The sequence below is a fragment of the bacterium SCSIO 12696 genome (assembly GCA_024397955.1).
GTDB lineage: Bacteria > Pseudomonadota > Gammaproteobacteria > Pseudomonadales > Porticoccaceae > SCSIO-12696.
Map to the genome: position 1 here is coordinate 2,577,501 of CP073744.1, position 230,686 is coordinate 2,808,186.

A 230,686-nucleotide genomic window follows, 5' to 3' on the forward strand; every position below is an offset into this window, starting at 1 on the left:
TGGGTAGTTTGACTGGGGCGGTCTCCTCCCAAAGAGTAACGGAGGAGCACGAAGGTACCCTCGGCATGGTCGGAAATCATGCTATGAGCGCAAAGGTAGAAGGGTGCTTGACTGCGAGACAAACTCGTCGAGCAGGTACGAAAGTAGGTCTTAGTGATCCGGTGGTTCTGTATGGAAGGGCCATCGCTCAACGGATAAAAGGTACTCCGGGGATAACAGGCTGATACCGCCCAAGAGTTCACATCGACGGCGGTGTTTGGCACCTCGATGTCGGCTCATCACATCCTGGGGCTGAAGCCGGTCCCAAGGGTATGGCTGTTCGCCATTTAAAGTGGTACGCGAGCTGGGTTCAGAACGTCGTGAGACAGTTCGGTCCCTATCTGCCGTGGGCGTTGGAGATTTGAGGAAAGCTGCTCCTAGTACGAGAGGACCGGAGTGGACGAACCTCTGGTGTTCGGGTTGTTTCGCCAGAAGCATTGCCCGGTAGCTATGTTCGGACAGGATAACCGCTGAAAGCATCTAAGCGGGAAGCCTCTTCCAAGATGAGATCTCCCTGGGAACTTGATTCCCCTAAAGGGCCGTTAAAGACTATGACGTTGATAGGCGGGGTGTGGAAGCGTTGTGAGGCGTTGAGCTAACCCGTACTAATTGCCCGTGAGGCTTGACCATATAACTGAGGCTGCTGATTGCAGTGACGTTCGGACAAGCATGTAGAAAAGCAAAAGACACGCAAGAACGAAAGACACAGACAGTAAAAGCTTAAGAATCTGCCACCCTATTTGGACATGGCACAACGCAGTCATACAGACATAAGACGACAGCCAATCCAAGCCAGTTTTCCTGGCGACCATAGAGCATTGGAACCACCTGATCCCATCCCGAACTCAGTAGTGAAACGATGTATCGCCGATGGTAGTGTGGGGCTTCCCCATGTGAGAGTAGGTCATCGCCAGGATTTAATTAAAACGCCCTGATTCGAGAGAGTCAGGGCGTTTTGCTTTGTGCCACAATCAAGACGACCTACTCTCACACGGGGAAGCCCGCTCTTTATGTGTGGGGGTTCACTCGGGCCATTCTTGGCCCTCGCCCTTCGGGCAGCCTGCGGCTGTGCAAAAAGGCCTCCTGCCTTTTTGTCCCCATGTGAGGCACTTCGTAGGAAGAATGAAAAACACTGGCAGTGCGATGAGCCAACGGCAGTGCGGCAATCTCCATGAGTATGGCGACGCCTGCTGGAGATTGCTTCGCTGCGCTCGCAATGACGGTGTTGAGGAAAGCAGACAATAAAAAAGCCCGACTCAATGGCCGGGCTTTCTCGCAAAACTGTTTTAACCAGTCTTACTTATCCAAATCCAAATGACGTTGTCTGGATTCCATAATCTCCGTGCGGGCTTCGTCGGCAGAGCCCCAACCATCCACACGTACCCACTTGTCTTCTTCCAGATCTTTATAGTTCTCGAAGTAGTGCTCGGTTTGTTTGAGCAGCAGGTCGGGCAGGTCGTGAATATCTTGTACGTGGTCGTACATGGGGGTCAGTTTGCTGTGAGGCACGGCGATCAGTTTGGCATCCGGGCCAGATTCGTCGGTCATTTTCAGCATGCCAACCGGGCGGCTGCGGATTACTGAGCCAGGTACAACCGGGTGCGGAGACACAACCAGTACGTCCAGGGGGTCGCCATCTTCTGACAGGGTGTCGGGGATATAGCCGTAGTTGGCCGGGTAGAACATCGGCGTGGCTACAAAGCGATCCACAAACAGTGCGTCACTGTCTTTTTCGATCTCGTATTTGATGGGATCGTGGTTAGCCGGAATCTCAATCACTACGTTGATGTCGTTGGGTAAATCATTACCGGCGGGAATTCGATTGTAGCTCATTGCAGAGTGCTCTCACTGTGTTGTTTTGGGGTCGCAGCCTATCAATGGCGCTACCTTCAGGGCGCGCAATTATAGCCACGGCCACCGCCGAAAGCCAGACGACGTTAGTGGAATTGATCACGGTCAAGGAGATGTTTTGCGAGCCTGTCTAAAATCGCCATCCGTTATCTTGAGAGTAATACCATGTCAGACCTGACGGGACACATTTACAGGGTGGATTCCGATACTGAATTTGTTTGGGATCGTCAGCTGATCGAGCGCTACGACCTTAGCGGCCCGCGCTATACCTCCTACCCGACAGCACCGCAATTCAGCAATCAGTTTGGCCTGTCTGAGTTGAATACAGCATTCGCCGCCAGTAACCGTGCCGGTACGCCGCTGTCGTTGTACTTTCACATTCCGTTTTGCAGCCGGGTTTGCTATTTCTGTGCCTGCAACAAGATCGTTACTGCCAATCGCAAACGCTCAGGCCCCTACCTGCAAAGGCTGTTCCGTGAGATTGAAATGAAAGCGGCACTGCTGGATAAATTTCGCCCGGTAAAGCAGCTGCACTGGGGGGGCGGCACACCGACATTCCTCAGCGATGACGAAATGCGCCAGTTAATGGCAAAGACCCGCAAGCACTTCCATTTGCTGGATAACGACGAGGGAGAGTATTCCATTGAGCTGCACCCCGGTGATATGAATGTGGAAACCATTCGCTGCCTGCGGGAGATTGGCTTTAATCGCCTCAGTATGGGTGTGCAGGATTTTGACCCGATTGTACAGAGCGCTGTCAACCGCTTTAACTCCCTGCAGCAGGTGACCGAGCTGGTTAGCGCAGCTCGCGATCAGGGTTTCACGTCGATTAGTATGGATCTGATTTACGGATTGCCCCACCAGAACTGGCAATCGTTCAGCGAAACCCTGGATCGAATTATCGAGTTGTCTCCGGATCGGTTATCGGTATTCAATTACGCCCATTTGCCACACCTGTTCAAAGTGCAAAAGCAAATAAACGAAGCTGCGCTGCCCACCGCGGAAGAGAAGCTGCGCATGATGGAGCAGTCTGCGCGCAAATTACTGGCTGCGGGCTATCGGTTTATCGGTATGGATCACTTTGCCAAGCCTGACGACGAGCTAGCGCTGGCACAGCAAAAAGGCGAATTGCAACGCAATTTTCAGGGCTACTCCACTCACAGTAATTGCGATATGGTGGCTTTCGGCGTATCTGCCATCAGCGATATTGGCTCAGGTTTGAGTCAGAACCATAAAAATATCGATGATTACTACGACGCTATCGACAATGGCCTGTTGCCGCTTTCCCAAGGTATCGCGCTGAACCAAGACGACCAAATTCGTGGCCAGGTTATCAGCCAGCTGATCTGCCAGTTTGAACTGGATTTCCAGGACATTGAGCAAGCTTTCTCCATCGACTTCCACAGCTATTTCGTCGATGAGTTGTACCAGTTAAGGGCAATGGAAGCTGATGGATTGCTGAGAATTAACAATCACAGCATCCGAATTCACCCCGCTGGACGCCTACTGATTCGCCGTATCTGCATGGTATTCGATGCCTACGTGGGCGGTGAGCGCCAGGTGCGTTTCTCGAAGATTATCTGACCAAGGCTAGATAGTGCGACCATGGGTCGCGCTTGCGCTAGTGACGGCTTGCCAATAGACTACTTCGCTAACTTGTCGGAGCGCTACAGTTCACGAACCGTAGCTGAGACCGCCCAGCGGGATCCGTCGAACCTGATCAGGCCAGCACCTGCGTAGGGAACAAGTGAGTCAAACAAAGCCCACTTTTATTCCCTCCAAAACTCTAACTAACGTTGCGCCTGTGTCCACACCCACCATTGGGAGATACCTATGGCCAGCAAAGCAACTCGTTCCGAAGCTCAGGCAAAAGCCCGCGAGTTTATCGAAAACCTGAAAACTCAACCGTTGCCCAACTCCCGCAAGGTGTATGTGACCGGCAGCCGCGACGACTTGCGGGTTCCTATGCGTGCCATCAGCCAGGCGGACAGTCTGATCGGTGGCACTGAAGAGCAGCCTGTGTACGAGCCCAACCCGGATATCTATGTGTACGATACCTCCGGCCCTTACACTGATCCGGAAACGACCATTGATGTACACGCCGGTTTGCCCAAGTTGCGTGCCCAGTGGATTGCCGAACGCGATGATACCGAGGAGCTGGCAGAGGCATCTTCGGAATTCACCCAACAGCGCATGGCGGATCGTGGCCTCGACCACCTGCGTTTTGAGCATCTGCCCAAAGCCCGCCGCGCCAAGTCGGGCAAGCGTGTCACCCAATTGCACTACGCCCGCCAGGGCATTGTTACCCCGGAAATGGAATACATCGCCATCCGCGAAAACCTGAAGCTCGCAGAGCAAGTGGCAGACGCCGAGCGTATGGACCTGGGTTTTCAACACCCAGGCGACAACTTCGGTGCCAATACACCAAAACTGATTACTCCGGAATTTGTGCGCCAGGAAGTGGCGGAAGGGCGCGCCATTATCCCCTCCAATATCAACCACCCAGAATCTGAGCCGATGATTATTGGCCGCAATTTCCTGGTAAAGATCAACGCCAATATTGGCAACTCGGCGGTAACCTCTTCCATTGAAGAAGAAGTGGAAAAGCTGGTGTGGTCTGCCCGCTGGGGTGGCGACACAGTGATGGATCTGTCCACAGGCGACAACATTCACGAAACCCGCGAATGGATTGTGCGCAACTCGCCGGTGCCTATTGGCACGGTGCCTATCTACCAGGCGTTGGAAAAGGTAAACGGCGTTGCCGAAGACCTGACCTGGGAAATGTTTCGCGACACCCTGATTGAACAGTGCGAGCAGGGTGTTGACTACTTCACCATCCATGCGGGTGTGCTGCTGCGCTATGTGCCGCTGACCGCCAAGCGGGTTACCGGTATTGTGTCTCGCGGTGGCTCGATTATGGCCAAGTGGTGTTTGGCTCATCATAAAGAGAGCTTCCTCTACGAACACTTTCGCGAGATTTGCGAAATCTGTGCCGCCTACGATGTGTCTTTATCCTTGGGCGATGGTCTGCGCCCCGGTGCCGTAGCCGATGCCAACGATGAAGCCCAGTTCGGCGAGCTGGAAACCCTGGGCGAGCTCACCAAAATCGCCTGGGAATACGATGTTCAGGTAATGATCGAAGGCCCCGGCCATGTGCCCATGCAGTTGATCAAAGAGAATATGGACAAGCAGCTTAAGGAGTGTCACGAAGCGCCGTTTTACACTTTGGGGCCTTTGACTACCGACATTGCGCCGGGCTACGACCATATTACTTCTGGTATCGGCGCTGCCATGATTGGCTGGTACGGCTGCGCCATGCTCTGCTACGTCACCCCGAAAGAGCATCTGGGACTGCCCAATAAGGAAGACGTAAAAGAAGGCCTGATTACCTACAAGATTGCTGCTCACGCAGCGGACCTGGCGAAAGGCCACCCCGGTGCACAGATTCGCGACAACGCGTTGTCCAAAGCACGTTTTGAATTCCGCTGGCATGATCAATTTAATCTGGGCTTGGACCCGGATCGCGCCCGCGAATACCACGACGAAACCCTGCCTAAAGAGAGCGGCAAAGTGGCCCACTTCTGCTCCATGTGCGGGCCTAAATTCTGCTCCATGAAAATTACCCAGGAAGTGCGCGACTACGCGGCCAAGAACGGCACCAACATTGCCGAGGGTGAACAGGTAGTACGTATGCTGGACGACCCGCTGGAGGGCATGAAGCAGAAGGCGGCGGAATTCCGGGCTACTGGGTCAGAAATCTATCATAAGGCCGATTAACCAGGCCTTGTCATCCTGGGTGCAGCAAAGGATCTCGGGCTACTTATGTCGAGATTCTTAACGCCTGACTATCTCAAGATGACAGTTTGAGAGAATAGCTATGAACATCGGAATCGCTGGCGCAGGAATTATCGGCCGCTTGCTGGCTTGGCAACTGCTGGAGCATGGGCACAAGGTAACTCTGTTTGACCAGCTGCCAATGGATTCAGCCGCAAGCTGCAGTTTTACCGCTGCCGGCATGCTCACCCCTTTTAGTGAAGGCGAAACCGCCGAACCACTGGTGGTTGCCCTTGGCCAACAGTCTTTGAAGCGCTGGCCTGAGCTGGTATCGCAATTAGGTACCGATGTGAGCTTCAAGAGTGGCGGCACATTAGTGGTAGCTCATACTCAGGATCGCGGTGATTACCAGCGTTTTACCGCTGCAGTCAGCTCGCGGATGGACTTGTCAGAACAGCAATATCGTTTGCTTCAACAGCATCACTTGGCGGAGTTAGAGCCAGAATTGGCAGGGCGCTTTTCTCAGGCCGCGTACCTGCCGGATGAATGCTGGTTGTGTACCCACAGCACCATGAAACAGTTGGCCAACAAGCTGCAGCAGTTGGGCGTTGTCTGGCATGACAGCACTGATGTCAGTGCGGTGAACTCCGGTGAAATTGAAGTGTGTGATGCCAGTGGCAAACACGCCTATTCGTTTGATATGGCCGTTGACTGCCGAGGCCTGGGGGCTAAAGACGCACTGCCCGTAAGAGGCGTACGCGGCGAACTGGTATGGCTGGACGCGCCAGACGTGCAAATTGATCGGTTGGTACGGCTGATGCACCCTCGTTATCGCATCTACGTGGTGCCTCGCAAAGATAACCTCTATTTGATCGGTGCGACTCAAATAGAAAGCGAAGACTTTAGCGATATATCCGTGCGCTCCACGCTGGAATTACTGTCTGCTGCTTACAGCCTGCACCCGGGTTTTGCCGAGGCCAGAGTTGTGAATACAGCGGTGAACTGCCGCCCGGCATTGTCGGATAACCAGCCACGTATTGAGTTCAGCGATGGCCTGATTCGTGTCAACGGCTTGTTCCGCCACGGTTACTTAATGGCTCCGACACTCAGTGATGAAGTGCTGGCCATCATTGCTAACCCCGGACATCAATCCAGGTTTGAAGGCTTGGTACATCAGCCCGTGAACGTGGCCTGCGAAATTGCTTGTGGATAAATCTATGTGGAAGCTTGCGGACAAAACGCTCAACAGCCGCCTGCTGATTGGCAGTGCGCTTTACCCGTCACCGAGCATTATGTGTGATTCCATTCGCGAATCTGGCAGCGAAGTGGTTACCGTATCACTGCGGCGTCAGAACCCCAACGATAAGGGGGGGGTGGCGTTTTGGGAGCAAATACAGGCTCTCGACTTGAATATTTTGCCCAATACCGCAGGTTGCCACAGCGCCAAAGAGGCCATTACCACCGCTCAAATGGCCCGCGAACTGTTTAATACCCACTGGGTGAAGTTGGAGGTGATTGGCGATGATTACAATTTGCAGCCGGATCCATTCGGCTTGGTTGAGGCCACCAAAGAACTGATCGGCCAAGGCTTCGAAGTGTTTCCCTATTGCACCGATGATCTGGTGTTGTGCCAGAAGTTGGTGGAGTTGGGCTGCAACATTTTGATGCCTTGGGGTTCGCCCATCGGTACTGGTCAGGGGCTTCTCAACCCCTTCGCGTTGAAAACCCTACGCGAACGCTTGCCGGAAATTACCCTGATTGTGGATGCTGGACTGGGACTGCCTTCCCACGCTGCACAAGCCATGGAGCTGGGTTTTGACGGGGTGCTGCTAAACAGTGCCATTGCTTTGGCGCAAGACCCTGTGGCTATGGCCGGGGCTTTTGGGCAGGCAACGGCGGCTGGGCGAGCGGCTTATACCGCTGGAGCTATGCCAGCGCGGGATATTGCTGAACCCAGTTCCCCAGTGGTGGGGCAGCCCTTTTGGCATAATCAATAAATACTGTCTGGGCAAAACCCAATAAAAAATATGAAGATATCTATTAACGGTGAAAGCCGTGACTTTACCGATAACACCCCACTGCCAGAATTACTGACACAATACGGTGCGGTTGAGCCCTATGTGGTGGCGATTAATGAAACTTTTATTCCCAAACCTCAGTACAGCCAGGTAACGTTGGCCGACGGTGACAGTATTGATGTCGTCCGACCGATTCAGGGGGGGTGACGCTAATGAAGGCACCTCGCCCTATCGTTTGGACCATTGCCGGTTCTGACTCCGGTGGTGGTGCCGGTATTCAGGCAGACCTGCACAGCTTTCAGAGCCTGGGTGTTCACGGTTGCTCGGTTATTACCACCATCACAGCCCAAAACAGCCACTGCGTAGCAGCTACTGAGTCAGTATCGGCGGATACCTTGCGCGCCCAGATTCAAACTTTGGCCCACGACTTACCCCCTTCGGTGATTAAAATTGGCCTGTTAGCCAGTAAAGAGCAGGTGGCAGTGGTATCGGAAGAAATCAACCACTTGAAGTCTCAAATACCGGGTTTGCGTGTGGTTTACGACCCGGTCTCCATTGCCAGCAGTGGTTCACCGCTCACGGTTGAACCCATTGAAGACAGCGTTCGCAGCCAGCTAATGCCCATGCTGGATGTGATCACGCCAAACAGCCTTGAAGCAGAGCGCGTTACGGGTACGGCTATTGTGGATTACCCCAGCCTGCGCGGTGCTGCTGATCACTTGCAGCGCCTGGGGGCAGTTTCGGTAGTGGTTAAAGGTGGCCACAGCGAGCTGATTCCAGGGTATTGTCTGGATTATCTGCGCAGCGATATCTTTGAAAGTGATGCCACGGAAATGGTGCTCGCTCAGCCTCGTATTGATTCCCCCAACCACCATGGCAGCGGCTGCTGCTACGCCAGCGCGCTTGCTGCTGCTCTGGCCCTGGATTATTCCCTGGAAGATGCTGTGGTGGTTGCCAATGCCTATGTGCATAGAGGGATTACTGAGAGCTCTGCATTGGGGCAGGGCCCAGGGCCCGTTGCCCATGGAGCGTGGCCAGAAAGCTCGCAGTATTTTGCCCAGCTGGTATTACCGGGCAGTGAACTTGCCGAGCAGATGAAGTGGACGCCTGAAACCACTTACCCGGCTACCCCTTTTACACCCTGTGATACTAAGAAGTTAGGACTTTATCCGGTGGTAGATAATTGCCATTGGTTGGAGAAATTACTGCATGAGGGTGTAAAAACTATCCAGCTTCGGGTAAAAAACCTTACTGGCGATGCCCTTAAAAAAGAAGTGGCGCAGGCTGTGGAGCTGGGGCGTCAGTTTAATGCGAGGCTGTTTATCAACGATTATTGGCAGCTTGCCATTGAGCTAGGTGCTTATGGGGTTCACCTGGGGCAAGAAGATATGGAACGCGCTGATTTGCGAGCCATACAAAACGCGGGTTTGCGCCTGGGCCTCAGTAGTCACGGTTACTTTGAGCTGATGAGAGCGCTGGCGGTGCAGCCAAGCTATGTGGCTTGCGGAGCTATTTACCCCACTACCACCAAAACCATGCCTTCACGGCCCCAAGGGCTAGTAAAACTGCAGCGCTATCTTCAATTAACTGGCGAGACGCCGGTGGTGGCTATTGGCGGTATTAGCTGCGAACGGGCCAGGCAAGTGGCCGCTACAGGTGTAGGCAGCATTGCCGTAGTCACCGCGGTTACCGAAGCACCGGACTACCGGGCGGCGGTCGCTGATATTCAAGATATACTGGCCGTCGAGTACAGGCCATAAAACCCGGTCTATACTTTATTCAACTATTGTTGGAAAAGTTGAATTAAACAACAGTTCCTCTTCAGAGAAACACACAACAGCCGATAACGATAAAGATGGAGTGAATGAATGCTGAAACTGCACGATTTGCTGAACAACAATCGCGACTGGGCACGGGCTCTGGTTGAGAAGGACGCCGAGTTTTTTACTCGCCTCAGCAAGCAGCAGGCGCCGGAATACTTGTGGGTAGGTTGCGCTGATAGTCGAGTACCCGCTAACGAAATTGTAGGTATGCAGCCGGGAGAGCTGTTTGTACACCGCAATGTGGCCAATATGGTCTACGGTACCGACCCCAATGCGCTTTCGGTGATTCAATACGCCGTAGAAGCATTGAAGGTGAAGCACATTATTGTCTGTGGCCATTATGGCTGCGGCGGTGTAAAAGCCTCCACGGAAGGTCGTGAATTGGGCTTAATCGACAGCTGGTTGTCAGGAATTAAGCAGGTATACCAGCAGCACGCAGAGGAACTGGATGCCTTACAGGGGGAACAGAAGATTGACCGCCTGTGTGAAATCAATGTTTGTCAGCAAGTAAAGAATGTGAGCCAGCTCCCCGTGGTACAAAGAGCTTGGCGCAATGGCCAGCAGCTTACCGTACACGGTTGGATTTACGGGCTTTCTGATGGCTTGGTAAAAGATCTGGAAGTCAGTATTGATCGCCCAGAACAAGTGGATGGTGTGTATCACTTAATTGAATAGTCGTGGCCAGCACCACGTTGTCACATGCTCGGAGGCACCCAAATGACCATAACAACAATGAAAAAGAGCGCAATGAAAAAAACCGTACTTCTGAGTGTGTGCCTGATGTTTCTTAGCGGCTGTGAGAAGCCGCCCCCCAAGCGCAGTGAGCTGCCGGTTGTGTTGAGGGCAGAGTATACAGATAACAATTGTGGCCCCAATTCCCCACATATAAAGCTTCTTGAAGAAACCTTACCTGCTGCCACAGGGGAAGATTTACCTCTCGGCTTTGAGTTTTTTACCGCGGAAGGTATACGCAACCCTGACGACCCAGAAATGGGTTTTGCCATGGCCGGCAATGTGTATGAACTAGAGGGCTATTATTACTATCATATTGAATACGGACGTCGTATTCTTGAGCCTCGCTTCGACTTGCTTGGCTGGCGCTTGATTTCACCTTATAAATTGGCCGATGGCACCGTCAATAACAGCGGACAGCCCTACGCTGAATATTGGGATCGCCCCAAACAGGAATCTATGGTGTTTCAGACATCGCGAAGTTACCAGAGCAACTGCCCCGAATAGAGCATCACTAGGAATAACCATGAGCCTCACCGCAAAATTGCTGGGGGACTGTGCCCCTTATATTTTTAATTTGGTCTACGATATCGACGTGCGCATGCTGTTTATCGAGTGCATTGATGACCCAGATTGTGGTGAGCCAGATTTGCGCTTGGTATTTCCTGAGATAACCAGCTATCGGGAGAAAAACCTTCAGGCTCGCCCAGACGACGAGACCATGGACGATGTGGTCAGTATTGAAAATCAGGGAGAGCGTCAAATAGTGATTACCACCTACAAAAAAGAAATCACTCTTGAAGTGACCGCTGAACCATTCGTGGAAGAAATCGAATAACTGGGTTTAGAGCGGCTTGGCTGTGCTTACTCAAAACAGTGTTGTGGGCCTGGAAAACTGCCGTCCTCCACGGCCGTTTTGTAAGCACTAATAGCCGTTTCAATAGAGTTAGCGCCCGTCAAAAAGTTTTGGGAGAACTTGGGCAGGCGGGCAGAAATACCCAGCATGTCATGCAACACCAGTACCTGCGCATCGGTGTCCGGTCCGGCGCCAATGCCTATCACAGGTATATCCAGATTGTCTGAAAGTGCCTTGCCCAGTTCACTGGGAATGCACTCCACCACCAGCAAATCGGCTCCGGCATCCTGTAAAATTTGCGCGTCCGCCAGAATTTGTTCGGCGCCGTCCTGGTCGCGGCCCTGCACCTTATAGCCGCTGAGCTTGTTGACCGATTGTGGCGTCAGGCCCAAGTGCGCACAAACCGGAATGCCGCGCTCGCTGAGCATCAATACCGTTTCCTCCAGCCAGGCACCACCTTCTACTTTGACCATGTGAGCCCCTGCCTGCATCAGCAGGGCGGCATTTTCCAGCGCCTGTTCTTCGGTGGCGTAGCTCATAAAGGGCATGTCAGCGATCAGCAATGACTTACTGTTGCCATTGGCGACCGCTGCGGTGTGGTAGGCCATGTCATCGACAGTAACCGGCACTGTGCTGCCCTGGCCTTGGATGACATTGCCCAGGGAGTCGCCCACCAGCAGTACATCAATTTCTGCAGTTTCCATCAGGCGAGCAAAAGTGGCGTCGTAGCAGGTCAGAACCGGAAACTTACGGCCTTCGGCTTTGTGCTGTTGCAGGCTTTGAATGGTAACTTTTTTCATGGATTGCGCTCGCGTGTGCCCGGCCGGGTATTACAGACTGGCCTGGGGGTTGAAATAGTGACGTCCGGATTTGATCCGGCTCAGGTGCTGAATCAAATTGTCAAAATCTTCCTGGCTGTCCACCGGGTTGATATCCGCCGCATTTACAATCAACAAGGGGGAATAATCGTAATAGTAAAAAAACTGGGTGTATGCGTCGTTCAACTTGGCCAGGTAAGCAGGGTCTATTTGCTGCTCGGACTCCACCCCTCGGCGTTCAATGCGTTCCAGTAATACATCGGTGGGGGCTTGCAGGTAGACCACCAAATCCGGCTTGGGGGCATCGATAGTTAGCTGTTGAAACACCTGCTGATAGATACGCAGCTCGTCATCATCCAGAGTGACCTGTGCAAACAGAGGGTCTTTTTCGATCACAAAGTCTGCCACCCACATGTGCTGGAACATATCCCCTTGGCGCAACTCTTCCAACTGTTTGGCGCGCTGAAACAGGAAGTGCAGCTGGGTGGGTAGGGCGGCTCCTCGGGGGTCTTGGTAAAACCGTTCCAGAAATGGATTGAGTTCCGGCTGCTCCAACAGGGTTTGGTATTCAAATTGCCCCGCCAGACGTTTCGCCAAAGAGGTTTTGCCAACACCAATGGGCCCTTCTACCGCAATATAAGAGGGCAGGGTGATAGGGCATTCCTGGGCTTCGGCCACTGCCAGTTCGGTAAAGGGCTCTCTTTGCGGTGTGGCAATCTGTTGCTGATTCATAGCCGCACAATACCTTCGCTCTGGCAATTTGCCAACACCTGGGTCAGGGGGTGTCCGTTGGGCAGAATAAGTTCGGCAGCGATATCCGCCAGGGGTTGAACAACAAAGTTACGTTCGGTCATACGCGGGTGGGGCAACTGCAACTCCGGGGTATCCAGGGTGAGCTGGCCATACAGCAGGATATCCAGGTCGAGAGTGCGCGGGCCCCAGCGCTCATCGCGTACACGGCCTTGCTGGTGCTCAATGGCTTGCAGCTGGCGCAGCAAAGTCAGGGGCTTCAGTTGGGTACTGATGGCACACACCCCGTTGATGTAATCCGGTTGTTCGCCGGGTCCAACCGCTGTACTGCGGTACCAGGGTGAGCACTTTAGCAATTGGCTGTCAGGCAGTGCGGTGATGGCGGTGAGGCCTCGCTCAACCTGTTGCAGTGGATCTGCCAGGTTACTGCCCAAGGCAATGTAAGCTGTGGTCAAGCCGGGTTACCAGATTTACGCCTTGGGCCGCGCTTTCTACGCCGCCGCCCCGGTTTTTTGCCGCTGTGCAGCTTGGTGCACATGTCTTGGCGCTTGGTCTCGTCGGCTTCTTGGTAAATAGTCCACCATTGCCCCAACCCTTCAAGATCTTCACCGGCTTGTTCTCGCAAAAGAACGAAATCGTAACCGGCTCGAAACCGCGGGTGCCCCATTACGCGCTCGGCTTGCTTGCCGGCCCTGCGGGGCAGGCGTTGTTGCAGACTCCAGATATCTCGCATCGGGTTGGTAAAGCGTCTTGGAATTGCGATGCGCGGCAGCTGTTGTTCAATAGCCAGGTTGGCGCCGTGCTGCCAGGCATAGGCTGGGGACTCACCGCCAGACAAGAATTGTTGGCTGTGTTTTACCACCACTGGCCACAGCAGGGCGGCGTACATAAACGCTGGGGTGACTCGCTTGCCACTACGAATGCGCTGGTCGGTGTTAATCAAGGCTTGCTCGATAAATTCCAGCTGTTGTGGATCTTCGATCAATAGCGCTTCAGTATTAGGGAACAGCTGTTGGAACAGCTGTTGTTCGCGCATCAGGTGAAAGGTGGCCAGGCCGTTCCCAGACATCAGTAACTTGATGACCTCGTCAAACAGGCGCGCCGGGGGAATGTCTTTGAGCAGTTTGGCCAGCTTGTGTATCGGCGCTAATGTTTTGGGCTCAATATCAAATCCCAGCTTGGCGGCAAAGCGCACCGCTCGCAGCATGCGCACCGGGTCTTCCCGGTAGCGCTGCTCCGGGTCGCCAATCATGCGCAAGGTGCGCTGCTTTAAGTCCGCCAGGCCATTGGCGTAATCGTAAATGCTGTTGTCTTGGGGCTGGTAGTAAAAGCCGTTTATGGTGAAGTCTCGCCGGGCTGCGTCCTGGCTGATATCACCAAATACGTTGTCCCTGAGTAGCATGCCCTGTTTAGATTGCTGGGCCTGCTTGTCGTTGCCTTGGTGGTGGGCCCGAAAGGTGGTGACCTCGATAACTTCCCGACCCATGCGCACATGCACTATCTGGAAGCGGCGACCGACAATGCGCGAGCGCCGAAACAGGTCTTTTACTTGTTCAGGGGTAGCGTCGGTAGCGACATCAAAATCTTTTGGTTTGGTTTTTAGTAGCAGATCGCGAATGCAACCGCCCACCACGTAAGCTTGATAACCGGCATCATTGAGCGCAGCGACCACATCCTGGGCTGCCTTGCTGATATCTCGAGGTGAGATGGGATGCTGCTTGGAGGAAAGTACGTAGGGTGCGTTGCGAGGGTTTTTGCCCGCAGGGGCCAGTCTGTTTTTGAGCCAGTTAAGCATGCCGTGGGCTGATGGTTGCGTAAAGCGAGGCACTGTATCACAAAAGTGGGCGGCACCCCACGGATGTCTATTCAGAGATTCTTGAAGGTGTAAAAAAGGGAGACCCTTTCGGGACTCCCTTCGACAAGCGTTTCACCGCTTCATAGTAATTGGGGCCTACCCCCTATATGTTCAGCAATCCATCCAATGCAATTATTATTATGTTTATCGTTGTTATTATGTTCGGTACTTCTCAGTTGCGATCAATAAATAGCAGGTATCGTGCCAACTTTTTAAATTCTTTTAAATCAATGACTTAAGTTTTTTTTGGTGGTCTGTGAGTTGAAAATGTGACGAAGTTGTTACTTTGTGCCACAAATTGTTACCACCTGTCGACAAAAAATTGTTATCGGCGCGGTATTCCTAACTTTTGGCGACGTTCCCAAAGGCACTTGCGGCTGATGCCGAGCTTCTGAGCCAGCTGGGTTTCACTCATTGAGTCCTGATGCTCCATCACAAAACGGGTGAAGTAGTCCTCCAGTGACATGCTCTGTTCTGAATCCTCACAGGCACTGTTGGTCTCCCGACCTGAAGAGTGGTTTTCTCCGCTGGCATCCAGGCCCAATAAGGAGGCCTCAATGGCTTCGCCGCTGTTGCACAGAATCACTGCACGTTGCAGGGCGTTTTCCAGCTGCCGCACATTGCCAGGCCATGAGTGGTTTGCAATGGTATCTGCCGCTTCTGGAGACAGTGCCTGGCCAGTTTTGTGAAACTTGCGAGAAAACTTATCGAGCAGGTAGTGGGCAATTTTCAGAATGTCTCTGTCTCGGTGGCGTAAGGCAGGTACAGACAGGTTGACCACATCAATACGGTAGTACAAATCTTCCCTGAATTTGCCCTGCTGACACAATTGCTTCAAATTGCGATGAGTGGCTGCCAGCAAGCGTACATCCACTTTGCGTGAACTGACTGAGCCGATAGGTCGTACCTCGCCCTCTTGAAGTACGCGCAGCAAGCGGGCCTGTGCTTCTGCCGGCAGTTCACCAATTTCGTCCAGGAATAAGGTGCCGCCGTGGGCTGCCGCCACCAGGCCAGTACGGGCTTCAGAGGCGCCGGTAAAGGCGCCTTTTTCATAGCCAAACAATTCTGCTTCTATCAGGGTTTCTGGAATGGCGGCGCAATTTACGCAGATCAGCGGCTGCTGGTTGCGGCTGCTCTGCTGATGAATGGCCTTGGCTACCAGCTCTTTACCAGTGCCGGTCTCGCCGCAAATCAACACGGTCGCATCAGTGGGAGCTACTTTGCCAATGATGTCGAACAGTTGTTGCATCGGTGCGCTGTCACCCACCATGCCCGTGGTGTCGGCAATACTGCCATTGTGGTCATTGGCGGCAGGCTTGTTGCGTTTGTTGAGAATGCGCTTAACCGCGGCCACCATGTCGCTGTGATCGTAGGGTTTGGCGATGTAATCCACTGCCCCCATACGCATGGTGTCAACTGCTGAACGCAAGCTCGCGTAGCTGGTCATGATCAGAACCGGCACATCTGACGCCATCTCGATCAACTCTGTACCTCGTGCTCCCGGCAGGCGCAGGTCGCTGATAATCAGGGAAAAGTCACTGAGTCGGTATTGTTGGATGGCGTCGTCAATGTGGCGTGCGTCGCTGACCTGATAACCTTCACGGGTCAGCAGCTTGCACAGGGATGTGCGAATGATTTCTTCGTCTTCAACAACCAGAATGGATGACATGAACGCGGACAGATGAGTATTTAAACGACGCGGTAATGTTACCCGGCAGCTGGAAAATAGCAACTATAGCCTGTGACTGGATCACTATAACTGAGAGCTTTTGCTGAGTGGCAAAGTGACAGTGGCTCGGGTGCCGCGCCCATTTTCTATTGGGCTGTGCAGGTTTAAGTCGCCCCCGTAGTTGCGCACCATGCTGTACACCAGTGACAGCCCCAGGCCGGTACCTTCGCCAACGGGCTTGGTGGTGAAAAAGGGCTCTAACACTTTGTCCAGGTGGTCGGTATTAATGCCGGTACCACAGTCAGTGATCTCTATTTTTGCGGTTTTTTCCTCGCTATAGGTTTTCACGGTTATCCAATCACCTGAGAGGCTGGCATCGCGAGCGTTGCTCAGCAGGTTGAGAAATATTTGTGCCAGCTGGTGGGGGTCACCGCGTACTTTCAGGCCGCTGGATACATCCAACTGAACCGCTACTTGAGTGTGTTCTTTATCCAGTGCCAGCAGTTCGACTGCTTGTTGCAACGGCTCTTCGATAGCAATGTCCAGCATTTGAATATCGCTTTCGTTACCCGAGCGGGAGAAGTCAATTAATGAGCGCACGATGTGGTTAATGCGCTCCACCTGACTGAGAATAGTTTCGGCGGTGTACTGGTGGTCGCTATCCGCTGCATCGGCTTTCAGCTCCTGGGCGAGGCAGGCAATGCCGGTGACCGGATTGCCAATTTCGTGAGCCACTCCGGCGGCCAATCGGCCCACGGAGGCCAGTCGTTCGGTGTGAGCAATTTCCTGGGTCAGTTGAATAACGTCACTGATATCTTCCAGCAAAATCACCTGCTCGGCGAATTGCGCATCGCGATTTTGCAGCAGGGTTTTGTGGAGATTAAAGCGCACCTTGCGATTGCCGTCGGCAACTTCAATGGCAAATTTGTGGGGTGTGTTGCTGTTGGCCGCTCGCTGCAACACATTGCGCCAGGGCTGAGGCAGTGTATCGAGATGTGAGCCAGCCGCCACAGTAGCTGGTATTCCGGTGATTTTTTCCAGGGCGTTGTTCCACAGTACGATCTCATCGTCTCGGTCCAGGGAACAGGCCCCCAGAGGCAGTTCGCGCAAAATATTTTGATGGTGAATGCGCAATTTGTTCAGCTCAGCCGCTAACCCGTACAGCGGTTGTTGGCGTTCTGCCAGCAGGGATTCGAGAGAGCGCAAATCGCTCAACTTAAATTCGCCGCTGTTTACCAACGGCAACACCCGATTGATGATTTTATCGCCCTTGGCCACACCCAACAGGTGATAGAGATTGGCGCATAGCTGGCTGCGCAGGTCGCGCCACTCGAAGGGGCGCATCTCCTGATGAGTGTTGATATTTAGGCGCTGCAGTTCCCGTTCGGCTGCTGCTGCCCCCAGTTCTTGCTGTAGGCGTTGGCGCAAACTACTCAGTTGACAGATGTCGGGTTCAATACGCTGGGGAGCAGATACTTTTTCGATCATGCTGGCGCGGGCGTAAAAAGCTTCTTCAGGGGTGGAACGGGTACGGCGGGTGACCAAAAGGCTGGTAGCGAAGTTGGCCCCCAGAGAGATCAGCAGCCAATTGCCCCAACTAGAAATGCCAAAATGCCAGCGAACCTGGTCACCCAGTACCCACTGCCAGCTGCCCATAAAGACGGGCAATAGCAATCCGACGAACCAAAGCAGCATGCCAATTACCATGCCGGCAGCGACGCCGCGACGATTAAAAACCGGCACATAGAGCGCGGACAATAGGCCTGGAGCAATTTGTGCTACACCGATTAACGAGACAATGGTCAAGGTGCTGATGCTGTGAGTATTGATCAGGGTGCTGGCGGCCAGGCCCAGAATAACCCACACAGTAATCAACTGGCGGCGACTGCGAATCAGTTGTTTATAAAGGTTGTCCGTTGGTTTTTGGATGGTTGTGGGCAGCAGATAGTTGTTGGCCATGGTGACCAGGGCTTTGCTGGTTACTGCGGCTACCGTGCTGCAGGCAAACAAGCCACCCACCGTAGTTGCTATTTGCAGCAGGGGGGATTGGCTTGCCTTGGCCAAGGCTGGAATCAGTAGTTGAAGGGGTACTTGCAGTCCCGAGGCCAGGCCCGTCCACAACAGTGGCACCATGGTTAGCGTGGTCAACAACAGCAAAAACGGGAACAGCCATCCGGTCAATTCTCGGCTTTTTATAGAGGGTAACCAGGACTGTTGGTGGTAAAGATGGGGCAGAGTCAGGCTGGCAATGAAAAACAAGCTAATCAGCCCATAGCTGTTTCCAGAGCGGTGAATGCTTTGCGATAGGCCTTCGGCGGTTGCCCACGCCTGCATTTCTTGCAGGCCACCAAAATAGTGCCAGGTTGCCCACATCGTGGTTGCCAAAAGGGCGGTCAGGGTAATGACTGCCCCGAAGGCCAGTGTTGTCATTAGGCGATCGCTGTGGGCGTTGCGCTGGCCAAAGAAAAGCAGCACTCCCAGCAACAGAACAGTAAAAGCCAACTTACCCTGGCTGGCAGATAACTGTTGGTTGGATGCGATCTCCAGCGAATTGCCCGCCAGTTGCAGCTGCCCTGCTAACAGCGGTAAACAGCTTAAAGCCAATACCCAGGTCACCAGTGAGCCAATTGACCTGCCTCGGTATCGGTAACTGAACAGATCCGCCAGTGTTGGCAAGCGCCGAGTTTGTGCCGCCCAGTGTATGGGGCGCATCACCAGAGGGCCAAGTAAAAACACCAGCGTGTAGGCCATAAGCCCAAACAGAGCTTCCAATCCGTAGCGGCCAGTGAATTCAGGCAGACCAAAATAACTCAACGCCCCAAGGCTACCCAACGTTACCAGCGCTTGGGTGGAGCTGCCCAGCGGTCGTCGATGCCCCACCGCCGCCACGCTGAACAACAGCGTGGCAAAAAACAGCAAACTCAAAATAGCGATTAACACTATATCTGGCCTTTTCGGCGCCGCCGGTGGTATACCAGGGCCGATGAAATAATCAGTACCAGCCAGGCGACATAGGGTCGCAGCCAACTGCCTTCGGGGTTGGTGAACCACTGGAAAGCCAGCGGTGAAATCACGCAGGCCAGTAAGATCAGCAGGGCAACAAAACGGTAATTAAGCATGGCGGGATGGTAACAGAGGGTGCACCTTGAGCACAGGGCACGTCCCTCTGGTAAACTGCGCGGCTTTTAAACCCCTTGGTGACAGTGAGCTTACCTTTGCGCGATCACACAGAGTTTAGTGCCTCCGAACGCAGTGCGGTTTTTTCCATCGCGGGCCTGTATGGGCTGCGTATGCTCGGCCTGTTTATGGTGTTGCCGGTGCTGGTGCTCTATGCCGACGACTATCGTGGGGCCACACCGCAGTTGTTAGGTATCGCTCTGGGTGTGTATGGCCTAACCCAGGCGTTGCTGCAAATACCCCTCGGGCTGGTGTCAGATCGCATTGGCCGCAAGCCGGTGATTGTGGCGGGACTATTGGTGTTTGTGATCGGCAGTGTGTTGGCAGCGGTCGCAGATAATATTTACCTGTTAGTGGCTGGCCGGGCGCTGCAGGGCGCTGGTGCCATCGCCAGTACTTTGATGGCTCTGGTAGCGGACGTCACCCGCGAGCAAAACCGCACCAAGGCTATGGCCAGTATCGGCGCCAGCATTGGCTTTGCGTTTTTATTGGCCATGGTGCTTGGCCCCTTGTTGGCTGCCCATATGGGAGGAGTGTCCGCGGTATTTTGGTGTACTGGGGTGTTGGGTGTATTGGGTTTGATTTGGTCCCAATGGCGCTTGCCAGCGGCTGGTGTTGGTGGCGTTGCGGTTAACCGTGAAACCCAGACGGTGCCGTTGATGATCGGCAATGTGCTCAAGGACGTGCGGTTGTTGCGACTGGATTTAGGAATTTTTGTGCTTCATCTGGTTTTGATGGCGGCGTTTTTAGCGATCCCGCAGGTGCTGGAGTCAGAGCTGGAAATAGCGCGCAGCAGCCATTCCTGGGTTTACTTGCTGTTGTTCGGGGGCTCATTTGTTGCCATTGTGCCCGCCATTATTGTTGCCGAGCGTGGTGGCAAAATGAAGCCAGTCTTTCTCAGTGCGATTGCTCTGGTTGCACTGAGTTTGGGTGGCTTTGCTGTGTGGCACCACGCTGGAGCTTGGGTCGCCCTGGCGTTGCTATTTTTGTTTTTTGCAGCGTTTAATCTGTTGGAAGCGAGCCTGCCGTCGTTAATCAGTAAAACCGCGCCGGCTGGTGCTCGTGGCACTGCCATGGGTGCTTATTCCAGTAGCCAATTCCTCGGAGCTTTTGCCGGTGGTGTACTGGGTGGCTGGTTGCTACCGGAGTATGGTGTTGAAGGGCTGTTTGTGGCGCTGGCTGGTTTGGCGGTGCTGTGGTTACTGGTGGCATCGCCAATGGAGGCACCAAGGCCGCTTTCGGGTGTTGTGCTCAAGTACAATGACCGTCCTGGCTACGTCAGTGAGCTGGAAGCACTGCCCGGGGTGGAAGATGTGTTGGTGATTGCCGAAGAGCGCAGTGTTTACGCCAAGGTGGATCGAAAAGAAGTGGATTGGGGGCTGTTGGCTCCTTATCTTTCAGAGTAAGATAACCGGCTAATAATTTTGCAGAGGCTATAGGATTAAGCCTTGCTATCGACTCGCAGGGGAAATAAATAATGGCGCGTGGCATTAACAAAGTAATTTTAGTGGGCAATTGTGGTCAGGATCCTGAAACTCGCTATATGCCCTCCGGAGGAGCGGTTACCAATATCAGTGTAGCCACGTCGGAAACCTGGAAAGACAAGCAAACCGGCCAGCCGCAAGAGCGGACTGAATGGCACCGGGTGGTGTTCTTTAATCGCTTGGGCGAGATTGCCGGTGAGTACCTTAAAAAGGGCAGCAAGGTGTATGTTGAAGGCTCATTGCGCACCCGCAAATGGCAGGGGCAGGATGGCCAGGATCGATACACCACCGAAATCGTTGCCAGTGAAATGCAGATGCTGGACAGCCGCGGTGGCATGGGGCAGGACAACTATGGTTCTCAACAATCGGCGCCGCCACAGCAGTCGGCGCCCCAGCAACAACGCCCTGCGCAAAATCAGAATCAGTCTCAGCAGCAACCCAATAATGATTTTGACAACTTTGATGACGATATTCCGTTCTAATTACATTGGAACAAGGTTTTCCAAAGGCTCCTTTCGGGGCCTTTTTTGTGGCTGCTAGAGAATCGAGGAGAGAATGTTGCGCACCGCGTTGTTACTGTTTATGTCCTTCGCCATGGGCTTTGCGATTATGTCCAGCGAGTTGCTGGGTGGCCGTATTTTGGCACCTAATTTTGGCTCCAGTATTTTTGTCTGGGGCAGCATTATTACGGTGTATATGTTGGCATTGTCTTTGGGCTATCTGTTGGGTGGGCAGTGGTCGTTGCGAGCCCCCAATTTTCGCAAGTTTGGTTTGCTGTTTCTGGTTGCCGGGCTGTCGCTGCTGCACATTGTGTTGTTCGATCAATGGGCCATGGAAACGGTATTCCTGCGGGTAGAAGACCCCAGGGGTGGCGCGCTGTTGGCGTCTCTGCTGCTGTTTTTTGGGCCTACGGTGATTATGGGGATTGCCGCTCCTTATGGCGTCAGGTTGTTGGTTGAAAGTCGGGAGAGCAGTGGCCGTGCTGCGGGCTTTCTCTATTTCGTGTCTACTCTAGGCAGCGCTTTGGGCACCATCATGACATCGTTCTACTTGGTGGTTTGGTTTGAGATCGATCAGATTATTTACTGTTGCACCGGTTTGTTGGTATTGCTTGGTGTGATTGCCTGTTTGATGCCTGACAACGCAAAAGATCATCACCTGACGGAAGGGGGCAATTAATGCGACTACTGGGTTTGTTGGTTCTGGTGTTGCTGAGTTCCGCTGCCAGTGGTGAGGTGGTGCACCGGGAAAAGTCACTCTATCGGGACTTGTATGTGGAGGAAAGTGGCGGTCAACGTTGCCTGAAATTTCGCACCCGCGGTAATCGTGAAAGCAGTCAGTCCTGTATTTTCCTCGAACGGCCGGATGTATTGGCACTCAGTTATACACGTATGTCGATGGCGGGATTGTTTATCAAGCCAAACCCCAAAAACATTCTGGTAGTTGGCTTGGGTGGTGGGGTGTTACCTCGAGCCCTGCGCTCGCTCTACCCGGACACAAATATTACTTCTGTTGAAATTGATTCGGCAGTGGTGGATGTGGCCAAGCGCTATTTTTATTTTCAGGAAGAAGCTGCCAACCAGGTTGCTACCCAGGATGCCAGGGTGTTCGTGAAACGGGCCAGGCTGAAAAAGGCACAGTACGATTACATCATCCTCGATGCCTTTAACGGTGATTACATCCCTGGCCATTTAATGACACTGGAGTTTTTTGAGGAACTGAAAAGCATCCTTGCTCCCCAAGGAGTGGTGATTGCCAACACCTTTAGTCGCAGTGATCTGGTGGACCATGAAGCGGCCACTTACCAAAAGGCGTTTGGCGAGTTTTACACAGTGTCCCAGCGTGATAGTGGCAATCGGATTATTTTGGCATCCAATGCTGAGCTGCCCAGCAAAACGGACATGCATCGCAATATGCTCGCTGTATCACCTCAAATTAGTGCCTTGGGGGTGGATGGTCGGAAACTGCTCAATGGCCTGGATCGTCGCCCTAAGTGGCGCCGCTCGGCGAAGGTACTAACCGACCAGTATTCGCCGGTGAATGTGTTGAATGGCAGGTAATGCCAGCTTGGCTGACATTACCTGGTTTTGAATGAGCTTGAAAAGCTGTTCAGCGGATTAGGATGAATACCGCTGCATCACCAGCGCCGCATTGGTGCCACCAAAGCCAAAGCTGTTCGACATCACCGTATTCAAACCTGCGTTGTCGATGCGTTCTGTCACGATAGGCAGCTCAGCGGCACGTTCATCCAGGTTGTCGACGTTGGCGGAGGCCGCGATAAAGTCGCCTTGCAGCATCAACAGACTGTAAATCGCTTCATGAACACCGGCCGCCCCCAGGGCGTGGCCAGTCAGTGACTTGGTAGAGCTGATTTTCGGCACTTGGCCGGAGCCAAAGGTATCAGTAATGGCCTGCAATTCCTGGGTATCACCCACGGGAGTGCTGGTGCCATGGGTGTTGATGTAGTCGATAGGGCCGTCGACGGTTTCCATGGCTTGCTGCATGCAGCGAATGGCCCCTTCTCCTGAGGGCGCTACCATATCGTAGCCATCGGAAGTGGCGCCGTAGCCAACAATTTCGGCAATGATGTTGGCGCCTCGCGCCAAGGCGTGTTCCAGCTCTTCCACCACCACACAGCCGCCGCCACAGGAAATGGTAAAACCGTCGCGGTCTGCGTCGTAGGCCCGTGAGGCTTTTTCGGGGTTGTCGTTGTATTTGGTGGTAAGGGCACCCATGGCATCGAACATGGAGGCCATCGTCCAGTGTTCTTCTTCACCGCCCCCGGCAAAAATTACATCCTGCTTGCCCAGCTGAATCTGCTCTACAGCTGCGCCTATGCAATGTGCACTGGTGGCGCAAGCAGAGGTAATGCTGTAGTTCACCCCTTTGATCTTAAAGGGGGTCGCCAAGCAGGCGGAAACCGTGTTGCCCATGATTTGGGTAACTCGATAGGGCCCCATACGCTTTACGCCTTTGGCACGCATGGTGTCTACAGCTTCGATGAACTTGTCCCCAGAGAAGCCGCCTGAAGCCATGATAATGCCGGTACGTGGATTGGAAACCTGGTCTTCATTGAGACCGGAGTTGTCGATGGCTTGTTGCATGGCCACATAGCCATAACCCGCGGGCTTGCCCATAAAGCGCATTACCTTGCGGTCGATATGCTCTTCGAGGTCGATATCCACATAGCCAGCTACGTGGCTGCGAAGGCCAAGTTCTTTATAGAGTTCTTTGTAGCGAATGCCGGATTTGCCTTCGCGAAGAGAGTTGGCAACAGTGTCGAGATCATTGCCGAGTGGGGAAACAATCCCCATTCCTGTGATAACAGCGCGCTTCATACGGTACCCCAATCCCCAAAAATGCCAAATTAAATCCAGATGGCATTGTACTTCATGGCTACAGCGTTGTTAACCGACCGATCACCCTCAATGGGTGTTGTTCGGTCTGTGCAATTGGCAGCGAAGCGGCGATAATAGCTTTCATTAAAACGTCTGCTTTGCCTATTAAAGGATTACATTATGATAAGAAAATGCCTGTTTCCGGTGGCTGGCTATGGCACTCGCTTCTTGCCAGCAACCAAATCAATGCCCAAAGAAATGCTGCCTATCGTTAATCGTCCCTTGGTGCAATATGGGGTAGAGGAGGCCATGGACGCAGGTCTCAATGAAATCGGCTTTGTTACAGGCCGTGGTAAGCGGGCTATTGAAGATCACTTCGATACCAATTATGAATTGGAGCACCAAATATCTGGTACATCGAAGGAAGAGTATCTGCACAGTATTCGCCATGTGATTGAAAACGGCAGCTTTTCCTTTACCCGTCAGCGGGAGATGAAAGGTCTCGGGCACGCCATTTTGACCGGTGAACGGCTGATTGGCTATGAGCCCTGCGGTGTTATTTTGGCGGATGACTTTTGTATTGGCGAAGGTGGAAAAGGGGTTATGGCTCAATTGGTGGAGATCTACCGGCGCACTGGCAAAAGTGTGGTCGCGATTGAGGAGGTGCCCGATGACGATGTTTCCAAGTTTGGTGTGATCGCCGGTGAGGAAATAGAGCCGGGGTTGTATCAGGTGAACGATATGGTGGAAAAGCCCGCCAAAGAAGATGCGCCCAGTAATATGGCGATTATTGGTCGCTATGTGCTGACCCCAGATATTTTCAATATTCTTCGTTATACCAAGCCAGGTAAAGGTGGGGAGATTCAGATCACCGATGCTCTACTGGAGCAGGCCCGGCGAGGAGATGTGTTGGCGTACAAATTTAAAGGTAAGCGTTTTGATTGTGGCAGTGTCGATGGTTATGTGGCAGCTACCAACTACGTGTACGAAAACTTTTATCGCAAAGATAAGGAGCAGGTAACGCATGTCTGACTGTAAGGATGTGGTCGAAATCAATTGTTTTAAGGCCTATGACGTTCGTGGGCGAGTGCCCGATGAGCTCAATGTTGATGTGGCGTATCGTATTGGCCGCGCCACTGCCCAATTTTTAGGTGCGCAGTGCATGGTGGTTGGTCACGATATTCGCCTCACCAGCCCAGAACTGTGCGATGCTTTGGTGCATGGCCTGCGGGAAGGTGGTGTTAACGTTACTCATATTGGCCAGTGCGGTACTGAGGAGATTTATTTTGCCACTTCCCATGGCGGCTTTGACGGCGGCATTGTAGTAACCGCGAGTCACAACCCCATGGATTACAACGGCATGAAGTTTGTGCGCGAGCAATCCAGACCTATCTCTGGGGACAATGGCCTGCTGGAGATCAAAGCGTTGGCGGAGAAGGGGGATTTCTCCCCTGTAGGTGATTTGGGCTCTTTGGAGCGAGTGGAAGATAAGTCCGCGTATATCGAGCACCTGCTGGGCTATGTTGACCGTCAACAGCTGAAGCCACTGAAATTAGTTGTTAATGCAGGCAATGGTGGTGCGGGCTCGGTGGTGGATTTGCTCGAGCCACACCTGCCATTTGGGTTTATTAAAGTCCACCATCAGCCGGATGGCCACTTTCCTAACGGGGTGCCGAATCCGCTTCTGGAAGAGAATCGCGCTGCCACCGCTGAAGTGGTGCGCCGCGAAAATGCAGATATGGGTATCGCCTGGGATGGCGATTTTGACCGTTGTTTTTTCTTTGATGAGCAGGGTGAGTTCGTTGAAGGATACTATTTAGTCGGCCTGCTGGCAGAGAGCTTTCTGAATAAGCACGGTAGTGGCTCGATCATTCATGACCCTCGTCTGACTTGGAATACCATTGATGTGGTGAACCGCTGCGGCGGCACTCCGGTGTTGACCAAGACGGGCCATGCTTTTATTAAACAGTGTATGCGTGATCACGATGCGCTCTATGGTGGAGAAATGAGTGCCCACCATTACTTCCGTGATTTTGCCTATTGCGACAGCGGTATGATCCCTTGGTTGTTGGTGGCGGAAATTGTTAGCCAAAGTGGCAAAACGCTGTCGCAACTGGTTGCAGAATGTCAGCAGGCTTACCCGGTCAGTGGTGAGATCAACAGCCGTATTAAAGACCCCAATGCGGTACTGGCGCGGCTGGCTGAGCAATATGGGGGTCAGGCTGTGGCGGAAGACCGCACTGACGGTCTGAGCCTGGATATGGGAGACTGGCGGTTTAATGTGCGCATGTCCAATACAGAACCGGTGGTGCGCTTAAATGTAGAGAGCCGCGCCAACCCTGAATTGATGCAGGAAAAAACCAAAGAGCTGCTGGCAATCATTAGGGCGTAGGCCTGTATTGTCAGAGTGGCGGGTTTCTGATCTCGAGACCCGCCACTCCAACGATTAATACGTTCTGGCTATTGAGAAGTCCGCCAAGTCCGCCAACGTAGTTTTCAACGGCGAATCCGGCAGTTGGCTGAGTTGAGCTTTAGCAGAGGCTACTTGTTGGTTGGCTTGCTCAAGGGTGTAGTTCAGCGCGCCGGTTTTCTTAACAATCTCCACCACCTGTTCCAGCTTTTCCACTTGTGCCTCTTTGATAGCAGTACGGATGGTTTCGGCTTGTTGTTCGTCACCCAGTCGCATGGCCGCCAGCAGTGGTAGAGTGGGTTTGCCTTCTGCAAGGTCGTCACCGACATTTTTGCCCAACTCTTCTGCGTTACCTTGATAGTCCAGGGCGTCGTCCACCAGTTGGAAAGCCAGGCCCAGGTGACGTCCATAGAGCTTTAACGCTTGCTGATGCTGGTCGTTGTCTGTGGCCAATACTGCTCCCGCGTGGGCCGCGGCTTCAAACAACTGGGCGGTTTTCTTGCCAATCACTTCAAAGTAGTTTGCTTCGCTGATATCCGGGTTGCCGGCGTTAATCAGCTGCTGCACTTCGCCTTCAGAGATGATGTTGGTGGTATCGGCCAGTATGGCCATAATGCGCATATCGCCAATAGCCACCAGCATCTGGAATGCCCGTGAATAGAGAAAGTCGCCAACTAGAACGCTGGGGGCATTGCCCCAGCGGGCGTTGGCAGTAGCGCGACCGCGGCGCATATCGGAAGTGTCCACCACGTCATCATGGAGCAGGGTGGCGGTGTGAATAAACTCGATAATCGCCGCCAGCTCTATGTGCTGCTTGCCCTGATCGCCACAAGCATTGGCTGCGAGTAGCACCAGTAGGGGGCGCAGGCGTTTGCCGCCAGCATCGACAATGTATTGACCAATATTTTCCACCAGCCCAACATCCGAATGCAGCTGGTTAATAATCAAGTCGTTGACCGCCAGAAAGTCCTCTTCAACAGCGTGATGGAAGGGCAGCATGGAAATGGGTGTTCCTTAAATAATTGGTACAGCGTGAGGGCTGGAATGCTAGGTGGCACTATAGGAGGTGTCAAGCGTCCCAAGGTGCTGTAATAGCGGTAAATGATAGCTGCAAATAACCTCAAATTTGCTCTTGCGGCTCAGGGGTGATTTCCGTACAATTGCCGCCCTCGAATCTGGGGCTCGGCTTTTAAGACGACTTTCTTGCTTACTTATGGGTAGTAAATAGGTAATAGACAAGAGCGTGAATTAAGCTGGCCCATATGCATAAAATCTGGAGCAGATTATGTACGCGGTTATCGCAAGCGGTGGTAAGCAACATCGCGTCCAGGAGGGTGAAACCCTTCGCCTGGAAAAATTGGAAGTGGCCACTGGTGAAAACATCGACTTCGACCAGGTGTTGATGGTTGCCGACGGCGAAAATATCAACATCGGTGCCCCTGTGGTAGACGGTGCTAAGGTGAGTGCAGAGGTTTTGGCTCACGGTCGTGGTGACAAAGTGAGCATTATTAAGTTCAAGCGTCGCAAGCACCACCGCAAGCAAATGGGCCACCGTCAGTGGTTCACCGAAGTGAAAATCACCGGCATCAGTGCTGGTTAATTTAAGGTTTTAGGAGACTGGATCATGGCTCACAAGAAAGCTGGTGGTAGTACTCGTAACGGACGGGATTCAGAAAGTAAACGCCTGGGTGTGAAGCGCTTTGGCGGCGAAGAAATCTCTGCGGGCAGCATCATTCTTCGTCAGCGTGGCACCAAGTTCCACGCTGGTGACAATGTTGGCATGGGTCGCGACCACACTTTGTTCGCAAAAGCCGATGGCAAAGTGCAGTTCACCACTCGTGGCGACAAGAATCGCAAGTATGTAGAAGTTGTGACTGCCTGATCAGGGCTTACACTTCTCTACTATAAAAAGCCCCTTTACGGGGCTTTTTTTGTGCCTTTGGCGTATGCTTATTATTCTATTTTACGGTTTGCAAGACGATGAAGTTTGTCGATGAAGCGCCCATTCGGGTTCAGGCGGGTAAAGGTGGCAATGGCTGCCTGAGTTTTCGCCGTGAAAAATTTATCCCTCGTGGTGGGCCAGATGGCGGTGACGGTGGCGATGGTGGCTCCGTATATCTGGAGGCGGATGAAAACCTCAACACGCTGGTGGACTACCGCTATACCCGTAGCTACAACGCAGAGAGTGGCAAACAGGGCAGTGGTGCTAACTGCACGGGTCGTAAAGGCGAAGACTTGGTGCTGAAGGTGCCGGTAGGCACCACCGCCATTGATGTGGATACCGAAGAAACCTTGGGGGATCTCACCGAGCCTGGGCAGCGTTTGATGGTGGCTCAAGGTGGCTGGCATGGCATTGGCAATGCCCGCTTTAAATCCAGCACCAATCGCGCGCCCAGGCAGACCACGCCGGGCAAGGAAGGAGAGGTTCGCAACCTCAAGCTGGAGTTGAAGGTGCTCGCGGATGTGGGCTTGCTGGGTTTGCCCAATGCCGGGAAATCCAGTTTTATCCGCGCGGTCTCTGCTGCTCGTCCCAAAGTGGCCAATTACCCATTTACGACTCTGGTCCCTAATTTAGGGGTGGTGGGTATGGATGGTCATCGCAGTTTTGTGGTGGCGGATGTACCTGGGCTGATCGGCGGTGCTTCGGAGGGGGCAGGCTTGGGGATTCGCTTCCTCAAACACCTGACTCGAACCCGTTTGCTGCTGCATATCGTCGATATGATGCCCTACGATGGCACTACGCCGGCGGAGAATGTGGCCACTATTGAGCAAGAACTTGCCGGCTTTAGCCCCACATTGGCAGAACGTGATCGCTGGTTGGTGCTTAACAAGATGGATCTGTTGCCTGAAGATGAGCGTGACACTCGTTGCCAGGAATTGCTGGATGCGCTGGACTGGCAAGGACCCGTGTTTTCGATCGCGGCGATCTCCCAGCAAGGCACTGGGGATCTGTGTCGCGATATTATGGACTACCTGTCCGAGTGCTGGGAGGCGGAGGCCGCCAACCCGGAACTTGCTGAGCAGGAGTCCCAGCGTCGCGAGCAGATGCAACAGGAGGCGCGGGAGCGCATTGAACAGTTGCGTGAAGCGCGGCGTCGCGGTCAAGTGGATCAGGATGATGACGATGACTGGGATGATGACGATTACGACATTGAGGTGGTTTACACCCAGGAGTGACGTTTCTGGGCTTCGTCTAACGCCGAATGGAGGGAGCCACTGTGGCAACGATGTCCAGGGTCAGCTCTTGTCCGCCACGCACAATTTCAAAGCTCAGTTTTTCTCCAGGGGCCAGGCCAAACATCAGTTGCGAAATGTACGCGCGGTCTGTGCGTCGCTGGCTGTTGATGCCAATGATAATGTCGCCAGACAATAATCCCGCGCTGCTGGCTGGGCCAATACCCACATCGGTCACCAAAAGCCCAGCTTTGTACTCAAATCCCAATAGCCCGAGTTGGCGACTGTTCAGTGTTTCAATGCCAATATTGCCTATAAACCCTCGCAGTACTTGGCCGTACTCGCGAATGTCGTGCAGTACTTTTAGAGCGGTATTGGTGGGTATGGCGAAACTGATACCGTAGCTGGGGTCGCCGCCTTCGCGGTTTTGCCCGTTGCTGATGCGATTACCCTGGTTGTCTACGGCGGCACCGCTGAGGGTGGCGTTATTGATGCCCAGTAGCCTGCCGTAGGCATCCACCAGAGCACCGCCGGAATTGCCCGGGTTAATGGCGGCATCTGTTTGAATGCTCTCGCGATATTGATTGTTGCCAAATTCCTTTTGGCCGATAGCGCTGATAATGCCCTGGGTGACCGTTTGTCCAACGCCGTGAGGGTTGCCAATGGCGAGCACTACTTGCCCCACCTCTGCACCCATCGAATCAACCGTTTCTACGGGAGTCAGATTTTCCAGGTCGATTTTGAGTACGGTTAAATCCGTGAACTTGTCAGAGCCCACTACCTCGGCAACCGCAGTACGGCCATCTTGAAGTTGAACGCTGATCTCGCTGGCACCGGCCACCACATGGAGGTTGGTCAGAATATGGCCGTCATTGCTGAGGATAACCCCTGAGCCGAGGCCAATGGCCTCGCGGGTGCGCGGTGTTACCGCATTGGTCAATTGGCGCAACACCGGGTCATCGAGAAGTGGGTGGCGGGAGCGTTGGATGACTTGTCGTCGGCTATAAATATTGACCACGGAGGGAGCGGCACGGCGCACTGCGTCGGCGTAAGAAACTGGCCCATTCAGACCTATTGGGTGTTCTGCATCTGGCTTCAGTGCCTGAAAAATCAGAATAACCCCGGCAGCGGCAATGCCGGCGGCCACAGGCCAACCGAGAAAGTTGAGCAGGCGGGATTTCATGGCGGCTGAACCCGGGCCTGTTGCGGATTAAACCGCTTTCAGGGTTGGGTCGTCCTCGCTGTCGTCTTCATCATTGGCCACCTGGTGGCCTGGACGAGCTTCAATGCCATAATCTTCTTTGAGGCCGTATTCTTCACTGAGTACACCGCCTGGTGCCTTGGGGGCGTAATCTTTGGGGGGCTCAGGGGGTACTTCTGAAATCGCATCATCGCTGCTGTTGTCGGTGAGCTTGCCAGTGCCGGCGTTAACCAGTTGGCGACTGATGTCCGGGTTGGCCAGGTGCATGGCGCTGCTGGCCATATGCTCGTGCACGGCCTTATAGCTTTGGGTCAGGTTGTTGATCAGCCCGGAAGTTTGAATAAAATGCTCGGTCACTTCCTCTTGGTAATCCTTGAGGCTGTTTTCAGCTTGCTGGAGTTTGCTTTCCAGGTCGCGCACCTTTTGCTGCTCTGGGCTGGTCATGCGTGACAGCAGTAATCCAATAGCAGCGCCTACCAATAGGCAGATTAAGGCGGTTATAACAATCGTGGTACTCAAGGGTATACTCCTGCGTCTGGAAGCTCCGGTGCAATTAACTGGCTGTTTGCCAACTCATAGAGTGTGTCGGATCGGCCTAATCGAATCAATGTTTTTTTGTCTCTTGAAGGGGAGATGCCGTTCATGAATCCAACCCCTATGGAGCGTTATCAGAATGACCTGAAGCGCCCCGGGTTTACCCGTGATCCCGCTCAGCAGCTGGCGGTGGAAAAGCTACAAGACCTCTACGAGCGCCTGGTGGACGAGTGGCGTTCAGAGGAGGGCCGTGGCCGTTTGGCGCGGCTGGTGTCTGGACTGCCTCGGCGCAATGGGGCGATAAAGGTGCAGCGAGGGCTCTACTTTTGGGGTGGGGTGGGCCGCGGAAAAACCTATTTGATGGACAACTTTTATGAAAGTTTGCCCTTTAAGTCAAAGATGCGCTCTCACTTCCATCGGTTTATGCGCTTGGTGCATCAAGAGTTAAAGCAACTGGATGGTGTCAAGAATCCACTGGAAAAGGTGGCTGATCGCATTGCCAGTGAGGCCCGGGTGCTCTGTTTCGATGAGTTTTTCGTCTCTGACATCACCGATGCCATGATACTTGGCACATTGTTAGAGCTGCTGTTCAAACGCGGTGTTGCTCTGGTTGCTACGTCCAATATTGTGCCAGACGGTCTGTATGAAAACGGCTTGCAGCGGGCGCGCTTTCTGCCTGCTATTAAATTGCTGAATGAGCACACTGAGGTGGTGAATGTCGATGGTGGTGTGGATTACCGCCTGCGGGCCCTGACCCGTGCCGAACTCTATCATTCGCCCCTGGATGAAGGAGCAGAAGTTGCGCTTAAGTCCGCGTTTACCGATTTGGTGCCGGCTATAGAAGAAGTGTGCGAAGCCGAACCACTTGAGGTGGAGGGCCGAAATATAGCCACCCGCTTTATTGCCGAAGATGTGGTTTGGTTTGATTTTTTAGCGATCTGCGACGGCCCCCGCAGCCAGAACGACTATATTGAGATAGCTCGCGAGTTTCACGCGGTATTGGTGGGGGATGTGCCGCAAATGGGCCGTGAAAATGACGACCAAGCACGCCGTTTCATTAATATGGTGGATGAATTCTACGACCGCAACGTCAAGTTGGTGATGTCGGCGGCAGTGCCACTGGAAGATATCTATGCCGGTGGCAATCTGGATTTTGTGTTTCAGCGCACCCGCTCCAGGCTATTGGAAATGCAATCCCACGAGTATTTGGCCAGGGCTCATAGACCATAATTGGTGGCAGGCATAAATCCGGTATGACTTGTTGTCACACGCTGTAAATACCTCCCTGTAAGCTCGTCGCCAGCATCCCTGCTGGCGGCGGTCACAACAAGTCACACCAGATTCATGCGCAAGGCCGTGGCTGGACTGAGTGTGATTTGAAGCTCAGTGGCTGGTAGCGCTTTTTCAGGCCTTTGGCCGCAGGGATAGCGTCCAAGGAGTGTGCAGGGAAGTATTTACAGCGTGTCTGGAAAAGCGCTACAAGCTACTGACCGCCACTGCGATCATTTCCACTTAAAAAACACTTCGAAACCAGTTGAAATGCCCCTCTCACTTAGGTAGTATTCGCGCTCTTTTTTGGGACGAGCCCCGAACTCAAACCCCAAAGGCTGAACGCCAATAGGCAGGAAACAATGAAAACTTTTAGTGCCAAACCTGAATCTGTGCAGCGCGACTGGTATCTGGTTGACGCCACAGACAAGACTCTCGGTCGCTTGGCTGCCGAGATCGCTACCCGTCTGCGCGGTAAACACAAGCCGGAGTACACTCCGCACGTGGATACCGGCGACTATATTGTTGTTACCAATGTGGAAAAGATCCGCGTGACTGGCAACAAAGCGAAAGACAAAATTTATCACAGCCATACCGGCTACCCCGGTGGCTTGAAGTCCATCAGCTTTGAAAAATTGATCGACAAAGCTCCTGAGCGCACTCTGCAAAATGCCGTTAAAGGCATGCTGCCCAAGGGTCCTCTGGGTCGCGCGATGTTCAAAAAGCTGAAAATCTATGCTGGCAGTGAGCACCCGCACGCCGCTCAGCAGCCACAAGAACTGAATATCTAACGGACGATTTATTATGGCAGACAACCAATTTTACGGTACCGGTCGTCGCAAAACCTCCTCTGCTCGTGTTTTCATCAGCAAAGGTAGCGGCACCATCACCATTAACAATCGCACTATCGACCAGTACTTTGGCCGTGAAGTGGCGCGTATGATCGTTCGCCAACCGCTGGAAACAGTGGAAATGGTGGATCAGTTCGATTTGAAAATTACCGTCAAAGGCGGTGGCAGCTTTGGTCAGGCGGGCGCAATTCGCCACGGCCTGTCTCGCGCTCTGCTGCAATACGACGAAAACCTGCGTGGCCCACTGCGTGCCGCTGGCTTCTTGACTCGCGATGCTCGTGAAGTTGAGCGTAAGAAAGTCGGCCTGCACAAAGCCCGTAAGCGTCCGCAGTTCTCCAAGCGTTAATTGCACGCTGCGATGCAGACTCAAAAAGCCCAGGTATCGCCTGGGCTTTTTGGTTTTTTATGGGTGGATTTTACATTCGATTCGAAGTGTCCAGCTTTCGTCTAGCCAAGCCAAGCGGGTGAATAATTTTTTCACCTGACTTTCATCAATTAAATCAATTAATTACCCCTACCACTCCAAGGGCTATATTGCTAAAAATAGCACTTTTCTTTACTATTGCCCGCTATTTGCTCGGCCCTGTTGGGTTTGCGCAATTAAGACTCTCTCGCTGGTACCAAACTGAGTAATAACATATTAAGGGGAAGCGTCATGAGCGATGACGGTGTCAATCACGACAGACGTCGTTTTTTGATAGGGGGCGCCTGTGTAACAGGTGCTGTTGGTGCTGGTTTTGCCGCCGTGCCATTTGTGGGTTCTTGGGCTCCCAGTGCGAAAGCAAAAGCTGCTGGTGCGCCGGTTAAGGCCAACATTGGCAAGCTTGAGCCCGGTCAGATGATGACCGTGGAATGGCGAGGCAAACCGGTGTATGTGGTGCGTCGTACCGAAGCGGTACTGGAATCGCTGCAAAAAACCAAGGATCGTGTTCGCGACCCCAACTCTGAGCAGTCCAAGCAGCCTGCTTATGTAGACCCCTTTAATCGTTCTATCAAACCCGAGTTTTTGGTGCTGGTTGGCCTTTGTACCCACTTGGGTTGTGCGCCTCAGTTTCAACCTCAGGTTGGGCCGATGCCATTTAACGCAGATTGGCAAGGTGGCTTCTTCTGCCCTTGCCACGGTTCCCAGTTTGATTTGGCGGGTCGCGTCTTCCAAGGCGTTCCAGCCCCTATCAACCTGGAAGTCCCCCCGCATCGCTTTGAGGGTGACATTCTCGTAGTTGGCGAAGATCAGGAGGCCGCATAATGAGTAAACTGGCCCAATTTGGCGAGTGGATTGATTCCCGTATGCCAATGCTCCAGGTGGAGTGGAACAAGCATATGGCGCAGTACTACGCGCCCAAGAACTTCAACTTCTGGTACTTCTTTGGGGTTCTCTCCCTGCTGGTACTGGTGAATCAGATCCTGACCGGCATCTGGCTGACCATGCAGTACTCGCCAACCGCCGAAGATGCATTTGCCTCTGTGGAATACATCATGCGTGATGTGGACTGGGGCTGGCTGATTCGCTACATGCACTCCACCGGTGCTTCGATGTTCTTTGTGGTGGTGTACCTGCATATGTTCCGCGGCTTGATCTATGGCTCTTATAAGGCGCCTCGCGAGCTGGTGTGGATATTCGGTATGGCTATCTATCTGGTGCTGATGGCTGAAGCTATTATGGGTTACGTTCTGCCTTGGGGGCAAATGTCCTACTGGGGTGCCCAGGTAATTGTGTCCCTGTTTGGTGCGATACCCCATGTTGGCGAGGGCCTGGTGGAATGGGTACGTGGTGACTTCCTGATTTCCGGTGCCACTCTCAACCGCTTCTTTGCCCTGCACGTGGTCGCTCTGCCGCTGGTTCTGTTGGGCTTGGTGGTGATGCACATCTTTGCTCTGCACGAAGTGGGTTCCAACAACCCGGATGGTGTTGAGATCAAGAAGAACAAAGACGAAAACGGCAAGCCGTTGGATGGCATTCCATTCCACCCTTATTTCACGGTGCACGATCTGGTGCCGGTGGTGGTGTTCTTCTTTGTGTTTGCGTTTATTTGCTTCTTTGCCCCGGAAATGGGGGGGTTCTTCTTGGAGTACGCAAACTTTGAAGAGGCAAATGCCCTGAAGACCCCTGAGCACATTGCTCCGGTTTGGTACTTCACACCGTTCTACTCCATGCTGCGCGCAGTGCCTGATAAGCTCGGTGGTTTTATCTGCATGGGTGCCGGTGTAGCGGTTCTGTTTGTATTGCCATGGTTGGATAAGAGCAAGGCAAGGTCGTTCCGTTATAAAGGCAAGATCCCCGGCTTGATGATTCTGCTGTTTGCCGCCAACTTCATTATTCTCGGCTACTTGGGTGTAAAAGCGCCTACCGCTGGCCGTAACCTGTTGGCCCAGCTGACTACCGTTCTCTACTTCGCCTTCTTCTTCCTGATGCCCATGTGGACCAATAAGGATGTTGGTGGGCGAGTACTGCGACTGGTGTTGTTCTGGGGTACAGCAGCGTTCTTCTTTGCGTTGTCGGCCACTGGTCTTGGTGCTGAAGACTCCGGTATTTCTGTGGGCCTGAGATTGTATGGCTTTGCTTTGGGCGCTTTCTTTGCCTTGCTGCCATGGCTGCTGGACAAAGATGTGCTTAAGCCTGAACCTGCTCGCGTTACTATGGACGGCGGTATGGGCTTCTGGCGCTCCATGCTGGCGCTGATTGTAATGCTGATTCTGGTGATTCTGCCGCTGAAAGCCTCCGGGGCTGCTGGTGGTAAAGCCTGTGGCACTATTGATTGCGACCCATTTGTGAACCCGGCGGTGGCCGAAGCCACGGGAAAGTTCACAAAGGGTGACCTGAAGCGCCTGGAGCAGGAATCTCGCCAGCGCGGTGTGCAGCTGTTTGCCAACTACTGCATGGGCTGTCACTCCGCTAAGTACTCCCGTTACGAGCGTGTCGCCGACGACCTGGATATGCCACACAATGTTGTATTGGATAACCTGGTATTTCACGATGGCAAAATCGGCGACTTGATGGAAATTTCCATGCCGCCGCGCAAAGCCAAGGCTTGGTTCGGTGCGACTCCGCCAGACCTGACACTGGTTGCTCGTGCTCGCAATCCCGAGTGGTTGTACACTTACCTGCGTCATTTCTACAAAGACGACAATCGTCCTCTTGGAGTGAACAACAAGGTATTTAAAGACGTGGGTATGCCCCATGTTCTGATGGAACTTCAAGGTCTTCAAGAGTGCGCGCCAGGGCCGTCGCTGGACGATCACGGCCATGTGAAAACAGACCCGCTCACTGGCGAGCCGCTGAAGGATAACCCGTGTGGCGACTACAAAATCACCGAAAAAGGCACCATGACTCAAGGCGAGTTCGACCAGGCGATGTATGACTTGGTTAACTTTTTGAAATACGTTGCCGAGCCCATTGCCGAGAAGCGTGAAAGTATTGGTGTTTACGTACTGCTGTTTTTGTCGTTCCTGTTTATCTGGGTGTGGCTGTTGAACCGCGAGTACTGGAAAGACATCCATTAATTGCTGATGAATTACCGGCCGCTCCACTTGGGGCGGCTTTTGTTGTTTTTGTGGGGTGCTTTTGCCCACAAGTGTTGACTGAAAAACTTGACTGAAAAAAGGGGTTCCCCATGGGGGTTGTCGCTAAGCGATCTTCAATGACATTTTTTTCCGACCCGCAATGTCATTACTGTCACCGGGTGCGTATTGTTCTCGCCGAAAAGGGTGTCACTGTTGATATAGAAACTGTAGACCCAGCCAACCCGCCAGAAGAACTGGCGGAAGTAAGCCCCTACAACTCAGTGCCAACCTTGGTGGATCGCGACTTGGCGTTGTACGAATCCAAGGTGATGATGGAATATCTGGACGAACGTTTTCCTCACCCACCACTATTGCCTGCATACCCCGTTGCCCGGGCTCTCAACCGGCAGTTTATGTATCGCATTGAGCGTGATTGGTGTGAGCTGGTGGACGTAATTACCTCAAAAGGTTCCAGCAAAGAAGCCGATGTGGCCCGCAAGCAGCTGCGTGATGAACTGGTGTCCATTGCGCCAATCTTTGCGGAAACCCCGTATTTTATGAGTGAAGAGTTTTCACTGGTGGACTGCTGTCTGGCGCCTATCTTGTGGCGTTTGAACTGGTTGGGTATCGCACTGCCTAACACCAAGCAAGTGAAACCACTGCACGCTTATATGCAGCGTATTTTTGAGCGTCCATCAGTACTGCAGAGCCTGTCCGAAATTGAGCGGGAAATGCGCCCCTGAGTGCCGTTACCGGGGAAAGGAATAAGCGATGTCCATGACCTCCAACCGGCCCTACCTTATCAGGGCCTTTTACGACTGGATCGTAGACAACGATTGCACGCCCTATGTGGTGGTGGATGCCTATTTTGATGGCGTTGAAGTGCCTCAGCAGCACGTAAACGATGGTCAAATCGTGCTTAACTTGTCTCCCAGGGCCATCGCTGGCTTTTCCCTGGAAAACCAACAAATTCAATTCAGTACTCGCTTTGGTGGCGTACCCACGGACATTCGTTTGCCGGTAGAGTCCATCCTGGGCATCTACGCCCGAGAAAATGGTCAGGGTATGGTTTTCCAGCGCGAAGAGCCTGCGGTAGCGTTGGCGCCGGTTCAGGGTGGTGCTGGGGACGATGATGACACCCCGCCGCCAGCTGGCCCCGGTGGGTCCCGGCCCACTTTGCGAGTGGTTAAGTAGCTTGCCGGCAAGCCTGTAAACACTTCCTGACATCCATTCTAAAACCCTTTGCCAGTGGTTCGGCTGCTGGCACCAAGAATTCCTTCCTGGCACGTTTTATACTCAGGCCTGTCAATAAATACAGCAATGCATTGTTGAGGTGATGGCTATGAGTGACCCGATTGTAATCGTTGGTATGGCACGTACGCCCATGGGTGGATTCCAGGGGGATTTTAGTGCGGTTTCTGCTACTGAATTGGGGGCGACAGCCATTCGCGCAGCCCTGGAACGCTCTGGCTTGCAACCCGATCAGGTGGATGAAGTGCTGATGGGCTGTGTGTTGCCCGCTGGACTTGGGCAAGCACCTGCACGTCAGGCGGCAATGGCTGCTGGTTTGCCCAAACAAGTGCCATGCAGCACCGTGAATAAAGTCTGTGGTTCCGGCATGAAGACGGTAATGATGGCGGCCTCTGAGCTGCAATCGGGCAACGCCGAGGTGATTGTGGCCGGGGGCATGGAAAGCATGACCAACGCTCCTTATATGCTGCCCAAAGCTCGCGGTGGCCAGCGTTTGGGGCATGGCGAACTGCTGGATCACATGTTTTACGACGGCCTGCAGGATGCCTATGCCGGTGGTTTGATGGGCGCTTTTGGTGAATCCTGCGCCGATAAATACCAATTTACCCGCCAGCAGCAAGACGACTATGCCATTGAGTCTTTGCGCCGTGCCAATGCAGCCATTGAGGCCGGGCATTTCAATAACGAAATTGCCCCGGTGACGGTGAAAACTCGCAAAGGCGATCGGGTGGTGGATACGGATGAGCAGCCGGGTAAGGCCCGGCCAGACAAGATCCCCGCGTTGAAGCCGGCGTTCAAAAAAGACGGCACCATCACCCCGGCCAATGCCAGCTCGATTTCCGATGGTGCTGCCGCCTTGGTGCTGATACGTCAGAGCGAAGCACTGGAACGCGGCCTTAAACCCATCGCCGCTATTCGTGGCAGTAGCCAGTATGCCCAGGAGCCGGAATGGTTTACCACGGCTCCGGTGGGGGCGATGCAGAAACTGCTGAGCAATTTGGATTGGTCAGTAGACGATGTTGACCTGTTTGAAGTGAATGAAGCATTTGCGGTAGTCAGTATGGCGGCCATGCAAGAGCTGAATATTCCTCACCACAAAGTCAATATTCACGGTGGTGCCACTGCCCTGGGCCACCCTCTGGGTGCCAGTGGTGCACGCATCATTGTTACTTTGCTGGGCGCACTGCAAACCCATGGTAAAAGCAAAGGGGTTGCCTCGTTGTGCATAGGCGGGGGAGAGGCCACTGCCATCGCCATTGAGCGGCTGTAACCGCTTCTATTGGCTGTTTTATTTTTTAAGCCTCGCCTATTCAGGTGGGGCTTTTTTGTGGCCGGAAAACAGGCTTATCAATTGACAGAAATCATCTGGGGCATTCGAGGCTGGTGCTAGTCTGAGATCAGCTAATTAACCGGAGACTCCCGATGAGAAAAAATGATCCGATCGCTCATATTATGGCGACTGAGGTGGCTACTGTTCAGCAGGGCCAACCACTGAGTGATGTGTACTGCCTTATAGGCAACCACAACATTCACCACGTGCCGGTTTTGGATGGCAAAAAGCTGGTGGGCCTGGTGAGTTTTACCGACATTATGAAACTCAACCTGGCTCTGGAAGGAGTTGATGCTCACACCTTGCAGGCGGTGATTGACCAACAGTTCACCCTCGAAGGCGTGATGTCCACCAACTTGGCCACCATTACTACTGGACAGACCGTGCGCGATGCGGCAGAGGTCTTGGGCAGTGGTGAATTCCACTCCCTGCCAATTGTGAACGAAGCTGGTGAATTGGCTGGCATTGTTACCAGCACCGACTTGATTCGCTATCTGAGCGACCAGTATTAAAAGGGGAGGTGACTTGTGGACTCGCACACCAGCAAACAACTTCAACAGCAACTGATTGCCGAGCAGGAACGTCTACAGGAGCTGGTTGAGCGCACCGCCAAGCATTTGTATCGTCGGGAGGAGCCCTACAGCGCGGACTTTGCAGAACAGGCCGTTGAAGTCAGCAATAACGAAGTGGTGGAGCATCTGGATCAGGACGCCAAACTGGAACTGGCGCAAATTCGCCGTGCGCTGGCCAAGTTTGCGGATGGCAGCTATGGGTTTTGTGAATCCTGTGAGCAAGCCATTAACCAACAGCGGCTCAAAGTGATTCCGTACACACCGTATTGCATTGACTGCGCTTGATGGCACTCTGTCGCCCCGGTGCAACACCGGGGCGTTGTGCTTCCTGTGATTGGGTTTTGAGGGGCATCGCGTTATATTAACTGCCCCCCAAGCCTCAGGAGGAGGCATGATTGCGCAGATAGACAGCTGGATTGACCAGCTTAATACTCATCATCGGGAGCAGCGCAGGCCCTGTTCCAGTTTGGTCAATCACCTGAGTGGCTACTTTCCGAGCCACTTTCTCGCGACGTCGTATTTTGTCGTTGTTGATGTTGTGCCAAAACCCAATTTTTCTGAGCTGCGGAAAATGCCGGGTCTGGATCAATTTCTCGATATGAAAGACGACGCCATCACCTATAAAGATACCTACTACATTGCCCGCAGCTGCGAAAGCAATATGCCATTACACGTGCATGAATTGGTGCATGTGGCCCAGTGGCGTCAACTGGGTGAACGTCAATTTGTACAGCGCTATATCGACGAGTTAGGCACCTACGGTTACAAGGACGCACCGTTGGAGGTAATGGCCTACTACCTGCAAGGGTGTTTTGAAAAACGCCAACCTGTCGAAGTACTGCAGTACCTAGCCGTGCATCTGTAAGCGCCGAATTTACGTAAAATTTACGCACTCTTACACCAGCAATACCCAAACTTTCACAGGCCACTTCTAGACTGAAGCCAACTCCTAAACAGTGGCTTCACGATGAAATGGCGTCTATTTTCCCTTGTATTTTCGGTATCCGTACTCTTTGGTTGTGGCGGTGGTGGCGATTCCAGCAGCAGTTCTGTTGGAACTGGCACTGATGGTTTTGTCGGTGTTGAACCTGAGCCAGCGCCGGAACCTCCCAGCGTTGGTAATTCGGAACAACCGAATATCCTGTTGATTATTGCTGATGACCAGGGCCTGGATTCTTCTGCCCAGTACGACTTGAGCCTGGATTTGCCAGATACACCAACCCTGAACTCACTGGCCGAATCTGGCCTGGTGTTTGAAAATGTCTGGGCGACCCCCGCCTGTACCACTACCCGCAGCAGCATTATCACTGGTAAATACGGGGTGAACACCGGTGTGACGGCGGTTGGCGATCGGCTGCCCAGCGATGCCATTACCCTGCAGTCCTATTTGGCCAACGACGCCGCCACGGCAAATTACCAGTCTGCGATTATTGGCAAATGGCATCTGGATGGCGGCAATGCGGACCCGGACCACCCCAACGAAATGGGCGTGCCTTATTACGCGGGTTTGCTGTCAGGGGCGTTGAGCGATTACAACCAATGGAGTCTGACCATAAACGGCCAGACCAGCACCTCCACCAACTACAACACCACCGAGCTGACCGACCAGGCCATCAGCTGGGTGCAAGATCAAAACGCCCCGTGGTTTTTATGGTTGGCATACGTTGCCCCCCACTCACCATTCCACCTGCCCCCGGAAGCCTTGCACAGTCGTAACCTGTCTGGGACGGAAACAGACATCGCCAATAATCCCAGGGATTACTACCTGGCGGCGATTGAGGCCATGGATTCAGAGATCGGCCGGCTGTTGAGTTCCATGAGCCAGGAACAACGAGACAACACCATTGTGCTCTACATTGGTGATAACGGCAGCCCGGCGCGAGTGACCGATCCGCTGGTCTTTAACGATTCCAAAGGCAGTTTGACCGAAGGGGGATTGCGGGTACCCATGATTGTTTCCGGGGCTGGAGTCACCCGGCAGAACCAGCGGGAACAGGCGCTGGTCAGCAGCGTGGATTTTTTCGCCACCATTACCGAACTGGCGGGCAGCAGTACCACGGCTATTCACAATAGCGTCAGCTTTGCCGGTTTACTGAGTGATCCCAATAGTAATGCCAAAGATTATATTTACGCCGACTTCGACAGCGACCAGATTTCCGGTTGGGCCATTCGCAACCAGCGTTACAAATTGGTGGAATACACTGATGGCAGTCAAGAATTGTACGATCTGCAAGACAACCCGGACGAAACCATCAACCTGCTTACCAGCGGGTTGGATGTAAGCGCTATTTTGACTGAGCTGGATGACCAGGCATCGCTTATTCGTCAGGGTACGAATAGCGGGGGAGGCACACCACCCAGCAGCGACCCAGTGGATATTACCGGTGTTATTCTCACTAACCTGAGCGCCAATTGCGCGGATTACGTGAACAACTACCAATCGTCAGCGCGGGACGTGAACAACGATGCACTGTTCAGTGGCGCGCTGAGCATCAGCGTTAACGGTGATAAGTGTGTGCTGGAATCCAATGGCATTCCCAACCATGACTTTAACGATGGCACCCGTAGTTTTGCCAACGACGTGTCCGAGCAAAGCCAATATTTTGAAATTACCGCCAACCCGCAATTTGCCGCGCAGGCAACGCCCATCGCTATTGGTACAGACAACGGCTTGATGCTTAACGGCGTCAAAATTGACTTGTTGGCTGCGGCTTGTTTTGAGGTGGGTGACGAACGCACTGGTTGCAACAATATGGATCAGCCCTGGCGTTTCGACCCATTGTTTGAAAGCAGTGCCTTCGCTATGGACAGCCACAATGCTCATGCCCAACCGGACGGTAGCTACCACTATCACGGCACACCCAATGCCTTGTTTCACGCCGACAGCAATATCGAGTCACCAGTAGTGGGTTTTGCCGCCGATGGATTCCCCATCTTCGGCACCTGGTTTGAGGATGGCAGTAACGTACGTCAGGCTACATCCAGCTATCGCCTGAAAACTGGCGCCCGCCCCAGTGATGCAGGCAATCCCGGTGGGGTTTACGACGGTACCTTTCGGGATGATTACGAGTACGTGGAGGGTTTGGGCGATCTGGATGAGTGCAACGGCATGACCGTAAATGGGGTGTATGGGTATTACATCACCGACGGGTTTCCCTACATGATGGCTTGCCTGAAAGGCGCGATAGACCCGTCTTTTGTTCGATAACTGGCGGATAGTCGCCCAATCGCTTTATAACCACTACACTGTGCAAATTCTGAGTGCTCGCCGGCAACCGTGTTGATGGCGGATAGCACAATAGATACGCGCAAGTGACTGTGGGCCTGTGATGGCAAATCGCCTCAACCAGATACTGACGATATGGAGCGAGTCTAAAGACTCACTGCAATGGGTGCTGGCCACCATTGTTGCCACCGATGGCTCCTCTTACCGCAAAGCCGGCGCCATGATGTTGATTAACAGCCTGGGCAAATATCATGGCTTACTCAGCGGTGGCTGTCTGGAGTCAGACATTATGCGCCAGGCCCGGCGCTGCTGGGAGACGGGTTATAGCCGCATTATTGAATACGATATGCGCGAAGAAACCGATGTTTCGTGGCAATTGGGCATCGGTTGTGGGGGCATGGTACGCATTCTGTTACAGCCGGTCAGTGCGGACAATAATTACCTGGAGTTGATGGAATTACAGCGCCATTCGCAACAGCGCCAGCCTTGTATTTACCGGCAAAAAATCTTTCAAGGTTTTCCTGAAAGCGCAGTGTTACAGCCCGTGGACGCTCCTCAGTTGGCAAACCGCAAGGTGCTGCTGGATGCAGACAGCAGTATGCTGTATCAACAAGTGCGGCCAACGCCTCACCTGGCGGTCTTTGGCGGCGGGGTGGATGCAACCCCGGTCGTCGAACTGGCGGCCACGTTGGGTTGGCATATTTCCCTGTTTGACCCCCGTGCCGGCTATGCACGGGCCGCCTATTTCCCCGGTGCCCAGCAAGTTATCCACCAATCTTATTTGGAGTTGTCAGGCCACGGTGCCGTGGCCGATATTGACGCCGCTGTGGTGATGCACCACAACGTTGAACTGGACGCCCAGGCTATCCAACTGCTGCAGCAATCCCCGGTGAAATACCTGGGGCTACTGGGCCCGGCACATCGTACTGAGCGAGTATTGCAAGCGGCAGGCTTGAGCAAAAATGACCTCAAACTGCCTTTGGCTAATCCCGTCGGTTTACGCCTGGGAGGTGAATTGCCGGAATCCATAGCCCTGGCGATGGTGGCCGAAATTCACGCGGTACTGGAAGGCACAGATGGTTTGTCCATCAGTGGTCTGTTATCACAGGGGGGCGAGTGAAGTTACGCGCCTTGCTGATGGCTGCCGGCCGTGGCTCGCGATTTGGTGGCCTCAAGCAATTGGCTGAGGTAAGTGGCCAGCCTATGGTTACTCGCAGCCTGGCGGTGTATCAACAAGTCTTAGGCAATCAGGTGAGCCTGGTACTGGGCTGCCAGGCTGCTACTGTCGCGCAGAGCCTGGCAGACACGGTGGCAGTGATTCACGCCAAACGGTGGCAGCAGGGATTAGGTGCTAGTATTGGTGATGCGATCAAACAATTACCGGCAGATACCAGTCATGTGCTGATTGGCTTGGCGGATCAGGTGGCCATACAGACCGGTGATTTGAAGCGCCTTATGGATGCATCCCAGCAGCACCCAGACAAAATGATCGCGGCGTTTTATCAGGGCCAAGTCGGTGCGCCTGTGATTTTTCCACGTCGTTATTTCGCCGACCTAAAACAACTGAACGAAGACAAAGGCGCAAAATCGATTTTGCAGCAGCACAGCCAAAACCTGATCGCCGTAGAGCTGTCAAACGCCAGTATTGATATCGATACCTCGGAACAACTGAACAGCTGTGCAAACTCAAAAAATTCGAACTGATAACCCTCAGAGGCAAGCAACGATGGTGACATTTACCGTGAATAGCAAACCTGTCGAACTGGATGCCGACCCCAATATGCCGCTGCTGTGGGCACTGCGGGATTTACTGCACATGACCGGCACCAAATTCGGTTGCGGCATTGCCCAATGTGGTGCCTGCACGGTGCATATGGATGGCCAACCTATTCGCTCCTGTGTGATGCCACTGTCGGCGGTAGCGGGCAAAGCGATTACTACCATTGAAGGGCTGGCCACTGATGTTGGTCTACACCCGGTTCAGCAAGCCTGGAAAGAACACAATGTGCCTCAGTGTGGTTACTGCCAATCCGGGCAGATGATGAGTGCGGCGGCGCTATTGGCATCGAATCCCAATCCGGATGATGACGCCATTAATAACTTCATGCAGGGCAATATCTGCCGTTGCGGCACCTACCCCCGGATTAAAGCGGCCATTAAGTCCGCGGCCAAAAATGTGGGAGCTGAGTCATGAGTAGTGCATCCACAAAAAACAGAGCTGTTACCAGCTTGAGCCGGCGCGACTTCCTCAAAAAAACCGGGTTGGCGGGGGGCGGTTTGTTATTGGGGGCCTCGATCCCATTGTCGGCAACACTGCCATTACCGGTGTGGGCCGGAGATCACGGCGATGAACATGTGCTCAACCTGTTTGTGCGTATTGGCAGTGATGACAAAGTCCATATTGTCTGCCATCGCAGCGAAATGGGGCAGGGTATTCGCACTGGCACCACGCAAATTGTGGCCGAGGAACTGTGCGCCGATTGGGCGAAAGTGGAAGTGGTGCAAGGGCTTGCTGACGAAGCCTATGGCAGCCAAAACACCGACGGTTCCCGCTCTATTCGCCGCTTCTATACGACCTTGAGAGAAATGGGGGCTACCGCTCGTACGCTGTTGGAGCAAGCTGCAGCCCAAGTGTGGAAAGTAGAGCCGGCAAAAGTCTACGCCAAAAATAATGCGGTACACCTGAAAGGCAGTAACAAGTCCCTGTCCTTTGGTGAGTTGGCGGAACGGGCGGCCAGTCTACCCACCCCAGCTAAAGACCAACTGACGTTTAAATCCCCGGGCAATTTTGAGCTGATCGGCAAGTCGGTACCGATTGTGGATATGGACGCCATGCTCACGGGCGACACTACTTACGGCCAGGACATGCACCTGGACGGCATGTTGTACGCCAGTATCGAGCGCTCCCCGGTGGTGGGTGCAACGGTAAAAGGTTTTGATCGCAAGGCAGCTCTGGCGGTGGCCAATGTTAAGCAGGTTATCGAAATGCCCAAACAGCCAAAGCCGGTGGCTTTTCATCCATTAAATGGTGTGGCGGTATTGGCCGACAACACCTGGGCGGCGCTACAGGGGCGTCAGGCGCTTAACGTTCAGTGGCAGTTGGGAGCGAATAAAAACCACAGCTCGGCGGGTTTTAACAAACAGCTGGGCGAAAAGATGGTGACCAAAGGCCGGGTGATTCGCGCCAAGGGTGATGCTTACAGCGCGCTGGATAATGCCAGCCGTAAAGTAGAAGCCAGCTATCGCGTTCCTTATCTGGTGCATGCTCCCATGGAGCCGCCTGCGGCCACTGCTCGTGTGCAAGACGGCCGCTGCGAGGTTTGGGCCTGTACCCAAACGCCTCAAAGTACCCAACAGAATGTGGCTGCCGCTCTGGGCCTCGATAAATCCCAGGTCAAAGTCAATGTCACCTTGCTTGGGGGTGGTTTTGGTCGCAAATCCAAACCGGATTTTTCCGTAGAAGCGGCTCTGCTGGCAAAACAAACCGGTAAGCCGGTGAAAGTGGTGTGGAGCAGGGAGGATGATATTCGCCAAGGCTATTACCACGCCATCAGCACCCAGCATTACGTGGCGGGTTTAGACTCGGACGGTGGTATTTCCGGCTGGGTGCAACGCACCGCGTTTCCGAGTATCGGTTCTACGTTTAGCGACGGGGTAGACGATGCCCAGGGCTGGGAACTGGATCAGAGTTTTGCCGATATGCCGTTTGCGCTGGAAGACTTTTCCTGTGAAAACCACAAAGCCAGTGCCCACATCCGCATTGGCTGGCTGCGCTCGGTGTGCAATATCCAGCACGGTTTTGCTCAGGGTTCGTTTGTGGATGAACTGGCCCAGGCCGCCGGTAAATCCACCCACGCTATGTGGCACCAGTTAATCGGTAGTGATCGTCTGGTGGATCTGGGCTACCAATACAGCAACTACGGAGATCCACTGGATACCTACCCGGTAGACAGTAAACGCCTGAAAGCGGTGCTCGATCTGGTGGTGGAAAAATCCGCTGCCAATACCAAAACCGCAGCTGGGGAGGGTTGGGGCATCAGCGTACAACGCAGCTTTGTGGCTTACGTGGCGGTAGCCACCAAGGTGAAGGTGGATGGCAATAAAGTCACCGTATTGGAATCCCACGCCGCCATGGATGCCGGTACCGTGGTCAATCCAGACCGGGTTCATGCACAGCTGGAAGGGTCGATTATTTTTGGCCTGTCCCTGGCCTTAATGGGAGAAATCGAAGTCAAGGATGGCGCTGTCGTGCAATCCAACTTCCACGATTACCCGGTGCTGCGCATCCATCAAAACCCGGAGATTAAGACCTATATTGTGGACTCCGCGGCGCCGCCCTCCGGTGTCGGTGAGCCGGGTGTTCCCCCTGTGGCGGCCAGCCTGACCAATGCCATCTTTCACGCCTGCGGCAAGCGGGTTCGTGATTTGCCTGTAAACAAACGATTTGATGTTTGAACCCATGATGAGAAAGCAGCTCGGTAAGTGGCCTTGCCGAGCTGTAACGCACTGATTAAAAAATAAAATTTTCCTGAGTCCGTCGCGGGCAACTCTGCCAATCCGTAAACATACCTGCTTTATTCACTGCCCTGTGTGAGCGAGTCTTCGCAAGGCTGGCCACAATTTGGGGGAGATTTATTCTTGATATAAATGATATGATACATCGTATCATTTTTGATGATTTCGAGAGTAACTACACCTATGCAACTCAATACCATTGAAAAACTTCCGGTAACGGTACTGTCCGGCTTTTTGGGTGCGGGCAAAACCACGGTGCTCAGCCACATCCTGAATAATCGAGAAGGCAAGAGAGTCGCTGTGATCGTCAACGATATGAGTGAAATTAATATTGACTCTGCCATAGTGCAGAGTGAGGTTTCGCTAAACCGCAGTGAAGAAAAGCTGGTTGAAATGAGCAACGGTTGTATCTGCTGCACGCTTCGAGAAGATCTTCTGGAAGAAGTTACCCATCTCGCAAAAGCCAAGCGTTTTGATTACCTGGTTATTGAATCCACAGGTATTTCCGAGCCCCTGCCGGTGGCGGAAACCTTTACTTTTGCTGACGAAGAGGGCGCTTCACTATCTGACGTGGCCGACCTGGATACCATGGTGACCGTGGTCGATGCCGTCAATTTTCTCAAGGATTATGACGAGGCGAAATACCTACAGGAGGCCGGTGAGTCTCTTGGTGAAGAGGATGAACGCAGTGTTGCCGACTTGCTGGTCGATCAAGTGGAGTTTGCCGACGTTATTTTAATCAGCAAAACTGATTTAGCGACGGCTGCTGATGTTGAGCGCCTGACAGCCATCCTCAAAACCCTGAACACTCACGCCAGGATAGTGCCCATTGCTCAAGGGCAAGTAAACATCGATGAAGTGTTAAGCACCGGTTTGTTCGACTTCGAACGGGCACAGCAAGCCCCCGGTTGGCTCAAGGAAATGCGAGGTGAGCATGTTCCCGAAACCGAGGAATATGGCATCGGCAGTTTTAGCTATCTTGCTCGACGGCCTTTCCATCCGGAAAAATTTCACAACTTTCTGCACAGCACCGACAAGTACGGCAAATTGATTCGCTCCAAAGGTTACTTTTGGCTGGCATCAAGACCTGAATACGCCGGTCAGTGGAGTCAGGCAGGCGGCATTGCTCGTTATGGTTTTGCGGGGATGTTTTGGAAAGCGGTGCCTCAACAAAACTGGCCGACGGATGAAGAATATCTAGCGGCTATTGAAAAACAATGGGTAGAGCCTTTTGGGGATATGCGCCAAGAGCTCGTATTTATCGGTCAAGGTTTGGACGAAGACAGAATCACCCAAGCGCTCGATCAATGCCTGTTGAGTGAAGAAGAGCTATTGCGAGGCAAGGCTTACTGGAAAACACTGAATGATCCATTTCCTGCATGGCAATAACGGGTGATGTTGTTTTGAGCCACATTTGTATTTTTTGCGATCACGGTAATACCAAGTCCCGCGGTCAAATTTTGGCTTTAGCAGGCAGCCCTCTATGACTGATTCCACGCTTATAAAGAATGCAAAGATTGTCAATGACGGCGAAGTGATTGAAGCGGATTTGGGGATTTGTGATCAACGCATCGCCCGTATCGATAAAGATATCTCTGCCGCCAATTACGATCAGGTAATCGAGGCAGGTGACTTGTACTTGCTGCCAGGTATGATTGATGATCAAGTGCATTTTCGGGAGCCTGGTTTAACCCATAAAGGCACAATTGCCAGCGAATCCCGCGCTGCGGTTGCAGGGGGCATAACCACTTATATGGAAATGCCCAATGTTCAACCAGCAACGACTTCTATTGATGCACTGGAAAAAAAGTTTGAGATTGCTTCAAAAAATTCGATAGCAAACTACTCTTTCTATTTGGGGGCAACAGAGGACAATCTGGATCAAATTAAGTCCCTGAATCCCAGAAAACACTGTGGTGTAAAAGTGTTTATGGGCGCTTCTACCGGTGACTTGCTGGTTGAACACCCTCAGGCTCTGGATGATATATTCCGGGAAAGTCCGGTTCTGATTGTGACCCACTGCGAAAGCACGCCCGTCATTAACCAGAATTTTCAGCGAATACAGGCTCAGGGTCGCTCACTGACCATACTCGATCATCCGGTTATTCGAGATGTCGATGCTTGTTACGCTTCATCGTCTTATGCCGTGAATCTGGCTAAAAAATACCGCAGTCAATTACACGTGCTGCATATCACTACTGAAAAAGAATTGAGTTTATTCGCAAGCGGCGATATCGAGAATAAACACATTACCGCCGAAGCCTGTGTGCACCATTTGTGGTTTTGTGACCAAGATTATCCCCGTTTGGGCAATTTCATAAAATGTAATCCAGCCATTAAATCGGTAACAGATCGCGACGCGCTGATTCAGGCTTTGCACAATAATCAGATCGATATTATCGCTACAGACCACGCACCTCATACGCTGGAAGAAAAACAAACTGATTACCACCGAGCGCCAGCTGGTTTGCCATTGGTGCAACACGCATTATTAAGTTTACTTGACCATGTTAAACATCAGCGTCTGAGCCTGGAGCAAATTGTTGAAAAAACAGCTCACAACCCGGCTAAACGCTATGGTGTGAAAGAACGTGGATTTATTCGTGAAGGCTATTACGCCGACTTGGTGTTGGTTGATACCAATAGAGCCACTCATGTCAGCCACGACAATGTTTATTACCGCTGTGGCTGGACACCTTTTGATGATCATCAGTTTTCGTCGAGCATTCGCGGCACATGGGTAAATGGCCACAAGATGTTTGACGGGCAGCAAGTGACCGATTGCGCGGCTGCTTCAATGCGGCTGGAATTTAATCGATAACTGTTCAAACAACGTAGAGGAGAACACTTTTGTTAATGCAGGCTTTGCCAGATGTGACTTCGGATTTACACGCGGAGACACCCTCAGCTTTACAATGGGTCGGCATGGAAGATATTGCTGTCCCCATTACCGTGGGTTTGGAAGGTAAGGGCCCGCAGACCGTTGTGTCTAGAGCTAATGTATACGTCAGCCTGGATAAGCCTGAGGTGAAAGGTATTCATATGTCGCGGCTGCATTCTGTGATCAATCAGCTTGCAGAGCGTGAATGCAATCAGCTTACCATTCAAAATCTACTGCATGAGATAGTTGACTCGCAAAGCGGCATAGGCCAACACGCTAAAATAGAGCTTTCGTTCGACCTGCTACTGGAAAAGCCGGCTTTATTGAGCGGTGAAAGTGGTTATCAATCTTACCCTGTTACGATCAAATCCGAAAAAAACGCCAAGGGATTTTCTTCAGAGTTTGAGATTGCCATTCCTTACTCCAGTACATGTCCTTGCTCTGCATCCCTTGCACGCCAGCTCACAGCCAACGCGGCCAACTTGAAATTCCCGGATGCAACCATCGACAAAGCGAATTTGATTGGCTGGCTGCAATCCCCTGCGGGCTCGATAGCGACCCCCCATAGTCAGCGCTCCTATGCCTACATTCGTCTGTTTTTGGCCAATAACGATTGGCCTAATTTGTCCTCGCTGATTTTTCAACTGGAAGACGTTATTGGCACACCAGTACAAACCGCGGTAAAGCGTTCAGATGAGCAAGAGTTTGCCAGGCTAAACGCTGAAAACCTAATGTTTTGTGAAGATGCTGCAAGGCGGATTAAGTTCGCGCTTGAGCATATGAGCTTTGTAACTGACTACTGGTTTAAGGTGGAACATCAAGAAAGTTTACACGCCCACAATGCAGTGGTTATTGACCAAAAACACACTGGGAGAGCTACGTCATGAACGCTTCAAGCTCAAAAACCAAAAAGCTAACCGAGGAACAAATTTTAAAGGCACCTAAAGCGGATTACATGAACCCTGGGCAGCTTGAATTTTTTAGGGAGCGATTGCTGGGCTTGCACGATTCTACCTGTGCCCGAATTAAAGACGCAAAAAGTCAAATGGTTAGCCCAATGGATTTCAGCGACCCAAGTGATCGAGCAACCAGCGAAGAGCAATCCGCCATTGCACTGCGCATCGTTGATAGAGAACAAAAGCTGTTGCCGAAAATTCGGCAATCGCTGGAGCGCATTCGACTGGGCGACTACGGGTACTGCATGGAAACCGGCGAGCCCATTGGTATTCCACGCCTTCTAGCCAGGCCAACAGCTGAATATTGTGCAGAAGTAAAGGCGCTAAAAGAAATTAAAGAAAACCACTACAAAGGTTGATGTTGTTTCTATTGATAGTGGTCTGTTCGAAGATGTATGTCTACATCCCAGGTGCAAACTTTGAAAAAGTGAATTTTATTTAACTGAGAGAAACAAAAATGGAAAAAACTTTTATCCCGAATAGCTACGAAGAATGGCGGCATTGTATTACGGTTGAATGTAGACTTGAGTTAACCGAATCTTTTATTTCAGAGCGCATAGCGGCATTGCAAAACCCACGGGATTACTCTACGAAAAAATTTATTCAGCTCTACGGACAACACCATTTACAAAAAGTGCTCGGTTGGTTTGAACAGGCAAAGCACTAAATTGGGTTCGGTTTTAAACAACAGGTGGGTTCTTCGGGCCTTTTAGGTGAAAGGCCTGATGGAGCTTACTTAAAGTGACGGGCGCCACTGCATAGCTTTAAACGTAACCATCACGCAAAAAGAACAAGAGTGTTTAGCTAAGAGTTTAAAATTCCTTTTAAATCAGATAGCTAAAAGGATATAAGAGCAAAGTGGTGCCCAGGAGAGGACTTGTCACTAAGCACCAACTTTTCTAAATATCTTTATATTTCAATAACTTAAAATAATCTCCAAGCTTCATCTTCTCTTATAATCCCAAAAAGAGCAAGTTTTAGACGCAAACTGACCCTTCTCAACATGGTAAGGTATTAGAAGTAGTGCTTAATGGGCACAGAACAAGGAGCTGTTACTCAAATGACCTCACGAATAATAATTATTCTTATTTCCTCGCTAATCTCAGCTTGTGCTTCAGTGCCTTCTGTTCAGTTATCTCCAGCAGAAATTGAGCGACAATTTGCCGTTTCAGAAGGGAAGGCTTTGATCTTTCTTTGTAGGAAAATTGAAGTGAAAGGGTCTGGCCTCATTATCCCTGTATCGCTCAATAATCAGTTTAAAGGCAATATGGGCTACAAGACCTACTTTCGTTGGGAGGTAGAACCGGGTAAACACACTATACAAGCGCACATGGCAAAAGGTGCTGAGATTGATTTAATGGCCACTGAGGGTGAGTCCTACTTTGTGTATTCTGAGACAACCTTTGCATTTATGGGGCAGCCGGGAGCAGAGCTGACACTAATATCAAGGTCAGAAGGTATGGATGCAGTTAGGAGCAGCAAATTTATAGCTGAGAAGCCTTGATGTTCGGTGAGTCAATAAACGGTTTACTCTCCGGCTGTTATGTTTGATTGTCTCGAAAGATATAGTGCGAGAATCCTTGGCCTCAGTATTGGAGCATTTGCTTTCTTTATGAGCGGCTTTGTATTCATTACCAAAAGCATTGGAGGGAGGGGAGCCAGATACTCATTAACAGATAATGAGGCTTTACTTCTTTCGATGGCATTTCTTGCCGTTGTCTTTATTGCCATTAGAGTTACTTAGAAGGTAAAAGAGTAGCCTTAAAAACAATAAAAAACCCTCGGTGCATATCGGTTTCAAGGAGTAGAATTTTGTCAGTGCTCAAAGTAGTTCTAATCGCCTGTATTGTCAGCTTAGTTGCTTGTTCTGGAGAAGATACCAAAGAATACTCTGCTGATGATGCCGAAACCGACTTCAAAAACGATATAAACAACGAAGTTTTGCACTTTATGTATGTGGAAGATGGCTGGGGAGGTGGTGATAAGGGAGTCGGAGTTTTAGAGTACGAGCTTTGTTATAAAGAAAATATAAGTTTTAAAAGGATTGGCCCAGTTGGTGATTATGGTATAAGCCCCAGATTGCAACAGAAAGCTAAGGCTTATGCTAAGGCATACAACTTGATTGCAAAAGAGTATTTTACCTCAAAGGACTTGAATATTTGTCCCTCTGGGGAGGAGTGGGACTCTGCTACTAAATTTGTTAACGAATATCTATTGAGTGAATATGATCAGACTTTGTTTTACCCGATTAATGATGAAGGTAATATTGATATACATAATCTGATACACATCAGCAATATTGAAGGTTCGGATTATAAGGCTATTGCTGCCGAGATCTGTTCAATCTTCAAAGATAATGGGGTCGGTAGATTTTTTGGGATAACTTTTGAAGATGATCTCTTTGCTTGTGAAAACGGGAATCTTCTTTAGGTAGAATCCACATTTCTCTAAATGGCTCTGTAAGCCCGTCTTAGCGACGTTATTTGAAAACCCTAACACTGTATATAAAAACAGTATAAAGTCGCTGAGAGAGGTTCTCAGGAGCTTCTGAGGGTGTTCTCAGATGATGAGCTTAGTGTGATTTGGGAGTTGCAGAAAAAAGAGTGCTATTTGAACTAATAATAAGCGTATTTTAACAGGAAGTGTAGAAAATGAAAAAGCTGTGGTTTTTATCTGTATTTTTAACAGTAGTATTTCTGTCTGGTTGTGTATCAAATCCTTCGCTGAAGGGAGATTATAATTTTGTCTCAGATACCGAAAATGGCTTTCTTATTCTTGGGTTTACTGATGAGATAACAAGGCAAGATTCTCACTGGGGATTTCCTACTCATGCAAATATCACATTCAAGAGTGATAGCGGAAAATCCTTGGTGGTGAGGAAGCACTATAGTCATGAGAAAGACTTTGGAGATGGTGAAAAGCAAAGGGGGCATCTATATGTTCTCCCAATTAAGCCCGGTAAGTGGAAGCTAACAGATTGGGAATTTACTTATGGCGGCTTAGTCACTACTCAATTTTTCGGGAAGATCAGTCAGGAAAGCACTATTGATATTAAGGCTGGTGAGTATGTATTCATTGGTGATGTCGCCATTAAGTATGCTGTAGCTGTCACTTGGCTTAAGTACCCAGACTACGAGGATATGAGCATTGAAGCTACTGATAACTGGGATTCCGTTAAACCTCTATTGACAAGCAAGTATCAATATCTTCCTGTTGATGAGGTTAAGTCTAATGTTATTCAGGTGGCCTTAGAGCCTAAGCCTGAATGATGCATATACAGGCAATGATTCTTTTAAAGTGGCTTATTGTCGGACTGTCTTTGTATTCATTGGCAGCTTGCACGCACAAAGGCTACTCAGATGATGATGGGCCTATAGTTGATGAAGCTATCATCAAAGATATTCGGATGTTTTCTCTTGAACCCAATAAGATTAAGTTCCGTATTGGATTCAGTAAAAAGCCGTCAATCATTTCAAAGATAAAAAGTGTCAATGGAAAGAAGATTGGATCATTAAACCTTAAAACTCTCGTTAAGCCCGGAGAGAATCAGATTATCTATAGCTTTGAGAGGGGTGGCTTTGCTAACTTCCCCGGCTTCAGGCCAACTATTGAAAAAGAAGTATCTCTAAATACTGTAGCTGGCCATGTGTACTTGCCGTATTTTGTTTATGTTGAAGGTGAGGAGGGTGAGGAGGGTGAGGAAGGTGAGTGGTCTATTGACTTGTGGGTTATGGATGAAACAACTGATTCTGTCGTATTTGGTGTGGTTCCTGAATTTGTCCAAAGGAAAATAAATGACTCATCGAAAGGCCAAGTAGAGGCCCCTCAGTAAAAACATATTGGAAATAATGAAATGAAAAGGATATTAGTTCTTATGTCACTACTTACGTTTCTTTTTGGATGTGGAAACAAAGCAAAAGATAATCCCAGCGAGCAAGAAGAATGGCGACAAAAAACACTGAGTTATGTTGAATCAATCAATGCATATATAAAGAAAGGTAATTCCGAAGGCTGGGAAAATACTGGGCCTCAGCCAGAAGATTCTGGCCGTGAACATCTAATAGGTTCGGTTATTGCTGCTATTAGACATGCCAATGATGATGGTGATTTCAGATCTTTAAGAGAATCATGGCCTCTTGCTCACGTTCCCTTTATTCCTATCCTTGAAAAGGAAGGTCAAAGCATTCCTGTTGTTTTCATTCTTGATGATGGGTCGATAGTTGCGCGTATAGGTACGAATTATCAACAGGGGAAAACAATTCATATTCAGGGCGATAAGGCTACTGAAGTGCCAAGCATGGGTTACTTTGGGAGATGCCCAAACAGACGCTACTTTGGTATTTCAGGAGAGAAAGGAATCTCTATTACAGATGGGTGGCAAGGGCCAGAGGTCGCTATGTGTCCATGGCCCAATGGAACAGAGGATATACCCGAAGGTTTTGATGTTAAGGCTTGGAGTGAGCCCCCTAAACCATCACGAATTATCCCTTTTCCTGATGGAAAGAAAGTGTTGATGGTGAGTGAGCAGGGAATCTATGTTCTCACAGAACATAAAGCACATAGATTGCTTCCTACTAAAGAAGATATGAAAGAGCACTTTGAGTGGTCTAAGAAAGAATACCCTGAAGATGACCTGTTCTTAGATTTGTCTATGGAGCATGGGGCTGTTTCTAAAGACGGAAAGCTTATTGCTGTTGGAAGTCAGGGCGACTCACATATGGTTTTTAATAGTCAATATGAATTGATAGGTCGTATTGGTGTGCAGAGTGAATATCCTCACTACGCTGCATTCAGCGAAGATCAAAGCACTATTCTTTTTAACTCATGCCACTTCTATAACGGTATAAGTGTCGGTGTACCTGTTAGTCTGCTTCCCGGTTTAGAGACTGAAGATTACAAAGAAGATGAAAGGACGCCTATTCTTGAAGATGGTGCAAGAGTGTACGCTGCTGCGAGTAAGGGGGATGAGATTGTCATAGGTGATGCTGGTGGCTATATCAAAGCAGTTGGTCTTGATGGTGAGAGAAGGTGGGAGCAGTTTATAGGGTCAAGTGTTGGTGATATTGATATTTCTCCTGATGGAAAGACGTTAGTAGTTTCAACATATGCTGGATTCTTGTCTATCTTCGATCTTGACTCAGATGGGCAAGCACCATATCAAATCGGTGATGGTGGCCATTTTGAAAAAAGAAGGTGGATTTTCTGGAAGAGTGAGAAAAAGCCACTAATTTGGTAATCAATACAAGGAGTGTATCCAATGCTTGTCCTAACCCGTAGAGAAGACCAATCAATCCTGATAGGTGAAGATATTAAAATCACTATAGTTAAATTTGGCTATAAAGATGGTCAGGTTAAGGTATCTATTGAGGCACCTAAAGATGTGCTGATTTTGAGGGAAGGACTTAAAGAGAATGGCGAATAATCCATATGACACACCAGAATCAAATCTCTTTGCGGGAGATAGTAAAAAGATTGGGAAGTCTGGCCTGCTATTTAAAATAGGGTTTTACCTGCTGTTGGCTGCGAGTTTTTGTACGGTATATGCTGTAATTGATTACTCTATGTTTGTATACAATATGGATGATTTTCTTGAATTCAATGACTGGGAAGAGGTTTCTAAAAAAGCAGATAAATTTTTTCTTTCTTTAGTTTATGCATATTTGGCTATATTGCCATCTACTTTCTTGATTATTGCGGGCCTCTTTTCAAAAGGTTCTCCACCAATATCTCAATTCATAATATGCTTGCTTTGTTCATTGTTATTAATAATTCTGGCTTTGTTTTTGTTGGGCTACGCTCCCGGCACCCCAAAGGCTGTGGGGATAGGTATGATTTCTGGGGTGACTTTGTTAGTTGGCTTGTTGGTGAGAAGAAAGCAGTTTAACTCTTATACAAAAGCTATGGAAAGATGACTGATAATCCATACTCTCCACCTCAAGCCAAGACTATTGACTCTAATGGCAAACCTGAAACTATCGCTAAGGTGGGTTTCTGGCTATTGTTAGTGTCATCTCTTCTGGGAGTTCTATGTATTGTTGCAGGGGTGATATTAACCTTTCAGGCGGTTAAAGTTTATGGGGCAGGCCCTAATGGTGAATGGATGATGGCAGGAATAAGAGCCTCATTCTTTCCTAAGTTATGGCTGTTGGCCTTTCAAGTTCCTGCTGTTGTTCTTGTTCTAATGGCGGTCTTCAAGGACAGATACGATGGAAGGTGGTTCTATAGAGGGTGTTTGGTCTTAGCTATATTCATGATGATTACTTTTCCTTTCGGGGCTGTATTCGGGCTGACGCTATTGATTGCGCTGTTGGTAAGGAAGAAGCAGTTTCTTTCATAGAAAAATAAAGGGAAATAATTAATGCCGGAAAGTATATATTCACCACCTCAGTCTGATGTGTCACATGTAGGTGAAGTCAAATCTGGATTGTGTGCAAAGCTCGGTTGTTGGATTCTTCTGCCAGTTTCTCTGTATAGCTTCTTTGCTCTTGTAAGTGGGGTTGTCACAACCTATCAGAAGATTATGTGGTTCGGTATTGGTGATCCAAAATTTTTGGCAAATGGAATATTCCAATCACTCATTCCTACAGCACTTCTTCTAATTATACAAATTCCAGCTCTAATTTTAATCGTAATAGCTATCTATACGAATAATTACGATAGGGTTTGGTTCTTTTGGTGGTGCTTAGTGTCGGGCTTATTTATGTTGATCACATTTCCATTTGGCTCATTATTCGGTTTGGCCTTAGTGGCTTTATTGATGATGAAAAGGAAGCAATTCTTTGGGAATAAACAGCTATGAAGTACACGGATTCTGAAAAATGAATCAAAAAAAGCATTTTCACTGTACTTCCCTTCTTGATTTAGGGTGGCCTCAGAGAATTGATGTCGCAAAGTTTCAAATAACTCTCTCTTCTCCTGAAGTTCAACGTAAGTTGATGGCAGTTCGCTACCAGAGAGTTTGTTGCTTAATGCAGTATAGATAGCCTTGATGAAAAACTGATACTTGCCTTCGTGATCGTTAGCAGTAGCCATCCTAAGCTCTTTTATGATGTTGACAAAGCTGTAGAGTCTTGAAAGCTGTAAATTCACACCCTGTACGCAGGGAGCGCATAAGCACACGCTGCCCAACAATAGCTTGAAGATCAGAAGGTATTTGCCATCTAAAGTGATAGATGCCATTCCTTAGATAGAGGAGTTTTAGACGCAAAATTAGAAGCAACCATCATTTCTAGTGGATGAAAGCGCTTAACTGAGAAATTGAAATACCTTTTAAATCAGAAGGTTAAAAGGCTTTAAGAGAGAAGTGGTGCCCAGGAGAGGACTTGAACCTCCACGCCCGTAAGAGCACTAGCACCTGAAGCTAGCGTGTCTACCAATTTCACCACCTGGGCAGCAGGGAAATCTGCTGGCTGTGCCAGCGAGGGCGCAACTTTACTGATCCTGATTTCCTTTGTCAACGGCCGCACCTGAAAAAAACCAAGGATTGTCACACTTCATAAGCTACAATTCTGCCATTGCTGCTATGGCAGCGTAACCCATTAAAAAAGCAGATACTTTTGACTAAAAAACGCACCACAAAAGACCCCCACGCCGCCCGCGAGGCGCAGCGCTACGCCAATCCCATTCCCAGCCGCGAATTTATCCTCGATTTTTTACGCGACAGCATTGGCCCCATGACCCATCCGGAGCTGTGCAAGGCACTGAAGTTGCGTGATGAAGAGGCGGTAGAGGCGTTGCGTCGCCGCTTGATCGCTATGTGCCGAGACGGTCAGTTGGTCAGCAATCGCCGGGATGCCTTTGGTCCGTTGGACAAGATGAACCTTGTGAGAGGCCGGGTCATCGGTCACCCGGAAGGCTTTGGCTTTGTGAAACCGGATGTCGGGGGCGACGATCTGTTTTTGTCCAGCCGCCAGATGCGCCGGGTGATGGACGGTGATCGGGTACTGGTGCGCACTGCTGGGCGCGATCGCCGCGGCCGGGTGGAGGCTTCCATCGTCGAGGTGGTGGAACGGGGCAACAGCCAGTTGGTGGGGCGGTTGTTTTCCGAGAGTGGTGTGTTCTTTGTGCGCCCGGAAAATCCTCGGGTACCGCAGGATATTTTGGTGCCGCCCAAGGATATCGCCAAAGCAGAAGAAGGGCAGGTTGTGGTGGTGGATATTGTCACCCCGCCGGATCGTCACACCATGCCCACTGGCAAAATTACTGAGGTATTGGGCAGCCATCTGGATCCGGGCATGGAAATCGATATTGCCATCCGCAATCACGGCATCCCCAATCAATGGCCTGCAGCGGTTACCAAACAGTGCGCCCAAATACCGGAAGAGGTCACAGAGGCGGATAAACAGCATCGAGTGGATTTGCGTCATCTGCCGCTGGTGACCATCGATGGTGAAGACGCCCGCGATTTTGACGATGCGGTGTACTGCACGCCGGGCCGTATGGGCAGCCACACTCTGTATGTGGCCATTGCCGATGTGTCTCACTATGTGGATGTGGCCAGCCCTTTGGACAAAGAGGCCTGGGAACGAGGCAACTCGGTGTACTTTCCCGAGCAGGTGGTGCCGATGTTGCCGGAGAAACTGTCCAACGGCCTCTGTTCCCTGAACCCTCAAGTGGATCGTCTGGCCATGGTCTGCGAGATGAAAATCGGTGCCAGTGGTGAGGTGAGCAAATACCAGTTTTATGAAGCGGTGATTCACTCTCACGCCCGCCTGACTTATACCCAGGTGGCGCAGATGATCGCCCAGCGTGATGATCGCGATAGCCCCACTCGGCAGCGCTTTAAATCGGTGGTCAAACACATCGATCACCTCTATAAATTGTTTCAGGTGCTTTTGGCGGCTCGCACTCAACGGGGTGCCATCGACTTTGAAACCACCGAAACCCGCATTTTGTTTAATGCCGAGCGCAAGATCGACCAGATTGTGCCCACCGAGCGCACCGACGCTCACCGTTTGATTGAAGAGTGCATGCTGTGCGCCAATGTGTGCGCCGCTCAGCTGCTGGAAAAGAGCAAGTTGCCGGGCCTGTACCGCATTCACGATACCCCCAAAGAACAAAAGCTCACGGCGTTGCGGGAGTTTCTTGGCGAATTGGGTTTGGGATTGGGCGGCGGTGAATCCCCATCGCCCCAAGATATGCAGAAAGTGCTGGGCGGTATTGCGGAGCGCCCGGATCGCCATGTGATTCAGACGGTGATGCTGCGCTCCATGAACCAGGCCGTATACGACCCGGAAAATATCGGCCACTTCGGCCTCAATTATCCGGCTTACACCCACTTTACCTCGCCCATTCGCCGCTACCCGGATTTGCTCACTCACCGGGCTATCCGCCACTTACTGCGCAGCAAAAAGCGCGTTGGTGGTTTAAAACGGGTTAAGGGTGCACCCCTGTTAACGGCGGATAAAATTTACCCCTACGATATGGCAGCGATGATGGAAGCGGGCGAGCACTGCTCCATGACCGAGCGCCGTGCCGATGAAGCCACTCGTGAAGTGGTGAGTTGGCTCAAGTGTGAGTACTTGCAAGAGCACGTGGGTGACGAAATGGATGGCGTGGTCAGTGCAGTGACGAACTTTGGTTTGTTTGTGGAATTGCAAGATATCTACATTGAAGGTTTGGTGCATATCACCAACCTGCCCAAGGACTACTACAACCACGATCCTTCCCATCACCGTTTGGTGGGTGAGCGCACCCGACGGGTTTATCGGTTGGGGGATAAGCTTAGGGTAAAAGTCATTCGTGTGGCACTGGATGAGCGCAAAATTGATTTTGAGCTGGTGGATAAAGCAGCAGTGCAAGCGCCCCCTAAAAAGATGTCGGGAAAAGACAAGTTTATGGCGCAGATGAAAGCCGAGCAGGGACGCGGTAAAAAAGGGCCGAGTAAAAGGCCGGTGCGACGAAAGAAAAAATAATGCATTACGCGATTCCCGCCTGCGTGGGAATGATGGTATTGAAAAGGTAACCATGTGAAATCCCAAGAATGGCAATACGGCTTGCACGCAGTGCAGGCGCTGTTAAAAACCAACCCGGAAAGAGTCAAAGAGTTGCGCTTGCAGCGGGGTCGCGACGACGAGCGCATTAAAAAAATTGTGCAAATGGCTGAGCGCCACGGCACGCCCATTACCTGGGTAAATCGCAAGGAGATGGACAAGGCCGCTGACGGCCGCCACCAGGGGGTGATGGCTCTTTGTGAAGGTGGTGAGATTCGTGATGAACACTATTTAATGCAACTGGTGGAGCGCCTGGATCGCCCACCGTTTTTACTGGTGCTGGACGGCGTTACTGACCCTCACAATTTAGGCGCTTGCTTGCGCTCGGCGGATGCTGCTGGGGTAGATGCGGTGATCGCCCCCAAAGATCGCTCTGTAGGCATTACCCCAACAGTGAGTAAGGTGGCCTGTGGCGCGGCAGAGTCGGTGCCCTTTGTGGTGGTGACTAATCTGGCCCGCACTCTGAAGCAACTGCAAGAGGCCGGTGTTTGGATGGTGGGTACGGCTGGTGAGGCGGATGAACTGGTTTACAGCGCGGATTTGAAAGGCCCGCTGGCATTGGTGATGGGTGCGGAAGAAAAAGGCATGCGCCGCCTCACCAGAGAGCAGTGCGACGCTTTGGTAAAGTTGCCTATGGCCGGCGAAGTAAGCAGTTTGAATGTATCGGTGGCGACCGGTGTGTGTTTGTTTGAGGCGGTTCGACAGCGGGGATGAACCTGAAAATTGAATCCGTCATTGCGAGCATAGCTAAGCAATCTCGTCCAGTGTGGCAGTAATCCGGACGAGATTGCCGCAGTCGCTACGCTCCTTCGCAATGACGATTAAGAGTCTTTCTGCCAAATTGTCATTTGCGCCAACGTATGCTGGAATTTACGCCGGGTTTCGCGAATCACAAATGGAATATCCTGTGGTTCGGTGAGCAACGTAAACTCCGGCTTCAGCTGATCCTGTAAACCTTCCAGCGTGTCGTAGTTTTCACCGGTATTGGCTTTATAACCACCAATCCATTTGTCTCGCGGAGTAAACTCTTCCAGCCAGGTATAGGGCGAGGTGAGCACCAGCAAGCCGCCAGGGCGAATGCGTTCTTTAATCTGTTGTAAAAATTTCGCTGGATCGTACAAGCGATCAATCAGATTGCCCGCAAACACCAGATCGTAATCGCTGTATTTTTCCACCAGGTTGCAGGCGTCTCCCTGCATAAATACGATGTTGTCTTTTACGTCTGTGTAACCGTCAAAATCGCTCAGCTGAATTTCCTTGTAGGAAACCAACTCGCCTTCGTCTTGCAAAATATAGCGCTGCGAGCCGGTTTTTTGCAGACTGGTGGGCGCTTCAATCAAACGCACAGAAAAGTCGATAGCGTCCACATGGCTGAAGTATTTCGCCAGTTCAAACGACGAGCGACCAGTGGCACAGCCAAGGTCCAGTGCGCGTTCTGTGGCTCTGCCCTGTAAGTGTGGCTCGATGGTGTTAATGCAAGCTGCCGGAAAATTGGGCACGCCAAAATGTTCGTCGCCGTAGTGGAATTCAATGTACTGAGCCACCATGGTGGACGATTCGTAAGTGTTTAAGGTTGGGTCTGGCAATTTTTCGCCCTCCACATAGCGCAGGCCGGAATATTGGAAGAAGTGACGCCGAAAGGCGTAGCGGGAATCGCGAATGGCGTAGTTGCCGGTGGATATCCAGCAGCCGCCCTTAAAAATATTGTGCTTGCCATCGAAGGTGGGGGTAGAGAAGTCGTCGTAAATCGGGTGCACTTCAAAACCGTCGAAGCCATCGATGGGGGTTTCTGTCCACTGCCAGACATTGCCTATAATGTCGTAAAAGCCGTTGGAAAATTCGTGTCGATTGACCGGACAGGCAGAAAATTCCCCTTCCAAATTAATATTGCCGGGTGCCCCCTGCCAGTGGGGTTGGTCGCTGTCCACCAGCTCGCGGAGTTGGTGCCACTCCGCCTCAGTGGGCATGCGTATTTGTTTGCCGGTTTGCTCCGATTTCCAATTGCAGAAGGCTTTGGCTTCCAGGTAATTGATGTCTACCGGCCAGTCCCAGGGCATATCGATGACTTCCAGCATGCTGCGGTAGCGGTATGTGCCATTTTCCACCACCCAGTACACCGGGTGACCTGCCTGGCGGAACTGTGCCCATTGCCAACCTTCTTCAGTCCAATAGCGTTCGGTGTGGTAGCCATCGGCTTCGACAAATTCCAGAAACTCCTGATTGGATACCAGGTATTTGGACGCGCTGAATGGCGCCACGTCTTCCTGGCGTTGGCCGTATTCGTTGTCCCAACCGTAAACCGGGTTGCTGCGCGGCTTGCCAAGAGTCACTTTGCCGCCGCTGACCGGCAGCAATTCATTGGTTGGTGCATTGCCACTGTGGCGGCAGATGTTGCTCCACAGAGCGTGGGGGCGCACTGCTTCCAGAGGCAGTTCACGAATCAACACCGCCGTAGTTTCCAGGTGGATGCGCTCGTGTTCGATACCCATCACCACTACCCAGAGAGGGTCATCCCACTGGATAGGCAAATTGATGTCGCAGTTGCGAATAAAACGGTCAACCACTTGGCGGGTTTTGTCGCGATGGGCTTTTACTTCTGCCGGTGTAGGCCAGGGGTAGTTGTTCTCATTGAGATCGTCCCAGGACATTTCGTCCACGCCGATGGCGAGCATGGATTCAATGCGCTCGTCCACCCGCTCATTAATCAGCTTGGCCACATTGAGTTTGTTGATAAAAAATACCGAGGTATGACCGTAGTAAAAAATCAGTGGGTGGCGCAGCGGGTTGGCCCGGGTGTAGAACGCCTGGTCGTCTTTCAGGCATTCAAAAATGCTTTCGTACAGGGAAAAGGTGTCGTGGAAATATTGCAGAATTTCCTGGCGCTTCGCTTCCGGGTCGCCGCCGTCGAGAATGGGGGTTTTGGTAATCAGGTTGTATTCGCTAATGCTGGTTTGTGGCGATAGTGCGGTTTCCACGGGCATGAACAATTCCTTAGATTCTATTATGAGCTCACTGGTGTAGCTTGGACTCAATGACCTGACAAAAATTCGCGATTTCTTCGTTATTGTTGAAATAGTGCAGTGATGCACGCACCGCTGATGGCACATTGCGCTCCTGGAAGTCCAGGCGGGCATTGCGACGGGCCGTCACTGATGTATTAATGCCTTCGTTGCGCAGCTCTGTCACTAGGTTTTCGGCATCCCGGTTTTCACAACTGAAGGTGACAATACCACAGCGCTGGCTGCCGGGGTCGTGCACTTTTACACACTCTATGGCGCTGAGTTGATCACGCAAGGTTTGCGCCAATGAGAACACCTGCTGCTGGATTTGGCTAAGGCCAATATCCATGGCGTAGTTGGCCGCCGCTGCCAGGCCAATTTTGCCAGCAGTAAAGCATTCCCAGTTTTCAAAACGCTGGGCGTTGGGTTGCAGTTCGTAGCTTTCGTCGCCAGTCCAAGGAGCGGCGTGCAAGTCGATAAACGGTGGCTCCAGAATATCCAGGCGCTCTTTGCGCACGTACAAAAAACCGGTACCCCGGGGGCCGCGCAGGAACTTGCGGCCGGTGCCAGCGAGAACGTCGCAGCCAATTTGTTGCACATCCACCGGCATTTGGCCCACCGCCTGGCAGGCGTCCAGAATGTAGAGCAGATTGTTATCCCTGGCGATATCGCCCACTTCGCCGGCGGGGTTCACCAGGCCACTTTGTGAAGGCACGTAGGTGAGGAATATCGCCCGTGTTTGCGGCTGAATCATTGCCTCTAGCTGCTCTAGGTCAATGGCGCCGTCGCTGCCAGAGGGTACTCGATCAATCTGGATGCGCTTCTCCCGAGCCAGCTGTAGCAGGGCCAGATAGTTGGAGGAGTACTCCGACTGATGCACCAGCACCCGGTCACCGGAGCGCCAGGGAATGCCGTACACCGCCATGTCCCAAGCCCGGGTGGCGTTTTCCACAAAGGCAATTTCGTCCCGGCTGGCATTCAACAGGTTGGCGAATGCGCTGTAAAAACCGTCAATTTTGTCGGCGTTTGCTGCGGCTGCCTCGTAGCCCCCCAGCTTGCGTTCCAAATCCAGGTGGTCGATCACCGCCTGATGCACCGGATTTGGCACCAAGGATGCCCCAGCGTTGTTGAAGTGAATCAGGTGCTTGCAGGCGGGAGTGTCGGCGCGAAGTTTTTTGAGATCGAGCAAGATAAATTCCTGTTAATCGTCGCCGCGGAAAATGCAGTGTTTGGCAAAGTCGGTGGCTTCATTGGCGGTCCAGTCACCCTTGGGTTTTTCCTTCATGGCCTCACACCAAGCCTTGCTACCCACTTCCGGGGAGCAGCCGCTCAAAAACAGGAGTGTTGTTGAGAAGATCGCGATTAAAGAGAGCTTTTTCATGGTTTTTTCCTAGTTTTTGCCTGTGCAGATTATCAAGCAATCATTGTGCGTGGCCTGCTCTTTAACATCAACGATCAAACGGTTACATTCTGTTTATATCTGCGCGGGAGTGAATAATGAGTGAAGACAATCCTTATCAGGCGCCACAGGCGGATGTGGTGCAACCACAGCAAGCGGGCGAGCGGCAGTTAGTCGCGCCACAGGCGTGTTCGGCGGGCAGTGGCTGGCGCTGGCTGGCTGAGGCTTTTTCGCTGTTTAGCCGCAGCGCGGGTATGTGGATTGTGGTGTGTCTGGTGTTGATGGGTATCTCTCTGGTGTCTGGCGTTGTGCCCTTGGGTAGCGTGGCGCTGTCCCTGTTTAGCTATGTGTTGGTGGCGGGCATGATGCTGGGCTGTCAAAGCCTGGAGCAGGGAGGTGAGTTGTCTGTTGAACATCTGTTTCGGGGCTTCAAGCACGAAGCCATGGGTTCGCTGGTAATCTGCGGCGCGGTGGTGCTTGGGGTTTCTATTCTGCTGATGGTGTTTATGTTTGTGGGCGCTTTTGTGTTTGCCGGTATGGTCGCTGCATTCGCTGATCTGGAGCAGCAATTTCTAGCGGGTAGCATCAGTTTGGGGCTGGTGCTGATGATTCTTATTGGCACTGCGCTGATGACCTGGTTTGCACCGGCACTGATTGTGTTTCATCGCCTCAGCGCCTGGGATGCCATGAAGCAGAGCTTTTTGGGTTGCTTGAAAAATATCGTGCCGTTTTTGGTGTACGGCCTGTTTGGCTTGTTGCTGATGATTCCGGCAGCCATTACATTTGGTTTGGCGCTGCTGGTGTTGGTGCCGGTGGGGGTGATTACGATGTACACCTCTTACAAGGCGGTGTTTACCCAATCTTTGGAATAACCACCGTCATTGCGAGCGTAGCGAAGCAATCTCGATCAAATTGACAGCTGCCGTCACCAGATTGCCGCGCCACGGTGTGGCTCGCAATGACGACGTGTTTACAATCTACCCGCCCGTTTGATATCCAAATACTGGTTAACCAATCTCACCGGCAGTTCTTCTGCTGTGGTGTCCATACAAACCGCACCGCTGTGCCCCAGAGATTCGTGCAAGTTGCGGCGGCGTTGCAAATAATCGTACACACTGTGAAATTGCAGGGCGTCATCCAGGGTGCCCACGGAGCTTTGTAGAGATTGCTGCAGCGCCGGTTCTTGCAAATCCGCGAGCACCACCAGGTGTCGTCGTGACAGCAGCTGTACGGCGGTCAGCAGTTCTTGTTGATCCTCATCCCGGGTATTGGTCATCAGCACAATCAGGCTGCGGCGGCGCTGCAGAGACATCAAGCGTCGAGCAGTGGCCAGGTAGTCAGCGGATTCCATGGTCGACGGCAGATCAAAGGTTTGGTTCAGCAGTAAATTGACTGCGCCTTGGCCTTTTTGTGGCGCCGCCCAACGCTCGTCCCCGGCAAAGGAAATAAAGCCCGCAGCATCGCCCTGGCGAACCGCCACATAGGACAACAGCAACATAGCATTGAGTGCCTGATCCAGGTGTTCCTGGCCATTTTCCTTGTGGCGCATACGGCGGCCGCAATCCACCATAAACAGAATTTGCTGGTCGCGCTCGTCCTGGTATTCCCGCGAGATCAGTTTGTGATGGCGAGCGGTGGCCTTCCAGTCCACCTGTTTGAGGCTGTCGCCGTCGCGGTATTCCCGCAGCTGGTGAAAATCATTGCCTTCGCCACGGCGCTGGCGTCGTTTTACGCCCATTTGGCTGAGGCGGTTGTCGGTGGCCAGTAGCGTGTAGTGGCTGATCTCGGCAAAGTTGGGGTACACCCGCACCGTGGTTTCCAATGGTAGTAATTGGCGTCGGCGCCATAGCTGCATGGGGGACGTCACCAGTAAATCCAGTGCTGTAAAACGGGCATTGCCTCGTTGTTGAGGTTTCACTGAATAGTGAACTTCCGCCATTTTTTCGGGGGGGAGGGCTAATTCCTGGGGCTGCTCTCGGTAATCAAAATCGTTGGGAATATGATCGTGCAGAGTTAATGCCAAGGTGCGACCGTGATGGTGGCGCAGGCGCAGCTTCACATCTGACCAACTGTTGATGGGCAGGTTGTGATTGATTTTTCGCTCCGCTTCAATCTGTTTTAACTGGTTGACCCAAACCGCATCCAGTGCCGTTGCCAGGGCCAGCAGGGCAGCAAGCACTACCCATGCATTGACTAACGCAGGCACAAAGGCTGCCACCACTGCCAGCAACAGCCAGGCGAGCAGTAACACAATCAGTCTTGTGGTGGGGCGGATCACCGTTGGCCTCCATTGGCCTTTGTCATCGCGAGCGTAGCGCGGCGATCTCCAGTAATTTGGCAGCGGACATCACGAGATTGCCACGTCGCCTTTCTTTTCAATAAAGGCTCCTCGCAATGACGGGATGTCGCTGGATTAAATCCGCGGCGCATCGGTGTTTTCCAAAATATCGGCCAGTACTCGATCCGGGCTGTAGCCTTCAATTTCAAAGTCGGCGGTCAGGCGAATGCGGTGGCGCAGCACTGCCGGTGCGGCTTGTTTTACGTCATCTGGGGTTACAAAGTGGTTGCCGCTCAGCAATGCCTGGGCACGGGCAGCACGCAACAGGGAAATGCTGCCCCGCGGCCCGGCGCCAAATTCAATGCCGCTCCACTCCCGGGTGGCGCGCACAATACGCACCGCGTAATCGACAATTTGCTGGTCCATCTCCAGCTCAGTGGCCAGTTGTTGGATCTCCACCACTCGCTGGGGGCTGAGTACGGTTTCAATCTCTTCGATATTCAGAGTGTCGCCGGTTGAGCCGGTGGTTACCTGACGAGCCAGGGTGGTTTCTTCTTCGGCGCTGGGGTAATCAATCAATACCTTGAGCAAAAAGCGGTCCAGCTGGGCTTCTGGCAGTGGGTAGGTGCCTTCCTGCTCCACTGGGTTTTGGGTGGCCAGTACCAAAAATGGCTGATCCAGTTTCTGGCTTTCCCCTTCAATGGTCACTTGTTGCTCCTGCATGACTTCCAGCAGTGACGATTGGGTTTTGGCCGGAGCCCGGTTGATCTCGTCCGCCAACAGGAAATTGCAAAATACCGGGCCACGGCGGATGCGAAATTGCTCGCTTTTTAAGTCGTACATGGCGTGGCCGGTGACGTCGCTGGGCATCAGGTCGGGGGTAAACTGCACTCGACTGAAATCGCCGCCGACGGCTTTCGCCAGTGCCCGTACCAAAAGGGTTTTACCCAGGCCTGGTACGCCTTCCACCAGGGCGTGGCCAGAGGCCACCAGGCACACCAGTGCCTGGTCGATCACCTGGCGCTGGCCAATCATGGCGCGGCCTATTTGCTCTCGTAGGGCGTTCAGATCGGCGATGGCACTTGCCAGCTTTTGCGCGCACAGAGTGCTGCGCTCAGCGCTGCTGGTGTCTTGCGATGAGCTGTTGTCAGGCGACGTTTCCGTTGCTGTTTCGGGCGTGGTGTCGTTCATAACGTGTTCCGTATCTGTTGCAGTAAATCAGTCAGTTCAATAAATTCCCGCTCACCCTGCCAGTCACTGTGCAGGGCCCGGTTGATTTGCTCGGCGGATAATTCGCACAGCTCTGCCAGTTTGGTGCTGCGTTCCGCCACCGGCAGGGTAGCAATTTGTGGGTGCTTGCGGCGCAGCAGCAGTTCGACATCCTTGCGAGTCTCGGTAAACAACTGCTGGGCCTTGTCCTGGCGCCAGGCGAATACCGCGCTCATGCGCAGGTGCTCAAGAATGTTGCGCCGCTCTGGAATAATACTGGCTCGCAGTGGCCCAAAGCGGTTGTACAGCCACCACAACCAAAACAGCAGCAATACCCCCAGAGAAATCACCGCGTAGCGGCCGTGCTGCCAAATCAGGGCGGGCAGCGGTGCGGCGTCGACCCCCCGAACCAGCCACACAGTGTGGTTGGTTTCCGCCAGCCAGTTGAGTAAAAAAGCGTGATCCCGATGGTTGATGTGGGGTTTGGATTCTTCACCTTTCCAGTTGCGATACCAACCGGGGTTGCGCATAAAAGTCAGGTCAGTAGCCAGCATCACCCAGCCTTTGCCACGGGGGATGACCAGTATGTGGTTACTGTGTTCGCCGTGCACGTAAATGGTGTCGCGGTCGCTGTCGTCGTAAAGGGACAAGCCAAAATCGAATTCCGCCTCAATGACTTCGCCGCTGTCCAGTGTGGTGTGGGTCAGCTCAAAGCTGGGCATCTCACCCTCATCCCATTCGTCGCTGTCGTGCTCCCACAGGGTTACTCCCAATTTGGTCAGTAACTTGTCGTTACCGCCGGGGTCGTCCCCCACCCAGGAACGTTGCACATCCGTGAGCAGCTGCCCCCCGTCGTGGACCCAATCAAGCAAGTCGTCCACTCGCTGATCCGGCAAACGGCCACCAAGACGCTCGCCAATAATCATGTCGTCGGTGGACGGCAGCGATTGGAATCGGTTGAGACCATTGCTCACCTCTACATCGTAGCCTTTGCGCTCCAGATAGAGTTTTGCTGCGTGAAACGGGTTTTCCCTCACTTCACGCGATGGCCGTTCCCGATATTCACGCTCCACCAGTTGGTGATTTTGTAAGAACCAGTAGATGTACAGACCTGCAGCTACGAGCAAAAACAAGACGACGATAATAATGGTGCGCCTTTCTGATTTCATGGCGCCACCTCGCCGGTGTCTTGCACTTGATAATGCTGAGGCCACTGTTGGCAGAGTTCCCGGGTGTTTTCCTGGCTAGGGTGTTGGTGAGCATAGGCCAGTAACAACCAGGTTTGGGTCAAACGGCGAAAATAGCCCAGTTCGCTGGTGGGGCGGTATTTCTCTGCCAGGCGCAGGCATTCGCCTTCGGTGCTGCTGTCGCTAATAGGCAGTTCGCTGCGATGCACCATATGGCTGAGGGCGGCTCGAAACAGCAGGCTGATGGCCTCACGCAGTTGGCCATTATCTGCCAGCTGTAAGGCGGCACCGGACACATCTTCGGGTAAGGAATCGCGGCCCAGTTCCAGACCAAACAGGCTGGTTGGCGGTGCTTTTTTGCGGCGGCGCTGTTTAACGGGGAGATTGAGCCAGTCGAGCCAGCTGGTAAAGCGCACCAGCAACCAAACAATCAGCGCCAGGATCAATAAAATCAGCACCACCTTGAAAAACAGCCCCAAGGCGGGCAGTACTTGCTCCAGCCATTTAAACCACTTTTCCAGCTTTTTAAACCAGTCGGTATTGCGCTCTTTTTTCTCTTCTTTGATGCGCTCCCAAACCTGCCGGGTTTTGCGTTCACCGAATTCTGGCTGAGAGGTGATTTCCTCAATCAGCTTTTTATCTTCCAGCTGTTGGGGTGACTTTTGTACTTTTGGTGATTCTGTTGCCGTGTTTGATTCTTGTTGCGCGGGTACTGGGGCGGCTATCAATAATGTAGTAAGACTCATTATCGCCACAACATTCAGCCCGGCTTTACCACGGTTACTGGCTCTTTGCTGGTGGCGGCTGGCCATGCGTCGAAAAGCCAGTTCGATATCCCATCCTTCCAGCCGGGTGCGACGGCTGATGTACAAGGCAAAACCACCGGCAATAAAAAAGGGGGCAATCAAGGATGTAGACAGCAGCCAAATAACTGCACCCAACCAGTGCAGGTCATCCCCTCGATGCCAGCTGAATAAAACGCTAAACACGTTTTCCATAAACCACAGGTTCAGCTCTTCTGGCACCAATATATACAGCAGGGAAATTTGTGAGCCATCCAGGGCACGGCCAAACAACCAGCAAAGCAGCCCAAACCACAGGGCGGTGCCGCTGGTGCCAAGCCCCAGAACGCCCAAACGGCGACCGCGGGCTTTGCCTTTTAAGCCTTCCAGCAAAACCACTGGTTCTGCAAAACTGCGGCCGGGGTGGAAACGGCGCCAAAGTAGCGTGGCGAATAATTGTGGTTTGACCAGTCGCCAGTATTGGCGCAGCTCCCGGCGTACCGATGGGTATTCACCAAACAGGGCACGGCTGAGAAAATGCAGCAGCGGGCGTTCATACAGGGGTTGTACCCACCACATAATCAGCAGGGCCAGTAATACGCTGTCCAACAGCGTCAGTGACAGCGTAGCAATCACAGCAGCCGGTACCAGCCACAGCAGCCACAGGCGCAAAAACCAGCGGCGAGCGAGGCTGAAACCCAGGTCGATGGCCTCCCAGTTATTGCGCAACCTCAGGCGAGCAGAAATCTTGTCAATCTGCATGCACGGGCCCTTTACTGCTAGCGCGGCCGCGCCCGGCACGCCATAAATACAAAATAGTGATCAGCCACATAAACGCCGAAAAACCGTATTTAACGGAGATAGGGATGTGTGGGTTGGGCGACCAAAAGGCTTCAATAAAGGCGGCGGCCGTGGTCATCACCGCGGCGCCTATCAACAGTTGCACCGACTCTCCGGCAGCAATTTTCAAGGCATCGATACGTCGGTAGGGGCCTGGTGATAAAAGTGGTTGGCCGAGTCGTAATCCCGCGGCAGTGGCAATGGTCAGGGCGGTTAATTCAAAGGGGCCGTGGCCACTGACAAAGGGCCAGAAGGTGTCGGTAAAACCGAGTTGGCTTAAATGACCGGCAACACCGCCGATGCTGAAACCGTTGAATACGGTAATCAACACCGTGCCAATGGCCGCCAATATGCCCAAAGCAAAAGAGCGGAAGTCGATGGCCACGTTGTTCCAGATGTAATAGCCCAGCATCATAATATCGCTGTCGGCTTTGCGCTCTGAGCTTCGCCCTACCTGGTCATTGCCTGGGTCATACATATACTCCATCTGTGCTACGGAACTGTCGGGCATCACGCTGTAAATCATGTCCCCGTCCAGGTAGCAGGCGATACCAAAAGCGAGAGCGGGCAGGTAAAACAAAGCGGTCGCCAGCCAAAAGTGGCGATAGTGGCGGCGCAATTGATTGGGGAAAGTCACCCATAAAAATTCCACCAGTCGCCAAACGCCAGAGGATTTGCTGCGGTACAGCTGCTGGTGGCCACGCATCACCCGTTGGTGCAACGCGGCAACCAGGTGTGGACTGTAGTGGCGCTGCTGTGCCAGGGCGTAATGGGCGCACAAGCGCCGGTAAAGAGCGGGCAGTTGTTGGCGCTGTTCCAGGGGTAATTGGGGTTTGCGTTGGTCCAGATCGTCCAGCAATTGGTCGAATTGCTGCCAGCTGCTTTCGTACAACTGTTCAAAAGCTTGTTGTTTCATTTAGTTACTCAACCCCCTTTGCGCAGCCATTGGGCATAGCCGTACAGGGTTTCGGTGGCTTTGTCGTCCGGTGCCTGGGTGATGGGGGTCAGCAGTGTGGCCAGCTCTTTTGCGCGGGCATCAGAAAATCCGCTGCTGCGTTCAGCAAAGTTAGTCACAGCTTGTTGTTCACTTAAATCCAGAGGGTGTGGCGGTGGTAATGCCTTTTGTTGCGGTAATGGCTTTTCATTATTTTTTTCCGGTGCGTATACCACCACGGTACCTGCTGCCAAGTCGCCCAGGCGCTTGAAATCCCGGTTAAGTAGTGTGCTCAACAGCCCAAAGCCATACATAAATGGCAGGAAGTCCACCACGCGCAACAGATTGCGCAGTAGTGATGCGCTCCAGCTTAGCGGTGTGCCGTTGTCTTGGCACACCAACAAGCCCATCACCTTTTTGCCCGGGGTCGCGCCGCGAGTGGCTTCGAATACCACTGGATAAAACCATTCCAACAAGAACACCAGCAGCAGAATAATGCCGGTGCCGACTTTGCCGAGCCAGGCGAAGATCCAGGAAGCGATTAAATAGACGGCGCTGCGAATCAGCAGGTCGATCAGCCAGGCGCTGGCACGTACCGCTGGCCCGGCCAGGGGCAGTTTTAATTCGATGCCTTCGGGGGTTTCATAGTGGCGCAGGGTGTCGATCACTGACGGGTCATTCCAAAAACGAACAGTCGGCTATTGTGTATTGGCTTCCTTTCTAGAGCAAGCGGTGAAAAATGCGCGCAGACAGCTGGTGAAAATATCACCACCAAATGACTCTGCGTACCTTTCAACGATTCAGAAAGCCGTGGTATAACAACAACATGGAGACTTTTACCAAGGAAAAAATTTTTTCCATTCCCAACATTCTCAGCCTCACCCGGCTGTTTATGGTGCCCGTGCTGTTGTGGCTGGCGTGGCGTGGTGATGGCAGTACGTTTTTGCTGTTGTTGGCAGTGTCGCTGCTGACCGACTGTTTTGATGGTTTTTTGGCGCGCACCCTGGGGCAAACCACTGAGCTGGGTGCCAAGCTGGATACCTGGGCCGACGTGCTCACCTACGGTGCCATGGCATTTGGTTTGATGTGGGCGTGGCCAGATCAGTTTCACAGTGAACGCTGGTTCGTGTTGCTAGCCATTGTCGCCAATGTGCCCCCCATCATTGTTTGCCTGGCGCGCTTTGGTTGTTTTCCCAGCTACCACACTTGGGCTGCCAAAGGTGCGGCGTTGCTGCTGGCGCCGGCGTTTTTCTGGCTCACCCTGTTTGAAGACTCTTCTTGGCCGTTTCGGGTGGTGGTGCTGTTGCACGTTTGGGTGGCTATAGAAGAAGTCATCATTACCTTTATGCTCAAGGAATGGCGTTGCAATATTCCCAGTGTGTTTCATTTGATGGTGGAGAACCGCCGTAAGCGCCCCAGAGTTGGGCGTTTACGGGAAGATTAACCCTGCTTTAAGCCCTTGCATCCCCCCTGCGACCTCCCTATAATTCTGCGCCCCCTGCTCCCGGAGGGGTAGTGCTCGTGTATCGAGTGTCAATTCCGGGTCTCCTTGCCGCACTACAACGAATGGTAGGCGGCTGTTTTAATCCGTAAGGAGTTACAATGAGACATTACGAAGTCGTGTTCATGGTCCATCCGGACCAAAGTGAACAGGTTCCGGCTATGATTGAGCGTTACACCAAGGCGATTAAAGACGCCGACGGCAGCGTTCACCGGTTGGAAGATTGGGGCCGTCGCCAACTGGCTTACCCCATCAACAAAATCCACAAAGCGCACTATGTTCTGATGAACATTGAATGCCCGCAGGAAGTGCTGGACGAAATGACCTTCAACTTCCGTTACAACGATGCGGTATTGCGCAACCTGGTGATTAAGCGCGATCAGCCAATCACCGAAGACTCTTCCATTATGCAAGCGGAGCGCGCCGAGAAAGCCGAGCGCGAGAGCCGTGAACGCCGTCGTGAAGAGCGTCAAGCTCAGGAAGCTGCCAAAGCCGAAGCGGAAAAAGCCGCTGAGCCCGCAGCGGAAGCTGCTGAAGAAACCACTGGTGAAGGGGAATAAGCCATGTCACGTTTTAGTCGTCGTCGCAAATTTTGCCGCTTCACCGCCGAAGGCGTTACCGAGATCGATTACAAAGATCTGGAAACCCTGAAAGCTTACGTTACCGAAACCGGCAAAATCGTACCGAGCCGTATTACCGGCACCAAAGCGAAATACCAGCGCCAATTGGCCAGCGCCGTTAAGCGTGCTCGCTACCTGGCACTGCTGCCGTATACCGATAGCCACAAGTAAGAAGTAAAACGCAGTCGTGCGCGCCTTGGCGGAATTAATTATGCGCGGGCGCGCTCAAGCGATTGCGGTAGCGTGTATACCCGTTATCGGCTTTTTTGTTGTTGGGCTGGTAACACTGAGAAAAGGACTTCAGGAAGGCGGACTGGTTCTGCTGGTGGGATTGATTCCCTGGCTGTTTACGTTGGAATCGCAAGCAGCCTTGGTGTTTGTTGTTGGGCTTAGCGTCCAGTTGCTGATAACAGCGGCGGTGTTAAGGCTTACACAATCCTGGCCAAAGGCACTGATTACCGTTGCAGGCTTAAGCTGCGCATTTTGGCTAATGCCAAGTGCGGCAGAGATAGTGGAGCAATACAAACTCCACTTCAGTGAAGCCTACAAGAACATGCTGCAAACAGAAGAGCCGATACCGCTGTTCACCCTGTTTGACCAATACAGCACCATGGATGTGCAGGCCGTATTTGCCTCTGCAGCCTCGGAAGTATTGGTGGTTTGTTTGCTGCTTGCCAGGTATTGCCAAGCTGCGCTGTATAACCCCGGTGGGTTTAAACAGGAATTCCACCACCTGCGTTTTAGCCGGGTACAAGGCATAGCGCTGGTGGGGCTGATAGTAGCTTGCACTCTGATGGATGAACACTGGCAGCTATGGATAAATGTACTGGCATTGCCGTTGTTAATTGCCGGCATTGGCTTGGTGCACTGCTTGGTTGCCAAGCGAGGGTTGGGTGTACAAACGCTGGTTATGTTTTATGTGGGGCTAATAGTGGTGATGCCGCTGTTTGTACCCATGCTGGTGGTAATTGCATTTACCGACAGCCTTGTGGATTTGCGCCGTTATATCGCTCCTAAGGCGCATTAGTACTGAATTGATTGAGAGGATACCGAGATGGAAGTAATCCTGTTGGAAAAAGTGGGCAAGCTGGGCAGCATTGGCGACAAAGTCAATGTAAAAGCCGGTTATGGCCGCAACTACCTGATCCCTAACGGCAAAGCTGTTTTTGCCACCGACGCCAACATTGCCGAGTTTGAAGCTCGTCGTGCTGATCTGGAAAAAGCCGCTGCTGACGCTCTGGCTGCTGCCGAAGCGCGCGCTGCCAAACTGGACGATGCTGCTGTTACCATCGAAGCCAACGCCGGTGACGAAGGTAAGCTGTTTGGTTCTGTCGGCACCGATGCCATTGCTGAAGCTCTGGAGTCTACCGGTGCCGAAGTGGTGAAGAGCGAAGTTCGCTTGCCAGAAGGTGCTATTCGCGAAGTGGGTGAATACGAAGTAGATATTCAACTGCACGCGGAAGTAACTCGCACCATTAAGCTGTCGGTTGTTGCTCAGGGCTAATTGCCCGGCCACAAACCGATGTAGCTTGCGGGTGATGAACCCGCAAAAAGTGGCACTGCCTGAACTGTGAGGTTTGGGTGGTGCCATTTTTGTTTTGGGTGGTTTCATGGGCACCCTTTAAATAGTTGCCTCTGTCATTGCGAGTCGCAGGGCGACGTGGCAATCTTTAGGCCTTAGTATTTTATTGAAGGCTAGGGCGCTACAGTCGCTGTGACAGATATGCTGCGTCATCTGATGTTATGAACGAAGTGGTTGATATCGAAGACACCCGCGATGTGCGGGGCCAGACTCTGCCCCATTCCATTGAGGCGGAACAGGCGGTGCTGGGCGGCCTGATGATCGCCAACGAGGGCTTTGATGGTGTGGCTGCCATCGTGGCCGAAAACGACTTCTACAGCCACGACCACCGGGTAATTTTTGCGGCCATGCGCCAGCTCAGCGAGCAGGAAAAGCCACTGGATCCGGTCACCCTGTCTGAATTGCTGGACACCAATCAAGAGCTGGATCAGGTGGGCGGTATGGTCTACCTGGCGGACATTGCCGCCAATACCCCCAGTTCCGCCAACGTGGCCGCTTACGCGCAAATCGTGCTGGAACGCTCCATTGTTCGCCAGCTTATCAATGCCTCCAGTGATATTGTAAAGCGCGGCTATCAGCCGTCTGGCTGGGACAGCAGCCGACTACTGGCGGAAGCCGAGCGCAAGCTCAACGAAATTATTGAAAGCCGCCCCAGCGAAGGGGGCTTTGAAAATGTTGATAGCCTGCTCAAAGACGCTATCGATAAACTGGAGGAGCTGTTTAACAGCGATAGCGACATTACCGGTTTGGCAACCGGCTTTCGAAAGCTCAATGACATTACCTCCGGTCTGCAAACCTCGGATTTGATTATCGTTGCTGGCCGCCCCTCCATGGGTAAAACCACCGTCGCCATGAATATGGTGGAGCACGCTGTGCTGCACCAGGAACGCCCGGTATTGGTGTTCAGCCTGGAGATGCCAGCCAGCCATCTGATGACGCGGATTCTGTCGTCCACGGGCAAAATTGATTCTAAAAAGATGCGCGATGGTCAGCTAAGTGAAGACGACTGGCCAAGGCTTAGCAACGCGGCTAAGCGCTTGAAAGGGCGGCCACTGTTTATCGACGACACGCCCGGCATTACCCCCATACAAATGCGCAACCGCATTCGCGAGCTGACCCGCAGCCAGCGGGAGGCCGTGAAAAAACAACACGCCAACTGGGATGGCGACAAGCTGGACAAAGAATGTAATCCCGCCCTGATTATGGTGGACTACATTCAGCTGATGAGCGGTAGTGTGCCTGCGGAGAGCCGAACTCAGGAAGTGTCGCAAATTTCTCGTGAACTCAAGGGCATCGCCAGGGAGTTCAAATGCCCGGTTATTGCGCTGTCGCAGCTGAGCCGGAATGTGGAACAGCGCCCCAACAAACGCCCGGTGAACTCCGACCTGCGGGAATCCGGTGCCATTGAGCAGGACGCCGACATTATCATGTTTGTGTACCGTGACGAGGTGTACAACGAAGACTCCCCAGACAAGGGCATTGGCGAATTGATTATCGGCAAGCATCGTAACGGTGAGCTGGGCACTGTCCGGCTGGCGTTCCTGGGTAAATACACCCGGTTCGAAGACTTGGCGGAAGACTATTTCTCCGCCGATGAGTACTGATTCACTCTACAACTACCTGACCATGAAACTATTCCACACCGTTCAAGGCATCCGCGATGCTGTGCTTAGTGACCGTCGCAACAGCAAGCGTATTGGCTTTGTGCCCACCATGGGCAACCTTCATGAAGGCCATCTGCAACTGGTAAAACAAGCGCGGCAGACCTGCGATGTGGTGGTGGTGAGCATTTTTGTGAATCCGCTGCAGTTTGGTTTAAACGAAGATTGGGAAACCTACCCTCGCACCTTGGAAAGCGACGCTCAAAAACTGGAATCCGTGGGCTGTGATTACTTGTTTAATCCCACAGAGGCCGAAATTTACCCCAACGGCATGGCGGATCAAACCCGTGTGGTGGTGCCCACCATGACCGATATTCTCTGCGGTGCCAGCCGCCCTGGGCACTTTGAAGGGGTGACCACGGTGGTGTCCAAGCTGTTTCATATCGTGCAGCCAGATGAGGCGGTGTTTGGTATCAAGGACTACCAGCAACTGGCTGTGATTCGCCGTATGACCGAAGACTTATGCATTCCCGTGAAAGTGGTGGCTGCGCCCATCGCACGGGATCACGACGGCTTGGCGCTGAGTTCTCGAAACAGTTTTATCGGCGAGGACGAACGCCCCAAAGCCAATGTGCTGTACCGCACTCTTTGCTGGATCAGTGAACAGATCGTCAGCGGTGAACGGGACTTTGTGCAACTGCAAGAGCAGGCCAGACACTGCATTGCTGAGCAGGGTTTTCAGCCTGACTATATCTCCATTCGCCACGCTCGAACTCTGGAGCCGGCGGCCTGCGACGATACCGAAATTGTGATTCTCGGCGCCATGTATGCCCGCAATGCCCGCTTGATTGATAATGTGACGGTGAGTTTGTAGAAACTCACCGTTATCGCGAGCCTTTATATCACTGTCATTGCGAGCGCAGCGCGGCAATCTCCATCAGCACGCTACCAACTTTAAAGGATTGCCGCAGTCGCTACGCTCCTTCGCAATGACGACTTCATACACCATTCAAGGTGGCACTATCTGTTGGCGACGGTATAATGTCGCCCCCTTGAGTATTCCGGGTATATGTAATGCAAAGCAAGATGTTGAAGTGCAAGTTGCACATGGCCACCGTCACCCAGGCAGAGCTTTGGTACGACGGCTCCTGCGCCATTGATCAGGAACTGGTCAAGCTGGCCGGCTTGCGCGAGTTTGAATACATCGAAATCTACAACGTCAGCAATGGCGAGCGCTTTGCCACCTATGTGATTCTGGCTGAACCCGGCTCCAAGACCATATCCCTGAATGGCGCTGCCGCTCGCAAAGTGCAGGTGGGCGACCGCATTATCATCGCCGCCTACGGCCACTACGAAGAGGCGGAGCTAGCCAACTTCAAGCCCCGCCTGATCTATCTGGACGAGCTCAACAACGTCGAGCGCACTGCCAACACTATTCCCGTTCAGGTGGCGTAGCCCCGCTCGAACTTATTCAGCCCGCTTTTTTCAAGGGTGCGCGCTCAGTAGAGCTGCGAATCCGGCTTAGGCCGTCGGCGATGCTGGTGCCCAGGTTGTTAAATAACGCCACTTTGTCGTTTTGAAAGCTGTTTTTGTCGTGGCTGGCAAACACCAGCATGCCAAACGCTTTGTTATCAATCATCAGTGGAATTCCTACCGCTTCTACACAACCGGTGGCTCGGCTGGTGTCTCGCAATAGCCCGGCATTGGCATTGCGCACGGAGTAGAGGCGAATCTCACCAATGCGCCAGGGCTGCTTCTCGCGAAATGCCTGGCGGATATCTCTGGCGATGCCGTGGTTGTGGTTCATCGGAATGGTCTTGTGAGATATTTGCTCAAAAATGCCCTGGGGGGATGCGCCACACAGGTAAAGGGATTGTCGGTCCGCCGATGGCAACAGTAACCCGGTAAAGTCAGCATGGAAGAAAGCCTGACTCTCCGTGCTTAATAGCTCCAGCGCCTGGCTGAGATTCTTGGCACTGCTCATGCCACCCAGGATATTAAGTACCAGGCGGGAACGATTGGACAGCTGATTAAATGCGTCGATCAATAAGCCAATTTCATCTCGGCTTTTGTTGTTTATCTTATAACCAAAATCGCCGTTGGCCACTCGTTGGCAGGCTTCTGCTGCTCGACTCACTCGCATAATAATTGAGTAAAAAAACCAGACGACGGCGATTAGCCCAAAAATACCGGATACGATCAACGAGCTGTTGAGAATCAACTGACTGAGCTGCTGATTGTGCTCCAGCTGAACTCGATGGTTATCGTTCAGAGTGGTGATTTGACGGCTCAAGATCGGCCCCTGTTCCACCAAAAACTCTGCTCCCCATTCCAGGCGAGGTTCTTTTTCATTGCTGCCTAATTTGTCTGTAACCCCTGCTTTAAAACCCTTCCAGGTATTGCGGATATCTTCGACAAACGCGGTGTCTTCAGTCTGCTGTGACAGCAGCCCCAGCGTGCCAATGGTGTGTAAGCCGCTTTGATAATTGACCTGTTCCTGCTCCAGTTCCGTCAACACCGCCTCAAACTGTTGCAGATCGCTTTGCATGTTTTTGTAATACACCTGTACATCGCGGAAGTAGCTTTCAAAGTCCCTGGGTGCGTTTTCCAGGTAATAAGCGCCCCGTTGCTCGAGCCGTTGGCTTGCTTGCTCCAGTTGGGTTAATGACGTGAGTACCCGGTGGTAGTGATCGTTGTAAGCGAGGGAGTGGCTTTGAAATAAGGCGATAAACAACGCGGTGGCAAGAAACAGGAAGAAGCTGATGCCGGCGATAATGCGTAACCGGTAACTTTTGGTTTTGGTCATGGCCGTACCCTTTGTGGAATTATTGTAGTGGCAGCCTTTTAGTACGTCGTTATAGAAGTTTGGTTCATACTTTTTGCTTAGATGAGTGTGTAGGGATAAGCGCCAGCTGATAATCGAGTTATATCTTTAAGATTTTGATTTTTATTAACTTTATTTCCAGGCTGTAGTGGAGCGGCTTGTGATTAGCTACGGTTTTAAATGACCAAAGTGGCGATTACTGGTTGCTTTTCAGGGGCAGAAGGTAGCTTTGTGTCACTTTAAAAAGCGGTTGTTGAACTGCTTGGATGTGTTTTAACGACCAGTACAATCTTGGGAGTAAACCATTTTACTTGCCGCCCAAAACTGCAGTATCTTGCGGTCTTTGCGATTGCCAACCACAGAGAATATTTATGCACGAATTCCCCACTCACTCCGTTAGCGAAGCCTGGAAACAGCGTGCCCATATCGACGATGCTACTTACCAAGCAATGTATCGACAATCTCTGGATGATCCAGATGGGTTTTGGGGTGAGCAGGCTCGGCAATTTTTGCAGTGGCACCAGCCATGGCAGACGGTCAGCCAATACGATTTGTCCAAGGGCGAGGCCAAGTGGTTTGATGGTGGCAAGCTCAACGTGGCCAGCAACTGTATTGACCGCCATTTGAACGATCGTGGCGATCAAACCGCTATTATCTGGGAAGGCGATAACCCAGAAGACAGTCAGCACATCACTTATTTGGAACTGCACCAGCAAGTCTGCCGCCTGGCCAATGTGCTTAAAGCTCGTGGTGTGAAAAAGGGCGACCGGGTTTGCATTTACATGCCAATGATCCCCGAGGCTGCCTATGCCATGCTGGCCTGTGCACGTATTGGCGCGGTGCATTCGGTGGTGTTTGGCGGCTTTTCACCGGAAGCACTGAAAGACCGCATTCTCGATTCCGACTGCCGCCTTGTGATTACAGCGGACGAAGGTGTGCGCGGTGGCAAAGCCATTCCCTTGAAGGCGAACACGGATGCGGCTCTGGCTAACTGTCCTGACGTACACAGCTGTGTGGTGGTGCGTCGTACCGGTGGCGATATAGCCTGGAATGAAGGCCGCGATATCTGGTACCACCAAGCAACTGCCGAGGTGGAAGCCCATTGCCGGCCAGAAGTGATGGACTCCGAAGACCCGCTGTTTATCCTCTACACCTCGGGTTCCACCGGCAAACCCAAAGGGGTGCTGCACACCACTGGTGGCTATCTGTTGCAGGCGGCCATGACTCACAAGTACGTATTCGATTACCAGGAAGGCGATGTCTATTGGTGTACCGCCGATGTGGGTTGGGTGACTGGCCACAGCTATATTATCTATGGTCCGCTGTGTAACGGTGCTATTACCTTGATGTTTGAGGGCGTGCCCACTTACCCGGATGCTTCCCGTTTTTGGCAGGTTATCGATAAACATCAGGTAAATACCTTTTACACCGCACCTACCGCTATCCGAGCGTTGCAGGGTGCAGGGGATGATTTTGTTACTCGCACCAATCGCAGCTCATTAAAATTACTGGGTACTGTGGGCGAACCCATCAATCCGGAAGCGTGGGAGTGGTACCACAAAGTAGTCGGCGAAGAGCGCTGCCCCATTGTGGACACCTGGTGGCAAACCGAAACCGGTGCTCATATGCTGACTCCACTGCCTGGGGCTACTGCGCTAAAACCGGGTTCTGCCACGCGGCCGTTCTTTGGCGTGGAGCCAGTCATACTCGACGAAAATGGCAATGAGCTGGATGGCGCTGCCGAGGGTGTTCTGGCTATTAAACGCTCCTGGCCCAGCCAGATTCGCACTGTATACGGTGATCACCAGCGTTTGATTGACACCTATTTTTCTACCTTCCCCGGCTATTACTTTACCGGTGACGGTGCCCGCCGTGACGAAGACGGATACTACTGGATTACTGGCCGAGTAGACGACGTGCTCAATGTATCCGGCCACCGCATGGGCACTGCCGAAGTGGAAAGTGCTTTGGTACTGCACGACGATATCGCCGAAGCCGCCGTGGTGGGTTACAACCACGATATTAAAGGGCAGGGCATCTACGCCTATGTGACACCAATGGTGGGGGTAGAGCCCAGCGAAGAATTGCTTGAGCAATTAACGGCCCTGTGTGTACAAGAAATCGGCCCCATCGCCAAGCCGGATATTATTCAGTGGGCGCCGGGTTTGCCGAAAACCCGCTCCGGGAAAATAATGCGTCGTATCCTGCGCAAAATTGCAGGCAATGAAATTGATAGTTTGGGGGATACCTCAACGCTAGCCGACCCGTCGGTAGTAGAGCAGTTGATTGAGCATCGGCATAACCGGTAGAAGAATACGCTCAGTGGGTGAAGTTCACGGCCTTCAGGCCGTGAAATGTTAGCGCTTATATTGGACATATTAAGCGCAATTTAGTTATCACTCCGCTTTTAATCGATTCTGTGTATTGGCAATCACCAAAATTAACATGCCGCTCTTTATTTGGAAAATTGGTGGTTGTTCCTACAGTCTTTTCCGGGATTAATGAGTATTTTGGGTCGGTTATCTCTATTGTCGCTATTTGATCGTAGTGAAAAAATACAGTTAAACCATCATAGAAAAGTGTAGATCCGATTTGCTCGCCTCTATGGCTATTTGGTGCTGGCAAAAAGCCTTGTTCTGTTCGCTCTGGAGGGCCTAAAGCATTAATAAAGCTTAATTCATCATTTAGATTTTGCAGTGAGATTTCTTTGTCTTGTGCTGAGCTGTTTGAAGCTGCCAACGCTAAGAAAATCATTGGCAGGAAAGATAAATTTTTCACGCGCTTCATTCTCCAATTGGCCCAAAGTAATAGCCTTGTAAACGATCTGTGAGTATTGATTTAATCGTTCCATCTCCAGGGTATTCTGTAATTCTATATTCAACTATCAAGCCTACATTTGCTGTTGTTGGTGGATTGCCTGAGCCTTCAATTGGGCTGTAGCGATCCGAAGAATAGTAATATTGACCTTCAATAGGTGAATAGTCCGATTCTCCTAATAGCATTTCTACGTCGGACTTTCTCATTCCTTCAGTCAAACTTGCATGAATCTTTGCGAGGCTTTCATAGTCATGATTTGATTTATAGGATGCGCTGGCATTCTCTAGCTCATTTTCTGAACAGCCATAAAGCATTAAAAAGCATAGGAGTGTCGTAAGAAATTTCACTTGTGAACCTTTGTGTTCCATATGCCTTCGTGGGCATGAGGTAGAGCCAACGGCTTATACACACTTGGCTTAATTAAATTTCCTTGATCTTAATATTTCTAAACTTAATCAACCCACCATTAAAACGCTGCAAGGCAATATATCCCTGGTTCAAATAATCGTCTTTTAACTGACCAGTCACAACGCCGTTTATTTTGACGGTAATCACATTATCTACAGCGGTTATTTCGTACCTGTTCCACTTGCCAATGGTATTCACCTGAGCCAGCGGCTTCTGATATTTGACGATTGCGCCAGTGCGATAGGACTGGTTTGGGTGGTTGTCCCAGATATTCATTTCGTAACAAGTGCCTGCGGCTATCTTTTTATTATCTGGGCAGCGAATAAAAACTCCTGAATTTACTTGAGCGTCTGGCCAGAATTCCAGTGTTAGTTGGAAGTTGGCAAATGTTCTTTCGGTGACCAAATAGCCGTTTGGCTCACTGGGTAAGACAGCCAATTCGCCATTATTGACAGACCAGATTGCTTCTCCGCTTTGTGTCCAACCAGAAGTACTTGAGCCATCAAACAGTGATTGCCAATTAGTCTTGTTTGTATGGGAACAGCTTGTCATACACACAACAAAAATAGCTAGGCTCGCTATTCTATAAGCATTATTAAGTAACCGGGTCACAATCACTGCCTCGCATTTTATGGCTGGAAGGACTGCACAGTCATAGTTGTTTTAGTAGCCAAACTATACAACAGTCCCTTGGCCGGTAATACTCATTCCATGTATTGATTCGGCCATCTCAATGGAGAGCACAAAAATGTCTACCAGTTTTAACTATCAAGGCAAAACGGTTTTTGTTGTCGGCGGCACCAGTGGTATTAATTTGGGTATTGCCAGGGGCTTTGCCCAGGCGGGCGCCCGGTTGGCGGTATTCAGCCGCGATCAGGGCAAGGTGGACGGGGCGGTTGCGGAGTTGCAAGGACTCGGTGCAGAAGCGGTAGGCTTTAGCGCTGATGTGCGCGAGTACAAGCAGGTTCAAAAAGCCTTACAACAGGCGCACGAACAGCTGGGCGATATTGATGTGCTGGTGTCTGGTGCTGCTGGCAATTTTCCCGCTGCAGGAAATGAGATGTCATCCGCGGCATTTAAGGTGGTGGTGGATATCGATTTGAACGGCACCTTTAACGTCTTGCGTTCTGCTTATGAACTGCTGCGCAAACCCGGTGCGGCGGTGATTAATATTTCTGCGCCCCAAGCGTTTTTGCCCATGCAGATGCAGGCTCACGTGTGCGCCGCCAAGGCCGGGGTGGATATGGTGACGCGCACCCTGGCAATGGAGTGGGGGCCGGCTGGTGTGCGGGTAAATTCCTTGGTGCCGGGCCCTATTGCCGGTACAGAAGGCATGAAGCGTTTGGCGCCCACGCCGGAGATTCAGCAGGCCGTAACACAGTCTGTGCCCCTGAAACGCCAAGGCAGTTGCGAGGATATGGCCAATGCAGCGCTGTTTGTGGCCTCTGAGCAGGCCAGTTATATCAGTGGCGTGGTATTGCCGGTGGATGGAGGCTGGTCACTGGGCGGCGCGTCGGTGATGGGGGAGGGGTTGGCGCAGATGATGGCGGCCAAAAAATCTTAAAAGCGCTTTTCAAAATGCCCCATTTCCGCGATAGCTGCGTTGGCAATGTGCTCGACTCCCCATGTATTAGATATACACTGCGGGCCTGCGCGCATTGCCGCCTTGCTCTCACGAAAATGTCACTATTTTGAATAGCGCTCTTGATACTGTCTTAGGTTCGGCGCATCCTTTTGCTTTTCGTTGACGGGAGAATAAGAAGATGAAAACCAAAGCCGCAGTGGCCTTTGCCGCTGGCAAGCCACTGGAAATTGTCGACGTTGATCTCGAGGGGCCAAAACAAGGAGAGGTGTTGGTGGAAATTATGGCCACTGGGGTGTGCCATACCGATGCCTTTACTCTGTCTGGCGATGACCCGGAAGGGGCTTTCCCCGCTATCCTTGGCCACGAAGGCGCTGGCATCGTTCGAGATGTTGGCCCCGGTGTGACCAGTGTTAAACCCGGTGACCATGTCATTCCCCTGTACACGCCAGAGTGCCGGGAGTGCGATTTTTGTTTGCACCCCAAAACCAATCTTTGCCAGGCGATTCGCTCTACACAGGGGCAGGGCCTGATGCCCGATGGTTCCAGCCGCTTTTCTCTCGACGGTGAACCCATCCTTCATTACATGGGCTGCTCCACCTTCTCCAACTTTACTGTGCTGCCAGAGATTGCCGTGGCCAAAGTGCGCGAGGACGCGCCCTTCGACAAAATCTGCTATATCGGCTGCGGCGTCACCACCGGTATAGGCGCGGTGGCATTTACCATGGGCGTGGAGCCCGGCTCTACGGTCGCGGTTTTCGGGTTGGGTGGTATCGGCCTGAATGTGATTCAGGGTGCAAAAATGGTGGGCGCGACGCGGATTATTGGTGTCGACCTGAATCCGTCGAAGGTGGCACTGGCGAAAAAATTTGGCATGACTGACTTTGTTGATCCATCGGAAGTGGATGATGTAGTTGATCATTTGGTTGAAATCACCGGGGGCGGTGTGGACTACAGCTTTGAGTGCATTGGCAATGTAAATGTGATGCGCCAGGCGCTGGAGTGCTGCCACAAAGGCTGGGGTCAAAGCTGCATCATTGGTGTGGCCGGTGCCGGGCAGGAAATTGCCACTCGCCCGTTCCAGCTGGTGACCGGCCGCTCCTGGCGCGGCACCGCTTTTGGTGGTGCCAGGGGTCGCACCGATGTACCAAAAATTGTCGACTGGTACATGGAAGGCAAGATCAATATCGACGATTTGATTACCCACACCATGCCGCTGAGTGACATCAATAATGCGTTTGATTTAATGCATAAGGGTGAGAGTATTCGGTCGGTGGTGATGTACTGATTTTTCCAACAAGCTAAAGGCGTAATTCACCAAATACCAAAACAATTCCGGTGGATTACGCTGCGCTGACCCACCTAAAGAAAGCACCCTACAAACTGATCAAATGATGAAAAAAATCAGCGAATACAAATCCTTCGGCGGCCGCCAGTTACGCTACCAGCACAACTCTAAATCTCTGAATTGCGAGATGACGTTTTCCATCTACCTGCCACCCCAGGCAGAGCAGGGCAGTGTGCCAGTTATCTACTGGCTGTCCGGTTTAACCTGTACCGATGAAAATTTTGTTACCAAGGCTGGCGCCCAGCAGTACGCGGCTCAATACGGTGTGGCGATTGTGGTCCCGGATACCAGCCCTCGCGGCGATGGAGTGGCCGATGACCCGGACGGCGCTTACGACTTTGGCTTGGGGGCGGGATTTTATGTAAACGCCACCGAAGAGCCCTGGGCTCGGCACTACCGTATGTACGATTACGTGGTGGATGAATTGCCGGCGCTGGTGAACCGGGAGCTTCCGGTGGATGGCAATCGCGTCGGCATTATGGGGCATTCCATGGGCGGGCACGGGGCTCTGACCATTGCCTTAAATAACCCCAACCGTTACCGCTCGATATCGGCGTTCTCACCCATTTGCTCGCCGATCAATTGCCCTTGGGGGCAAAAGGCGCTGGGCAACTATTTAGGCTCAGACCAAGCGAGCTGGCAACGCCACGATACAGTGGCGCTGGTTAAACAGGCTACGGAACGGCTGCCGATTTTGGTGGATCAGGGAACAGCAGATAACTTTTTGGAAGAACAGTTAAAAACGCCGTTGCTGATTGAGGCCTCTGAGCAGGCGGGCTACCCCATGGAAACTCGTATGCAGCCCGGTTACGACCACAGTTACTTTTTTATCGCCTCGTTTATTGGCGAACATATCGCGTTTCACAGTAAGTATTTAGCGTAGCTCGTTCCTATTATTGAGAGAAAGCGAAGCGAAACTCGGGGCCAATACTTGTTCGGCCTTCGTTGTTCGTTTCCATATTCCGCTTTGCTGCACTTAGGCTACGGTTTCAACCAATAAGCAGCTGGCGGCTTATTCCTTTACTCGATAAATAACGGTATTTCCTCGGCCTTTGGCCTTTTTGATTTCAAAGTTATCGGCAAGACTTGAAATAATATCGGAAAACTTGGCTGCGCCATAAGTTCTTGGATCAAAGTCCGGGTTAGCTCTTTTCACAAAACTGCCTGCATTGGAAACCATAGCCCAACCTTCATCGTCTTGATATTTCTCCCAAGCCTTGCTTAAGGAAGGTATAAGTTCTAAGGCTTTGTTTGCTGTGATAGTTTTTTTCGGCTTGGTAATTTCTACATTCAGGTTTTCTGTGTAAAGGAAATTGTCGCAGGCATTGCGGAAAGAAATCGGTGTCTTCTTCTGGCCAACGCCAAACACAAATATTTCAGATTCCCTGAGTCGAGAAGCCAGCTTGGTGAAATCACTGTCGCTGGATACCAGTGCAAAGGCATCAAACTTATTGGAATAAAGTAAGTCCATGGCGTCGATAATCATTGACGCGTCTGTGGAGTTTTTCCCGGTGGTGTAGGCAAATTGCTGGATTGGCTGAATAGCCAGCTCGTTGAGGGACTTTTTCCAGTTTTTCAAATTGTCGCTGGACCAATCGCCGTAAGCTCTTTTGATCAGTAAATGCCCGTGAGCTGAAATTTCATTCAGAATGGCCTTAATTTTGGTGTGCTGCGCATTATCGGCATCAATCAGTACAGCAATCTTTTTATGGTCGTCCAAGTCTTTCATAGCTATCTCCTTGAGGTTTTTATTGTCCTCTAGCGAAGCGTTTTTTTAGAAGTGTAGCCCGGGTGCAACAAAGCGAAACTCGGGGCCAATGATTAATCAAGGCTCTTTCCCTGGTTCCATTTCGACTTCTCTCAATAAGGCGGTGGGCGACGCTTACCCCAACATCCCCGCCAAAAACCTTCCGGTGTGCGACCCCGGCACGTCCGCCACTTGCTCTGGTGTGCCGGTAGCAATAATTTCGCCGCCGCCGCTGCCGCCTTCTGGGCCTAGATCTACTACCCAATCAGCGGTTTTAATCACATCCAGATTGTGCTCAATCACCACCACGCTGTTGCCGTGGTCCCGCAGTCGGTGCAGCACATCCAGCAGTTGCTGAATATCGTGAAAGTGCAGGCCGGTGGTGGGCTCGTCCAGTATGTACAGAGTTTTGCCGGTATCTCGTTTAGAGAGCTCTTTGGCCAGTTTGACTCGCTGGGCCTCACCGCCTGACAAAGTGGTGGCAGATTGTCCCAGGCGGATATAGGTCAGCCCGACATCTACCAGGGTTTTCAGCTTGCGGGCGATCACCGGCACCGCGTCAAAAAATTCCAAGGCATCTTCCACGGTCATTTCCAGCACCTGGTGGATGTTCTTGCCTTTGTATACCACTTCCAGGGTTTCCCGGTTGTAGCGTTTGCCCTTGCACACGTCGCAGGGCACGTAGATGTCTGGCAAAAAGTGCATTTCCACTTTGGTGACGCCGTCCCCCTGGCAGGCTTCACAGCGGCCGCCCTTGACGTTAAAGCTAAAGCGGCCCGGTTTGTAACCGCGCGAGCGAGCCTCTTGAGTACCGGCAAACAGTTCGCGAATGGGGGTGAAAATACCGGTGTAGGTGGCCGGGTTGGAACGCGGCGTGCGGCCAATGGGGCTTTGGTCGATATCGATGCATTTGTCGAAATGATCGAGCCCTTTGACAGACTTATGTGGCGCGGCTTTGAGAGTAGTGGCTTTGTTCAGTGCGGTGGCCGCCAGTGGGTACAGGGTTTCGTTAATCAGCGTCGACTTGCCGGAGCCAGAGACACCGGTGACACAAGTAAACAGACCCACCGGGATTTCCAAGTTCACCGTTTGCAAGTTGTTGCCACTGGCGCCGTTAAGCTTGAGCAGTTTCTTTTTGTCGAAGGGGGTGCGTTCTGCGGGTACTTCGATTTTGCGTTCGCCGGACATAAATTTTCCGGTTTCCGAACGCGGTGCTTTTAGCAGGTCTTTAAGCGGCCCTTCCGCCACCACTTCGCCGCCGTGCACCCCGGCGCCAGGGCCAATGTCGATCACATGGTCTGCCTGGCGAATAGCGTCCTCGTCGTGTTCCACCACAATCACCGTGTTGCCCAAATCGCGCAGGCGGGTGAGAGTATTGAGCAAACGCTCGTTATCTCGCTGGTGCAGGCCGATGGAGGGTTCGTCCAGTACATACATCACGCCCACCAGGCCAGCGCCAATCTGGCTGGCCAGGCGAATGCGTTGGGCTTCACCGCCAGACAATGTGTCGGCGCTGCGATCCAGAGTCAGGTAGTTGAGGCCCACGTCCACCAGAAAGCGAAAGCGCTCGCGAATTTCCTTGATAATTTTCTCGGCAATCTCTCCCTGCCTGCCGGGCAAATCCAGATTTTCAAAATAGTCGTAAGATTCTCCCACCGGTACGGCGGTGAGATCAGAAAGCGTTTTGCCATCTACAAACACATTGCGCGCTTCACGGCGCAGGCGGGTGCCGTCGCATTCCGGGCAATGCTGGGTGTTGAGGTATTTGGCCAGTTCCTCGCGCACCATATTGGAGTCGGTATCTCTGTAGCGGCGCTCCATATTGGGAATAATGCCTTCAAATACGTGGGTGCGTTTGTACACCGTGCCGCGGTCATTCACATAGCTGAAGTCAATTTCGTCATCGCCGCTGCCGTAGAGAATGGCCTGCTGGTGAATGGGCTTGAGGTCTTTGAAGGGCGTATCGATATCAAAGCCGTAGTGCTCCCCTAGGGATTCCAGCATGGTGAAGTAAAACAGATTGCGGCGGTCCCAGCCGCGAATGGCGCCTTCGGAAATGCTGGCCTCCGGGTGTTGTACAACCCGGTCTATATCAAAAAACTGGCGCACGCCCAGGCCATCGCAACTGGGGCAGGCACCTACTGGATTGTTGAATGAGAACAACCGGGGTTCCAGTTCGGTCAGGCTGTAGTCGCATACCGGACAGGCGAATTTGGCGGAGAACAGCTGGTCATCGGCACCACCATCCATGTAGGAGATCGCTGCCAACCCTTCTGCCAGGTTGAGGGCGGTTTCAAAAGATTCGGCAATACGTAATTGCAAATCGTCGCGCACTTTAAAGCGATCAACCACCACTTCAATATTGTGTTTTTTGTTCTTTTCCAGCTTGGGAGCGTCGTCCAGGTCCACCACCACGCCGTCGATACGGGCGCGAATAAACCCTTGCTGGCGCAGTTGTTCAAACAGGTGCACGTGCTCGCCTTTGCGGGCGCGAACCACCGGCGCCAGCAGCATCAGCTTGGTGCCTTCCGGTAGCGCCAGCACCTGATCCACCATCTGGCTGACGGTTTGCGCCTTCAATTCCAGGTTGTGATCCGGACAGCGGGGCTCGCCAGCGCGGGCGAACAGCAGGCGCAGGTAATCGTAAATTTCGGTAATGGTGCCCACAGTGGAGCGCGGGTTGTGGGAGGTGGATTTCTGCTCGATGGAAATGGCCGGCGATAACCCTTCCACATGATCCACATCGGGCTTTTCCATCATCGACAAGAACTGCCGGGCGTAGGTGGATAGCGATTCCACATAACGGCGTTGGCCCTCGGCGTATAAGGTGTCAAACGCCAGCGATGACTTGCCGGAGCCGGACAGGCCAGTGATGACGATCAGCTTGTCCCGAGGGATATCGACGTCGATGTTCTTGAGGTTATGGGTGCGTGCGCCCCGTACCTGAATGGTTTCCATGGGTGTGCAAACTCACTGGGCAAAACCGCCATTATAGGATTTTTGCCGGGAGTTTGTGAGCTTTTACACTATGTTGTGCAGAGCACTTTCGGTGGTTATTTACTCGCTTCTCAACGTTTATGCCGCCACCCTGGGGGCTTTATCAAATAAGCCAGTGCCACGCCCACTGAAGACGCCGAGCGCATTTTGGCGCCCAAATATACTAGGCCACTAAAGAAAATTTTGAGCGGATTGACGCTGTTAACCGGTGGTACCACGCCATATTTTACAGTGGCTCTCTCTTCGGCAAAGGTGCCGAATAATTTATCCCACACAATAAAGATTCCGCCGTAGTTTTTATCAATGTATTCCCGGTTGGAGCCGTGGTGTACCCGGTGGTGGGAGGGCGTGTTCATCACTGCTTCAAACCACCTTGGCAGCTTTTTAACCACTTCGGTATGCAGTGCGGTTTGGTAGAGCTGCACAAGCGCTTCTGCAAACAGCACCAGGATGGGGTTAAAGCCGAGCAGTATCATCGGCAGGTGGAAGACCAGTGGTATTACCCCGTCCAGCGGCCCAAAGCGGTAGGCCACGGAAATATTAAAGTGTGGCGAGCTGTGGTGCACCGTGTGCGTCGCCCAGCCGAAACCTACCCGGTGAGTAAAGCGGTGTTCCCAGTAGTAGGTCAGGTCGGCCAGTACGACTGCCGCAATGATCGACAGCGGCGTTATCTCTACTGTGAAAAAGCGCCATTCGTGTACGTAATAAAAAATATTGAGGTAAATAACGGCGATGGAAAACGTTACTGCAAGGAACAGAACCAAAGTAACAAAGTTGGCCAGCGTGTCTCCCAACAAGTTGCGCGTGAACTGTTTTTTTACCCCATAGAGTAAAAGTTCGATCAGCAAGAATCCGATAGACGCAGCAAAGAACCAATCGCCGATTACGGTTTCCCATTGGTAAAGCTGTGATTCGGTCAGTGTTTGTAATATCCAGTCCATTCAAGAGTGCCCTTTAACTTGTAAATTGTCATATTTGACAATTTACAAGTTAAAGGTTGGGTGGTAGATTGTCAATATTGACAATTAACTGAATCTGGAGTTATCAAATGCCAAGGCCCAGTGTTAAAACTGAGCGAACCGAAGAAATCCTGCAGGCCTTTGAGCGCTGTGTGGCGCAGTACGGGGTTGAAGGGTCTACTCTGGAAAGGCTGGCGGTTGAATCGGGTCTGAAACGCAGCCTGATTCGCCACTATGTGGGCAACCGAGATGACCTGATCAAGGCGCTGCTGAAACGCTTTTTGGCCGAGTCTAGTCGGCAAACGAAAGAGCTGTTGGACTATTTGCCAGAAGAGGGTACAGCGGCAACTCTGGTCGAGTACCTGTTCGATGTGCAGTCGTCCAATAACCGCTATGCGCTGGTGGCCAATGCTTTGTTCAGTGCCACTGTCAGCAATCCGTATCTGGCAAAACCACTGCAACAGTCTGTGAATGAATTTATCGACGCCATACAGGATGTACTGAGAGCGTTATATTTCAACAGCAGTAAAGAAGACAGCTATGCTGTGGCCACCGGTATTGTTGGCATTTACTTCAACATGGAGTCCCTGTCTGCGCTCGGCGATATCGACAAATGGTGCGCCGCTTCCAAACGCAGTGCCCATTTGCTGTTGAAATCCTTAAATTCTTAAATTAATCGATCTTTGTGGATTGATTGAATTTTCATATCAAAGCTATAGGGTTTTTAGCGGAGTTAGTTGCGGTATAGTGGCCACTCAAATTTACAGCTAACCTTCACGGAGCCAATAATGCCTGTTATCAAGCAAGTGCCTAACGTTACCTTTAAAACCCGCGTCCGCGATGAGTCTGTGGATGGTCCTAACCCATTCCGCTGGCAGGATAAAACCACTCAGGATATTTTTGGCGGCAAGAAAGTCGTGGTGTTTTCTCTTCCCGGTGCTTTTACCCCTACTTGTTCTTCTAACCACCTGCCGCGCTACGAAGAGCTGTACGAGGAGTTTCAGGCCCAGGGTGTTGACGAAATTATCTGTGTATCTGTGAACGACGCGTTTGTGATGTTCAAATGGGGCCGCGAGCAGGGCAACGAAAAGATCTTCCTGCTGCCTGACGGCAACGGTGAGTTCACTCGCAAAATGGGTATGTTGGTCGATAAGTCCAATATTGGCTTTGGTATGCGTTCCTGGCGTTACTCCATGCTGGTCAATGACGGCAATATCGAGAAGATGTTCCTGGAAGCGGGCTTTGAGGATAATTGCGAATCCGACCCCTTTGAAGTGTCTGACGCCGATACCATGTTGGCTTACCTGAAGGGCGAAGACGCCGGTTCAGTATCCACGCCCCGCAAGGCATTTGAAGGGTAGGCTTTCGTCATTCCCGCGACAAGCTATGCTTGGGCAGCCGAAGGCTGAGGCGTAAGCCGTACAACGCGGGAATCCATATAGATCAGTGCGCCGAATTAGATGGATCCCCGCCTTCGCGGGGATGACGATTTTCAGAAAGCGTCGTTCGGCCAATGCCCCATTGAATTAATTCTTCCACTGGCGCAGATGCGAGTCCTTCAGGGGGCTGCAACTTCAGATGACAGAGAGCCTGAGACAGGTTCTCTGCCGCTTCTTCTTTTTCGATCGCGGGAGACAGGTTTTGTTTGCTGAGCTTCTGCCCGTCGTTTCCCATGACCAGTTCTATATGGCCATAGCTGGGTACAGCTTTGCCTTCGGATAACTGATGCATCAGGTAAATTTGCTTGGGGGTGGAGTCCAGCAAGTCTCGGCCCCGCACTACATGGGTAATGCCCTGGTATAAATCGTCCACCGCACAGGCCAGTTGATAACTCACCAAGCCGTCGCGGCGCCAGACAATAAAGTCGTCGTTACCATTGGTTTTTACCGGCCAGTTTTGGTGGCCCTGAATGCTGTCATTAAAGGCAACTTCCATGGGCTTGGTGATTTTTACACGCAGTGCATAGTCGTTTGGCGGTGGTAGTTGACGCTGCCGGCAGTGGCCGTTGTACAAGCCACCCATCACCCTGATGGCCTGGCGGCTGCAATCGCAGGGGTAGGTGTTCAGCTGTTCTAATGCAGCTTGGTAGGCCTCGTTGCGGGTACTTTGGTAAAGCACTCCGCTGTCCCAATATAAGCCGTGAGCCTCCAATTGCCGGAGAATGGTATCGGCAGCACCGGGCACTTCACGGGGTGGGTCGATGTCGTCAATGCGTACCAGCCAGTGGCCGTTGTGGCGTTTGGCGTCCAGATAGCTGGCCAGCGCGGCCACCAGGGAGCCGAAATGCAATGGCCCGGAGGGAGTGGGGGCAAAGCGGCCTATATAGGCAGGCATGGGAATAAGAAAACGGGGTGAGGGTTCACCCCGTGTATCGAGTGGTAATCAACCACCAGTGATCTGACGCTCTTTGATCTCATCAAGCGTTTTGCAGTCAACACAGAGGTCGGCAGTGGGACGAGCTTCCAGCCGACGGATGCCAATCTCAATCCCACACTGGTCGCAAAAGCCATAGTCATCCTGGTCAATGCGATCAATGGTGCTGTCGATTTTCTTGATCAGCTTGCGCTCCCGATCGCGGGTACGCAATTCTAGGCTAAATTCTTCTTCCTGAGTGGCGCGGTCGGCAGGGTCAGGAAAGTTGGATGCCTCATCCTTCATATGGGATACGGTGCGATCCACCTCTTCCATTAACTCGCGTTTCCAAGCCAGCAGCAGACCTTTAAAGTGGTCGCGCTGCTTTTCATTCATGTATTCCTCACCCTTCTTCTCTTTGTAGGGCTCAAAGCCGTGCATTGAGATTGCCGTGCTTGCCGCGGCGGCTTTTTTGGTTTTGGTGGGCATTACCTCTCCCCAATTGTTGAAAAACAGCCGTTTATAGATTGATGGGGGTAAATTTTCAAGTGTTAATTACCCATCCCGGGTAAACTGCCGGATTTGGTAACCGGAGATGATGGCGGTGAAATTCGATCCACCCTTGGAACAAGGCACTTTGATCAAGCGTTATAAACGCTTTCTGGCGGATGTGCAGCTATCTAGTGGTGACCAGATCACTATACATTGTCCCAATACCGGTTCGATGAAGAACTGCCTGCTGGAAGGCAGCCCTTGCTGGTTTTCCCGTTCCGACAACCCCAAGCGTAAATACCCTTGCACTTGGGAGGTTGCCACTACCCCTTGCGGGCACAAGGCGGGAGTGAATACCGGGCGGCCAAATCATCTGGTTCATGAAGCTCTTGAAGAGGGTGTTGCCACTGAGCTGCAGGGTTACCGACAGCTGCGCAGCGAAGTGAAATACGGCGCCGAAAACAGTCGCATTGACCTGTTGCTGAGTGACCACCCGGATCATCCTGGGCAGTCATGTTACGTGGAAGTCAAAAATGTCACGTTACACATGGGTGATGGATTGGGTTTGTTTCCGGATTCAGTGAGTACCCGCGGCAGCAAGCATTTGCGTGAACTGGCTGCTATGGCCGAGCAGGGTGAGCGGGCGGTGCTGTTTTACTGCGTGCAACACACCGGTATTGATAAAGTAATGCCCGCAGACGACATCGACCCTGAATACGGCGCTACCCTACGCGAAGCCATCGCTGCCGGTGTTGAAGTGCTGGCTTACAGGGCCACCTTGAACGCAGATGAAATTCGTTTGTATGAACGGATTCCATTTAGCTGTTGACTTTGTATCGTTCAGTTTACGCCCTTGGTTAACGTGTATACGTGTTGTGCCATCGCCAGTTCCGGGTTGCTCTCAGTAGAATAACCGCCTTTGATTATTCCCTATTGTTTAGGAGGCACATTTGAACCAGCCCATCTCCCAACTCCAGCCCAACGAACTTTGGAACCACTTTCAGGAACTGTGCAATCGCCCTCGTCCTTCCAAGCAAGAACAGGCGGTCGTGGATTATGTGTTGGACGTTGCCGCTCGCAACAATCTGGAAAGCTTTTTGGATACAGTGGGTAACGTCATTGTTCGCAAGCCGGCGACCGCGGGCATGGAAGATCGCCGCGGGGTGATTCTTCAAAGCCACCTGGATATGGTGCCGCAAAAAAATGCCGCTTCTAGTCATAACTTTTCCACCGACCCGATCAGCGCCTATGTAGATGGCGACTGGGTGACAGCCGACGGCACTACCTTGGGGGCCGATAACGGTATTGGCTGTGCTGCCATGCTGGCGGTGCTGGAGTCCACCGAAATTACCCATGGCCCCATTGAAGCGTTGTTTACTATTGACGAAGAGGCAGGGATGACCGGTGCCCAGGGGCTACAGCCGAATGTTTTGCAAGGAGATATTCTGCTCAATCTGGACTCCGAAGACGAAGGCGAATTGTTTGTAGGTTGTGCCGGTGGTGTGGACGTAAATATCAAGCTGCCATTTAGCAGCGAGCCGGTACCAGCAGGCCGTGTGGCTTTTGAATTGAATGTGGGTGGCCTGGTTGGTGGCCATTCCGGCCTCAATATTAACGACGGTCGTGGTAACGCCAATAAGATTACCAATCGGTTATTGCACAGCGCTGTGGAAAAGTTTTCTGTTGGCGTTTACCAGTTCAATGGCGGCACTTTGCGCAACGCCATTCCCCGCGAGGCTTTTACCGGCGTCACAGTTGCGTCGGAACAGGCCGATGCATTCAAAATCTGGGTGAGCGAATTTGCTGCTATGGTCAGCGCTGAGTTGGCCGGAGTGGAAGACAGCTTTGCGATTACTCTGACACCGGCAGAGCTGCCGTCTACACAAATAGACGGCATGGTACTAGGGCGTTTTATTGAGGCTGTATACGCCTGCCCCAACGGTGCTGCCCGTATGATCAGCGCCTTGCCGGGGGTGGTGGAGACATCCAACAACCTGGCGGTGGTGTTCAATGATGATAACACTATCTATGTGCAGTGTTTGACCCGCAGCGCCTCTGACACAGCCAGGGATGATTTGGCCGAATCTGTGGCCAGCAGCTTTCGTTTGGCCGGTGCCGATGTGTGCACTGCAGGCGCCTATCCAGGTTGGGCGCCAAAGATGGATACCGAGCTGCTTACCCTGATGATCAATAAGCACTCTGAATTGTTTGATATTGAGCCTAAAGTGAGCGTGATTCACGCCGGTTTGGAGTGCGGGATATTAGGGGCGATTTACCCCAATTGGGACATGATTTCTTTCGGGCCTACTATTCGTGGCGCCCACTCGCCAGATGAGAAGGTCTCGATTCCCGCGGTGGCCAGTTTCTGGGAATACTTGAAAAGCGCACTGGAGGATATGCCTTCGGCAACAGGTTGAAAATGTGACTTGGTTAACAGCCTGAAAATCAGTGGCTGAAAATCGCTTTTTTTGTGGGAAAAGCTAACAATCTTTTACCCAACTTAACTGGGCAAGTGACCAAGTTTACTCACGCTTTGGGAATAATGCGCGCCACTTGAATTGACAGCACGGGAGTGCGCATTATGAAACATTTATTAGTGGCGTTTGCCATGATGGTATCGCTGATATCGCCAACTTTTGCAGACAGCAAACCTCTTTACGAAGACACTGCTATCGGTTTTGTTTTTGATCACGATGCGGATAAGCAATCGTTAAAAGCGGATGTTGATCAACAGGCTTCTGTCAGTGTGTCAGAGGATCTGGAATGGCAGCAATCACTGGGTCAAGAGCAGCAGCAATTGGAAAGCGAATTTGCGTTTGTTATTCACGAAGACATTAAAAACTCTATCCGTGAAGACTTGGAGATTTACGGTTGCGTTTAACCATTGATTCAATGGTTTTTAAATTCTTAAAATACGGCCAATAGCCTCTTGCTGCAGTTCTGCACAGAGGCTATTGGTGTATGTGTTCTTTCTCTCCTTCGCGTTTTCATTAATTGATTCTAGACGTTATGCTTGCGGCAACCGTCGGGAGCTGATTGTTGATTCGTGCACTTGTTTTTTTAACCGCTGTTTGGCCATTTTATTGTCTGGGGCAAACCATCGATGTCGCCGTTGCCAGTAACTTTTTAGCAGCGGCTAAAGCCCTCAAGGCGGATTTTGAACAGCGCACAGAATATCGCCTTAAATTGGTGCCGGGCTCTACCGGAAAGCATTATGCGCAGATTGTTAACGGCGCTCCTTTTGATGTTTTCCTGGCGGCAGACAGCGACCGCCCCATTGCCCTTGAACAGCAGCAGAAAGTTACTGGTAAGCGTTTTACCTACGCGGTTGGCCGGCTGGTGTTATGGAGTCAGGATCCGAAATTGGTTAGTGGTGGCGAAGTACTGTATGCAAAAAATTTAAGCCGATTGGCGATCGCCAACCCGAAGCTCGCGCCCTATGGCCGTGCAGCCCAACAAGTACTCAATGCCCTAAAGATCGACGCTCCCAACTGGACGTTGTTGCGCGGCGAAAATATCAATCAGGCTTTGCACTTTGTACACTCGGGCAATGCCGAGTTGGGGTTTGTTGCGTTGTCTCAATTAGTGGCGTTACACATGCGTCATGACGTTGATACCGAACTAGGCTCTTATTGGCTGGTGCCTGCAACTTTGTACGACCCTATTGAGCAACAGGCAGTACCGCTTTCCAGTAACCTGGCTACCGATGTCTTTATGACTTATTTAAACAGCCCAGCCGGGCGCGACATTATTCGTCGTTACGGTTACCAGCTACCCGAAGTCCATTCTGTAGGCGGCCAACCATGAGTGGGTTGTCGCCATCCGATATTGCTGTGATCTGGCTAACGCTCAAGTTGGCGGTAGTTACCACAACGGTTTTATTGATAGTTTGTGTGCCACTGGCTTGGTGGCTGACACGCACACGAATCCGCTGTAAGCCAATCCTCGAAGCGTTATTGGCCCTGCCACTGGTGTTGCCACCCACTGTACTGGGTTTTTATTTGTTGATGTTATTGGGGGCCAATGGCCCATTGGCTTCTGTGTTGGGTGAGGGTAACCATCTGGCGTTCAGCTTTTCCGGGCTGGTTGTTGGTTCGGCCATTTATTCACTGCCCTTCGTGGTACAGCCATTGCAAAATGCCTTTGCCGCCATTGGCCAGCGGCCGTTGGAAGTGGCGGCTACCCTGAGGGCTTCTCCGTGGGATTGTTTTTGGTCAGTAGTGCTGCCGTTGGCTAAGCCCGGCCTTTTGACCGCAGCGGTACTGGGTTTTGCCCATACCGTTGGTGAGTTTGGTGTGGTGCTGATGATCGGTGGCAATATCCCAGGGGAAACACAAGTTTTGTCCATTGCCATGTACGACCATGTGGAGGCCCTGGAGTACACACAAGCCCATTGGTTGGCGGGCGGCTTACTGCTGTTTTCGGTAGTTGTACTCACCGTGGTGTACACCATTAATCGCCGGTCGCCGCTGTCACTTGGTGTCGCACGATGATATTGGATGTGCAGCTGAGCTTACACAAAGGTGACTGGTCTCTGGATGCCGAGTTTTGTGCGCCAGGGCAGGGGATAACGGCTTTGTTTGGCCCATCCGGTTGTGGCAAGACGACCTTGTTGCGAGCGATTGCGGGGTTGGAAAAGGGCGCTCAGGGGCACTGCTGTGTGGGTGATCAGGTATGGCAGAGCGCTGATCTGTGCCTGCCAACACACGGCCGTTTGTTGGGCTACGTGTTTCAAGAAGCGAGTTTGCTACCGCATCTGGATGTGCGTGATAACTTGATGTTTGGCTTGAAGCGCACACCGCCCACTCAACGGCGTATTGGCTTTGATGATGCGGTGCAACTGTTGGGGGTGGAGCCGCTGCTGTCCAGGCGGGTCGAGCAGCTTTCCGGTGGCGAGCGTCAGCGGGTGGCTATTGCCAGAGCGCTGTTGGTCAGCCCGCAACTGCTGTTGATGGATGAGCCACTGGCGGCGCTGGATCGCACCAGCAAATCGGAAATTCTACCGTACCTGGCGCAGCTGCCTCGGGAGTTGAATATCCCCATTATTTACGTCAGTCACTCCACTGACGAAGTGGCGCAGCTGGCGGATCATTTGTTGCTGATGGACAGCGGGCGCATTGTCGCCAGCGGTGTGACATCGGAGCTTCTGGCACGCCTTGATTTGCCTTTGGCGCAATCCGCAGATGCAGAAGTGGTGATAGAAGCAAGGGTGATTGGTTGTGACGACCATTACCAGCTGACCCAACTGGCATTTGCTGGTGGCGAGCTATACGTTCCCGGGGTTTTGGTCGCAGAGCAGCCAGTGCGGCTGCGCATCCTTGCCAGAGATGTCAGCATTGCTCTACAAGTACCTGGCCAAAGCAGTGTACTCAACTGCTTGCCGGCCACCGTTTCAGCCATCGAACCATTGAGCCCATCTCAGGCGGTTGTTCGCTTGAATGCAAATGGCACGCCTCTGCTTGCTCATATTACCCGCAAGTCGGTAGATGGCCTTCGCCTTAGGGTAGGGATGGCTGTGTACGCACAGATCAAAAGTGTGGCAGTGTTGAGTTAAGCGCGTTAAAAAGTGCGGTAGAGTGTCGATAAAAAGTGCCGATAATATAGAGATAACCACATAGGCCAGCTCCATGATTGACCCCATTATTATTGTTGTTGCCCTGGGGGCCGGGTTGCTGATACGGCAGCTGGGCTACCCGCCCATGCTGGGCTATTTGGTGGCCGGCTTTGCCATCAGCCAAATGCCCCTCGACCCAGGCCCACTGATCGACCAAATTGCCAATGCTGGCGTTACCCTGCTGCTGTTCACCATCGGCCTGAAGTTAAACCTGCGGGACTTGGCGGCGGTTCAGGTGTGGGGGGTGGCCGGATTGGTCATGCTGATTTGCCTGCCGTTATTCGCCTTGGCCCTGATGGGGCTGCTGTTATGGATTCCTGCTCTGGGGGATGTGCAGGGCAGTGCGCTGTGGACGGTGGCTTTTGCGCTGTCGTTTTCCAGTACTGTATTTGCGGTCAAGGTGTTTGATGAACGCGGTGAGGGCGCGTCCCTGCACGCCAAATTCGCCATTGGTATTTTGATTGTGCAAGATCTGGTGGCGGTGGTGTTTATGGCTCTGAGTACTGGCAAGCTGCCCGGTTGGCCGGCTCTGAGCTTGCTGCTGTTGATCCCGTTAAGGCCTCTATTGCACCGTGTATTTGCGCTTTGTGGCCACGGTGAACTGCTAACCCTGTTTGGTATCGGTTTGGCTTTCGGGGGCTACGGGTTGTTCGAGTTTTTTAACATCAAGGGCGACCTTGGTGCATTGATTTTTGGTGTTTTGCTGAGTGGTTGCCACAAAGCCAGTGAGCTGCGCAAAACGCTGATTAACTTGAAAAGTCTGTTCCTGGTGGGGTTCTTTGTCAGTATTGGCCTTAAAGGCGTGCCGTCGCTGGATATGTGCTTGCTGGCGTTGGCTCTGGCACTGTTGGCGCTGGTAAAACCTGTGCTCTATTACTGGGGTTTTGTGGCCACCCGGCTGCGTGCCCGCACATCACTGCTGGCATCTCTTTCGCTGTACAACCACAGTGAATTTGGCCTTATTGTGGCAGCTTTGGCAGCGGCCAACGGTTTGATCAGTGACGATTGGGTGGTGGTGATCGCGTTGGCAATGGCGCTGTCGTTTTTTGTCGCCGTACCGTTTAATGCCCGCTCTCATCGTTTGTACCGGCGCTTTCATCAACACTTGTACGAGCGCCCTCAGCGCCTGCCGTTTGAGCAACCGGTGAAGTTGGATAACGCCAGCATTATGGTGATGGGGATGGGTCGTGTAGGGCGCGGTGCCTACACTCACCTGCGCGAGGTCTATGGCGACAACGTGATTGGTGTCGACTCTGCTCAGGAGCGCTTGCCAAAGCTTAAGGAAGACGGTTTTCGAGTGGTCTGTGGTGACGCTACCGACAGGGAGTTTTGGGAGAACGTCAACCTCAGTGAAATCAAAGTAATTACCATTTGCTTGCCGGATCATTCAGAAAACCTGGATGCCAGTCAGGTACTTAAGAGCATGGGTTATCAAGGAGAGCTAGCCGCTGTAGCTCGCTTCCCGGATGATATGGCAGAGCTGTCAGAGTTGGGGTGCATCTCCTTCAACCTCTACGCGGAGGCCGGATATGGTTTTGCGGAGCATGTGGTGGATCATCTGGAGGGGAAAAGCCGGACGGTGTGATTTACCTATCTTTACTCCCTTGGCACCCAAGTTAACTTTGCTCTGCCCCATACTGGCAACCATCAAACAGCGAGCACCTGCGAACTGTCTGACTATCCCCCTCGATAGCCTATTGTTGAAGACCATATCGCCCCGTTCCCCCAACGGGGCTTTTTTTTGGCCACGTTGTTTTAGGGAACCTTTGATTAATTCCAGCATGCCTCTGTAAGCCCCGAAGGGCGCGGCCTGTAAGCCACTCCTGCTGTGTTCCTGCTCTTGCCAAGGGAATGACCATTACCTGCGAGCAGCGCCTTGCATGAGTAGCTTACAGATTGCGCAGAGACTTGCTGGAATTAATCAAAGGTTCCCTAGCTGAGACTGTTTTAGGCGAGGCTACTTGTGTTCAGGGTGTCTGCGAAGCAGTAGCGCAGTTATAGCCACGGTTATGTTGAGAGTGGCGGTGCCCAGAAACGTCACAATGGCTGCGACTTCGGTGTATTTTCCGGTATAGATATACAAACAAATATTGGCGATGGCGAACAGCCACCAAGTGGTCGCACTGACCCCGTTGGCGCTGCGCTGCTTTATGAGTGCCCACAGCTGAATCAGAGCGGCACCGGGAAACACAATGGCCGGGATAATCTTTACCACATCCAGCAACAGCTCATTCATAGGCTTGCCCGCTTATTTTGGTCGTGGTACATCCAGCACCTTGCCGAGGGTGCCGTACTCAGAACTGCCCAAGCGTGCCAAGGGGTCGATGGCGGTTGCGTCCAGCTTTAGTCGCCCGGTATCGGTGGTGTGCGCAACAGCGTCGTCGGCGTAGAGTGCTTTTACTTCTCCCAGTACCAAGAACTGTGGGCCGTTGCCGATTTCCTGTATCTGGTAGCGCTGGCAGGCAAACGCCAGGCGGCACTGTGCCAGTCGTGGCAGGGTGAACCCGGCAAACTCTGTCAGGTTGATATCCAGATCGTCCAGTTCAGATTGCCCGTGATCCAGGGTTCGAGCAGTTTCTGTCACCTCTGCCGCCTGCTGGCTGTGGGGGATATGCACCACAAAGTGGTTGCGCTCGTGAATGTTCACCAGAGTATCTTTGCATTCTCCACTGGACTTGTGGCCAATGGAAATCATAATCAGCGCCGGGTCGGAACAGACCGCATTGAAGTAGGAAAAAGGCGCCAGGTTGTGGCCGCCATCGCCGTTATCGGACAACACCCAGGCAATAGGCCGGGGCACAACGCTCTGGGTCATTGTGAAGTAACGTTGGCTGGGGGCAAGCTGGTCGAAATCCAGATACATAAGAGGGGCTCATCGTAGGTGATATCGCAGTGTATCTGTTGGTGTCGGTAGTGAACAGTGGGCAAAAAAAAGCCCCGTTGGGGGAACGGGGCAAAATGTTCTATCAAGGGGGGTAGTCAAGACAGTTTGCAGGTGCTCGCTGTTTGATGGTTGCCAGTATGGGGGAGTGCAACGTAAAGGTGGGTGGCAGTGCTGTAAAGATGGGTAAAAGGCACTGGGAAGCAGGCAAAAAAAAGCCCCGCTGGGGGAGCGGGGCAAAATGTTCTATCAAGGGGGGTAGTCAAGACAGTTCGCAAGTGCTTGCTGTTTGATAGTTGCCAGTATGGGGGAGTGCAACGTAAAGGTGGGTGGCAGTGCTGTAAAGATGGGTAAAAGGCACCGGCATGTGGGCAAAAAAAAGCCCCGCTGGGGGAGCGGGGCAATAGTGTTCTATCAAGGGGGGTAGTCAAGACAGTTTGCAGGTGCTCGCTGTTTGATGGTTCCCAGTATGGGGGAGTGCAACGTAAAGTTGGGTGCAAGCGCTGTAAAGATGGGTAAAACCGTCAAAGCTGCGGCAGCAAGCTGTCTGACAAACGGTATTGGCGTGCTTCGCCAGATAGGGGACAAATGAATTCAAGCTGAGCGGCGGTGAGCTGCAAGTCTTCTTCTTGATCCCCATTGCCGTAAAGGCGATCACCCACTACCGGACAGCCGATACCTGCCAAATGGCGGCGAATCTGATGTTTGCGGCCGGTTTCGATCCGTACTTCCAGCAGCGACTGGTTAGAAGCAGGGTTGTATTTCAGGCAGTAGACATGGCTGGTGGCGTGGCGGCCATCGACAGGCTCACTCAGAGTCTGTTCATCTTTTGTAGGCTGACCCTGGACAACCACCCGGTAGCGTTTGTCCAGCTGGCGTTGCTCAAACAACTTTGCCAGTGCGGCGGTAGCTGTGCGGCTGTGGCCAATTAACATCAAGCCGCTGGCGGCGCGATCCAGGCGATGAATGATTTGCGCCGGGCGTTGGTGTTGCAGTTGCTGTTCCACCAAACGGTTGATGGTGCAGTGGTCACTCCACTTGGAGCCCTGGCTGAGTACGCCACGGGGTTTGTGCCAAACGCTGTATTCCCCTTCATCGGTAATCAGCAGGGGTGTTGGCGGTTGCTGACCGAGAACATGGGCATCGTAGTAAAGGTGTAGCTGCTGGCCCGGTTGCAGCGCTTTGCTGTGACGGCGCAGGCGCTTGGTACGCTTGCCGTTAGTCAACCATACGGCGCCCTTTTGCATCACCTGTTTAATGCGCTGTTTGGAGAGGTCGCAAGCCTCTGCCAGCAGCGATACCGGGTCGGTGGTGTTGGTAATATCCAGATGCAATTCAAAACGGTCACTCATGTCGAGGGATTATACCCACGGACGTGGTCGGGCGGTGTTAAAATGCCTGCCCACATTTGTCCGTTTGTACCTGGAAGTTTTGGTGACCCAACTCAATCCCCAACAACACAAAGCCGTGCACTATATCGATGGCCCGCTGCTGGTATTGGCCGGGGCGGGCTCCGGCAAAACCAGTGTGATTACCCGCAAGATTGCCTATCTGATTGAGCAATGCGGCTACAACGCCCGCCATATCGCCGCGGTTACCTTTACCAACAAGGCGGCGCGGGAGATGAAAGAGCGAGTAGGCAAGCTGGTGCAGGGCAAAGCCAGTCATGGTCTGACGGTGTCTACCTTCCATAATTTAGGGCTCAATATTATCCGCCGGGAAATACGCACGCTCGGCTTTAAAAGCGGCTTTTCCATTCTCGACCAGGAGGATACCAAAGCGCTGCTCAAGGATTTGATGCTGCGAGAATCCCAGCTGGATGGCGATCATGTGGATTTGGTGCAGCATCAAATCTCTGACTGGAAGAACAGTCTGCTGTGCCCGCAGATGGCGATGTCAAAAGCCCAGAGCCCCGGAGAACAAACCCTGGCGATGCTTTATCAGCGCTACACCCAGGCGCTGCGGGCCTACAACTCGGTGGATTTTGATGACCTGATTTTGATCCCCGCGCAGTTGTTTCGCGACCACCCGGATATATTGCAAAAGTGGCAGCGACAAATTCGCTATCTGCTGGTGGATGAATATCAGGACACCAACATGGCCCAGTACCAATTGGTGCAACAATTGGTGGGCGATCGCGGTGGCCTCACTGTGGTAGGGGACGACGACCAGTCCATTTATGCCTGGCGTGGCGCCCGCCCGGAAAATCTGGTGAAGCTGGGGGAGGATTACCCGACTCTGAAGTTGATTAAGCTGGAACAAAACTATCGCTCCACCGCGCGCATTCTGAAAGCCGCCAACTGCCTGATCGCCAACAACCCCCACGTATACGAGAAAACCCTGTGGAGCGAGCTGGGCTTTGGTGAGCCCATGCGCCTGATTCGCTGTGGCAACGAAGAGACCGAATGCGAGCGGGTGGCCAATGAAATCATCGCGCAGCGGCTGTCTCGTCAGTGCCACTTTAAAGACTTTGCGGTGTTGTATCGGGGTAATTTCCAGTCGCGGATTTTGGAACTTAAACTGCAAGCGGCGGGGATTCCCTATCACCTTAGTGGTGGCACTTCGTTTTTTGCGCGCACCGAAATTAAAGACATCATGGCCTACTTGCGGTTGTTGGTGAATCCGGACGACGACAACGCTTTCTTGCGCATTATCAATACTCCGCGCCGTCAGATCGGTGCCTCCACGTTGGAAAAGTTGGGGGAGTATGCCAATGAACGTCATATTTCCATGCACGATGCCATTGACGAGTTGGGCTTGAAAGAGCGCTTGCCCGCTCAAAGCCTGGAGCGGTTGCAGCGCTTTAAACACTGGCTGGACAGTGTGCAGCGCAATGCGGAATCCAGCGATCCGGTGGCAGCTGTAAAGGAGATGATCGACGATATTGATTACGAAGGTTGGCTACATCACAACACCAGTAACGCCAAGGTGGCAGAAAACCGCTACAAAAATGTACTGTTTTTGGTGGAGCAACTGGCCAATGCTGTAGAGCGGGAAGAAGAATCTACCAACCCTCTGGAGAGTGCCATCAGCAAACTGATTCTTCGGGATATGCTCGACCGCCAGGAAGAGGAAGACGCTGACGACAAAGTGCAACTGATGACTATGCATGCTTCCAAGGGATTGGAATTTCCCCATGTGTTTGTAATTGGCATGGAAGAAGATCTACTGCCCCATCGCACCAGTATTGACGAAGACAACATCGAAGAAGAGCGTCGCCTGGCCTATGTGGCCATCACCCGCGCCCGACAGACCCTAACCATGACTCTAGCAGGCAAGCGCAAACAGTATGGTGAAATTATTGAAACCACCCCAAGCCGCTTTCTTGACGAACTACCCCAGGCAGATATCGAACGCGAAGGGTTCGGGGATAATGACCCGGAGAAAAGTAAAGAAAAGGGCAAAAAATCTCTGGATGATTTGAAGGCATTGTTTGGATAAATATCATCTGCCATTGTTTATCTCTCGCAATGGGGTTTTTATGGCGGTTTCAAGCCGGCACATGGCATCGGTCATAAAAGCAATCATGCTGTCCCATTGGTCGCGATCAAATACATTGCCGTCAGATTTTTTCTTAATGCGACAGCCGCGCTTTTCATCCAATCGTTCCCATTCCAGAGTGTCGCCGAACTGAGCTTCAATGGTATTTTTGGATTCATAAAGGCGATCAAAAATGAACTCATTTTCCTTTTTGTCACCGCGGTCAATGTACAGCTCTGCCTGGCAATAGGTTTTTGTCACAACAAAATTAAAGCTAATGCGGCTGACACCAGAGCCAGCCCCAATCCAGTGATAAATGCCGGGGTTAATGTTCTGATACAGGCTGGAACTGGTTGCGTTCATGGCTGGAATTAGCTTCGCCCAAAACTCTTTTCTTATGATATGTCGAGTTTTCTGTTTGGCCTGGCTGTCAATATCGTCCTGAGCTTTTTCCGCCATACCGATCATGTAATCTTCGGCATCCTGAGTGGGAATAATTTGTTCAATACTCAGAAACAGGTCGTCACCCATGGCAAAAGGGGTTGCTCGGAAGCACTGAAGATGCACTTTAAAGTTCAGTAGCCACATCGCTGTGCTGGTGACTTCTTTTCTGAATTTGGCGGCGATTAAGATGATTCGCTGTGTGACACCCTTGTTTAAAGTCAGTTCTTCAAAGTCCTGGCCGTCCATAAAGTCTGAGATTCGCTCTTCGGCATTACTGTCTGGCTCAGTCGCGTCCAGATACTGCTGGTAGATTTTGGTGATGCTTGTTTTTGACAGGCCAGAGCAGTAAGAAGCGTACTTCAACGCCTGCCAGGTGACATCGCGGCCGGAATCATCCAGCTTGTTTTCGATAATAGCCAGTGACCCTTGTTTGTCTAAGGCTAGTAAATCCAAGCGTTCCTGGGTTTCATCAAAGCCAGCGAATTCTTTTTGAATGATCAGTAATTCTTCGCCCAATACATCAGGCTGTTTGGCAATCCATTCTTGTAAGTGTTCTCGCTCTCTGAACCCTAACGACGAAAAAGACTTTTGCTCAAGTTTTTGAATACTGTTAGAGGATTGGTTGATTTTGTACATCTATGAATTCTCCTTACTGTGTGGGTTTGCCTATCGTGTTTGTAGCAATCCCATCCAGGGTTTTTGCTTTTTTCAGTGTCTGTTTAAATCCAGGCGATAAACCACTGCTTCCGCTAAATGGGCATCACTGAGTCGGTCGGTAGCTTCCAGATCCGCAATCGTTCGTGCCACTTTCAAAATGCGATAGTAAGCGCGAGCAGAGAGTTGCAGGCGTTCGATGGCGCTATCCAGCCAGTCTCTCTGTTCTTGATTCAGGGAGCAGCAGTTATTTAATTCTTTGTTTGTGAGTAGTGCGTTGGCTTTGCCACTGCGTTGCAACTGACGTTTTCTAGCGGCGATAATTCGCTGTCGAACCGTAGCGCTATTCTCCCCACTAGCTTTGTTTTCGGTCAGCTGCCCTTGGGAGAGAGTGTTCACTTGTACCTGCAGGTCGATACGATCCAGTAACGGGCCGGAAATTTTGCCTGTATAGCGGCGAATCTGATCCGGTGTGCATTGACAGCGTTGGTCCCCAAGATAGCCGCAGGGGCAGGGGTTCATGGCGGCCACCAGTTGAAATTGGCATGGGTAGGTGACTTGGCTATTGGCTCGAGAAATAATAATTTCGCCTCGTTCCAGTGGTTCGCGCATTACCTCCAATGCTTTTCGTGGGAACTCCGGTAGCTCGTCCAGAAACAATACGCCATTGTGTGCCAAGGATATTTCTCCCGGACGCGGCTGGCTGCCACCGCCCACCAAAGCCACTGCTGAAGCGGTGTGATGTGGGCAACGAAACGGCCGGCGAAAGAAGTGATTGTTGCTGTCCTTACCAGCCACTGAATAAACCGCGGCAGTTTGCAGTGCTTCCTGTTCACTCAGGGGTGGCAGGATGCCGGGTAGGCGACTGGCGAGCATGGTTTTGCCGGTACCTGGTGGCCCGGTAAAAAGCAGATTGTGTGATCCCGCGGCGGCAATTTCCAGAGCGCGTTTGGCCTGGTGTTGACCGATAACGTCTGCCAGGTCGGCGTCGCTGCTATCGGATATTGTGGCTGTGCTGGCAGGTACTTCTTGCAAGGGTTGGTTGCTGTGCAAATGGGCGCATACGGCCAGCAAATGGTCTGCTGGTAGTACGGTTGTGGTGGAGCTAAGCGCGGCTTCAGCAGCGTTTTCTGCAGGCAGTATCATGGATCGTTTCATGCAGCCGCAGGCCAAGCTAGCTGGCAACACCCCATGAACAGGGCGCAATTCACCGGACAAGGACAGCTCTCCCAGAAATTCACAGCCTCGCAGAGCTTCAGTGGGTACTTGCCCAGAAGCGGCGAGAATGCCTAGGGCGATGGCCAGGTCAAAGCGCCCCCCTTCTTTGGGCAAGTCAGCGGGGGCCAGATTAATGGTGATGCGCCGGGCGGGGAATTCGAAGTGGGCGTTGAGGAGAGCGCTGCGCACCCGATCTTTGCTTTCCCGCACGGCGGTTTCTGGCAAGCCAACAATGTTCAGGCTGGGTAAGCCATTAGAAAGATGAACTTCTACAGTAACTTGCGGCGCATCGATGCCCGAACGGGCGCGGGTGAGTACGGTGGCCAGTGACATGCTTCCTCCTTGAAGACTTTAGGGATAATTAATTAACGTTTAAGCTGCGCTTCCAATTCAGCGACTTGTTGTTCCAATAATTCCAGCCGCTGCCGGGTGCGCTGTAATACGGCCTGTTGGGCATCAAACTCTTCTCTGGATACCAAATCCAGCTTGGCAATCGCCGCCTGCATGGCTGTGCGTATGTGTTGCTGCATCTCTTCACCCATAGCGCGGGCGCCGGGGCCAAGGTTGTTGTTTAGCTGGCGGGTAAATTGCTCAAAGAGTTCACTGGGTTGCATGACGCTAAATCCAAAAAAGTTATTGCTTGGCATTGTAACACTGCTTGGGCAGGGGTATGGTTGTCGGCTCCAAAATACCACCGGGGCACGACCGTGAAGCTAATTACCGCGATTATCAAACCCTTTAAATTGGACGATGTGCGCGAGTCTTTGGGTGACATCGGTGTTCAGGGCATTACTGTTACTGAAGTCAAAGGTTTTGGCCGCCAGAAGGGCCATACCGAGCTGTATCGCGGCGCTGAGTATGTGGTGGATTTTCTGCCAAAGGTAAAACTGGAAATTGCTGTGGATGTGGACTTGGTAGATCAAGTAGTTGAAGCCATTACTAAGGCGGCTGCCACAGGAAAGATAGGTGACGGTAAGATTTTTATTTCTTCCCTGGATGAAGTGATTCGCATCCGCACCGGTGAAACCGGCAAAGACGCGCTTTAATTCGCCGTCATCGACGCCACAAAATCCCTGGCTTCTCCCTGAGTCAGGGTCAGTAGATTCGCAAACATTTCCCGCGCCCCATCGGCATTCATGTTGGTGTGCTTAAGCAAACTTGCTTCGGTGCCATCAGACAGAGACTGCGCCAGCTGGCAGCAAGCCACAAACAATCGGCAGCGCCACCCGCAATTCAGCCATTCTTCCTCAACAACCGGTATACCCGGAAACTGTGTCAGTAAGTGAGCGGTAAACAAGCCGTTACCTTTGGTAATCGGGTTGCCCAGATTGTCGTGCACAGGTGTTGAACCCGCGCCGCAACTGGGCGAACGACTTTTCAGAATAAACCCGTGCAGTGCTTGCTGTTGCTTGAGATACGTTTGACTGCTTTGGTTTAGCGCCTGGGTTACATTCAATTGGCGGCTTTTTACCCCTAGGGCAAGGGTATGGTTTTCCACTTGCACCAATTGCACTGGGGGGCGTGGTACACCCAGATTGGCGGCCATTTCCGGGCAGAAGGGCTTTAGGTTGAGGTGGGCTTTGAGGTGCTGGTCAATCAAGGGTTGGTATTTGTTGCCGCCGTCATAACGCACATCATCTCCTGCCAGGCAAGCACTCAAGCCCACCTGGGGTTTGTTGATAATCGCATCGCGGGCGGTGTGCTCCATCACTCACCACTTGGGTTAGTTGTTGATGATTAAATCAAATGTTACCTGAATCTGATCGGAAAAGGTGATTTGGTCTGGCAGGTAAGTGCCCGGTGATGAGGCAGACGAGGCATATAATGCCGACCGCGCCTTATGACGGTAGTCGCCCTGCTCCAAAAGTGCGTAGTTGGCCTGCTGGCTGTGATACTGAATACTGACAATATTGCCCACTTCTGCTCCGTAAGCTTTGGCCAGGGATTTGGCCTTTAACTTGGAGTTTTCAATGGCGTTCTTGCGCGCTTGGTTAATGTGCTTGTCGGGGTCAGAGGATTCATAGCTGATATGACCGATGCTTTGGATATCGTGCTTGAGGGCGAGGTCCATCACATCGGTCAGTTTGTTGAGCTTGCGCACAGTAACGTTGAGTGATCGGGTAGCACTGTAACCCACAAAACTGCGCTTTGAACTCAGTTTGCTGTATTCGTACTGGGGGTTGGTACGCAAACTGGAAGCGATCACATCTTTTTGCGGTATGCCGGCTTTTTTAAGCGCTGCCAAAAGGTTGTTGACCCGCTTGTCGACCTCTGCTTTCGCATCCAAAGCCACTTTTCGGGTGGCCTCCACGCTCAGTGATAACTTGGCGATGTCCGGTTTGACTTTGACTTCCCCGTAGCCATTAGTGTGGATCAGGCGGTGGTCGTACTGGTCTGCCAAAGTGACCATGGGAAGAGTCAAAAGCAAGGCGAAGAATAAGGGTTTCATAAACGAGCTCCGTGTTTGTTGTTCGCTGTTAAACGATTCGGTGAGCCAAAAGGGTTACTTTTTGGGGCGCTTTTGCGCTCTTGGGTGAGCCTTGTCGTAGACTTTGGCTAAGTGTTGAAAATCCAGGTGTGTGTAAACCTGTGTGGTGGATATGTTGGCGTGCCCAAGCAGCTCTTGCACCGCTCGTAAGTCGCCACTGGATTCCAGCAAGTGGCTGGCAAAAGAGTGGCGCAGCATGTGTGGGTGCACTCGGCCATCCATGCCCTGTTGTGCGCTCAATTGTTTGAGGCGCTGTTGCACGGTGCGGGGTGAAATGCGTGTGCCCCGCTGGCTGATAAACAGCGCTTGGTGATCCTGAATTGCCACTTCACGGCGTCGTTTTAGCCACGTTTTCAGGGCATCCAGGGCGTAACGACCGATAGGTACGATGCGTTCCTTGCGACCTTTGCCCAATACCCGGGCACTGCCATTGCCTATGTCGATATGGGTAATATCCAGCCCCACCAGTTCGGCCAGGCGCAGCCCGGATGAATAAAACAATTCCACCATGGCCAGATCCCGACAGTTGATCCATTCGTCGCTGTTAATATTTAGATACTGCTGGGTCTGATCCGCATCCATGGTCTTAGGCAGTTTTTTTGGGGATTTTGGCGCGCGAATACCACTGGCGGGATTAAGGGTAAGGCCGTATTTGCGGCTGGCAAAGTTAAAGAAACTGCGGCTGGAAGACAGCCAGCGTTGCAGGCTGGCCCCACTGAGCCCTTGGCGATGGAGCAAGCCGAGGCAAAGGCGAATATCTGATGGGGTGATCGCAGCCAGCTGCTTGATGTGGTTTTGCTGGCAATAATCCTGGAGCTTTTTCAGGTCGCGGCGATAATTGGCAATCGTATGTGGTGACGCGTTGCGCTCGGAGCGCAAATAGCGCTCGAACTGATCCAGCTGTTGCGCGAATGGTTTGCTTTCAGCCAACTTCCACTCCCGTCGGGTCATGGCCCGACAAGCGTCTGTTTTTAGACGTCTGACGTCAGGCCATTTATTTGATGAATTTGGGCAGTATCCGATTCAGTACTTCGGCAATATAGCTTAAAAACAGGGTGCCCATACTGCTGCGGTAGTAGTTGGGGTCGGAATTGCCAATGGCCAGTATGCCGTAGCTTTGACCGCGGGTAAGAGGCACGGCGGCTACCGAGCCGATTTCGCCAGCCTTGTTGCCAAACAGAAAATGCAATTCTTCCTGGCGCAGTACGCCGCAGATAGCGCGATTGCTGCGCAGCAGGGTGCCCACTTGATTTTCCGCCTCTTCCAGCCCGACCACTTTGGCAGGGTTGTCCGGCAGGCGAGTGGTATCGGTAAGCAGTACCAAGCTGAAATATTGCAGTTGGTAGTCGTTGCCCAGGCTTTCGTAAAGGGTGTCCACCAGGCTGTTGATGTCACGGGAATCCAACAGGTTGAGCACCAGGCGCTTGGTTTTTTCAAACAACTTATCGTTGGTGCGCGCTGCTTCCAACAGATTATTGAGGCGCTGACGCATCTCCATATTGCGCTCTCGCAGCACGGCGACTTGGCGCTCTACCAGGGAGACCGCGCGACCACTTTCGTGGGGCAGCTGGATCAGTTCCAGCAAGTCCGGGTGGTTTTCAAAAAAGCCGGGGTTATTTTGCAGATACGCCTTGATAGTGGCGTCATCGATGTTGGCAGGGGAGGAGTTGTCGGCTGTCATATTCTTATACGCCCTTGATACACCGTGGATGCTGGCCCGGTCATTGTGACACTTTGGCCTTCACCTGGCCACTGGATTTGTAAGTTGCCGCCGGGCAGGTTCACCGTAACCTGTTCGTCCAGCAGACCCTGTATACGACCCGCAACAACCGCTGCACAGGCGCCACTACCACAGGCCAGAGTTTCTCCGGCACCGCGCTCGTACACCCGCAGGTTAATCTGGCTGCGGTTCACCACCTCCATAAAGCCCGCGTTAACCCGCCGGGGAAACTGGGGGTGGCTTTCGATGAGAGGCCCCAGTTCTTCAACCGGTGCTGTTGATACATCGTCTACTACGCAAACCGCATGGGGGTTGCCCATGGAAACCGCGCCGATAGTCAGTTGTCGACCGGCTACCGATAAACTGTAGTTACTGGCTTGGGCTTCTGACTGAAAAGGAATTTTTTCTGGTGCCAGTTCAGGGACGCCCATGTCCACACGATATTGGTTGTTGGCCTCGCAGTGTAATTCGATGGCGCCATTGCAGGTTTCTACTTGCAATACGCGCTTGCCAGTGAGTTTACGATCGCGAACAAACTTGGCAAAGCAGCGGGCACCGTTGCCACACTGTTCCACTTCACTGCCGTCGGCATTAAAAATACGGTAGCGAAAGTCCATATCCGGCTGGCTGGGTGGTTCTACCAGCAGAATTTGGTCGCAGCCGACGCCGAAATTGCGGTCTGCCAGTTTGCGTGCTTTGTTGCTGCACATGGCAAAGGGTTGAGTGACTGCGTCAATCACCACAAAATCGTTGCCCAGGCCGTGCATTTTGCTGAAGTGAACAAGGCTCTTGCGGGCATTGGTTCGGCTGTTGGTGCGCGAGTTAGCCACTGTGGTTGCCGTCCTCGCTAATCAAACATTCTCCGCGAATCAGGTCTTCAAATGTTTCCCGACGGCGCACCAAATGCATTTGGTCGCCATCCACCATCACCTCGGCAGCGCGGCAGCGGCTGTTGTAGTTTGAGCTCATGGTAAAACCGTAGGCACCAGCGCCCCGCAGGCACAACAGACTGCCCGGCTCGATGGCCAGCTCCCGATCTTTGGCGAGAAAATCCCCGGTTTCACACACTGGGCCAACCACATCGTAACTGCGGTTGGGGAGTTCGGCGTTTGGCGTCACCGGCTCTACGTTCATCCATGCCTGATACAGAGCTGGGCGCAGCATATCGTTCATGGCGGCGTCCACAACGGCAAAGTTTTTATGCTCGGCCAGCTTTAACACATCCACTCGTGTCAGTAGCACGCCGGCGTTTGCAGCGATGGAGCGGCCCGGTTCTACAATCAACTTCAGGTTGCGACCTTCCAGGTAGGGCAGCAAATCGGCCATGTACTGATCGGGATGCGGTGGTTTCTCGTCGCGGTAAGTGACTCCCAAGCCGCCGCCAATGTCTAGGTGTTGCAACACAATGCCTTCTGCAGCTAATTCATCGATCAACAGCAGAACTCGTTGCAGAGCATCCACAAACGGAGTGGACTCCGTCAGTTGCGAGCCGATGTGGCAATCCACCCCAATCACCTGCAGATGAGGCAGGGCATGGGCGAGGCGGTAGACGGCTTTGGCGGAACGGATGTCAATGCCGAACTTGTTTTCTTTGAGGCCGGTAGAAATATACGGATGAGTACCAGCGTCCACATCCGGATTTACCCGCAGTGAAACTGGTGCTACACAGCCCAGTTCGCCAGCTACCTGATTGAGTGTTTCCAGTTCTGCCTGAGATTCCACATTAAAGCAGTGGATACCCAGTTGCAGGGCGCGAGCCATTTCGTGAGCTTGTTTGCCAACACCGGAAAACACGACTTTGGCTGGGTCGCCTCCGGCGTGAATCACTCGCTCCAGCTCGCCGCCGGAAACAATATCAAAACCCGCGCCCAGACGCGCCAGCACGTTGAGTACAGCGAGATTGGAGTTGGCTTTTACGGCGTAGCAAATCAGGTGATCTCGATCCGCCAGGTTCTTTTGGTAAGCCTGAAAGTGGCGTGTCAGGGTCGCCCTGCTGTAAACGTAGGTGGGCGTACCGTATTGTTCAGCAATGTCTGCCAACGGCACTTGCTCGCCATGCAGCTGGCCATTGTGGGAATTAAAGTGGTCCATGGGTCGGCTCTGTTGATTACGGGATAGAAACGGCGTTGGTTGACGGTGGTGGCTTTAATGGCCCCTTATTCCCACAACCCACGCTTCCCAGGCTGATAAGCAGCAATGCCGCAATCAGCAGCCGACATGGTGTAAAACGGTTCATGTTGTTTGTATCGTGCAAAAATTGATAATGAATGGAGTATACCGGCCATAGGCCGGCACGTATACTTCGTCCTTTAAAACAAGACCTTATCGAGATTCACTACGCCATGAACGAAAGCGAATTCACCCAGATTGCCGACCAGCTGATGATTGATATTGAGGAGGCGGTGGACGCCAGTGGTGTAGATATCGATTACGAGGGTAACAATGGGGTACTGACGCTCACCATGGAGGCCAATGGCTCGGTGGTGATTGTGTCCCGGCAAACCGCAGTGGCGCAAATATGGGTGGCCGCGCGTTCTGGGGGATATCACTTTACTTATGAGTCGAAACAGTGGATTTGCACAACCACTCGGGAGACTCTGCAGGAATTGATGGCCCGAGTATGCACGGAGCAGGCAGGGGAAAACGTGGCCCTGGATTTTTAGGCGTTATCCCACAGATGCTGTGGTTGCTGCTGGTGCCTGCTGCTGCCATTTTTGCAGGTAGGGCAACACCTGCTCTGCACCGATAGGTTTGGAAAAATAGTACCCCTGAGCATAGTTGCAACCCAAGTCGATAAGCTTATCCAGTTGGGCCTGCTCTTCGACTCCCTCCGCCACCACTTTGATGTTAAGACTTTTTGCCATAGCGATAATGGTGGATACCAACGTAAAGTCGTCTTCCTGAGTGGTGAATTCCGAGATAAAAGAACGGTCGATTTTCAAAATATCGATGGGGAATTTGCGCAGATAACTGAGAGATGAATAGCCGGTGCCAAAGTCGTCGATGGCTATCTGGGTACCGGCGTTTTTCAACTTGTTGAAGTAACGCTTTTGATCCAGGTTATCTGGTGCCAGGATACTTTCGGTGACTTCAAAACAGATAGCTCGCGGGGGCAACTGGTGGTGCTGCAGAACATCCAGCCAGTTGGGCTCTGCCTCCCCTGCGCGTGGAAACTCTTTGGCAGAGCGGTTAATGGCGAACTGTAAGTGATCAAACCCCGCGAGGTGCAATTGCTTTAGCAGCTGGCAGCTTTTCTCCAGTATTTGTTCGCCGATCTTGGGAATCATGCCGAATTCTTCCGCCACCGGAATAAACTCCACCGGTGACACAAAGCGCCCCTGATGCTCCCACCGGGCCAGCGCTTCAAATTTCTCTACCTGACCATTTTCGATGTTGATGATCGGTTGATAGGCGACACTAATGGCTTGTTCTGCCAGGGCTTCTTCCAATTGGTGTTTGAGCACCAGCCGACGTTCCGCTTGTTGCTGCATCGTGGGTGTGAAAAAACTGTAGCAGTTTTTGCCAAGCCCTTTGGCGCTGTACATGGCTTGGTCGGCGTAGCTAAGCAGCTTTTCGGGATTGTCACCGTCCTGGGGGTAAACCGCGATGCCGACGCTGCCCGTAATACTGACCGGGTGCTGGTTTAATTCCAGCGGTTGCGCCAGCTGCTCAAGCAACTTTTCCGCGATGACTTCAGCGTGTTCCGGATTTTCCAAATTGTTGACGATAACCGTGAATTCATCGCCTCCCAAGCGGGCGACGGTGTCGGTTTCGCGCAATTGTTTGGTGAGTCGTTTGGCCACCAGTCGCAATAGCTGATCACCTGCCTGGTGCCCCAGAGAGTCGTTGACGGTTTTGAACATATCCAGGTCGAGGAACAGCACCGCGCAGTGTTTGTCGTTGCGTTTACTCAACTGGATGGCGTCGTTTAAACGACTGAGAAATAGGTGGCGGTTGGGGAGTTGGGTGACTGGGTCGTAGTTGGCTTGGAAGCGGATTTTCTGTTCTGCCGCTTTGCGGTCGCTGATGTCAGAGGCCAGGATAACGTAGTACTCAACGTCTCCCTGCAGGTTCTTTAAGAACGTATTGGTTTGCCAAGTGGGAACCAGCTCACCGCGTTTGTTTTTGCCCCAGACCTCTCCGGTCCAGACGCCTTTCTCGTGGATGGCTTTGTAAATGCTTTCGTAGTATTCGATGCTGTGGTAGTCGCTGCGCAACAGACTGGTTGGCTGGCCTTTTAGCTCTTCTGCGCTGTACCCGGTGAGGCGACTGAACGCCGGATTGGTGTGAATAATGTGGCGGTTGTAATCACACACTGCAATGCCTTCACCAATGGTATCGAGAATCGTATCAGTGAGCAGCATATGCTGCTGGTTGCGAATATGTTCCAAGTGGCTGGTAATTAATTCTGCGGCCATCTGGAATAGTGCTTTTATGTTGGCTTCTGCGCCCAATGGCAATTCGTTGTCGAACAATGCGCTGAGTATGCCGATTACCTTGCCTTCGCTGCACACCAACGGAACGCCGATATAAGAGTGAACCCCCAAGTCCACCAAAATTCTGTCTTCCGGGTATTGCTGCTGGACGTTACCGTTAATCAGGCAAACATCACCGCAATACACGTCCGCACAAGGAGTGTCTGACAGGTCGTATTGAATGTTGTCGACCACTTCCCCATTCACCACATAAGCCAGGGTATGACAGGTATTTTCAGCACCAAGCTCGCCAATTAACACATGGTTGGCGTTGAGGCTCTGGCCCAGGCGCAATGCCGTGGTGGCCAAAAAGTTATGGTCCTCGGTGAGGTTCCAGTTAATACCGCTGAGTCGAGTGTGATCCACAGTTCTTTACTTATTATTGGGTTCGACGGTTGTGAACCAGTATATCGGCACCAACAACGAAAAAATGAAGGCTATTTCGCACTGTGTGACCTTGGAGATGATGGGTAAAAATGTGAAAAGGTCGAGGTTTTTCCCCGGTGGGAGCTCTACACTGACTATCAATAACTTTTTTTAGGTGCTCTATGGAGATCAATTCTGCGTTTAATGCCGGTTTGCAAGGCATTCAAAACAGCCAACAAAGGTTGGAGCAAAACGCTGAAAATATTGCCAGTGTAGCGGTGACTGAGAATCGTCGTACTGACAACAACGAAGCCCCGCAGCCGCAATCGTCGGTAAATGTGGCTGAGGAGCTGGTGGATTTGCGCCAGAATGAACTGGCCTATAAAGCCTCGATTGAGGTGGTGCGCAACGCCGATCAATTGCTCAGTAAGTTTGTGGATGAGTTGGTATAACCACTTTCGACCTTAACAAATCTCTATTCTCCTGCACGTTCACCACAATTCGTGCTTATTTCCCTAAAATTCATACTCTATTACCATTGTCCGGCGCCCAAATTCCGTTGATACTCAGCAATCGGTGAGATACTGCGCATTGCATCCCCGAAAACAGCAATAAAAATACTTTCTGACTGGATGTTATGGATCTGGACGAATTCGAGGGCCACTTGCCCCCACCGACACCGGATGCCCTGCTGCCCAATTTGTGCAGAGGCGGCGAAGGTCTGTTGTCAGTTATTGTTATTACCGAGTTATTGGCAATCTTGATTGTTATTGCTGGCAGTGGTGTTGCTGGCTTTGATTGGATTGAACTTGGCAAAGTATCCATGCTAGCGCTGTGGATATCTCTTCTCAGCGCGGTTGTTCTTTGTAAAACCCGTACCCTGTTCGCTCGCTGGGGCTTGCGTATGGCCGCCATCGCCAGCTTGGTGGCTATTGTACTGGTGGCTCTGGTATGCAGTGTGCTTCTGATGTGGTTGACCGGACTTTTGGGTATCGGTAACGGCATCGACGGTTTGCAGTTGGTGGATATTGCGGTTGTTACCATTATTCCGGCAGGTATCCTGCTGCGTTACCTTTACTTGCAGCAGCAGCTGCGCCTGCAGCAGAAAGCCGAGTTGGAATCTCGTATTCAGGCACTGCAGTCTCGTATTCGTCCGCATTTTTTGTTTAACAGTATGAACATGATCGCCTCGTTGATTGGCTCTGACCCGGATAAGGCAGAGCGGGTGGTGGAAGATCTGTCGGACCTGTTTCGTTGCGCGCTCAGTGAATTCCATACCTTGGTGCCACTGCGAGATGAGTTGAGTTTGTGCCGCCGCTACCTTTCCCTTGAGGGTTTGCGGTTGGGAGACCGGCTCAACGTGGAATGGCAGATCGGTGACTATGGTGAGGGGGTCCGAATCCCTTCGCTGGCGCTACAACCGGTGCTGGAGAATGCTATCTATCATGGCATCCAGTTATTGCCGGGGGGCGGCACCATTAAAATATCTCTGCAGCGAGAGGGAGATCGATTGACTTTCGAAGTCAATAATCCCCGCTCGCCAATTATGGAAAGCCATCGTGGCAGTCGAATAGCGTTGACCAATATTCGCCGTCGTCTGGAGGCACACTTTGGCAACAGTGCTACAGTTACTGCGCAGGAAGGCGATAATTGCTACATTACAACCATCAGCTATCCAATTATTGATTCCATGGCAGAAGTATAAAAAACAACAAGCTGGTTTGGGGGAATAACCATGAAAGTCCTGATAGTCGATGATGAGCCTCTGGCGCGGGAGCGCCTGGCCAGAATGACATCAATGATTGAATGCTGCGAAGTGGTTGGCCAGGCAGGCTCCGGCAGTGATGCCATTGAGCTGGCGCGTATGGTGTCACCGGATGTGATTTTACTGGATGTGCGTATGCCCGGTATGGATGGCCTGGCGGCGGCACAACATATGGCTGAATTTGATCCCCCGCCAGCGGTTATCTTTTGTACCGCTTACGACGATTACGCGGTGCAGGCGTTCTCATCACAGGCGGTGGGATATTTACTGAAACCGGTAAAACAGCCTGATCTGGAGCAAGCAATTTCCCGTGCCAGGCGGCTTAATAAAGCCCAATTGGATGAACTGGAGCAGGTGCCAGGTTTGTCTGGCCGTCGGGCCCATGTGAGCTCTAAAAATCGCCGCGGGGTGGAGTTGGTGCCGGTGTCCAATATTCGCCTGTTCCAGGCGGACAATAAATACGTGACTGCGTATCACACCGAAGGTGAAGCCCTGCTGGACGAAACCCTGAAAGACCTGGAAGCTGAATTTGAAGGCTTGTTTGAACGTATCCACCGCAATGCGCTGGTTTCCATTCCCCATATCGAAGGCTTGGAGCGCAATCAGGATGGCCAATATTTTGTGCGCCTCGCTGGGCTGGATATAAAGCCCCAGGTCAGTCGCCGTCACGTGTCTCAGTTAAGGAAGCTGCTCGATAAATTGTAAAACCCATCAAGCAGCTTACTACGAGCTGTTAGCAATGGGTGCTAAATAAAAAAACCGAGCTCTGTAGTGGAGCTCGGTTTTTTGTTCAGCGCATACTGCTCGCCGCTTTATTCGTGATATTCAAATACTTTCACCACCCGTTTTACGCCACCGGTACGGCTGGCAATATTAGCCGCTTTGCGACCTTGCTCCTGGCTGACGATGCCCATCAGGTAGACCACATTGCCCTCAGTAATGATTTTGACATCAGAACCTTTAAAGTTTTTTTCCAGAATAAATTTGCTGCGTACTTTGGTGGTTAACCAGGTGTCAGTAGTGCGTGCCAGCAACGAAGACTTGCCAGAAATTTGCAGTTCATTGTGAACCTGACGAACACCACGAAATTTGCGCGCAGTGTCCCCCGCCAGAGTGCGTAAGTCAGCGCTGGGCACCTCACCGGTGAGCAGTACAATGCCGTTGTGAGCGTGTACGTTAACGTGGGCTCTATCCAGCTCTTTGTGGGCTTTCTTAATGTTTACACCCACGGACACTTCGATTTGCAGATCGTTGAGGTCGGTCCCAATGGCGGTTTCATTGGGGTCCGGTTCAATCGGTTTTGTGGTGACGGCATCGACGATGGTGGTACAGCCAGTGGTCACTGCCAGGCAGGCAGCGAATAGTGTTGCTGTTAATGCTCGCAACATCAATTAATCCCTCCAAACAATTGTTCATCAATCAAATCGCACAGGGCGAATAAACTCAAAAGTTGTATTTCCTGAATACGGTGCACATCACTTTGGTCGATGCTGATATTCAGGTCTTCGGCCCCCAGCAGTGAGCGCAAATTTGTGTCCCCTGACCCGGTAAACGCAATCAAATTGATATTGCGGTCGTGGGCGGCGTGAATGGCCTGGGTCAGGTTGGCCGGGTCTTCACCGCTGCTGAACAAAATCAATAGATCGTTCGGCTCCGCAAGAGTTCGCACTTGCAGGCTGAATATTTCACTAAAGTTGTGCTGGTCGCCAATGCCACTGAGCAGGCCGCTGTCTGCTGTCAGGCAGATAGCGGAAAATCCAGGTCGTTCCAGACGACAGGGGTGCATCAGGTTTTGACACAGTGTACTGGCCAGTGAAGCACCGGTGCCATTGCCTGCACACAACAGCTTGCCACCGGCCAATAGTTGGGCAACACAACGCTCACTGGCAGCGACCAGCTTGGGCGCCAGTGCTTCGCCAACACTCATTTTTGCTTCGATGCTGCGATGAAACAGCTCAATGACCCGTTGTTCCATGGATGACTATTCTAAATGTGCTACATCAGCTTGTGGCATTAAAGGCGTTGCGCAGCCACTGGATCTGGTAGCCGGGCGGCCACCGAGTCCACAGCTTGCTGGTGCCACTTTTGGGTGAAATGCATATGGTATCAAATCGACAGCTCGCTGTTTCTGCTAACTGCCGTTTTTGCAGGTAGTGGAGTGCAGTTTTTGTGAGGCGCTTTTGCTTATGGTAGTTAATGGATTCCGCAGCGCTGCCGAAGTGATCTTGTTGGCGATAGCGCACCTCCACAAACACCAGTTGCTCACCATCATTGGCAATGAGATCAATCTCACCACCGCGACAACGATAGTTGCGTTCGATGATGGTTAACCCCGCCCGAGCAAGGTATTGAGCTGCCAATTGTTCTGCTCGCTTACCGTCCATGGTGAGTGTCTTTTTACAATGGTTGGTCGGGCAATCGCGCTCGCCGCACTTTCCCAGCGCGAAACTCTGCCCAGGGTTGGCGCCGTTCAACCTGTTGTGTGGCTACATTCAGGCTGAGGTTGCCAGTGCTGCCAAACAGTTGGGTTTCCGGTAGCAGTTGCATTTGCAGTATGGCCTGGTGGATGCGGTAAGCGTCTTGCCCCAGGGCAAAAAAGTTGGCGACAAAATTGGCTTTAGGGATGCGGCTTTCCGCAATAGTGCCGGGTAGGGCCCAAGGCATGATGGAAAAGCGCACGTCGTCGAGGTCGCGGTTCTTACTGGCCTGAGGCTTGCCGTCGTATATTTGCGAAGTGGCATACACCGGCAGGTTATCTGCGTGGAAGAAATCCAGCATGGGCTTGATCTGACGGCCTTCTTCTGGAAATGAAAACAGGAACACCATGTCCAAATCGTCGCGGCGGTGTAGGGGTTCTGATTTGAGGCGCTTGCCGAGCACATTGGCCAATCGGTTGGTGCGCTGCTGGCTCTGGTTAATCAACAGAGCGTTTTTAACCGCCTCTTTAAAGTCCACCTGTCCGCGGCGGTAATTGAGAATCTCCACCAGTTCGCCGCCGTGGCTCTGCCATTGCTCCTGAAAAGCAGCCAGAGTGCGTTCACCCAGTGGTGTATTCGGCACAATGGCCAGTGCCCGGCGGTGGCCTTCAAGCCAGGCACGGTCGGCAGCCTGGCGGGCTTCACTGCTGGCAGAAAGACCAAACTGCACCAAACCACCGGCGCCAACCGCCAGCGGGTCTTGCAGGTAGGTGAGTGAGAGTGTGGGCACGGGCAGCTCGCCCATTTGGTTGAGCTGGGCGACGTTGTTTTTAGTGAGCGGGCCAATCACCATCTCGGCGCCATCGTCGATGGCCTGGCGGTACAGGGCTTGTATATCCGGGTCAGCGGATGTGTCGTACACATGAATCGCTGGGGGAGTGTTGCCTTTTGCCAGAACTTCGTAATAGGCGGCCATAAAACCATCACGTATGGTATTGCCCGCGTCGGCAAGTTCCTTGCTGCCGCTCATGGGTAGCAACAAGGCCAGTTTTTGCGGCAAACGGTTAGCAATAGTGCGAATGTCATTCAGGCTTGCTGGGGGGTAGAGTGCACCAGGGTGCCAGGCCCAATTTCGCTGCCAGTTATCAATGGCCCGTTGCAGCCCTTCAATATCTCCCTGGTTGCTGCGACTGATTTGCGCCAGTTGGTACCAGCCTTTTAGCACCTGTTGTTTTTCCCCAACGGCCAATTTTTGCAAATCCAGTTGCGGAATCAGGGTCAGTAATTGCCACAGTTGTTGGTGGATTTTGCTGATTTCTGCAGGGTCTGCAATGCTGTTGCTGAGTGCCACATACTCTTCCACACTGCGTTGTTCTTCCCCAAGAATGGCAAACACCGTTGCTCGGTGGCGATGCCAGCGCTGTTGAAACTCTACCGGCAAGTCGCGCCACATACGTTCCAGGGCCGGGTGAGTGAGGTGATGGCGAGCGCTGAAAAAATTATCTTCGTTCAGAGCCAGCTCTGCACTCAGCAGGCTGTATCGAGCCAGTGGCTGCAGCGTTAATACGCCGGGTTCTACTTCAGACAGTACCCTCTGGGCATCACTGAATTGACCCCCGTTGGCCAGCAGTTCGGCTGCGTCCAAAAACAAAGACTGGCGCTGTGTTGAGTTAGCACTGGCAGCCCGTTGTAATAACTCATTAGCGCGCTGTACTTGTGCTTCCCCGGTTCGGTATTCTTGCCCACCTGGCTTGTTGGGTTGCGAAAAGCAGCCACTCATAATCAGGCTTACTGTCATGACTGCGATCATTGCCCTACGTCTCGAGGGCTTGTGCTTTTTGCCTGGTGAGTCGTGAACAATCTGGGAGAACATAAACCTCATGGGAACCTTCAATGGCAGGTGAACTGTATATAGTGGCGACGCCTATCGGCAATCTGGGCGATATGGTACCTCGGGGTGTGGAGGTGCTTCAATCAGCGGATTTGGTGGCAGCGGAAGATACTCGCCACAGTCGCCGTTTGCTGGATCACTTTAACATCGACAAACCGCTGGTGACCTACCATGACCACAGCGGTGGTGCCAAAGTGGATAGCTTATTGCAGGCCTTACAAAACGGCCAAACGGTGGCTTTAGTGTCTGATGCTGGCACGCCACTGATATCCGATCCGGGCTACCGTATTGTGCATCAGGCACGACAGCAGGGTATTGCGGTACATCCCATTCCAGGGCCTTGTGCCGCTGTGGCCGCGTTATCCGCTGCGGGGTTGCCCACCAATCGATTTACCTTTGAAGGGTTTCTACCCGCAAAGCAGGCTGGCCGGGTTAAATCATTAGAGCTATTGGTTAAAGAATCGCGCACCATGGTTTTTTACGAAGCCCCTCACCGGGTGTTGGATACATTGCAGGATATGAAGGCGGTATTCGGTGCCGACCGTGAAGTGGTACTGGCTCGTGAATTGACCAAAGCCTTTGAAACCATCCTGTCGGCACCGCTTGAAGAATTGGTAGAGGTGGTTGCTGCGGACAGCAATCAGCAGCGCGGAGAGATTGTGTTGTTGGTGTCCGGTGTCGATGAGCAACAGGAAGAGGCTGGTCATTCAGAGCAAGAGCGTGTGCTCAGGCTGTTACTTGATGAGCTATCGGTAAAGCAGGCGTCGACGTTGGCGGCAAAAATTACCGGTGGCCATAAAAAAACACTGTATAAGCTGGCGGTGGAAATAAAGGATGCGGCGAGTGACTAGCGTTGGACAACAGGTTGCCATGCATATTGTGTCGCAGCGTTAAAACTCAGCGACTCGGTACAAAATAGCATCGTGATAGCCAGTATGCACTGGAATTAAACCGGCAAGCATGCGATTAATCGCTTCGTCGCCACTATCAACAATTAACGGGCGGCCCTCTAACTCCTTGATCTTGGTTTTGGTGGCTACCACGTAGAGGTTATCGCGGCCCAGGTGCTTTAACAGTCGTGGGCCAAGCTGCTGATTACCCCGGCCAATAATATGGCCTTGGCCGCCGATGATGGTAATCACTAATTGGCTGGGGTGGCTTTCCGTTAATTCCAGCAATTGTTGCTCTGTACAGTCGCTGGCCACCAGTTCGCCGTTTTCAATCACATCCACGCCCAGCAGTGTATTGGCGAGCTTTAAGTGTTCCATAATGGCTGCGACGGTAGTGCCGGAGCCCATGATGTAGCGCACATCATTTTCCATTTGCTCCACAAAGTCAGCGGCGATGTCGTCCAATACCAGTTCTTCCGATTCGCGTCCGCCATTTTTAACGCTCTGTATGTACTGGTGTTCTTGTGGCGCTGTTAAGTCACCGTAGTAGCGGGCGCGTACCACGCCGTCGCGAAAGGCGTCTTCGTCGATGTCCCTGACCTCTTGTTCACCGAGGCCTACTAAATCACCGCGTACCAACTCGGCCACCAGCTGTCCGGCTGCTTTTGGCGTGAGCGCGTAGACACCAGAGTGAATTTTGACGCCGGCGGGAATGCCCAGCACGGGTATCTGGTTGTCCAGGACATTACAAAGGTTTCGGGCGGTGCCGTCACCGCCTGCAAACAGCAACAAATCTATGCCCAGATTCGCTAACTCCACTGCGGCTCGCTCAGTATCGGCAGCGGTGGTAGCGCCCGTTTCAATAGTGCCAATAACTTTGGGTTCAAAACCGGCCTGGCGTGCGATATCTGCCCCCATTTCAGCGGGGTAAGTAATAACTTCTAACTCCAGATCTTTGAGTGGCTCCAGTGCCTGCAAGGCACGCAGCCCAGCTTTGGGCTCGGCGCCACGGGCCAGTGCTTCACGTACTGTATCGGCACCGTCACTGCCTTTCAGACCGACACTGCCGCCGATGCCAGCTAGGGGGTTAATAATCAGACCGAGTTTGAACATAGATGCCTCGCAATTTCTGTGGGCGCGAGTGTAGAGGAATAATTGGCGATGGGCTATCTGCTCGCCACCCGTAGCTCGGTGCTCGCAGCTGTAGTACCATCCGCGCCGGGAGTCGGCCAGGCAATCGCTGCCCGTCATTAGATGGGGGGAGGAAAGTCCGGGCTCCATAGGGTAGAACGCCAGGTAACGCCTGGGGGGCGCGAGCCTACGGAAAGTGCAGCAGAGAGTAGACCGCCTAAGTTTTCTTCGGAAAACCGGTAAGGGTGAAAGGGTGCGGTAAGAGCGCACCGCGCAACGGGTAACCGTTTGCGGCATGGTAAACCCCGTTCGGAGCAAGACCAAATAGGCCCACTACAGGTGTGACCCGCACTGTGGGCGGGTAGGTTGCTGGAGGTGTGTGGTGACGCACGCCCTAGAGGAATGATTGCCCACGACAGAACCCGGCTTATCGGCCGGCTCCCCAGTACATTTATGGTAAACCTTCAGAGAAGTATTTTGGGAAGCTCAAAAAATGGAGATATAAAAATGAAAAAATATTTTGTGTTTACTATTTTCTTGATGTTTGGAATAACCCCATCTTTTGCTGATGGTCCGGGCTGGACTGTGGCATCAAAGGTAACCAGAATAGTTGTTGTAGCAAATGGTGGCATAAATGTTCGGCTTTCCCCGTCGTTAAATAATTGTGTCTCACAGAGTGGTTATGGTGGAACTTATGCCTCGATATACCCTGACCACCCTGGGCTGAATGCAATGCACGCAACGTTGCTGACAGCCTATGCAAGTGGTAAAAATGTGGCGCTTTATTTAAGTGACGATACTTGTAGGGTGACAGAAGCGGTGTTAGGTGGAACTCATTTCAGCCCTTAAGATTAACTGCGTTTAAAAAACTATTATTAATGTCTAGTATGAAAGTGCGATGCGCTCTAATTTTTCTAATGTTTAGGCATTGTGAGCTTAGAGCGTTTTGAGTAATTGTGAAGAGGTTTGGTTAGTCTGCTGAGACAGTCTTGAATAAAAAGAGCGCCACTAGGGCGCTCTTTTTTGTTTGAGAGGAGTTGTTATTTACAGCTGTGGCCCCGCCGCAACAACCTCATCAGAAACATCAAACTTGGTAAAGTTTTCCACAAACAACCCAGCCAGTTTGCGTGCTTGTTCGTCGTAGGCGGCTTTGTCTTCCCAAGCTTCGCGTGGGTTGAGGTATTTGCTGTCGATACCCACGATCGCGGTTGGGATGGTGAGGTTGAACAGGTCTAGTGTTTCCGTAGGCGCATTTTCCAAGGCGCCGTTTTGGATGGCGGCAACAATACCGCGAGTCACTGGAATCGGGAAGCGTGAGCCGGTGCCATTGGCACCACCAGCACCACCGGTCCAGCCGGTGTTCACCAGATACACTTTGGAGTCAAACTCTTCAACGCGCTTCATCAGCAGCTCTGCATAAACGCCGGCAGGGCGGGGCATAAACGGAGCACCAAAGCAGGTGGAGAACGCTGGGTGAATGCCCGCTTCAGCGCCCAGCTCGGTAGAGCCAACGCGAGCGGTGTAACCGCTGAGGAAGTGGTAGGCGGCTGCTTCCTTGGAGAGGATGGATACCGGTGGTAATACCCCGGAAACATCACAGGTCAGGAAGATGATGTTCTTGGGCTCGCCAGCGCGGTTGGCTTCGCAACGCATATCTACGTGGTGCAGCGGGTAGCTGCAGCGGCCATTCTCAGTCAGAGAGGTGTCGTCGTAGTCTGCGGTGTGGGTGTCCGCAGACAGCACCACGTTTTCGATGATGGCACCAAAGCGAATCGCGTCCCAGATAACGGGCTCGTTCTTCTTGCTGAGGTTAATGGTCTTGGCGTAGCAGCCACCTTCGAAGTTGAATACAGAGCCTTTGCCCCAGCCGTGTTCGTCATCGCCGATCAAGTAGCGATCTGGGTCGGCAGACAGAGTGGTTTTACCGGTGCCGGAGAGGCCGAAGAACAGGCATACGTCGCCAGTTTCGCCCACGTTGGCAGCACAGTGCATTGGCATAACGTCTTTCTCTGGCAGCAGGAAGTTCTGCACAGAGAACATGGCCTTTTTCATTTCGCCCGCGTAACGCATGCCGGCCAGTAGTACTTTGCGCTGGGCAAAGTTGATAATCACGCAGCCTTCGGAGTTTGTGCCGTCGCGCTCTGGGTCACAGACGAAGTTGGCGGCATGTTGGATGTGCCACTTTTCTTTGCCCGCCGGGTTGAACTTGGTGGGGTTGATAAACATGTTCTTGGCGAACAGACCATGCCAAGCGGTTTCGGTGGACACTTTAACGGGCAGGTAGTGTTCTGGATCTTCGCCTACGTGCAGGTGCTGCACAACGCGGTCGCATTCTGCCAGGTAGGTGGATACACGATCCCAGAGGGCGTCGAATTTGTCTTGCGGGAACGGGCGGTTAACGCTGCCCCAGTCGATGGCTTCTGCGGTGCTGGGCTCTTCTACCACAAAGCGGTCGCCAGGGGAGCGGCCGGTACGTTTGCCGGTGATGGCTGAAAAAGCACCAGTGTCAGAGAGGGTGCCTTCCCCCCGTGCAATGGCTTGCTCGATAAGCTGAGCTGCGCTTGGGTCTGTCAGCACCATGGTTGCAGAGTCTTCTGTTTGGGTCATTGGTATTGATCCTTCCGGGTCTTCAGTTTGCTGTAACAGTATTTAATTCGTGCTCTTAAAAGCCGGTGCGGCAGGGTACCCCAACCGTCGCCCCCAGTGGATTCCCTTCGTGGGGTAAAAAAAGACGCCAAGTATCGCAGATTGAGCGGGACTTGACGACGCCTTTTATTGATCTCAGTGGAGAGTAGGTGACTCCCCTGAAAGCAGGTGGTCAATATCCGCAGCACCAAAGCGGTAAAGCTGGTTGCAAAAATGGCAATTGACCTCGATTCGGCCCTGCTCTTCCAAAATCGACAGCAGTTCGGCTTTCTCCAGATTAACCAGCATATTCAAAGTGCGCTGCTCAGAGCAGCTGCAAGCAAATTGCAAGTCTGAACTATCTAACAGGCGCACATTGTCTTGGTGGAACAGGCGAAACAACTGTTGCTGGTGATCCAGATGCAGCTGCTCGTCAGTGGTAATGGTTTCCGCCAATTGGGTCAGATGTTGCCACTGCTCGGTGTTGTGTTCTTCGCTGGCGTTTTGTTGCGGCAAGGCTTGCAGAAACAGGCCGCCAGAACGCTGCTTGTCGGCGCTCAGCCATATTCGGGTTGGCAGTTGTTCGGATTGTTTGAAATAGTCTTCCAAACAGCTGGCCAAATAGGGTTGCTCCAGTGGAACAATGCCCTGGTAGCGTTCCCCTTTACTGGGGTCGATGGTAATCGCCAGTTGACCGTTGCCAATTAGCTCGCTCAGTGCCTGGCCACTGCTAAAACTGAATTCTGGGTCGAACTCTGCCAGGGCGCGTAAGTTGTGGTGGCGCGTGCAGTCAGCCACGATCAGGCTCAGTGGACCGTCGCCTCGCGCCTGCAGTGTGATGACGCCATCGAATTTCAGTGTCGCGCTGAGCAGGCTTACCGCGGCCAGGAACTGCCCAAGCAGCTGTTGAACAGGTTCTGGGTAATTGGCGGTTTGCAGAACTTGCTGGTAGCTGTGTTCCAGAGTGGTAATCTCACCGCGGATATCACAGTGGTCGAAAATAAAACGGTGCAGTTTGTCGCTGTCGCTCATACGGCCGGTGGCATGCTTTTTCGGGACGCGCACTGTAGGGAAGTTTGCCGCAGTTGTCTACATTTTGATCAGTAAATAGGGCTATCTATCCTGATTTTCCCAAAAGCCGTGTATTTGTCGCCGCTGTTTCTTGGTGGGGCGCTTGAGTGGGGCGGCATCCCCGCCTTTTAACGCTTTCCGCTGTGCCGCATTGGCTTCTCGCTGAGTGATGCTGGCGTCGGTTTCCCGATACAGCAGGCTTGCTTCCGGTGCGCCTCGGCGCTGGTCGGATAGTGCAATCACTTCTACGGTTTTTTCATCCCAACCCTGTCTGATTTGAAGTGTTGTGCCAGTGGTTATTTCTTTGCTGGGTTTGGTGCGTTGGCCATCAATGTGAACTTTGCCGCCTTCTATGGCGGCTTTTGCCAAGGCTCGGGTTTTAAAGAAGCGCGCGGCCCATAGCCATTTGTCGATACGTACTTTATCCATGATGGTGATAGTTGCTGGGGGTCAGTTCGTCAAAGTGGTTGATGGCGGGAAAGCGTTCGATATTGCGGTGTACCCCTTTGCTGTCCGGCTGGTGAATGCACAGCAGGTGTTTGATGCCAAACTGTTGCGCGGCTTCCAGGATGCGCTCGGTATCGTCCACAAACAGGGTGCGTTGTGGATCAAACCCCAGTTGTTGGTGCAGTTGTTGCCAAAAGGTCTGCTCTTCTTTGGGGGCTCCAAATTGGTGGGAACTGATAATACGGTCTAGCCTGTCGCCAATGCCGGTGATCTGTAGTTTCAGGCTCAGGCTATCCGGGTGGGCGTTGGTTACCAGTACGCGTTGTTTTCCTTCGTCGCCCAGATAATCGAGAAAACCTTGGGTAAAAGGGCGCTCCTGAATCAGGTGGTCTATTTCTTCCTTGAGTTCGCGGATATTCACCGCCAGCTGTTCAGACCAATGTTCCAGGCAATACCACTCCAAGGTGCCGCGCTTGGCTTCAAAGCGGGCGTGAAGTTCATTAGTGGCTTGGTTGGGGCAGAGGCCGTGGTGCTCAGCGTAGCGTTGTGGCAGGTATTCGAGCCAGAAGTGGTTGTCGAAATGCAAATCCAGCAAGGTGCCGTCCATGTCCAGCAGCACGGTGTCGATGGCGTTCCAGTTGAAGGTGTTGTTCAATGTTGGGCTTTCGATGATAAAAGGCCCACAGTATGCACCCTGGCTCCAGGTTGTAAAGGGGGTAAGCGATGGGAACAAGTGACATTATGTACCGACAGTATTTGGAACAGTTGGAACCGTTGATGCAGCAGGCGTCGGCGGCGGCGCTAGCGGTTTATGAGCAGAGAGACCGCTGGCAGGTGACCGCAAAAAGTGATGATTCTCCGGTAACCGCAGCAGACTTGGCTGCACATAAAGTGCTTGTTGAAGGTTTGCCCAAAATCGCGGATATTCCGGTGCTTTCTGAGGAGAGTGACATTACTCCGTTTCTTGAGCGGTGTCGTTGGCAGCGTTATTGGCTGGTTGATCCACTGGATGGCACCAAAGAGTTTATCAACGGCAATGGCGAATTCACGGTAAATGTGGCGTTGATAGAGGTGGGTCGACCAGTATTGGGGGTGGTGTCTGTGCCGGTATCCGGCGATGTATATATGGGCGCTGATGGAATAGGGGCGACTAAAAACCAGAAGCCTATTCATTGCCGCCAGCTTGAAGCCGGTCAGATCCCGAAGGTGGTTGCCAGTCGGCGTCACGGTTCTGAGGAAGGTAGGCAGGCATTGGCGAATATAGAAGCCTACTTTGGTGAGGTGGAGTTGGTTCAGGTAGGCAGCTCGTTAAAGTTTTGCCTGATTGCTGAAGGTAACGCGGATTGTTACCCGCGCTTTGCCCCCACCTGTGAATGGGATACCGCCGCTGCTCAAGCAGTATTAGAGGCGGCAGGCGGCAAGGTGCTTGGCCTGGATGGCAAGGCGCTTGGCTGCAACCAAAAGGATTCGCTGCTCAACCCGTTTTTTGTTGGGGTAGGGGCAGGTGCTACCCCGTGGTTGACCATTCTTGCAGGTAGCTAAAGCAATTCTTCGTTCAGCAATTCTCGCTCAATATTGCCGCCAACACTGCTCTCTGGCTCAGGGGGCAGGTGTTCCCGGCGAAATATTTCGAAAACAGCGCCGGGATGGCTGCTGTTGACGCGCTTTCCAGTTTTGGGGTCGATGCGAACCTGAACCAGGCCGTCGGGCTGTAGTCGTGGCTCGTCCGGCTGGTTCCGCAACGCGGTGCGCATAAACTCGATCCAAATAGGCAGCGCTGCCGAGCCGCCGTATTCGCGGCTGCCCAGCGGACTGTTGTCATCAAAGCCCACCCAGGCGGTGGCGACAATGTGGGGGCTGTAGCCGGAGAACCAGGCATCTTTGGCGTCGTTAGTGGTGCCGGTTTTGCCCGCGATGTCGTTGCGCTTGAGTTGTTTGGCTTTAACCCCCGTGCCTTTGCGAATAACGTCCTTTAATATCGAATCCATAATATAGGCGATGCGGGGCTCGATGACTCGCGGAGCGACTTTTGATTCGGGCTTGGCTTCGGCTTCAGACTCTGTGCTGGAATCGGCCTCTGCTTCTTGTTGCGGCTGTTCGTCGAGCTGACCCGAATCGCTATTGTTCTGTTGTGCCCAAATGTCGATACCCAGTTGTTCCAGCTCCTGTTCGGCCTGCTCCAGATCCAGTTGGTCAACGGCAGACTCTGGTGGTTGAGTCTCTTCTTCAGCTATTTCTTGAGGTACCCGAGCAGGGTTAGCTTGGAACAAGATATTGCCGTAAACGTCTTCCACCCGCTCAATCAGGTAGGGATCTATCAGGTAACCGCCATTGGCAAATACCGCGTAGCCTCTGGCTACCTCCAGTGGTGGTACCGCGTGACTGCCCAGCGCCAAGGTAAAGTTATCTGGTAAGGCATTGGGGTCAAAGCCAAACCGAGAGGCCCCATTGATAGCCGCATTGAGGCCAATGGTGCGCAACAAGCGTATGGAGACGGTATTCAGGGATTTGTACAGGCCTTTGCGAATACGGGTTTCCCCATACACCTCGCCTCCGTCGTTCTCCGGCTGCCAATAACCTTCCAGCAAACTGTCTGCCATGGAAATACTGGCCCCACTGATGGTAGAAGCGGCGGTCATACCACTGTTCAGGGCGGCAGTGTATATAAAAGGTTTGAAGTTGGAGCCGGGTTGGCGCTTGGCCTGGGTGATGCGATTGTATTGGCTTTGGTCAAAATCAAACCCGCCTACCAGAGATCTGATGGCGCCGTCTTCGGGGGATAGGGCCACCAGTGCTGATTGTGCTCGGGGTATCTGTGAAAGCGCCCAGCCACCTCTGGTCTTTTGTTTGAGCCTCACCAAATCGCCAACCGTAAACTCTTCAGCCACGCTTTTGAATTTGCGGTAGCGATTAGTGGTAATAAAACCACGCACCTGTTTGAGGTCGTCTTCCCAGTTGAGAGTAACCAGTTCGCCAGAGCGGATTAGCAATGTGAGCTGCTGTTCTTGGATATTACTGACAATAGCTGGGATCAGATCGCCCACCACGGGCGTGTCTTTCAGCACTTGCGGCCATTGCTCTGAATCACTGTAGTTGCGCTCCGGGCCGCGATAGCCGTGGCGTTGGTCGTAAGTGACCAGCCCATCACGCAGTGAGCGGCGTGCGCTCTTTTGCAAGGTGCTGTCCAGTGTGGTGTAGATACGCAGGCCATCGTTCATCATGTCGATGGGGGTGTCCTGGTAAGCGTCACTGCGGTTCAGGTTGGCAACAATCTGTTTGGCTTCCAGGCGCACCATTTCAGATACGTAAGGCGCATTGAGTTCAGTGCGGGGGCCGTGATAAGTGGCGGTTACAGGCTCAGCGACGGCTGTTTGGTAGTCCTCTTCACTGATTCGACCCAGGGTGTGCATGCGGCCGAGGATCCAGTTGCGCCTTTCCAGCGAGGAGTCTGGGTCGTTGATGGGGTTTTGGGTGGAAGGCAGCTGAAACAGGACGGCGATCATGGCGGTTTGTGCCAGGCTCAGCTCGTCGATTGTTTTGCCATAGTACACGTTGGCGGCAGCTTGCACGCCATAGGCGCGTTTACCCAAAAACATCTTGTTGGCGTAAAGAGAAAATATCTCTTCTTTGGTCAGCTCATCTTCAATGCGAAACGACAACAGGATTTCATTGAACTTGCGGGTGAACTCTTTCTTTTTGCTGAGGAAGAAATTGCGCGCTACCTGCATGGTCAATGTGCTGCCGCCGCCCTGGCGCTGGCCGCTCACTACCATTTGCTTGACGGCTCGTGCCAGCCCTCTGGGGTCTATGCCTTTATGCTCAAAAAAGCGGCTGTCTTCCGCTGCCAGAATGGCGTACACCAGATTTTGAGGAATATCCTCGTAGGCAATGGGGTTGCGCCGCTGCTGACCAAATTCACCAATAAGTTTCGAATCTTGTGAATAAATTCTCAAAGGCGTTTGCAGTTTTACCGCTTTCAGGGTTTCAACGGTGGGTAATTTAGGGCTAAGGTATAGGTAAAGGCTTGCCGCTATTAGCAATAGCCCGCCGATTCCAGCGATGGTCAGGCGTATCAGGGAGCCGATTAGCGGTTTTGAGGGTAACTTCATCTGTTTCTGATGTGATTGGACGCAAAGGGCGCTCATTATAGAGGCAGCATCGGTGATAAACAAAAGTGCTTGCAAAGTTGTGCCAAGTAACTAAAGTTGTTTATCGCAATGTCATATAACCCACGGATAAGAAAATAAAAATGGGATTATTACAGTTCTTGGATAAACGCCCAAAAAGCTTGTTGGGGTTGGATATTACTTCCTCAGCCGTGAAGCTTTTGGAGCTCAGTGGCACCCGCGACCGGCTCCGGGTTGAAAGTTATCTGGTGAGACCTCTTCCCGCCAATACCGTGGTGGAGAAAAACATCAATGATGTCAGTGTCTTGGCGGAGAATATTCGCAAGCTACTGAATCAGTCTCACAGTAAGCTTAAAGACGTTGCTGTGTCTGTTTCTGGTTCCTCTGTAATTACCAAGGTGATTGAAGCCCCTTCTGGTCTCAGTGATCAGGGAATGGAGGCCCATATCGCTCTGGAAGCGGATCAATACATTCCTTACCAGCTGGACGAAGTCGCCATCGACTTTGAGGTGCTTGGGCCTTCCGAGAGCAATCCCGATCAAGTAGATGTACTACTTGCCGCTTGCCGCAAAGAGAACATTGATCAGCGTTCTGAAGCGTTGGTTGAAGCAGGGTTGGCGCCAAGGGTTGTGGACGTTGAAGTTTATGCGGTTGAGCGAGCCTTTAGCTTACTCGCTCAGGGCGATCAGGATATGCAAAGCCAAGTAGTGGCGATTGCGGACATCGGTGCCACTATGCTGACGCTCAGCGTGTTGGTGGATGGCAAAACTGTTTATACCCGGGAACAGCTGTTTGGTGGCAAACAGGTTACCGAAGAGATACAGCGGCGCTACGGCCTTTCTGTTGAGGAAGCGGGCCAAGCCAAAAAACAGGGTGGGTTACCAGAGGACTATCAGTCTGAAATCCTCGACCCGTTCAAAGAAGCCCTTATTCAACAGATTTCCCGCTCTCTGCAATTTTTCTTCTCTTCCAGTCAATACAACTACGTGGATCAGCTGATGCTCGCTGGGGGTGTGGCTGCCATGGAGGGGTTGAGAGATGAGGTGGAAGAAAAGCTGGGGCTGCCTACTATGGTAGCCAACCCTTTTGCCGGTATGTCTGTGTCCAAAAATGTGAATGCGGTGGCTTTGGCAAACGATGCCCCAGCCATGTTGGTGGCAGCGGGGCTTGCGCTGAGGAGTTTTGAATAATGGCACTGATTAACTTACTCCCCTGGCGGGAAGAGCAGCGCCAGGAGAAGAAAAAAGAATTTCTTGGCATTTTGATGCTGGTACTGATTGTTTCTTTGCTGGCTGCTTTTGTCTGGCATTCCGTGGTCGAAGGTCGCATCGATAACCAGCGAGAGCGCAACCAAATGCTGCAGGACAACATTAAGCTTCTGGAAAACGATCTGAGAGAGATCAATACACTGGAAGAGAAGAAAAAACTGTGGTTGGCTCGTATGGACGTGATTCAGGGGCTACAAAGTAACCGCGCTGAAGTAGTGAAGGTGTTTGATCAGTTTGCCCGGGCGATTCCAGATGGGGCATTTTTATCCGAAATGGAATTGACCAACGAATCTAGCTTGTCCTTGGTGGGCTTTGCAGAATCCAATGCACGTGTTTCATCTTTTATGCGTCGCCTGGATGAATCGGAAAAGTTTGACAAAGCGGGATCGCTGACCATGGGTAAAGATGAAACCTTGGGAGAGGATGGAACCCAGTTTGAGTTTAAAGCTTCTATAGTCAAACCTAACTCACTGGCAGATGATGCCAGTGGCGAGAATAACAATAATAATGGAGGAGAAGGCTAATGGCATTGTCTGACTCCTTGCAGGAGATGAAGAACTTCGATACCTCGGAGTTGACACTCGATAACCTCGGTGTCTGGCCCGCGGCCTATAAAGCAGTTGCACTGCTGTTTGTTGTCTTACTGGTTTTGGGGGGTACTTACTACCTCTATATTAGTGACATGAACACTAAATTGGCTTCTGACGTCAGAAAAGAGCGCCAATTGAAACAGGACTACAAAAAGAAAGCTTTTGATGCGGCCAACTTGGAAGCATTGAAAACTCAAATGGCCGAGCTGGAAGAATCGTTTAATAACCTTAAAAGCCAGTTGCCCAAGGATACCGATATCCCCAACTTAGTAGATGAAATCTACGACGCGGGCCGAGGCAGTAGCGGTGTCGTCGCCAACGTCGCCATGAACCCTGAACGGGACGCTGAACTCTTTATCGAGCAGCCTATGGATGTGGTGGTTGAAGGTGGCTACCACGATTTCGGTTCATTTGTGAGCACCATTTCTGCGTTGTCGCGTATCGTAACCCTGCATGATTTCAAAATTGCCAGGGTGGACGAAAACAGTGGTTTGCTGAGAATGGAAATTAAGGCCAAAACCTATCGTTACAAAGCCGAAGAGGGGGAGGAATAAGCATGAAGCGTAAAGTTCACAAGTGCTCTCTTCTTCTGGCAGCTTTGTCTTTAGCTGCCTGTAGCAGTGACAGCAGCCATCAGGATTTGCGTCAGTATATGGCAGAGCAAAAGCAACAAACTGGTGGCCAGATTGATCCGCTGCCTACCGCCCAGCCCTACAAAACCGCCAAGTACGATGCGTTTTTGTTACGCAGCCCATTCGAAGAGCCAGAAGTCATCATTCCTGGTTTCGTGCGCAATACCAGTGGCAAGAAAACTGTTAAGCCCGATGAAAATCGCGTGCGCGAGTATTTGGAAGACTTCAGTTTCTCGGCGCTTTCGATGATGGGTTCTATGACGCAGCAAGGCCAGATTTGGTCTTTGTTGGATGATGGTACTGGCACTATTCATCGGGTAACAGTGGGCAACTATATTGGCAAGAACCACGGGCGCATTACGTCTATCAGCAAAGGCAAATTGCAAGTGATTGAAATCGTATCCGATGGCAAAGGTGGCTGGTTGGAAAAACCGCGCACTTTGTCATTAGAGGTCAAGGAATAATCAGGTTGGGGAAGTAAGTATGAATAGGTATAAAAACAAAACAATGAACACACTATTTGCTGCTTTCGCCTGTTGGGCAATATCCGCACTGGCAGTTGCAGCTCCGGTTACCTTGGATAATGTGGACTTTGCATCCCTTCCCGGTGATCGCTTTCAGGTGGTAATGACATTCTCAGAAGCGCCTCCAGAGCCCAGTGATCTGGCGATGGCTGACCCCGCCCGTTTGGTGTTGGACTTTCCTGGTGTCCAGAGCAACTTGGAACAAAAGCGCTACTCCTTGTCCTTTGAAAATGCGCGCAGCTTTACCGCATTGAGTGCCGGTGAACGCACCCGAGTGGTGCTCAGCTTACAACAAATGACTCCTTACACTTCGCGCGTTGAAGGCAATGTACTGACGTTGGAGGTGGGTGCCACCGCAAGTCAGGTGGCTGAAGTATCTCAGGCCACCAAAGTACATACAGCAGGTTACAACGGTGATGTTCCCGGATCGTCCTCTGTGGCCAATGTGGATTTTGAGCGTGGCGAGGGTGGTGAAGGCCGCGTCATTATTGATTTGTCCAACCCCAATGTGAATATTGATATCAATCAGGTAGGCAATGAAATTCATGTGAATTTCTATCAGACTGGTTTACCGGAGAACCTGGATCGCCGTTTGGATGTGGTGGATTTCGCAACACCGGTTAAATCCATTGACAGTTCCCGTCGTGGCTCCACGACTCACGTTGCCATTGGTGCTTTAGGCGAGTATGAATACTCGGCTTACCAGGTGGACAGTCAGTATGTTATCGAGGTAAAGCCCCTGACTCCCCAAGAGTTGGAAGAGCAGCGCTCTAAATTCGCTTACACTGGCGAAAAAATGACTCTGAACTTCCAGGACGTATCTGTACGTGCTGTGTTATCGGTGATTGCCGATCAGGTGGGCATCAACATCGTTGTGTCTGACGCAGTGGATGGAAATATCACCCTGAATTTGAATGATGTGCCTTGGGATCATGCTCTCGACGTAATTCTCAAGACCAAGGGGCTCGACAAGCGTCAGGAAGGCAATGTGATCCACGTGGGTTTGGCCGAGGATATTGCTGAGCAGGAACGCTTACAGGTTGAAGTCAACAAACAGCTTCAAGAGCTAGCACCACTGCGCACGGAGTATATTCGTATCAGCTATGCTAATGCGGAAGAGCTTTTTGAGTTGTATCGCACAGAGGCTGCGGAAAATGGTAGCTCTTTGAATCGCGGCGAGCTGAAAGTCGATTCTCGTACCAACACCATTATTATCACAGATACCGACGATAATATTGCCAACTTCCGCCGCTTGGTCAAAGAACTGGATATTCCCATCCGCCAAGTGAGAATTGAGGCGCGTATTGTCACTGCCAATAGTGACTTCCGTGAGGAATTGGGTGCTCAGTGGCGCTTTGGTGGAGCAGCTAGCCTCAATGGTAATACTGTTGGTCTGGCTGGTGAGGACAGTGGTTTTGCTTCCAGTGATGCTGATGACGGCGGTGGCGGTGGCGTACTGAACTTTTTCGAAAATGGTCTGGGCGGTGGTGATTTAACCCTGACAGAGCTGGTTGGTGTTGATCTCGGTGTTAATGAGCCTACCGGCAGCTTTGCCTTGGCTTTCCTTTCCGAAAATGCTTTCCTGGATCTGGAATTAAGTGCACTTGAGGAAGGTGGGCATGGTGAAGTCGTAGCTCAGCCCAGTGTTACCACCGGGGACAAGCAAGAAGCAACAATCCGTACCGGTCAGGAGGTACCATTCCTTGAGGCTACATCAAGTGGTGCCGCCAGCCTCCAGTTCAGGGAAGCACTGTTGCAGTTGCAGGTAACGCCGCAAATTACTCCGGATAACCGCATTAATATGGATTTATTGATTACTCAGGATGCGGTCAGTGGACAGGCTATTGGTTTGGCGAACAGTACCGTGCCGATTATTGATGTTACCAGTATTGAAACCACGGCCCTTGTCGGTGATGGCCAGACAATCGTACTGGGTGGTATCTTTCAGCTGGATGAACGCAGAGATACTCGCAAAGTACCACTGTTGGGTGATATCCCTTATGTGGGTAGATTGTTCCGCAATGAGAGTGAGCGCTACGAAAAGACGGAAATCCTGATTTTTATCACGCCGAAAATTATCGATGATGCGCTAAATCAGTAATTGCTGTAGTTGAAAAAAACCGGAGGCTTGCCTCCGGTTTTTTTGTTTGCAGTTCCTTGGATCCGCTGATAGCGTTGCATTATGTAAACACAAGCTTGCAACCTATCTTAGTTATGAAATATACAAATAATATTTTTCTGGTGGGCCCAATGGGAACCGGTAAAACTACCATTGGACGGCAACTGGCCAGTGCTTTGAGAATGGGTTTTGTAGATCTGGACCAGGCTATTGAGGAAAGCTGTGGTGCCGATATTACCTGGATCTTCGATGTGGAAGGTGAACAGGGGTTTCGCCGTCGGGAATCCCAGGTGTTGCAACAGTTATCAGAGCAATCCGGAGTCGTATTGGCCACAGGTGGAGGTGCAGTATTGGCTGCGGAGAACCGTCAAATACTCAAACAAAAGGGTGTAGTGGTATATCTGTGCTCTACTATTGAGCAGCTATTGGAGCGTACTCGCAAGGACCGCAAGCGTCCCCTTCTGCAAGTAGACAATCCTCGTGACGTGTTAGAAAAATTGATGGAGCAGCGAGAACCACTGTACCAAGAGGTAGCTGATGTGGTTAGTACATCCCGCGATCAACGTCCTCACTTGGCGGCTGAAGAACTTGCAGAGCAACTGCGCCCTTATTTGGCCCTTTAAACCGCCTCTCTGTGATAGAGTGGCGCCCTGATTATCTGAGCCTGTGAACGCCCTTTTAAAACCTATGCGTACATTAACCGTTGATCTTGCCGATCGCAGTTATCCGATCTACATCGGAGACAATTTACTGTCGAACCCCGAGTATTACGAGCCCCATATCAAAGGGCAGAGAGTTTGTGTTGTTACCAATAACTCAGTGGCACCTCTTTATCTGGAGCAGGTCAAACAAGCACTTGGCAACTATCGGGTAGACGAGGTGATATTGCCGGATGGGGAACAGTACAAAAACCTGGATACTCTGAATCAGATTTTTACCCACCTGCTTGAGCAGCGTCACAATCGCCAAACTACTTTAATCGCACTAGGCGGTGGAGTGGTGGGCGATATGACCGGTTTTGCTGCCGCCTGTTATCAGCGGGGCGTAAATTTTATTCAAGTGCCCACCACCTTGCTTGCCCAAGTTGACTCCTCGGTCGGCGGCAAAACCGCAGTCAATCATCCCATTGGCAAAAATATGATTGGGGCTTTCTATCAGCCACAAGCGGTTATTGCTGATACCCATGTACTGACTACTCTTCCGGAAAGAGAACTGCAGGCTGGCATGGCGGAAGTGATCAAGTACGGTGCCATTAATGACGAACTATTTTTTCGGTGGCTTGAAGACAATCGCGAATTGCTGAGAAGTGGTGACGGCGATGCCATGGCTTATGCCATCGAGTGCTCCTGCCGCAATAAAGCGGAAATTGTCAGCCAGGATGAGCGGGAAGGGGGTATACGCGCCCTATTGAATTTCGGTCATACCTTTGGCCATGCTATTGAAGCGGCGGGCAATTATCGCCAATGGCTGCACGGCGAGGCGGTTGCTGCCGGTATGATAATGGCGGCGGATTTGTCGGTGCGTTTAGGCTGGCTTCAGCCCCGGGGCTTAGAGCGTTTAAGGCAGCTGACCGAGGGATTTAATCTGCCTCTAGAAGCCCCAAGCCAATTTTCTGCGCAACAGCTACTTGATTTGATGGCAGTGGATAAAAAAGCCCAGGATAGTGGCCTTAGGCTAGTGCTGTTAAAAGCCATTGGTCAAGCGGTAGTTACCAGTGATTACAGCGATACTCTGCTGCAAGAAACCCTTCAAACTGTACGTGCCTAAAAGATTTTCCAATGACTGAACTGAAAAATGATCGCTTTTTACGTGCCCTGCTGCGCCAACCTGTGGACGTAACGCCAGTATGGATGATGCGTCAAGCTGGGCGCTACCTGCCTGAATATCGAGCTACCCGCGCCAAAGCTGGGGATTTTATGTCACTGTGCCAATCGCCAGAATTGGCTTGTGAAGTGACGTTGCAACCTTTGGAACGCTACCCTCTTGATGCGGCTATCCTGTTCTCGGATATTTTGACTATCCCAGATGCGATGGGTTTGGGGCTTTATTTTGAAACCGGTGAAGGGCCGAAATTTCACAAGCCGGTACAAGATGCTGCAGCAGTTGAGGCCCTGCAAGTCACCAATACCGAGCGCGATCTTGGCTATGTGACCGATGCGGTAAAGACCATTCGCCGTGAGCTGAATGGCCGTGTGCCCTTGATTGGCTTTTCCGGCAGCCCCTGGACATTGGCCACTTACATGGTTGAGGGTGGCAGCAGTCGCGATTGGGCGCGAACCAAGCAAATGCTTTATCAGCAGCCGGAAGTACTGCATCTGTTGCTCACCAAATTGGCGGATTCGGTCACTGAATATTTAAACGCGCAAATTGCCGCTGGTGCCCAGGCGGTACAAATTTTTGACAGCTGGGGTGGTGCGCTGTCACACCATGCTTATCAAGAGTTTTCTCTCGCGTATATGAAACGCATTGTGACAGGGCTCAGCAAAGAGTCGGAAGGTCGCCAGGTGCCAGTTATTCTGTTTACCAAAGGTGGCGGTCAATGGCTTGAAATGATGGCTGATACGGGCTGCGATGCCTTGGGACTGGATTGGACAACAGATATTGGTCAGGCTCGACAACGTGTAGGAAAGCAGGTGGCCTTGCAGGGCAATATGGATCCGGCTGTATTGTATTCTTCGCCGCAACGAATTCACGAAGAAGTGGGGCAAATTTTGGCCAGTTTTGGCCAACATAATGGCCATATTTTTAATTTGGGTCATGGAATTACCCCGTCTGTAGATCCTGAGTGCGCTGGAGCATTTGTTGACGCAGTTCACGAATTGTCTGCGAAATACCACAAAAACTGATGTTCGAGCCTCCCACTTACGCCTGAAAAGTGACCGGTTGACTCTAGTACCTTGTGTTGAATGGTATTGGGACTAATCTTAGTGATGTAAAGAATTACTTTTCCTGCCGAATTGGTGATGTAGCCAATTTATGTGGGTAAAGAATTTGAACAGTCACTACAGATCAGTTGCTATGAGTATTAAGCCAGTTCAGGTTAACGTGAACGAGCTTGCGTTGGGTATGTTTGTATCCGGGCTCGATCGACCGTGGACCCAAACCCCGTTTCCTATCCAGGGCTTTTTGGTTCGTTCTTCCCTGGATATTGAAAATTTGCGCGCCTATTGTGACTACGTCTATATCGATGTCACCAAAGGCCGCTCCGCCAATGCGGCCAAGCCGAATCCAATACCCCGCATTCACAAAGGTGAGGCCCCTGAAAAAGGTGCTAAAAAGGCCCATGCCCGACCTGCACCCGTGCAGAAAGCGGCAGCCAGTGCCCAGCGGATTGGCCAGGTTCCGCTCAAGATCAAGTACGGAGTCTACGCCACTGTTACGCCTATGCGCAAAGAGCTGGTTCAGGCCAACCGCGCTTTTACTACTCTCAAGGGCAATCTTGGGTTGTTCGCCAAGCAGCTGTCCAAGGGTAAACAAATCGATTACGACACGGTACGTCGCTCGGTAAATTCCATGGTAGATAGTGTATTGCGCTGCCCGGATGCATTCACCTGGTTGATGCGGCTGCGTCGTAAAGACCAGGAAAGCTACGACCACAGTTTGCGGTCGGCGCTTTGGGCGGTGCAGTTTGCCCGTTTTATCGGCACCCCAAAAGACGATATCCAAGTTCTATGCACGGCCACTCTGTTAAAAGATATTGGCAAAATGCGCTTGCCTAAAGAGTTGCTGAAAAAGAGCAACCGCAGCCCTGAGGAAGAGCACCAGTATCGCCGCTTTGTGGAATACGGCGTAGAAATGCTGCGCAACACCCACCAGGTGGAAGCAAAAGTCATTTCTGTGGTGCGTCACCACTGCGAGCGTTTTGATGGCAGTGGTTATCCGGAGGGATTGATTGGCAGCAAAATTCCTCTGTTGGCTCAAATGTGCGGTATCGCCACGGTATATGATGCCATATCGAACCCTAGGGAATCGGCGAAGCCGGTAGCGGCTTCTCGCGCGGTTAGCCTGATTTATAACATGCGCGACCGTCAGTTCCGTGAAGATTTAGTATTGCAGTTTATTCAATCCATCGGCCTTTACCCCACTGGCACTATGGTGGAATTAACCACTGGTGACATTGGTGTTGTGGTAGAGCAAGACCCGGATTCACGCCTGACGCCAAAAATTGCGTTACTCGCTAATCGCCAAGGTGATGGTGAAAAAATTGTGGTTGACCTCAAAGACCAGAAAGCGGTTAACGCAGTATTGGAAGAGCGCCAGCCACTGATGCGCACTGCCGAAAAAGTGGCTATCGCTAGAGACCTCGAGCCTTCCCGTTTCGACTTTGATGTGTCGGATTTGACGCCGGAATCACTGCAATTAAAAGCCACCTCATCCAACGGCATTATTGGCAGTCTGAAAGAGCGCTTTTTAGGGCGCTAGCAATCATCAGGCAGGGGCATTCACGGATGCGGCCTCAGCCAGCTTTTCTCCCATTTTTACTGTTGTCCCACTGGTCAGAGATACTTGCCAGTCGATAGAGTCTTTTTCAAACAACATAATCACCGTTGAGCCAAAGTCAAAGTGACCCAGTTGGTCGCCTTTTTTGAGCACAGTGTTGGCTTCACCGTCAAAGGGTTGCTCGATAATGCCTCTGGGGTTGGGTGAATAACGGGGTTGCCAAACCGTACCAATGCCAGCCACCAGCATTGCTCCAACCAGAATAACCGCTACATTGCCCACTGGGGTTTCGAATAAGCACACCAAGCGTTCATTGCGGGCAAACAGGTTGGGAATATGGGTTGTAGTTGCACGGTTCACCGAGAATAACTGGCCAGGAACATAGCGGCAGTGCTTCAGTTTTCCATCCACTGGAATATGCACACGATGGTAATCTCGTGGTGACAGGTAGATAGTGGTAAATGCCCCCTGTTCAAACAGCCGGGCGTCGCTGCTGCTGGCAAGCAGGGTAGAGGCGCTGAATGTCTTGCCTTTGGCTTGAATCAGCTTTTCTCCGTCCAGGTAACCCACTTGGCTAACAGTGCCGTCGGCAGGGCTGGTAATGGTGTTTGGGGTCTCATTCAGTGGCCGCGCATTTGGCTTGAGCTGGCGCGTAAAAAAGGCATTAAAGCTGGAGTAGGCCTCAGTGTCCGACTCCAATGCCTCTTCCAAATTAATGTCGTAAGCTGCCACAAAGCGCTCGATCAGCATGCGCTTCAGCCACGGGGTTTGGCTTTCTGCCAGCTTTGCCAGCAGTCGAGATAATGTGTGTTGCGGCACCAAGCGTTGAAGTGCGGTAAATAGCTCGCCGGGTAATTGCTGCAGTGGGCTGGCCATCAATCAAATCTCCACTGGTGTATCGGGGCGATTGCCCCATTCAGACCAGGAACCGTCATAGGCGCGAATACGAGGGTAGCCGAGTGCCTTTGCCACCAGATAGGTAAAACCAGAGCGGTGGTGGGTTTGGCAGTGAGTGACAATATCCTTATCGGCGCTCAATCCCAATTGTTGCAGCAGTTCGGCGGCGTCTTCTCGGATGCGCAAGCTGCGATTGGGGTCCATCAATTCGGTCCATTCGCAGTTTATGGCGCCGGGAATACGGCCACCTCGTTGCGCTAATACTTTGTTGCCGCTGTGCTCACCGGGAGTACGTGCATCCCATATCCTGAAATCCGAATTGCCCAGACTGTCGATAATCTGTTCCGCTGATATCAGTTGTGATTGGTCTATAGTCACCGATACGGGTTTGGATGCCGGGCGATGTTCTTGAGTATCGGTTTCCAATCCGGCACTGCGCCAAGCGTGTATTCCACCGTTTAAATACGAATAATTTTTATAGCCGATAATATCCAATGTCCAGATAAAGCGGCCAGCCCAGCCGCCGCCTTCGTCGTCATAACAAACCACATGGGTATCTTTGCTCAGTCCCAGCCGGGAAAACAGTGTATCTAAGCTTTCCTGTGTCGGTAGGCGCCCTGGGGCTGGAGGTGCCCCCAGAACCAGCTCTTGAGGCAATACATGAACGGCGTTTGGAAGGTGTCCCAGTCGGTACTGTTCCGTTGAGCACAGATCCACAATCAAAATACAGTCGTCGTTTAAATGAGCTTGCAACTCTTCGGGTTCAAGCAATAACGGTAAAGCCATGAGGCATCTCTGATCCACTATTAAGGAGCTGGATTATAGCCTTCAGCTTTGCAGACTCACCAGTATGCGGCGATAACTTTCCAGCCGGTCTGGAGATATATCGCCCCGTTGCTCTGCGGCCAATAGCGCACAACCGGGTTCCCGTTGATGTTTGCAGTCGCGAAATTGGCAGTGGCCCAAAAAGGCCCGCATTTCAACAAAGCCTTGGGCAATTTGTTCTGGTTCCAAATGCCAGAGGCCAAACTCACGAATGCCCGGGGAGTCGATCAAGCGCCCAACATCGCCACCGGCACCGAGCTCAAGATGGTAGAGGCGAGCAGTGGTTGTAGTGTGTGTGCCCTTGGCCCTGGCTTCAGACAGCTCGCCAACCGCGCTGTTGGCCTGTGGCAGCAGCGCGTTAATCAGGGAGGATTTACCGACGCCGGATTGGCCGACAAAAACGCTGGTGTGGTCGCGCAGCATGGCCTGTAATTCCTGCAGGCTGGAATCGCCGCTTTTGGTGGACAGGATAATCAGCCGGTAGCCCAGTTGTTGGTAAGGGCTGACCAGTTTACGAACCGCTTCACCCTTATCGCCATTGAGCAAGTCAGATTTATTCAATACCAAGACAGCTTCAACCCCCTGATTCTCCGCTGCTACCAGGTAACGGTCAATCAAGTTGGCAAAGGGCTCGGGCTCTGCTGCTACCACAATAAAAATGCGATCAATGTTGGCGGCTACCGGGCGCAGGTTGCCGCGGCTATCTGGGCGATACAGTGCGGATTTGCGAGGTTCTGCAGCAACGATCACACCATTACTGTCCTGCGCATCTCGCCAGATAACCTCATCACCAGTGACAACACTGCCAATATTGGCTCGCAAAAAACAGCGTTTGGTTGTGCCTTTTTGCCCTTGCGGCTCTACATCCACTTGAGTGCCATAGTGGGTAATCACCACTCCTGTCTGTTCTGCCCCCAGCTGGCTGTCGTCTGGTAACTGTTGCGGTTTTGCAGAGGTCGCCCGGCGAGCGTGTTGCTTTTGCTGTTGTTGAATGCGGCGCTGCTGGTTTTTAGTGAGCTTTCGGGCCATGCCGTTGCAACTGAAATTACGGTGGGTTGTGGGTCAAGGATATAGCATAATCTGGGTTAGTGATATGGAGGCGCTGGTTTGCTGACAACCGTATTGGATCAACTCAAAGACCTGTTATTACCCCTGGCTTTGGTGGCCGCTGTGCTATTGGGCTTGTGGCTGTGCCACTGGCTACTGTTAAAGCGTGCGGGGGCGAATGCCGCCAACCACATGGTGCGGCAGCTGGTATTCCTGGTGTTAGTGGCCGTGGGTATTGTGCTGATTATCCTGGTGTTGCCAGTTCCTCACGAAATGCGCAGCCAGTTACTCAGCCTGTTGGGCTTGGTGCTGACTGGTGTTATTGCGTTTTCTTCCACCACCTTCGTGGCCAATATTATGGCCGGCTTGATGCTGCGTTCAGTGCGCAGTTTTCGCACCGGGGATTTTATCCGGGTTGAAGATCACTTCGGCCGGGTGACCGAGCGGGGGCTGTTTCATATTGAGATTCAATCGGAAGAGCGCGACCTGATTACCTTACCCAACCTGTATGTGGCTTCCAATCCTGCCAAAGTGGTTCACAGCAGTGGCACTATCGTATCTTGCGACCTGTCACTGGGTTACGACGTGCCTCATTACAGGGTGACGCCATTGCTGAAAAAAGCGGCGACCAATGTGGGGTTGCAAGAGCCTTTTGTACACGTGCGCGAACTGGGTGATTTTGCCATCAGCTATAAGGTGTGTGGTTTCTACGAGGAAGTAAAACAGCTGTTGAGCAAGCGCTCAGAGCTGCGAATCCAGGTGTTGGATCAACTCCACGGTGCGGATATAGAGATCGTCTCTCCCGGCTTTATGAACCAGCGTCAGGTGGGTGAGCAGCTGTTTTTGGCCAAACCCAGACCTGCCAAATCAGTGGATATGGCGGCGTCTAACGCGGAGACATTGATGTTCGATAAGGCGGAGCGGGCTGAAAAGCTGGAGGCCTTAGAGAAAGAGTTGGCACAATTGTACGACGATGTAAAAAAGGCAGAAACCGAGCTTGACTCCCTCAACGATTTAGATATTAAGCAACAACGCATTGCGTTGTTGGAGCGCATCATTGCCGTGGCGAAAGAAAAGGAAAGTGGAAAGCAGCATGACTGAAGATAATAAAAAAGATGACCTCAATTTAATCTGGATTGACCTGGAAATGACCGGGCTGGATCCAGAGCAAGATGTCATTATCGAAATTGCCACCATCGTGACCGATAAAAATCTCAATGTATTGGCGGAAGGCCCGGTCTTCGCCATTCACCAGCCCGATGAAATAATGAATGGGATGGACGACTGGAATACACGCCAACACGGACAATCTGGTTTGACCGAACGAGTGCGTACCAGCACGGTTTCCACCGCTGATGCGGAGCGACAGACCATTGCGTTTCTGGAGCCATATGTGGATGCAGGTAAATCACCGATCTGCGGTAACACCATCGGTCAAGATCGCCGCTTTTTGGTGAAATACATGCCGCAATTGGAAGGCTATTTTCACTATCGCAATCTGGATGTCAGTACCATCAAAGAAATTGCCCGCCGTTGGCAGCCGCAGCTACTGGATGGTTTTACCAAAAAAGGTGCTCACCTGGCACTGGATGATATTCGCGATTCTATTGAAGAGTTGAAGCATTACCGGGAGGTTTTTTTCAAAACAGAGTGAGCTGATCGCTGTTTTTCCAGTGCCCACTCAATATGCTCCCAAACCATTTCTGACACTTTCTCTCGCCTGGCTTCAAGGGTGCTAATGATGTCATCGGAATAGGGCGCATTGCCAAGCCCTACTGCCAAATTGCGTAGCCAGCGTTGGTAACCAATGCGGCGAATGGGTGAACCGGCGGTGCGCTCCAGAAATTCGGTTTCTGTCCAGTTAAACAAATCCACCAGCCGCGTGCTGTCCAGCTTGTGACGTGGCAGAAAATCCAGCTCCTGGCTGGCTTTGGCAAAACGGTTCCAGGGGCACATGGCCTGGCAATCGTCACAGCCAAATACCCGGTTACCCATCGGTTCGCGAAACTCTTCAGGGATGGAGCCCTTAAGTTCGATGGTGAGATAAGAAATGCAACGCCGTGCATCCAGTACGTAAGGTTTGGGGAAGGCATTGGTGGGGCACACGGTCATGCAGGCTTTGCATTTACCACAGCGATCTTGTTCTGTGGATTGATCTGTGGGCAAAGGCAGGCTGGTAAATATTTCTCCGAGAAAAAACCAGGAGCCTGCTTCACTGTTGAGTACCAGAGTGTTTTTACCCACCCAGCCCAAACCGGCTTTTTCCGCCAGGGCCTTTTCCATGACCGGTGCGCTGTCTACAAAGGGGCGTTGCTCTATGGAACCCGGTACCGCATCGGAAATTTTTTGCGCCAGCTGCGCCAGGCGTTTGCGAATCAATTTGTGATAATCGCGACCCAGAGCGTAACGGGAAATATAAGCGGTATCCGGTTGCTTAAGCGTGCTGATCATATTGCTGTTCGCAGGTAGATAGTTCATCCGCGCGGAGATAACACGTAGAGTCCCCGGGTGAAGCTTTTCAGGGCGGTAGCGTTTGTCGCCGTGCTCCTCCATCCAGTTCATGTCGCCTTGATAGCCCTTATTGAGCCATTCTTTCAGACGTTGCTCTGCCTGCTGCAGGTCGATATCGGTAATGGCGATTTGTTGAAAGCCCAGTTCTCTGCCCCAAATTTTTATTTGGTCAGCCAGGGCCGTGAGATCAACAGTGAGAATAGATGTCATTGGATTTGAGCTGTGGATTGCTGCGAGGATATTACCATGCCAGACCACTGTGGTCTGTTGACGTATAATGGCAGCCGATCTGTCATAAAAAAGTGCAACGGTTTCTATGGAAAACCTCGGTTTTGCGCAATCGCTTTATACCCCTGCCCAAGTACGCGAGCTGGATCGCTTGGCCATTGAAGAATACGGTATTCCAGGTTTTGATCTGATGTACCGCGCCGGTACGGCGGCATTTGAGTTGTTACTGGAGTGTTGGCCGAACCCACCGCACCTGCACATATTCTGTGGCTCCGGTAACAATGCTGGCGATGGCTACATTATTGCTTCCTTGGCTGCTGAGCAAGGATTGAGTGTTCAGGTTGTTTACCTCAGTGATCCTCAACAACTGACTGGCGATGCCCAATTGGCCTACGGCCACGCTGTGTCTGCTGGTGTGATTTGTAATCCTTTTTGCCCGGATTCGGAATATCAATCCGGAGTGATTGTTGATGCGCTGCTAGGTTCCGGTTTGAAGGGGACGGTACGGGAATCCTATGCAGAGGCGATCGACCGCATTAATGCCAGTCAGCTTCCAGTGCTGGCTGTGGATATCCCCTCTGGCCTCTGCGGAGAAACTGGGGCTGAGTTGGGCGTGGCGGTGCAAGCGGATGCCACCATCAGTTTTATTGGCAACAAGCAGGGTCTGTTTACCGGGCGTGGCCCGGCCCTGTGCGGTGATGTGTTTTTTGAATCTTTGGATGTGCCTGCAAAAGTGTATTCCCGGCAAACCTCCCCCAGTCATTTGCTGAACAGCCGCCACTTGCTCAAACATTTGCCACCTCGGCGTCGGGATGCTCACAAGGGCAGCTTTGGCCATGTTTTGGTGGTGGGTGGTGATCACAATATGGGTGGTGCTGCGCTATTGGCCGGGGAAGCGGCATTGCGCTGTGGTGCAGGTCTGGTCAGTGTGGCAACCCGGCCAGAACATATTCCTGCACTGTTGGCGAGGCGGCCAGAGCTGATGGCTGTTGGGGTTCAATCGGGCCAGGAGCTGACACAACTGTTGCAAAAGCCATCGGTATTGGTGATCGGCCCTGGCCTTGGTCGTTCTCCCTGGTCGCAGCAACTGCTGCAGGTCGCTCTGGCCAGTAGTTTGCCACTGGTGTTGGATGCAGATGCGCTGAATCTGCTATCAGAAGGTCCTTTGTCTTTGACGCAGCACCAGAGTCACCGAGTGATTACCCCACACCCGGGAGAGGCAGCGCGTTTGTTAAACACAACTATTAACGGTATCGAGCAAAATCGTTTTTCCGCGGTGCAAAAACTTGTGAACCAAACCGGGTCTATTACCGTTCTTAAAGGGGCGGGTACGTTGGTGTGCGACGGTGATGACACAGGTATCTGCACCGCCGGTAACCCCGGCATGGCCACCGGTGGAATGGGAGATGTGTTGTCTGGGGTGATCGGTGCGCTGGTGGCTCAGGGATTGGCACCAATAACCGCTGCCCAGCTTGGTGTCTGCCTGCACGGTACAGCCGCCGACAAGGTAGCGGAACAGAAGGGCGAGCGAGGAATGGTAGCCAGCGACTTGTTTGACTCATTGAGGGAGTTGGTTAATTGTTGACACAATCTGTCGATAAATACTTTGAGATAGTCGGTGAAGAGGCGATGGTGTGCTTTGGGTCAAACCTTGGCAACCAATTGCAAACCGGTGGTGTGGTATTCCTGGAAGGGGATTTGGGCGCTGGCAAAACCACTCTGAGTCGGGGGGTGCTCTCTGCTTTTGGTCACGTTGGTGCGGTGAAAAGCCCAACTTACACACTCGTGGAACCCTATCAGTTCAACGACAAAACGGTGTGCCATTTCGATCTCTATCGCCTCGGTGACCCCGAAGAATTGGAATATATGGGCATTCGCGACTACTTTACGGAAGGCAATCTGTGCCTGGTGGAGTGGCCTGTGCGTGGCGAAGGCTTTTTGCCGGAACCGGATTTGCGAGTGCGCATCAGTGTCGGTAAAGTGGGTGCTGGCCGCCGGGTTTGTGTGCAGGCGCGCACTGCCCGAGGTCAACAAATAATAAACGGGTTGTCCCCTTGCTAAAAAAACGCATTACAGTTCAATTTATTTTTCTTGTGCTATTGCTGTGTTCGGTAGCCTCTGTCGCCTCCACTTTGGACGGCGTGCGGGTGTGGCGCTCGCCGGACAACACTCGCCTGGTATTTGATCTCAGTGCCGCGGTAGAACACCGCATCTTTACCCTGGAAAACCCCAGTCGTCTGGTTATCGACATCGAGAACGCCACTTCAAAGGCACGCTTTGATAAATTGCCATTGGCCAATACCCCTGTATCTGCCATTCGCAGTGCTGCTAAAAAAGGGGGGGATTTACGGGTGGTGCTGGATTTGGGCAGTGTGGTATCGCCGCGCAGCTTTACCCTCAAACCCAATAAGCAGTATGGCCACCGCTTGGTGATTGACCTGTACGACAAAGCCAAAGCGGCAAAAACGGTTAAAACGGTTTCTGATGCGGTTAAAAACAAAGAGCGGGATATCGTCATTGCCATCGATGCCGGGCATGGCGGAGAAGATCCAGGTGCACTGGGTAAACGGGGTATTCATGAAAAACATGTGGCCCTGGCGATCTCCAAACAATTGGAACGTATTGTCGACCGCACTCCCGGTTTTCGCGGCGAGTTGGTGCGCACCGGGGATTACTACATCCCCCTGAAAAAGCGCCGTGATATTGCTCACCGCATGCGCGCCGATCTGCTCGTCTCTGTTCACGCCAACTCGTTTACCTCGCCGAAACCAAGAGGAGCGTCGGTGTATGTGTTATCCACCAAAGGCGCCACCAGTGAGATGGCCCGCTATCTGGCCCGCAAGGAAAACAGCTCCGACCTTATCGGTGGTGTGGAAAACGTCAGTCTGAAAGACAAGGATGATGATCTGGCACGGGTGTTGTTGGATCTTTCGATGGATGCCACCTTAAACAGCAGCTTGGATGTGGCTTCGGAAGTACTAAAAGGCATGGGACGTATTTCCAAACTGCATCAGAAAAATACCGAACAGGCTAACTTTGTGGTGTTGCGCTCCCCGGATATGCCTTCCATTTTGGTAGAGACCGGTTTTATCTCCAACCCCAGTGACCGCAAGCTACTGGTACAGAGCAGCTATCAGAAGAAAATGGCGGGTGCGATTTTTACCGGTATTGAAAGTTACTTCCACAAGCGCCCATTGGAAGGCACCTGGCTGGCGGCCAACCGCAACAAAGTGGAGCGCACTTACGTCATTGGTCGCGGAGATACCCTGTCGGAAATCGCTCAACGCCATAAAGTCAGTGTCAAGCGGCTTATGAGTTACAACGGCTTGAAAAACAGTCGCATTCGCATGGGCCAGCGCCTTAAAATACCCGCATCTTGACGTTCAGAAATCGTCGCCGTGCCTCCATCTCGCAATGACGACAGCGAGTTTTTATATGTCCCAGATTCACAAACTTAGTCCCCGCCTTGCCAACCAAATTGCAGCCGGTGAGGTGGTGGAGCGCCCTGCGTCTGTTATTAAAGAGTTACTGGAAAACAGCATCGACGCCGGTGCCAGCCGGGTCGATGTGGAAGTCGAGGCTGGTGGTGTCAAGTTGATGCGTATCCGCGATAACGGCGGTGGTGTGGATAAAGAGGATCTGCCCCTGGCCCTGTCCCGTCACGCCACCAGCAAAATTGTCGAGTTGGAAGATCTGGAGGCGGTGCAAACCCTGGGCTTTCGTGGCGAGGCATTGGCCAGTATCTGCTCTGTGTCGCGGCTCGCCATGACGTCCAACAACAATGAGGGCCAGTCTGGCTGGAAAGCAGTCTCTGAAGGTCGGGAAATGGAAGTCAACCTGGAGCCTGCTCCGCACCCCCAGGGTACGACTGTTGAAGTGCGCGACCTGTTTTTCAACACCCCGGCGCGGCGCAAATTTTTGCGCACTGAAAAGACCGAATTCAATCGCATTGACGATGTGATGAAAAAACTCGCTCTGAGTCACTTTGATGTAGCCTTTTCCCTGCGCCACAACAACAAAACCCTGTTTACCATGCGGCCAGCAGAAAACCAGCTGGAGCAGGAGCGGCGAGTGGCACAGATCTGCGGCCCTGCGTTTATGGAGCAGGCGGTCTACCTTGATATTAATCGCGGCGGTTTACGCGTGTGGGGGTGGATGGGCTTGCCTACCTTTTCTCGCAGCCAGGCGGACATGCAGTACTTCTTTGTCAATGGCCGTGCCATTCGCGACAAGGTAGTGACCCATGCGGTGCGTCAGGCCTATCAGGATGTGCTTTATCACGGTCGCCACCCGGCCTATGTGCTGTTTCTGGAATTGGAAGCCGCGGATGTGGACGTCAATGTTCACCCTACCAAGCACGAAGTCCGCTTTCGCGATAGCCGTTCGGTACACGGCTTTATTTACAGCACGTTGAACCAGACGGTGGCGGAAGTACGCCCTGGTGAACCCCTGACTGCCAGTCAGGAACAGCCCACTCCCACCTCTGCCAATCCGGTATCAATTGCCGATAGCAACGACGGCTTGCGCAGTACCATAGGGTTGGGTTTGGGTTATCGGTCGCCTGCACCCTCGACCCAGCAAATACAGGAGCAAGTGAGTCATTACGGAGCGCTGCACCAGCCTGCACCAGTCATGGATCAGCCAGCCAGTGCCGATGCTAGTCAGGCTGAGGAAATCCCACCTCTTGGTTACGCCATTGCCCAGCTCAAGGGTATTTATATTGTTGCGGAGAACGCCGAGGGCATGGTGCTGGTGGATATGCACGCCGCCCACGAACGTATTACCTATGAGCGCATGAAAGTTGCCTATGAGCAGCAGGGTATGGCGTCTCAACCGCTATTGGTGCCCGAAACCTTGGCAGTGAGCCAGAGGGAAGCAGACAGTGCTGAACAGCATCACAGCGTATTCGAAGCCTTGGGTTTTCAGTTACAGCGAGCGGGCCCGGAAAGCCTGTTGGTGCGGGAAATTCCTGCTCTGACCCGCGGCGCCGATGTAGAGCCACTGGTGCGGGATGTGCTATCTGACCTGTTAGAGCATGGCAGCAGTGATCGTATTGCTGCCCACATTAACGAAATTCTCGGCACTATGGCTTGTCACGGCTCAGTGCGCGCCAACCGCCGCCTGACTATTCTTGAAATGAACGCCTTGCTGCGAGATATGGAACACACTGAACGCAGCGGCCAGTGCAACCACGGCCGCCCCACCTGGACGCAGATGAGTTTAGCTGAGCTGGATAAGTTGTTTTTGCGTGGAAGGTGATGTTTTGCTGCTGCAAAACAGCTACGAGCCACGTGCTTCGGGCTACGAGCAGATTACACGCAGCTCGAAGCCCGCTGCTCGTAGCGATACCGCAATTGTTGTTTCAAAGTAATGGTTACCAAGGCCAAATAAAACGTGACTGAACCCTCCCAGGCTATCTTCCTAATGGGCCCCACTGCCTCGGGCAAAACCGATTTGGCCGTGGCACTGTGCGATCATTTGCCGGTAGAGTTGATCAGTGTTGATTCTGCGCTGGTGTACAGGCAAATGGATGTGGTCAGTGCTAAACCCGATGCAGAGACTTTGGCGAAAGCTCCACACCGTTTAATTGATATACGGGATCCGGCTGACAGCTACTCAGTGGGTGATTTCGCCCGCGATGCCCGTCGGGAAATGGATGCCATCAGCGCTGTTGGCAGAATTCCATTGCTGGTGGGGGGCACCATGCTTTACTTTCGCGCATTGTTGGAGGGTTTGGCTGAGTTGCCGCCATCGGATCCAGCAGTGCGTGCGGATATTGACGCCCAGGCCGCAGAACTGGGCTGGCCTGCCATGCACGAGCGCCTGGCGCAGCTCGACCCACAGTCCGCCGAGCGCATTCACCCCAATCACTCTCAACGTATCCACCGTGCCCTGGAAGTGTGCTTAACCACCGGTAAACCCTTTTCGCAACTGTTGTCTCAACAGGGCAGCAGTTCCGTGCAGCCGGTTACCGATAGCTATCAGGTTACCCAGATGGCCATTGCTCCAAGGGATCGAGCGGTGTTGCATCAGCGTATAGAAAACCGCTTTGCCACCATGATGGCCGATGGTGGCCTGGATGAAGTCAGGCAATTGTTTGCAAGGGGTGATTTGCATCCGGATCTGCCGGCGATGCGTGCGGTGGGCTACCGCCAGGCCTGGCAGCACTTGTGCGGGGAATTAAACTACGACCAGATGGTCACAAAGGCAGTGGTGGCCACCCGTCAACTGGCAAAACGCCAGCTCACTTGGCTTCGCGGTTGGCAGGATGTGAACTGGGTGTATACGGATACCCCACAGGGAGTGTCGCTAAGTTCTGAGGAAATCCTGCAAAATGCCTTGAAAATTCTGCGAAATAGCCCCATATACAACAGCAGTGGCTAGCGGTATGATGGATTTCCGCAAATTTTGTGGCTTTTTCCTGTGCAGCCGGTGTTTTTGGGTGCCACAATTAGGTTACACCCTGCACAGACAGTTTTGGTATCGGAATGGCAGGTAGTATGCAGTTTGGTTTGATCTGTGGCCATTCAATAATAACAGCCGATTTCTAAAAATAAGGAGAATCCCATGTCAAAGGGGCACAACTTACAAGACCCTTTCCTGAATGTCTTACGGAAAGAGCGCATCCCGGTTTCAATATTTCTGGTCAACGGCATCAAATTGCAGGGGCAGATTGAGTCCTTTGACCAATTTGTGGTTCTACTGAAAAACACCGTCAGCCAAATGGTGTACAAGCACGCTATTTCCACCGTGGTGCCGGCGCGCCCGGTTCGTCTGCCTCTGGGTGCTCCCACCCAAGGCCAGCAGGGTGGCGAATACAGCCAGGGTCAACCTGGTACTGACTTTAACGACTGATTTTATAAACACTTATGGAGGCACTGGTTGTTCTTTGATCGTCCGGAATCTGGTGAATTGGCCATACTGGTTCACCTGGATTTACACAGTGAAAATGAGCCGGAAGATCCCCGCGAATTTGAAGAACTGGTGTTATCTGCAGGTGGTGACCCTGTCGATTTTGTGATGGGGCAACGCCAGAGCCCGCATCCCAAATACTTTGTTGGCACCGGCAAACTCGATGAGTTGGCCGGTTTGGTACGTCACCACGACGCCCAACTATTGATTTTTAATCACAACCTTTCTCCCAGCCAAGAACGCAACCTGGAGCATCATCTTAAGTGCAGAGTGCTGGATCGCACGGGCCTGATTCTGGACATTTTTGCTCAGCGAGCCCGCACTCATGAGGGCAAGCTACAGGTGGAGTTGGCCCAGTTACAGCATATGTCCACTCGCTTGGTGCGAGGTTGGACTCACCTCGAACGCCAGAAGGGTGGCATTGGCTTGCGTGGCCCAGGTGAAACCCAGTTGGAGACAGACCGCCGCTTGCTACGAGAGCGCATCAAATCCATTCAAAAGCGCCTTTATAAAGTGCGCAAACAGCGGGATCAGGGGCGTCGCTCCCGGCGCCGGGCGGAAATTCCTACGGTTTCTCTGGTGGGCTACACCAACGCGGGTAAGTCCACCTTGTTCAATACCTTGACCACTTCCGAGGTGTACGCCGCCGATCAATTGTTTGCGACTCTGGACCCCACCATGCGGCGTTTGGAGTTGCCGGAAACCGGCCCAGTGATTCTTACCGACACCGTGGGTTTTATCAGCCATCTTCCCCACAAGCTGGTGGAGGCGTTTCGTGCCACCTTGGAAGAAGCGGCCAATGCGTCGTTGTTGCTCCATGTGGTGGATGCCGCTGATGAAGAGCGCCATCGCAATATTCAGCGGGTCGGTGAGGTGCTGGAAGATATTGATGCCCACGAGCTGCCCAGTTTGTTGGTGTACAACAAGATCGACCTGCTGGAAGAGGGCAGGCCGCGCATTGACCGCGATTCCCGTGGTATGCCAGTGGCGGTTTGGCTGTCGGCACAAAATGGCCTCGGCCTGGATTTACTGCAGGATGCCATTCGCGAACGAGTGGGCGCCCGCATGACTCATGGGGTTTATTTACTGGAGCCGCAACAAAGCCGCCTGCGAGCACGCTTTTATCAAAACAATGCCGTGGTTCAGGAGCAAACTCTGGACAATGGCGATGTCAAGCTGGAAGTGCGTATGCCGGAGTCGGATCTTCTGCGTTTGCTGAAAAGTGAGCACCTGAAACTCGGGGATCTGGTGGAGTTGCCGGGGCTTGATGATTTGGCTCAAAGTGCTTGATAGATAGCTGCGGGCGGCGAGCTACGGGCTGACCGAGTGTAATTGTTATCCTGAGCGCAGCGAAAGGTCTCTTGCTGGCTGCACGTTATGAAACCCTTCTTGGCGCTCAGTGTGACAAGTTGGCACGATCAGCTCGCCGCCCGTGGCCCGCTGCTCGAAGCAAATTTTCTCACTTGCCTTGAATTTCCAGATAGAATCCCCACCATCTTTCTTAATAACCATTTATTACATTGACGGAGCTGAATATGGCCTGGAATGAACCCGGTGGCGGCCGTGACCGCGATCCTTGGGGTGGCAAAAACGGTGGCGATGGGCCGCCGGATCTGGATGAGGCACTGCAAAAACTGAAAGAGCGCTTTGGCGGGCTGTTTGGTGGTTCTGGTGGCAACAGTAACGGCAAAGGTGTCAGCGGTGGTTTGATCGGCTTGGCTCTCGTTGTTGTTGTGGCGATTATGGCCCTGTCTGGGATCTATCAGGTGGATGAAAAAGAGCGTGGTGTGGTGCTGAGGTTTGGCAAATACCACGACACAGTTGGCCCGGGTTTGCATTGGCGGCCGGTGTTTATTGACACTGTTAATAAGGTGAATGTAACCAAAGTACAAGAGCACGTTGCTACTGGCCTTATGCTGACCAAAGACGAAAATATCGTCAGCTTGCCTGTAACCGTTCAATTCACCGTTCCCGATGCAAAGGCGTACATTATTAATGTGCGCGATCCGATCGCAAGCCTCAAGCACGCAACTGACAGTGCAATTCGTCATGTGGTGGGCAGTACCCTGGCCAGTGATGTATTGTCTGAAGGCCGTGAAAAGCTGTCTGGTGAAATCAAGAATCGCCTACAGAACTACCTGGATATTTACCAAACCGGTGTCCAGATTTCCAAAGTGAATATTGGTAAAGGTGAACCACCGGTTCCGGTGAAGCCGGCATTTGACGATGTGAACGCATCTCGCAAAGACAGAGATCGTTACATTGAAGAAGCGGAATCTTACAGAAACGGTGTTGTGCCTGTGGCCCGTGGTGAAGCTCAGAGAATGATACAAGCAGCTACGGCCTACCGTGACCGAGTGATTGCCGAAGCAGAAGGTGAATCCCAGCGTTTTGAGAAACTCTTGGTGGAGTACCAAAAAGCACCTGAAGTGACCCGACAGCGTTTGTACCTGGACACAGTGCAAGATGTTATGCAAAACGTTTCTAAAGTGATGGTGGATGTCGAAGGCGGCAACAACATGTTGTATCTGCCGCTGGATCAGATTGCCAAGAGCCAGCCAAAAACCTCTACCAAGCAATCGATAAATAACGTGTTGGATGAAACCCAGATACGCAACATCGTTGAAGATCAACTTCGTGACATGCTGCGCGATAGCAATACAAGCAGAGGTAACAGACGATGAGACCAATAACGATTATCGCCATATTCGCCGTCGTGCTTGTTGGCTCAATGAGCGTTTACAAGGTGCAGGAGCAAGAGCAGGCACTCAAGCTGAGATTTGGACGCATTGTCGAGCCGAACATTGGCCCTGGGCTGCACTTTAAATTGCCTTGGGAAGATGTGCGCAAGTTTGAATCCCGTGTGCTGACACTGGATGCCAATGTGGAAAGTTTTCTGACCAGAGACGAGGAGCGCTTGCAGGTTGATAGCTACGTAAAGTGGCAAATCGTCAATGCAGAAAACTATTACAAAGCGACCGGTGGTGATGAGCAGGTGGCTGCGTCTCGGTTGGAAGCCCGAGTCAATGATGGCCTGCGAAATGAGCTGAGTAGCCGCACCTTGAATGAAGCGATCTCCGGGGAGCGCGATCAGTTAATGGAAAAATTGACTGATGATCTGGATGTTCTCTCAAGGGAGAGCCTGGGTATTAAGGTTGTTGACGTTCGTGTTAAACGTATCGATTTCCCAGATACTGTCAGCGAGAACGTGTATCGGCAAATGCGCGCTGAACGTGAGAAGGAAGCCAAGCAATATCGCTCTGAAGGTAAAGAGCAAGCAGCCGCTATTCGCGCCGACGCCGATCGCCAAAAAGTGGTGATTGAGGCTGAGGCCTACCGAGAGGCAGAGCAATTGCGTGGTGACGGTGACGCCAAAGCCGCCGGTATCTACGCCGATGCCTACAATAAAGACCCTGAGTTTTATGCGTTTATACGCAGCCTTGAGGCCTATCGGCAGTCTTTCGCCAACAAAGGCGATATGATGCTGGTAGACCCCGAGAGTGAGTTCTTTCGCTACTTAAAAGACTCCCAAGGCAAATAAGCCGGGGGTCTATAGAGGAAGAGGTGGTTTTGGCCGCCTCTTTTCTTTTGGCCCACTATCCAGCCTATGCTAGAATCGCGCAACCGGGTAACCCCGGTTTTTTTGTGGGTAAAGTAAACCCGGGCGATCATCATAGGGGCAAGGCGGTTCAATGACGTTTTGGCAAAGTCTGTTGCAAGCGATCTGCTTGATGTTGGTGCTGGAGGGTATTATCCCTTTCCTGGCGCCGGATCGCTGGCGCAATATGGCGAAGATGTTGGCCCAGGTAGATGATCGATCAATGCGCATTATGGGCTTGGTGAGCATGCTAATCGGTGCTGGCCTGCTGTTTCTTATTCGATAGTTCAGTTATTACAGATTCAATTTCTTTGGAGCATTTGTACACGATGGGCAAAAATGTAGTCGTGCTGGGCACCCAATGGGGTGATGAAGGCAAGGGTAAAATTGTTGACTTGCTGACCGATCAGGCCTCTCTGGTGGCCCGTTTTCAAGGGGGCCACAACGCCGGCCATACTCTGGTTATTGAGGGCGTGAAAACCGCACTTCACCTGATACCTTCAGGCATTCTCCGCGATGATGTTTCCTGTGTTATCGGCAATGGTGTGGTATTGGCCCCCGATGCGCTACTGAAAGAAATAGCCATGCTGGAAGAGCGGGACGTTCCTGTGCGACAGCGACTCAAAATTTCCCCTGCTTGCCCGCTGATCCTTCCCTACCACGTTGCACTGGATCAGGCCCGTGAGTTGGCCCGTGGCAAGCGCAAGATCGGCACTACTGGCCGCGGTATTGGCCCTGCTTATGAAGACAAAGTCGCCCGTCGTGGCCTGCGCTTTGGCGACCTGATGCACCCACAGCGTTTTGCTGACAAACTGAAAGTAGTTATGGAATACCACAACTTTGCGTTGACCAACTACTTTCAGGTGGATGCTGTGGATTACCAGGCCACTTTGGATCAGGCGTTGGCCTGGGGAGAAGAGCTTAAGCCTCTGTTGGCGGATGTGACTGACATTTTGCACGGTGCTCGTGAAGCCGGTGAAAATATTCTCTTTGAGGGCGCGCAAGGCTCTCTGCTGGATATTGACCACGGTACTTATCCGTTTGTAACTTCCTCCAATACCACCGCTGGCGGCACCGCCACTGGCTCCGGCTTCGGCCCTTTGTACCTGGACTATGTGCTGGGTATCACCAAGGCCTACACCACCCGTGTTGGTTCAGGGCCATTCCCTACCGAACTGGGTTGTGACATCGGTAAGCACTTGGGTGAGAAAGGCCATGAGTTTGGTACCACTACGGGCCGCGAGCGCCGTTGTGGTTGGTTTGATGCGGTGGCGGTAAAACACGCTATTCGTATCAACAGCATTTCCGGCCTTTGCCTGACCAAACTGGATGTACTCGATGGCCTGGAGACCATTAATATTTGTGTGGGCTACAAAGATGCCGCTGGTAACCCATTGACTATGCCCAATGACTCTGACGATTGGGCTCAGGTGGTTCCGGTGTATGAAGAAATGCCCGGTTGGAGCGAAAACACCTTTGGGGCGAAATCTCTGGATGCACTGCCTCAGGCGGCCCGAGATTACATCAAACGCCTGGAAGAGCTAGTGGGTGCGCCCATTGATATTGTGTCTACCGGGCCGGATCGTGTGGAAACCATTTTGCTTCGCCACCCTTTTGAATAACGAGCAAACATAAAACAAAAAGGCCGCTGCAATTGTCATTGCAGCGGCCTTTTTGTTTTTCAGCAGTACTCTACTTGGTCATTAACCCAGCAATTGTCTCTCGACAATTAGTCCTTACTGCATTGTTGAATGACCGAATCAATCATTGCGGTATCAATACGATCATTGGGCAGTTCAGTTAATGAGCAGCACTGCAATGCTGTTTTAATGGTTTCCAGATCTCTGCTGTTGCTGACCACGACCACAATCAAACCGGCTTCCAGCAATGGTTTCAAAGCGGCTGGAGAGTCGTAGTTGAGATCCAGCAAGTAGGTGTGGAAGCCTTGCCTGTGCAATGCCACCTCCATGCGATGGCCATCGGTGAGGTTGCTGGTCCACACACAGCGGCTGTTGTGTGGTTTGATGGATGCACGCATTTGCGGAGTCACTTCGCTGGCGAACTGATCCACATTGTCGGCAGTATCATCGGTCTTTTTGTCCAGCACTTTGGAAATCATACCTGCGCCAACGGTAGCGTTGGTCAAGCGATCAATTACCACAAAGCTACCGGTGGTGCGGTTGCTTTGGTAAGTGTCGTACACCACTGCTTCGGTCAAGCTGATGTGTGCCTCGCCGATGCCGTTCAGTGGCAGCTCACTGGCATTTTGCTTTTCCAGAGAGTTGATATCCAACTGCCAGTCCAGTGCAGAGACAGTGCCACTGATATAGCGAGTACCCATTTTGAAATCGTAGCGTTTGCCAGGAACCAGCTCGTCTTCATTCATCCACACTATGTGCGCCTTGAATTCGTCGCTGATGGTGGCCTGGTGTTGCTCACCGACAATTTGGTCACCACGGGAAATATCAATTTCGTCGTTCAGGGTAACGGTCAGAGCTTGTCCGGGAATAGCTTTGGCAACGGCCTGGTTGCCCACCAAAATTTCTTTTACGGTGCTTGTTTGGCCGGAAGGCAGTGCGGTGACTACCTGGCCGGTGTGCAGTTCGCCTGACGCCAGTGTGCCGCAGTAACCGCGGAAATTGAGGTGAGGGCGGTTAACGTATTGCACAGGCAGTCGCAACTCTTCTGCCTGAGATTCAACGCTGACGTCAATGTGGTTGAGCAAGCCGAGCAGGGTGTCACCTTGATACCAAGGCATATGGTTGCTCGCCTGAACAACGTTGTCTCCTGCCAGAGCAGACAGTGGCACAAAATAGTTTTCCACTTGCGGAAAGCGTTCTGCCAAAGCCTGGAATTCATTTTTGATGTTTTCAAAAACGGTTTCGCTGTAGTCCACCAGGTCCATTTTGTTGATCGCAACCACAAAATGGCGAATACCCAGCAGTGAACAAATGTAACTGTGGCGGCGGGTCTGTGCCTGCACCCCGTAACGGGCGTCGATCAACAGTACCGCAAGGTCGGCAGACGATGCGCCCGTAGCCATATTGCGGGTGTATTGTTCGTGTCCCGGAGTGTCGGCAATAATAAATTTGCGCAATTCAGAAGAAAAGTAACGGTAGGCAACATCGATGGTAATGCCTTGTTCGCGCTCTGATTGCAGGCCGTCTACCAGCAGTGCCAAATCGGCGGCTTCACCGGTGGTGCCCACGGTTTTGCTGTCTTTCTCAATCGCCGCCAGTTGATCCTGGTAAACGGTTTTGGAGTCGTGCAACATGCGCCCGATCAGGGTCGATTTACCATCGTCAACGCTGCCGCAAGTAATAAAGCGGAGTATGTCTTTCTGCTCGTGTTGTTGCAGATAGGCTTCAACGTTGGTTTGAATCAGTGCCGTATGCGCGTTCATTTTTGTTACCTTTTTAAAGGTGATGTCTAATCAGTTAAACGATAGTTTGTGAACTGTCGATAAACTGTGAAATTTAAAAGTAGCCTTCGCGTTTTTTCTTTTCCATGGACGCCGACTGGTCGTGATCAATAACCCGGCCGGAACGTTCCGATGTGTTGGCAACCAACAATTCCTGAATAATTTCCTGAAGTGTGGTGGCTCGCGACGGAACCGCAGCAGTCAGTGGGTAGCAACCCAAAGTTCTAAAGCGTACCCATTCTTCCTTCAGCACTTCTTGAGGGCGGGGCTGCAGGCGCTCATCGTCAACCATAATTAACGAGCCATCGCGCTCAATAACCGGGCGCGGCGCAGCAAAATACAGTGGCACCAGTTCGATGTGCTCTTTATAGATGTACTGCCAAATATCCAGCTCGGTCCAGTTTGAAAGTGGGAATACCCGAATCGATTCACCTTTGTTGTGGCGGCCGTTATACAGCTTCCAAAGCTCCGGGCGCTGGTTCTTTGGATCCCAGCGATGGTGCTTGTCACGGAATGAATAAACCCGCTCTTTAGCGCGAGACTTTTCCTCGTCGCGGCGTGCGCCACCGAAGGCGGCATCAAACTGGTGCATGCTCAATGCTTGTTTGAGTGCATCGGTTTTCATGATGTCGGTGTACTTGCTGCCGTGCTCAAACGGATTGATACCCGCTGCCAGGCCTTCCTGGTTGGTGTGGGTAATCAGCTCCATACCCGCTTCTTTGGCTGCACGATCACGAAACTCAATCATTTCGCGGAATTTCCAAGTGGTGTCGATGTGCATCAACGGAAACGGTGGCTTGCCGGGGAAAAACGCCTTTTTCGCCAAGTGCAGCATCACGGCGGAATCTTTGCCGATGGAATAGAGCATCACCGGGTTTTCAAAGTCCGCAACCACTTCGCGAATAATGTGTATGGACTCAGCCTCCAATTGTTGTAGGTGAGTCAGCTTCTGCGAATCAATATTGGCGGCAGAAAGCGAGTCATTCGTTGTCATCTGTTTTCCTGAAATCATTCGGGCTTATCGACAGGGTGCACTTTATAGCAACTTTTTAAAAAATCCGGGAATGACTTGCAGTTCTAAAGTTAGATCAAAAGGCTATGCAACCTTTTTGCTGTGGCAGGATCAGTTTGTGCCTACTGTTTATATAGCCAATGTGATGCTTGAGTTTGTGGCAAGTTAATAGTCAACGGTTCTTGGGATATAACTGTAAATAATTCCGCATTGTAAAAAACCGCTGATATAAAGACCTACCATTTGGTTAGCCAAAGAAATAAAAATCCAACTTGCCGGTTGAGGTTTATTGAAAAAGCGCGTTGGTTTTTTGTGTTAAGGCCCTTGTTTTTATAGGGTTTTGTCGTGTGTTTTATACGGCTTGAAAGGCTTTTCGACCAGTTCGTGTGCAGGTAATACCATGTTGAAAACTATTCGTGACGATATTCAGAGTGTGTTCGCCCGAGACCCAGCGGCGCGCAGCGCCTTGGAAATTTTATTGTTGTACCCCGGTTTGCAAGCGGTTTGGTGGCATCGGCTGAATCACTGGCTTTGGAATAAAAAGTTGCGCTGGCCCGCCAGAATTCTGGCTAATATTGTGCGCTTGTTTACCGGTGTGGAAATTCACCCCGGCGCAGTAATCGGCCGCCGCTTTTTTATCGATCATGCCAGCGGTGTAGTAATTGGCGAAACCGCAGAGGTGGGAGATGACTGCACTCTTTACCATGGGGTTACTTTGGGAGGCACCAGTTGGGGCAGTGGTAAACGCCACCCAACTCTGGGCAATAACGTTGTGATTGGTGCTGGTGCCAAAATACTGGGCCCAATAACCATTGGTGATGGTGCCCGTGTGGGTTGTAATTCGGTGGTTGTTAAGCCGGTGGGTGACGGCGAAACCGTTGTCGGTATTCCCGGGCACGTGGTCAAAAGCAAGCCGCTCGAAAGCCAGAAAGACGATTCCAAAGCCCGTGTTGAGGAGTTGATTGGTTTTCGCGCCTATGGTGAAGCGGATGCTGCAGGCGATCCGGTCGCTCAAGTGGTCAGCAGTATGCTGCGACATTCCCGGGCCCTGGAATTACAAGTGCGCTGCCTCCAGCAGGCATTGGATGATGCTGGTATGCAAGCGCGGCGTACTACAATCCCTGGTATCGATGCCGCTGACTTTTTGCGCGAGGAAGAATCGTCACCAGGCTACGTAATATAGGAAAGTTTTTTCCCGAGAATGTTTTTCAGTGTGTTCATTTGGTTATTCTCGCCGAGTTTTTTGTGATCGTTATGTGCGTCAGGCAGGGCGGCTTGATGGATAACCCATTAGGTCAAAAGTTCACTGTTGCCATATAACAGCTTGTTATTTCTGTATCGCTATTACTTCGTTCTGTTGTCAGGGGCAGGTGTCTAAGGTTACGCCTCCCTAATATTAGCCGTAGGTTTCGCTGATGCCTTCAAACATTTTGCAGCAACTGTCAGGGCCGTTGAGCAATGACCAAGTTGAACTTATCCGCTCAGCGGTGGGCGATCTGTCCGTCGAACAAACCCTTTGGTTGAGCGGCTACCTGGCCGGTTTGGCCAGTGCTGGTAAAGAGTCTGGTGTTGCCCAGGACCAAGCATTTGATGCCCATGAAGAAGCTGCAGAGCAGCCTCAAATTACCGTTTTATTCGGTTCTCAAACCGGTAACGCCAGCGGCGTTGCCAGTGCGCTTTTCGGCGAGCTGGAAAGCAAGGGTTATCGAGTTGTGCTGCAGGACATGGCAGATTACAACCCCAGAAATTTGAAAAAAGAGCAATATATTGCACTGGTAGTGAGCACTCAGGGTGAGGGTGACCCACCGGACGATGCACTGGCATTCCACGAGTTTTTGTTCTCCAAAAAAGCCCCCAAACTGGATGGCCTTAAGTTCAGCGTTCTGGGCTTGGGCGATTCCACTTACGAACAATTTTGCCAAACCGGTAAAGAGTTTGATGAGCGTCTGGCTGAGCTGGGTGGTGAACGTACTCACGCCAGAATTGACGCCGACGTCGATTACAGTGGCGAACAGACCCAATGGATCAGCCAGTGGCAGGAAGTGGCTGAGCAACTGAAAAAGCCCGTAAGCCGTCCCAAACTGAGTGTGGTTGGCGGTGCCGATGTGGCAGCGCCCACGTGGAGCAAGTTTGAGCCGTTTACCGCTGAGGTAATTACCAGCATTGGCATTACTGGTCGCGGTTCTGACAAAACCATCCAGCACGTAGAAATTTCCCTGGAAGAGTCTGGCCTGCAATACCAGCCCGGTGACGCCCTTGGGGTTTGGCCCGTCAACACAGATGAGCTGGTGGATGAAATTCTGCAAGTAACTGAACTGGATGGCGATGCAACGGTTAGCATCGATGATGCAGAACTCAGCCTGCGTGACGCCCTGAAAAATCGCCGTGAACTGACACAGGTTTCCAAAAGTGTTCTCGAGCAGTTGTCTGCAGACAGTGAACAGTTGCAACAATTACTGAACGGCGAGCGCAAAGAATTGATTGCGTTTATGCGCAGTACCCAAATTGTGGAATTGTTACGCCTCGCGCCTCGTCAGTGGCAGCCCCAGCAATTGGTGGATCAATTGCCTGCGCTTACCCCGCGCTTGTATTCCATCGCTTCCAGTAGCACCGAAGTGGACGAAGAAGTTCACCTGACTGTTGGTTTGGTTGCTGATGAACGTGAAGGCCAGGTTCGTTACGGTGCGGCTTCCAACTACCTTGCCAATATCGAAGAGAGCGATCAGGTGCGTGTATACGTGGAGCACAATCGCCACTTCAAACTGCCTGAGAATGGCGACACCCCGATTATTATGGTTGGCCCCGGTACCGGTGTGGCTCCGTTCCGCAGCTTTATGCAGGAGCGTGATGCCAATGGTGACAGCGGTGACAACTGGCTGTTTTTTGGCAACCCGTACTTTGTCAGTGACTTCCTCTACCAGACTGACTGGCAGGGCTGGGACAAATCTGGCCTGCTGACTCGCATCGATCTGGCGTTTTCTCGCGACCAGAAAGAAAAAGTGTACGTGCAGCATCGCATGAGCGAAAACGCCGCCGACCTGTACGAGTGGTTACAGCGTGGCGCGCACTTTTACGTGTGTGGCGACCAGCAGAATATGGCCAAAGCGGTGGATGAAACCCTGCACCAGATTATTGCCGAGCAAAGCGGTGAGGGTGCGGATTTCGCCAGCGATTACGTGAAACAGTTGAAGCGCGACGGTCGTTACCAGCGTGACGTTTATTGATCTTTGCGATCGTAAACAAGGCAAGCAACGACATTACAGCCAGCTAATTTTGAGAACAGAAGTATGAGTGAAAAAGTGCAATTGGCACCCACCGAAGGGCTGAAAGAAAACAGCCGCCACCTGCGCGGTACTTTGGTAGAAAGCCTGGACGACGCCATTACCGGTGCCATTCGTGAAGAAGACCTGCATATCCTCAAGCACCACGGTACCTATCAGCAGGACGACCGTGACTTGCGCAATGAGCGCCGTAAGCAGTTTCTGGAGCCTTACTACAGCTTTATGATCCGCGCCCGTATGCCCGGTGGTGTGTGCACCCCGAAGCAGTGGCTGGCGATGGACGATATTTCCCAGGCGTTTGGCAACAACACCTTGCGCTTGACTACCCGTCAGACATTCCAGTTTCACGGTGTGGTGAAAGACCACCTGAAGCCCACGTTCCAGCACATGCATTCCGTATTGGTGGACGCCATCGCCGCCTGTGGCGACGTAAACCGCAACGTAATGTGTAACCCCAACCCGGTGGAAAGTCAGGTTCACGAAGAGGTGTACCAGTGGGCAGTCAAAATCTCTGAGCACCTGCTGCCCAACACCAATGCTTACGCGGAAGTGTGGTTGGACGGTGAAAAAGTGGATGTGGAGAAAGAAAAAGAGCCCATCTACGGTGAGACTTATCTGCCGCGCAAATACAAAACTGTGGTGGCCATTCCTCCCTACAACGATGTGGATATCTACGCCCACGATATGGGCTTTATTGCCATTATCGAAGAAGGTGAACTCAAAGGTTTCAACGTGACTGTTGGTGGTGGCCTGGGTATGACTCACGGCGATCCAGAGACCTTTGCCCGCCTGGCGGATCTGATTGGTTTCTGTACGCCAGACCAGGTTTTGGAAGTATCTGAAAAAATTCTCACCATCCAGCGTGATTACGGTGACCGCGTAAACCGTCGCCTGGCCCGCTTTAAGTACACCATTGCCAAGCACGGTATCGAGTGGTTTAAGAAGGAACTCAACGACCGTTTGGGTTACGACTTGCAAGCGGCGCGTCCATTTGAATTTATCAGCAACAGTGATCGTTACGGTTGGGTAGAGGGTTACGATGGCCGTTGGCACGTTAACCTGTTTATCGAAAATGGCCGTATTAAAGACGGTGATGGCTTACAGCTGATGACTGGCCTGCGCGAAGTGGCCAAGGTGCACAAAGGGGATTTTCGTATTACCCCGAACCAGAACATCATCATTGCCAATATTGCCCCTGAAGACCGGCCTCAAATTGAAGCACTGATGGCGCAATACGATCTGCTGGATGGCACAACTACATCTGCAGTGCGCCGTAACAGCATGGCTTGTGTTGCCTTCCCCACCTGTTCACTGGCCATGGCGGAGAGCGAACGCTACCTGCCCAGCCTGGTAAGCAAAGTGGAAGAGCAATTGGTCGAGCACGGCTTGCAGGACGAAGAAATTACCGTACGTATGCAAGGCTGCCCCAACGGTTGTGGCCGTGCAGTGTTGGCGCAAATTGGTTTTATCGGCAAAGGCCCTGGCAAATACAATATGTATTTGGGTGCCGGTCGCTGGGGTCAGCGTTTCAGTGCGCTGTACCGTGAGAATATCGACGAGGCGGAAATCCTTGGTGAACTGGACGAATTGTTTGGTCGCTTTGCTACAGAACGCCAGCCGTCCGAGCCCTTTGGCGACTTTGTGATCCGCGCCGGTGTTGTCGCGGAAAACAATGAGCCATCCGCTTTCCACAACGAAATGAAAGGTGTTCAGTTGGTGGAAGCGGCGCAGGTACAATAACTTATTCGCAGCACGCAATAAAAAAGCCCCGCGCAGTTCACCTGCGCGGGGCTTTTTTTATGTGTTGTGGAAATGACTGTGCTGTCGAAAATGTGCCTTATGCCACCTTGCCACTGGTTTGCTGAATCAGACGATAAGGCAGTTTGTTGTCATCAATGCAGGTGATGGCTTTGTGCTCGCGGTATTCCTGTACAGCTTTATCAACGATGTCACGATCCAGGTGGGGCGCCAGCAGGGCGATAAAGTCGTAAGTGAAGTTGCCCAGGAACAGATCTTCCCGAAAGCCAATCCAGGTGGTGTAGGTAGGCAGGATATCGTGAGTGCCAATAGCCACCAAATCATTGTCCTGTTTAGGGTCATAAGCCATATTGGCGACAAAGCCAATGCCCAATCCTTCACGCACGTAAGTTTTGATCACGTCTGCGTCCCGTGCCGTCACTGCAATATTCGGTTCCAGCCCGGCTTTGCGAATCGCATCCACCAGTGTAGAGCGGTCTGTTGAGCTGAACAGATAAGTCACAATTGGGTAGCGAACTACATCTTCTAGCTCAAGGCTGCTGGTTTTTGCCAGTGGGTGATCGGTAGGTACCAGCAAGGCTTGATCCCAGTGGTAGCAGGGCAGGGTTACCATGTTATTGCGACGTGGCTGGGCGCTGCTGGCAATGGCAAAATCCACCTGGCCGGTCTTTAACCACTCATCAATCTGGTCGTTGGTGCCTTGGTGTAAATCCAGTTGCACGTCCGGGTACAGCTCGCGAAATTTGCCGATGATATCGGGCAGCACGTAGCGCGCCTGAGTATGTGTGGTGCCAATGGTAAAAACGCCGCCGTGTTCATTTTGCAGATCGTCTGCCAGCTGCTTGATGTTGTCCACCTCACGGAGAATGGTTTTGGCCTTCTCCAGTACCTGCTCTCCGGCCTGGGTAATGCCGTCCAATGTTTTCCCGCTGCGAGAAAACAGGCGCAGGCCAAGCTCTTCTTCAAGTAGCTTTAGCTGCTTGCTGACCCCGGGTTGCGACGTATATAGCTGCTCAGAAGCAGCGGTAATATTGAAACCGTTTTCGGCAATGGCGACAAAATAGCGCAGTTGCTGCAGTTTCATAGAGTTATTGCTCCTCAATGAGCGGCTTAGGCGGTTTGTGGAGAAAAAATGCCACCTGCCTGTGGTGGCAAGGTGGCATTTCTCGTTACATCTTAAAGAAGCGTATTTTTACATCAATTTGTCATTTTTAACATGAACAATCGTTTCATATCAAACGGTAAATCCTTGTAATAACGAAAAAATATTAACAAATAAGAAGATATTATTTTTTGAAAGTTCCACCAATGGCTACATTGGCTCAACTTTTACCATGGCCATACTGGCGCCTTATGAACTATTTTCCTATTTTTGCCAATTTAGACAACAAACACGTTCTTGTTGTCGGGGCTGGCAGCGTTGCCAGTCGCAAAATTGAGCTGCTGCGTAAAACCAATGCCCACATTCATGTGGTGGCGATTGAGGCCAGTGAGCAGATAAACCAGTGGCACCAACAGGGCATGGTTCAACTCCAGCTTGAGGCTTTTGAGCCCACTCATCTGGATGGTAAGTGGCTGGTTATTGCTGCCACCAATAATCGTGCGGTGAATCGTAACGTAGAACAGGCGGCGGTCGCCCGTCAGCTGTTGGCCAATGTGGTGGATGACCGCAAACTGAGCCACTTTATCGTTCCCTCTATTATTGACCGTGACCCCATTCAGATCGCCATCTCGTCTGGCGGTGAAGCGCCTGTACTGGCCCGTAGCCTCAGGGCAGACTTGGAAGCGCGTTTACCCGCCTCGCTGGGCAAACTGGCGGTGTTGATGGGTAACTGGCGTGATCGGGTCAAACAGCGATTTACCCGCCCGGGTCAACGTCGTGAGTTTTGGGAACGAGTATTGTCGTCTTCCGTACCCCAGCAGTTGTTCCAGGGCGACAAGCACAAAGCAGAGCAGGGCGTACTGCAGATGCTCAACGGTAAGTCCGTTTCTGAGAAAGGTCATGTCAGCCTGGTGGGCGCTGGGCCTGGCGACCCTGAATTATTGACTCTCAAAGCTATGCAGCGGCTGCAAACAGCCGACGTGGTTTATTACGACAACCTGGTGAGTGATGAGGTACTGGAGTTAGTGCGTCGCGACGCCGAACGTATTTACGTTGGCAAAAAGGCCGGTGCTCACAGTTGCAGTCAGACACACATTCAAGAGCAGCTTCGCGATGCCGCATTGTCCGGTAAGCGGGTAGTGCGTCTCAAGGGGGGGGACCCTTTTGTGTTTGGCCGTGGCGGCGAGGAGCTGGAAGTATTGGCTCAAGCCGGGGTGAGCTTCGATGTGGTGCCCGGCATTACCGCGGCTGCCGCTACCGCAGCTTATACCGGTATACCCTTGACCCACCGTGACTACGCCCACTCAGCGATTCTGGTGACTGGCCACGGTAAAGAGAACACCGATATTGATTGGCAGGCGCTGGCCCGTACCGATCAAACCCTGGCCATTTATATGGGCCTGAAAAAATCATCCACTATTGCTGAGCAGCTGATCGCCCACGGCCGGGCCGCGGATACTCCCGTGGTTATCGTCGAACGGGCGACGACCGAGAGACAGCGACAAATTTCCGGTAAACTGCGTGACCTGCCGCAACTGATTGCCAGTTATGGGGTCGAATCACCCGCCATGATTCTGGTAGGTGAAGTCTGCGAACTGGCCGGGCGCTATGCTTGGTTTGGTGAACCCCTGCAACCGGTTGAGTGCGCTTCAGGTTTTTGAAGTGCCACAGCCCCGAACATAACCGCCGCAACACAAAGGATAGCAAAGATGATCTACGACAATATTCTGCAAACCATTGGCCGTACCCCGATTGTTAAAGTCAATCGTTTGGGGCCGGATCACGTCAACCTGTTCGTTAAAGTGGAATCCTTTAACCCACTGGCATCGGTGAAAGATCGCCTGGCCATTGCCATTGTGGAAGATGCTGAGCGCAAGGGCATTCTGAAGCCCGGCCAAACCATTATTGAAGCCACATCCGGCAATACCGGTATCGCTCTGGCGATGGTGGCTGCGGCCAAAGGTTACCCGTTTGTGGCCACCATGGTGGAAACCTTTTCTGTTGAGCGTCGCAAGCTGATGAAGGCGTTGGGTGCCAAAGTGATTCTGACACCTGCCGCAGAGCGCGCTACTGGTATGGTGCGTCTGGCGGAAGAGCTGGCGGAAAAGAATGGCTGGTTCCTGGCTCGTCAATTTGAAAACCAGGCCAACCCGGAGTACCACCGCAACACCACCGCCCCAGAAATCCTGCGCGACTTTGCTGGCCAAAACCTGGATTATTTCGTCAGCGGCTACGGTACTGGCGGTACTATTACCGGTACCGGTGAAGTCCTGAAAGCTGCCCGCCCGGATATCAAAGTGATTGGCACCGAGCCTGAAGGTGCTGCCCTGTTGGCAGGTAATGACTGGCAGCCTCACAAAATCCAGGGCTGGACTCCGGACTTTATTCCCGAAGTACTGAACCGCGAAGTGATTGATGAAGTGATCCCGGTGAATGACACCGTGGCTCGCGACACCGCACTGGCTCTGGCTCAGCAGGAAGGTATTTTTGTGGGTATCTCTGCCGGTGGTACGTTTGCCACCGCCCTGAAAGTGGCGGAAACTGCGCCAGCCGGTAGCAATATTTTGGCGATGCTGCCAGATACCGGTGAGCGTTACCTGAGTACTTTCCTGTTCGATGACATCAGCGAAGAGTCTGACGACCTGTGGCTGCAACAGGTGAGCGGTCAGTAAACCTGGATAGCGGCTGGGTTCAGCCCAGCCGCTGTTTCTTCCCCATCCCGTTTTTGGTTGACCTGTGTTTTATCTTGACTGCCCCAGCCAATGACGCCCCATCACTATCAGCCTCCCCAGCAACCGCTGGATATCCTTTACTGTGACGACCACCTGATTGTGCTCAACAAGCCTTCCGGGTTGTTAACGGTGCCCGGACGATTACCGGAAAACCGAGATTCTCTGCTGGTGCGGGTGCAACAGCATTATCCCTCAGCTCAAGTGGTTCACCGCCTGGATATGGACACATCCGGTGTTTTGGTGATGGCGCTTACCGCACAGGCACATCGCCACCTGAGTCGGCAGTTTCAGGAGCGTCAAACCGATAAACTGTATTACGCTTGGGTGTGGGGATGTGTGTCTGAGGAATCTGGCGAAGTGGATTTGCCACTGATCTGTGACTGGCCCAACCGGCCGCTGCAAAAGGTGGACTTTGATCATGGCAAACCGTCACTGACCCGTTGGCAAAACCTGGGTGTTAGTAACGGTAATACCCTGATGCGGTTAACCCCCCATACCGGCCGCTCCCATCAACTGCGTGTGCATATGAAGGCTATGGGCCATCCCATTCTCGGTGATAGCTTCTACGCTCACCCCCGCGCAAAAGCCGCTGCTACCCAGTTACAACTGCATGCCGCAGAACTGGCTTTTTGCTACCCGGATAGCCACCAACCGATGCGCTTTACCGCAGAAGCGCCGTTTGCGTTGTTAAGCTGAAAGAGGGGATTTTGAATGGCGCACCCGGCGCGATTTGAACGCGCGACCTTCGGCTTCGGAGGCCGACACTCTATCCAGCTGAGCTACGGGTGCATAGGAGCGCGAATGATACTGATATTGAACAAGCGCGTCTATCTCTGCTGCGGCATTTCACCGGCCTCGGTTTGACGCTATAATGCCGCCCTTGCAAAACACGCATAACAACAGTGAACTGGAGCCAAATTATGAGCCACATTAAATGCTGGGGTGCATTGCTGGGAGTATTATTGCTGGCCGCCTGCGGATCAGACAAACAAACCGAATACTCTGCAGAACAGGAACAAGCCATTGCTGAGCGCATTGCTCCAGCGGGGGCTCTGGCGATGGAAGGAGACCCCATTGCGTCCGCACCAGTGGTGGCTGCTGTATCATCAGGCCCTCGTTCGGGTGAAGACATTTACCAAAAGTCGTGCTTTGCCTGTCATGCCACTGGCGCTGCTGGTGCTCCCAAACTGGGTGATGCAGGTGCCTGGGCTGCTCGTATTGGCCAGGGCCTGGATACACTGGTGGATCACGCCTGGAACGGCTTCAAAACCATGCCCGCCAAAGGCAACTGCTTTGACTGCTCAGAAGAAGAGATCAAGGCGGCGGTGCAGTACATCGTGGATGGCAGCCAGTAATGGCGATGCGCCTGTTATAACGATTGTCAAAAGCCTCCCTCGGGAGGCTTTTTTGTGGCTGAACTTTCAGTTACCTCGCCGGTCATAGCGATATCCGGATGTTTTTGACCGAAAAGGTAACCCTATGGGAAAGACTGTTTTACCCCTGGCTCTGGTAATGGCCAGTGGCTTGTTTCTTCATGCCTGCAATGCCGATTTGCAAACACCCGCTTCCAGCAAGCAGTTCAAAGTCACGACCAGCAAAGGTGATTTTCAAATGCCCGACCGTGATACTCTCAAGCAAAACCTGACTCCGTTGCAGTTCCGTGTGACCCAGGAAGACGGAACTGAACCCGCTTTTCGTAATGAATACTGGGATAACCACGACCACGGTATTTATGTGGATATCGTGTCTGGAAAACCCCTATTCAGCAGCCTGGATAAGTTCGAGTCCGGCAGTGGCTGGCCCAGCTTTACCCAGCCCATAGAAAGTTCTGAAATTGTTGAAAAACGCGATCTGGCGTTTGGCATGATCCGCACCGAAGTGCGCAGCAGTACGGCGGATTCGCACTTGGGCCACGTATTTGATGATGGCCCCAGGGATCGCGGTGGTTTGCGTTACTGCATCAATTCTGCGGCGCTCAAGTTTATCCCTCTGGCGGACATGGCCAGTCAGGGCTACAGCCAGTACCTACAACCTTTTGCCGATGAAGGCCTGATTGAAGTGCCGGAAAGCACGGTAGAAGTGGCCTATCTGGCCGGTGGCTGTTTTTGGGGGATGGAAGAAATTATTCGTGCCATTCCCGGTGTTACCAATACCGACGTGGGTTATACCGGTGGTGAGTTAAGTAATGCCACTTACGAGCATGTAAAAAAGGGCAGTACAGGCCACGCAGAAAGCATCAAGGTGGAATTCGATAACACGGTATTAAGCTTTGAAACCCTGCTTCGCGACTGGTTTTTCAAAATGCACGATCCCACCACCCTAAACCGCCAAGGCAATGATATTGGCAGCCAGTATCGCAGTGCAATTTTTTATCACTCGGACCAGCAAAAAGCCATTGCTGAAAAAGTCATTGCCGAAGTGGATGAAGCCGGTAAGTGGCCCAAGCCGATTGTGACTGAAATAGCACCAGCCGGGGATTTCTGGGTAGCGGAAGGTTATCACCAGGATTATTTGCAGAAATTCCCCAATGGTTATACCTGCCATTGGATGAGGGATTAACCTCTGTAAAGCTCGCTTTGTCTATCTCCCATGTTTGGGGAATAACAAGCTACTGATTAAGCCTCGGCCTCGTCCGGGGCTTTTTTAATCCAGCGCCCAAAAAATACCCCGGCTTCGAACAATAGCCACATGGGTAATGCCAACAGGCATTGGGAGATTGGGTCTGGAGGGGTCAATAGCATGGCGACAATAAAGCAGCCCACCACAATGTAGGGGCGCTTACTGATCAGCTTGGCCGGCGAGATAGCGCCGGAGAAAATCAGGATCATGGTGGCTATGGGAATTTCAAAAGCGATGCCGAAGGCAAAAAACAGCTTCAGAGCAATTTCCAGGTAACTGGTGATGTCCGGTGCTATCTGGATGCTCAGGGGGCCAGTGTGGGAAAAAAACCACCACACCAACGGGAAAATGACGTAATAGGCAAAAGCCACTCCAGCGTAAAACAAAACCACACTGGAAAGGAGTATAGGCAATGCCATTTTGCGTTCGCGGTTGTACAACCCCGGTGCGATAAAACCCCAGATTTGCGAAAGAATGTAAGGTACCGTCAGGAACAGTGCCACCGCCAGTGTGAGCTTTAACGGCGCGAAAAATGACGCCGTGATATTGGTGGCGATCATGGTGCTGTTTTCTGGCAGCGCCGCCCGCAACGGTGCCGAGACAAATTCGTAAATCTCGTTGCTGAAGGCAAATAAACCGGCAAACAGCACCAGTGTTACCAACACGATACGCAGCAGGCGATCGCGGAGCTCAATCAGGTGGGCGACCAAAGGCTGCTTTTGGGCATCGATACCAGGGTCTTTTTCCTGGTTAGAGGAAGGCTCAGAACTCATGACTTAGGCGGGGGTGATTCTTCTGTGGCGGCAGGCTCATCGGCCTCATCGTCTCTGGGAAGCGGCTCGTAGTCGTGATCGCTGGGGTCAGCTTGTTCCACCACTTGTTGCATTTCCTGTTTGCTGGCTTCCAATTGGCGCATGATTTCTTCGTTGTGCAGCTGGCGCCGCACTTCATCCAATTGAAACTCGGTTTCCAGCCCCTGTTTCATATTGGCCAAGCTGCGTTTGAGGCGCCCCACCCACAGGCTGATAGCGCGCACCACCTCTGGCAGGCGTTTGGGGCCGATAACAATCAACCCAAGCACGGCAATAACCAGTAACTCTGCACCACCAATATCAAACATGGTTCGCGGTTACTTTTTCTCTTCGACGGTTTCGCTGGCGGCGGATTCCGAGGTCACCGTTTCAGAGTCGGATTTTTCCAGCTTTTCCGGATCTTCGTTAACGGCGCTTTTAAAGCCTTTTACCGCGCCACCGAGATCGCTGCCAATAGAGCGCAATTTTTTGGTACCAAAAATCAGCGCCACAATAATCAGGATAATTAATAATTCTTGCCAACCAAAACCCATGGTTTTCCCCTTTACAAAAAGTCGTTTTACGGCTGTTGACGGCTGGCTTTTTCCTCATGCCCTGAGGTGCCGAACCGACGTTCCAATTCATCGAGTACAGATTGAGCATTTTCCCCAAGGTGGGAGAGCATCACCAGCGAGTGGAACCACAAGTCGGCAGTTTCGCCAATCAGATCACGGTTGTCGCCGCTCTGCTTCGCATCTTTGGCGGCGATAATGGCCTCGGTGGCCTCTTCACCCACCTTTTCCAGAATTTTATTCAGGCCCTTGTGGTGCAGGGAAGCGACGTAAGAATCCTCCGCTTCCGCGTTGCGCCGCTGTGCCAAAATGGCGTCCAGCTGATCGAGTATGTGGTTGCTCATTGTTATTTGTAAATCTCGTCTGGGGCTTTTAATACCGGGTCTGCACTGTGCCAACTCTCGTTAGTCAGCACCTTATAAAAACAGGATTGGCGACCGGTGTGGCAGGCAATGCCGCCCAATTGCTCAATTTGCAGCAATACGGTATCGCCATCGCAGTCCAGGCGAATTTCCTTGACTTGCTGCTGGTGACCAGAGGATTCTCCTTTGCGCCACAGCTGTTGACGAGAGCGAGACCAATACACGGCATAACCTTGTTCTGCGGTCAGGGCCAGGGATTCTCTATTCATCCAGGCCATCATTAGCACCCGGCCGCTGCTGGCATCCTGGGCAATGGCGGGAACCAGGCCGTCCTGGTTCCACTTTACCTGGCTGAGAAATGTGTTATCCGGAGAACTCATGGTGGCTATTGTTCGATATATTGTTCGATAGTGTCTGCGAAGGGGATTATGACACGGCTATGGGCTAGCGCCTAAACCACAGCAGCCCCAGTGCACTGACCGCCAAGATCAATGAGGTTGCTAGTGGCAAACTGGCAGTGATGGCACTGAACACAGCACCGCCGATGAGTGCCCCCGCCAGCAGTGTCAGTGCGGAGTGGCGGCGAGTTTGTTGGCGGGGTTGTTGCAGGCTTTGTTCCAGGCGCTCAATTTGTTGCAGTGATCGATACACCATCTGTGGAATTTGCGGCAGATGCTCCAGCCACTCGGGCCCATGGCGTTTTACTTTGTCCAGTATCGCTGCGGGGCTCACCCGGCGCTTTAGCCAGCGCTCCAAAAATGGGTGGGCGGTATTCCACAGATCGAGGTCTGGGTAGAGCTGACGGCCAAGCCCTTCCACGTTGAGCAGGGTTTTTTGCAGTAATACCAGCGAGGGCTGCATTTCCATATCAAAACGGCGGGCGGTGCGAAACAGGCTGACCAGAATATGGCCGTAGGATATTTCGCTCAGCGGGCGCTGGAATATGGGTTCACAGACCGCGCGGATGGCAGTGGTGAATTCGTTGATGGGGGTGTCTTCCGGTACCCAGCCAGAGAGTACATGCAGCTCGGCCACCTGGCGGTAATCCCGGCGAAAAATCGCCAGTAAATTCCGTGCCAGATAGTATTGGTCGTTGTCACTGAGGGTGCCCATAATGGCGCAGTCCACCGCCAGATAACGGGGCTCTGCGGGTTTGCTGGCATCCACAAAAATATTGCCCGGGTGCATATCGGCGTGGAAAAAATTGTGATCGAACACCTGGGTAAAAAAGATTTCTACGCCCCGTTCCGCCAGTGCTTTAAAGTCAGTGTGCTGTTGTTTAAGGGCATCTACATCGGTGACCGGGGTGGCGTAGATGCGTTCGGTCACCATCACCTGTTCGTTGCAGTATGGCCAATACACCTCCGGAACATACAACAAGCCAGACAGTTCCGCTGTGGCGAAATTGCGTTTCAACAAAGAGCCATTGGCGGCTTCTCGCTGCAAGTTCAACTCATCAAAAATGGTGGTTCGGTAATCGGCAACGATTTCTTCCGGACGCAGGCGACGCCCTTCGCTGGTGCGCGCCACCAGCTTGGCCAGGGTTTCCAGCAGCAGTAAGTCTTGTTCGATGGTGCGTTCGATCCCCGGGCGGATCGCTTTGACCACCACTTCCGTGCCATCTTTTAAGGTGGCAGCGTGCACTTGAGCCACCGATGCCGATGCCAATGGCTCTCGGCTAAATTCGGCAAACAGGTTGTCTACGTTGTCGTTCAACGCGGTTTCAACGATATCGATAAACTGCTGTGGCTCGAAAGGGGGAACCCGATCTTGTAATTTATCCAGCTCAGCAATCATATCCGGTGGTACCAGATCCGGCCGGGTACTGAGCAGTTGACCGAATTTAATGAATACCGGCCCCAGTTCTTCCAGTGCCAAGCGCAGGCGCTCACCTCGGCAAGCTTTGGGCTCGCGCAGTAGCTGTGAAGGCTTTACCAGTAGTTTCAGGGCAGGCGGCAGTTGTTGGTCACTGAAAAATGTGTCCAGGCGATGGCGCTGGAATACTCGAATGATTTTACCCAGGCGGCTGATACGTCTCACTCAGGCGTCCTTAGATGGTTGATCGGTGGAGGGCTCAACTATCGATCGCTCAGCAACCTGTTGTTGCAGGCGGCGAATCCGTGCGGCAAGGCGATCCATGTCGCTACTCAGAGTGCGTACCGCAGCCCCAAAGCTGGCAACTTGCTCTTTGGCCGGTATTAGCAGAGCTTCATCCTGAATAAAGTTCTTGGCCACCGCTGCGGCCCGAGGACGGGCCTGCTGTTGCCATTGATGGGCACTGCGGGCAGCCTTGATGGCAAGGTGGGCGGGGAGTTCGCCAATCAGCTCGGCGAGCGCGCCTTCCCAGTCGATATCCAGATCCCCAAGTATGGTTTTCAGGGCTTGCAATCGATCCAGCTGGCCGCGTACCTCAACCCCGCGCCCGGCGAGAGTGTCGTCATCACTCAGTGCCATGGCAATCAGGTCACTGGCTGAACCTTTCACCCGAACGTCCGGCTCGGTTTCTGATTCACTGTGCAGCTGGATCTGGCCATTATGACTAACCAGATAAATCACCACGGCAGGGGAGGTGAGCTCCACGCAGAGCGTGCACGGGCCCATTTCGTTCAAACGGTTACCGGTGGCAGGGTCGTATTGCAGGGCGCGATTGATGGCGACTTCTGCCCCTGCCAGTGCGGTGCTTTGAAGCTGTGCAATCAAGCCTTGAAACCTCGGTGCAGTGCCACGATGCCGCCAGTCATGTTGTGATAGCTGCAATTGTCAAAACCGGCGTCCACCATCATTTGCTTCAATGTGCTTTGGTCCGGGTGCATGCGAATCGACTCTGCCAGGTAGCGATAGCTGTCGGCGTCATTGGCCACCAGCTGGCCCATTTTGGGCAGCAAGTTAAAAGAGTAGAAATCGTAGGCTTTGCCCAGCAATTCACTGGTGGGTTTGGAAAACTCCAACACCAGTAAGCGGCCGCCGGGTTTGAGTACGCGCAGCATGGAGCGCAGTGCCAGGTCTTTGTCGGTGACATTGCGCAGGCCAAAGGCAATGGTGATGCAGTCGAAGCTGTTGTCCGGGTAGGGCAAGTACTGAGCGTCCGCCTGAGTGAAATGCACGTTGCCGGTAACGCCATTATCCATGAGCTTGTCGCGGCCCACTTTGAGCATGGAATCGTTGATGTCGGCGAGCACCACTAAGCCTTGTTCGCCGACAATACGGGAAAATTTGGCGCTCAAATCACCGGTACCACCGGCGATATCCAACACATGGTGGCCAGCACGCACGCCAGATAACTCGATAGTCAGGCGTTTCCACAAACGGTGAATACCCCCGGACATCAGGTCGTTCATCAGGTCGTATTTGGCGGCGACGGAGTGAAATACGTCGGCAACCTTGCCGGCTTTTTCTGCGGTTTTGACGGTTTCAAAACCGAAATGGGTGGTGCCGTCGGCGCTCCGATCTGCTGTTTCGCTCATGGTGGTGTGCCTTGTTTGAGGTCTTTGCAAAGGGGGCAGATTGTACTATGGATGTGGTGCTAAGTGTGGGGAGTCCTGCGGGTTGCCGTAGCTGGAAGGCTACACGATGATTTGGCTAACGACCCCACAGCGCAGCCACTCTTGCAGCTGCCCGGCCATAGTTTGCCCTACCTGTTCTTCGGGAAGATCTTCGGCGGCCTGCGCACAAAGGTCTGCAAAATTGGCACCTCGTACCGCTAATTGCAGGCTATTCCATTCCAGGGCATCGCAAGATCGAAATTCCGACAGTCGTTCGGGGCTGCGCCACAGTAGCCAAAGGCTGTCTGGCTGCTCAGTGGCGGGCTCTGGTGCCTGCTCTGCGCGCAATCGCTGCCAACTTTCTACACTGTTCCACCGGGCGTTGAAAAATTGCACGCTGGGGTGCAGGCGCAGCTGCATCTGTGGCCACTGTTCAGGGGCCAACTGTTGCAACTGCTCAAGGGAGGCTCGGTTGGCTTCTGGGGCGTCAAATACATCCATCAGTAGCCGTTCAAAGGCGGCGATTTCACCGATGATGGGGTGGCTTTTAAACGGTTCTGTTGTGGCCAAGTACTGCGGCAGTTGGTTGGCAAACTGCCGCAGAGAGCGGTGCTGGGATGGGTGATTTTGAATATAGCCGGCAACCATTTGCTCGAACAGGTCGTCACCCAGATAAAAACCCAGCATTTCGTGGTCGTTGTCGATGGTTTCCCGCAAGCGCAGCCGATAGGCATTGCGGTAGATATTCAAACGCACATCGGCACCCAGTTGAGGGTCATCTTGCACCAAGTCGTCCATTGTCGAACCGGTGTCTACTGCGGTTAAAAACTCAATAAAGCGCTGTTGCAGTTCGGCCAGCTCGGTCACAGGGTGGCCTCGGTGGTGGTTGCCGTACGCAGGGCGCTAGCGGGCAGTTGTTGCTGGGCGATGGATTTGGCTTGCTGGAGCTCACTGTACAGTTCGTCAAAACTGGGAATGTTGTCGTCCCGTTCAATCATGGTGCTGATGGCACCAAAGCGTTGCAGAGCTTTGGCGTACAGCTCCCATACCGGGTCGGGTACATCGTGGTCGTGGGTGTCCACCACGTAGTCGCCATAGTCGGAGTGACCGGCCAGGTGAAATTGTTGTACACGGTTGCGGCTGATGCCATCCAGATACTGCTGTGGGTTAAAGTGGTGGTTGCGGGCGCTGACGTAAATGTTGTTGATATCCAGCAGTATCAAGCAGTCGGCGCGCTCGGCCACTTCGTTTAAAAATTCCCACTCTTCCATGGCGGAATCCTGATAAGTCAGGTACGAAGAGACGTTTTCTACCAGTATTTGCTGACCCAAAAAATCCTGTACCTGGCGAATGCGCCCGGCAATGTGATTCAACGCTTCTTCGGTGTAGGGCATGGGCAACAGATCGTGGCTGTTGATGCCGCCTTGGGATGTCCAGCACAGATGATCCGACAGCCATTGCGGTTTGACCTCGGCTGCCAGAGTTTTCAGACGCCTCAGGTAATCCATATCCAGAGGGTCTGTAGAACCCAGTGACAGGGAAACCCCGTGCATCACCATGGGGTAGCGTTCGCGAATTTGCTGCAAATAGTATTTGGGCTTGCCGCCACTGATCATAAAATTTTCAGAAATCACTTCGAACCAATCGATATCCGGCTGATGATCGAGAACGTGTTGGAAGTGATTGGTGCGGAGCCCCAGGCCAAAGCCGAGAAAGCGCTTGTCCATAGGTTTCTCCCAATGCATAAAAAACCTGATGTCTAAAAACTTGATCCTGAAAACAACAATACCACCGGGCGAACCCGGTGGTATAGGCTTTGATACAGCGTTTAAACAGGCTATTAAGGGCCTACTTTACCGCCAATATCAGCACAGGATTTGGCCGTAGTGGCAACAAAACCGTGGCCTTTACAGCTGGCATGGCCAGCACAGGCGTTTTCAGCGGTTTTACAATCGTTGTGGCCTTTACACACGTTGACGCCGTAGCAATGTACCAGGTCTGCTTTGGCAATTTCTCCGCGCCAGGCGTCTTTTACAGTGCCGCCAACGTCTTCACAGGCTTTTGTTGGCATAGCCACAAAACCGTGGCCCTTACAGCTGCCGTGGCCGGCACAGGCGTTCTCAGCGGTTTTACAGTCGTTGTGACCCTTACACACGTTGGTGTTGTAGCAATGGGCCAAGTCGGTGGTGGCGGAACTGCTGCCTGCAAAAGTAGCACCTGCAGTAAGAGCGCCAGCTGCGGCAACAGCCAGTGCAATACCGGTGCGTTTGGCAATTTCCGGTTTAGTCATGGTTTATTCTCCAGGGATTCCATTAAGACAAAACCAAGCAGAGATTTCTGACTTGCTTGATAGAAACAAGCCGACCGGTCAGTCGGCTGCTAGATAGGAAACCCAAGACTTCAGAAAGTTCCCTGAAAGCCGTAAAAAAACAGGGCGTTTGTCTGCCATTAATTAGCGTGTGTCAGGTAGCCCACCAAGGGGTCGCCACCGGTGTAGTTTTCCAGGCTGGATAAGGAATCGATAAACAAATAAAACAGTTCTGCCTGAGAACAAACATCTAGCTTGGCGTAGCTGTTCTTGCGGTGCAGCTTCACGGTTTCCGGAGATATGCCCAGCTTATCGGCAATGGATCGAGTGGAGTGGCCGTGCAGGAACAGTTGCACCACCTGGGTTTCCCGGTCGGTGAGTAAAGAACGACCAAAATTGTCTAGCGCGCTTTCCAACTGGTGAGGCAGTGAGGAAGTGTCGCCGTTGGTGTGGCCCATATTCCAGTGTTGACGGCACAGTTCGGCAACGGTTTGGGTAATGTCGTTGAGCACCTGAACATCCCGGCGGTTAATGCCCTGACTGGTCTGGGTGCGCCCCAGCGCGATGTTGATACCAATTTCATTGCCGATGGGCATTACGTAGCCAAATTCATCGGTTAAACCGGTGTAGCGATAGTAACTGCGATAGTATTCACTGCTGCCAAAACCGTTGGGTACGATGTCTTTCAAGCGGTAAAAGCCGTTGGCTTTGTTATCTGCAATAGCGCGAAAGCAGGGGTCCAACAGATAGGCGCCTTCCATAAAGCGCACCACATTGACTTCTCTCTCAGTGGTGGGCAAATCGTTGTAGACCAACAAAGGCTTTTTATTTTTGCGATAAATCAGCACCAGGGCGTTGTTAAAAGAAACAAGCCGTTTTAGCAGCGCCACCAACTGGCCCGGAAAAGAATCCGAGCCCAAGGTGGGCAGTAGGGAGGCGACAGCATCGCTAAATATTTCAAGATCATTACGCATCGCGCCATATTATCGGTAATACGGCGTAGTTGGCAATTATTTGACGGTATTAATATCTTTCTACAAAGCGCCTTTCTGCTGAGATTCTGTTCGAACAGCCCGGGTCTTTCTGAAAGGCTGTTCTACTCGGCGTTTGCTAGCCTGCTACTGGTCGCTTCCATATCTTTTGCTTTTCCAGCTGTGTCATCGTGGCCTCGATGGCTTGCCGCAGTGTGCTGACAATAAAGTCCACGTCTTCGCGGCTAATAACCAGCGGAGGTGACATCACGTTGAGGTTGACGATTGGCCGTACAATCAGGCCGAGGGCGTCAGCCTGGTTGGCAACCAGTTTGCCGATATCCAATTCTTCAGGGAACAGTTCTTTGGTGCTTTGATCGCTGACCATTTCCACACACACCATCAAATGCGAGCCGCGCACATCGCCGACAATGGGTAAATCTTTGAGTGTGGCTATTTGTTCCTGGAAGTAAGGGCCTAACTCTTTGACGTGTTGGAGAAGGTTTTCCCGCTCCATAATCTCGATATTTTTAAGCGCGGCAGCACAGGCCACTGGGTGAGCCGAATAGGTATAGCCGTTGGCGAAACAGCGGCCAGTATCTTTTTTCGCAATCACATTGTGGATGCGGCTCGAGTAAATACAGGCACCCAATGGTTGGTAGCCGGAGGTAATGCCCTTGGCGCTGATAATAATATCGGGCTGGATGTCGAACAGGTCTTTGCTGCTAAACCATTCTCCCAAACGGCCGAAGGCGGTAACCACTTCGTCGGAAACATACAGAATGTCGTGTTTTTGGCACAGCTCCCAAGTGCGGCGGTGGTAACCCTCTGGTGGCACGATAACACCACCCGCTCCGAGCACGGGTTCGGCAAAAAATGCAGCAACCTTATCGGCGCCAAGCTCGTGGATTTTATCGTCCATCTCTTGAATCAGCGTATCGAGAAATTCCGCTTCGCTCATGCCCTCAGGGGCACGGTAATAATTGGGAGAAGCCAAGTGGTGAATGGTGTCGCTGATAAAATCAAATTCTTCCGGGTGATCCCCGGGTTTGCCGCCAATAGACATAGCTGCGTAGGTGGAACCATGGTAAGAATTGATGCGCGACAAAATGTGTTTTTTATCGTGCAGACCTCGACAGTTTTGATAAAACTGAATTAACCGGTATGCGGTGTCCACTGCGGTGGAACCCCCACAGGTAAACATAGTGTGGTTGAGATCTCCCGGAGCCAGGTCAGCGAGTTTTTTTGCCAGTTTGGTTGCCGGCACATTGGTCAGATCCACGAAGGCACTGGCGTAAGCCATTTGTCTAACTTGCTCTGCAATGACATCGGCCATCTCTTCACGGCCCAAACCGATGTTGGTGCACCATAAACCACCTACTGCATCCAAATATTTTTTACCGTCGGTGTCGTAGATATAGGCACCTTTGGCAGCGGCAATGGGCAATGCACCTTCTTCAGGGAACACATCCAGAAGTTGCCAGGGGTGGGTGTGGTGTGCCTTGTCTTCGGCGTTGATGGAAGCGCTGTCAAACTGGCTAAAATCTACGTTAATACTCACGGTGTTTGCCTCTTAAAAACGATAACTCAAATCTTAGAATTGCACTGTTAGCGAGGGTTATACCCTTTAAGGGGGGCGGTGAAAAAATTCGTAAAAAACTTAAGTTTTTGATTTGATTTTTTCTTTTTCTGCTTTTCTGACTAAAGCCTCACCCAGTAGCATGGTAACGACGGTTCCAAGAAAAACCGGCCATTGCATACCTTCCTCAGGTATCCAGATAAACAACACCAGTGCCAGCAAAATCACAGACAGGCAGCTGTAAGCAGATAGTTTTGGTAGCCAGCTTCCACCAGGTATGCGGAAGGGGCGGTGGCGTTCTGCATCCACTTTGCGCAGTTTCAGGAAGGCCAACATCATGCCTATATAGGTGAGCAAAAAAATCACAGCACTGAATGAAAACAGAGACCAGAAAAGATCTTCATTAGATGAAGCAATAATCCCATAAAAGAGCAGTACAAGAGTACTCAGTATGCCCATGGCGATAGCTGCACCCACCGGTGTGCCGCTCTGTGGATGAGTTTTACCCAAGAATTTAGGAAGTTCGCCATCCAATGCCGCTTCAGACATGGCTCGGTTACAGCCCATGGCCCAGGTGACACCATTGGATAAAAACGTATATAGGGCGGCAATACCTAGAATGGTCACAAAAGCAGTGCCGAACGTACTGCCTCCGAAAAACAGTGTCAGGGTATCAACCAGCCCTTCTACCAAATTGACGTCGGCTACGGGAACAGCGGCTAATATGGCCAGTGTTCCCAGTGTGTAAAACAGCAAAATAATGCAGCCGGAGATCAATGTTGCTTTGGGTATGTCTTTGGCTGGGTTTTTAATTTCATCAGAACTGGCGCACATCAATTCAAACCCCAGCATTCCGTAAATAATCGCCGGGATATACTCAAGGCTGCCGCTCCAGGTGGGCATCAGTGTATCCATGGTGATTTCATTGGCCATGCCATTGTCTTGTACGTAATTCAGTCCGCCAAGGATCAAGGTGGCAAAAATAATCAATTTAAAAATCGCGCCCACATTGGGTACCCACTTGCCTACTTTTAACGTCACGATATTGATGATGACGGAAATCCAGGACAGAGCAATGCCTATCACAATCTGCCAGGTTAACGACAGGTTCGGTGCAAAAAGTTGTTTAAAAACCCCCGCAAACAAAATAAATATAGACGGGTTCCACAGCGCGGTATTTACCCAGTAAGCCCAGGAGATACGCGACCCCCAGCGTTTGCCAAACGCATTGCGAACCCAAGCATATACACCGCCTTGTTCTGGGTAAGTGGTGCCCATCTCAGAGCTGATAAGCCCGAATGGCAAAAAGAAAATTACGGCGAGAAACAACCACCAAAAAATACTGGAAACACCTACAGATGCGGCCGCAGCGAGGGTATCCAACAATAAAATAGCCGATACGGTAAACAGCGTTAAATCGCGAGATTTAAGTGTCTTTATATGTTGTACGGTCATATTTCTACCCTGGTTAGTACGCTTTTTTTAATCAAAAATCTTGTTTTATGAAACCCACCTTAGCCTTATTTTCTGTTTACGGTGTCCTACCTCATAAGGTTATACGCCCTCTGCTTTTAAGGGTGAGATGGTTAGCAGCACATAACAACACCTACATTAAAAACCTGTGTTTCCTGAGGAGGGTATAAGCATGAAATTTACTCGTAAGCCGTTGTGCGCTGCTATTTTCCTTTCTGGTGCAGCTTGCATGGTGGCTACAAGCCAAGCGGATGTACTTGAAGAAGTTGTGGTTACTGCGCAAAAACGCGCCCAATCGGTTAACAGTATTGGTGTTTCCGCCAACGCATTTTCTGGCAATCAGCTGAGCTCTCTCGGTGTGGACAATCCGGTGGATCTGGGTGCGGTTACTCCCGGGTTGATCTCGGTTAATGTGACTTCTGGTGGTACCCCGGTATTTGCTATTCGCGGCATCGGGCTGGACGACTTCAGCCCCAATAATACCAGTGGTGTAGGTGTTTACACCGACGAAGTGTTTGCCAGCAACCCGGCGTTTCTCGGTGGGCAATTATTCGATGTTGAGCGTGTTGAGGTGCTTAAAGGGCCACAAGGCACACTGTATGGAAAGAACACCACAGGGGGTGCTATTAACTTTATCAGCAATAAGCCTACGGATGAATTTGAAGGTTCTTTTGAAGTCAGTTATGGCCGTTTTAATACCCTGGAAATGACCGGTGTTGTTAGTGGCTCTTTGTCAGAAACCGTGCGCGGCCGCCTGAGTGCTAACTTTGTTGACAGCGATGGTTGGCAAACAGATGTGGCGACAGGCCAGGAGTTTGGTACCGATGAGCGTTTTGCCATTCGTGGCCTACTGGATTTCGATATTGGCGAATCTGGCAGTGCGCTGCTCAAGGTATATCACAGCCAGGATACTTCCAAACCCGTTTCACCAGAAGTGCAGGGCTTGGGTGATTTTTTTGGGGATCCATCTTTTGATGCGCTCAACTCACCTGAAGACCCAAGGCTGGTGACTGCCGGTGACCTGATTGTCGACCGTGATGAAGATGGTAGTGGGGTGTCTCTGCATCTGAACTACGAGCTGGAAAATTTTAATTTTGTTTCTATTTCGGCATGGGATCAGTACGACCGCCAGGTTGTTGATAACTACGGCGGTTCTGCAGCGGCGATTCTCGATTTGTTCCAGGATAATGAAATGGAGCAATGGTCTCAGGAGTTCCGTTTCGTCAGTAACGGTGATGGCAACTTTACCTGGGTCGCCGGTTTAAACATTTCCAATGAGGAAGTAACTGTTCTCGATACTTTTGATGACTCCTACCTGGTAACAGATTCCACCAACGTCAGTTTTGTGTTCGATCCTGCTGATGTAACAGCTCAGGGCCTGGACTTGCTGACTGCAGATTATGTACAGGAAACCGATTCTTACGGCCTTTATCTGCACACGGAAACCCAACTGAACGATGTGTTGAAGTTGACCGTAGGCGCACGTTACTCCTACGACGATCGCTCGTTTAACGGCGTTGCCACAAACAGCGATGCGGACAACAGCTTCAATGACGTGATTACCTCTCTCAATGACAGCCAGACCGACAGCGCCTTTACCGGAAAAGTAGGGTTAGACTGGAATGCCAATGAAGATGTGCTTGTATACGGCAGTATATCCACCAGCTACAAAAGCGGTACTTATTATGGTGCTGCAGTGCTCGACGATGTGGCCTGGGCCTATGTGGAGCCAGAAGACGTGACTGCCTTTGAAGTGGGCTTCAAGGCATCCTTGCTGGATGGTGCCATGCAATTTAACGGTGCTGCTTTCTTCCTGGACTATGAAGACCGTCAGTCGCTGATTAGTTTGGTAGTAGATGACTTCAGTAATGCCTTGGGGTTTCCGGTAGTAGATACAACCCTGGTGAATGTGCCGGAATCGGAGAGCCAGGGCTTTGAACTGGATGTAACCTGGGCGGCCACAGACCAGCTTAGTATTGTCGCCGGCGTGGGCTACCTGGACAGCGAAGTGACCCGTGCTCCCACCGCGGCGGATATGCGCGGCATTAACCCAGACCCAACTGTGAACGACCAGGCAACTATCGATGGCGCCGGTTTTGTTGATGCTCTGGCAGGTCCACTGAACGCAGGCTCTACCTTGTCACAAGCGCCGGAGTGGAGCTATAACGGCTTAATAGCCTACGAAATTCCTCTCAGCGAAACGTTGATCTTAAATCTGCAGGCTAATTACAGCAGGGTGGACACTCAAGTAGCGCAGTTGGCTGATGCGAATGCAGAGTATGGCCCCGTAAAGTCACTCGGCGCTCAGGTTTCATTGGCGCAAGCAGATGGCAAGTGGCAGGCGACATTGTTTGGCAAAAACATCACCGATGATGATGCTGAAACATACTCGTTCAGTAGTTTTGCTGGCCGCTCAGTGTACCGCCAGAAACCTGCAACCTACGGTATAAAATTCAAATATTTGTTTGAGTAACTAATACTTGATATAGATAAAAAAACCGGCGATTCGCCGGTTTTTTTATCTTTTATTGATCGTATTTTTCTGGTAATTCAAGCTCGGTGTGCCTGGCAATAAATGCCCACATATCGCTGTATTCTTCGATAATTTTATGGGTGGGTTTGCCTGAGCCGTGGCCAGCTTTGCTTTCAATGCGAATTAGCATGGGCTTGTTGCCTTTGTAGGCATGCTGCATGGCGGCAATGTATTTAAAACTGTGCCCGGGCACCACGCGATCATCGGTATCAGCGGTGTTTACCATCACCGCTGGGTAATCGATATCGGCGGTGTTGTGATAGGGAGAATAAGCGTACAGCGCTTCAAATTCTTCCGGGTTGGCGGACGAACCGTAATCATCCACCCAGTAGCGTCCAGCGGTGAATTGATTGAAGCGCAGCATATCCATGACGCCCACGGTGGGCAGGGCAGCGGCGTACAGTTCCGGGCGCTGATTAATGGCGGCGCCAATGAGCAAACCACCGTTTGAGCGCCCGTAACTGGCCAAGTGTTTGGGGCTGGTGTATTTGTGTTTAATCAGGTAAACGGCACCGGCATGAAAGTCGTCAAACACATTCTGTTTGCTTAATTTGGTGCCTGCTTTGTGCCACTTTTCGCCGTATTCGCCGCCGCCGCGTAAATTACACACTGCGTAGATGCCGCCCATTTCCATCCAGGTGAGATTGGCCACAGAAAAGCGTGGCTTCAGGGAAATATTAAAACCGCCATAACCATAAATCAGGGTTGGGTTGTTACCGTCCAGCTGAACGCCTTTCTTGTGGCTGATAATCATGGGAATTTGGGTGCCATCTTTCGATGGATAAAATACTTGAGTGGATTCATAGTCGTCTGGGTTAAACGCCAACTGAGGCTGCTTCCACAGGGTGCTGTCACCGGTTTCCACGTTGTACTGATAGATAGTGCTTGGGCGTGTGTAGCTGGAAAAGCTGTAAAATGTTTCGCTGTCTTTAGCCTTTCCAGCAAAGCCGCTGGCTGTGCCAATGCCTGGCATTTCGATATTGCCTTCAGGGGTTCCATCCATGGCGTACAGACGAACTTCGGTGAGCGCGTCTTTCAAATATTGGGCAATAAATTTACCACCCACTGCACTGATGCCATCCAAATTCAAAGCTTGTTCGGGAACAATTTCTTGCCAGTTTTCTCTGCTTGGGTTTTGCAGGTCGATCATAACCACACGACGAAGTGGGGCGTTGTCGGTCGTGGCAAAATACAGCTGGCTACCATCGGAGTGAATCAGGCTCCAGGCGGCATCAAAGTGGTCGATCAAAGAAACAGCCGTAGAACCTGGTTTGGACAGGTCGAAGTAATCCAAGCGGTTATTGCGGTCGGTGCCTTTACCGGTGCTGATCAGCAGGTAACGGTCGTCGTTGGTCAGTTCAGCACCAAAGTACCATTCCGGCTCATCCGGATTGCCGAACACCAGAGTATCTTGGCTTTGCGGTGTTCCCAATTTGTGAAAATACACTTTGCTGAAATGGTTCAAGCTTTGAAAATCCTGGCCATTTTCAGGGATGGGGAAGCGGCTGTAATAGAAACCGGATTCATCCTCCAGCCACACCGCCTGAAAGCCATACTTGGTGCCCAGTATTTCATCGTCGAGAACGTTACCGGTGCTGACTTCCAGCACCCTGCCAGTACGCCAGTCGGAACCGCTTTTCTGAACGCCGTAGGCAATGTATTTGCCGTTGGGACTGTAGTTGACCTCCGCCAGAGCCACCGTGCCGTCATCGGACCAGGTATTCGGGTCGATAATGACTTGTGGTTCGTCGCTCAGGGAGGCTGCCATATACACCGGGCTTTGGTTTTGCAGGCCGCTGTTCATGCGCAGAAAATAACGGTCGCCTTTTTTAGTGGGTAAGCCGACTTTTGCGTAATCCCAAAGTTGGGTCATGCGCTTTTCGATACGCTTGCGCTCAGGCATGGATCGGAGGTATTGGTTGGTGACCGCATTCTGTTGCTTTACCCACTGAGCCACTTCTGGATTTTCGCGAACATCGTCTTCCAGCCAGCGATAGGGGTCGGCTACTTGGGTACCGTGGTAGTTGTCTACCACGGTTTCGTCGCGTTTGCTGTCTGGGTAGTTGAAAGCGGCATTTTTTGTTGCCATCGGTTGATTGCCTTCAGAGCAAGCAGTGAGTGCTGCAACCAAGGGAATACAGGCCAGTGAAGCCAATTGTTTGCGGGGCATACCTTTCTCCATACCATGTTCTTTTTAAGCAACGGAGACTATAAGCTTGCTAATAAATACACAAGCTGGGTGCCCAACTTTGAATTTTTAAAAGGTTTTCTCGGGTTTTGCCGTATTTTTTATGGTGAATGAGCAATCAGATCTTTAAAAGTTAGCTATCGCCGAGTTGCAAACTGCCGCTGCACAATATGCTGTATCAACGCTTCCTGGGCAGCGGTTTCCTCTTCGGTAAAGCTAATGCGCAAATGGAAGGGAAATTCTTGTTGGTCCGCATTGGACTCGCAGGCGACCACCTGCCCGTTGATGGTCAAGTGAACGTTGGACGGCTTCAGGGTGATAAACAGGCGCAGAAGTTGGCCGCTTTGCATGCGCTCGTCACAGTTGAAAGCGATACCACAGCCGCTGATATTAACCTGGGTTTCTCGCTGCTGGCCTTCGATGACTTCCCGCTCATCGCCCACCACTTCATCGGTTAACACTTCGATCTTGCGGTTGAGTAAGCCCAGTATCTTTGCTGCGGTGGGGTTTTCTCGCCACAGCGCGTTTACCAGCGTGTTCATCTCGCCATCAATCTTTGCCAAGACGTGAGCAGCGGTAATGCCCACGTCTTGGGCGTCAGTGCTTTCCTCGCTGTTATCCAGCAGGCTGTAGCTCAGGCCAATGGTGTCATTGATGCGAAAATAGCGGCGGCGTTCAGTTTGGCTCACGGTTTTTTCTCTTAATTATAGGGTTACAACAAGTCTTCCAGCGCACTGATATCCTCCTGGCTGATACCGTCGTCTACCTGCAGGCTTTGGATTAAGCTGTTGGCACCTTGTTGTAACGTTTTCAGGCTTTTGCTGACATTGCTGTCCAAGCCCTGGCGAATGATGAGTTCCACTCGACGGTTTTTGGCGCGATTGTCGCGATTATCATTTTTGGCGACAGGTTTTGTATCCCCATAGCCGGTAACGCGAAAACGTCGGTGATCCACAACCCGGTTTTTTTGCAATTCATGGTTGACGGCCAGCGCTCGGGCTGTGGACAGATCCCAGTTGGAGCGGAACTGGCGAGTGGAAATGGGCACATTATCCGTGTGTCCTTCAACAGCGATTTTGCCGCTGACGTCTTTCAGCAGGAACCGCACTTTGTCCAATACCGGAGTGAATGCCGGGTTAATGGTTGCGGAGCCGGATGGGAAAGAACCTTGCTCAAGAATGCGGATGGTGATGTTGCGCCCGGCACTGTTGACTTCCACTTTGCCGGCTTTGATCTCTTCATCCAATGCTTCGGCAATGCGCTTGGCGTCGGCTTCGGTTTGTTCGATCAGTTTCTTAAGTTGTTCGATCAGTGCCTTTCTGGCTTCTTCCGCTTCGAGCTCTTTTTCGGTTTTGGCTTTTTCCTGCTCGCCGCCTTCTCCCTCGCCTTGACCTTCACCTTTATCGCCGGCGTCCACTTCGCCTTTGCCTTTGCCTTTTTCCGATTCGCCAGCCTCTGTGCTGCGAACATCCAGCGTGTTGCGATTGGAATCAAAGGTTTTTTGACGAACCACGTTTTCAACCGTGGGGTCATCCGGGCGGGCGGGGCTAAATTCCTGAGCGATGATGCTGGTGCCCTTGGGAATGTCTTTAACGTTAATTTCGTTTTGTACGCCAAAGGCGTCTTTCATGGAACCTGCCACTTGTTTGTACTTTTGCACATCCAGTTCAGAGAAGGACAACAACAGTACAAAAAAGCACATCAACAGCGACATCAAATCGGCGAAGGTAGCTAACCACGCGGGTAGGCCAGCGGGAGCGTCGTCGTCGGCTTGTTCAAACTCAATCATGGCGCTGACTCATGGTGGAAGTCGCAGCTTACGCTGCGCTTTCCTCAGCTTCGATTTCGCGCTTGGCCGGATCCAGATAAGCTTTGAGGGTGGATTCAATCACCCTTGGGTTTTGTCCCTCCTGAATACCCATCACGCCGTCGATGCACATGGCCATAATTCGTCCCTCTTCGGTTTTGCGAAGAGTGAGCTTGTCGGCGATGGGGCTGGCGAACATATTGGCGATCATGGCGCCATAGAGAGTGGTGAGCAGGGCAACCGCCATTGCCGGGCCAATGGATTTTGGGTCATCCATGTTGCCAAGCATTTTTACCAAACCAATCAGGGTGCCGATCATACCCATGGCCGGGGCCACATCAGCAGTGGCAATAAAGACTTTGGCGCCCCAGGTGTGGCGATCGATGGTTTGCTGCATTTCCTTCAGCATCACAGTCTTGACCAGAGCGGCGTCGTGGCCGTCCACCAGCATCTTGATGCCGTCATCCAGGAATTTGTTGCTGATCTCCTGACCGTCCAGGGCGATCAACCCCTCTTTACGAGCAACTTTGGCCAGTTCAACAATTTGTGGAATCAGCTCTTCCGGCTTTTCCAGCTTGAAAATAAATGCCCGCATGGCCACTTTGAAGGCCATCAGGTATTCCTTGAGATTGAATTTCATCAGCACCACCAAAATGGTGCCGACTACAACGATGAGTATTGATGCCACATCGACAAACGCCATGATGTCGGCGTCTTCACCCGCCAACATGGCGGCGATAATGGTGGCAGTGGCGCCCAAAAGCCCGAGTAGGGTTGCCAGATCCACAGGATACTCCTTAAATTTAACCCGCTGAATTCACAGGCTTTTCATTATTTGTTGGCGATGTTAGCAAAGCCTGCTGCAAAGGCGCCATAACCATGGCCACAGTTTGAGCAGCAGTCGACCATTTGTATTTTTCACTTCGTTATCGTCTGCCAGCGCGATAACTTTAGGCGCAGTACGCTGTCAAAACTCGGAAGTCATGTTCAACTGACTAAAAAACAGGCAACGCCATGGCTCCACGAAAAAGGGCGTGTTAGGCTCTGCCGACCTGTCGTCAGCCATTAAAAGAATCATATGGAGGAACCATGAAGATACTGGTAGCGGTAAAGCGGGTGATTGACTACAACGTCAAGGCACGCGCCAAGCCTGATGGCTCAGCGGTGGATTTGGCCAACGTGAAAATGGCCATAAACCCGTTTTGTGAAATTGCAGTGGAAGAAGCAGTACGTCTAAAAGAAAAAGGTACAGCGACAGAAATTGTGGCAGTGTCCATTGGCCCCCAACAGGCCCAGGAACAATTGCGCACGTCTTTGGCGCTGGGCGCTGATCGCAGTATTTTGGTCAAGACTGACCAGGATCTTGAGCCCCTGGCGGTAGCCAAATGCTTAAAAGCCATTTGCGACCAAGAGCAACCGGATATGGTGCTGATGGGCAAACAAGCCATCGATGGTGACAATAACCAGACCGGCCAGATGCTGGCAGCCCTCAGTGGCTACGGCCAAGGCACTTTTGCAAGTGAAGTCGTGGTAGCAGATGGTACGGTAGCGGTTACCCGCGAAGTGGATGGCGGCTTGCAAACCGTGAAGCTGAATTTGCCGGCGATTGTCACCACTGATCTGCGTCTCAATGAGCCCCGTTACGCAGCGTTACCCAACATTATGAAAGCCAAAAGCAAACCTCTGGATACCACCAGCCCGGAAGAGTTGGGCGTAGACGTAACGCCGCGAACCCAGCTGCTCAAAGTGGCTCCGCCAGCCAAGCGTGAGGCGGGTGTCAAAGTGGCCGATGTGTCAGAACTGTTGGATAAACTGAAAAACGAAGCCAAAGTACTTTGATGGGAGGTGAACCGATGAGTGTATTGATAATTGCCGAACACGATAACCAAACCTTAAACCCCGCCACCCTCAACACGGTAACCGCGGCCCAGGCCATTGGTGGAGATATCGATTTGCTGGTTGCTGGCAGTGGCTGCGATGCCGTTGCCCAACAGGCCGCGCAAATTGCCGGAGTGAACACCGTTAAAGTGGCCGACAACGGCGCTTACCAGCATCAGCTGGCCGAAAATGTCGCCCCACTGGTGGTGGAGGTTGTTCAAGCTGGCGGCTACAGCCATGTGCTGGCCCCTGCTACCACCACCGGAAAAAACCTGGTGCCTCGGGCAGCAGCCTTGCTGGACGTACAGGCGATTTCCGATATCAGCGCTGTGGACAGCGCTGATACTTTTCAGCGACCTATTTACGCTGGCAACATTATCGCCACGGTGCAAAGTAGCGATGCCATTAAACTGCTGACTGTGCGCGGAACCGCTTTCGATGCAGCGGCCGCCAGTGGTGGCAGCGCCGCAGTAGAGGCAGTGGGCAGTGCCCACGACAGTGGTTTGTCCAGCTTTGTGGGTGAAGAAGTGGCGGAATCCGACCGTCCGGATTTAACCGCAGCCAAAGTGGTGATTTCCGGTGGCCGAGGCATGCAGAATGGTGACAATTTTGACATGCTCTATCGCATCGCCGATAAGCTGGGAGCAGCAGTAGGTGCCTCTCGGGCAGCGGTGGATGCGGGTTTTGTGCCCAACGATATGCAGGTGGGGCAAACCGGGAAAATTGTTGCCCCGGAGCTGTATATTGCCGTCGGTATATCCGGTGCGATCCAGCACTTGGCCGGAATGAAAGACAGCAAAGTGATTGTCGCCATCAACAAAGATGAGGAAGCCCCCATCTTTCAGGTGGCGGACTACGGTTTGGTGGCCGATTTGTTTACCGCCTTGCCGGAGCTGGAAAGCCAGCTTTAACGGCTGCTAACCCAACCGCAAAAAAGGCCCGCAAAATTTGCGGGCCTTTTTTTGCGAAACTGTTTTGGTTAAAAGCGCCGATGCACTAGTCGTCGCAAAATTCTTTAACCTGAGCGTTTGCCTCGTCCATGTACTGCTGCTTCTCGTCATCTGACATCATGCGGCGTTCACCGGTGTCTGGGTCTTCGATGCGTAGGCGTGGGTAATTTTCCAGGTTCCAGAGGTTCTTCTTGGCTTTTTCGCAGTGCTCCGGATTTTTGCGACTGGGCGGCGGCTCAACCGTGGCCGGTGGTGCTACTGTCTCGGTTGGCTGAGGCTGAGGAGTAGCCTGGGTTTGTTGAGTCACCAATTTGTTGTTTTTGGAAACATCCACCGAGCTGCCCTTTTTGCCGTATACCTTTACTTTTTCGGCTTTTTGGCCAGCAGGTGGGTGAGAGGAATAATGGGCAACCCCGTCTTTATCGACCCATTTGTAAATCACCTCCTTGGCTTGGCCGCTAAACGGTAGTACCAACAAGGCGGTGAAAACCCATAGTAGGGAAAGTCTTTTCATTGTTTTGCTCCTTTGCCAACCACCCCATTGTAAGCCACCCATAGGCGCTAAAAAGTGGGCACAGGTCATAAAACGGATTCTTGGTAAGTATATACCAAACTGGGCAATTGGTTGTTTTTGCGGTGTTTTGCCCTATCATAACCCCATAAAGCAAACGGGATTGCCTATGAATCACCAAAGTGACAGTCGCACCAGCGAGCAACCAGCCGCGGCTGATAATGACCAAATTACAGAGTCAGACAGTGCCGCAGCTGATGTGGCTCAGGATATTGAGCAGGCGCTGCCGATTCAGGAGCACGAAGAAGAGGAAACCGTCAACGGCCGCTCTGTGCGCCGCAAAGGTATTTTCCTGCTGCCCAACTTACTCACAACTGGTGCACTGTTTAGCGGCTTTTACGCGATTTTGGCGGGTATGAATGGCCACTTTGAAGTGGCCGCTATCGCCATCTTTGTGGCCATGGTATTCGATGGTCTGGACGGGCGAGTAGCACGATTGACCAACACCCAGAGTGCCTTCGGCGTGGAATACGACAGCCTCTCCGACATGGTGTCTTTTGGTGTGGCGCCGGCGGTGGTGTCGTTTAGCTGGGGTTTGAACCAGCTCGGTAAAGTCGGCTGGGCCATTGCGTTTATTTATGTGTCCTGCGCGGCGCTGCGGCTGGCCCGCTTCAACACCCAGGTGGGCACTGTAGACAGCCGTTATTTTATGGGCTTGGCGAGTCCCCCTGCGGCCGCATTGGTGGCCGCCATGGTGTGGGCGGGTCACGATACCGAGATTGGTGTGGGGCTGGCCCTGGTGGCGGGTATTATCACCGCGTTGGCGGGTGTGCTGATGGTGCTCAATGTGCGTTACCAAAGCTTTAAAGGGCTGGATTTGCGCGGGCGAGTACCATTTGTGATGATCCTGGTGGCCGTGTTCGTGTTTGTGGTGGTGTCTATCGATCCGCCCAAAATACTGCTGCTGATGGGGATTGCCTACGCTGCTTCTGGGCCGATTACTCACATTGTTCAGCGCCTGCGCAAGCAGGGCGGTGGATAGTGTGGAGGATAGTGCTTGCACTGCTGCTGAAAAGCTGATGAAATCGAGCCCATAGTCAACAGCTAGCGAAACCACTGTGAATACATCCGTTGTTCACCATACCAATCGCGCCGGCCAGGTACCTAACCTTGCCGGTCTTGTGCTGTTTCCGCTATTCCTTCTAGGGTAAACGAGTAACACGTCTTTACCCGCACCACCTGTTCCTTCCGGAACATCACGCAACAAGTAGCAACCTGTAACAAGTAACAATTGAGAGAGGCAGCAATGAGTAAGGATCGTTTGGTTATCTTCGATACGACACTGCGCGATGGCGAGCAGAGCCCTGGCGCGTCTATGACAAAAGAAGAAAAACTACAGGTTGCCCGTGCTCTCGAACAACTGGGTGTGGATGTGATTGAAGCGGGCTTTGCCATTGCCAGCCCAGGCGACTTTGACGCTGTGCGCTCTATTGCCGAACTGGTGAAAGACAGTACCGTGTGCAGCCTGTCTCGAGCCGTGCGCGCGGATATCGAGCGTGCCGGCGAAGCGGTAAAAGTGGCTAACTCCGGGCGTATTCATACCTTTATCGCCACCTCGCCTATCCACATGAAATACAAACTGCAAATGGAACCAGACCAGGTGGTTGAACAAGCGGTTAATGCAGTGAAAATGGCCCGCAACCTGATTGGTGATGTGGAATTCTCCCTGGAAGACGCCAGCCGTTCCGAGTTCGACTTTATGTGCCGCATTATCGAAGCGGTTATTGACGCCGGCGCCGGTACCATCAATGTGCCCGATACCGTAGGTTACGGTACCCCGGAAGAATACGGCGAAACCATGGGCCGCCTGATCGAAAATATCCCCAACTCCGACAAGGCGATATTCTCTGTGCACTGTCACAACGATTTGGGCCTGGCGGTAGCCAACTCCTTGGCAGCGGTACACCGCGGTGCTCGCCAGGTAGAGTGCACCATCAATGGCTTGGGTGAGCGCGCCGGTAACGCCTCTCTGGAAGAGCTGGTCATGGCCATTCGCACTCGCCACGATCTGTACCCGGTTGAAACTCGTATTCGCACTGAAAATATTGTGCCAGCTTCAAAACTGGTGTCGTCTATTACCGGTTTCCCGGTACAGCCGAACAAGGCCATTGTGGGTGCCAATGCGTTCTCTCACGAATCCGGCATACACCAGGATGGCATACTCAAGCACCGGGAAACCTACGAGATTATGAAAGCGGAAGATGTTGGCTGGAACACCAACAAGCTGGTGTTGGGTAAACTCTCTGGTCGCGCAGCGTTTTCTTCTCGCTTGGATGAGCTGGGTATTGGTTTTGACAGCAAAGAAGAACTGAACGATGCCTTCGCCCGCTTCAAATTGCTGGCGGACAAAAAGCGGGAAATCTACGATGACGACCTGCGCAAGCTGGTGTCGGAAATGCACAACGATCAGCCCCCGGTCACCACCGATGGGCATGTGTTCAAGCTGGTGAGTATGGATGTGGATTCCCGTATGGGAGAAACCCCCGTTGCCCGCCTTGTTATCAAGGAAGACGGTATCGAGCACGACCTGGAAGGGGAGGGCAATGGCCCGGTGGATGCGGTATTCAAAGCCATCGAGGGTTTGGCCAACAGCGGCTGTGAGCTGGAACTGTACAACGTGAATGCGGTAACCGCCGGTACCGAATCTCAGGCAGAGGTGAAGGTGTCTCTCAACAAGGGTGACCGCAAGGTAAACGGCTCCGGTGCTGATCTGGATATCCTGGTGGCCAGCGCCAAAGCCTATATCAGCGCTCTCAATGCGTTGGGCCGTGAGGAGCGTGTTAACCCACACATTGGTGCCGTATAACGCCACCACTGACGAGTATCAGAGCAGCGATGTTGCGACGGGACTACTACTTAAAAAACCTGGGGATCGTGCAATACGTTCCCCGGGAATTTTGTATCCCGGATACAGTCAGCGAAGAGCCGCAGCCAGCGGTTGTTGAACTGCCCGCTTCTCCGCCAGTATCCAGCAATGCTGCCTCAACCCCTAAAAGGCCGTCGCTGGCGGCTGAGTTGGACACCGAGCCGCCAGTTGTTCGTACCCCTGAAGCTTCGGCCGCTGAAAACCTGCAAGCGGAACAACAACCCTCTGATGATGCCCTGCGCTTTGCCATTTGCCACTGGCTGGTGAACGATACCCTAGTGTTTGCGGCGCTGGAGTACGGTGAAAATCCGCCGCAAAACCAGCATCAATTACTGAGCAATATTCTCCGCGCCATTGGCCGCCTGGAGTCCCCGCTGTCTGAACCGGAAGTGGTGCAGTGGCCGGTCGTGCCCAATGCCCCTGCTGGCGAAAAAGACGCCAAAGCACTGTTTACTTCCCTGCTAAAAGGGCGAGTGCAGCAAAGCGAGAGCCGTTTGGTGCTGGTGATGGGACAGAGCGCCAGCCAGTGGTTGTTGCCTGAAAGCCAGTGGAGTCAGGGTACCTATTCCTATGGCGATGGTGATTGCCAACTGGTGGTGACTCCGGGGCTGGGTGACATGCTCGCGGAGCCCAGTCAAAAGCGCACTACCTGGGGGTTAATCCGCCCATTGGCGGGTACCCTGCCATCGTGAACTCAGCGGTTTCCATCAGGCCCATGGTTGCCGACGACCTGGTTGCCGTGGCCGCCATCGAAACTGGTGTATCTCCCCATCCCTGGCGCTTAACGCAATTCCAGCAAAGCCTTGAAAGCAGTCACCATTGCTGGGTGCTGGAGCTGGATGGTGATATCAGCGGTTATTATCTGTACTCTCTGGTGGTTGGCGAGGCGGAGATTCTGAATATTGCGGTAGCTCCAGAACAACAAGGGCAGGGCTTTGGGCGCAAGTTGCTGGATCACTGTCTGGCTCAAGCAGCGCAAAACGCCCGCATGGTGTTTTTGGAAGTGCGCGCCAGTAATTTCACCGCGATTCACCTATATCTGGATAGCGGCTTTAATCAGATTGGTGAACGTAGAGATTACTACCGTACCGCTGCAGGCAGTGAAGACGCACTGATGATGGCGAGGGAATTTGTATGAGTCGTAAACAAGTGAAGTTGGCCCTTCCCGGCAAATTGTTACTGTTGGACCTGCTGGGGGTGGTGCTTATCGGTGCGGGCCTGTACATGAAATTGACCAAAACACCGGGTAGTCTGCCGGTGCTGCTAATCATTCTTGGCGCCGCCCTGACGCTGCCGCTGATTATTTTTATTGTTAAGCAAGCTGGTAAAAATACCAAAAAAGCTCGTGGTATAAAGGGCATTATTAAATGACATCTGATTGATAAAAAAGGGAGTCACAATGGAGTTTGATCTTGCCTACTGGCACTGGCTGATTTTTGGCATCGTATTGGTGGCCGCAGAAATCTTTTTGCCCAGTTTTACCATTCTCTGGTTTGGCCTTGGCGCTATTGTTGTCGGCTTTATTAAAGCGCTGGTTCCGGAGATGGCGTTTGCTACAGAACTGCTGATTTGGTTGTTGGCTTCCTGCGCTTTTACGGTATTTTGGTTCAAATACTTCAAGCCCAGAATGGCGGATCGCACCACCGCTGGTATCAGTGGCGAAGCGGTTATTGGTGAAACCGGCCATGTGATTCGCGCTCCGGTAGAGGGCAACCGTGGTCAGGTGCGCTTTGCCACGCCGGTGCTGGGCAACGATGAGTGGGAATTTATTTGCGAGCAAGACGTTGAAGTCGGCGATCGGGTATCGATCAGTCGCATTTCCGGGAACACCTTAGTCGTATCCAAAAAATAACCTGAATTGGAGATAGAAAACATGGATTCAATCATTACCCTTGGTATTGGCGTTGTCTTTTTATTTATTGTTTTAACCAGTGGTATAAAAACCGTTCCACAGGGCATGAAATACGTTGTACAGCGGTTGGGCAAATACCATAAGACACTGCCGCCAGGTTTGAATTTTATTGTTCCATTTTTTGATGCGGTGGCCTACAAAGTCACCACCAAAGACATTGTTCTGGATATCCCCTCGCAGGAAGTCATTACCCGCGACAACGCCGTTATCATTGCCAACGCAGTGGCCTATATCAATATCGTCACGCCTGAAAAAGCGGTGTACGGCATTGAGAACTACGAAATTGCCATCCAGACGTTGGTACAAACCTCGTTGCGTTCCATTATCGGCGAAATGGATTTGGACGATGCACTGTCATCCCGCGACCAGATTAAAGCCAAGCTCAAAGGCGCTATCTCCGACGATATTGCCGACTGGGGTATCACCCTGAAAACCGTTGAAATTCAGGACATCAACCCGTCACCAACCATGCAGAAAGCGATGGAAGAACAGGCCGCCGCCGAGCGTGAGCGCCGCGCCACCGTGACCCGTGCAGACGGTGAAAAAGAAGCCGCTATTCTGGAAGCAGATGGCCGCCTGGAAGCCTCCCGCCGCGACGCCAAAGCCAAAGTGGTACTGGCAGAAGCCACCAAGGAAGCGGTGGAGCGAGTTGCCTCTGCGGTACAGGACAAAGAACTGCCGGTGATGTATCTGTTGGGTGATAAATACGTAGATGCTATTCAGGATATGTCGCTATCGGAAAATGCCAAGACTGTGGTACTGCCTGCGGATATTCCAGCGGCGGTTCGGGGGATTATGGGTGGGAGGTAATCACTCATAGGCCAATGTCATCCTCGCGAAGGCGGGGATCCATAAGTCAGTCAGCTGCAAATTATCGGCATGAACATACCCCCGCAACTGCTTGCTGTGACACGCCGTGAATACGTCCATGTAGGCTCGTGGCCAGCATCCCTGCTGGCCACGGTCACAGTAAGCAGTTGCGGAGGCATATCTTGAAGTTTGGGACAAGGGTTGTTTAGATTTCTAAATGTGGATATATCCATATCTAGTCACGCCGTATAAACAGGCTGTTAAGGGTTTCAAGATGGTCGTTGCATTCTGTATTCAGTGTGGACATCAAAAAAGCAGCCCACACCAAAAGTGCCGGTCTTGTGGCTTTAAGGCAGTAAATGAAAATGATGTTGTGAAAAGCGTATGGCTCTCAACACTAAGAACCTTCGATTTAGGCGGTCAAGGAACTGCCGGTGAACCGGAAATATCTAGCCTCAAGGAATTTGCTATGCGCATCAAGGAAGGTGTCGAGCCAAAGTTTCCAGACACCGAGCTAGCCTTATTGCTCAAGCAGTATAAGCAAATTCAGGAAAAAACCATTATCTCGCCGCTTTGGTTTGGGTTGGCTTTTCTACTCATTCCCATAATCGCTATAGTAATGTTCATATGGAGCTAAACACCCTTAACAAGCAGCGGCACCAACGCCCGCAAACGGGCTGGACTCAGCACTGCGTGCTTCGCCGGTGCGCTGGGCGTTAACTCTATGAAAAATACTAAACAATTTTTACTTTTAGTCTTACCAATAAACTTTTCATTAAGTTTGTCTGCTGGTGAGCTAGAGAAAGTTCCTGAAAGGTTCCAAGGAGTTTGGGCCCAAGATAAGAAAAATTGCGGAAAAGTTACTGAAAGCTATTTCGAAATAGCCGAATCCCAGACAAAGGGATGGGAAGGTTATGGTGATATCAAATCGATATACGTATATCAAAACACAACAGCTTTTATATCGCTGTCATCAAGCGAAGGTTCTACTTGGCTAGATACCGATACATTTGAGCTTTCAAGCGATGAACAAGTACTATTTAATAAACAGATTTATCCAAATGTTAAATATTATAAGTGTCCAGAGAATTAACAAGCGGCGGCACCAAAACCCGCAAGCGGGCTGGGCTCAGCACTGCTTGTTTCGCCGGTGCACTGGGCGTTACAAGCTACGAGTAAAAAATGAGATATTGCATTCAAAAATTTGCTCTGGGAAAGCACCCTGAAATCGAACTATCAGAGAATGAGTTTCAAAAGTTACAAAGCGCAAGAGAAAAGCTATCTGCTAGCTTAGGTATCTCTGAAAAGTTTGAGCTAATGTTGCAGAATTTTATCGAACTAGAAAAAGAGTTACTTATTAACTCAGCTGATTTAATTGTGTCTCCGTTTGGTGATTACCCACAAGTTTTTGATTCAAGACTTACACTAAATAGACGGATTGTAAACCTATTAACGTCAACGAAGCTTTACGTCGATCAAGCAACTAAGCACATTCGCCCTTTCTTTGAAGATGAAAGTGAAGTAAAGAAGGAAGTAAAGTCATATTTCAGTGAAGAATACGATAATTCTGAACATTACCGTTTCATGGAAGCTCTACGCAATTATGTTCAGCATGATGGTTTAGCCGTCCATAATTTATCTTATCCGTTTAGGTGGGTAGGTGAAGGCCCAAACAAATTAATGGAGCACAGAACTGAAATATTCTCTAGAAAAAACCTTCTTGAAGAAGATAAAAACTTTAAACGAGCGGTTCTTTCTGAAATGGATGAAAAAGTAGATATTAATGTTTCTGCAAGAGAGTATGTAGGGTGTCTAAAGCGCATACATTTAAAACTACAAAACCTCATTGATAACCAGACAGCTCAAGCTAGAGAACTGTTTCAAAATTATATAAGTGAGTATGAGAGAGTTAATGATCAACAAGTAATTGGCTTGTATGCTCTAGCAAAAGAAAGAGGTGAACCAATCGATAAGATCGTTGATAAATTCAGCATTCAACTTGATTGGGATGATATTCGCGTAAAACTGAACAACAAACATAGATCTTTAGGAAAAATAGAAAAAATGTTTGTCTCAGGGGCACTTGTAACAAGTAAATCCAGGTGACGCCTACGGCATACCTGGTTTAGGCGTTAACCTACTCCTCCCGCCCCTTATAATCATCCACCAACACCGCCAGCTGCTGCTCTGCCGCTTCCAGTTGGCCAGTTTGTAATAAATCAATAATCCCGTCGATTTTGGCCACCATTTCTGGCGATACATCTTCTGTAATCGCTCCTGTCACCACAATTTCTTCTTCGATGGGGGCGGATTCCATCTCAAATAAGCGGTCTGCTTGCCCAGAAGAAATGCGACGGGTACGTTCTGGTCTGGCTCTTTTGGCGGTTAATTCTGCACTCATTGCCTGTGGAGCAATGTCGGCGACTGCGCTGTCTGCTTCTACAGCGGCGGGAGCGTCGGACAGCAGGTAAGTATCCGGTGCCGCAGTAACGCTGGCTTGTTGATAGAGCACTACGTTGAATCCCAGTGATGTCGCCAGCAGCAGGCAGGCGGCTGCGGCGATGGGGGTGCTCCAGCGGCGCCAACCACGGTAGGCGACCACTTTTGCTTTCAGCCTGCTGGCCTGCAGGTCTGCTTGTGCAGCAGCGAGAATTTTTTCGTCCAGCTGTTGGCTGTCCATGGGTTCCTCCCGGCTCTGTTGGTAGAGCCTGGAAATGGTGTTTTCGTCAGGCATCGCAGTACATCTCCATACCTTGTTGCAATTTTTTAATGGCGTATCGCAAACGACTTTTGGCGGCCTCCAGGCTGCAATCAATCATCCCGGCGATTTCGGGCACCGTAAACCCCGCTTCTTCCTTCAGCAGAAACACTTCCCGTTGTTCTGCGGGTAGTGTTTGTAGAACGTGGAGTAACCGCTGTACCTGCTGGCCGTTGGCGGATTCCACGTGTGGGTCAGACTTGGCCGTTAAGGGTTGGTCTTCGTCCCACTCCATCACAGGGGTGCGTTGTTGGCTGCGAAAGTGGTCCAGCATGCGGTTGCGGGCAATGGTGTATAACCAGGTTTTAAACGCAGCAGTAGGGCGGTAGTTAAGACGGGCTTTGATGACCTTCATCCACACATCCTGAAATAATTCTTCCGCCACCGGGTCGCCCACCTGGCGCTTCATAAAACGCAGCAGTGGGCTTTTGTGGCGTAGGTAAAGCTGCTCGAATGCCGAGCCGTCACCGTTTTGCCATGCCTGCATCAGTGCGTGATCGTCCATATAATCTTCCAGTTAGCGTGAAGACAGAGTGGTTGGTGGTTGCAGGGTTTGCGCCATTTTAACCAACTGAATCATCTCTGCGCGATAGCCTTGTGGGTCTTTGCCGCGAGACCCCTGGGCCAAACTCAGTAAGCCATCGTAATTGAATGCCTGCATCCACGGGTTGCCGCGCAACTGTTGGGCAAAAGCCGCCGCCGCAGCACTCCAGCGGAAATTGGTGCTGCTGTTGTTCAAAGGCACAATTTGTTGGCGTTTGATAGCTTGTTGCACCAGTGTGCTCTTTTCCTGGTCTGGCAGTTTGTAACGCAGTTTCAGGTAGGCCAATTCGTCGCTTTTACTATCGGTTTTGGGTGTGTTGCTGTAGCGCAGTGGATCCACGGTGACGGCGTTGCTGCCGGCCAGCACAATTTCGTACAGCGCTGTTACGCTGTGGCCAGCACCAATTTCGCCAGCGTCGATTTTGTCGTTGTTAAAATCTTCCCGTTTTAACAGGCGGCTTTCGTAGCCGATCAAGCGATATTCGGCCACCAGCGGTGAAAATTCAATTTGAATTTTTACGTCTTTGGCAATGGTATACAAGGTGCCACTCAACTGTTCCACCAGTGCTTTGCGGGCTTCCCGGGCGGTGTCGATATAGGCGGCGTTGCCGTTGCCAATTTCCGCCAGCTCGTTCATCAGTGCGTCGTTGTAATTACCAGCGCCAAAGCCCAGAGTGGTCAGCTCAATGCCACTGTCTCGCTGTTCTTTAACCAGTTGTTTCAAAGCATCAATACTGGTGACACCCACATTAAAGTCGCCGTCAGTGGCCAGTATCACCCGGTTGATGCCTTCGGATTTAAACTGTTCTCTGGCCATTTGGTAGGCCAGTTGAATGCCCGCAGCACCGTTGGTGGAGCCTCCAGCCTGGAGCTGGCTGAGCGCGTTGTTAATGGCGTGGCGTTGGTCACCTGCGGTTGGCTTCAGTACCACACCAGAAGAGCCGGCATACACCACGATGCTGACGGTATCGTCTTTGGTCAGCGAGCGATTGAGCAGTTTTAGCGACTGCTTCAGTAAGCCGAGTTTATTGGCGGAGTTCATGGAGCCGGACACATCAACAAGAAATACCAAATTCGCCGCAGGCAATTCAGAGCGATCCATGTGGTACCCCTGTAAACCGATATGCAGCAAATGGCGGCCTTCGGCCCAAGGGCTGGGAGCGACTTCCGCGGTAATGGAGAATGGGGTTTCTCGATTTTGGGGCTGTGGGTATTGGTAGTCGAAGTAGTTGATAAATTCTTCACTGCGAATTGCATCCGCCGGTGGCAGTGTTCCGTTATTGAGAAAGCGGCGAGCGTTGGCGTAGGCGGCGCTGTCCACATCGATACTGAATGTGCTGACCGGTTGTTCGTTGACTATTTTGAAACCATTGGCGTCACGGTGGCGGTAGTTCTCCCGATTTTCCACCACAGGGCCCATTTCGAAAGCTAATGGCAAAGCTCTTTGAAGCCGAGGACTATTGATTGCATTAGAGCGTTTAAAGTTTTCTTGGGCTGAGCTGGCGTCCGCCACCGAAGCCAACACCACGACTTCCTCTTCTATACGGGCTTGGGTATCGGTCTGGTTGGTGGTGCATGCCACCATGGCCAGCAGAGAAAACAGCGTCAGCATGGCTGCCAACGTGCAAATGCCCAGTGTGCGGGAAACAGGTTTTGATGTGCCCATGATCGGTTCCTTGTCGAGTATCTTTCCCTCGTAAACGCTCCTGTTAGAAAAACGGGTTGCTGTCAACGGGCTAATGGATATCGCGTTTCAATGGCCAGACCCTTTTAGAGAAAAAGTTTACAGAAAAAGTTTGGAGAAGCAGTGATGATCAAACGGTTATCCGTGGCGTTGTGCCTGGGGGCAGTACTGTTGCTGGCGGCCTGTGCCAATACGTACCGGGGCTATGGCCACAGTGGCGTTATCATTGATGAGAAAGGCGTCGATATGGCTGCTTTTCACGATGACTTGTCAGACTGCGAACAATACGCCGGGCAGGTGAATAAAGGCGGACGAGTGGCTGGCCGGGCTGCGGAAGGGGCGGTTGTTGGCGGTGCCATCGGCGCTATTTTTGATGGCGGCGACGGTGCGGCAAGAGGTGCGGGAACCGGCGCTATTTTATCCGGTGTAAAAGGTGCGCGTTCTGCGGAGTGGGAAAAGCGTCGGGTGGTGCGCAATTGTTTACGTCACCGTGGGTACAAAATCCTGAATTAATCCATTTTTGCTATTGGCGAATGGTCAGCGTATTGCCTTTCTGAACCAGTTCCAGGTGTTGCAATACGCTCATGCCCAACAGAATTTCGTTTTCTCTCATAAAGGGGTTGATGCTGGCGCGCACGTTGCGCATTTCAATGCCGCCCAAAGTGAATTTATCCAGCGTGGTGCTGTAAACCTGAATGGTGCCATTGGCCGTGGATGCCCGGTAGCTTTGGCCCCGCTGCAAGCCCAGCTTTTTTTCCAGATGACCGGGAATAGACACATCGGTAGCCCCGGTATCCAGCAAGTAGGTAACAGTTTTGTTGTTGATGGTGCCGTTGGCCACGTAGTGCCCCCAGCGGTTGCGCTTTAACACCACCTCAGTATGGCCACCATTGGTTTGGCCGGCAACCTGTTGGTTGGGGTTGTAACGCTCTTCCTCCCAGTTACCAAATACCCAGGTGAGCAGTGCCAGGAGTACCAGCCATCCGGCGTACATCATGCCACGCCCCATGCTCTGGCCGGGTGGTCGATTATTCTGGTCGTGTTTGTGATGATGGTCGGGTTGATTCACAGATTTTTTAGCTCAGGTTATTTTTTTACAGGTCGCTTTTGCAGTTTTCGCTGCAGGGTTCTGCGGTGCATGCCCAGTTGCCGGGCGGTGGCGGAAATATTGTTGCTGTTTTCTGCAAGCACCCGCTGTATGTGCTCCCACTCCAAACGGTCAACGGACGGTGGAGTATCTTCAATCATCGTGCCGGGGTCGCCACTATCAGTGTTAAAGGCATTGATAATGTCCATCAGGCTAGCCGGTTTACACAGGTAATTGACGGCCCCCAGTTTAATGGCTTCAACCGCAGTTGCCACACTGGAATAGCCGGTCAGCATAACCATTTGGCACTGAGGGTGGTGGTGCTTTAGTTCGGTCAACAAGTGCAAACCAGAGGTTTCTGCCAGCTTGAGGTCGAGCACGGCCTTTTGTGGTGGTTTTTGGCGGGCTTGCTCTAATGCCTCTTCAGCACTGTTGGCAACATTTACATGATGACCCCGACGTTGCAAGGATCGGGCGAGAGTCGCAGCAAAGGTGGGGTCGTCATCCACTACCAGCCATGTTTCAGGAGTGCTCATGGTGCAGAAGCCTCTGACAACAGCGGCAGAGTAATGTGGGTAATGGCACCGCCATCCTCGGCGTTGCGCATCAGTACCTGACCGCCAATGCGGCTGAGTGTGGTTTGAGTCAGGAACAGGCCTATGCCCATGCCACTGGCTTTGGAGCTGGTAAACGGCTGGCCCAGTTGTTCTATCTGCTGCTGAGTGAGGCCGGGGCCATAGTCCCGAATACAGATGTTCAGGGTTTGCTGATCCCAGTGGATGTCGATGGTCATTTCCGGGCTAGCGTCGGCGGCGTTATTGAGCACGTTGTGAATGGACTGGGCCACCGTAGCGGGAAAGTGAACCTGTCTGGATGGGCCGCTTGAGTCCAGGTTAATGGTGGCTTTGGCATTGGGGCGCATCACCTGCCAGCGCTCCAGCAGGGTGTTGAGGTAAGTGCGAATATCTTGCACTGACGGTTGGTTGTCTTCGTTAATTTGGGCGGTGCTGACCAGCCTCTGCAGGGTGTCTTTGCACTGTTTGACTTGTGTTTGCAGGGTGCTGATGTCTTCTTGCAGCGGCCCGGTTTGCTGGGCGTGAGCCAGGTCGTCGAGTAACAGCTGCATGGTGTTGAGTGGGGTGCCTAATTCATGGGCTGTACCCGCCGCCAAGGTGGCCACTGCCATCACCTGGTCATTGCGCAATTCGTCTTCTCGCAAACGATTGGCCTCCGCCTCCTGGCGGCGCAGATCTGCTGCCATTTGGGTAACAAACAGGGTAATCAGCCCGGCGCTAACGGCAAAGTTGGCCCACATGCCCACCAAGTGCAAGTTGCCACCACCGCCGCCGTGATGGTGGTGCGGTGACAGAGCCGCGACGGGCTGATGGTAGTAAAACAAAGCGCTGTATGCCGCCAGGGATAAGAGCGCGATTACCCAGCTATAGCTTCTTGGCAGGGTGGCGGCCGCGATACAGATGGGCACCAGGTAGTAGGACACAAACGGGTTGTTGGCGCCGCCGCTGAAATACAGCAAGGCAGAGAAGAACGCGATGTCGGACAGCAAGTGCGCAAAAAATTCCTTTTCGGTAATCGCAACTCGCCAGTGACTGCGCCATATGCTAATGCCTAAAACGGCGCTGTAGAGCAATAAAATCGTCGCCAGGATTTCACCGGGTAAGCCAATATCGCTGGCGACCCAAAAAAAATACAGTGCCAGGAATTGCCCCGCGATAGCGAAGGTTCGCAGCAAATTAAGGCGCTTTAAATTGCGCCGTATGACGGCGCTGGTGGTGGGGGGCAAAACAGACATTATCTTACGGGCACCTCCAAAAATGCACTATTTCCGCGATAGCTGTGTTGGCAGTGTACTCGGCTCCTCATGTATGCCTTATACACTGCGGACCTCCGTGCACTGCCGCCTTGCTCTCACGAAAATATCACTATTTTTAGAGGTGCCCTTATGTTACCTGTGGATAAAAAAAAGGAAAGCCAAAGGCTTTCCCAAACAACAGAAGAAGTATCAGAAGAGTGTGGGCTTATAAGCTCAGCTGTATCGCCAAATAAATATCTCGACCAGTACCAAACAGTCGCTCGCCCACGGGAACATCGCTGTTGCCGTTGCGGTTATAGCCGCCCAGGTGTTCCTGGTAGGCTTTATCGAACAAGTTGCCAATGCCACCAGAGAGTTGTAAAGACTCACTCAATGCGTATTGAGCGCGCAGGTTAATCAGCCCATAGCCGGGTGTTGTCTGCTCATCATTAAACTGAGAAACATCGTTTTGGACAGCGTAGGTGACAGATTCAATGGCAACGTTTAGAGCTTTCTGTTGATAGCTCAGTGCTACGCGGTGGTTGAGAGGGGCAACCCGGTACAGGTTATCGTCAATCGCATCGGTGCGTTTGCCTTGTACGTAGCTAAGGCTGCCATCAATACGCCAGTGCTTGCTCAGGGTAAAACCGTAACCGGCATCAATACCGTACAACTCTGCATCCACGTTGTTGAATTGCAGTGCCGGCGCGCCGCTTAAAACAGTGGATACCATGTTGGCCACCGGGTTGGTAGCGGCAGTGCCCTGAATGTAATCATCTACCCTGCGATAAAACACCTGTGGTGTGAAATAGTGGCTGCCGGTATTCCAGTTAAGGCCCAGCGTAATTTCGTGGTTTTGTTCTTCGCGCAGCTCCAGATTGCCAATGTAGCTACGGCCGTCTGCGAGGCCACCGGTAATCGGTAACGGTGCCCACAAAAACAGTTCCTGATAAGAGGGGGCGCGGTGTTTTTGCCCCAAGCCCAGCTCCACCGTGTAGGTGCTGCTCAAGCGGTAACTGCCTTTAGCCACCCAATCCAGGTAGTTAAAGCTCAAATCCCGGTCATTGCTGTTAAACCCCTGCGCCAGGCCAATAACCGGTGGCGGCACCGCAACTGCTGCTACGTTGTCAGCACTGGCGTCCACCCGGTTATAGCGTAACCCAGCTTCCAGGGCCCAACTGCCATGGTCGCGATTCCACTGAGCGAACAGACCGTCCACATCCCGTTGAATATTGTTGAAATTGCGAATCAGAAAAACGCTGTTGTTGGGGTTAAAGATATCGCTGTCCTGGGTACTGCGACTGGCATCCGCTCCCAATTGCAAAACCCCTTGAGCCACAGCCGTAGAACCACTGAGGCCAAAGGACTGGTGATCTGCTTGCACATCAATAGAGCGAAACATCATCGGTGAAGCTGGTGCCTGTCGCTGGCTGAAATTATCCATGCCATGGTCGACATCGCTGATGTGTGCGTAGGTGTTCAGATGCCAGTCACCCAGGGCAACGGTAATATCAAAGCCCGCAAGGTCGGTATCAATAAAATTAATGTCCATGGGCAACGCCGGGGTACCGGTATCATCGGTATTGTTGCGGCCTACATAAAACGATGCGTTGACGTTTTCGCTGCGAAACCCGTAGCTGAGGTCGTAGCGTTCGCGATCAAACTGGGTGCCGGCCAATGTGCCCCCGGCAAATTCGCTGTTGTTGCCGTTGTCGCGGCTGGCCAGCAGGGCAAATTTGTGATGACGGTTGGCCAAATGGCCCTGAATGGCGGTGCTGTGGCCATTATTGATGGACTGATAACGGCTGGCCAGTTGGCCGTGGCTTTCAAATTCAACGCTTGAACCAAACTCGCCCCGATCCAGTTGCGCATTGATTTGCCCGCCCAGAGATTCCTGGCTGCTGTTTACCGGTGCGATTCCACGGGTAACGGACAATTGTTTGAGCAACAGGGAAGGTGCGTAGGAGAGCGGTGCATCCATGGCATTGGGGCCACCGCTGAATACAGCAGCACCATCCAAGCGCACCGCTACCCGGTCACCGGATAAGCCACGGTACTGAGCAATGCCCGATAGCGAGCCAATACTGTTGACGTTGGCGCCGGGCACGCCTCTTAGCAACTGCCCGGCATCAGCCAGAGATTGCTGCTCGATATTCGCCAGCAGGTCGCCCTGTGAGTTTTGTTTGTCGCTGACCACAATTTCTTCCAGATGGTCAGCCCATGTGGCTTGGGCAGTAAATAGCCCAATCGCTGTCGCTAACAGGTTTGTTGGGGATTTCATGGTGGCTCTCAAAGGACAAACGCAATCAATAATTGCGCTGCATAGTAGCCAGCCAGGGCGTGGTTGGGTATGCGACATAATGTCGCAGGGGCGGCTTGGTAGTGTAGTGGCTTTTTGCCGCTTATCTCATTCTTTGCAGCTTTGCTTCCGGGTAGCTCAGCGTTGAATGTTCAGATACGGCATTTTCGGGGCTGTCGGCAAATATGGTCTGCTCAAGAAACCCTTTTAACTTATGCAGAGTCAGCAAGTCATCCAGAATCGTATGGCTGATCTTGCGCTGGTCTATTTTAAGAATCAGATAAATCCCACCAAACAAAGAACGCATGAGCTTGGCGCAATGGCGGTCACGCATTCGTCCGGCGCTGTAGCTGTATATCACTTTGGTTTGCTTGTGTTTACGCTTGCGCATGCCCTTATGGATAGCGGAAAAGCGCTTGACGATTTTTAAGGGGTGGCGGTGGTAGCGGTGAAAACGAGCACCCAGGCTGACCGCCATTTCTGCGTTCAGGCGATTGGCCAGCAAAACCGCAATGGGGGCACCAGCGCTGCAACCTACGGTGCGTATGCTTTTGTAGTTCTGAATTAAATCCAGGTTCGCCAGAAAATCGACAATGTCCAAGGTGTTGTTGCCAATGAGCGGAACCCCAAAATCAAAACCGTCCGGACTGAATGCACCTACCGACAACAGATCAAAATTGCTGGCATCGGTGTGTTGCATCAGTACGGTATTGGGAATCATCATTTGCCGCGAGCGGGCGATGGAGAAACAAATCACCAGGGTTTTATCTGATGGCACACCGGGCCCAGTGAAGTGGGTCAGCATCGGTTTGATTTTTTTCGATACAAAGGGCTCTGGCGTCTGCTTGCCACTTGTTGCCATCATTTGCTGTAGGGATTCCAGCCAGCTCTCAAATACGATATGGAATTTTTGTTCCGTGTCTTTTGGAAAAAGTTGCTGGCTGCTGTGCCATTGGCTCAGGCAGGTCAGTTCCAATGGGGTCAGCCGATACTCAAAGCTGGCCAGTGCCCGGTTCAGGTGCGCTACAGTGCCGCATGTGTGAAATACCCGCCTGAAGAAGGTAACGATATAGGGCACTTCTGTTTGATCGGGAAGGCTGTGATCTGAAGCCGCTGATTCTTTGGCGACAAGTGATTGGTCTTGCGGTGACAGGACAACTGCAACCAGCTCATTAAGGGAATTCAAGCGGGCAAATTGCGGCGGCATAATGATTCGATCGTAATTCGCTTCCAGCATCACCAGCAGGTTCATTTGCGCGATTGAATCCATGTGTATATCGCGCAGACGAATATCCCTGCTGCCGCTTTCAAACCCCTGTATTATCTCCGCTTTAACACCATCTAATACCTCAGAATTGTACAGGTTTTGCACAATGGCGGTTCTGACCTCATCGCCTTTAACAGAGACTTTTTGGGCTGCAAGGCGGGATATCTTCCCCGATGAATTGCGCGGGATTTCATCCACGGGCATAAACTGCTGCGGGCAGCGCAGCCCGAGTTTTGAGTGGGCAAATTTCTTTAATTTGGCCAGCTCATTCTGATGAGGCTTTGCCCCCTTGAAAGCCACCAGAGCGATGGGGATATTGCCGTGCTGGCTGGAGGGTTTGGGGATAACAGCAGCATCTGCAACCGCCGGATGCTGACAGAGAAGGGCCTCTATATCTTGCGGGTAGATATTGATGCTGTTAAAGACAAACATATCGTCGGCACGGCCGCACAGGTAAAGGCGCTGCTGCTCGTCGAGGTAGCCAATATCGCCGGTGTAAAACCAATTATCCACCAGGCTGGATTCGGTCAATTCCGGTTTGCCCCTATAACCGCGAAACATGCCTTTGCAGCGGATGGCAATTTCGCCTTTTTCGCCAGCGGGCAAGCGCTGTCTATCCGCTGTGACAATGTTTATTTCAATGCCTGGCAGGGCTTGGCCAACGCTGTCTTTAGCCCCTGTGTCGCTGGGGTCGGTAAAACAAATGGCCCCGGTTTCGGTGGTGCCGTAGCCCGCTTGTAGATTCCGGGTGATACCTTGGCGCAGTGTTTCCCTTAACCTCTGATTGGCGTGAGAGCCGCCCAGCTTCAAGCGTATGTGAGACAGTGTGGAAATACTGTCTTTGGCCAGCAGTTGCTGAGCCTGAAACACCGAAACGTGAATAACCCCCACATCCAGTTGCTGGCAACGCTCAATAAAATGTTCGTCGTTGGCATCGACAAAAATATTGGTTGCCCCCTGAGCCAGGCAATAGAGCCGATGGCGCTTGGCAAAGTTGTGTTCCACCGATGCCAGGCAGATAAAGCGCTCGCTGGAATCGTCGATATGCCGGTGGGCCTGGGCAACCAGATCTGAGGCATGGTGGATCACCAGTTTGGGTTCGCCCGTCGTGCCGGAGGAGGAAAACAGAAAACGGGAATCTGTGCACGGTGCGCTCAGGTTTTTTGGCTGTTGCTGATCTGTTGCCAGGCCGAGATCAATGACCTCGCCTTTATCCAGAATATGGCTAACCCCCAAACGAGTAGCCAACGCTTCCCGGGCTGGTTCAGGTTCATAACTGGGGATGGTGCAGGAGGTTGCGCCCAGCTGGCTGACGGCCAAACACAGTAGAATATGGCGGGTATCGTCAGCGCACTGGATACCTACGGTGGCATCTTTATCAATGCCCAGTTCACTGAGCTTGTCTGCTTGCAGGCAAACAAGCCTGGCCAGCTGGGCATAGGTCAGGGAGATATCAGCAGCGACGATGACTTGTTGTCGAGGTGTTTCCCGTGCAAAGCAATAGAGGCGATCAAGTAACGATTGTTCACTTGACGGGGCGGTAGCTGCTTCCATTACTAGACTTTCGTTATTTCGAGACTTTAAACAGCAGGTGCAATGGCTGGTTAACCAGTGGCGCAAAAAACTCAGGATCTGTCTGCGCGAGTTCCGGGGTTACGGTTAATTCCTCAAGCTCCGGCATGGAATCAAAACCCGCCTGGCGAAGCCCGCTAAAATAATCCGCAAAGGTTTTGTGTACACATTGCACATGCAGGGAGCCACCTTCTCGCTTCCAGATTTCCCCTTCGAATTGCTGGTTAACATCGGCAAAGTAGTTTTTTCCCTGGGAGGAAAAGTAAAACGGTGCTGACTCTTCGGGCCGAACAAAGGGGAAGAAAGGGTGGGGTACCGTAAAGATAAACTGCCCGCCCGGGGCAATGGCTTGATAGGCTGTTGCCATGACCTTGTGCATGGCCTCCACGGTAAGGTAGTTAAACAGAAAAACCGCAATGCAAAGGTCAAACTGACGTTCGGGTTTAAAGCCGGTGACGTCGCAACTGACATACTCGATGCCATATTGATCTTGCTGTTCCTGCTGCCGGGCAATTTCAATCATTTGGGAAGACAGGTCTACGCCCAAATAATCTCCCGCTCCACGGCGCTTTAATTCCCGAGCGCAATAACCTTCGCCGCAGCCCAGGTCCAATACGGAACGACCGGCGAGGTCGTCGCCACAGGCGTCAAATACCAGAGGACGGGCGGTCAAATCGTACAGGGAGCTGGGGGTGGTGCGCAACCACTTGTCTGCGTTCTGGTTGTAAACGGTTTTTGTATCCAACTTTTGATACCAACTTTCTTTTAGTTCGACAGATTTTGACAGCAGTCTTACGCCAATGCGGGTTCTTCGGGCAGCGGCGCTTGCTGGCTTTTTCCCAATATGGCGTCCCAAAAAGTTGCTCTCAGTGCCAGCGCTTGTCTGACTCCGTACTCAATTTGTTCAGCGGCACCCGGTTCTCTTAACAGGTCGGATGTTATGCGGGTAATTTGTTCCGCGTGTTCGTCATCGCACTCGCTGTGCAAATCAAAGAACACATGCTCTTCGGGTTGCAGATGGGTGTGCTCCTTTATCCCCTGCAATATTTGTCGATAAATGGCTGAGACAATAAATTCTGTGCCAATACCGATTGCGCCGATACCCACATACTGGTTGGTTTCGCACAGTTGTAAAAACTGTTTTGCCCAATCAGCTCCCGCCGGGAAGGGCGGTGATTGCTCCGAATAGGCCTCATCGACCCCGATGGCTTTTTGGAAGCGCTGAAAGAGTTTTTTGTGGGGTTGGTCGGCGATGGTGGCCAGCAATTCTGGCGGCAAATCAACGTCGTGTGCGTTACCCAGCTCTTCTTCCAGATTCTCAATCAGAATGGCCTTGTGGCTGTTATTGGTGGTGTTTTTGATAACCGCCGACACATACCGGGTGAACTGGGCAGTGTAATGGCCATACTGGCAGGCAAAGGTTTTTAACGCCCCTTGCATATCCGCAAAGTCGCCATTGGCAATGGCTTTCAGATATGGGTGTTTGACCGCCATGGATTCCAGCGCTTCAGCCTGAAGCCGTTGAATAAAGTCCCTGTTAATTTCCTTGGAATGGCCGGTGCTTGCAGCGACAGACAGCTGTTCACAGGTACTGTAATCGGTGTTCATTTCGGCTCGATACACGGTAGTTGGGTGGCTGTGGGACCTCTTAATTTGGGCGCCATTGTATTTTACCCAATAGCCACAGGCCAGAAGAATGGAGACTGCAAAACATGAGCTCGGTCACACCTGTCTAAATCAAGGTGTTGCTTGCATTCAATGACCCATGAGTAATTTCGCGTACCGCACCATATCCACATTGCCACCGCTGATAATCACGCCCACCCGTTTGCCACTGAGGTTGTGTTTGCGTGCGGCTGCCAAACTCAGGCAGCCAGTGGGTTCCACCACCATTTTCATGCGTTCGGCGTAAAAGCTCATGGCATCCACCAGCTCATCGTCGCTGACCGTGACAATGTCGCTCACGTAGCGCTGAATGATCGGAAATGTGTATTCCCCCAAGTGCTGGGTTTGGGCACCATCGGTAATGGTTTTGGGGGTGTCGATACGGACAATATGGCCGCTTCGCAGTGATTGTTGGCCGTCGTTGCCCGCTTCTGGCTCTACGCCGTAGATGACACACTCTGGTGAAAGCTGGTTGGCAACCAGTGCTGAACCTGCCAATAAGCCACCACCGCCCAGGCAAACAAACAGGGCATCCAGCTCGCCCACTTCCTCAAACAGCTCTTTGGCTGCGGTTCCTTGGCCAGCGATAATCCACGGATGGTCGTAGGGGGGAATCAACGTCAACCCTTGTTGTTGGGCCAGCTGCTGGCTAATTTGCTGCCTGTCTTCCGTGTAGCGGTTGTATGTCACCACCGTAGCGCCATAGCCACGGGTGGCGGCTATCTTACTGGCGGGTGCATCTTCGGGCATCACAATAGTCGCTGGGATGCCTAATAGCTGCCCGGATAGGGCGATGGCCTGAGCGTGATTGCCCGACGAAAACGCCACCACACCAGCAGCTTTCTGTTCGGGGCTCAGCTGCAAAAGAGCATTAATAGCGCCGCGAAATTTAAACGCCCCGATTCGCTGAAAATTTTCGCACTTGAAGTAGACCTCTGCACCTATCAAATCGTTGGCCGTTCGAGAGGTCATTACCGGGGTTTTGTGGGCGAAGCCTGCAATATTTTCAGCTGCGGTAGCTACGTCATCATATGTAGGTGATGGTAATTGAATCATTGTGTAATAACCTTTTAGGCAGGCTCAGCTTCCTTGACCTCATAGATCTCCAACCAATCGGCAACCTCCTTGGTAGTGACAGCAGCGGTGTCGTATAGCAGTGTAGCCAGCTGCTGAGATGACATGTCTGACTTTGCGTTCGCTAAACGATTACATTGCATGGCTAAAAAGGGTTTTATGGTTAGAGAGCGTTGAGCGGATATATCGAACTCGGCGTGGTTTCGAATAACAAATGCTGCTGTCGCGAGTATCGGAAATATTGCCGTTGCCAAGCCGAAAAATTCGATAAGGAAATATGGTATTTTAAAACACAATATGAGCTTAAGCAGCTTGAACAATACGATTCCAACGGTTGCAAAAAAAAGCGCCAAACTAAAATGACCCAGTCTGCTGCCAATAACTTGCATAATGGCGGCGTTGTTAGTGTGATAATCGAGCTGACCTTTGATCCAAGTTTGGCCTACCAGATTGCTTATATCCTGTACTGAGCTCTGCGTAAGCCGACAGTTGCTAAAACCTGTGTGGCGTATCAGTATTTCAATATAAATATACAGCCAGCCCCGCCCAACCCTGTTGTGACCAATTAACTCTCTGTCCAGGTATTCCCGTGTATCCCGCAGGTTAGTGAGGGAATACGTTTTGCCCAGCTGAATCAAATAGTACATGGGCCGTATGCTTTCACTGAGGAATCGATATTCGAGCCATCTGCAGTGATAATCATTGTGATGATCGCGACGGTATAGCCAGTAAATGCTGCCCAGTAAAAACAGTTTAGTGCTCACCAAAATCAACACCAGGGTTTCATTTTCTTTAAACGACAAAGACAGGGCGGCGAGTATCAAAGCCGCAGCCCCGAGAAGGTAGATCAATAAAAACGTACTTCGGTGTAAGTTGCTGTAGTAATTGGCCAGCCGATCCGCTCGTAAGTAGGCGGCGTAGAAGTAGTGGACACTGGGCCCTTGATCCAGCAGCCGAACGCTTTTAGTGTTTTCCGTATTGTTGGTTTTGGGGGCCAGCGCTTTTTTGAATCTGGAAAAAGCGTTACTAAATAGGCCTTCGTTACTCGTATTGAGCTCTATAGGCCCGGAATTATCAAAATCTATCGTACTGTCGCTTTTTGTAAGTAGTGAGCCTCCGTTAAAGCGCTTGAAGCGATCGTATATTCGTTGTTTGCGTTCGTTGACTTTATCAGCAGTATCGTCACGCTGCCCGTAAAAAATGTCTTCAAATAAAAGTAAGCGACGAAGTTCCTTCAGCAAAGCGTTATCAGAAAAAGGTATTGATTCAGAGTCATGGCCAAAATTTTTGGAGGGTAATAAGGTCACAGACTGATTTTCAGTAGAGATCCAGATGACTGGAATTCCACTTGTTTGGGCCTGTTGAACAACTTCAGCGGTGATGCTGTCGCCTCTATCGTAGGCGGCAATGAGTATGTCGCTGTGCTCAGTCAGTACTTTGCCGCACTGGCGGTATGCCTGCCGTCTTTGGGTGGGATCGCCATCAAGTTCAATGACCTGGCCATTCTCTTTTCCATAGTCGGCTGTTTCCAACAGATTTTCATATTCCTTAACAGTTCCATTGGTTTGATCTGAAACGCTATTGGTCGGTGAGAAGTCCTTGGCATACTCCTCTTTTGAGAACGGCAGTATGCATGCCAGCTGGTGGTCAAAATTAACAAGTTTTGTTTGCAAGCATAGGCGGTCAGCACCCTCTGCCAAAGAACTGATTAGTCGAAATACAGGCTTAGAACTTTTTTGGTATAGGCTGCATGCATCGGGAGTGTTTGCTAAATCAGATGATATTTTGTAAATGGATGCATAAATACTTTTCAATTGAGACCGCATCCACTGCATCTGTTCCGAATCGTCGTCAGGCAGTTTTCTGTGTCCGGCGAGACCAATGCGTAAAGTCATTGGCATCAATGGATTATTGATCATACTTGTGTAAATATTATCGACCGTATCTAAAGGTTTGCTTGTGTCCATGTGCGCAGGCTCGCTATCTAGAATGCTAAGAAGAGCTTTGAGTTTTCTCTAGGAGGGTGAGTAGCTTAGGTAAATGGCGTACCGAATCTCTGTCCTTTTCTTTTTCCAGTTCAGAAAGGTCTTGCCATGGAACAAGGTTGGGTGACAGACGTTTGTTATTGTTCTTACCACCGTGATGATATCGCCAACCATTGAGCTCTTTTTCTGCACGCCACCGGTCGTGTTCCATCATTGCCAATATTTCGATGTTGTCATCAGTTAGTAGTGCGCTGATCGCTTCAGCAGTGTATGAATCTTCACCGAATATTTTGCGGCACTTGATATGTAAGTGGTCGGCCTGGTTTCGGTTGGCATCTTTTAAAGTTTCCGGGAGCTGCTGCCAATCTACAAGGGAGGCATTGGTCGCCAATGTATCATTCACTTCAAGTTGTGAGTCCCTGTAGTTCTTGTGAATGGCCATTGCCAAATGATCCTGGTGGGTATTAATAATATTGTCGAAATGACAACTCTCTTCCATAACCTTTACACACGCAAAGTGACTGCTGTCTTTCAGTTGCCGTTCTAGCATATCTGGGAAAAACCCATCACCCGATTCACAAGTTACAACTGGGAAAGCAAGCTCCAGATTCATAAGCACTTGTGCCCAAGAGAGAGCCTGCTCTGTATTGTCGGTGTGTAAATAAGCAATATCGGGCTGGATACCATTAAAGACCTGTTGACAGTAGGAGGCGTTTAGAACACTTATCTGGGTGTCGTGGGCTGAAATACGAAGGATGCTGTCCAGTGCAGGCTGGGCACATATTAACGCGTTTACATTCTTGCTGGCGTGAGCAGAAATAACGCAAATTTGCAGAGGCTGAGACTGACCGTAGTGGCCAATACAGGCAAGGCGAATAATCAGTTCTTCAATAAGGGCACTTTCACCGATTAATGCAATAGTAAGTGTGCCATGAGTATTAAGCTTATTGCCCAATATCTTGTCTGGACCGTATTCCCCTAGCAACCACCGAGCCGCCAACTGTTCATAATCAATAATACGGGAGGAGAAATTAGGTTGATCGGTGGCAAACAGCGGTTGTTGATAAAGTACTTGGGTGATTTCCCGGTTGCTGATACGAACAGCACAGCTGATCGGTGGCAGTGCAGCATCTGATTGCCGCTGCTGAAAACAATGATAAGCCGTTTCCAGGTTAATGTGATCATCCTCAGTGACGGCCAGCAAACACATCGCGTTGCGCATATTGGCTTGCTTCAACAAGGCTAAGTCAGCAGGGTTGCCGACCAGAATAAAAGCGCCTTTTTTTCGAGTCTGGCCAATATATTTATTCTGGTTGTTGGCTTCGATTACGACAGTAGTTATGCCTTCTGTCAGCAATGTATCCAGAGCTCGTGTACTGACCGAATCTAAACCACATATGATGGCATGACCACTGAGGTGAGATATCCGCCGTTGCAATAAGCGGTTGCTCATCACCGTGGTAAATGTTTTAAATGCGGTATAACTCAGACAAGCTGGCGCAAGCCAGCGTGCGATCTCAAGAGCAACTGGTATATCGCCAGGCTCAATGCTCACCTGTAGAAAAAAGACGCCTATCGCGTTGTACAAGATGTCCAGAAAACTGGCTGGTTGTGAAGTGGTTTGATAGTGCTGGGTAAAACCGAGTATAGCCAGTACCATAGCCAAAGCCATACCTATGCCAATGGCAGTCCGTTCAACTCTGGAAAAGATCAAACTCCGTGAATCTTGCATGGTAAGCGATCGTTACTCTGGCTTGCTGTTCTGATTCGATTTGATATATTGATTGTTGCCCATATACCTTTTGAGCACAAGCAGTGTAAGCCGCTCTTCGTATAGCCAAGAGCATGAATAGAATACACAACATGGATTGCCTGATGAGTAGAAATCTGGAGCATCAAGGCTATAAAACTATCCTGCTCACTTCTTGCGGGCTATACCCTCAAATTATCACCGAGATTATCTATGCGTTGAGCCAAAAACCTCAACCCGTTGTGCCTAATGAAATTCAAGTGATTACTACGGAAGTTGGTCTTGAGAACATTAAGTCTCAATTATTGGATAAGACCAGCGGCCACTTTTATCAGCTTTGCCGGGAATATGGTCTTAACGACACACACTTTGAAGCCAATAATGTGCAGTTGTTAGAAACCGCTACTGGTATCCCTTTGGATGATATTGAGACCTTAGAAGATAACGAAATAGTGGCTGACACCATTACAGAGACTGTAAGGTTACTAACCGCCCAACCTGATACAGCATTGCATGTGTCTCTGACAGGTGGGCGCAGGACCATATCTTATTACCTAGGTTATGCGCTGTCTTTATTTGGCAGGCCTCAAGATAGGTTGTCGCACACCATAGTGACTCATGCCTTCGAAGCCGATGATGAGTTTTTCTACCCCAATAAAAAAGCCACTTATATAACCGATAGGGCAGGCAACAGGCTGAATACGCAAGATGCGAAAGTGCAGCTGGTCGAAATTCCCTTTGTCAGACTGCGAGAAGGTATGCCTGTAGAATTGCTTGAAGGTAAGGCAAGCTTTGTGGAGGCAGTTTCTTCGATTACTTACAACGCCCATACGACGTCTATGAAATTGGATGTCACTGAAAAACGATTATGGTGTAACGGTAAAGAAATAAAACTGTCACCTATTCTTTTTGCCTGGTATGCCTGGCTGGTATTCAGGCGAAAAGGATTGTCCGGTATGCAGGGGAGAGTAGCTGTTCGGAGCCGGGATCATCATTCATTTCTAAGCTTTGCCAAAGCGTTGTATGGAACAGAGCATATTAGTATCAAGCGCGCTGAACAATCTCTTGCCGGAGGTTTGACAATTGACTATATTTCCGAAAAAAATTCTAGAATAAACAAAGAGTTGCTAAATTCACTTAAGTCGCAGGCGGTGCATTTTAAGGTGGCTGCCTATGGCAAACGTCCAAATACCGAATATGGCTTGCCGTTAGCGCCTGAAAATATCATTACCATAGGGCATTCGTCTTTTTCAGGTGGAGAGGAGCAGTGAGCCTGGAACACCACTTGTATGGTGAAGGCCCTAAGCACATCCTCGCTTTGGACGGTGGCGGAATAAGAGGGATTATATCTCTGGCTTTTCTGGAGAAAGTAGAAAAACTGCTGGCAGAACATTACGGCACGGGTAACAAATTCCGCCTTTCAGACCACTTTGCACTTATCGGTGGCACATCCACCGGCTCTATTATTGCCACTTGTTTGGCGCTGGGTTATTCGGCTACCGAGCTGATAGAACTTTATCGCGTATTATCTAAAAACATATTTGCTCAAAAGCAATGGCTAGTGGGCGGCCTGTTAGCACCTAAGTTTCCTTCAAAACATTTGGTCGATTTGCTGGAACGCCACCTTGGCGAGACTACTCTGGGCTCCAATAAACTCCACTGTGGCTTAGGTGTTATTGCCAAACGGCTAGACACCCACAGCACTTGGTTGTTTCATAATCATCCACGCGGCCCGTTTTATAGCCACGGCGATTACAGCCATCACGATATGGAATTTACCGCCAATAAAAATCTGCTCTTGCCGAAGCTTATACGTGCCAGCACTGCAGCTCCCACGTATTTCGAGCCAGAGTTGATCGATATTGCCCCAGGTGTTGAAGGCGTATTCGTGGATGGTGGAGTTAGTCCTCATAACAACCCTGCATTGATGTTATTTATGTTGGCGACCATAAAGGGCTACGGTTTCCGCTGGCCAATGGGAGAGGATAAATTGCATGTACTATCGATTGGTACTGGCGCTATTTCCCCGATTGGCGGTGATGTTAAAAAGAAAACACCGGCAGCTAAGTTGGCATTCAATTCCATGATGTCACTCATGTCTGACTGCGACAGCTTGGTGCAGACCATGATGCAATGGTTGGGGCACTGCCCAGCGCCCTGGTTGATAGATAGCGAAATTGGAGATTTGTCGCAAGATCAATTACATCAACCAGCCTGTACGTATAGCCGATTAAATGTAAGGCTGAACCGGCAGTGGTTAAGTGAAAACCTAGATTACGATATAGATGATAAAACTCTGCAACGTATTAGCCGAATAGATCAGCCCGGAGCGGTTGATTTATTGCTGGAAATTGGGAGGCGAAGTGCTGAAAATCAAGTTGGCATTGAAGGGCTTATTGTGGAATCACAGAGCGGACAGTAGGCCTTAATAAGCCATGCGTTTTTTTCATAATGAACCAATGGCAGGGTTCGAGCTAAGCAGGAGTTTATCTAATAGCTTTAACAGGTTTTTTATACGGCTTTGATGTTTGTTAATGGTATTGGAAATTAGGTTGCTAACGATTCCCTACTACATTTCCTTTGGCATCTAGATATTGAACACTGGATTGCTGGTGCTGCTTATCGTAAGCAAATAGAATCTCAGCAAAACCCAATGCGCTGGTGTATAAAGAGTCATCGGCGTTGAGAAAAGAAACCCTGGTAATATCTTGGCGCGAATTATAGATAAGTTTCAACTGTATAGTGCTGGTATTTGGCAGGGTGGCTTTGATGCGCACTGGCAACCCCTTCGCATTGTAGCTGCTACTCACCTGAGTAAATCCGTCAAACCCCGCCTTAGGTAAATTGTTTGCCCCAAAAAACTTCTGATTTATGATGTGGCCACGGGCATCGAACTGTTGTCGAATACGGGCAAAACCACCCTTTTTTAGAGACTGCAGGGCCTTTTCATCGTGGATACCACGTAGTATCAGAGTTTGCCAGCTACCCAAAACGCTAGAGAGTTCTTCATTGGCTAACAAAGTATTGGTACGATCAATTGGTTGACCATCCGCGCCAAAGTAATGTTCTTCAATAAGTCTGCCTAGCAAATCTCGCTTGGCTGTGGATTTTGCAAACCCGCGATTGTTTAATACCGGCTGGCTGCTCGTGCCAAAAAAGCGTTGTTCTACAACATGGCCCTGTTCGTCGTAATCGGCAGTAATTTTGGCATACCCGCTTTCGTGCAGAATGGGCTGGTTATCGATACCGAAGTAGGCTGTCTCAGTGATATTGTTGCGTTGGTCAAATACTTGTATGCCTTTGGCATAGCCGTCTTTGTTTAAAATAGGCTGGTTATCAATGTTGAAGTAGGTGACTTCTCTTATATTGCCCCGTTTGTCAAAAGTCCGTATGAATTTGGCATAACCCTCTTTGTGTAAGGTGAGGCGATTATTGGTGTCGAAATAGGCTGCCTGGGTGAGGTTGCCACGCTTGTCCCATGTTACCGTGGCTTTGGCATAACCGCTTTTATTTAAAATGGGTTGGTTATCGGTGCCGTAATAGGCTTGTTTAATGATATTGCCGCGCTCGTCATAGCCGTGTGTAGTCTTGGCATATCCCCCTTTGCCCAAGGTAAGCTGGTTGTTGGTGTCGAAGTACGCATGTTCAACGATATTGCCGCGTTGGTTATAACGTTTTTTGACCTTGGCGTAGCCGTTTTTAACTAAAGTGGGTTTACTGTCGGAGCCCCAAAAAGCTTCTTCTATAATGTTGCCGCGTTCGTCAACAGTTTGTGTGAGTTTTGCAAAGCCGTCTTTGGTAGGAGAGAGCTGGTTGTTGGTGCCAAAATAGGTTTGCTTGATAAGGTTGCCCCGTCGATCAAATGCCTGTGTGATTTTGGCATAGCCATTTTTGTTCAGGGTGGGCTTATTATCGGTGCCGAAATAAGCTTGTTCAGTAATATTGGCCCGCTGGTCGAATTTTTGTGTGAACTTAGCATAGCCATTTCTGTTCAGGGCGGGTTGGCCATTGAGACCAAAGTAGGTTGTTTCAATAACGTTGCCCCGCTGGTCAAATGCCTGTTTGAACTTGGCATAGCCATCTTTGCTTAAGGTAGGCCGATTGTGAGTGTCTAAGAGAGCCTGTTCTATAACATTATCCCGTTGATCAAACACTTGAATCATTTTGGCATATCCATCTTTGTGCAAAACGGGCTGGTTGTCGGTGCCAAAATAGGCTTGTTCGAGGATATTGCCTCGTGAGTCAATTACCTGTGTGAGCTTGGCATAACCATCTTTATGTAAAGTGAGATGATTGTTAGCATCAAAGTAGGCGACTTCAGTAAGGTGACCTCGCGCATCGTGGCGCCAAGTAGTTTTGGCATAGCCGTCCTTGCTTAAAGCAGGTTGGTTATCGATACCTACAAAAGCTTGTTCAGTGATTTTACCTTGCTCATCATAGTTGGCGATTATTTTTACGATGCCTTTCTTATTAGCTGCAGGTTGGTTTTTGATGCCAAAGTTGGTTTGTTCAATAAGGTTGCCCTGCGGATCAAATACCTGTGTGAACCTGGCATAGCCTTCTTTATGCAGGATAGGTTGGTTATCGGTGCCAAAGAAGGCTTGCTCGATAAGGTTGCCCCGTTGGTCAAATATTTGTGTGAACCTGGCATAACCTTCTTTATGCAAAGTAGGTAGATTGCCGGTGCCAAAGAGGGCCTGTTCGATAAGGTTTCCACGCCGGTCAAAGGTTTGGATGATTCTGGCATAGCCATTTTTGTGCAGAATGGGACTGTTATCGGTGCCAAAGTAGGTTATTTCGGTGATATTGCCTAGTCTATCGTAAACCCAGGTGACTTTGGCGTAGTTATCCAGGTATAACGTGGGTTGCTTGTCGGAACCCCAATAGGCTTCTTCGATGATATTGTCTGAGTCGTCAAATACTCGTGTAAGCTTGGCAAAGCCCCCGCTATTTAGAATTGGCTGGTCGTGGGTGTCGAAATAAGCCTGTTCAATAGTGTTACTGCGTTCGTCGTACATTGCGGTTATTTTTGCGTAGCCATTCTTGATTAAGGTGGGTCGATTATCGGTGTCAAAGTAGGTTTGTATTGTGGCATTGCCTCGTTCATCAAATACTTGTGCTTTTTTGGCGTAGCCACTTTTGTGCATCAAGGGCTGGTTGTCGGTTCCCAGGTAAACAATTTCGGTAATATTGTTGTGCTGATCATGGGCCATTTGAAATTGAGCAGGACCTTGGTCACTGCTAACCAAGTCACCTTGCTGGTTATGTAGACTGATGATAGTGGGCAGCCATTGGCCGTTCCTAGTCAGATGGATGTGAGTAATGCCATTCTTGAGGGTAAGAGGCTGCCCAGCAAGGTTTAGGTAGCCAATGGATATAAGTTGCCCATGATTGTTGTAACGGTAGGTGCGCCCGGCGCTGCCACTGCTGTCTTTGGTTTTAATGCCACGGTGAGTTTCAAATTCCCGCCGAACAACTTGGCCATTAGCGTCAAAGGTGACAAAGTGTTGGGAAATTTCTGATTTTTGATGGCCGGCTCCTAACAGAGATTGAAAAGTAGCCACTTCGGCAACTCGGGTTCGGCCTTCAGCGTCTTTGGCTTTAAAGGCGATAGTGGCTCTTTGGTTATCGTCGGTAAAGGTGTAGCTTTGCTCAACTTTTTGCTGGCCTTTGCTGTCAAACAGGGTGATTTCATCTATTCGCCCCTTCCCGTCGTACTGAAAGTGCCACAGGGCCACTCCTTCCAGCCAAGCGGGAGTCTGATACGCCTCTGATAACGGATTGAGTTTGTGCGCGCCAGTCTGCCGCAGCATTCGAATGAGTTGGCGCCGCTGGTACTGCAAAGCGTAAGCCACATTCATGCGCTGGGCCTGTGCTTTGCTTAGTGGGCCAACTCCTTTGGGTTTGCCGTATTCGGTGATGTAGTCCATGTAGTACTGGGTTTTAATACGGTTGTAATCCCACCACCACGCAGTTCCTGACAGGCTAAGTATCAATAAGCTGGCCACCAATGCGTAGCGGTTGCGTTGACGTCGTTTTTGACGCTGGAGTTCGCGTTGTTCCAGGTCGTCATAGCGACAGCGCAGCATGGCAGCCAATATTCTCACTAGAGCCCGGTGTTTGGTGTCTCTGTGTTTTTCGTCAGAGCGAGGCCGTACATCCGCGGCTAAGGGTTCCACTTGCTCTGTATAACGTTCTTCTGTGCCATCGGGCAAAGTGCGTGTCTTGACCGTTTGTAATAGTTCTGGCGGAAAGCTGTCTTCAGGTTCGCCTTCCACCAGTAGTGGAATAATACGATCGCCACGCCCCATTTCCTGAAATAGTGTGATTTCCCGTCGAACCCAATGGGAAGAAGGGGTGTTGGGAGAGCAAATGACAAGTAAAAATTCGCTATTTCGCAGCGCTTCTTCCAATTGGCTGCCCAGGTTACTGGAAGCGGGAATTTCGTCATCATCCCGAAACAGCCTACCAACCCGCTGTGCTATGCCCTCTGTGATCAAAGTTTTGGGCGTGCGGTATGTTTCCAGAGAATGCATCAACCACTTGGCCCACTTCCGGTCTAAATCGGCGTGGCGATAACTGATAAACGCTTTGTAGTTGTAGTTCTGTACTTC

The 230,686-nt window shown here is 51.9% G+C and carries 220 protein-coding genes, 2 tRNA genes, 2 rRNA genes, 1 other RNA gene and 1 riboswitch (2 of these 226 only partly in view); of the genes, 129 read left to right on the forward strand and 96 right to left on the reverse strand.

Translation table 11 applies throughout. The features are described from left to right. Window positions 1–669: ribosomal RNA gene (locus tag KFE80_11850) — 23S ribosomal RNA — on the forward strand (it extends 2,210 nt beyond the left edge of the window). Between the two features lie 170 nt (window positions 670–839). Further along, window positions 840–955, forward strand: a 5S ribosomal RNA gene (gene rrf / locus KFE80_11855). A gap of 380 nt (window positions 956–1,335) precedes the next feature. Here rrf and ppa read toward each other — a convergent pair. Then, entirely contained in the window at window positions 1,336–1,872 is a 537-nt protein-coding gene (gene ppa, locus KFE80_11860) for an inorganic diphosphatase (protein ID UTW45053.1), read from the reverse strand. A 183-nt stretch (window positions 1,873–2,055) separates the two neighbouring features. Between ppa and hemN the strand changes: the two genes are divergently transcribed. From hemN to KFE80_11905, 9 genes are all read left to right on the forward strand, one after another. Further along, entirely contained in the window at window positions 2,056–3,474 is a 1,419-nt protein-coding gene (hemN, locus tag KFE80_11865) for an oxygen-independent coproporphyrinogen III oxidase (protein UTW45054.1), read from the forward strand. 66 nt (window positions 3,475–3,540) lie between these two features. Continuing rightward, window positions 3,541–3,650, forward strand: a riboswitch (TPP riboswitch). Window positions 3,651–3,723: 73 nt separating this feature from the next. Then, window positions 3,724–5,667: a phosphomethylpyrimidine synthase ThiC gene (gene thiC, locus KFE80_11870; protein UTW45055.1), complete on the forward strand. Its 1,944-nt coding sequence runs from the start codon at window positions 3,724–3,726 to the stop codon at window positions 5,665–5,667. Window positions 5,668–5,767: 100 nt separating this feature from the next. Beyond that, entirely contained in the window at window positions 5,768–6,877 is a 1,110-nt protein-coding gene (thiO, locus tag KFE80_11875; protein ID UTW45056.1) for a glycine oxidase ThiO, read from the forward strand. Window positions 6,878–6,881: 4 nt separating this feature from the next. Further along, a complete protein-coding gene (locus tag KFE80_11880) occupies window positions 6,882–7,661 on the forward strand; it encodes a thiazole synthase (protein UTW45057.1) in 780 nt (259 codons plus the stop codon). A gap of 30 nt (window positions 7,662–7,691) precedes the next feature. Continuing rightward, window positions 7,692–7,889 (forward strand): sulfur carrier protein ThiS, encoded by a 198-nt coding sequence (gene thiS, locus KFE80_11885; protein ID UTW45058.1) that lies wholly within the window; start codon window positions 7,692–7,694, stop codon window positions 7,887–7,889. A gap of 5 nt (window positions 7,890–7,894) precedes the next feature. Next, on the forward strand, window positions 7,895–9,442 hold the full coding sequence (gene thiE, locus KFE80_11890) for a thiamine phosphate synthase (protein UTW45059.1): 1,548 nt from the start codon (window positions 7,895–7,897) through the stop codon (window positions 9,440–9,442). A 108-nt stretch (window positions 9,443–9,550) separates the two neighbouring features. Next, window positions 9,551–10,180, forward strand: a complete 630-nt coding sequence (can, locus tag KFE80_11895; protein UTW45060.1) for a carbonate dehydratase — start codon at window positions 9,551–9,553, stop codon at window positions 10,178–10,180. A gap of 42 nt (window positions 10,181–10,222) precedes the next feature. Further along, complete coding sequence (locus KFE80_11900) at window positions 10,223–10,744, forward strand: hypothetical protein (GenBank protein ID UTW45061.1); 522 nt, start codon at window positions 10,223–10,225, stop codon at window positions 10,742–10,744. 19 nt (window positions 10,745–10,763) lie between these two features. Continuing rightward, a complete protein-coding gene (locus KFE80_11905) occupies window positions 10,764–11,075 on the forward strand; it encodes a hypothetical protein (GenBank protein UTW45062.1) in 312 nt (103 codons plus the stop codon). Window positions 11,076–11,101: 26 nt separating this feature from the next. On the opposite strand, the gene panB is transcribed toward KFE80_11905, so the two are convergent. From panB to KFE80_11940, 7 genes are all read right to left on the reverse strand, one after another. Beyond that, on the reverse strand, window positions 11,102–11,893 hold the full coding sequence (gene panB / locus KFE80_11910) for a 3-methyl-2-oxobutanoate hydroxymethyltransferase (GenBank protein ID UTW45063.1): 792 nt from the start codon (window positions 11,891–11,893) through the stop codon (window positions 11,102–11,104). Between the two features lie 30 nt (window positions 11,894–11,923). Beyond that, on the reverse strand, window positions 11,924–12,643 hold the full coding sequence (locus KFE80_11915) for a deoxynucleoside kinase (protein UTW45064.1): 720 nt from the start codon (window positions 12,641–12,643) through the stop codon (window positions 11,924–11,926). Then, window positions 12,640–13,116 carry a 2-amino-4-hydroxy-6-hydroxymethyldihydropteridine diphosphokinase gene (gene folK / locus KFE80_11920; GenBank protein UTW45065.1) on the reverse strand — a complete coding sequence of 159 codons (477 nt, stop codon included), beginning with the start codon at window positions 13,114–13,116 and terminating at the stop codon, window positions 12,640–12,642. Before folK ends, KFE80_11915 begins: the two co-directional genes overlap by 4 nt. Next, a complete protein-coding gene (gene pcnB, locus KFE80_11925) occupies window positions 13,113–14,456 on the reverse strand; it encodes a polynucleotide adenylyltransferase PcnB (protein UTW45066.1) in 1,344 nt (447 codons plus the stop codon). The genes folK and pcnB overlap by 4 nt, the downstream gene beginning before the upstream one ends. A gap of 385 nt (window positions 14,457–14,841) precedes the next feature. Beyond that, window positions 14,842–16,185, reverse strand: a complete 1,344-nt coding sequence (locus tag KFE80_11930; GenBank protein UTW45067.1) for a sigma-54-dependent Fis family transcriptional regulator — start codon at window positions 16,183–16,185, stop codon at window positions 14,842–14,844. Window positions 16,186–16,269: 84 nt separating this feature from the next. Further along, a complete protein-coding gene (locus KFE80_11935) occupies window positions 16,270–19,125 on the reverse strand; it encodes a PAS domain-containing protein (protein ID UTW45068.1) in 2,856 nt (951 codons plus the stop codon). Beyond that, the gene (locus tag KFE80_11940) at window positions 19,125–19,304 is read right to left on the reverse strand and encodes a hypothetical protein (GenBank protein ID UTW45069.1); all 180 of its coding nucleotides are present in this window, start codon (window positions 19,302–19,304) and stop codon (window positions 19,125–19,127) included. The genes KFE80_11935 and KFE80_11940 overlap by 1 nt, the downstream gene beginning before the upstream one ends. Window positions 19,305–19,475: 171 nt before the next feature. On the opposite strand from KFE80_11940, the gene KFE80_11945 reads away from it, so the two are divergent. The 4 genes from KFE80_11945 (at window position 19,476) to KFE80_11960 (ending at window position 22,906) form a co-directional block, all read left to right on the forward strand. After that, the gene (locus KFE80_11945) at window positions 19,476–20,768 is read left to right on the forward strand and encodes an MFS transporter (GenBank protein ID UTW46717.1); all 1,293 of its coding nucleotides are present in this window, start codon (window positions 19,476–19,478) and stop codon (window positions 20,766–20,768) included. A 68-nt stretch (window positions 20,769–20,836) separates the two neighbouring features. Then, window positions 20,837–21,328 carry a single-stranded DNA-binding protein gene (gene ssb / locus KFE80_11950; protein ID UTW46718.1) on the forward strand — a complete coding sequence of 164 codons (492 nt, stop codon included), beginning with the start codon at window positions 20,837–20,839 and terminating at the stop codon, window positions 21,326–21,328. 73 nt (window positions 21,329–21,401) lie between these two features. Next, window positions 21,402–22,025, forward strand: a complete 624-nt coding sequence (locus KFE80_11955) for a fused MFS/spermidine synthase (protein UTW45070.1) — start codon at window positions 21,402–21,404, stop codon at window positions 22,023–22,025. After that, window positions 22,025–22,906: a fused MFS/spermidine synthase gene (locus tag KFE80_11960; GenBank protein UTW45071.1), complete on the forward strand. Its 882-nt coding sequence runs from the start codon at window positions 22,025–22,027 to the stop codon at window positions 22,904–22,906. The genes KFE80_11955 and KFE80_11960 overlap by 1 nt, the downstream gene beginning before the upstream one ends. Window positions 22,907–22,963: 57 nt before the next feature. Here the strand turns inward: KFE80_11960 and fabB are convergent, their stop codons facing one another. Continuing rightward, a complete protein-coding gene (gene fabB / locus KFE80_11965) occupies window positions 22,964–24,184 on the reverse strand; it encodes a beta-ketoacyl-ACP synthase I (protein UTW45072.1) in 1,221 nt (406 codons plus the stop codon). Window positions 24,185–24,364: 180 nt separating this feature from the next. On the opposite strand from fabB, the gene galU reads away from it, so the two are divergent. Together galU and KFE80_11975 are read left to right on the forward strand one after the other, a co-directional pair. Beyond that, a complete protein-coding gene (gene galU / locus KFE80_11970; protein UTW45073.1) occupies window positions 24,365–25,216 on the forward strand; it encodes a UTP--glucose-1-phosphate uridylyltransferase GalU in 852 nt (283 codons plus the stop codon). A gap of 10 nt (window positions 25,217–25,226) precedes the next feature. Continuing rightward, window positions 25,227–26,576: a phosphomannomutase gene (locus KFE80_11975; protein ID UTW46719.1), complete on the forward strand. Its 1,350-nt coding sequence runs from the start codon at window positions 25,227–25,229 to the stop codon at window positions 26,574–26,576. A 54-nt stretch (window positions 26,577–26,630) separates the two neighbouring features. Here KFE80_11975 and KFE80_11980 read toward each other — a convergent pair whose 3' ends face one another. Beyond that, a complete protein-coding gene (locus KFE80_11980; GenBank protein UTW45074.1) occupies window positions 26,631–27,593 on the reverse strand; it encodes a polyprenyl synthetase family protein in 963 nt (320 codons plus the stop codon). 286 nt (window positions 27,594–27,879) lie between these two features. Here KFE80_11980 and rplU point away from each other — a divergent pair, with 286 nt between their 5' ends. The 3 genes from rplU to cgtA all read left to right on the forward strand — a co-directional run bounded on the left by rplU (window position 27,880) and on the right by cgtA (window position 29,771). Continuing rightward, on the forward strand, window positions 27,880–28,194 hold the full coding sequence (rplU, locus tag KFE80_11985; protein ID UTW45075.1) for a 50S ribosomal protein L21: 315 nt from the start codon (window positions 27,880–27,882) through the stop codon (window positions 28,192–28,194). 24 nt (window positions 28,195–28,218) lie between these two features. Continuing rightward, on the forward strand, window positions 28,219–28,476 hold the full coding sequence (rpmA, locus tag KFE80_11990) for a 50S ribosomal protein L27 (protein ID UTW45076.1): 258 nt from the start codon (window positions 28,219–28,221) through the stop codon (window positions 28,474–28,476). A 98-nt stretch (window positions 28,477–28,574) separates the two neighbouring features. Beyond that, complete coding sequence (gene cgtA / locus KFE80_11995; protein UTW45077.1) at window positions 28,575–29,771, forward strand: Obg family GTPase CgtA; 1,197 nt, start codon at window positions 28,575–28,577, stop codon at window positions 29,769–29,771. A 16-nt stretch (window positions 29,772–29,787) separates the two neighbouring features. On the opposite strand, the gene KFE80_12000 is transcribed toward cgtA, so the two are convergent. Further along, complete coding sequence (locus tag KFE80_12000) at window positions 29,788–30,951, reverse strand: trypsin-like peptidase domain-containing protein (GenBank protein ID UTW45078.1); 1,164 nt, start codon at window positions 30,949–30,951, stop codon at window positions 29,788–29,790. A gap of 27 nt (window positions 30,952–30,978) precedes the next feature. Then, window positions 30,979–31,494: a YhcB family protein gene (locus KFE80_12005; GenBank protein UTW46720.1), complete on the reverse strand. Its 516-nt coding sequence runs from the start codon at window positions 31,492–31,494 to the stop codon at window positions 30,979–30,981. Window positions 31,495–31,611: 117 nt separating this feature from the next. Here KFE80_12005 and KFE80_12010 point away from each other — a divergent pair, with 117 nt between their 5' ends. The 29 genes from KFE80_12010 to KFE80_12150 all read left to right on the forward strand — a co-directional run bounded on the left by KFE80_12010 (window position 31,612) and on the right by KFE80_12150 (window position 58,192). Continuing rightward, window positions 31,612–32,733: an AFG1 family ATPase gene (locus KFE80_12010; protein ID UTW45079.1), complete on the forward strand. Its 1,122-nt coding sequence runs from the start codon at window positions 31,612–31,614 to the stop codon at window positions 32,731–32,733. Between the two features lie 401 nt (window positions 32,734–33,134). Further along, window positions 33,135–33,563, forward strand: coding sequence for a 50S ribosomal protein L13 (gene rplM / locus KFE80_12015; GenBank protein ID UTW45080.1), 429 nt, complete (start codon window positions 33,135–33,137; stop codon window positions 33,561–33,563). A 13-nt stretch (window positions 33,564–33,576) separates the two neighbouring features. After that, window positions 33,577–33,969: a 30S ribosomal protein S9 gene (gene rpsI / locus KFE80_12020; protein ID UTW45081.1), complete on the forward strand. Its 393-nt coding sequence runs from the start codon at window positions 33,577–33,579 to the stop codon at window positions 33,967–33,969. A gap of 309 nt (window positions 33,970–34,278) precedes the next feature. Further along, complete coding sequence (gene petA, locus KFE80_12025) at window positions 34,279–34,869, forward strand: ubiquinol-cytochrome c reductase iron-sulfur subunit (protein ID UTW45082.1); 591 nt, start codon at window positions 34,279–34,281, stop codon at window positions 34,867–34,869. Then, window positions 34,869–37,124, forward strand: a complete 2,256-nt coding sequence (locus tag KFE80_12030; GenBank protein ID UTW45083.1) for a ubiquinol-cytochrome c reductase — start codon at window positions 34,869–34,871, stop codon at window positions 37,122–37,124. The genes petA and KFE80_12030 overlap by 1 nt, the downstream gene beginning before the upstream one ends. Window positions 37,125–37,234: 110 nt before the next feature. Next, window positions 37,235–37,867, forward strand: a complete 633-nt coding sequence (locus tag KFE80_12035) for a glutathione S-transferase N-terminal domain-containing protein (protein ID UTW45084.1) — start codon at window positions 37,235–37,237, stop codon at window positions 37,865–37,867. Between the two features lie 28 nt (window positions 37,868–37,895). Further along, window positions 37,896–38,318, forward strand: a complete 423-nt coding sequence (locus tag KFE80_12040) for a ClpXP protease specificity-enhancing factor (GenBank protein ID UTW45085.1) — start codon at window positions 37,896–37,898, stop codon at window positions 38,316–38,318. A 148-nt stretch (window positions 38,319–38,466) separates the two neighbouring features. Beyond that, on the forward strand, window positions 38,467–39,645 hold the full coding sequence (locus KFE80_12045; protein ID UTW45086.1) for an acetyl-CoA C-acyltransferase: 1,179 nt from the start codon (window positions 38,467–38,469) through the stop codon (window positions 39,643–39,645). 152 nt (window positions 39,646–39,797) lie between these two features. Next, window positions 39,798–40,217: a CBS domain-containing protein gene (locus KFE80_12050; protein UTW45087.1), complete on the forward strand. Its 420-nt coding sequence runs from the start codon at window positions 39,798–39,800 to the stop codon at window positions 40,215–40,217. A 15-nt stretch (window positions 40,218–40,232) separates the two neighbouring features. Next, a complete protein-coding gene (locus tag KFE80_12055) occupies window positions 40,233–40,562 on the forward strand; it encodes a TraR/DksA family transcriptional regulator (GenBank protein ID UTW45088.1) in 330 nt (109 codons plus the stop codon). Between the two features lie 106 nt (window positions 40,563–40,668). Further along, a complete protein-coding gene (locus KFE80_12060) occupies window positions 40,669–41,142 on the forward strand; it encodes a hypothetical protein (protein ID UTW45089.1) in 474 nt (157 codons plus the stop codon). A 102-nt stretch (window positions 41,143–41,244) separates the two neighbouring features. Then, window positions 41,245–43,485, forward strand: a complete 2,241-nt coding sequence (locus tag KFE80_12065; protein ID UTW45090.1) for a sulfatase-like hydrolase/transferase — start codon at window positions 41,245–41,247, stop codon at window positions 43,483–43,485. Window positions 43,486–43,606: 121 nt separating this feature from the next. Next, window positions 43,607–44,623: an XdhC family protein gene (locus tag KFE80_12070; GenBank protein ID UTW45091.1), complete on the forward strand. Its 1,017-nt coding sequence runs from the start codon at window positions 43,607–43,609 to the stop codon at window positions 44,621–44,623. Next, window positions 44,620–45,207, forward strand: coding sequence for a nucleotidyltransferase family protein (locus KFE80_12075; protein UTW45092.1), 588 nt, complete (start codon window positions 44,620–44,622; stop codon window positions 45,205–45,207). The genes KFE80_12070 and KFE80_12075 overlap by 4 nt, the downstream gene beginning before the upstream one ends. A gap of 22 nt (window positions 45,208–45,229) precedes the next feature. Further along, the gene (locus tag KFE80_12080) at window positions 45,230–45,697 is read left to right on the forward strand and encodes a (2Fe-2S)-binding protein (GenBank protein ID UTW45093.1); all 468 of its coding nucleotides are present in this window, start codon (window positions 45,230–45,232) and stop codon (window positions 45,695–45,697) included. After that, window positions 45,694–47,958: a xanthine dehydrogenase family protein molybdopterin-binding subunit gene (locus tag KFE80_12085; protein UTW45094.1), complete on the forward strand. Its 2,265-nt coding sequence runs from the start codon at window positions 45,694–45,696 to the stop codon at window positions 47,956–47,958. The genes KFE80_12080 and KFE80_12085 overlap by 4 nt, the downstream gene beginning before the upstream one ends. 258 nt (window positions 47,959–48,216) lie before the next feature. Further along, window positions 48,217–49,407 (forward strand): zinc metallochaperone GTPase ZigA, encoded by a 1,191-nt coding sequence (gene zigA / locus KFE80_12090; GenBank protein ID UTW46721.1) that lies wholly within the window; start codon window positions 48,217–48,219, stop codon window positions 49,405–49,407. Window positions 49,408–49,501: 94 nt separating this feature from the next. Next, a complete protein-coding gene (locus tag KFE80_12095) occupies window positions 49,502–50,839 on the forward strand; it encodes a dihydroorotase (GenBank protein UTW45095.1) in 1,338 nt (445 codons plus the stop codon). 35 nt (window positions 50,840–50,874) lie between these two features. After that, window positions 50,875–51,786: a GTP cyclohydrolase I FolE2 gene (locus tag KFE80_12100; protein UTW46722.1), complete on the forward strand. Its 912-nt coding sequence runs from the start codon at window positions 50,875–50,877 to the stop codon at window positions 51,784–51,786. Then, on the forward strand, window positions 51,783–52,214 hold the full coding sequence (locus KFE80_12105) for a TraR/DksA C4-type zinc finger protein (GenBank protein UTW45096.1): 432 nt from the start codon (window positions 51,783–51,785) through the stop codon (window positions 52,212–52,214). Before KFE80_12100 ends, KFE80_12105 begins: the two co-directional genes overlap by 4 nt. A 98-nt stretch (window positions 52,215–52,312) precedes the next feature. Beyond that, window positions 52,313–52,522 carry a hypothetical protein gene (locus KFE80_12110; protein UTW45097.1) on the forward strand — a complete coding sequence of 70 codons (210 nt, stop codon included), beginning with the start codon at window positions 52,313–52,315 and terminating at the stop codon, window positions 52,520–52,522. Between the two features lie 363 nt (window positions 52,523–52,885). Continuing rightward, the gene (locus tag KFE80_12115; GenBank protein ID UTW45098.1) at window positions 52,886–53,359 is read left to right on the forward strand and encodes a DUF2846 domain-containing protein; all 474 of its coding nucleotides are present in this window, start codon (window positions 52,886–52,888) and stop codon (window positions 53,357–53,359) included. A 308-nt stretch (window positions 53,360–53,667) separates the two neighbouring features. Then, the gene (locus KFE80_12120) at window positions 53,668–54,285 is read left to right on the forward strand and encodes a hypothetical protein (GenBank protein ID UTW45099.1); all 618 of its coding nucleotides are present in this window, start codon (window positions 53,668–53,670) and stop codon (window positions 54,283–54,285) included. A 221-nt stretch (window positions 54,286–54,506) separates the two neighbouring features. Then, a complete protein-coding gene (locus tag KFE80_12125; protein UTW45100.1) occupies window positions 54,507–55,124 on the forward strand; it encodes a hypothetical protein in 618 nt (205 codons plus the stop codon). Further along, window positions 55,121–55,687 (forward strand): hypothetical protein, encoded by a 567-nt coding sequence (locus tag KFE80_12130; protein UTW45101.1) that lies wholly within the window; start codon window positions 55,121–55,123, stop codon window positions 55,685–55,687. The genes KFE80_12125 and KFE80_12130 overlap by 4 nt, the downstream gene beginning before the upstream one ends. Window positions 55,688–55,729: 42 nt before the next feature. Next, on the forward strand, window positions 55,730–57,091 hold the full coding sequence (locus tag KFE80_12135) for a hypothetical protein (GenBank protein UTW45102.1): 1,362 nt from the start codon (window positions 55,730–55,732) through the stop codon (window positions 57,089–57,091). 21 nt (window positions 57,092–57,112) lie between these two features. Next, the gene (locus tag KFE80_12140; GenBank protein UTW45103.1) at window positions 57,113–57,277 is read left to right on the forward strand and encodes a carbon storage regulator; all 165 of its coding nucleotides are present in this window, start codon (window positions 57,113–57,115) and stop codon (window positions 57,275–57,277) included. After that, window positions 57,267–57,767, forward strand: a complete 501-nt coding sequence (locus KFE80_12145; protein UTW45104.1) for a hypothetical protein — start codon at window positions 57,267–57,269, stop codon at window positions 57,765–57,767. The genes KFE80_12140 and KFE80_12145 overlap by 11 nt, the downstream gene beginning before the upstream one ends. Further along, window positions 57,764–58,192 carry a hypothetical protein gene (locus KFE80_12150; protein ID UTW45105.1) on the forward strand — a complete coding sequence of 143 codons (429 nt, stop codon included), beginning with the start codon at window positions 57,764–57,766 and terminating at the stop codon, window positions 58,190–58,192. The genes KFE80_12145 and KFE80_12150 overlap by 4 nt, the downstream gene beginning before the upstream one ends. Window positions 58,193–58,506: 314 nt before the next feature. Here the strand turns inward: KFE80_12150 and KFE80_12155 are convergent, their stop codons facing one another. Both KFE80_12155 and KFE80_12160 read right to left on the reverse strand, forming a co-directional pair. Next, window positions 58,507–58,887 (reverse strand): hypothetical protein, encoded by a 381-nt coding sequence (locus tag KFE80_12155; GenBank protein UTW45106.1) that lies wholly within the window; start codon window positions 58,885–58,887, stop codon window positions 58,507–58,509. Window positions 58,888–59,159: 272 nt separating this feature from the next. Next, a tRNA-Leu gene (locus KFE80_12160) sits at window positions 59,160–59,246 on the reverse strand. A gap of 165 nt (window positions 59,247–59,411) precedes the next feature. Between KFE80_12160 and rnr the strand changes: the two genes are divergently transcribed. Together rnr and rlmB are read left to right on the forward strand one after the other, a co-directional pair. Beyond that, the gene (gene rnr, locus KFE80_12165; GenBank protein ID UTW45107.1) at window positions 59,412–61,769 is read left to right on the forward strand and encodes a ribonuclease R; all 2,358 of its coding nucleotides are present in this window, start codon (window positions 59,412–59,414) and stop codon (window positions 61,767–61,769) included. A 54-nt stretch (window positions 61,770–61,823) separates the two neighbouring features. Further along, the gene (rlmB, locus tag KFE80_12170) at window positions 61,824–62,561 is read left to right on the forward strand and encodes a 23S rRNA (guanosine(2251)-2'-O)-methyltransferase RlmB (protein UTW45108.1); all 738 of its coding nucleotides are present in this window, start codon (window positions 61,824–61,826) and stop codon (window positions 62,559–62,561) included. A gap of 107 nt (window positions 62,562–62,668) precedes the next feature. On the opposite strand, the gene ovoA is transcribed toward rlmB, so the two are convergent. Genes ovoA through KFE80_12185 form a run of 3 tightly spaced genes read right to left on the reverse strand, consistent with a single transcriptional unit; the run spans window position 62,669 to window position 66,227 of the window. Beyond that, window positions 62,669–64,828: a 5-histidylcysteine sulfoxide synthase gene (gene ovoA, locus KFE80_12175; GenBank protein ID UTW45109.1), complete on the reverse strand. Its 2,160-nt coding sequence runs from the start codon at window positions 64,826–64,828 to the stop codon at window positions 62,669–62,671. 28 nt (window positions 64,829–64,856) lie between these two features. Then, window positions 64,857–66,035: an aminotransferase class V-fold PLP-dependent enzyme gene (locus KFE80_12180; protein UTW45110.1), complete on the reverse strand. Its 1,179-nt coding sequence runs from the start codon at window positions 66,033–66,035 to the stop codon at window positions 64,857–64,859. A 12-nt stretch (window positions 66,036–66,047) separates the two neighbouring features. Next, the gene (locus tag KFE80_12185) at window positions 66,048–66,227 is read right to left on the reverse strand and encodes a DUF3012 domain-containing protein (GenBank protein ID UTW45111.1); all 180 of its coding nucleotides are present in this window, start codon (window positions 66,225–66,227) and stop codon (window positions 66,048–66,050) included. A 116-nt stretch (window positions 66,228–66,343) separates the two neighbouring features. Between KFE80_12185 and KFE80_12190 the strand changes: the two genes are divergently transcribed. Next, window positions 66,344–67,117 carry a hypothetical protein gene (locus KFE80_12190; protein ID UTW45112.1) on the forward strand — a complete coding sequence of 258 codons (774 nt, stop codon included), beginning with the start codon at window positions 66,344–66,346 and terminating at the stop codon, window positions 67,115–67,117. Window positions 67,118–67,215: 98 nt separating this feature from the next. Here KFE80_12190 and KFE80_12195 read toward each other — a convergent pair whose 3' ends face one another. From KFE80_12195 to KFE80_12220, 6 genes are all read right to left on the reverse strand, one after another. Beyond that, entirely contained in the window at window positions 67,216–68,520 is a 1,305-nt protein-coding gene (locus KFE80_12195) for a DUF58 domain-containing protein (protein UTW46723.1), read from the reverse strand. Window positions 68,521–68,658: 138 nt separating this feature from the next. Beyond that, window positions 68,659–69,714, reverse strand: coding sequence for a MoxR family ATPase (locus tag KFE80_12200; protein UTW45113.1), 1,056 nt, complete (start codon window positions 69,712–69,714; stop codon window positions 68,659–68,661). Beyond that, on the reverse strand, window positions 69,711–70,901 hold the full coding sequence (locus tag KFE80_12205) for a DUF4350 domain-containing protein (protein UTW45114.1): 1,191 nt from the start codon (window positions 70,899–70,901) through the stop codon (window positions 69,711–69,713). The genes KFE80_12200 and KFE80_12205 overlap by 4 nt, the downstream gene beginning before the upstream one ends. Further along, window positions 70,898–72,463, reverse strand: coding sequence for a DUF4129 domain-containing protein (locus KFE80_12210; protein UTW45115.1), 1,566 nt, complete (start codon window positions 72,461–72,463; stop codon window positions 70,898–70,900). Before KFE80_12210 ends, KFE80_12205 begins: the two co-directional genes overlap by 4 nt. Further along, window positions 72,453–73,457, reverse strand: a complete 1,005-nt coding sequence (locus KFE80_12215) for a stage II sporulation protein M (GenBank protein UTW45116.1) — start codon at window positions 73,455–73,457, stop codon at window positions 72,453–72,455. Before KFE80_12215 ends, KFE80_12210 begins: the two co-directional genes overlap by 11 nt. A gap of 8 nt (window positions 73,458–73,465) precedes the next feature. Beyond that, window positions 73,466–74,143, reverse strand: a complete 678-nt coding sequence (locus KFE80_12220) for an RDD family protein (GenBank protein ID UTW45117.1) — start codon at window positions 74,141–74,143, stop codon at window positions 73,466–73,468. 158 nt (window positions 74,144–74,301) lie between these two features. Here KFE80_12220 and KFE80_12225 point away from each other — a divergent pair, with 158 nt between their 5' ends. From KFE80_12225 to KFE80_12260, 8 genes are all read left to right on the forward strand, one after another. Continuing rightward, entirely contained in the window at window positions 74,302–74,919 is a 618-nt protein-coding gene (locus KFE80_12225) for a CDP-alcohol phosphatidyltransferase family protein (protein UTW45118.1), read from the forward strand. Window positions 74,920–75,077: 158 nt separating this feature from the next. Next, entirely contained in the window at window positions 75,078–75,536 is a 459-nt protein-coding gene (gene rpsF, locus KFE80_12230; protein ID UTW45119.1) for a 30S ribosomal protein S6, read from the forward strand. A gap of 3 nt (window positions 75,537–75,539) precedes the next feature. Next, window positions 75,540–75,767 carry a 30S ribosomal protein S18 gene (gene rpsR / locus KFE80_12235; GenBank protein UTW45120.1) on the forward strand — a complete coding sequence of 76 codons (228 nt, stop codon included), beginning with the start codon at window positions 75,540–75,542 and terminating at the stop codon, window positions 75,765–75,767. A gap of 40 nt (window positions 75,768–75,807) precedes the next feature. Further along, entirely contained in the window at window positions 75,808–76,623 is an 816-nt protein-coding gene (locus KFE80_12240) for a hypothetical protein (protein UTW45121.1), read from the forward strand. Window positions 76,624–76,650: 27 nt separating this feature from the next. Further along, entirely contained in the window at window positions 76,651–77,100 is a 450-nt protein-coding gene (gene rplI / locus KFE80_12245; GenBank protein ID UTW45122.1) for a 50S ribosomal protein L9, read from the forward strand. A 239-nt stretch (window positions 77,101–77,339) separates the two neighbouring features. After that, on the forward strand, window positions 77,340–78,782 hold the full coding sequence (gene dnaB / locus KFE80_12250) for a replicative DNA helicase (GenBank protein UTW45123.1): 1,443 nt from the start codon (window positions 77,340–77,342) through the stop codon (window positions 78,780–78,782). Window positions 78,783–78,804: 22 nt separating this feature from the next. Then, window positions 78,805–79,653, forward strand: coding sequence for a pantoate--beta-alanine ligase (gene panC / locus KFE80_12255; protein ID UTW46724.1), 849 nt, complete (start codon window positions 78,805–78,807; stop codon window positions 79,651–79,653). 200 nt (window positions 79,654–79,853) lie between these two features. Further along, window positions 79,854–80,234 carry an aspartate 1-decarboxylase gene (locus KFE80_12260; GenBank protein UTW45124.1) on the forward strand — a complete coding sequence of 127 codons (381 nt, stop codon included), beginning with the start codon at window positions 79,854–79,856 and terminating at the stop codon, window positions 80,232–80,234. A gap of 16 nt (window positions 80,235–80,250) precedes the next feature. Here the strand turns inward: KFE80_12260 and KFE80_12265 are convergent, their stop codons facing one another. Continuing rightward, window positions 80,251–81,585: a HAMP domain-containing protein gene (locus tag KFE80_12265; protein ID UTW45125.1), complete on the reverse strand. Its 1,335-nt coding sequence runs from the start codon at window positions 81,583–81,585 to the stop codon at window positions 80,251–80,253. Window positions 81,586–81,974: 389 nt separating this feature from the next. Between KFE80_12265 and acs the strand changes: the two genes are divergently transcribed. Continuing rightward, window positions 81,975–83,912 carry an acetate--CoA ligase gene (gene acs / locus KFE80_12270; GenBank protein ID UTW45126.1) on the forward strand — a complete coding sequence of 646 codons (1,938 nt, stop codon included), beginning with the start codon at window positions 81,975–81,977 and terminating at the stop codon, window positions 83,910–83,912. 55 nt (window positions 83,913–83,967) lie between these two features. Here acs and KFE80_12275 read toward each other — a convergent pair whose 3' ends face one another. From KFE80_12275 to KFE80_12285, 3 genes are read right to left on the reverse strand one after another with little or no spacing between them, the layout of a single operon-like run. Continuing rightward, window positions 83,968–84,381, reverse strand: a complete 414-nt coding sequence (locus KFE80_12275; GenBank protein UTW45127.1) for a hypothetical protein — start codon at window positions 84,379–84,381, stop codon at window positions 83,968–83,970. Window positions 84,382–84,386: 5 nt separating this feature from the next. After that, on the reverse strand, window positions 84,387–84,788 hold the full coding sequence (locus tag KFE80_12280; protein ID UTW45128.1) for a hypothetical protein: 402 nt from the start codon (window positions 84,786–84,788) through the stop codon (window positions 84,387–84,389). A 52-nt stretch (window positions 84,789–84,840) separates the two neighbouring features. Then, entirely contained in the window at window positions 84,841–85,440 is a 600-nt protein-coding gene (locus KFE80_12285; protein ID UTW45129.1) for a DUF1080 domain-containing protein, read from the reverse strand. Window positions 85,441–85,576: 136 nt separating this feature from the next. Between KFE80_12285 and KFE80_12290 the strand changes: the two genes are divergently transcribed. From KFE80_12290 to fghA, 3 genes are all read left to right on the forward strand, one after another. Further along, window positions 85,577–86,392, forward strand: coding sequence for an SDR family oxidoreductase (locus KFE80_12290; GenBank protein ID UTW45130.1), 816 nt, complete (start codon window positions 85,577–85,579; stop codon window positions 86,390–86,392). Window positions 86,393–86,591: 199 nt separating this feature from the next. Then, window positions 86,592–87,698, forward strand: coding sequence for an S-(hydroxymethyl)glutathione dehydrogenase/class III alcohol dehydrogenase (locus tag KFE80_12295; protein UTW45131.1), 1,107 nt, complete (start codon window positions 86,592–86,594; stop codon window positions 87,696–87,698). 106 nt (window positions 87,699–87,804) lie between these two features. Beyond that, complete coding sequence (gene fghA, locus KFE80_12300; GenBank protein UTW46725.1) at window positions 87,805–88,641, forward strand: S-formylglutathione hydrolase; 837 nt, start codon at window positions 87,805–87,807, stop codon at window positions 88,639–88,641. Window positions 88,642–88,770: 129 nt separating this feature from the next. Here fghA and KFE80_12305 read toward each other — a convergent pair whose 3' ends face one another. From KFE80_12305 to KFE80_12315, 3 genes are all read right to left on the reverse strand, one after another. After that, the gene (locus KFE80_12305; protein UTW45132.1) at window positions 88,771–89,487 is read right to left on the reverse strand and encodes an NYN domain-containing protein; all 717 of its coding nucleotides are present in this window, start codon (window positions 89,485–89,487) and stop codon (window positions 88,771–88,773) included. Window positions 89,488–89,640: 153 nt separating this feature from the next. Continuing rightward, a complete protein-coding gene (gene uvrA / locus KFE80_12310) occupies window positions 89,641–92,463 on the reverse strand; it encodes an excinuclease ABC subunit UvrA (GenBank protein UTW45133.1) in 2,823 nt (940 codons plus the stop codon). A 110-nt stretch (window positions 92,464–92,573) separates the two neighbouring features. Beyond that, a complete protein-coding gene (locus KFE80_12315) occupies window positions 92,574–93,443 on the reverse strand; it encodes a sterol desaturase family protein (protein UTW45134.1) in 870 nt (289 codons plus the stop codon). Window positions 93,444–93,550: 107 nt separating this feature from the next. On the opposite strand from KFE80_12315, the gene KFE80_12320 reads away from it, so the two are divergent. Next, window positions 93,551–94,132, forward strand: coding sequence for a TetR/AcrR family transcriptional regulator (locus KFE80_12320; GenBank protein UTW45135.1), 582 nt, complete (start codon window positions 93,551–93,553; stop codon window positions 94,130–94,132). Window positions 94,133–94,249: 117 nt separating this feature from the next. Next, window positions 94,250–94,822, forward strand: coding sequence for a peroxiredoxin (locus KFE80_12325; protein UTW45136.1), 573 nt, complete (start codon window positions 94,250–94,252; stop codon window positions 94,820–94,822). Between the two features lie 82 nt (window positions 94,823–94,904). Here the strand turns inward: KFE80_12325 and gluQRS are convergent, their stop codons facing one another. Further along, entirely contained in the window at window positions 94,905–95,795 is an 891-nt protein-coding gene (gene gluQRS, locus KFE80_12330) for a tRNA glutamyl-Q(34) synthetase GluQRS (GenBank protein ID UTW45137.1), read from the reverse strand. Window positions 95,796–95,843: 48 nt separating this feature from the next. After that, entirely contained in the window at window positions 95,844–96,302 is a 459-nt protein-coding gene (gene dksA, locus KFE80_12335) for an RNA polymerase-binding protein DksA (GenBank protein UTW45138.1), read from the reverse strand. 115 nt (window positions 96,303–96,417) lie between these two features. Between dksA and sfsA the strand changes: the two genes are divergently transcribed. The 7 genes from sfsA (at window position 96,418) to KFE80_12370 (ending at window position 103,504) form a co-directional block, all read left to right on the forward strand. Further along, window positions 96,418–97,134, forward strand: coding sequence for a DNA/RNA nuclease SfsA (gene sfsA, locus KFE80_12340; protein UTW45139.1), 717 nt, complete (start codon window positions 96,418–96,420; stop codon window positions 97,132–97,134). Between the two features lie 121 nt (window positions 97,135–97,255). Next, window positions 97,256–98,722: an aminoacyl-histidine dipeptidase gene (locus KFE80_12345; GenBank protein ID UTW45140.1), complete on the forward strand. Its 1,467-nt coding sequence runs from the start codon at window positions 97,256–97,258 to the stop codon at window positions 98,720–98,722. Window positions 98,723–98,886: 164 nt separating this feature from the next. Continuing rightward, window positions 98,887–99,186 carry a hypothetical protein gene (locus tag KFE80_12350; GenBank protein ID UTW45141.1) on the forward strand — a complete coding sequence of 100 codons (300 nt, stop codon included), beginning with the start codon at window positions 98,887–98,889 and terminating at the stop codon, window positions 99,184–99,186. A 158-nt stretch (window positions 99,187–99,344) separates the two neighbouring features. Beyond that, complete coding sequence (modA, locus tag KFE80_12355) at window positions 99,345–100,112, forward strand: molybdate ABC transporter substrate-binding protein (protein ID UTW45142.1); 768 nt, start codon at window positions 99,345–99,347, stop codon at window positions 100,110–100,112. After that, complete coding sequence (modB, locus tag KFE80_12360) at window positions 100,109–100,798, forward strand: molybdate ABC transporter permease subunit (protein UTW45143.1); 690 nt, start codon at window positions 100,109–100,111, stop codon at window positions 100,796–100,798. Before modA ends, modB begins: the two co-directional genes overlap by 4 nt. Further along, entirely contained in the window at window positions 100,795–101,859 is a 1,065-nt protein-coding gene (gene modC / locus KFE80_12365) for a molybdenum ABC transporter ATP-binding protein (GenBank protein ID UTW45144.1), read from the forward strand. Before modB ends, modC begins: the two co-directional genes overlap by 4 nt. Window positions 101,860–101,932: 73 nt before the next feature. After that, a complete protein-coding gene (locus tag KFE80_12370; GenBank protein ID UTW45145.1) occupies window positions 101,933–103,504 on the forward strand; it encodes a cation:proton antiporter in 1,572 nt (523 codons plus the stop codon). Window positions 103,505–103,876: 372 nt separating this feature from the next. On the opposite strand, the gene KFE80_12375 is transcribed toward KFE80_12370, so the two are convergent. From KFE80_12375 to KFE80_12385, 3 genes are all read right to left on the reverse strand, one after another. Then, entirely contained in the window at window positions 103,877–104,155 is a 279-nt protein-coding gene (locus KFE80_12375) for a hypothetical protein (protein UTW45146.1), read from the reverse strand. 12 nt (window positions 104,156–104,167) lie between these two features. Beyond that, the gene (locus KFE80_12380; protein UTW45147.1) at window positions 104,168–104,782 is read right to left on the reverse strand and encodes a flavin reductase family protein; all 615 of its coding nucleotides are present in this window, start codon (window positions 104,780–104,782) and stop codon (window positions 104,168–104,170) included. Window positions 104,783–105,324: 542 nt separating this feature from the next. Further along, a complete protein-coding gene (locus tag KFE80_12385; protein ID UTW45148.1) occupies window positions 105,325–106,152 on the reverse strand; it encodes an RluA family pseudouridine synthase in 828 nt (275 codons plus the stop codon). An 82-nt stretch (window positions 106,153–106,234) separates the two neighbouring features. On the opposite strand from KFE80_12385, the gene rep reads away from it, so the two are divergent. Beyond that, a complete protein-coding gene (gene rep / locus KFE80_12390; GenBank protein ID UTW45149.1) occupies window positions 106,235–108,241 on the forward strand; it encodes a DNA helicase Rep in 2,007 nt (668 codons plus the stop codon). A gap of 3 nt (window positions 108,242–108,244) precedes the next feature. On the opposite strand, the gene KFE80_12395 is transcribed toward rep, so the two are convergent. From KFE80_12395 to KFE80_12405, 3 genes are all read right to left on the reverse strand, one after another. Then, a complete protein-coding gene (locus tag KFE80_12395) occupies window positions 108,245–109,360 on the reverse strand; it encodes a DUF4268 domain-containing protein (GenBank protein ID UTW45150.1) in 1,116 nt (371 codons plus the stop codon). Window positions 109,361–109,432: 72 nt separating this feature from the next. Beyond that, on the reverse strand, window positions 109,433–110,929 hold the full coding sequence (locus KFE80_12400) for a YifB family Mg chelatase-like AAA ATPase (protein ID UTW45151.1): 1,497 nt from the start codon (window positions 110,927–110,929) through the stop codon (window positions 109,433–109,435). A gap of 32 nt (window positions 110,930–110,961) precedes the next feature. Then, on the reverse strand, window positions 110,962–111,243 hold the full coding sequence (locus KFE80_12405) for an accessory factor UbiK family protein (protein ID UTW45152.1): 282 nt from the start codon (window positions 111,241–111,243) through the stop codon (window positions 110,962–110,964). 60 nt (window positions 111,244–111,303) lie between these two features. Here KFE80_12405 and KFE80_12410 point away from each other — a divergent pair, with 60 nt between their 5' ends. Further along, window positions 111,304–111,642, forward strand: coding sequence for a P-II family nitrogen regulator (locus tag KFE80_12410; GenBank protein ID UTW45153.1), 339 nt, complete (start codon window positions 111,304–111,306; stop codon window positions 111,640–111,642). On the opposite strand, the gene KFE80_12415 is transcribed toward KFE80_12410, so the two are convergent. Genes KFE80_12415 through lysA form a run of 6 tightly spaced genes read right to left on the reverse strand, consistent with a single transcriptional unit; the run spans window position 111,639 to window position 116,895 of the window. Beyond that, entirely contained in the window at window positions 111,639–112,304 is a 666-nt protein-coding gene (locus tag KFE80_12415; protein ID UTW45154.1) for a DUF523 domain-containing protein, read from the reverse strand. The two genes, KFE80_12410 and KFE80_12415, sit on opposite strands and share 4 nt — an antisense overlap. A 15-nt stretch (window positions 112,305–112,319) precedes the next feature. Further along, entirely contained in the window at window positions 112,320–113,045 is a 726-nt protein-coding gene (locus tag KFE80_12420) for an SIMPL domain-containing protein (protein UTW45155.1), read from the reverse strand. A 54-nt stretch (window positions 113,046–113,099) separates the two neighbouring features. Continuing rightward, on the reverse strand, window positions 113,100–114,035 hold the full coding sequence (gene xerC, locus KFE80_12425) for a tyrosine recombinase XerC (protein UTW45156.1): 936 nt from the start codon (window positions 114,033–114,035) through the stop codon (window positions 113,100–113,102). A 43-nt stretch (window positions 114,036–114,078) separates the two neighbouring features. Further along, on the reverse strand, window positions 114,079–114,765 hold the full coding sequence (locus KFE80_12430; protein UTW45157.1) for a DUF484 family protein: 687 nt from the start codon (window positions 114,763–114,765) through the stop codon (window positions 114,079–114,081). Continuing rightward, window positions 114,762–115,571, reverse strand: a complete 810-nt coding sequence (gene dapF, locus KFE80_12435; GenBank protein UTW46726.1) for a diaminopimelate epimerase — start codon at window positions 115,569–115,571, stop codon at window positions 114,762–114,764. The genes KFE80_12430 and dapF overlap by 4 nt, the downstream gene beginning before the upstream one ends. A gap of 55 nt (window positions 115,572–115,626) precedes the next feature. Next, a complete protein-coding gene (gene lysA, locus KFE80_12440) occupies window positions 115,627–116,895 on the reverse strand; it encodes a diaminopimelate decarboxylase (protein ID UTW45158.1) in 1,269 nt (422 codons plus the stop codon). A gap of 251 nt (window positions 116,896–117,146) precedes the next feature. On the opposite strand from lysA, the gene cyaY reads away from it, so the two are divergent. Continuing rightward, on the forward strand, window positions 117,147–117,467 hold the full coding sequence (gene cyaY, locus KFE80_12445) for an iron donor protein CyaY (protein ID UTW45159.1): 321 nt from the start codon (window positions 117,147–117,149) through the stop codon (window positions 117,465–117,467). Between the two features lie 3 nt (window positions 117,468–117,470). Here the strand turns inward: cyaY and KFE80_12450 are convergent, their stop codons facing one another. Further along, the gene (locus KFE80_12450; GenBank protein ID UTW45160.1) at window positions 117,471–119,645 is read right to left on the reverse strand and encodes an EAL domain-containing protein; all 2,175 of its coding nucleotides are present in this window, start codon (window positions 119,643–119,645) and stop codon (window positions 117,471–117,473) included. Window positions 119,646–119,827: 182 nt separating this feature from the next. On the opposite strand from KFE80_12450, the gene KFE80_12455 reads away from it, so the two are divergent. The 3 genes from KFE80_12455 to KFE80_12465 all read left to right on the forward strand — a co-directional run bounded on the left by KFE80_12455 (window position 119,828) and on the right by KFE80_12465 (window position 122,115). Further along, window positions 119,828–120,097, forward strand: a complete 270-nt coding sequence (locus tag KFE80_12455; protein ID UTW45161.1) for a hypothetical protein — start codon at window positions 119,828–119,830, stop codon at window positions 120,095–120,097. A 185-nt stretch (window positions 120,098–120,282) separates the two neighbouring features. Beyond that, entirely contained in the window at window positions 120,283–121,350 is a 1,068-nt protein-coding gene (locus KFE80_12460) for a histidine kinase (protein ID UTW45162.1), read from the forward strand. 30 nt (window positions 121,351–121,380) lie between these two features. Beyond that, on the forward strand, window positions 121,381–122,115 hold the full coding sequence (locus KFE80_12465; protein UTW45163.1) for a response regulator transcription factor: 735 nt from the start codon (window positions 121,381–121,383) through the stop codon (window positions 122,113–122,115). A 107-nt stretch (window positions 122,116–122,222) separates the two neighbouring features. On the opposite strand, the gene KFE80_12470 is transcribed toward KFE80_12465, so the two are convergent. Genes KFE80_12470 through KFE80_12485 form a run of 4 tightly spaced genes read right to left on the reverse strand, consistent with a single transcriptional unit; the run spans window position 122,223 to window position 125,625 of the window. After that, entirely contained in the window at window positions 122,223–122,798 is a 576-nt protein-coding gene (locus tag KFE80_12470) for a BON domain-containing protein (protein UTW45164.1), read from the reverse strand. After that, on the reverse strand, window positions 122,798–123,385 hold the full coding sequence (locus KFE80_12475; protein UTW45165.1) for an SIS domain-containing protein: 588 nt from the start codon (window positions 123,383–123,385) through the stop codon (window positions 122,798–122,800). Before KFE80_12475 ends, KFE80_12470 begins: the two co-directional genes overlap by 1 nt. A 25-nt stretch (window positions 123,386–123,410) precedes the next feature. Then, window positions 123,411–123,794 (reverse strand): YraN family protein, encoded by a 384-nt coding sequence (locus KFE80_12480; protein UTW45166.1) that lies wholly within the window; start codon window positions 123,792–123,794, stop codon window positions 123,411–123,413. A gap of 13 nt (window positions 123,795–123,807) precedes the next feature. Then, entirely contained in the window at window positions 123,808–125,625 is a 1,818-nt protein-coding gene (locus KFE80_12485; GenBank protein ID UTW45167.1) for a penicillin-binding protein activator, read from the reverse strand. Between the two features lie 95 nt (window positions 125,626–125,720). Here KFE80_12485 and rsmI point away from each other — a divergent pair, with 95 nt between their 5' ends. Beyond that, complete coding sequence (gene rsmI / locus KFE80_12490; GenBank protein ID UTW45168.1) at window positions 125,721–126,569, forward strand: 16S rRNA (cytidine(1402)-2'-O)-methyltransferase; 849 nt, start codon at window positions 125,721–125,723, stop codon at window positions 126,567–126,569. Window positions 126,570–126,608: 39 nt separating this feature from the next. Here rsmI and KFE80_12495 read toward each other — a convergent pair whose 3' ends face one another. Then, window positions 126,609–127,721 (reverse strand): ATP-NAD kinase family protein, encoded by a 1,113-nt coding sequence (locus KFE80_12495; GenBank protein UTW45169.1) that lies wholly within the window; start codon window positions 127,719–127,721, stop codon window positions 126,609–126,611. 108 nt (window positions 127,722–127,829) lie between these two features. Here KFE80_12495 and rnpB point away from each other — a divergent pair. Next, an RNA gene (gene rnpB, locus KFE80_12500) (RNase P RNA component class A) lies at window positions 127,830–128,185 on the forward strand. Window positions 128,186–128,246: 61 nt separating this feature from the next. Beyond that, a complete protein-coding gene (locus tag KFE80_12505; protein ID UTW45170.1) occupies window positions 128,247–128,588 on the forward strand; it encodes a hypothetical protein in 342 nt (113 codons plus the stop codon). Between the two features lie 195 nt (window positions 128,589–128,783). On the opposite strand, the gene KFE80_12510 is transcribed toward KFE80_12505, so the two are convergent. The 4 genes from KFE80_12510 to yrfG all read right to left on the reverse strand — a co-directional run bounded on the left by KFE80_12510 (window position 128,784) and on the right by yrfG (window position 132,489). Continuing rightward, window positions 128,784–130,346 carry a phosphoenolpyruvate carboxykinase gene (locus KFE80_12510; GenBank protein ID UTW45171.1) on the reverse strand — a complete coding sequence of 521 codons (1,563 nt, stop codon included), beginning with the start codon at window positions 130,344–130,346 and terminating at the stop codon, window positions 128,784–128,786. A 174-nt stretch (window positions 130,347–130,520) separates the two neighbouring features. Then, window positions 130,521–131,396, reverse strand: coding sequence for an Hsp33 family molecular chaperone HslO (gene hslO, locus KFE80_12515; GenBank protein UTW46727.1), 876 nt, complete (start codon window positions 131,394–131,396; stop codon window positions 130,521–130,523). Between the two features lie 81 nt (window positions 131,397–131,477). Further along, window positions 131,478–131,864 (reverse strand): RNA-binding protein, encoded by a 387-nt coding sequence (locus KFE80_12520; protein ID UTW45172.1) that lies wholly within the window; start codon window positions 131,862–131,864, stop codon window positions 131,478–131,480. Next, window positions 131,857–132,489: a GMP/IMP nucleotidase gene (gene yrfG / locus KFE80_12525; GenBank protein UTW46728.1), complete on the reverse strand. Its 633-nt coding sequence runs from the start codon at window positions 132,487–132,489 to the stop codon at window positions 131,857–131,859. The genes KFE80_12520 and yrfG overlap by 8 nt, the downstream gene beginning before the upstream one ends. A gap of 134 nt (window positions 132,490–132,623) precedes the next feature. Between yrfG and cysQ the strand changes: the two genes are divergently transcribed. After that, window positions 132,624–133,424, forward strand: a complete 801-nt coding sequence (gene cysQ, locus KFE80_12530) for a 3'(2'),5'-bisphosphate nucleotidase CysQ (protein ID UTW46729.1) — start codon at window positions 132,624–132,626, stop codon at window positions 133,422–133,424. Here cysQ and KFE80_12535 read toward each other — a convergent pair. Then, a complete protein-coding gene (locus tag KFE80_12535) occupies window positions 133,421–135,991 on the reverse strand; it encodes a penicillin-binding protein 1A (protein UTW45173.1) in 2,571 nt (856 codons plus the stop codon). The genes cysQ and KFE80_12535 overlap by 4 nt on opposite strands. Window positions 135,992–136,131: 140 nt before the next feature. Here KFE80_12535 and KFE80_12540 point away from each other — a divergent pair, with 140 nt between their 5' ends. The 9 genes from KFE80_12540 (at window position 136,132) to KFE80_12580 (ending at window position 145,564) form a co-directional block, all read left to right on the forward strand. Then, entirely contained in the window at window positions 136,132–137,199 is a 1,068-nt protein-coding gene (locus KFE80_12540) for a pilus assembly protein PilM (GenBank protein ID UTW45174.1), read from the forward strand. Beyond that, window positions 137,199–137,801: a PilN domain-containing protein gene (locus KFE80_12545; protein UTW45175.1), complete on the forward strand. Its 603-nt coding sequence runs from the start codon at window positions 137,199–137,201 to the stop codon at window positions 137,799–137,801. Before KFE80_12540 ends, KFE80_12545 begins: the two co-directional genes overlap by 1 nt. Continuing rightward, window positions 137,801–138,421 (forward strand): type 4a pilus biogenesis protein PilO, encoded by a 621-nt coding sequence (gene pilO / locus KFE80_12550; GenBank protein ID UTW45176.1) that lies wholly within the window; start codon window positions 137,801–137,803, stop codon window positions 138,419–138,421. The genes KFE80_12545 and pilO overlap by 1 nt, the downstream gene beginning before the upstream one ends. Window positions 138,422–138,423: 2 nt before the next feature. Further along, window positions 138,424–138,963 carry a pilus assembly protein PilP gene (locus KFE80_12555; GenBank protein UTW45177.1) on the forward strand — a complete coding sequence of 180 codons (540 nt, stop codon included), beginning with the start codon at window positions 138,424–138,426 and terminating at the stop codon, window positions 138,961–138,963. A 19-nt stretch (window positions 138,964–138,982) separates the two neighbouring features. Further along, window positions 138,983–141,124, forward strand: coding sequence for a type IV pilus secretin PilQ (gene pilQ / locus KFE80_12560; protein UTW45178.1), 2,142 nt, complete (start codon window positions 138,983–138,985; stop codon window positions 141,122–141,124). 113 nt (window positions 141,125–141,237) lie between these two features. Further along, complete coding sequence (gene aroK / locus KFE80_12565; protein ID UTW45179.1) at window positions 141,238–141,765, forward strand: shikimate kinase AroK; 528 nt, start codon at window positions 141,238–141,240, stop codon at window positions 141,763–141,765. Between the two features lie 64 nt (window positions 141,766–141,829). Then, window positions 141,830–142,909 carry a 3-dehydroquinate synthase gene (gene aroB, locus KFE80_12570; protein ID UTW45180.1) on the forward strand — a complete coding sequence of 360 codons (1,080 nt, stop codon included), beginning with the start codon at window positions 141,830–141,832 and terminating at the stop codon, window positions 142,907–142,909. A gap of 11 nt (window positions 142,910–142,920) precedes the next feature. After that, the gene (hemE, locus tag KFE80_12575) at window positions 142,921–143,988 is read left to right on the forward strand and encodes a uroporphyrinogen decarboxylase (protein UTW45181.1); all 1,068 of its coding nucleotides are present in this window, start codon (window positions 142,921–142,923) and stop codon (window positions 143,986–143,988) included. 172 nt (window positions 143,989–144,160) lie between these two features. After that, window positions 144,161–145,564: a DUF3391 domain-containing protein gene (locus KFE80_12580; protein ID UTW45182.1), complete on the forward strand. Its 1,404-nt coding sequence runs from the start codon at window positions 144,161–144,163 to the stop codon at window positions 145,562–145,564. A 6-nt stretch (window positions 145,565–145,570) separates the two neighbouring features. Here the strand turns inward: KFE80_12580 and psd are convergent, their stop codons facing one another. The 3 genes from psd to rsgA are packed head-to-tail and all read right to left on the reverse strand — an operon-like array spanning window position 145,571 to window position 148,333. Then, entirely contained in the window at window positions 145,571–146,458 is an 888-nt protein-coding gene (psd, locus tag KFE80_12585) for a phosphatidylserine decarboxylase (protein ID UTW45183.1), read from the reverse strand. 3 nt (window positions 146,459–146,461) lie between these two features. After that, a complete protein-coding gene (locus KFE80_12590) occupies window positions 146,462–147,265 on the reverse strand; it encodes a sulfurtransferase (GenBank protein ID UTW45184.1) in 804 nt (267 codons plus the stop codon). Between the two features lie 42 nt (window positions 147,266–147,307). Continuing rightward, window positions 147,308–148,333 carry a small ribosomal subunit biogenesis GTPase RsgA gene (gene rsgA / locus KFE80_12595; GenBank protein UTW45185.1) on the reverse strand — a complete coding sequence of 342 codons (1,026 nt, stop codon included), beginning with the start codon at window positions 148,331–148,333 and terminating at the stop codon, window positions 147,308–147,310. Between the two features lie 210 nt (window positions 148,334–148,543). On the opposite strand from rsgA, the gene KFE80_12600 reads away from it, so the two are divergent. Beyond that, window positions 148,544–149,452, forward strand: a complete 909-nt coding sequence (locus KFE80_12600) for a mechanosensitive ion channel (protein UTW46730.1) — start codon at window positions 148,544–148,546, stop codon at window positions 149,450–149,452. Further along, entirely contained in the window at window positions 149,445–150,005 is a 561-nt protein-coding gene (gene orn / locus KFE80_12605; protein UTW45186.1) for an oligoribonuclease, read from the forward strand. Before KFE80_12600 ends, orn begins: the two co-directional genes overlap by 8 nt. Here orn and queG read toward each other — a convergent pair. After that, a complete protein-coding gene (gene queG / locus KFE80_12610; protein ID UTW45187.1) occupies window positions 149,975–151,072 on the reverse strand; it encodes a tRNA epoxyqueuosine(34) reductase QueG in 1,098 nt (365 codons plus the stop codon). The genes orn and queG overlap by 31 nt on opposite strands. 106 nt (window positions 151,073–151,178) lie before the next feature. On the opposite strand from queG, the gene KFE80_12615 reads away from it, so the two are divergent. The 11 genes from KFE80_12615 (at window position 151,179) to KFE80_12665 (ending at window position 163,222) form a co-directional block, all read left to right on the forward strand. Further along, window positions 151,179–152,675, forward strand: coding sequence for an NAD(P)H-hydrate dehydratase (locus KFE80_12615; GenBank protein UTW45188.1), 1,497 nt, complete (start codon window positions 151,179–151,181; stop codon window positions 152,673–152,675). A 44-nt stretch (window positions 152,676–152,719) separates the two neighbouring features. Then, a complete protein-coding gene (gene tsaE / locus KFE80_12620) occupies window positions 152,720–153,151 on the forward strand; it encodes a tRNA (adenosine(37)-N6)-threonylcarbamoyltransferase complex ATPase subunit type 1 TsaE (GenBank protein UTW46731.1) in 432 nt (143 codons plus the stop codon). Next, complete coding sequence (locus tag KFE80_12625; protein ID UTW45189.1) at window positions 153,145–154,470, forward strand: N-acetylmuramoyl-L-alanine amidase; 1,326 nt, start codon at window positions 153,145–153,147, stop codon at window positions 154,468–154,470. Before tsaE ends, KFE80_12625 begins: the two co-directional genes overlap by 7 nt. 55 nt (window positions 154,471–154,525) lie before the next feature. After that, window positions 154,526–156,349 carry a DNA mismatch repair endonuclease MutL gene (gene mutL, locus KFE80_12630; GenBank protein UTW45190.1) on the forward strand — a complete coding sequence of 608 codons (1,824 nt, stop codon included), beginning with the start codon at window positions 154,526–154,528 and terminating at the stop codon, window positions 156,347–156,349. Between the two features lie 165 nt (window positions 156,350–156,514). Further along, the gene (gene miaA, locus KFE80_12635) at window positions 156,515–157,474 is read left to right on the forward strand and encodes a tRNA (adenosine(37)-N6)-dimethylallyltransferase MiaA (GenBank protein ID UTW46732.1); all 960 of its coding nucleotides are present in this window, start codon (window positions 156,515–156,517) and stop codon (window positions 157,472–157,474) included. Window positions 157,475–157,657: 183 nt separating this feature from the next. After that, window positions 157,658–157,945, forward strand: a complete 288-nt coding sequence (gene hfq, locus KFE80_12640) for an RNA chaperone Hfq (protein ID UTW45191.1) — start codon at window positions 157,658–157,660, stop codon at window positions 157,943–157,945. 27 nt (window positions 157,946–157,972) lie between these two features. Next, entirely contained in the window at window positions 157,973–159,292 is a 1,320-nt protein-coding gene (gene hflX / locus KFE80_12645; GenBank protein ID UTW45192.1) for a GTPase HflX, read from the forward strand. A 245-nt stretch (window positions 159,293–159,537) separates the two neighbouring features. Then, on the forward strand, window positions 159,538–160,686 hold the full coding sequence (hflK, locus tag KFE80_12650) for an FtsH protease activity modulator HflK (protein UTW45193.1): 1,149 nt from the start codon (window positions 159,538–159,540) through the stop codon (window positions 160,684–160,686). Next, window positions 160,683–161,543: a protease modulator HflC gene (hflC, locus tag KFE80_12655; GenBank protein ID UTW45194.1), complete on the forward strand. Its 861-nt coding sequence runs from the start codon at window positions 160,683–160,685 to the stop codon at window positions 161,541–161,543. Before hflK ends, hflC begins: the two co-directional genes overlap by 4 nt. Window positions 161,544–161,694: 151 nt before the next feature. Then, complete coding sequence (locus tag KFE80_12660) at window positions 161,695–161,886, forward strand: DUF2065 domain-containing protein (GenBank protein UTW45195.1); 192 nt, start codon at window positions 161,695–161,697, stop codon at window positions 161,884–161,886. A gap of 43 nt (window positions 161,887–161,929) precedes the next feature. Further along, window positions 161,930–163,222, forward strand: coding sequence for an adenylosuccinate synthase (locus KFE80_12665; protein ID UTW45196.1), 1,293 nt, complete (start codon window positions 161,930–161,932; stop codon window positions 163,220–163,222). A gap of 107 nt (window positions 163,223–163,329) precedes the next feature. Here the strand turns inward: KFE80_12665 and cysN are convergent, their stop codons facing one another. Continuing rightward, window positions 163,330–165,003: a sulfate adenylyltransferase subunit CysN gene (gene cysN / locus KFE80_12670; protein UTW45197.1), complete on the reverse strand. Its 1,674-nt coding sequence runs from the start codon at window positions 165,001–165,003 to the stop codon at window positions 163,330–163,332. A 73-nt stretch (window positions 165,004–165,076) separates the two neighbouring features. After that, window positions 165,077–166,015 (reverse strand): sulfate adenylyltransferase subunit CysD, encoded by a 939-nt coding sequence (cysD, locus tag KFE80_12675; protein UTW45198.1) that lies wholly within the window; start codon window positions 166,013–166,015, stop codon window positions 165,077–165,079. Window positions 166,016–166,433: 418 nt separating this feature from the next. Here cysD and cysE point away from each other — a divergent pair, with 418 nt between their 5' ends. The 3 genes from cysE to cysI all read left to right on the forward strand — a co-directional run bounded on the left by cysE (window position 166,434) and on the right by cysI (window position 171,054). Continuing rightward, the gene (gene cysE / locus KFE80_12680; protein UTW45199.1) at window positions 166,434–167,216 is read left to right on the forward strand and encodes a serine O-acetyltransferase; all 783 of its coding nucleotides are present in this window, start codon (window positions 166,434–166,436) and stop codon (window positions 167,214–167,216) included. 232 nt (window positions 167,217–167,448) lie between these two features. Further along, window positions 167,449–169,257, forward strand: coding sequence for an assimilatory sulfite reductase (NADPH) flavoprotein subunit (locus tag KFE80_12685; GenBank protein UTW45200.1), 1,809 nt, complete (start codon window positions 167,449–167,451; stop codon window positions 169,255–169,257). Window positions 169,258–169,320: 63 nt separating this feature from the next. Beyond that, the gene (gene cysI / locus KFE80_12690) at window positions 169,321–171,054 is read left to right on the forward strand and encodes an assimilatory sulfite reductase (NADPH) hemoprotein subunit (GenBank protein ID UTW45201.1); all 1,734 of its coding nucleotides are present in this window, start codon (window positions 169,321–169,323) and stop codon (window positions 171,052–171,054) included. Window positions 171,055–171,151: 97 nt separating this feature from the next. Here the strand turns inward: cysI and KFE80_12695 are convergent, their stop codons facing one another. Next, a complete protein-coding gene (locus KFE80_12695; protein ID UTW45202.1) occupies window positions 171,152–172,156 on the reverse strand; it encodes a LysR family transcriptional regulator in 1,005 nt (334 codons plus the stop codon). A gap of 269 nt (window positions 172,157–172,425) precedes the next feature. On the opposite strand from KFE80_12695, the gene cobA reads away from it, so the two are divergent. The 3 genes from cobA to KFE80_12710 all read left to right on the forward strand — a co-directional run bounded on the left by cobA (window position 172,426) and on the right by KFE80_12710 (window position 175,602). Beyond that, window positions 172,426–173,835 carry a uroporphyrinogen-III C-methyltransferase gene (gene cobA, locus KFE80_12700; protein UTW45203.1) on the forward strand — a complete coding sequence of 470 codons (1,410 nt, stop codon included), beginning with the start codon at window positions 172,426–172,428 and terminating at the stop codon, window positions 173,833–173,835. Window positions 173,836–173,883: 48 nt separating this feature from the next. Beyond that, entirely contained in the window at window positions 173,884–174,846 is a 963-nt protein-coding gene (cysK, locus tag KFE80_12705; protein UTW45204.1) for a cysteine synthase A, read from the forward strand. A 90-nt stretch (window positions 174,847–174,936) separates the two neighbouring features. Beyond that, the gene (locus KFE80_12710) at window positions 174,937–175,602 is read left to right on the forward strand and encodes an RluA family pseudouridine synthase (GenBank protein UTW45205.1); all 666 of its coding nucleotides are present in this window, start codon (window positions 174,937–174,939) and stop codon (window positions 175,600–175,602) included. Between the two features lie 16 nt (window positions 175,603–175,618). On the opposite strand, the gene KFE80_12715 is transcribed toward KFE80_12710, so the two are convergent. After that, a tRNA-Arg gene (locus KFE80_12715) sits at window positions 175,619–175,695 on the reverse strand. Window positions 175,696–175,826: 131 nt separating this feature from the next. On the opposite strand from KFE80_12715, the gene KFE80_12720 reads away from it, so the two are divergent. Then, window positions 175,827–176,261, forward strand: coding sequence for a cytochrome c5 family protein (locus tag KFE80_12720; protein UTW45206.1), 435 nt, complete (start codon window positions 175,827–175,829; stop codon window positions 176,259–176,261). A 124-nt stretch (window positions 176,262–176,385) separates the two neighbouring features. Further along, window positions 176,386–177,465: a bifunctional methionine sulfoxide reductase B/A protein gene (locus tag KFE80_12725; protein ID UTW45207.1), complete on the forward strand. Its 1,080-nt coding sequence runs from the start codon at window positions 176,386–176,388 to the stop codon at window positions 177,463–177,465. Window positions 177,466–177,521: 56 nt separating this feature from the next. Here the strand turns inward: KFE80_12725 and tatC are convergent, their stop codons facing one another. From tatC to KFE80_12795, 14 genes are all read right to left on the reverse strand, one after another. Beyond that, window positions 177,522–178,298: a twin-arginine translocase subunit TatC gene (gene tatC, locus KFE80_12730; protein ID UTW45208.1), complete on the reverse strand. Its 777-nt coding sequence runs from the start codon at window positions 178,296–178,298 to the stop codon at window positions 177,522–177,524. Continuing rightward, window positions 178,295–178,645: a twin-arginine translocase subunit TatB gene (tatB, locus tag KFE80_12735; GenBank protein ID UTW45209.1), complete on the reverse strand. Its 351-nt coding sequence runs from the start codon at window positions 178,643–178,645 to the stop codon at window positions 178,295–178,297. Before tatB ends, tatC begins: the two co-directional genes overlap by 4 nt. Before the next feature lie 9 nt (window positions 178,646–178,654). Next, window positions 178,655–178,870, reverse strand: coding sequence for a twin-arginine translocase TatA/TatE family subunit (gene tatA / locus KFE80_12740; protein ID UTW45210.1), 216 nt, complete (start codon window positions 178,868–178,870; stop codon window positions 178,655–178,657). A 26-nt stretch (window positions 178,871–178,896) separates the two neighbouring features. Beyond that, window positions 178,897–179,232 (reverse strand): phosphoribosyl-ATP diphosphatase, encoded by a 336-nt coding sequence (locus KFE80_12745; GenBank protein ID UTW45211.1) that lies wholly within the window; start codon window positions 179,230–179,232, stop codon window positions 178,897–178,899. 2 nt (window positions 179,233–179,234) lie between these two features. Continuing rightward, window positions 179,235–179,630, reverse strand: a complete 396-nt coding sequence (gene hisI, locus KFE80_12750) for a phosphoribosyl-AMP cyclohydrolase (protein ID UTW45212.1) — start codon at window positions 179,628–179,630, stop codon at window positions 179,235–179,237. Between the two features lie 64 nt (window positions 179,631–179,694). After that, window positions 179,695–181,290 (reverse strand): ubiquinone biosynthesis regulatory protein kinase UbiB, encoded by a 1,596-nt coding sequence (gene ubiB, locus KFE80_12755; GenBank protein ID UTW45213.1) that lies wholly within the window; start codon window positions 181,288–181,290, stop codon window positions 179,695–179,697. Continuing rightward, on the reverse strand, window positions 181,291–181,950 hold the full coding sequence (locus KFE80_12760) for an SCP2 sterol-binding domain-containing protein (protein ID UTW45214.1): 660 nt from the start codon (window positions 181,948–181,950) through the stop codon (window positions 181,291–181,293). Beyond that, window positions 181,947–182,714: a bifunctional demethylmenaquinone methyltransferase/2-methoxy-6-polyprenyl-1,4-benzoquinol methylase UbiE gene (gene ubiE / locus KFE80_12765; protein ID UTW45215.1), complete on the reverse strand. Its 768-nt coding sequence runs from the start codon at window positions 182,712–182,714 to the stop codon at window positions 181,947–181,949. The genes KFE80_12760 and ubiE overlap by 4 nt, the downstream gene beginning before the upstream one ends. Before the next feature lie 99 nt (window positions 182,715–182,813). Beyond that, window positions 182,814–183,599, reverse strand: coding sequence for a putative DNA-binding domain-containing protein (locus tag KFE80_12770; GenBank protein UTW45216.1), 786 nt, complete (start codon window positions 183,597–183,599; stop codon window positions 182,814–182,816). After that, window positions 183,596–184,459 (reverse strand): DUF692 domain-containing protein, encoded by an 864-nt coding sequence (locus KFE80_12775; GenBank protein ID UTW45217.1) that lies wholly within the window; start codon window positions 184,457–184,459, stop codon window positions 183,596–183,598. The genes KFE80_12770 and KFE80_12775 overlap by 4 nt, the downstream gene beginning before the upstream one ends. Before the next feature lie 113 nt (window positions 184,460–184,572). After that, complete coding sequence (locus KFE80_12780) at window positions 184,573–185,022, reverse strand: hypothetical protein (GenBank protein ID UTW45218.1); 450 nt, start codon at window positions 185,020–185,022, stop codon at window positions 184,573–184,575. Between the two features lie 158 nt (window positions 185,023–185,180). After that, on the reverse strand, window positions 185,181–186,014 hold the full coding sequence (locus KFE80_12785; GenBank protein ID UTW45219.1) for a helix-turn-helix transcriptional regulator: 834 nt from the start codon (window positions 186,012–186,014) through the stop codon (window positions 185,181–185,183). A gap of 136 nt (window positions 186,015–186,150) precedes the next feature. Then, window positions 186,151–187,572, reverse strand: coding sequence for an aminotransferase (locus tag KFE80_12790; GenBank protein UTW45220.1), 1,422 nt, complete (start codon window positions 187,570–187,572; stop codon window positions 186,151–186,153). 99 nt (window positions 187,573–187,671) lie between these two features. Further along, the gene (locus tag KFE80_12795; protein ID UTW45221.1) at window positions 187,672–189,045 is read right to left on the reverse strand and encodes an APC family permease; all 1,374 of its coding nucleotides are present in this window, start codon (window positions 189,043–189,045) and stop codon (window positions 187,672–187,674) included. Window positions 189,046–189,235: 190 nt separating this feature from the next. Here KFE80_12795 and KFE80_12800 point away from each other — a divergent pair, with 190 nt between their 5' ends. Then, entirely contained in the window at window positions 189,236–191,536 is a 2,301-nt protein-coding gene (locus KFE80_12800; GenBank protein ID UTW45222.1) for a TonB-dependent receptor, read from the forward strand. Window positions 191,537–191,588: 52 nt separating this feature from the next. Here the strand turns inward: KFE80_12800 and KFE80_12805 are convergent, their stop codons facing one another. From KFE80_12805 to pomA, 4 genes are all read right to left on the reverse strand, one after another. Beyond that, window positions 191,589–193,685: a S9 family peptidase gene (locus KFE80_12805; GenBank protein ID UTW46733.1), complete on the reverse strand. Its 2,097-nt coding sequence runs from the start codon at window positions 193,683–193,685 to the stop codon at window positions 191,589–191,591. Between the two features lie 236 nt (window positions 193,686–193,921). Further along, window positions 193,922–194,473 (reverse strand): PilZ domain-containing protein, encoded by a 552-nt coding sequence (locus KFE80_12810; protein UTW45223.1) that lies wholly within the window; start codon window positions 194,471–194,473, stop codon window positions 193,922–193,924. Window positions 194,474–194,496: 23 nt separating this feature from the next. Continuing rightward, complete coding sequence (locus tag KFE80_12815) at window positions 194,497–195,573, reverse strand: flagellar motor protein MotB (protein ID UTW45224.1); 1,077 nt, start codon at window positions 195,571–195,573, stop codon at window positions 194,497–194,499. A 28-nt stretch (window positions 195,574–195,601) separates the two neighbouring features. Further along, window positions 195,602–196,378, reverse strand: coding sequence for a flagellar motor protein PomA (gene pomA, locus KFE80_12820; GenBank protein ID UTW45225.1), 777 nt, complete (start codon window positions 196,376–196,378; stop codon window positions 195,602–195,604). A gap of 302 nt (window positions 196,379–196,680) precedes the next feature. On the opposite strand from pomA, the gene KFE80_12825 reads away from it, so the two are divergent. Both KFE80_12825 and KFE80_12830 read left to right on the forward strand, forming a co-directional pair. Continuing rightward, window positions 196,681–197,430, forward strand: a complete 750-nt coding sequence (locus KFE80_12825) for an electron transfer flavoprotein subunit beta/FixA family protein (protein ID UTW45226.1) — start codon at window positions 196,681–196,683, stop codon at window positions 197,428–197,430. 14 nt (window positions 197,431–197,444) lie between these two features. Beyond that, complete coding sequence (locus KFE80_12830) at window positions 197,445–198,380, forward strand: FAD-binding protein (GenBank protein UTW45227.1); 936 nt, start codon at window positions 197,445–197,447, stop codon at window positions 198,378–198,380. 85 nt (window positions 198,381–198,465) lie between these two features. On the opposite strand, the gene KFE80_12835 is transcribed toward KFE80_12830, so the two are convergent. Next, on the reverse strand, window positions 198,466–198,933 hold the full coding sequence (locus tag KFE80_12835; GenBank protein ID UTW45228.1) for a DUF4124 domain-containing protein: 468 nt from the start codon (window positions 198,931–198,933) through the stop codon (window positions 198,466–198,468). A 166-nt stretch (window positions 198,934–199,099) separates the two neighbouring features. Here KFE80_12835 and pssA point away from each other — a divergent pair, with 166 nt between their 5' ends. From pssA to KFE80_12885, 10 genes are all read left to right on the forward strand, one after another. Continuing rightward, window positions 199,100–199,972 carry a CDP-diacylglycerol--serine O-phosphatidyltransferase gene (gene pssA, locus KFE80_12840; protein ID UTW45229.1) on the forward strand — a complete coding sequence of 291 codons (873 nt, stop codon included), beginning with the start codon at window positions 199,100–199,102 and terminating at the stop codon, window positions 199,970–199,972. Window positions 199,973–200,236: 264 nt separating this feature from the next. Continuing rightward, a complete protein-coding gene (locus KFE80_12845; protein ID UTW45230.1) occupies window positions 200,237–201,796 on the forward strand; it encodes a 2-isopropylmalate synthase in 1,560 nt (519 codons plus the stop codon). Window positions 201,797–201,825: 29 nt separating this feature from the next. Then, the gene (locus KFE80_12850; GenBank protein UTW45231.1) at window positions 201,826–202,548 is read left to right on the forward strand and encodes a hypothetical protein; all 723 of its coding nucleotides are present in this window, start codon (window positions 201,826–201,828) and stop codon (window positions 202,546–202,548) included. Beyond that, window positions 202,545–202,994 carry a ribosomal protein S18-alanine N-acetyltransferase gene (gene rimI, locus KFE80_12855; GenBank protein ID UTW45232.1) on the forward strand — a complete coding sequence of 150 codons (450 nt, stop codon included), beginning with the start codon at window positions 202,545–202,547 and terminating at the stop codon, window positions 202,992–202,994. Before KFE80_12850 ends, rimI begins: the two co-directional genes overlap by 4 nt. Then, window positions 202,991–203,227: a hypothetical protein gene (locus tag KFE80_12860; GenBank protein ID UTW45233.1), complete on the forward strand. Its 237-nt coding sequence runs from the start codon at window positions 202,991–202,993 to the stop codon at window positions 203,225–203,227. The genes rimI and KFE80_12860 overlap by 4 nt, the downstream gene beginning before the upstream one ends. Before the next feature lie 28 nt (window positions 203,228–203,255). Continuing rightward, window positions 203,256–203,708, forward strand: a complete 453-nt coding sequence (locus tag KFE80_12865) for an NfeD family protein (protein ID UTW45234.1) — start codon at window positions 203,256–203,258, stop codon at window positions 203,706–203,708. Window positions 203,709–203,729: 21 nt separating this feature from the next. After that, window positions 203,730–204,578 (forward strand): SPFH/Band 7/PHB domain protein, encoded by an 849-nt coding sequence (locus KFE80_12870; protein ID UTW45235.1) that lies wholly within the window; start codon window positions 203,730–203,732, stop codon window positions 204,576–204,578. A gap of 274 nt (window positions 204,579–204,852) precedes the next feature. Then, the gene (locus tag KFE80_12875) at window positions 204,853–205,215 is read left to right on the forward strand and encodes a hypothetical protein (protein ID UTW45236.1); all 363 of its coding nucleotides are present in this window, start codon (window positions 204,853–204,855) and stop codon (window positions 205,213–205,215) included. Between the two features lie 87 nt (window positions 205,216–205,302). Continuing rightward, window positions 205,303–205,671, forward strand: a complete 369-nt coding sequence (locus KFE80_12880) for a hypothetical protein (protein ID UTW45237.1) — start codon at window positions 205,303–205,305, stop codon at window positions 205,669–205,671. Window positions 205,672–205,760: 89 nt separating this feature from the next. Next, the gene (locus KFE80_12885; protein UTW45238.1) at window positions 205,761–206,684 is read left to right on the forward strand and encodes a hypothetical protein; all 924 of its coding nucleotides are present in this window, start codon (window positions 205,761–205,763) and stop codon (window positions 206,682–206,684) included. 31 nt (window positions 206,685–206,715) lie between these two features. Here the strand turns inward: KFE80_12885 and KFE80_12890 are convergent, their stop codons facing one another. The 3 genes from KFE80_12890 to KFE80_12900 are packed head-to-tail and all read right to left on the reverse strand — an operon-like array spanning window position 206,716 to window position 209,545. Next, window positions 206,716–207,312: a hypothetical protein gene (locus tag KFE80_12890; protein ID UTW45239.1), complete on the reverse strand. Its 597-nt coding sequence runs from the start codon at window positions 207,310–207,312 to the stop codon at window positions 206,716–206,718. Next, on the reverse strand, window positions 207,305–207,841 hold the full coding sequence (locus tag KFE80_12895) for a sigma-70 family RNA polymerase sigma factor (protein UTW45240.1): 537 nt from the start codon (window positions 207,839–207,841) through the stop codon (window positions 207,305–207,307). Before KFE80_12895 ends, KFE80_12890 begins: the two co-directional genes overlap by 8 nt. Before the next feature lie 12 nt (window positions 207,842–207,853). Beyond that, entirely contained in the window at window positions 207,854–209,545 is a 1,692-nt protein-coding gene (locus tag KFE80_12900) for a VWA domain-containing protein (protein UTW45241.1), read from the reverse strand. Window positions 209,546–209,731: 186 nt separating this feature from the next. Between KFE80_12900 and KFE80_12905 the strand changes: the two genes are divergently transcribed. Then, a complete protein-coding gene (locus KFE80_12905) occupies window positions 209,732–210,076 on the forward strand; it encodes a glycine zipper family protein (protein ID UTW46734.1) in 345 nt (114 codons plus the stop codon). Window positions 210,077–210,086: 10 nt separating this feature from the next. On the opposite strand, the gene KFE80_12910 is transcribed toward KFE80_12905, so the two are convergent. The 10 genes from KFE80_12910 to KFE80_12955 all read right to left on the reverse strand — a co-directional run bounded on the left by KFE80_12910 (window position 210,087) and on the right by KFE80_12955 (window position 224,054). Next, entirely contained in the window at window positions 210,087–210,572 is a 486-nt protein-coding gene (locus KFE80_12910; protein ID UTW46735.1) for a TIGR02281 family clan AA aspartic protease, read from the reverse strand. Window positions 210,573–210,649: 77 nt separating this feature from the next. Then, window positions 210,650–211,186, reverse strand: coding sequence for a response regulator transcription factor (locus KFE80_12915; GenBank protein UTW45242.1), 537 nt, complete (start codon window positions 211,184–211,186; stop codon window positions 210,650–210,652). Further along, window positions 211,183–212,460, reverse strand: coding sequence for a HAMP domain-containing histidine kinase (locus KFE80_12920; GenBank protein ID UTW45243.1), 1,278 nt, complete (start codon window positions 212,458–212,460; stop codon window positions 211,183–211,185). Before KFE80_12920 ends, KFE80_12915 begins: the two co-directional genes overlap by 4 nt. A 226-nt stretch (window positions 212,461–212,686) precedes the next feature. Further along, window positions 212,687–214,741: a TonB-dependent receptor gene (locus KFE80_12925; GenBank protein ID UTW45244.1), complete on the reverse strand. Its 2,055-nt coding sequence runs from the start codon at window positions 214,739–214,741 to the stop codon at window positions 212,687–212,689. Window positions 214,742–214,862: 121 nt separating this feature from the next. Further along, window positions 214,863–217,580 (reverse strand): acyl--CoA ligase, encoded by a 2,718-nt coding sequence (locus tag KFE80_12930; protein UTW45245.1) that lies wholly within the window; start codon window positions 217,578–217,580, stop codon window positions 214,863–214,865. 13 nt (window positions 217,581–217,593) lie between these two features. Next, window positions 217,594–218,343 (reverse strand): class I SAM-dependent methyltransferase, encoded by a 750-nt coding sequence (locus KFE80_12935; protein ID UTW45246.1) that lies wholly within the window; start codon window positions 218,341–218,343, stop codon window positions 217,594–217,596. Between the two features lie 47 nt (window positions 218,344–218,390). Beyond that, the gene (locus KFE80_12940; protein ID UTW45247.1) at window positions 218,391–219,206 is read right to left on the reverse strand and encodes an iron-containing redox enzyme family protein; all 816 of its coding nucleotides are present in this window, start codon (window positions 219,204–219,206) and stop codon (window positions 218,391–218,393) included. A gap of 147 nt (window positions 219,207–219,353) precedes the next feature. Continuing rightward, window positions 219,354–220,319 carry a threo-3-hydroxy-L-aspartate ammonia-lyase gene (locus tag KFE80_12945; GenBank protein ID UTW45248.1) on the reverse strand — a complete coding sequence of 322 codons (966 nt, stop codon included), beginning with the start codon at window positions 220,317–220,319 and terminating at the stop codon, window positions 219,354–219,356. 14 nt (window positions 220,320–220,333) lie between these two features. Further along, a complete protein-coding gene (locus KFE80_12950; protein ID UTW45249.1) occupies window positions 220,334–222,304 on the reverse strand; it encodes a hypothetical protein in 1,971 nt (656 codons plus the stop codon). 25 nt (window positions 222,305–222,329) lie between these two features. Beyond that, on the reverse strand, window positions 222,330–224,054 hold the full coding sequence (locus KFE80_12955) for an NAD-binding protein (protein ID UTW45250.1): 1,725 nt from the start codon (window positions 224,052–224,054) through the stop codon (window positions 222,330–222,332). Between the two features lie 143 nt (window positions 224,055–224,197). Between KFE80_12955 and KFE80_12960 the strand changes: the two genes are divergently transcribed. Then, window positions 224,198–225,343 carry a TIGR02584 family CRISPR-associated protein gene (locus KFE80_12960; GenBank protein UTW45251.1) on the forward strand — a complete coding sequence of 382 codons (1,146 nt, stop codon included), beginning with the start codon at window positions 224,198–224,200 and terminating at the stop codon, window positions 225,341–225,343. Continuing rightward, complete coding sequence (locus KFE80_12965; GenBank protein UTW45252.1) at window positions 225,340–226,494, forward strand: patatin-like phospholipase family protein; 1,155 nt, start codon at window positions 225,340–225,342, stop codon at window positions 226,492–226,494. Before KFE80_12960 ends, KFE80_12965 begins: the two co-directional genes overlap by 4 nt. A gap of 133 nt (window positions 226,495–226,627) precedes the next feature. On the opposite strand, the gene KFE80_12970 is transcribed toward KFE80_12965, so the two are convergent. Next, window positions 226,628–230,686, reverse strand: the 3' portion of a protein-coding gene (locus KFE80_12970; protein ID UTW45253.1) for a toll/interleukin-1 receptor domain-containing protein. Its footprint extends 3 nt past the window's final position; 4,059 of the gene's 4,062 nt are visible here — the last part of the coding sequence; its start codon lies off the right edge, out of view; it ends in the stop codon at window positions 226,628–226,630.

Excerpts from the sequence above, each read along its gene's own strand:
- KFE80_12095 (UTW45095.1), top strand. The coding sequence starts at position 49,502 with ATGACTGATTCCACGCTTATAAAGAATGCAAAGATTGTCAATGACGGC.
- hfq (UTW45191.1), top strand. The coding sequence starts at position 157,658 with ATGTCAAAGGGGCACAACTTACAAGACCCTTTCCTGAATGTCTTACGG.
- KFE80_12205 (UTW45114.1), bottom strand. The coding sequence starts at position 70,901 with ATGAAATCAGAAAGGCGCACCATTATTATCGTCGTCTTGTTTTTGCTC.
- KFE80_12100 (UTW46722.1), top strand. The coding sequence starts at position 50,875 with ATGCAGGCTTTGCCAGATGTGACTTCGGATTTACACGCGGAGACACCC.
- KFE80_12280 (UTW45128.1), bottom strand. The coding sequence starts at position 84,788 with ATGGAACACAAAGGTTCACAAGTGAAATTTCTTACGACACTCCTATGC.
- KFE80_12045 (UTW45086.1), top strand. The coding sequence starts at position 38,467 with ATGAGTGACCCGATTGTAATCGTTGGTATGGCACGTACGCCCATGGGT.
- KFE80_12400 (UTW45151.1), bottom strand. The coding sequence starts at position 110,929 with ATGTCACTGGCCACCGTACTCACCCGCGCCCGTTCGGGCATCGATGCG.
- KFE80_11880 (UTW45057.1), top strand. The coding sequence starts at position 6,882 with ATGTGGAAGCTTGCGGACAAAACGCTCAACAGCCGCCTGCTGATTGGC.
- KFE80_12060 (UTW45089.1), top strand. The coding sequence starts at position 40,669 with ATGATTGCGCAGATAGACAGCTGGATTGACCAGCTTAATACTCATCAT.
- KFE80_12540 (UTW45174.1), top strand. The coding sequence starts at position 136,132 with ATGGGATTATTACAGTTCTTGGATAAACGCCCAAAAAGCTTGTTGGGG.
- hflC (UTW45194.1), top strand. The coding sequence starts at position 160,683 with ATGAGACCAATAACGATTATCGCCATATTCGCCGTCGTGCTTGTTGGC.
- KFE80_12210 (UTW45115.1), bottom strand. The coding sequence starts at position 72,463 with ATGCAGATTGACAAGATTTCTGCTCGCCTGAGGTTGCGCAATAACTGG.
- KFE80_12350 (UTW45141.1), top strand. The coding sequence starts at position 98,887 with ATGAAACATTTATTAGTGGCGTTTGCCATGATGGTATCGCTGATATCG.
- tatB (UTW45209.1), bottom strand. The coding sequence starts at position 178,645 with ATGTTTGATATTGGTGGTGCAGAGTTACTGGTTATTGCCGTGCTTGGG.
- KFE80_12725 (UTW45207.1), top strand. The coding sequence starts at position 176,386 with ATGGGAAAGACTGTTTTACCCCTGGCTCTGGTAATGGCCAGTGGCTTG.
- rplM (UTW45080.1), top strand. The coding sequence starts at position 33,135 with ATGAAAACTTTTAGTGCCAAACCTGAATCTGTGCAGCGCGACTGGTAT.
- KFE80_12395 (UTW45150.1), bottom strand. The coding sequence starts at position 109,360 with ATGTACAAAATCAACCAATCCTCTAACAGTATTCAAAAACTTGAGCAA.
- acs (UTW45126.1), top strand. The coding sequence starts at position 81,975 with ATGCACGAATTCCCCACTCACTCCGTTAGCGAAGCCTGGAAACAGCGT.
- KFE80_12710 (UTW45205.1), top strand. The coding sequence starts at position 174,937 with ATGACGCCCCATCACTATCAGCCTCCCCAGCAACCGCTGGATATCCTT.
- KFE80_12875 (UTW45236.1), top strand. The coding sequence starts at position 204,853 with ATGGTCGTTGCATTCTGTATTCAGTGTGGACATCAAAAAAGCAGCCCA.
- panC (UTW46724.1), top strand. The coding sequence starts at position 78,805 with ATGAAACTATTCCACACCGTTCAAGGCATCCGCGATGCTGTGCTTAGT.
- KFE80_12485 (UTW45167.1), bottom strand. The coding sequence starts at position 125,625 with ATGACAGTAAGCCTGATTATGAGTGGCTGCTTTTCGCAACCCAACAAG.
- KFE80_12505 (UTW45170.1), top strand. The coding sequence starts at position 128,247 with ATGAAAAAATATTTTGTGTTTACTATTTTCTTGATGTTTGGAATAACC.
- tatA (UTW45210.1), bottom strand. The coding sequence starts at position 178,870 with ATGGGTTTTGGTTGGCAAGAATTATTAATTATCCTGATTATTGTGGCG.
- KFE80_12130 (UTW45101.1), top strand. The coding sequence starts at position 55,121 with ATGATGCATATACAGGCAATGATTCTTTTAAAGTGGCTTATTGTCGGA.
- rsgA (UTW45185.1), bottom strand. The coding sequence starts at position 148,333 with ATGGCCCGAAAGCTCACTAAAAACCAGCAGCGCCGCATTCAACAACAG.
- KFE80_12125 (UTW45100.1), top strand. The coding sequence starts at position 54,507 with ATGAAAAAGCTGTGGTTTTTATCTGTATTTTTAACAGTAGTATTTCTG.
- KFE80_12940 (UTW45247.1), bottom strand. The coding sequence starts at position 219,206 with ATGAACACCGATTACAGTACCTGTGAACAGCTGTCTGTCGCTGCAAGC.
- KFE80_11940 (UTW45069.1), bottom strand. The coding sequence starts at position 19,304 with ATGCTTAATTACCGTTTTGTTGCCCTGCTGATCTTACTGGCCTGCGTG.
- KFE80_12455 (UTW45161.1), top strand. The coding sequence starts at position 119,828 with ATGGAGATCAATTCTGCGTTTAATGCCGGTTTGCAAGGCATTCAAAAC.
- KFE80_12385 (UTW45148.1), bottom strand. The coding sequence starts at position 106,152 with ATGAGTGACCGTTTTGAATTGCATCTGGATATTACCAACACCACCGAC.
- KFE80_12260 (UTW45124.1), top strand. The coding sequence starts at position 79,854 with ATGCAAAGCAAGATGTTGAAGTGCAAGTTGCACATGGCCACCGTCACC.
- cgtA (UTW45077.1), top strand. The coding sequence starts at position 28,575 with ATGAAGTTTGTCGATGAAGCGCCCATTCGGGTTCAGGCGGGTAAAGGT.
- KFE80_12315 (UTW45134.1), bottom strand. The coding sequence starts at position 93,443 with ATGGACTGGATATTACAAACACTGACCGAATCACAGCTTTACCAATGG.
- queG (UTW45187.1), bottom strand. The coding sequence starts at position 151,072 with ATGACATCTATTCTCACTGTTGATCTCACGGCCCTGGCTGACCAAATA.
- KFE80_12380 (UTW45147.1), bottom strand. The coding sequence starts at position 104,782 with ATGTATCTGGATTTCGACCAGCTTGCCCCCAGCCAACGTTACTTCACA.
- KFE80_12080 (UTW45093.1), top strand. The coding sequence starts at position 45,230 with ATGGTGACATTTACCGTGAATAGCAAACCTGTCGAACTGGATGCCGAC.
- KFE80_12420 (UTW45155.1), bottom strand. The coding sequence starts at position 113,045 with ATGAAACCCTTATTCTTCGCCTTGCTTTTGACTCTTCCCATGGTCACT.
- KFE80_12520 (UTW45172.1), bottom strand. The coding sequence starts at position 131,864 with ATGGATAAAGTACGTATCGACAAATGGCTATGGGCCGCGCGCTTCTTT.
- KFE80_12265 (UTW45125.1), bottom strand. The coding sequence starts at position 81,585 with ATGACCAAAACCAAAAGTTACCGGTTACGCATTATCGCCGGCATCAGC.
- KFE80_12325 (UTW45136.1), top strand. The coding sequence starts at position 94,250 with ATGCCTGTTATCAAGCAAGTGCCTAACGTTACCTTTAAAACCCGCGTC.
- KFE80_12915 (UTW45242.1), bottom strand. The coding sequence starts at position 211,186 with ATGAGCACTCCTGAAACATGGCTGGTAGTGGATGACGACCCCACCTTT.
- rpsI (UTW45081.1), top strand. The coding sequence starts at position 33,577 with ATGGCAGACAACCAATTTTACGGTACCGGTCGTCGCAAAACCTCCTCT.
- KFE80_12215 (UTW45116.1), bottom strand. The coding sequence starts at position 73,457 with ATGAAACAACAAGCTTTTGAACAGTTGTACGAAAGCAGCTGGCAGCAA.
- miaA (UTW46732.1), top strand. The coding sequence starts at position 156,515 with ATGGGCCCCACTGCCTCGGGCAAAACCGATTTGGCCGTGGCACTGTGC.
- KFE80_12695 (UTW45202.1), bottom strand. The coding sequence starts at position 172,156 with ATGAAACTGCAGCAACTGCGCTATTTTGTCGCCATTGCCGAAAACGGT.
- can (UTW45060.1), top strand. The coding sequence starts at position 9,551 with ATGCTGAAACTGCACGATTTGCTGAACAACAATCGCGACTGGGCACGG.
- ubiE (UTW45215.1), bottom strand. The coding sequence starts at position 182,714 with ATGAGCGAAACAGCAGATCGGAGCGCCGACGGCACCACCCATTTCGGT.
- rplI (UTW45122.1), top strand. The coding sequence starts at position 76,651 with ATGGAAGTAATCCTGTTGGAAAAAGTGGGCAAGCTGGGCAGCATTGGC.
- KFE80_12945 (UTW45248.1), bottom strand. The coding sequence starts at position 220,319 with ATGATTCAATTACCATCACCTACATATGATGACGTAGCTACCGCAGCT.
- KFE80_12665 (UTW45196.1), top strand. The coding sequence starts at position 161,930 with ATGGGCAAAAATGTAGTCGTGCTGGGCACCCAATGGGGTGATGAAGGC.
- aroB (UTW45180.1), top strand. The coding sequence starts at position 141,830 with ATGCGTACATTAACCGTTGATCTTGCCGATCGCAGTTATCCGATCTAC.
- thiE (UTW45059.1), top strand. The coding sequence starts at position 7,895 with ATGAAGGCACCTCGCCCTATCGTTTGGACCATTGCCGGTTCTGACTCC.
- KFE80_12600 (UTW46730.1), top strand. The coding sequence starts at position 148,544 with ATGGTGCGGCAGCTGGTATTCCTGGTGTTAGTGGCCGTGGGTATTGTG.
- KFE80_12105 (UTW45096.1), top strand. The coding sequence starts at position 51,783 with ATGAACGCTTCAAGCTCAAAAACCAAAAAGCTAACCGAGGAACAAATT.
- KFE80_12135 (UTW45102.1), top strand. The coding sequence starts at position 55,730 with ATGTCACTACTTACGTTTCTTTTTGGATGTGGAAACAAAGCAAAAGAT.
- KFE80_12070 (UTW45091.1), top strand. The coding sequence starts at position 43,607 with ATGGCAAATCGCCTCAACCAGATACTGACGATATGGAGCGAGTCTAAA.
- fghA (UTW46725.1), top strand. The coding sequence starts at position 87,805 with ATGAAAAAAATCAGCGAATACAAATCCTTCGGCGGCCGCCAGTTACGC.
- KFE80_12920 (UTW45243.1), bottom strand. The coding sequence starts at position 212,460 with ATGTCTGTTTTGCCCCCCACCACCAGCGCCGTCATACGGCGCAATTTA.
- KFE80_12955 (UTW45250.1), bottom strand. The coding sequence starts at position 224,054 with ATGCAAGATTCACGGAGTTTGATCTTTTCCAGAGTTGAACGGACTGCC.
- tsaE (UTW46731.1), top strand. The coding sequence starts at position 152,720 with ATGGTGTGCTTTGGGTCAAACCTTGGCAACCAATTGCAAACCGGTGGT.
- KFE80_11955 (UTW45070.1), top strand. The coding sequence starts at position 21,402 with ATGTTGCGCACCGCGTTGTTACTGTTTATGTCCTTCGCCATGGGCTTT.
- KFE80_11900 (UTW45061.1), top strand. The coding sequence starts at position 10,223 with ATGACCATAACAACAATGAAAAAGAGCGCAATGAAAAAAACCGTACTT.
- ppa (UTW45053.1), bottom strand. The coding sequence starts at position 1,872 with ATGAGCTACAATCGAATTCCCGCCGGTAATGATTTACCCAACGACATC.
- yrfG (UTW46728.1), bottom strand. The coding sequence starts at position 132,489 with ATGGACGGCACCTTGCTGGATTTGCATTTCGACAACCACTTCTGGCTC.
- KFE80_12545 (UTW45175.1), top strand. The coding sequence starts at position 137,199 with ATGGCACTGATTAACTTACTCCCCTGGCGGGAAGAGCAGCGCCAGGAG.
- KFE80_12780 (UTW45218.1), bottom strand. The coding sequence starts at position 185,022 with ATGACTAAACCGGAAATTGCCAAACGCACCGGTATTGCACTGGCTGTT.
- KFE80_12115 (UTW45098.1), top strand. The coding sequence starts at position 52,886 with ATGGGCACAGAACAAGGAGCTGTTACTCAAATGACCTCACGAATAATA.
- KFE80_12085 (UTW45094.1), top strand. The coding sequence starts at position 45,694 with ATGAGTAGTGCATCCACAAAAAACAGAGCTGTTACCAGCTTGAGCCGG.
- hslO (UTW46727.1), bottom strand. The coding sequence starts at position 131,396 with ATGAGCGACAGCGACAAACTGCACCGTTTTATTTTCGACCACTGTGAT.
- KFE80_11945 (UTW46717.1), top strand. The coding sequence starts at position 19,476 with ATGCTCGGCCTGTTTATGGTGTTGCCGGTGCTGGTGCTCTATGCCGAC.
- KFE80_12860 (UTW45233.1), top strand. The coding sequence starts at position 202,991 with ATGAGTCGTAAACAAGTGAAGTTGGCCCTTCCCGGCAAATTGTTACTG.
- aroK (UTW45179.1), top strand. The coding sequence starts at position 141,238 with ATGAAATATACAAATAATATTTTTCTGGTGGGCCCAATGGGAACCGGT.
- hflK (UTW45193.1), top strand. The coding sequence starts at position 159,538 with ATGGCCTGGAATGAACCCGGTGGCGGCCGTGACCGCGATCCTTGGGGT.
- KFE80_12040 (UTW45085.1), top strand. The coding sequence starts at position 37,896 with ATGTCCATGACCTCCAACCGGCCCTACCTTATCAGGGCCTTTTACGAC.
- rpsR (UTW45120.1), top strand. The coding sequence starts at position 75,540 with ATGTCACGTTTTAGTCGTCGTCGCAAATTTTGCCGCTTCACCGCCGAA.
- KFE80_12590 (UTW45184.1), bottom strand. The coding sequence starts at position 147,265 with ATGGCTTTACCGTTATTGCTTGAACCCGAAGAGTTGCAAGCTCATTTA.
- KFE80_12305 (UTW45132.1), bottom strand. The coding sequence starts at position 89,487 with ATGAAAGACTTGGACGACCATAAAAAGATTGCTGTACTGATTGATGCC.
- cobA (UTW45203.1), top strand. The coding sequence starts at position 172,426 with ATGAACTATTTTCCTATTTTTGCCAATTTAGACAACAAACACGTTCTT.
- cysD (UTW45198.1), bottom strand. The coding sequence starts at position 166,015 with ATGACAACGAATGACTCGCTTTCTGCCGCCAATATTGATTCGCAGAAG.
- KFE80_12510 (UTW45171.1), bottom strand. The coding sequence starts at position 130,346 with ATGACCCAAACAGAAGACTCTGCAACCATGGTGCTGACAGACCCAAGC.
- KFE80_12895 (UTW45240.1), bottom strand. The coding sequence starts at position 207,841 with ATGGACGATCACGCACTGATGCAGGCATGGCAAAACGGTGACGGCTCG.
- modB (UTW45143.1), top strand. The coding sequence starts at position 100,109 with ATGAGTGGGTTGTCGCCATCCGATATTGCTGTGATCTGGCTAACGCTC.
- pilQ (UTW45178.1), top strand. The coding sequence starts at position 138,983 with ATGAATAGGTATAAAAACAAAACAATGAACACACTATTTGCTGCTTTC.
- cysI (UTW45201.1), top strand. The coding sequence starts at position 169,321 with ATGAGTGAAAAAGTGCAATTGGCACCCACCGAAGGGCTGAAAGAAAAC.
- KFE80_12775 (UTW45217.1), bottom strand. The coding sequence starts at position 184,459 with ATGGACAAGCGCTTTCTCGGCTTTGGCCTGGGGCTCCGCACCAATCAC.
- uvrA (UTW45133.1), bottom strand. The coding sequence starts at position 92,463 with ATGGAAACCATTCAGGTACGGGGCGCACGCACCCATAACCTCAAGAAC.
- KFE80_12430 (UTW45157.1), bottom strand. The coding sequence starts at position 114,765 with ATGACAGCCGACAACTCCTCCCCTGCCAACATCGATGACGCCACTATC.
- KFE80_12495 (UTW45169.1), bottom strand. The coding sequence starts at position 127,721 with ATGTTCAAACTCGGTCTGATTATTAACCCCCTAGCTGGCATCGGCGGC.
- KFE80_12065 (UTW45090.1), top strand. The coding sequence starts at position 41,245 with ATGAAATGGCGTCTATTTTCCCTTGTATTTTCGGTATCCGTACTCTTT.
- KFE80_12460 (UTW45162.1), top strand. The coding sequence starts at position 120,283 with ATGGATCTGGACGAATTCGAGGGCCACTTGCCCCCACCGACACCGGAT.
- dksA (UTW45138.1), bottom strand. The coding sequence starts at position 96,302 with ATGCCCACCAAAACCAAAAAAGCCGCCGCGGCAAGCACGGCAATCTCA.
- KFE80_12035 (UTW45084.1), top strand. The coding sequence starts at position 37,235 with ATGGGGGTTGTCGCTAAGCGATCTTCAATGACATTTTTTTCCGACCCG.
- cysK (UTW45204.1), top strand. The coding sequence starts at position 173,884 with ATGATCTACGACAATATTCTGCAAACCATTGGCCGTACCCCGATTGTT.
- cysE (UTW45199.1), top strand. The coding sequence starts at position 166,434 with ATGTTGAAAACTATTCGTGACGATATTCAGAGTGTGTTCGCCCGAGAC.
- KFE80_12950 (UTW45249.1), bottom strand. The coding sequence starts at position 222,304 with ATGGACACAAGCAAACCTTTAGATACGGTCGATAATATTTACACAAGT.
- KFE80_12470 (UTW45164.1), bottom strand. The coding sequence starts at position 122,798 with ATGTTGCGAGCATTAACAGCAACACTATTCGCTGCCTGCCTGGCAGTG.
- cysN (UTW45197.1), bottom strand. The coding sequence starts at position 165,003 with ATGAACGCGCATACGGCACTGATTCAAACCAACGTTGAAGCCTATCTG.
- KFE80_12825 (UTW45226.1), top strand. The coding sequence starts at position 196,681 with ATGAAGATACTGGTAGCGGTAAAGCGGGTGATTGACTACAACGTCAAG.
- psd (UTW45183.1), bottom strand. The coding sequence starts at position 146,458 with ATGGCCAGCCCACTGCAGCAATTACCCGGCGAGCTATTTACCGCACTT.
- panB (UTW45063.1), bottom strand. The coding sequence starts at position 11,893 with ATGAAAAAAGTTACCATTCAAAGCCTGCAACAGCACAAAGCCGAAGGC.
- dnaB (UTW45123.1), top strand. The coding sequence starts at position 77,340 with ATGAACGAAGTGGTTGATATCGAAGACACCCGCGATGTGCGGGGCCAG.
- KFE80_12110 (UTW45097.1), top strand. The coding sequence starts at position 52,313 with ATGGAAAAAACTTTTATCCCGAATAGCTACGAAGAATGGCGGCATTGT.
- hemN (UTW45054.1), top strand. The coding sequence starts at position 2,056 with ATGTCAGACCTGACGGGACACATTTACAGGGTGGATTCCGATACTGAA.
- dapF (UTW46726.1), bottom strand. The coding sequence starts at position 115,571 with ATGCACGGCCTGGGCAACGATTTTGTGGTGATTGACGCAGTCACTCAA.
- KFE80_12925 (UTW45244.1), bottom strand. The coding sequence starts at position 214,741 with ATGAAATCCCCAACAAACCTGTTAGCGACAGCGATTGGGCTATTTACT.
- KFE80_12615 (UTW45188.1), top strand. The coding sequence starts at position 151,179 with ATGGAAAACCTCGGTTTTGCGCAATCGCTTTATACCCCTGCCCAAGTA.
- KFE80_12885 (UTW45238.1), top strand. The coding sequence starts at position 205,761 with ATGAGATATTGCATTCAAAAATTTGCTCTGGGAAAGCACCCTGAAATC.
- KFE80_11930 (UTW45067.1), bottom strand. The coding sequence starts at position 16,185 with ATGTCATCCATTCTGGTTGTTGAAGACGAAGAAATCATTCGCACATCC.
- KFE80_12415 (UTW45154.1), bottom strand. The coding sequence starts at position 112,304 with ATGGAGCACACCGCCCGCGATGCGATTATCAACAAACCCCAGGTGGGC.
- KFE80_12830 (UTW45227.1), top strand. The coding sequence starts at position 197,445 with ATGAGTGTATTGATAATTGCCGAACACGATAACCAAACCTTAAACCCC.
- KFE80_12785 (UTW45219.1), bottom strand. The coding sequence starts at position 186,014 with ATGCGTAATGATCTTGAAATATTTAGCGATGCTGTCGCCTCCCTACTG.
- cyaY (UTW45159.1), top strand. The coding sequence starts at position 117,147 with ATGAACGAAAGCGAATTCACCCAGATTGCCGACCAGCTGATGATTGAT.
- KFE80_12480 (UTW45166.1), bottom strand. The coding sequence starts at position 123,794 with ATGGACGGTAAGCGAGCAGAACAATTGGCAGCTCAATACCTTGCTCGG.
- KFE80_12030 (UTW45083.1), top strand. The coding sequence starts at position 34,869 with ATGAGTAAACTGGCCCAATTTGGCGAGTGGATTGATTCCCGTATGCCA.
- gluQRS (UTW45137.1), bottom strand. The coding sequence starts at position 95,795 with ATGCCTGCCTATATAGGCCGCTTTGCCCCCACTCCCTCCGGGCCATTG.
- KFE80_12240 (UTW45121.1), top strand. The coding sequence starts at position 75,808 with ATGCGCGGGCGCGCTCAAGCGATTGCGGTAGCGTGTATACCCGTTATC.
- rpmA (UTW45076.1), top strand. The coding sequence starts at position 28,219 with ATGGCTCACAAGAAAGCTGGTGGTAGTACTCGTAACGGACGGGATTCA.
- KFE80_11960 (UTW45071.1), top strand. The coding sequence starts at position 22,025 with ATGCGACTACTGGGTTTGTTGGTTCTGGTGTTGCTGAGTTCCGCTGCC.
- orn (UTW45186.1), top strand. The coding sequence starts at position 149,445 with ATGACTGAAGATAATAAAAAAGATGACCTCAATTTAATCTGGATTGAC.
- KFE80_12805 (UTW46733.1), bottom strand. The coding sequence starts at position 193,685 with ATGGCAACAAAAAATGCCGCTTTCAACTACCCAGACAGCAAACGCGAC.
- galU (UTW45073.1), top strand. The coding sequence starts at position 24,365 with ATGATAAGAAAATGCCTGTTTCCGGTGGCTGGCTATGGCACTCGCTTC.
- KFE80_12465 (UTW45163.1), top strand. The coding sequence starts at position 121,381 with ATGAAAGTCCTGATAGTCGATGATGAGCCTCTGGCGCGGGAGCGCCTG.
- rplU (UTW45075.1), top strand. The coding sequence starts at position 27,880 with ATGTACGCGGTTATCGCAAGCGGTGGTAAGCAACATCGCGTCCAGGAG.
- KFE80_12835 (UTW45228.1), bottom strand. The coding sequence starts at position 198,933 with ATGAAAAGACTTTCCCTACTATGGGTTTTCACCGCCTTGTTGGTACTA.
- KFE80_12685 (UTW45200.1), top strand. The coding sequence starts at position 167,449 with ATGCCTTCAAACATTTTGCAGCAACTGTCAGGGCCGTTGAGCAATGAC.
- thiC (UTW45055.1), top strand. The coding sequence starts at position 3,724 with ATGGCCAGCAAAGCAACTCGTTCCGAAGCTCAGGCAAAAGCCCGCGAG.
- KFE80_11905 (UTW45062.1), top strand. The coding sequence starts at position 10,764 with ATGAGCCTCACCGCAAAATTGCTGGGGGACTGTGCCCCTTATATTTTT.
- pcnB (UTW45066.1), bottom strand. The coding sequence starts at position 14,456 with ATGCTTAACTGGCTCAAAAACAGACTGGCCCCTGCGGGCAAAAACCCT.
- KFE80_12850 (UTW45231.1), top strand. The coding sequence starts at position 201,826 with ATGTTGCGACGGGACTACTACTTAAAAAACCTGGGGATCGTGCAATAC.
- mutL (UTW45190.1), top strand. The coding sequence starts at position 154,526 with ATGTCCCAGATTCACAAACTTAGTCCCCGCCTTGCCAACCAAATTGCA.
- KFE80_12910 (UTW46735.1), bottom strand. The coding sequence starts at position 210,572 with ATGGGGCGTGGCATGATGTACGCCGGATGGCTGGTACTCCTGGCACTG.
- KFE80_12050 (UTW45087.1), top strand. The coding sequence starts at position 39,798 with ATGAGAAAAAATGATCCGATCGCTCATATTATGGCGACTGAGGTGGCT.
- KFE80_11980 (UTW45074.1), bottom strand. The coding sequence starts at position 27,593 with ATGCTGCCCTTCCATCACGCTGTTGAAGAGGACTTTCTGGCGGTCAAC.
- KFE80_12185 (UTW45111.1), bottom strand. The coding sequence starts at position 66,227 with ATGAAAAAGCTCTCTTTAATCGCGATCTTCTCAACAACACTCCTGTTT.
- KFE80_12960 (UTW45251.1), top strand. The coding sequence starts at position 224,198 with ATGAGTAGAAATCTGGAGCATCAAGGCTATAAAACTATCCTGCTCACT.
- KFE80_12800 (UTW45222.1), top strand. The coding sequence starts at position 189,236 with ATGAAATTTACTCGTAAGCCGTTGTGCGCTGCTATTTTCCTTTCTGGT.
- KFE80_12900 (UTW45241.1), bottom strand. The coding sequence starts at position 209,545 with ATGGGCACATCAAAACCTGTTTCCCGCACACTGGGCATTTGCACGTTG.
- KFE80_12745 (UTW45211.1), bottom strand. The coding sequence starts at position 179,232 with ATGAGCAACCACATACTCGATCAGCTGGACGCCATTTTGGCACAGCGG.
- KFE80_12870 (UTW45235.1), top strand. The coding sequence starts at position 203,730 with ATGGATTCAATCATTACCCTTGGTATTGGCGTTGTCTTTTTATTTATT.
- KFE80_12375 (UTW45146.1), bottom strand. The coding sequence starts at position 104,155 with ATGAATGAGCTGTTGCTGGATGTGGTAAAGATTATCCCGGCCATTGTG.
- KFE80_12295 (UTW45131.1), top strand. The coding sequence starts at position 86,592 with ATGAAAACCAAAGCCGCAGTGGCCTTTGCCGCTGGCAAGCCACTGGAA.
- KFE80_12010 (UTW45079.1), top strand. The coding sequence starts at position 31,612 with ATGAATCCAACCCCTATGGAGCGTTATCAGAATGACCTGAAGCGCCCC.
- thiS (UTW45058.1), top strand. The coding sequence starts at position 7,692 with ATGAAGATATCTATTAACGGTGAAAGCCGTGACTTTACCGATAACACC.
- KFE80_12150 (UTW45105.1), top strand. The coding sequence starts at position 57,764 with ATGACTGATAATCCATACTCTCCACCTCAAGCCAAGACTATTGACTCT.
- ovoA (UTW45109.1), bottom strand. The coding sequence starts at position 64,828 with ATGCCCGTGGAAACCGCACTATCGCCACAAACCAGCATTAGCGAATAC.
- KFE80_12140 (UTW45103.1), top strand. The coding sequence starts at position 57,113 with ATGCTTGTCCTAACCCGTAGAGAAGACCAATCAATCCTGATAGGTGAA.
- KFE80_12145 (UTW45104.1), top strand. The coding sequence starts at position 57,267 with ATGGCGAATAATCCATATGACACACCAGAATCAAATCTCTTTGCGGGA.
- rpsF (UTW45119.1), top strand. The coding sequence starts at position 75,078 with ATGAGACATTACGAAGTCGTGTTCATGGTCCATCCGGACCAAAGTGAA.
- modC (UTW45144.1), top strand. The coding sequence starts at position 100,795 with ATGATATTGGATGTGCAGCTGAGCTTACACAAAGGTGACTGGTCTCTG.
- KFE80_12720 (UTW45206.1), top strand. The coding sequence starts at position 175,827 with ATGAGCCACATTAAATGCTGGGGTGCATTGCTGGGAGTATTATTGCTG.
- hemE (UTW45181.1), top strand. The coding sequence starts at position 142,921 with ATGACTGAACTGAAAAATGATCGCTTTTTACGTGCCCTGCTGCGCCAA.
- KFE80_12580 (UTW45182.1), top strand. The coding sequence starts at position 144,161 with ATGAGTATTAAGCCAGTTCAGGTTAACGTGAACGAGCTTGCGTTGGGT.
- KFE80_12405 (UTW45152.1), bottom strand. The coding sequence starts at position 111,243 with ATGCCAAGCAATAACTTTTTTGGATTTAGCGTCATGCAACCCAGTGAA.
- KFE80_12475 (UTW45165.1), bottom strand. The coding sequence starts at position 123,385 with ATGGAACAACGGGTCATTGAGCTGTTTCATCGCAGCATCGAAGCAAAA.
- xerC (UTW45156.1), bottom strand. The coding sequence starts at position 114,035 with ATGACCCGACGGGAGTGGAAGTTGGCTGAAAGCAAACCATTCGCGCAA.
- thiO (UTW45056.1), top strand. The coding sequence starts at position 5,768 with ATGAACATCGGAATCGCTGGCGCAGGAATTATCGGCCGCTTGCTGGCT.
- KFE80_12225 (UTW45118.1), top strand. The coding sequence starts at position 74,302 with ATGGAGACTTTTACCAAGGAAAAAATTTTTTCCATTCCCAACATTCTC.
- KFE80_12880 (UTW45237.1), top strand. The coding sequence starts at position 205,303 with ATGAAAAATACTAAACAATTTTTACTTTTAGTCTTACCAATAAACTTT.
- KFE80_12660 (UTW45195.1), top strand. The coding sequence starts at position 161,695 with ATGACGTTTTGGCAAAGTCTGTTGCAAGCGATCTGCTTGATGTTGGTG.
- pilO (UTW45176.1), top strand. The coding sequence starts at position 137,801 with ATGGCATTGTCTGACTCCTTGCAGGAGATGAAGAACTTCGATACCTCG.
- cysQ (UTW46729.1), top strand. The coding sequence starts at position 132,624 with ATGTACCGACAGTATTTGGAACAGTTGGAACCGTTGATGCAGCAGGCG.
- KFE80_12815 (UTW45224.1), bottom strand. The coding sequence starts at position 195,573 with ATGATTGAGTTTGAACAAGCCGACGACGACGCTCCCGCTGGCCTACCC.
- KFE80_11915 (UTW45064.1), bottom strand. The coding sequence starts at position 12,643 with ATGAATCAGCAACAGATTGCCACACCGCAAAGAGAGCCCTTTACCGAA.
- tatC (UTW45208.1), bottom strand. The coding sequence starts at position 178,298 with ATGAGTTCTGAGCCTTCCTCTAACCAGGAAAAAGACCCTGGTATCGAT.
- KFE80_12795 (UTW45221.1), bottom strand. The coding sequence starts at position 189,045 with ATGACCGTACAACATATAAAGACACTTAAATCTCGCGATTTAACGCTG.
- fabB (UTW45072.1), bottom strand. The coding sequence starts at position 24,184 with ATGAAGCGCGCTGTTATCACAGGAATGGGGATTGTTTCCCCACTCGGC.
- rsmI (UTW45168.1), top strand. The coding sequence starts at position 125,721 with ATGGCAGGTGAACTGTATATAGTGGCGACGCCTATCGGCAATCTGGGC.
- KFE80_12535 (UTW45173.1), bottom strand. The coding sequence starts at position 135,991 with ATGAAGTTACCCTCAAAACCGCTAATCGGCTCCCTGATACGCCTGACC.
- KFE80_12555 (UTW45177.1), top strand. The coding sequence starts at position 138,424 with ATGAAGCGTAAAGTTCACAAGTGCTCTCTTCTTCTGGCAGCTTTGTCT.
- KFE80_12370 (UTW45145.1), top strand. The coding sequence starts at position 101,933 with ATGATTGACCCCATTATTATTGTTGTTGCCCTGGGGGCCGGGTTGCTG.
- KFE80_12155 (UTW45106.1), bottom strand. The coding sequence starts at position 58,887 with ATGGCTACTGCTAACGATCACGAAGGCAAGTATCAGTTTTTCATCAAG.
- lysA (UTW45158.1), bottom strand. The coding sequence starts at position 116,895 with ATGGACCACTTTAATTCCCACAATGGCCAGCTGCATGGCGAGCAAGTG.
- KFE80_12845 (UTW45230.1), top strand. The coding sequence starts at position 200,237 with ATGAGTAAGGATCGTTTGGTTATCTTCGATACGACACTGCGCGATGGC.
- KFE80_12000 (UTW45078.1), bottom strand. The coding sequence starts at position 30,951 with ATGAAATCCCGCCTGCTCAACTTTCTCGGTTGGCCTGTGGCCGCCGGC.
- petA (UTW45082.1), top strand. The coding sequence starts at position 34,279 with ATGAGCGATGACGGTGTCAATCACGACAGACGTCGTTTTTTGATAGGG.
- KFE80_12190 (UTW45112.1), top strand. The coding sequence starts at position 66,344 with ATGAGTGAAGACAATCCTTATCAGGCGCCACAGGCGGATGTGGTGCAA.
- hisI (UTW45212.1), bottom strand. The coding sequence starts at position 179,630 with ATGAGTTCTCCGGATAACACATTTCTCAGCCAGGTAAAGTGGAACCAG.
- KFE80_12200 (UTW45113.1), bottom strand. The coding sequence starts at position 69,714 with ATGAACGACACCACGCCCGAAACAGCAACGGAAACGTCGCCTGACAAC.
- KFE80_12890 (UTW45239.1), bottom strand. The coding sequence starts at position 207,312 with ATGCCTGACGAAAACACCATTTCCAGGCTCTACCAACAGAGCCGGGAG.
- KFE80_12290 (UTW45130.1), top strand. The coding sequence starts at position 85,577 with ATGTCTACCAGTTTTAACTATCAAGGCAAAACGGTTTTTGTTGTCGGC.
- KFE80_12865 (UTW45234.1), top strand. The coding sequence starts at position 203,256 with ATGGAGTTTGATCTTGCCTACTGGCACTGGCTGATTTTTGGCATCGTA.
- KFE80_12930 (UTW45245.1), bottom strand. The coding sequence starts at position 217,580 with ATGGAAGCAGCTACCGCCCCGTCAAGTGAACAATCGTTACTTGATCGC.
- pssA (UTW45229.1), top strand. The coding sequence starts at position 199,100 with ATGAATCACCAAAGTGACAGTCGCACCAGCGAGCAACCAGCCGCGGCT.
- KFE80_12320 (UTW45135.1), top strand. The coding sequence starts at position 93,551 with ATGCCAAGGCCCAGTGTTAAAACTGAGCGAACCGAAGAAATCCTGCAG.